The organism is Streptomyces sp. NPDC001728 (assembly GCF_040297565.1).
In the GTDB taxonomy this organism is placed as follows: Bacteria; Actinomycetota; Actinomycetes; order Streptomycetales; family Streptomycetaceae; genus Streptomyces.
In genome coordinates this window covers 56,942-247,109 of the sequence record NZ_JBEOZK010000010.1, presented here as the reverse complement: position 1 = coordinate 247,109, position 190,168 = coordinate 56,942, and the positions used below count along the sequence as shown (strand labels likewise).

Below are 190,168 nucleotides of genomic sequence, written 5' to 3'. Positions count from 1 at the left end.
TGGCTCGAAGCTCACCCGGACCCCGGCTGACCAGCACGTTCCCGTCCCTGCGAGCAGCACTACCCCCACCGGAGCCGTGGAACCCGGCGCCCGGCCGACGCGACAGCCGGGCCATCAGCCTGGCCACCACCGACCCGAACAACCGAAACGACCCACCGAAAGAACCGACGGACCGTCACGACAGATCGAAGCTAGAGCCCGTGGCGGACCCATCCCGAGAGAGGCCTTCGACCGCCACCCGGTCTCCGCAGCTGGGCCAGCACATCAGATCGGGAAGCGAAGGGCGATTGCCGGGAGACGCGCCGTCACTTGGGCTAGGGATGCGGACCGGCCTGGATGGGGACCGCCGCCTCCCAGAGGTGAGAGGTGACGGTCCCCATCTCGGTCCGACTCGCTAGCACCAGAACTCGGCCGGGGCAAAACGGGAAGATGCCGAATCTTGGAGGGGCGGCCGCTCGAAGCCGCCCCTCCAATCGGAGGGCCGGTCAACGCCTCGCGGAGGGTGAGATGGTGCTGAGGGCCGACATCGTGAGCAAGGACGAGTGCTTGCGGGACTTCTGGGATCTCGCGGTCGTCCTGGCAGTTCGGTACGGCGTTGGTGCCGGCGGTCAGGAGCCGGTCGGCGACCCCCGGGGGATCCACGGCGGCGGTGCTTCCCAGAGGGGATAGACGTCGATTTTGCCGGGGCCGCTCTTGCCCTTGTTCACGCGGATCTCGCGGACTAGTTTCGACACGAGCTCGCGCCGGTCGGCCTGGCCCGCGGCCAGGTAGATCCGGCGGGCGGTGAGCAGGTCCGCCTGGGGCGGGCGGGGCTGCTGTACCGGTGCCTCCTTCAACTTCGTGCGCAGTTCGGACTGTTCTCGTCCCAACGCCTGCCTCTGGGTGTCCAGCTCGGCCCGCTTGCGGCGGGCCGAGTCCTCGGACACCAACTCGGCGAGGACTGCGTCGGTCAGCTTGTCGTCCTTGGCGCGGAGTCCTTCCAGCTGGCTCTGGATGCTCTCGATGCGGGTCAGGAGCGCTTGGTCGCCGTCGCTCTGGGTCCTGAGCGCGTCGACCCTCGCCGCGACCGCCTCGGCTTCCTCCTCGCTCATCTTCGCTTCGTGGTCGAGCCAATGGAGGAGCCACTTCTCCGCGACAGCCAGCGAGATGTATGTGCCGTTCACCGGACACGACTTCGAGTCGATGTGATTGGCGCAACGAAACGTCACGTCGAGCGGGTTGGGGAGCCCATCGACCAGAGGGCGCCGGTACTTCTTTTCGCGCAGAGCGGTCTGCATGCGACCGCCGCAGCCTGAGCAGCGGAGGTGCCGGGAGAGGGAGTAGCGCGGGCGGTTCGAGAAGAAGCTCTGGCCGCTCTGGGCCATGCGGCGCTTGGTGTACGCATCCCAGATGCGCTCGCATTCGACCGGGTCGTCGACAACCGCGTCGTGAGCACCGCGGTAGTAGAGGAACGCCGTGACGTCGCGCTGCCTGTTGGCCCGCTTCTTCTTCGTGCTGCCGTCCTTGTTCGTGACGACGCGGTGGGACAGTTCGGGTATGAGGTAGCGGACGTAGCCGAGGCCGAAGCCGCTGTCGAGGGCGGCGTGGAGATCACCGGACGTGAAGGGCTTGTCCGTGAAGGTCTTGATGCCTCGCCGGTTGAGGTCGACCAGCAGCCGGCGGACCGAGATACCGGCGGCATAGTCGCGGTAGAGCTGGGCCAGGACAGGGCCGGTCACCGGGTCGACCTTGAGGATCCCGTTGCGGCACTTCGGGCAGGTCTCCAGCTTCTTGCCGAACTCCCACTTGGGACACGTATCGCAGCGGTAGTAGCCGAAGCGGCCCCGGTTGGAGTGGGGGAGCCCCTTGTTCCGCCGGCTTTCGAACGTGTCGCGCCAGGAATCGGCCTTCTGGTTGGACTCCAGCTCGGCGATGTTGAGCATCTGGGCGATGGCGAAGCGACCGATGGTCGTCTTGCCGTCGAAGTCCTCCTTGGCGGCCCGGTCCTCGACGCCGTAGTCCATGAGGGCGTCGAGGTGCTGGAGGGACTCGCGGAGGTTGCGTCCGAACCTCGACCAGATCCACAGGATGAGCACGTCGAACTGCTCGTCGCGCGCCATCTGCTTGATCTCTTCGATCCGGCGCTCTTCGAACTGGCGACCCGATTCTCCGAGGTCCATGATGGGCTCGGCGATGACATCGATGTTCTCGGACCGGGCGAGGGTCAAGGCATGGCCGACCTGGAGCTCGGGGCTGATCATGTCCGCCCGGGCCTTGGAGACCCGGACGTAGATCAGGCCGCGCTTGCGGCGGCCTGCGGTAGCGGGCTGCTCTTCCACGGGACGTAGCCGGAGTGGTGCTGATGTCACGATGGTGCTCACAATCGCGCAGAGTAGGTCAGTTTTCCGGCCGACCTTTGTCGCGATTGCTGCACTTTGCGGCTGTAGGTGCTGCAGGATCGCTAGGCGGCGATCCCGTAGTGCCTATGCGTTGCGACGAACATCGCCCCGCCGCCGCTGATCCGGCGGACCACCTGGATGCCGTGCCGCCCGGCCGCCTCCGGGTCGACCTCGTTGCGCAGCGACTGGAAGCTGCCGATGACCACCGCGGGGGCGCCCCACTCCCAGACCCGCAGGGTCGGCGGCCGGGTGCCGGCGGCCACCTCGGCCGTGATGACCTCGTCGAGTGCCATGTGCAGGGCGGGGGACTGCGGCGGCTCGTGGATCAGCTGCCAGGCGTAGTCGGTCCAGTCCGTGGCGTGGGCGAGGGCGCGGCGGACCGCGACCCCGATGCCCTCCGTGGTCAGCCCGAACATCTGCGTGCCCGGCGGCAGCGCCGCGTCGATCCGGGCCGCGAGCCCGGTGGCGTCCGTGTCGACCGGCGCGCCCTCCAGGGCGCGGTCGATCGACAGGATCGCCTCGTCGGGCTCCAGGAAGAAGTCCCCGGCCACCCGGACGTTCCGCAGGACGCCGTCCCCGGCGTCGAGGTCGACGACCACCAGCTTTCCGCCGGGGACCTTGTACTCGCCGTGGTACGCGCCGTGCACGGACCCTCCCTGCATGTAAGGGGTGAACTCGGCCAAAGGGTACTCCTCGGGGAAACGGAGGATGACAAGTGCACCGGTCCGGCCGTCAGTCCCGCGTGCTTAGCTGGACACATGATCGATGACTTCCTTGAGCACGTCCTCGGCGGCCGTACGACCGAGGTGGAGGAGGCGGTCCGCAAGGCGGCCGCCGCCGAGATCATGCCGCGCTTCCGGCAGCTCGCCGCGGAGGAGATCGTCGAGAAGAACGGGCCGCACGACCTGGTCACCGTCGCCGACCGGGCCGCCGAGGCCCATCTCACCGCCTCCCTGACCGCGCTGCTTCCCGGCTCCGTGGTCGTCGGCGAAGAAGCCGTCCACGCCGACCCGGCCCTCTACGAGGCGCTGCGCGGCGACGCCCCGGTGTGGATAGTGGACCCCGTCGACGGCACCCGCCAGTTCGTGCACGGCGACCCCGGCTTCTGCACCCTCGTCGCGCTCGCCCTGCACGGCGAACTCCTCGCCTCCTGGACCTTCGCGCCCGCCCTCGAAGAGTTCGCCGTCGCCGTACGCGGCCGGGGCGCCACCCTCAACGGGCAGCCGCTGCACGCCGGTTCGCCCGCGCCCGGCGCCGTCCTGGAGGTCGCCACCTCGCACCCCGACTACACCACCCCGGACCAGAAGCGCGCCCTGCTCGGCCTGGTCACCGAGGGCGTCGCCCCCCGGCCCTGCGGCTCCGCGGGCCTCGAATACCTGGCCGTGGCCCGGGGCACGCTCGACGCCACCGCCTTCTCCTGGGAGTACGCCTGGGACCACGCGGCCGGGCTCCTCCTCGTCGCCGAGGCCGGCGGCGCGCAGACGACGATCGCCGGCGAGCCGTTCCGCGTCACCGGAGGGAACGCGCTGCCGTTCACGGTGGCCCGGGACACGGCGACCGCCGAGCGCATCCGCACCCTCCTCGCGGGCGACGGGCACCGGGGGAGGTGAGCGCCTGAAGCGGCGACCCCCGGGGGCCCCTGGGTCCGGCGCCACCACCGGCCTATCCTGGGAGCCTTGGCCATCGGCTGACGAAGGAGTCCGAAGGTGTCGAAGGTGACGTCGATGCTCGATGCCGTGGTCGTGGGAGCGGGGCCGAACGGACTGACCGCCGCCGTCGAACTGGCCCGCCGGGGCTTCTCCGTGGCCGTCTTCGAGGCCAGGTCCACCGTCGGCGGCGGCGCCAGGACCGAGGAACTCACGCTCCCCGGCTTCCGCCACGACCCCTGCTCCGCCGTGCACCCCCTCGGCATCGGATCGCCCGTCTTCCGGACGATGCCGCTGGAGCGGTACGGACTGGACTGGCTCCACCCCGAACTGCCCATGGCCCACCCCTGGGACGACGGGACCGCCGCCGTCCTCGCCCGTTCCGTCGCCGAGACCGCCGCCTCCTTCGGGCCGCGCGACGCGGGCGCGTACCGAAGGCTCGTCGCCCCCTTCCGCGGTCGCTGGGACACCCTCGCCCGGGACTTCATGCAGCTGCCGCTCACCGCGCTGCCCCGCGACCCCGTCACCCTCGCCCGCTTCGGCCTCGCCGGACTGCCGCCGTCCACCTGGCTGATGCGCCGCTTCCGGGACGAGAAGGCCCGCGCCCTGTTCGCCGGGCTCGTCGGCCATGTCATCGCCCCGCTCGACGGCTTCGCCACCGGCGCCGTCGGCCTGATCTTCGCGCTCGCCGCCCACGCCAACGGCTGGCCCATGCCCCGGGGCGGCTCCCAGTCCGTCTCCGACGCCCTCACCGCCTACCTCAAGGACCTCGGCGGCGCCGTCCACACCGACTTCGAGGTCAAGCGGCTCGACGACCTGCCCCCGGCCCGCGCCTACGTCTTCGACACCTCGCCGACCGCCCTCGCCCGGATCGCGGGCTTCGGCGGCCACTACGACCACTACAAGTACGGCGCGAGCGCCTTCAAGGTCGACTACGCCCTGGACGGCCCCGTGCCGTGGACCGCCGAGGAGGCCCGGCGCGCCGGCACCGTACAGATCGGCCCCACCGCCGGGGAGATCGGCACCGCCCTGCGCCAGGCCTCCTCCGGCACCGCCCCCGACGCCCCCTTCCTCATCACCGCGCAGCCCAGCCTCGTCGACCCGAGCCGCGCCCCCGGGGGCAAGCACGTGTTCTGGGCGTACGGCCACGTGCCGAACGGCTGGACCGGCGACCTCACCGAGGCGATCGAGCGTCAGATCGAGCGCTTCGCCCCCGGCTTCCGCGACCGCGTCCTGGCCCGCGCCACCGCGGGACCCCCCGAGCTCGCCGCGCACAACGCCAACTACGTCGGCGGCGACATCGCCTGCGGCGCCGCCCGCGGTCTCCAGCTCCTGCTGCGCCCCACCCTCTCGCTCCGCCCCTACGCCACCCCGCACCCGGCGGTCTTCCTCTGCTCCTCCGCGACCCCGCCGGGACCCGGTGTGCACGGCATGTCCGGCCACAACGCGGCGAAGGCGGTCTGGCGACGGCTGCGAAAATAGACTGTCGCCATGGCGAAGTACTTCGACGTGCACCCCGACAACCCCCAGTCGCGCACCATCGCAGCGGTGGCCGACAGCATCCGGAACGGGGCGCTCGTCGCGTACCCCACGGATTCCTGTTACGCGCTCGGCAGCCGCCTCGGCAGCCGGGACGGCATCAGCCGCATCCGTGCGATCCGCGACCTCGACGACCGGCATCACTTCACACTCATGTGCCAGAACTTCGCCCAGCTGGGCCAGCTCGTGCACATCGACAACGACGTCTTCCGCGCGGTCAAGGCGGCGACCCCCGGCCCGTACACCTTCATCCTGCCCGCGACGAAGGAGGTGCCGCGCCAGCTCCTCCACCCCAAGAAGAAGACGGTCGGCGTCCGCATCCCCGACCATGTCGTCACCCAGGCGCTGCTGGCCGAACTCGGCGAGCCGCTGCTCTCCAGCACCCTCCTGCTGCCCGACGAGGCCGAGCCGCTCACCCAGGGCTGGGAGATCAAGGAGCGGCTCGACCACCAGGTCGACGCGGTGGTGGATTCCGGCGACTGTGGAACCGAACCCACCACTGTCGTCGACTTCTCCAGTGGTGAGCCCGAGATCCTGCGCCGTGGGGCCGGGGACACCACGCGGTTCGAATAGTCCGGCGCGCCGGTGCGGCCGACCGCGTAGCGGCATGTGATCGTGTGCCGACAAGTGATCTTGTGCCGCCCGAACGCGGCACACCAACGGGGGAGTTCCCGCCTTGCGTGGTCTTCGTGTTCCGGTCCTTTCCACCGTCGCGCTCGTGTGCGGCCTCGCCGTGACGGGCTGCTCCGGCCCCTCGTCGACCGGGTCGGCGAGCGGCAGTTCGGCGGGGCCCGGTGCGTCCTCGGCCCCGGCACCGTCCGCCTCGTCGTCCTCGTCCGCCGCGACCACCGGCGGCACGTCGTCGGGCGGTTCCTCCTCGGGCGGTACGTCGTCGGGGGGTACCTCCTCCTCGGGCGGTACCTCCGGCGGTTCGACGTCCGGTTCGGCTTCCGGTTCCGCGTCCGGCGGTACGTCCGGCGGTTCGGGTTCCGGTTCCGGTTCCGGTGGTTCCGGGGCGGCGACGCGCTGCACCACCGCCGGCCTCGGCTTCGCGGTCGCGCCCGGCAGCGGCGCCCAGTCCGTCGGCGAGCAGGGAGCGGTCGTCGTCGCCCTGACCAACAAGGGCGGCGCCACCTGCGTGCTGAACGGCTACCCGGGCGTCGACCTCGTCGGCGACGACACCTGGTCGCTCACCCGGCAGACCTCCCAGAAGCCCCAGCAGGTCACGCTGGCGCCTGGGGCCTCGACCAGCTTCACCATCACGTACCTGTCCTACGACCCGGCGGACCGCAGCGTCGAGTTCAAGCCGAAGAAGATCGTCGTCACCCCGCCCGGTGAGACCCACTCGACCACGCTGACCTGGGACTTCTCCTCGGTCCTCCGCCAGGACGCGGCCACCCGCCCCGGCACGTACGTCGGCCCGGTCGGCGGGCGCTAGGGCCTGCCCCGGGAACCACGACGAGCGGGCCGCCTTCCGGGCGGCCCTCCTCGCCCCGGGCACTCCGGCGGCCGGGGACCCCGCCGCCCCCGTCAACCAGGTGCTCCGCGGCGAGGGCCTTGTGATCGCCCTCTGCGACTCCTCCGTCCCCGGCAAGGACGAGGGCTTCCTGGCGGACGCGACGATCGAGTGGCTGGACGGCGTCCTCACCGCCACCCCGCGCGAGGTGCCCGTCCTCGTCGCCTTCCACCACCCGCCCGTCCCCCTGCACACCCCCTACGTGGACGGGATCCGGCAGTTCGGCGAGGAGCGGCTCGCCGCGCTCGCCGGCCGCCACCCCCACCTCACCGTCTTCCTCGCGGGCCACGCCCACACGGCCGCCACGACCTTCGCCGGTCGACCGCTGCTCGTCGCCCCGGGCGTCGTCTCGACCCTCCGGCTCTCCTAGGAGCGCCCAGGGACGGATCCGCACGTCCCGGACCAGTCGCCCGCGCTCGCCTTCCACGTCCTCGGCGAGGACGGCCGGCTGACCACCCACTACCGGACGGCCACCGGCTGAGCCCCCGGCCGGGGCCGGAGGTCCATGTCGTTTTCTCGCCAGCCCATCGGCCGTCGGTCCCCGATCCTTGAACCATGCACACCGACACCGAGCGCTGCGTAGGGGCCGTCCAGTCGAAGGACGCCCGGTTCGACGGCGTGTTCTTCACCGCCGTCCGCACCACCCGGATCTACTGCCGGCCCAGCTGTCCGGTCGTCCCCCCCAAGCCCGAGAACATGGAGTTCCACCCCAGCGCCGCGTCCTGCCAGCGCGCCGGATTCCGGGCCTGCAAGCGGTGCCGCCCCGACACCAGCCCCGGTTCGCCCGAGTGGAACGTCCGCGCCGACGCCGTCGCCCGCGCCGTACGCCTCATCCAGGACGGGGTCGTCGACCGGGAGGGCGTCCCCGGGCTGGCCCGGCGGCTCGGCTGGTCCACCCGCCAGATCGAACGCCAGCTCCTCGCGGAACTCGGCGCGGGCCCGCTCGCCCTGGCCCGCGCCCAGCGCGCCCAGACCGCCCGGGTCCTGATCGAGACGACCCCGATGCCGCTCGGCGAGATCGCCTTCGCGGCCGGCTTCGCCTCCATCCGCACCTTCAACGACACCGTCCGCCAGGTCTTCGCGCTGACCCCCGGCGAACTCCGCGCCCGCGCCGCCCGCCGGTCCGGCGGCGCCGGAACCGCCGCCGCCACCTCCGGTGTGATCAGCCTGCGGCTGCCGTTCCGCACCCCCCTCGAACCCTCCAACCTCTTCGGCCACCTCGCCGCGACCGCCGTCCCCGGCGTGGAGGAATGGCGGGACGGCGCCTACCGGCGGACCCTGAGCCTCCCCTACGGGCACGGCATCGTCGCCCTCGCGCCCCGCGCCGACCACATCGCCTGCCGTCTCTCCCTCACCGACCCCCGCGACCTCACCCAGGCCATCAGCCGCTGCCGCCGCCTCCTCGACCTCGACGCCGACCCCGTGGCCGTCGACGAGCGGCTGCGCGCCGACCCACTGCTCGCGCCGATCGTGGACCCGGCGCCCGGCCGCCGGGTGCCCGGGACCGTCGACCCCGACGAGTTCGCCGTACGGGCGGTCCTCGGCCAGCAGGTCTCCACCGCCGCCGCCCGCACCCACGCCGCCCGGCTCGTCACCGCGCACGGCACCCCCGTCGACGACCCCGAGGGCGGTCTCACCCACCTCTTCCCGGGCCCCGAGGCGCTCGCCGCCCTCGATCCCGAGACCCTCGCCCTGCCCCGCAGCCGCCGCACCACCCTCCTCACCCTGGTCCGCGCCCTCGCCGACGGCTCCCTGTCCCTCGGCCCCGCCGAGGACCGCGAGGAGACCCGCGCCCGGCTGCTCGCCCTGCCCGGATTCGGACCCTGGACCACCGAGATCATCGCCATGCGGGCCCTCGGCGACCCCGACGCCTTCGTCCCCGGCGACCTCGGCGTCCGCCGCGCCGCCGAAGGCCTCGGCCTGCCCGGCACCCCGGCCGCCCTCACCGCCCGCGCGGCGCACTGGCGCCCCTGGCGCGCCTACGCCGTCCAGTACCTGTGGGCGACCGACGACCACCCGATCAACCTCCTGCCCAGTGAAGGACACTGAACCGCCATGGCCCCCACCGTCCGGCACACCGTCGTGGACAGTCCGTACGAGCCGCTGACCCTCGTCGCCGTCGACGGCGTCCTCAGCCGCCTCCACATGACCGGCCAGCGCCACCGCCCGCCCGAGGAGACCTTCGGCGAGCCCGACCCGCGCCCCTTCGGGGAGGCGGTCCGCCAGCTCGACGCGTACTTCGCCGGCGAACTCACCGAGTTCGACCTGCCGTTGCACCTGATCGGCACCGAGTTCCAGCTGCGGGTCTGGGCCGAGCTGTGCCGCATCCCTTACGGGGAGACCCGGACGTACGGCGAACTCGCCGAGGAACTGGGCAACCCCGGCGCCTCCCGCGCCGTGGGCCTCGCCAACGGCAAGAACCCCGTCGGCATCATCGTCCCCTGCCACCGGGTGGTCGGGGCGGGCGGTGGCCTCACCGGCTACGGCGGCGGGCTCGACCGCAAGCAGCGGCTGCTCGCCTTCGAATCGGGTGCGGCGGAACCGGACGCCCTCTTCTGAGCCGGATGACCGACGGCGTCACGACGGGTACGGAGCGAGCCGCCCCCTCACTCCGCCCCCTCACCTCACTCCGCCCCCTCACTCCGCCCCTCACTCCGCCCCTCACTCCGCCCCTCACTCCGCCCCCTCACTTCGTCCGCTCGGCCAACCGCAGCGTCCGTTCCGCCAGTTCGCTGATCCGGATGCCGTCGAAGCCGAGGACCGCGCTGCTCACCCGGTCCCGCAGCGGCTCCGACCAGTGCGGCGGTATCGCCGCCGCGCCGCACATCACCCCCGCCACCGATCCGGCCGTCGCGCCGTTGGAGTCCGTGTCCAGACCGCCCCGCACGGTCAGCGCGATCGTGCGGGTGAAGTCCCCCTCCCCGTACAGGAGTCCGGCGGTCAGAACGGCGGCGTTGGGGACGACATGGATCCAGTCGAGCCCCGCCGTACGCTCCGCCTGAGTGGTGAGCGTGGTCGACCAGTCGAGCCCCGCCCCGTACAGCGCCGCCGTGTCCCGTACGGTCCTGGCGAGCCGGCTGCCCGCCGGAATCCCTTCGAGGGACGTCTCCAGGGCCGACCCGACGTCCGGCGCGGTGAAGGCCGCCGCGATCAGCGCCGCCGCCCACATCGCCCCGTACACCCCGTTCCCGGTGTGCGAGAGGACCGCGTCCCGCCGCGCCAGCGAGGAGGCCCGGCGCGGATCGCCCGGACAGGTCCAGCCGTACGCGTCGGCGCGGATCAGCGCGCCGATCCACTCCTGGTACGGATTGTCGTACGTGGCCGTCAGCGGCGGCGGCAGCCCGTCGACGAGGTTCCGGTACGCGGCCCGCTCGGCCGTGAAGGTCTGGAGGTACGGCAGCCGCAGCAGCCACTCCCGGCCCACCTGCTCGGTCGTGAAGCCGGAGCCGTACGCCTCCAGGAGGTGCAGCGAGAGGATCGACCAGTCGATGTCGTCGTCCCGGCAGCTCCCGTCGATCCCGCCGCGCACACACCGCTCCCACTCGGGGCGCAGCTCGAAACCCTCCGCGCCGGGGGGCGGGGGAGGGAGGTAGTCCGTGAGCGGGAGCGCGCCGGTCAGCCGCAGATACGCGTCGATGTGCTCCCGGGTCCAGTGATCGCCCTGCTCCACGGGCTTGCCCAGCATGTTCCCGGCGATCCGGCCCGTCCAGCCGCCCAGGATCCGGTCGGCGAGTTCCGCGCGCGTGAGGCCCATACCTCCGGTGTACCGAACGGGGCGGTGACGCGCGCGGCGGGGCGCGACGGGGTGGGCCCCCGGCCGGTCACCCGCTCCCGGCCGGTCACCCGCTCCCGGCCGGTCACCCGCCCCCGGCCGGTCACCCCGCCCCGGCCGCTCAGCCCTCGCCCCCCGGCGGCTCCATCTCCGTGCGTGACTTCGCCGCCCGGCGCGGTCGCTGCTGGCGGTCGCCGACCTGCTCCGTCATCGCCTCCCCGACCAGCGCCCGCACCGCGTCCCGAAGGCCGTGCAGCGCGTGGTGCCGGGCCGGGCCCGCGCCCGGGTCCTCCCGCAGCTCCTTCAGGAGGGCGAAGCACAGCACCAGCATCACCAGGACGAACGGCAGCGCCACCAGGATCGTCGCCGTCTGGAGCGAGTTCAGCCCGCCCACCACCAGCAGCACCGCCGCGACCGCGGCCATCAGGACGCCCCAGGTCACCACCAGCCAGGTCGGCGGGTTCAGCGAGCCGCGGCTCGTCAGCGACCCCATGACCAGCGAGGCCGAGTCCGCGCTCGTGACGAAGTACGTCATGACGAGCAGCATCGCGATGACCGAGGTGACCGTGCCGATCGGCAGCGCCTCCAGCATCGCGAAGAGCGAGGCCTCCGCCCCGTCCTTGACCGCCGTCGCCAGGTCCGCCGCGCCCGTGGACTCCAGCCGGATCGCCGTACCGCCCATCACGCAGAACCAGATCACCGTCGCCCCGGACGGCACGAGCAGCACACCCATCAGGAACTCCCGGATGGTCCGGCCGCGCGAGATCCGGGCGATGAAGGTGCCGACGAACGGCGCCCAGGACAGCCACCACGCCCAGTAGAAGATCGTCCACGTGCCCAGCCATGCACGGTCGGTGAAGGCGCCGGTGCGGCTCGCCATCGGGAGCAGCTGGTCCAGATAGCCGCCGACGGAGGCGGGGATGGTGTCCAGGATGTAGACGGTCGGGCCGAGCAGGAACACGAACAGCATCAGACAGGCGGCGAGGACGATGTTGATCGTGGAGAGCCACTTCACGCCCTTGTGGAGCCCGGAGAACGCCGAGAGGACGAAGGCCGCCGACAGCGCCACGATGATGATCAGCTGGGTGGCGGTCGAGTTCTCCACGCTCATCGTCAGGTTCAGGCCCTCGGCGACCTGGAGCGCGCCGAGCCCCAGACTCGTCGCCGTGCCGAACACCGTCGCGAACACCGCGAGCAGGTCGATCGCCTTGCCCTGCCAGGACTCCGCCCGCCGGACCCCCATCAACGGCACGAACGCCGCGCTCAGCCGGTTGCCGCGGCCCTTGCGGAAGCCCGCGTACGCGAGCGCGAGCCCGGCGATGCCGTAGATCGCCCACGGGGTCAGCGTCCAGTGGAAGAACGAGTACTCCATCGCCGTCAGCGCGGCGGCACCGGTACTCGCCGACGCGCCGCTGGCCGGGGGAGGGCTCAGATAGTGCTGGAGCGGCTCCCCGACCCCGTAGAACATCAGACCGATGCCCATGCCGGCGCTGAACATCATCGCGATCCACGCCAGATTGGTGAACTCGGGCTCCGAGTCGTCCGGACCCAGCCTGATCCGGCCGAACCGGCTCAGCGCGATCGCCACGCACAGCACCAGGAAGGTGTCGGCGGCGACGACGAACAGCCACGCGAAGTTGGCCAGGACCCACCGCAGGGCCGCGGAAGAGGCGCTGTCGAAGGAGTCCTCGCCCAGGGCGGCCCAGGCGACGACGGCGACGACGGCAGCCACACCGATCCCGATGACCTTGCCGTCGGGCGCGTGCTGGTCGGGCGGGTCCATCTGGCCCCGTTCCATCGGTTCCGTACTCATGTGACCCCACTATGGTGCGAAATATGGGCCAATCCGGGGGTGGCACGCCGTCCGGAGGTACGGATAGGGTCGGCCTCGGCGCGACTGCACGTTCGAAAGCAAGGGATGCAAGGTGACGGACGGAGCAGCAACTCAGGTCGCTCACGTGCTGGTGGCGGCCGACAAGTTCAAGGGCTCGCTCACGGCCGTGCAGGTCGCGGAGCGGGTCACAGCAGGACTGCGACGGGTCGTCCCGGAGCTGACGGTGGAGACCCTGCCCGTCGCCGACGGCGGCGACGGCACCGTCGCGGCGGCCATCGCGGCCGGATTCGAACGGCATGAGGTGCGGGTGACGGGGCCGGTCGGCGAACCGGTCACCGCGGCGTTCGCGCTGCGCGGCACCACCGCCGTCGTCGAGATGGCGGAGGCCTCGGGCCTCCAGCTCCTCCCGGCCGGTGTGTTCGCGCCGCTCACGGCCACCACGTACGGCTCCGGTGAGCTGCTCCGCGCGGCCCTGGACGCCGGTGCGACGACCGTCGTCTTCGGCGTCGGCGGCAGCGCCACCACCGACGGCGGCGCCGGGATGCTCGCCGCGCTCGGCGCGCGTCTCCTCGACGCGGACGGTCAGCCCGTGGGCCCCGGCGGCGCGGCCCTCGCCGGTCTCGCCACCGCCGACCTGGGCCGTCTCGACCCCCGCTTCGAGACGGTCGACCTGATCCTCGCCAGCGACGTCGACAACCCGCTGACCGGCCCCAAGGGCGCCCCCGTTGTCTACGGACCGCAGAAGGGCGCCACCCCGGACGACGTCCGCACCCTGGACGCGGCCCTCGCCCACTTCGCCACCGTCCTGGAGAAGGCGATCGGCCCCAAGGCGGCCGAGGCGGCCCTCGCCCCGGGCGCGGGCGGCGCGGGCGGCATCGGCTACGGCGCGCTCATCCTCGGCGCGAGCTTCCGTCCCGGCATCGAACTGATGCTGGACGTCCTCGGCTTCGCCCCCGCCCTCGAGCGCGCGACGCTCGTCATCACCGGCGAGGGCTCGCTCGACGAGCAGACCCTGCACGGCAAGGCCCCGGCGGGCGTCGCCGCGGCGGCCCGCGCCGCCGGCAAGGAGGTCGTCGCGGTCTGCGGCCGACTGGCCCTCCCGCCGGAGGCCCTGGGCGCCGCCGGCATCCGCCGCGCGTACGCCCTCACGGACCTGGAACCGGACACGGCGAAGTGCATCGCGAACGCGGGCCCACTGCTTGAGGACACGGCGGCCCGAATCGCCCGGGACTTCCTGGAGTAGAGCCTGCGGCGCGACAGGGCCGTCCCGGGGTGCGCGCTCCGATGCCGGGGCCTCACGCCACCCCCGGCCTCCGGGTCGAGGCGTACGGTCAGGCCGCCCTTCGCCTCGGACCCGGCGAAGACCTGCACGCCGTGACCGGTGGCAAGGCCCGCGCGCGTTCACCGGGTGTCCGCCACCGGTACGCGCTCGGGCCCCGGCCAGAAGGTCTTCACGTCCCGGAAACATGCCGGTGTGAAGCTAGGGCCTCGTGAACCCACGCATCGAGGAGAACCGCTCCCACCCCCGCCTTCCCGACCTGCTCACCGCGTACCACCTGGTCAACCAGGCCGAGAAGGGGACGGCCGTGGCCACGGTCGCCGCGCTCCCGGCCGTATACCGGGCCGAGGCCGAGGACCCGGCAGCCGCCTTCGCCGCCGACACCGTCCTGCTCGCCACCCCGCCCGGCGGGGACGAGGCCGTCGGCTGCGTGGTCCTCAAGGCCCCCCGCGAGGGCCGCGCCCCCGAGATCAAGCGGCTCTGGGTGATGCCCGAGGCCCGCCGGAAGGGCCTCGGGAAGGCGCTCATGGCCGAGGCCCTGCGCCGGGCCGCCGCCTCCGGGGCGATCGCCGTGCGCCTCACGGTCTGGTCCTGGCGGGCCGAGCCGCTCGCCCTCTACCGCGGCCTCGGCTTCGCCACCGTGGACCCCTGGGACGACCGGCCGGACCTCCTCTGTCTGGAGAAGCCGCTCGACGCCGTCGAGCAGCTGTCCCCCGAGGCCGTGAGGGCGCACGCCGCCGACGGTCTCGCCGCCCTCCTCGTGGACGCCGTGGACGGCGGCGCCTCCGTGGGCTTCCCGGCGCCCCTGGACCCGGCCGAGGCGGCCACCTGGTGGGCGGGCGTCGCCGACGAGGCCCAGGCGGGCGTCCGGGAGGTCTGGGCGGCCCACGGCCCGGACGGGCGGCTGACCGGCGTCGTCACCCTCGTCCGCGTGGGCGCGGCCAACGGCAGGCACCGCGGCGAGATCGCCCGCCTCCTGGTGCACCGCTCGGCCCGGGGCCGCGGCCTCGGGTACCGGCTGCTCGCCACCGCCGAGGCCCACGCCGCCGCCGCCGGCCTCACCCTGCTCGTCCTGGACACCCAGACCGACAGCCCGGCCGAGCGCCTCTACCGGGGCGCGGGCTGGACGGCCGCCGGTACGATCCCGGACTTCGCCGCAGACCCGTCGGGCGTCCTGCGCCCGACCACGCTCTACTACAAGCGGCTCGGCTAGTTCCCCGGGCTCGGGCATACGAAAGGCCCCCGGGTATACGAAGGGGCCCCGGAGGCGATGCGCCTCCGGGGCCCCTTCTCGTACGTTCACCTCGTGCGCTACGGCAGCTGGGCCGCCCGCGCCTCCCGGTTCTCACGCCGGTTGCCGCGGAAGGTGTTCACCCGACGGGCCGTCGCGAAGAGGGGGATCACGGCGCCCATCACGACCTGGAGCGCGCAACCGGTCTGGAGCAGGAACTGCCCGCCCGGGGCGTCGAACGCCCAGGCCGCCAGCATGCCCATCGCGCCGACGATCCAGCTGAGCATCGCCACCGCGAGGACACCCCGCGGCTTGGGGTACTCGACCCGGCTCACCATCAGCCAGGCGACACCGATGATCGCGAGCAGCGTCGGGATGAACGGCAGCTCGAGCAGCACGATCGAGACCACCGTCAGCGCGCCGAAGGGGCTCGGCATGCCCTGGAACATGCCGTCCTTCATCGTCACGCAGGAGAATCTCGCGAGCCTCAGCACCACCGCGAGCAGCACCACGATCGCGGCGACCGCCGAGACCTTCTGCTGCGCGTCGTCCGCGACCATCCCGTACACGAGTACGAAGTAGGCCGGGGCCAGACCGAAGCTGATCAGGTCCGACAGGTTGTCGAGCTCGGCACCCATGGGCGAGGAGCGCAGCTTGCGGGCCACGATCCCGTCGAAGAGATCGAAGATCGCCGCGCACAGCATCAGGATGACGGCGGTGGCGGCGCTGTTGCGCGCCATGCCGGTCTCGGTGCTGCCCGTCAGGTGCGGGATGAGGATTCCGGTGGTGGTGAAGTACACCGCCATGAATCCACACGTGGCGTTACCGAGCGTGAGGGCGTCCGCTATGGACAGCCTCAACGACAGCGGCATCTCTTCGGCCTCTTCGGCCTCTTCCGCATCGGTGCCGGCGACCCAGTCGGCGGCCCGTGTGTCGGGATCAATCACGGTCAATGCGAGTCACCCCCGCTGTGGTGGCCTGGCCGACCTCGACGGCGACCTCGACACCCTCGGGGAGGTAGATGTCGACGCGCGAGCCGAAGCGGATCAGACCGATACGGTCACCCTGCTCGACCTTCGTCCCCTGCGGGATGTACGGCACGATCCGTCGGGCGACGGCGCCCGCGATCTGGACCATCTCGATGTCGCCGAGCTCGGTGTCGAAGTGCCAGACAACGCGCTCGTTGTTCTCGCTCTCCTTGTTGAACGCCGGGACGAACCCGCCGGGGATGTGCTCCACGGACGTCACGGTGCCGGCCAGCGGCGCGCGGTTGACGTGGACGTTCAGCGGGCTCATGAAGATGGCGACCCGGGTGCGTCCGTCCTTCCACGGCATGATGCTCTGCACCACACCGTCGGCGGGGGAGATGACCCGGCCCTGAGCGATCTCGCGCTCGGGGTCGCGGAAGAACCACAGCATGCCGGCCGCGAGCGCGGTGGTCGGCACGGCGATGGCCGCGGCGCGCCTCGACTTGCGGGCGCGCACGAGGCTGAGCGCCGCGGTGGCGACGGTCGGCAGAAGCCACGGCGATGCTCCGCGCGCGAGGCGTACGCCGGTGAGGCTGTCGCGGTGTGCAGAGGTTTGGCTGTGGGGCATGGATGACCTTCGTAGCGGATGATGCCGCACTGGCAACGGGGGACGGCGGCTTTCCCGCGATGTTATCGGTTGCGGGGCGCAACTGGGTAAGCCAGGAACCGAGTCGGCGGCCGGAAGGCGAACACAGGGTGTGATCTTCTTCGCGGCCAAACCGACCCGAAACCGACAATCAACCCTGGAATCGGTACTCCTCGAGCAGCCGACGACCAATGATCATTTTCTGGATCTCGGCGGTACCTTCACCGATGAGCAGCATCGGCGCCTCGCGGTAGAGGCGCTCGATCTCGTACTCCTTCGAGAACCCGTAACCACCGTGAATGCGGAAGGCATCCTCGACGACCTCCTTGCAGTACTCGGAGGCGAGGTACTTCGCCATCCCTGCTTCGAGGTCGTTTCGTTCCCCGGAGTCCTTTTTGCGTGCTGCGTTCACCATCATCGCATGGGCGGCCTCGACCTTGGTAGCCATCTCGGCGAGCTTGAACTGAATCGCCTGGTGCTGGGCGATGGCCTTGCCGAAAGTGTGACGTTGCTGGGCATACGAGACACCGAGCTCAAAAGCACGCTGAGCGACACCACAGCCACGGGCCGCCACATTGACGCGACCGACCTCGACGCCGTCCATCATTTGGTAAAACCCTCGGCCGGTGACGCCTCCGAGCACCCGATTGGCCGGAATGCGCAGTCCGTCCATGATGAGTTCCGTCGTGTCGACGCCCTTGTAACCCATCTTGTCGATCTTTCCGGGGATGGTGAGGCCGGGGCGGACCTCTCCGAAGCCGGGCTCCTTCTCGACGAGGAAGGTCGTCATCGACTTGTGGGGGGCGGTGCCCTCCGGGTGTCCTTCGTCACTTCGCACCAGAACGGCTACGAGCGACGAGGTGCCGCCGTTCGTCAGCCACATCTTCTGGCCGTTGAGGACGTACTCCTCGCCGTCCTTCACCGCCTTCGACGTGATGGCCGACACGTCCGAGCCCAGCCCCGGCTCCGACATCGAGAACGCGCCACGCGTCTCGCCGGCCGCCATCCGCGGAAGGAAGTAGTCCTTCTGCTCCTGGGTGCCGTGCTGCTTCAGCATGTACGCCACGATGAAGTGGGTGTTGATGATGCCGGAGACCGACATCCAGCCACGGGCGATCTCCTCCACGCACAGCGCGTAGGTGAGCAGCGACTCACCCAGACCCCCGTACTCCTCGGGAATCATCAGACCGAACAGGCCGAGCTCCTTGAGCCCGTCGACGATCTGCTGGGGGTACTCGTCGCGGTGCTCCAGCTCGGTGGCGACCGGGATGATCTCCTTGTCGACGAACTCCCGGACGGTCTTGAGGATCTCCTGCTGGACGTCCGTGAGCCCGGCGGTCTGGGCGAGTCGGGCCATGGCTACTTCTCCGTCTTCTTGGCGGGCTCGATCAGCTCGGGGCGGCCGGGCTGCTCGCCGCCGCGCTCCTTGATGTACGTCTCCGTGGGGACCATCACCTTGCGGCGGAAGACGCACACCAGGGTGCCGTCCTGCTTGTAGCCCTTGGTCTCGACGTAGACGATGCCGCGGTCGTTCTTCGACTTCGACGGGGTCTTGTCGAGGACCGTGGTCTCGCCGTAGATCGTGTCGCCGTGGAAGGTCGGCGCCACGTGCCGCAGCGACTCGATCTCCAGGTTGGCGATGGCCTTGCCGGAGACGTCCGGCACGGACATGCCGAGCAGCAGTGAGTAGATGTAGTTGCCGACGACGACGTTCTTGCCGAAGTCCGTCGTGTTCTCGGCGTAGTTCACATCCATGTGCAGCGGATGGTGGTTCATCGTCAGCAGGCAGAAGAGATGGTCGTCGTACTCGGTGACCGTCTTCCCGGGCCAGTGCTTGTACACGGCACCGATCTCGAACTCTTCGTAGGTGCGGCCGAACTGCATCGGGATCTGTCCTTGTCAGCTGGTGGGAATCTCGAACCTGGAGGTGCGCTGCATGCCGGCGGCACGGCCCTTGCCGGAGATGACCAGGGCCATCTTGCGGGAGGCCTCGTCGATCATCTCGTCGCCGAGCATCGCGGAGCCCTTCTTCCCGCCGGCCTCGGACGTGTAGTAGTCGTACGCGTCGAGGATCAGCTCGGCGTGGTCGTAGTCCTCCTGCGAGGGCGAGAAGATCTCGTTCGCGGCGGCGACCTGGTCCGGGTGCAGCACCCACTTGCCGTCGAATCCGAGGGCGGCGGCGCGCTGCGCGACGGCCTTGTAGCCCTCCTGGTTGCGGATCTGGAGGTAGGGGCCGTCGATCGCCTGGAGGTTGTTGGCGCGGGCCGCCATCAGGATGCTCATCAGGATGTGGTGGTACGCGTCCGCCGGGTAGCCGGGCGGCTGCTCGCCCACGACCAGCGACTTCATGTTGATGGAGGCCATGAAGTCGGCCGGGCCGAAGATGATCGTCTCGACGCGCTGGGAGGCCTGCGCGATGGCGTTGACGTTCGTGAGGCCCTGGGCGTTCTCGATCTGCGCCTCGATGCCGATCTTGCCGACCTCGAAGCCCATCGTCTTCTCGATCTGCGTCAGCAGCAGGTCGAGCGCCACGATCTGCTGGGCGTCCTGGACCTTCGGCAGCATGATGCAGTCGAGGTTCTGGCCGGCGCCCTCGACGACGGTGACGACGTCACGATACGTCCAGTGGGTCGTCCAGTCGTTGACGCGGACCACGCGGGTCTTGCCGGTCCAGTCGCCCTCGTTGAGGAACTTCACGATGGTGTGCCGGGCCTCGGGCTTGGCCAGCGGGGCGCACGCGTCCTCCAGGTCGAGGAAGACCTGGTCGGCCGCGAGGCCCTGGGCCTTCTCCAGGAAGCGCGGGTTGGAGCCGGGGACCGCCAGGCAGGAGCGGCGGGGGCGGAGCCGGTTCACGGGGCTGGTCATGCGAGGACCTCCGTACTTTCAAGGGGGCTGAGCTTGTGGGCTGTCCGGATCTCATCGACGATACGTCCGATGATCTCCGTGATACCGAAGTCCTTCGGTGTGAAGACGGCGGCCACGCCCGCGCGCTTCAGTTCGGCGGCGTCGGCGTTCGGGATGATCCCGCCGACGATGACCGGTACGTCGGCCGCGCCCGCCTCATGGAGGCGGTCGAGGACGTCCGGGACCAGCTCGGCGTGCGAGCCGGAGAGGATCGACAGACCCACGCAGTGCACGTCCTCGGCGAGGGCCGCGTCGACGATCTGCTCGGGGGTCAGCCGGATGCCCTGGTAGACCACCTCGAAACCGGCGTCACGCGCGCGTACGGCGATCTGCTCGGCCCCGTTGGAGTGGCCGTCCAGGCCCGGCTTGCCGACCAGGAGGCGCAGCCGCCCGACACCGAGTTCGTCTGCGGTCCTGGCGACCTTCTCCCGGACGAGGGCCAGCGGGGTGCCGGCCTCGGCCGTCACCGCGACCGGGGCGGAGGAGACGCCGGTGGGTGCGCGGAACTCGCCGAAGACCTCGCGCAGGGCCCCGGTCCACTCGCCGGTGGTGACACCGGCGCGGGCGCACTCCAGGGTGGCTTCCATCAGGTTGCCCGTGCCCTTCGCGGCCTCCTTGAGGCGCTCCAGGGCCTTGCAGGGGCGGGGGTGGTTGAACGGCGGCTGGTAGCGGTTGTCCCGCCAGGTGGTCAGCGAGCCGACCACCCGGGCCTCGACCGCCGGGTCCACCGTCATGATCGCGGTGTCCAGGTCGGCGGTGAGGGGGTTCTCCTCGGTCGCCTGGAAGATGTTGACGCCGATGATCTTCTCGTCGCCGTTCTCGATCCGGGCGCGCCGCTCGGCGTGCGAGGAGACGAGCTGCGACTTGAGGTAGCCGGACTCGACGGCGGACATCGCGCCGCCCATCTCCTGGATCCGTTCGATCTCGGCCAGGCACTCCTGGACGAGCGAGTCGACCTTGGCCTCGATCACATGCGAGCCGGCGAAGATGTCCTCGTACTCCAGCAGGTCGGACTCATGGGCCAGGACCTGCTGGATGCGGAGCGACCACTGCTGGTCCCAGGGCCGGGGCAGTCCCAGCGCCTCGTTCCAGGCGGGCAGCTGCACGGCCCGCGCGCGGGCGTCCTTGGAGAGGGTGACGGCCAGCATCTCCAGGACGATCCGCTGGACGTTGTTCTCCGGCTGGGCCTCGGTCAGTCCGAGCGAGTTGACCTGCACGCCGTAGCGGAACCGGCGCTGCTTGGGGTTCTCGATCCCGTACCGCTCCAGCGTGATCTTGTCCCAGATGCGGCCGAAGGCGCGCATCTTGCACATCTCCTCGATGAAGCGGACGCCCGCGTTCACGAAGAAGGAGATGCGGGCGACGACCTCGCCGAAGCGCTCCTCGGGGACCTGGCCCGAGTCGCGGACCGCGTCGAGCACGGCGATCGCGGTGGACATCGCGTACGAGATCTCCTGGACCGGGGTGGCCCCGGCCTCCTGCAGGTGGTAGCTGCAGATGTTGATCGGGTTCCACTTCGGGATGTGGTTGACCGTGTACGCGATCATGTCCGTCGTGAGGCGGAGCGAGGGGCCGGGAGGGAAGACGTGCGTCCCGCGCGACAGGTACTCCTTCACGATGTCGTTCTGGGTGGTGCCCTGGAGCTGGGTCACGTCCGCGCCCTGCTCCTCGGCGACCACCTGGTAGAGCGCCAGGAGCCACATCGCCGTGGCGTTGATGGTCATCGAGGTGTTCATCTGCTCCAGGGGGATGTCCTGGAACAGCCGTCGCATGTCACCGAGGTGCGAGACGGGGACGCCGACCCGGCCGACCTCGCCGCGGGCGAGGATGTGGTCGGGGTCGTAGCCGGTCTGCGTCGGCAGGTCGAACGCGACCGAGAGGCCGGTCTGACCCTTGGCGAGGTTACGCCGGTACAGCTCGTTGGACGCCTCGGCGGTCGAGTGGCCGGCGTACGTCCGCATGAGCCACGGCCGGTCCTTCTGACGCTCAGTCATCTATAGTCCCGGGCTCAGATGTTGCGGAAGCGGTTGATGGCGTCGATGTGCTGGGCGCGCATCTCGGGGTCGCGGACGCCGAGGCCCTCCTGGGGTGCCAGCGCGAGGACGCCGACCTTGCCCTGGTGGAGGTTGCGGTGGACGTCGTAGGCGGCCTGGCCGGTGTCCTCCAGGGAATAGACCTTCGACAGGGTCGGGTGGATCTTGCCCTTGGCGATCAGGCGGTTGGCCTCCCACGCCTCGCGGTAGTTGGCGAAGTGCGAGCCGACGATCTTCTTGAGGGACATCCACAGGTAGCGGTTGTCGTACTCGTGGTTGTAGCCCGAGGTGGAGGCGCAGGTGACGATGGTGCCGCCCTTGCGCGTGACGTACACGGAGGCGCCGAAGGTCTCGCGGCCCGGGTGCTCGAAGACGATGTCCACGTCCTCGCCGCCGGTCAGCTCACGGATCTTCGAGCCGAAGCGCTTCCACTCGCGCGGGTCCTGGTTGTGCTCGTCCTTCCAGAACCTGTAGCCCTCGGCATTGCGGTCGATGACCGCCTCGGCGCCCATGGCCCGGCAGATGGCGGCCTTCTCGGGGGAGGAGACGACACAGATCGGGTTGGCGCCGCCGGCCAGGGCGAACTGCGTGGCGTACGAGCCGAGTCCGCCGCTCGCGCCCCAGATGAGGACGTTGTCGCCCTGCTTCATCCCGGCGCCGTTGCGGGAGACCAGCTGGCGGTACGCGGTGGAGTTGACGAGGCCGGGGGCCGCCGCCTCCTCCCAGCTGAGGTGGTCGGGCTTCGGCATCAGTTGGTTCGACTTGACGAGAGCGATCTCGGCGAGGCCGCCGAAGTTGGTCTCGAAGCCCCAGATGCGCTGCTCCGGGTCGAGCATCGTGTCGTTGTGGCCGTCCGAGGACTCCAGCTCGACGGAGAGGCAGTGCGCGACGACCTCGTCGCCGGGCCGCCAGGCGTTGACGCCGGGGCCGGTGCGCAGGACGACGCCCGCGAGGTCGGAGCCGATGACGTGGTACGGCAGGTCGTGGCGCTTGGTGAGCTCGGAGAGCCGGCCGTAGCGCTCCAGGAAGCCGAAGGTCGACACCGGCTCGAAGATCGAGGTCCAGACCGAGTTGTAGTTGACCGAGCTGGCCATGACCGCGACGAGGGCCTCGCCCGGGCCGAGCTCGGGGAGGGCGACGTCGTCGAGGTGGAGCGACTTGCGCGGGTCCTTGTCGCGGCTGGCGACCCCGGCGAACATCTCCGCCTCGTCCTTGTGGACGGTGACGGCGCGGTACGACTCGGGGAGCGGGATGTTCGCGAAGTCGGCGGACGTGGCGTCCTGCGACTGGATCGCGGCCAGGATTTCCTTCACGGGTTGCCTCCGGCGATGAGCGTCCGAGGGAGGACGCCTGAGGGTTACGGCGGGGAGTCTGCTGCTGTGGAGGTGTGCCGTCGGTTCGGCTGGGTGGTGCGGTGGCGCGGCGCCGGGTGAGGCGCGGGGGTGCCTGTGACGCAGGCGTCCGGGCGCACAATCACGATCGCTTGTGGGGACAGCCGGCGCACGAGGAGAACTCTGAGCGCCGACCGCCCGGACAACATCAACGTATGGCACGCCGTGTCACCTGACAAGGCACTGCGTGCCAACAATTTCACTCAGATGTAATCGGCCGGTCACAGATGAGCGATGATCGATCGAACCAGGGGTGAAAACGGACGAAGGCCGCCCCGGAGAGGGGCGGCCTTCGTCATGAAGTGGGGGTCAGCTGGGCTTCAGCGCCTGCTGGATCGTCCGCATGACCTCGTCGAGAGATGCGTCCGTACGGGCGACCGCGACCATCACGTCACCGGTGGTGGAGGCCCGCACGGCCGGAGCCGGCTCGACGGCCCGGGAGGCCGAGAGGGGCGACGGCGAGGGGGAGGCCGGGGAAGGGGCCGGACGGCCCGCACCTATGCCCGAGCCGAAGGTCTCCCTGACGATCGCGAAGGCGTGGTCGAGCTGGGTCTCCACATCGCCCTCGCCGCCCGCACGCAGCCAGCGCCGCAGCACGTGGTTGTGGGCCGTGACGACCGCCGACGCGGCCACCTCGGCGAGCAGCGGGTCGTCGTTGCCGTCGTGGTGGTCCCGCTCGTCGAAGTGCCCGAGGAGATATCGGGTGAACAGCCGCTCGTAGCGGGCCACCGAGGCGATCTCCCGCTCCCGCAGGGTCGGCACCTCACGGGTGAGCCGGTAGCGCGCCACGGAGACCGAGGGCGAACCCGCGTACATCTTCATGACTTCCTTGATGCCCCGGCACACCGTGTCGAGCGGGTGCTCGTGCGGCGGGGCCGCGTTCAGCACCGCCTCCGCCCTGACCAGGGTGTCGTCGTGATCGGGGAAGATCGCCTCTTCCTTGGAGCGGAAGTGGCGGAAGAAGGTCCGCCGGGCGACCCCGGCCGTGGCCGCGATCTCGTCGACCGTGGTGGCCTCGTACCCCTTGGTCGCGAAGAGCTCCATCGCGGCGGTGGCGAGCTCCCGGCGCATCTTGAGCCGCTGCGCGGCGGCACGAGTCCCCGCCGCGCTCTCCGGAGCGTCGGACGAGGAGGTGGCACGGGGTGTCTTCGCGGCCTTGGGCATGGTCCGAACGTACTGCATCGGAGGGGGCGTGTGCCCAGGTGGGGGCGGGCGCACCCCCGGGGCGCCGACGGCGCCCCGGGGGCTCAGCAGGCCGCCCCAGCCGGCCGCTCCCGGCTCAGCGTCGGGCATATTCGCGGAAGCCGCGCCCCGTCTTGCGGCCGAGGCAGCCGGCCGCCACCAGGTGCTCCAGGAGCGGGGCCGGGGCGAGGCCCGGGTCGCGGAACTCGCGGTGCAGCACCTGCTCGATCGCCAGGGAGACATCCAGGCCGACCACGTCGAGCAGCTCGAACGGGCCCATCGGGTAGCCGCCGCCCAGCTTCATCGCCGCGTCGATGTCGTCCAGGGTCGCGTAGTGGTCCTGGACCATCTTGATCGCGTTGTTCAGGTACGGGAAGAGCAGCGCGTTCACGATGAACCCGGCCCGGTCGCCGCAGTCCACCGGGTGCTTGCGGATCTTCGCGGTGACCTCGCGGACGGTGGTGTGGACATCGTCGCCGGTCAGCACCGTACGGACGATCTCGACCAGCTTCATCGCCGGAGCCGGGTTGAAGAAGTGCATCCCGATGACGTCCTGCGGGCGCGTGGTGGCCCGGGCGCAGGCGATGACCGACAGCGAGGAGGTCGTGGTGGCGAGCACCGCGCCCGGCTTGCAGATCTTGTCGAGCCGGGTGAACAGCTCCTGCTTGATCTCCAGGTCCTCGGCGACCGCCTCGACCGCAAGATCGACCTCGGCGAAGGCGTCGAGCGTGCCCGCCGGGGTGATCAGGGCCAGCGTCGCGTCACGCGCCTCGCCCGTCATCCTGCCCTTGTCCACCGAGCGGGCCAGCGACTTGGCGATCCGGGCCTTGGCCGTGGCCGCCTTCTCCTGGGAGCGGGCGGCGAGCACGACCTCATACCCGGCCTTGGCGAAGACCTCGGCGATGCCGGAGGCCATCGTGCCCGAGCCGGCGACGCCGACCGAGCGGACCTCACGGCCCGCGGCGCACTCGGCGGAGCCGAGCGGGGTCAGCGCGTCCCGCACCACCTCGCCGGAGCCGGGCGCCTCGTACGTGTAGAAGCCGCGGCCCGACTTGCGGCCGGTCAGACCGGCCTCGCTGAGCTGCTTGAGGACCGGGGCGGGGGCGTGCAGCCGGTCGTGCGAGTCCGCGTACATGGCCTCCAGGACCGTACGGGCGGTGTCCACGCCGATCAGGTCGAGCAGTTCGAGCGGGCCCATGGGCAGACCGCAGCCCATCTTCATGGCCGCGTCGATGTCCTCGCGGGAGGCGTACTTGGCCTCGTACATGGCTGCGGCCTGGTTCAGGTACCCGAAGAGCAGCCCGTCCGCGATGAAACCGGCCCGGTCGCCGACCGCCACCGGCTCCTTGCCGAGGTCCTGGGCGAGCCGCGTCACGGCGTCCACGGCCCGCGGGTCGGTCAGCACGGAGGAGACCACCTCCACCAGCTTCATGGCCTGGACCGGGGTGAAGAAGTGCAGACCGAGGACGCGCTCGGGGTGTGCCGAGTCGGCGGCGAGCCGGGTCACGGACAGCGCGTTGGTGCCGGTGGCCAGGATCGTCCCGGGCCGGACGATCCCGTCCAGGGCGCGGAAGACCTCCTGCTTGGCCTCGTACGACTCGGGCACGACCTCGATCACGAGATCGGCCTCGGCGGCGGCCTGGAGGTCGGAGAAGGTACGGAAGCGGGCCAGCACGTCCTGCCGCTCCTCCTCGGTGATCCGCTCGCGCGCCACGGCGCGGGCGGTGGAGGCCTCCAGGGCGGCGACGGCCTGGGCGGCGGCGGTGTCGCTGGTGTCGATGCCGATGACCTCGCGGCCGGCCCGGACGAGGACATCGGAGATACCCGTGCCCATGGTGCCGAGACCGACGACGGCGATGGTGGAGAGAGGGGTGTCCATCAGGGGACTCCTGGGAGGAAGAGTGACGACTGAGGGCAGTGCGCACGAAAGGGTGCGGGAAAGAGCGAGGGCTCTGCCCGGAGAAAGGGCGATGCCCTGGGAAAGGGGGCGACGGACTCTGTCCCGGAGCCACGTCGAAACTGCCGAACCGACCAGCGAACACAACGGCTGCGTCACCAGGCCGTTGTGCGGAGTGCGGGGGGTGACCCGCTCACCTGAGACTAACCGGCCGGTAACGAGCGCGCCAGTCCCGGCAAGTTGGGAAAGTGTGATCTGGATCGCGGATAAGGTCGGATTCATGGAAATCTCCGAGGATCCGGAATTCTGCTCGATGATCGATCGATTGCGGGACGAGATCGTGAATGCCTCCGGAGAAGTCCCGGAGGCATTCACGGAACTCGCCGGAACCGAGGACCCCGAAGAACTGCACCGCGTCCTCACCGCACCCGGACAGCCCCTCTGGGCCCGCGAGATCGCCGCCTACGGACTCGGAGTCGCCCGCGACCCGCGCGCCTTCGAGGCGCTCGTCCTCCTCCTCAACCACCGCGACCCGGAGCGCTGCGTCACGGCCGCCCACGCCCTGACCCGGCTCGGGGACCCGCGCACCGCCCGCGCCGCCGCCGCCCTCGCCACCAACGAACTCCGCGTCGCCTACGCCCTGCTGCCGGTCCGACTGCTCGCCGACCTCCGCGCCCCCGAGTCCGTCCCGGCCCTCATCACCGTCCTCGAACGGCGCCTCCCGGCCGCCGACCCCCACTGGCGGGTCGGCCTCGCCTGCGTCGAGGGCCTCGGCACCCTCGGCGACCCCCGGGCCCGTCCCGCCCTGGAAGCGGCGCTCCCGCACCCCCGGCTCGGCGCGGCGGCGGAACGGTCGCTGGCGAGACTGGGCCCCGCCGACTGATCCCTCAGCGCAGCAGACGGAGCCCCGCACCGGCCTCCCCGGGCGCCGCCGAGGCCCGCTCCGGCACGAGGGCGAACGCCTCGATCTCCAGCAGCAGTTCGGGACGGACCAGCGCCGACACCTGTACCGCCGAGCTGGCGGGCAGCGGCGCCCCCGCGAAATACGTGTCCCGGGCGTCCCGCACCGCGGGCAGATGCGCCACGTCCGTGACGAAGTACGTCAGCTTCACCACATCCGCGAAACCGGCTCCCGCCGCGGCGAGGCAGCGCTCCAGATTCGCGAAGACCTGACGGGCCTGCGCCGCCGCGTCACCCTCCCCGACCACCGCGCCCGAGGCGTCGAAAGCGCACTGGCCGGATATCGCGACGAAGCGGCCCGTCCCCCACACGACATGGCTGTACTGCGGGCTGGCGGCGAGGCCCTCGGGAGCGGGCACGTGGGTGAGGTGGCTGGTCATGCCCCACATCCTCGCGCACGGCACTGACAATGCCCGCGCCCCTTGGGGCGCGGGCATCGCGGGCGGGGTGCCGGCGGTCGCGCGGCGGGCGGGCCGCGGTGTCAGCGCACCTGGCCGAGGAGCCGGTGCAGCATGGCGGCGGCGGGCTCGGCGGGGGTGGTGGCGGTGGCCGTGGCGGGAACCGTGACGGACCGGCTCGCGGGGGTTCCGGTCTCCTTCCCGGTCTCCTTCTCGGCCTGCTTCTCGCTCTCCTTCTCCGCCGGGGGTGCCACGGGCTCCGGCTCCGGTTCCGGGCGGGACGCGCAGACCGCGTCGACCTCGCCGTCGTCCTTCGCGCGCGGGACCCTGCCCGTGGCGAGGTAGGTGGCCAGGTGCGCGTCGAGGCAGTCGTTCCCGCTGAGGGTCACCCCGTGGTTCTCGCCGCCCTCCTCCACGACCAGGCTGGAGCCGCGCAGCAGCCGGTGCAGGGCGACCCCGCCCTCGTACGGCGTGGCCGCGTCGTCCGTGGCCTGGAGGACGAGGACCGGCGGCACCTGGTCGTTGCTGACGTTCGGCGGGGTCAGCGAGCCCACCGGCCAGAACGCGCAGGGCGCGTTGTACCAGGCGTTGTTCCAGGTCGAGAAGGGCGCCTTGGCGTGCACGTCCCAGCTGTCCTTGCGCCAGACGTTCCAGTCCCGGGGCCAGCCCGCGTCCCGGCACTGCACGGCCGTGTAGACCGAGTAGCCGTTGTCGGCGGCGGCGTCGGCCTCCCCGTACCGCTCGTACGCCTCCGTCAGCGGGACCGCGTTCCCGTCGTCGACGTACGCGGCGAACGCGCTCGCCAGCCGCGGCCAGTAGCCGTTGTAGTACCCGCCGGGCAGGTAGGTGTCCTCCAGCTCGCCCGGTCCGACCTTCCCGCCGGCCGGGGTCTCGCGCAGCCGGTCGCGCATCCGGTACCAGGCAGCCTCCACCGCCGCCGGGTCCGTGCCCAGCTTGTACACGGAGTCGTGCCGGGCCACCCAGGCCATGAAGTCCTTGTGGCGGGCGTCGAAGGCGTAGTCCTGGGCGATGTTGTCCTCGTACCAGACGCCGTGCGGGTTGACGACGGAGTCCAGCGCCATCCGCCGCACCTTGTCGGGGTGGAGTCGGGCGTAGACGGCGCCCAGGTAGGTGCCGTACGAGTAGCCGAGGTAGTTGATCTTCGGTGCGCCGAGCGCCCGGCGGATGACGTCCAGGTCCCGGGCGGTGCTCACGGTGTCGATATACGGCAGCACGTCCGCGTACTTCTCGCCGCAGGCCCTGGCGAAGGCCTGCGCCCGCTCGACCCCGACCCGCTCGCCCTCGGCGCCGCGCGGCACGGAGTCCGGGCGGACCGGCTCGAACTGGCCGGGCTTGCAGTCGAGCGCGGGCTCGCTCCTGCCGACCCCGCGCGGGTCGAAGCCGATGACGTCGTACTCGGCGGCCACCTTCGGGGGCAGCGCGGCGGCCACGTACCCGGCCATGCCCCGCCCGCTGCCGCCGGGCCCGCCGGGGTTCACGAGCAGCGGCCCCTGGAAGGTCTTCGCGGTGTGCTGGACCCGGGTGAGGGCGAGGGTGATGCTCCGGCCCGCCGGGTCGTCGTGGTTGAGCGGCGTCCTGACGGTGGCGCACTGCAGCTTCGGGTACGCCTTGGTGGCGCAGTCGGTCCAGGTGAGCGGGGGGAGCGGGCGGGGGGTCGGTTCACCGGCGCTCGCGGGGGCGGCGGGCAGGACGGTGACCGTCCCCGCGACCAGCGCTCCTGCGGCGATCAGCATTCCTGCGCGTGGGGTCATAGGGCGTCCGTGCCCCGAACGGGCCGCGGCAGGACCTGTTCCGGCCAGAGTTGACCCGAACAGAGGACGGTCCGACGGTGTGTCAGGCGACCGGTCCGATGATCGGAAGTCAGAGGAGGGTCAGCTGCTCGGGGACGGTCGAGTCGGCGGGCTGCCCCGGCGTCCGTCCCCGTGCCGACCCCGACTCCGACCCCGGTCCCGATGTCGATGTACGGCGCGCAGCGCCCCGGTCGGCCGGGCCGATCCCGAACTCGGCGGCCAGTTCGTGCACCTGACGGGTGATCCGGCGCTGGTACCAGGTCGGCGCGTAGGCCCCGTCCGCGTACATCCGCTCGTACCGCCCGACCAGCTCCGGGTGGTGACCGCGCAGCCACTGCATGAACCACTCGCGGGCGCCGGGCCGCAGGTGCAGGACGAGCGGGGTGACCGAACTCGCCCCGGACTCGGCGATGGCCCGGACCGTGTCGCGCAGCTGCTCGGGCCGGTCGCCGAGGAAGGGGACCACGGGCGCCATCAGGACCCCGCAGTCGATGCCGTGCTCGCCGAGCGTGCGGACGACGTCGAGCCGGCGCTGCGGGGAGGGCGTGCCGGGCTCGATCGTCCGCCACAGCTCCTGGTCGGTGAAGCCGACCGAGACGGAGATGCCGACCTCGGTGACCCCGGCGGCCTGGGTGAGGAGGTCGAGGTCGCGCAGGATCAGCGTGCCCTTGGTGAGGATCGAGAACGGGTTGGCGTGGTCGCGCAGCGCCGCGATGATGCCCGGCATCAGGCGGTACCGGCCCTCGGCCCGCTGGTAGCAGTCGACGTTGGTGCCCATCGCCACGTGCGCGCCCTGCCAGCGGGCGGAGGCGAGCTGGCGGGCCAGCACCTCGGGTGCGTTGATCTTGACGACGATCTGGGAGTCGAAGCCGAGCCCGGTGTCGAGGTCGAGATAGCTGTGGGTCTTGCGGGCGAAGCAGTACACGCACGCGTGCGTGCACCCCCGGTAGGGGTTGACCGTCCATTCGAACGGCATCCGGGAGGCGCCCGGTACCCGGTTGAGGATCGAGCGGGCCCGTACCTCGTGGAAGGTGATGCCCCGGAACTCGGGGGTGTCGAAGGTCCTGGTGGTGACCGCGTCCGTGCCGAACAGGGCGATGTCGGCGGGAGCGGCGGGGGTGTCGCCCAGATTGTCCCAGCGCATGGACGCCTCCTCGGTGGTTCTGCTGCGGGCCTGCTCCGGTCTGCTGCGGGTCGTCGCCGGGTCCGCTCGGGCTCGGCCGTCGACCGTGCGGCCAGAATAGAACACTTGTTCCCTTGATCGTCGCAACCCCGATTTCGCGCCCCGGAGCCCACGTGGTTCGCTTGGCCCACACCCCCTGAGGAACCACGAGCTGGAGGAAGTCATGGCGCAGGTCGAGGCCACCACGGAACGGATCGTCGCCGCGGACGCGGAGACGGTGTTCGACGCGCTGGCGGACTACAGCGGCACGCGCGCGAAGCTGCTCCCCGAGCACTTCAGCGAGTACGAGGTGCGCGAGGGCGGCGACGGCGAGGGGACCCTCGTCCACTGGAAGCTCCAGGCCACGAGCAAGCGCGTCCGTGACTGCCTCCTGGAGGTCACCGAGCCCACCGACGGGCAGCTCGTCGAGAAGGACCGCAACTCCTCCATGGTCACCACCTGGGTCGTGACCCCCGCCGGCGAGGGCAGGTCCCGCGCCGTCGTCACCACCGTCTGGGACGGCGCGAGCGGCGTCGGCGGCTTCTTCGAGCGGACCTTCGCGCCCAAGGGTCTCGGCAGGATCTACGACGCCGTTCTCGCCAAGCTGGCGGAGGAGGTCGAGAAGTAACGCCCGGAGCGTTCACCGATTCGAGTGGATCGCCCGCACCTCCGTAACGGCGCCCCGGCGTATCGGGGGGCGCGGGCCCCCTCGTAAACGCGCTGATGAGCGACCCAAGTGCGCCGTAGCGTGGGGTCGTTCGGCCCCCCGGACGTCACCGGCCTCCCGTACCGCCCGACTTGCTCCCCCTTCGCGACGAATGCGAAGAATGGCGCGGCGCAGACGCCGTCACGAGGGGAGCAGGTACGTGGGTGCGATCACGATGGTGAAGTCCGCCGAGGGCACGGCGGACACCGAGGGCGCGCAGCCGCCCGCCGCGGGCGGACCGCCCGCCGATCTCGCACCACCGCCGACCGACCCCGGACCCGCCGCCCTCGACCCCCGCCGCGTCCGCCTCGTCTTCTGCGGTCTGATGCTCGCGCTGCTCCTCGCCGCGCTGGAGCAGATGATCGTCGCCACCGCCCTGCCGAAGATCGTCGGCGAGCTCCAGGGCCTCGACCGGATGTCCTGGGCGATCACCGCCTACCTGCTGACCTCCACCATCGGCCTCCCGGTCTACGGGAAGCTCGGCGACCTGCTCGGCCGCAAAGGCGTCTTCCTCTTCGCGATCGTGGTCTTCGTCATCGGCTCGGCCCTCGCCGGCTGGTCCCGCAGCATGGACGAGCTCATCGCCTTCCGGGCGGTCCAGGGCCTCGGGGCCGGGGGCCTGATGATCGGCGTCCAGGCGATCATGGCCGACATCGTCCCCGCCCGGCAACGCGGCCGGTACATGGGCCTGATCGGCGCCGCCTTCGGCCTCGCCTCCGTCGCCGGACCCCTGCTCGGCGGCTTCTTCACCGACCACGTCTCCTGGCGCTGGTGCTTCTACTTCAACGTGCCGTTCGGGCTCGTCACGCTCGCCGTCGTCGCCGTCGTCCTCAAACTCCCCAAGCCCACGGCACGCGCGCGTTTCGACGTCCTCGGCGTCCTGCTCCTCGCCGCCGCCTCCACCTGCCTGGTGCTGCTGACCAGCTGGGGCGGCACCGAGTACGCCTGGGGCTCCCGGGTCGTCATCGCCCTCGCCTGCGGCGCCGCCGGAAGCGCCCTGCTCTTCCTGGTCGTCGAGCACTTCGCGCCCGAACCCCTCATCCCGCTCCGGCTGTTCCGCGACCCGGTCTTCACCGTCACCGCCCTCGTCGGCGCCGTCATCGGCGTCGCGCTCTTCGGCGCCGCGAGCTACCTCCCGAGCTTCCTGCAGATGGTCGAGGGCGCCAGCGCCACCGAGTCCGGCCTGATGATGCTGCCGCTCATGGGCGGCATCGTCGTCTCCTCGGTCGTCTCCGGGCAGCTCATCAGCCGCACCGGCCGCTACAAGATCTACCCGGTGATCGGCGCGGCCGTCGCCGTCCTCGGCATGTGGCTGCTCTCCCGCATGGACACCGACACCCCGCGCCTCCAGCACAGCCTCTGGCAGGCCGTCCTCGGCACCGGCATCGGACTCGTCATGCCGGTACTGATCCTCGCCGTGCAGAACTCCGTACGGCCCGGCGACCTCGGCACCGCCACCAGCGCCCACAACTACTTCCGCCAGATCGGCGGCAGCGTCGGCGCCGCCGTCTTCGGCACCCTCTTCGCCTCCCGGCTCGACGACGCCCTCGCCGACCGGCTCGCCGGCGTCCTCTCCGCCGGTACGGCCCTGCCGCCGGCCGAGTCGATCACCCCGCAGTCGGTGCACACCCTGCCGCCCGCCGTGCGCGACGCCTACATCCAGGCGTACGCCGACGCCATGCCGCGCATCTTCCTCTACCTCGTGCCGGTCCTCGCGGTCGGTCTCGTCCTCGCCTTCTTCCTCAAGGAGAAACCGCTGGTGTCCCACCACAGCCCCACCACCACCGAGGCCACCGAGGCCGACGACTTCGGCTCCACCCAGGCGGTCCCGCAGGCCCGCCACGCAGCCCCGCAGTACGCCGCCCCGCACCACACCGCGCCCGCCTCCGCCGCCCCGCCGCACTCCGGCATGCCCGTCTGCGGCACCGTCCAGCACCACGACGGCAGCCGCGTCCCCCGGGCCGCGCTCACCCTCATCGACGTCCAGGGCCGGCAGGTCGGGCGCGGCGCCAGCGGCGAGGACGGCCGGTACGCGCTGAGCGTCCCCGGCGGCGGCGCGTACGTCCTGATCGCGGCGGCCGGCGGACACCAGCCCCAGGCCGTCTCCGTCACCGTCGGCGACCGCCCGATCGAGCTCGACGTCGTTCTCGGCGGCGCCGGACGGCTCGCGGGCTGCGTCGTCACCGCCGACGGGACGCCCGTACGCGACGCGTCCGTCACCCTCACCGACGTACGCGGCGAGGTCGTCGCCGCCACTCGCAGCGGACGTGAGGGCGGCTACGAGATCACCGAACTGGTCGCGGGCGAGTACACGCTCGCCGCCAGCGCCCCCGCCTTCAGGCCCGCCGCGCTCCCGGTGAGCGTCCAGGCCGCCCGCGAGACCCGGCAGGACATCGAACTCGCCGGCGGCGCGGTCCTGCGCGGCACGGTGCGGGCGGGCGGCGGGCGCCCCGTCGAGGACGCCCGGGTCACCCTGCTCGACGCCGCCGGGAACGTCGTCGACACCCTCACCACCGGGGCCGACGGCACCTTCCGCTTCGTGGACCTGTCCTCCGGCGAGTACACGGTGATCGCCGCCGGCTACCCGCCCGTCGCCACGGTCCTCCAGATGGCCGGCGGAGGCCGCACCGAGCGCGACCTCCAGCTCGGCCACCAGGACTGAGCGGCCGTTCTCAGGAGGTGGTCGACGCCTTGCGCAGCGCGCTGATGCAGGTGCCGATCGCCTCCTGGAGGGCTTCGAGGCGCTGGAGCATGTCCGCCTCGTAGATGTCCTCCTCCATGACCTCGTCGAGCGTCAGCTCCTCGAAGACCTTCGTCGCCTTCTGCAGGCTGTTGTAGAACTTCGTCCGCCGCTCCTGGACGCGCAGCTCCGGGTCCTCCTCCACCGCCTTGGCGACCAGACCCTTCACGGTGTCGTAGGCCTCACCGGCCCACTCGCCCGCCTCCTCGGAGTCGTCGAGCTCGTCGAGGAGCGAGAGGTGCCGCTCGGCCTCGGCCCGCAGCTCGGCCGGTGCCTCCACGGTCTGCCCGGCGGGGGTCTTGATCTGGCCGTTCTCGACGATCTGGCGTACGTACCCGATGCGGTCGGCGGCCTTCGCCTCGCTCGCCACCGCCTTCTTCAGGTCGTCCGTCCGCGCGAAGGCGCGGGCCATCTCGGTCTGGAGCGCCGGGTCCTCCTTCATCCGGTCGAGCAGCGCGCCGCGCGCAGCCTCAGCCGTCCCCGGGTCCGCGAGGATCGCCGCCCGCAGCGCCGTCGGGTTCTCGGCGACCTCCAGTGCCTTCGTCGGCCGGATGCCCTCCGCCTCGGCCGCCGCCGTGATCGCCTGGCCGCGCACCGACGAGGCGCTGTTGCGGGAGGTGTAGTAAGACAGCCAGACGTCCGCGTCGGGCAGCTCGATGTCCTCGCCCGGGACGAGCACCTCGAACTGCGGGACCAGACCGTCGTCGGCCGCCATGTCCCAGGCCTTGTAGTGGCGCATGACCCGCTCCGGCGAGCAGCCCGCGATCCCGGCGAAGGCCTTCGCGGAGACCTTCGTCCGGGCCGTCCCCTCGGCGGCCTGGCCGCCGGGCCGGACGCTCCGGGCCACCTTGAGCGCGAAGGCCCAGCCGCCGGTACGCGCGTACACCCCGAAGTCCAGGGCGTCACGGACGACGACGGGATCGAGGTCGTCGGTGGAGTCGGCGGCGGGGGCGGACTCGTCGGTGGAGTCGGCGGACGCGCCGGACTCGTCGGTGGAGTCGTCCGTGGCTTCGGCCGCCTCGGTGGCCCGCGCGGCCTCCGTGGCCCCGGTGGTCTCCACGGTCCGGTCGGCCTGCGGCTCGGGCTGCTGGACCCAGAACTCCTCCGACGTGTCGGCGGGCGCGGGGACGGCGGGGGAGGTGTCGGACGGGTCGAGGGCGATGGTCACCGAGAGCACTCCGGAAGGTCGGGTACGAGAACTGCGGCCGACAGCCTATACGCACCCCTTGGCGCTGTTTCGTCCGATTCCGTGTACCGGACCGGGAAAAACGCTGGCGTGGTGGGCGGCCGGCCGAGAGGATGCTGCCATGAACTCCGGAATCGAGTACCACCCCGCGCGATGAGCGCCCCGTACGAGCGCCCGACGCTCGCACCCTCCCTGTACGCCTACGCCAAGGGTCTGCGCGACAGCGACCCCGACGGGCCGTCGCCCCGGGGCGGCCACCCCGTCCCCGACAGCGCGCGGCCCCGCCGCCGGACTCCCGGCCTCCAGTACCGCGAGGCCTGCGCCGCCGTCACCGGCACCCTGCTCCCGCTCCTCGGAGCGCTCGACGTCCTCGACCTCGGCCACGCCGCCGCCGACGCGGAATCCGCGCTGGCCGCGACGGGCGTCGTCCGCGAGCGGACCGTCTTCGCCGCAGCGGCGGCCGTCGAACCGCCCGAGGATCCCGCCGACCGCGCCCTCGCCCGGTCCTTCGCCCGGCACCTCGTCCGGAGCGGAACGACCGTCCCGGGCGTATCCGCCGGGCTGGGGCTCCTGAGCCGGCTCGCGGAACCCGAGGACGTGCCGTACCTGCGTGTCCTCGGCCTGCTCGACGGACTCGTCCACCCCGTCGACGCCGCCCTCGCCCCCCTGGACCGGGAAGCCGCCGCCCTGGTGTGGCTGATCCACCGGACCCGAGGCGACGAACTGCGGGCTCTCGTCGACACCCTGGCCGCCGGGGACCGGGCGGCCGTGCCCGACCGGCTCCTGAGCCTCCCCACGGAGGTGCGGGGAGTGGGGCCCGAGGTCGCCCGGCGGGTCGCCGAGGCCGTCGGCCTCGCAGGGCTCCTCCGGGCGGTACCGGACCACCCCGGACTCCTCGCGCGGGCCGTGTGGCTCCTCGGCCGGATGGCCAGCCGCCGGGACTACCAGGCCGAGATCCTGCGGTACGGAGAAGCCGTCGACCTGTACGAGACGGTGACCGCCCTCGCCCACCTGCTGCCCCGCGACGTGGACCACCGGGCCCGGCTGCTCACCCTCGCCCTCGAACTGCACAGCGGCGCCTCCCACCTCCTTCCCTGGCCCCCCGGCCGACGCGAGGCCCTCCACCGCACCCTCCTGGACACGGCGGCCTGGCCGGGGAAGGCCCCGGTCGGCCGGGACGAACAGCGGCGAGCAGACTGGATCCGCCGTACGGCACGCCGACTGCGCGCGGCTCCGCAGGACCCGCCACGGTTCCGGATCGAGGTGGCCGTCGCCGACCCCGGCGATCCGGACGTCGTCGAGACCCGCTTCCTGATCGACGGGCGCCCCCTCGTACCGGAGGCCTTCGGCCCGGGGCCGGGGGAGTCCCCCGAGCGGCTCCTCGACAGCGGCGCGCTGCGGGCGGGGCCCGAACCCCGGGAGGTACGGCTCGCCGAGGCGTACTGCACCGAGGGCTGCTGCGGTGCGCTGTACGTGACCGTGCGCCGGGAGGGCGAGCACGTCGTCTGGAGCGACTGGCGGAGGCCGGGCGGACCGGACGTGCGGCCGGACCTCCCCGCGTACCGCTTCGACGCCGCCGCGTACGACGCCGAGGTCGCGCGCGCAGAGCAGGACCACGGCTGGAGCTGGCCGGCCCGGCACACCTCCCGGCTGATCACCGCCGGGCTCCGCGACAGGCCGGACCTCCTCACCCGCTGGGGCCTCCGGCAGGGCTGGATCAGCACCGACTTCCGGGAACGGGACACCACGGTGGTCACCTTCACCGGGCCGCCGCTCGGGGCCCCGGGCCGGGAGACGGAGCGGGGTGAGCCCCCGGGCCGTGGGGCGGCGCGGGGTGAGCCCCCGGGCCGTGGGGCGGCGCGGGGTGAGCCCGGCCGGAAGGCGGCGCGGGGTGAGTCCCGTCAGTTCCTCTGGCGCCTCCCGGACGACGGAACACCGCCCGAGGAGCAGGCGGCGGCCGTCCTGCGGCGGCTGGCGGAAGGGGACCCCCGGACGTATCCGGAACTGGCCGGGTGACCCGTACCGCCGACCCGGTGACCGTCATTGGTCCACTCCAACGGTGGTTATCCACAGGGGTGGTGGGGTCGCCGGGCGGCGCGTACGGTGCCAGTCATGAAGATCCTCATCAGCGCCGACATGGAGGGCGCGACCGGTGTGACCTGGCCCGCCGACGTGCTGCCCGGCACCCCCCAGTGGGAGCGGTGCCGCGCGATGTTCACCTCCGACGTGAACGCCGCCGTGCTCGGCTTCTTCGACGGCGGAGCCGACGAGGTCCTCATCAACGAAGCGCACTGGTCCATGCGGAACCTGCTCCTTGAGCGGCTCGACGACCGGGCCGAGATGCTCACCGGACGGCACAAGTCGCTCTCCATGGTCGAGGGCGTCCAGCACGGGGACGTCGACGGCATCGCGTTCGTCGGCTACCACACCGGCGCCGGAGCCGAGGGCGTCCTCGCGCACACCTATCTCGCCAACTCCATCACCGGCGTCTGGCTCAACGGCGAGCGCGCGAGCGAGGGCCTGCTCAACGCCCACGTGGTCGCGGAGTACGGGGTCCCCGTCGTCCTCGTCACCGGGGACGACCTCACCTGCGACGACGCCCTCGGCTACGCCCCCGAGGCACCCAAGGTCGCCGTCAAGGACTACGTCTCGCGGTACGCGGCGGTGTGCCGCACCCCGGCCAGGACCGCCGCCGACATCCGGGAGGCCGCCAAGGCCGGCGCGGCGCTCGCCGTGCGCCACGAACCGGTCAGGGGCGGGCCCTTCACCGTGGAGCTGGAGTTCGACGCCGAGCACCTGGGCGCCGCCGCCACGGTGGTTCCCGGCGTGGCGCGGAGCGGCGAGCGGCGCGTCTCGTACACGAGCGGGACGATGTACGAGGCAATCCGTACGTTCAAGGCGGTCACGACCATCGTCTCGGCCGCGGTGGAGGAACAGTATGGCTGAGGAGGTCCGGGTACCGGACACGACGGCGCTCGACGAGGTGGTCACCTTCACCTCCGAGCTCATCCGCATCGACACCACCAACCGGGGCGGCGGCGACTGCCGCGAGCGGCCCGCCGCCGAGTACGTCGCCGAGCGGCTGGCCGCCGCCGGCATCGAACCCACCCTGCTGGAGCGGACCCCCGGCCGCACCAACGTGGTGGCGCGCATCCCCGGCACCGATCCCACGGCCGACGCCCTCCTCGTCCACGGGCATCTCGACGTGGTGCCCGCCGACCCCGCCGAGTGGACCGTCCACCCCTTCTCCGGGGAGGTCCGCGACGGACTCGTGTGGGGACGCGGCGCCGTCGACATGAAGAACATGGACGCGATGGTCCTGGCCGTCGCCCGCTCCTGGGCCCGGCAGGGCGTCCGGCCGCGCCGCGACATCGTCCTCGCCTACACCGCCGACGAGGAGGCCAGCGCCGACGACGGCTCCGGTTTCCTCGCCGACCGGCACGCCGCGCTCTTCGAGGGCTGCACCGAGGGCATCAGCGAGTCCGGGGCGTTCAGCTTCCACCCGCAGCCCGGCACCACCCTCTACCCGATCGCGGCCGGGGAGCGGGGCACCGCCTGGCTCAAGCTGACCGCCCACGGCCGGGCCGGACACGGCTCCAAGGTGAACACGGCCAACGCCGTGACCCGTCTCGCCGACGCCGTCGCCCGGATCGGTGCGCACACCTGGCCGGTGCGCCTCACGGCCACCGTCCGCGCGGCCCTCACCGAACTCGCCGCGCTGTACGGGATCGACATCGACACCGAAGCCCCCGACCTCGACGTCGACCTCCTCCTCGACAAGCTCGGACCCGCCGCCGCGCTCGTCGCGCCGACCGTCCGCAACAGCACCAACCCGACGATGCTGGAAGCCGGATACAAGGTCAACGTCATCCCCGGTCAGGCCGTCGCGTACATCGACGGACGGACCCTGCCGGGCACCGAGGACGAGTTCGCCGCGACGATGGACCGGCTCACCGGACCCGACGTGCACTGGGAGTTCCACCACCGCGAGGTGGCCCTCGAAGCGCCCGTCGACTCGCCCACCTTCGCGAAGCTGCGGACCGCCGTCGAGCGCTTCGACCCGGCCGGGCGCGTGGTGCCCTTCACCATGTCCGGCGGCACCGACGCCAAGCAGTTCTCCCGCCTCGGCATCACCGGCTACGGCTTCTCGCCGCTCCGGCTGCCCCCGGGCCTCGACTACGCGGCGCTGTTCCACGGCGTCGACGAACGGGTCCCGGTGGACGCCCTGCACTTCGGCGTCCGGGTGCTCGACCACTATCTGAAGACCGCGTAGGACCGTGACAGGGGGAGTTGGGATGGCCATGACCACGGCCGGATACGGCAGCTGGCCGTCACCCGTCGGCGCCGCGCTCGCCGCCGCGCACGACGGGCGGCCCGAGTACCTCGGCGCCGTCGGCGACGAGCTGTGGTGGACCGCGCCCCGCCCGGCCGAGGGCGGCCGGCGGGCCCTCGTCCGACGGCGCGCCGACGGCACCGAGGAGAGCCTGCTGCCCGCGCCGTGGAACGTCCGCAGCCGGGTGATCGAGTACGGCGGCCGGCCCTGGGCGGCCGTCGAGCGCCCGGCCGGCGGGCCGCTCGCCGTCTTCTGCCACTTCCCCGACCAGCGGCTCTACGCGTACGAACCCGACGCCGCCCCCGGTGCCGAGCCGCGCCCCCTCACCCCTGTCTCCGGGATCGGCGGCGGACTGCGCTGGGTGGACCCGGTGATCCACCCGGAGCGGGACGAGGTGTGGTGCGTCCTCGAGGAGTTCACCGGCCCCGGGCCCACCGATGTGCGCCGTGTCCTCGCCGCCGTACCGCTCGACGGATCGGCCGCCGAGCACCGCACCGCCGTACGGGAACTCTCCGACGGACGGCACCGGTTCGTGACCGGACCCCGGCGCTCCCCGGACGGGCGGCGGGTGGCGTGGATCGCCTGGGACCACCCCCGGATGCCCTGGGACGGCACCGAGGTCCAGCTCGCCGAGATCGGCCCCGACGGCACCTTCCTGGACGCGAGGACCGTCGCCGGCGGACCCTCCGAATCGATCCCGCAGGTCGACTGGGACGCGGCCGGACGGCTGCTCCTCGTCAGCGACCGGACCGGCTGGTGGAACCTCTACCGCGCGGAGGTAGACGCAGACGGCGGCCTCACCGAACCGGTCGCGCTCTGCCCCCGCGCCCAGGAGTTCGGCGGACCGCTCTGGCAGATCGGCCTCCGCTGGTTCACCCCCCTGGACAACGGGCTGATCGCCGTCGTCCACGGCAAGGGGACCACCACCCTAGGAATACTCGACCCCGAGCGCGGCGCCCTCGTCGACGCCGGCGGACCCCGCACCGAGTGGGCGTCCGCCCTCGCCGTCCACGGCACCCGGGTGGTCGGCGTCGCCGCCGGACCGCACCGCTCCGCCGAGCTCGTCGAGCTCGACACCCGCACGGGCCGCAGCCGCGTGGTCGGCTCCGCGCACACCGACGCCGTCGACCCCGCGTACCTCCCCGAGCCCCGTGTCCGCACCTTCACCGGACCCGGCGGGCGGGAGATCCACGCCCAGGTGTACCCGCCGCACCACCCCGGGTTCACCGGACCCGAGGGGGAGCTGCCGCCCTACGTGATCTGGGCGCACGGCGGCCCCACCGGGCGCGCGCCGCTCGTCCTGGACCTGGAGATCGCCTACTTCACCTCGCGGGGCATCGGCGTCGCCGAGGTCGACTACGGCGGCTCGACCGGCTACGGCCGGGAGTACCGGGAGCGGCTGCGCGAACAGTGGGGCGTCGTCGACGTCGAGGACTGCGCGGCCGTCGCGGCGGCCCTCGCCGCCGAGGGCACCGCCGACCCGGCGCGGCTCGCCGTGCGCGGCGGCAGCGCCGGCGGCTGGACGACGGCCGCGTCCCTCGTCTCCACCGACGTGTACGCCTGCGGCACGATCATCTACCCCATCCTCGATCTGCGGGGCTGGGCCACCGACGAGACCCACGACTTCGAGTCCCAGTACCTCGAAGGGCTGGTGGGTTCGCTCGACGAGGTGCCCGCCCGCTACAAGGAGCGCTCACCGATCGAGCACGTCGACCGGATCACCGCGCCGTTCCTGCTGCTCCAGGGCCTCGACGACGTCATCTGCCCGCCCGCGCAGGCCGATCGGTTCCTCGCCCGCACGGCGGGCCGGGGCGTCCCGCACGCCTACCTCGCCTTCGAGGGCGAGGGTCACGGCTTCCGAAGGGCGGACACGATGGTGCGCGCCCTGGAGGCCGAACTGTCCCTGTACGCACGGACCTTCGGCATCAGCCGGTCGGACGTGCCCGACCTGGAGTACCGGACATGACGGCCGAAGCCCCGCGCGTCGCCGTCGAAGCCCTGGCGCGGGCCGGGCGGCTGCGCCCCGGGTCACGGGTCGCGGTCGTCGCCCCCAGCGGACCCGTCCCCGAGGAGCGGCTGCGGGCGGGCCTCGCCGTCCTGCGCGGCTGGGACCTGGACCCGGTGGTCGCCCCGCACGTCCTGGACACCCACCCCACCCTCGGGTACCTCGCGGGCGCCGACCGGGATCGGGCGCGCGATCTGACCGAGGTCTGGTGCGACCCCTCGGTCGACGCCGTGATCTGCGCCCGGGGCGGGTTCGGGGTCCAGCGCATGGTGGACCTGGTGGACTGGACGGCGGTCCGGGCGGCCGGGCCCAAGGCGTTCGTCGGCTACAGCGACGTCACCGCCCTGCACGAGGCCTTCGCCAGACGCGCGGGATACGCCACCCTGCACGGACCGATGGTCGCCGCCGGCACCTTCCTGTCGGACCCGCGCACCCAGGAGTCGCTGCGGGCCACGCTGTTCGAACCGGAGTCGGTGCGGACGCTCGGCCTGGACACGGCGCGGACCCTGGTACCGGGTCGGGCCCGGGGCGTCACGCTCGGCGGCTGCGTCAGCCTCCTCGCCGCCGACCTCGGCACCCCGTACGGGCGGCCCTCGGCGCGCGGCGGGCTGTTGCTCCTGGAGGACGTGGGCGAGGAACCGTACCGGGTCGACCGGGTCCTCACCCAGCTGCTGCGCTCCGGATGGCTGGACGGGGTCGCGGGCGTCGGCCTCGGGTCGTGGGCGGAGTGCGGCCCGTACGAGGAGGTGCGGACTGTGCTGGCCGACCGGCTCGGCGGTCTGGGGGTGCCGGTGGTGGAGGAAATGGGCTTCGGTCACAGCGAGACGGCACTGACCCTGCCGTTCGGCGTGCCCGCCGCACTCGACGCGGACAAGGGCACGCTCACGCTGGACGTACCGGCCCTGCGCTGAGCGCTCGCACGAGGCCGACGGGCGGCCGATGACACCGGAACGCTGGAACTCCCCCTGGTCCGGCGGGAAGTGGGATGAGAATGATGTGATGACCACTCGGCAGCCCCTCACCCACAAGCGTTCGTCGACCTCGCCGCGGACGATCCGGCGGTCGTCGGCCTGGTCCTCAAGGGTTCGCATGCCCACGAGGGCATCCCCACGGAGCACTCCGACCATGACCTCCACGTGGTGCTCGCGGAGGGGGCGGAGACGCCCCTGACGCGTTTCGCCGGACATCGCACCCCGGAACTCGACCTCGTCCTCGTGTCTCTCGGCGCGTTCCGCGCCCTGGGGATACCGGGGTTCGAGCGGTACGCCCCTCTCCCGCGCCCGCGTGGTGCTCGACCGGCTCGACGGGGGGATCGCCGAGATCCTCGCCGCCAAGGGACGGCTGGGCGCCGACGAAACCTTCAGGGCCGCAGGCGAATGGCTCGACGCGTACGCCAACTCCCTGTACCGCTCGGTCAAGAACGACCGCGACGGACACACCCTGGCGGCCCGGCTCGACGCGGGTGACGGCGTCGGCCACCTCCTGGAGCTGCTCTTCGCGCTCGACCGGCGTTGGGCGAGGACCTGGAGCTGATGCGGTCGTGAGGGGTACGGGGGCAGGAGGGCGTTGCGCTCCTGGCCCCCGTACCTCTTGGGCGGTCTAGAGTGCCGCGTAGCCCGGGCGTACTACCTCGTCCACGAGTCGGCGGCGCTCGGGGAGGGGGAGGAACGCGGCGTCCAGTGCGGCCACCGTGAACTCCTCGAAGATCTCCGGGCCGTACCCGAACGCGTCCACCATGTGCTGGAACTCCTCGCTCATGGTCGTGCCGGAGACCAGTCGGTTGTCCGTGTTGAGCGTGATCCGGAAACCGAGGCGGCGCAGCTCGTCGATCGGGTGCGAGGCGTAGTCCTTCGCCGCGCCCGTCTGGAGGTTCGAGGTCGGGCAGACCTCCAGCGCGATGCGGTTGTCACGGACGTACGAGGCCAGCCGGCCCAGTGTGCCGTCCTCGGCGATGTCGTCCGTGATCCGCACACCGTGGCCGATCCGCTCCGTGCCGCAGACCTGCACGGCCTCGTGGATCGACTCCGCGCCCACGGCCTCGCCCGCGTGGATCGTGAAGTGGCAGTTCTCCCGCTTCAGGTGCTGGAAGGCGGCGAGGTGGCGGGCCGGCGGGTTGCCGATCTCGCCGCCCGCGATGTCGAAGCCGGCCACTCCCTTGTCCCGGTGCGCGACCGTGAGCTGCGCGATCTCCAGGGACCGGTCCGTGTGGCGCATCCCGGTCAGCAGCGTACGGACCGTGATCCGGCCGCCGGACCGGCGCTCGCCCTCGCGGAAGCCCTCGTTCACCACTTCCACGACCTCGTCGAGCGAGAGCCCGCCTTCGAGGTGCTGCTCGGGGGCGTAGCGGATCTCCGCGTAGACGACACCGTCCGCCGCCAGGTCCTCGGCGCACTCGGCCGCGATGCGCGTGAGCGCCTCGCGGGTCTGCATCACCGCGCAGGTGTGGGCGAAGGTCTCCAGGTAGCGCTCCAGCGAACCGGAGTCGGCGGCGTCCCGGAACCAGACCGCGAGCGCGGCCGGGTCCTCGGTCGGCAGCGCGGTGTAGCCGCACTCACGCGCCAGCTCGACGATGGTCGCCGGGCGCAGGCCACCGTCGAGGTGGTCGTGGAGGACGGCCTTGGGGGCCCGGCGGATCCACTCGGAGACGGTGGTGGCGGCGGGCGTGGCAGGGTTGTCAGACAAGTGCATGGCGGGGAAGTGTACGCGAAGGGGGAACGGGGTGCTGTGACGGGCCCGACAGGGGGTCGGGAGCAGGGGTGGGTGGGGGTGAAGGAGGGGGGAGGCTGGCCGGGCCGGGGTCGGTGGTGGGTGGGGCACCGAGGCGGGCCGACGGGAGGTCGGTGAGGGCGGTGCGGTGGTGAGGCGGGTCCGCGAGGAGCACTCTGCGCGACGGCTCGTCTCAGTGCGACTGGAGTACGGGCAGCGCCGGCGCGCCCGTCGGCAGCATGTGCTTCGCTGCCATGACCGGGGTGTCCCCGACCCGTACGACCTGCGTGACCAGCACGGCGGGAGTGTCCGCCGGGCGCCGCAGCTGCTCCCCGCGCCGCCGCCCCAGCAGCGTCGCCGTGATCCCGCTGTGGGCGCCGAGCGCGGTCTCGCGCGAGGCCCCGAGCAGCACCGAGAGCATCGAGACCGCGGCGGAACCCTGCTGGTCCGTCCCGCCGTCCGTGCCGGCGCCATGGCCCCTGGCCGCGCCCGTGCGCGACTTCGTCTCCACCGCCCGCAGCGCCCGCGCGAACTCCGGGTGCACCCGGTCGAGCAGCTCGTCGGGTGCCGCCCACTCGTGGCTCAGCGCCGCCGCCGCGCCCTCCCCGGTCAGGACCGACTCCCAGAAGCGCAGCTCGGCGCGGGCCGGGGCCAGCAGGTGCTGGGTGGTGAAGTCGGTCGGTTCCTCGACCGTCCGCACCAGCGCCCGTACCCGCAGCGGCGTGCCCGCCCCGATCAGCTCCTCCAGCGGCTGGACCTGCTCGAACCCGCGCCGGGGCGGCCGGTCGTTGACGGTCCGGCCCACCCCGCGCCGTACGCTCAGCAGCCCGTCCTCCTGGAGCAGCAGCAGCGCCTCGCGCAGGGCCGGCCGGCTGACACCCAGCTCCGCCGCGAGCTTCGGTTCGGAGGGGAGCGTCGACCCCGGCGGGTAGGTGCCGTCGTGCACGGCGTCCGCGATCCGCTCGTAGAGGGCCACGACCGGTCGCCGCCGGTGTCCGCTGACCGCCACGGCCGCTCCTCGTCTCGATGCCGGTGCTCGGTTCCGGCGCTCGGGGCCGCCGGTGTCCGGCACCACGGTAGTCGGCCCGCGCTGTCTGACAAGTCACCCGTACGGCGGCCCATGCCGTCACGGTGAGGTCCCACCCGCATCATTCTGGTCCCACGGCGGTGGCCGGGTACGACCGATGCCACGACGGAGGAGAGGGCCGCGCATGAGTCCCAAGGACACGTCACGGACATCAGGCGGAGGCAGGTCCGGGCTCGCCGAATCCTTCACGCCGGGCCGGATCGCGATGATCGCCGTCGCGATCCTCACCCTCGTGTTCATCTTCGAGAACACCGGTGAGGTCAGGATCCGGCTCCTGATCCCCCAGGTGGCGATGCCGCTCTACGTGGCCCTGCTGGCGACCGCGCTGCTCGGCGGCGTCTGCGGGTACTACGTCGCCGCCCGGAGGCGGAAGTGAGGCGGCGCGCCGTCGTGGGCGCGGGAGCCGTCCTCGCACTGGCCGCCGTGGCCGTCAGCTCCGCGGAGGAGGCTGCCGCTCCGGACGGCGAGGCCGGGACCTGCCCGATGCCGGACTTCCTCGGCCGGGGTCTGTGGCGGGTATTCACCCGGCTGGACCGCCGTACCCGGCTCGACGTCCATGACGTGAGCGGGCGGGACCGGCGGGTGCTCTGGCCGCCGAGGTGGCAGGTGTGCACGCAGTACCCGGCGGCGGGCACGGATCTGGACCGGCGGACCACGGTGATGATCGGAGTCGTCCGCAAGGGCGAGACCTGCCCGGCAAGGGTACGGACGGCCCGGCGCTGAGGGGGCGGCGGGCCGGGAAGGGTCGTGGGCGTCCCGCCGGCGGACGTGCGGAGACTCCCGCCGCTCAGCCCTGAGGCTGCGGCCGGACCGTGAGGATCTGCTCGGCGCGCCCGACGGGGCCGTCGACGTCGTGCAGGACGCTGCTCGTCAGCCCCTGCCCCGTCGGGCCGAACGTGGCGGTGGTGTCCAGGCCGGTCCACGGGCCGCGCGGCTGCCGGTGCAGATGGATCGTCAGGTCGAGGTTCGGGAACATCCACGCGGCCGGGTCCTGCTGCACGGCGACGCCGTTCGCCGTGTCCACGAGCGCGATGTACGAGGCGAGGGGGCTGCTCGGTTCGCCCGCGACCAGGTCCAGGGACGAGGACACCCAGGCCGTCGTGCGGCCCTTGCGGGCCGGGGCTGTGCGACGGACGTCGATGGAGGACACGTAACCGCCGCCCCAGGCCGCACCCATCGCCCACGGTTCGAGCGTGTCGGGGGCCGGGAGCGGCTCGACGGGGCTGTCCGCGACGGAGGAGGTGTCGAGCGAGGCCAGCAGCCAGGCGCGGGCGCGGACGACCGGGCGGCCGTCGATGAGCACGACGGCTTCGAGGAGTTCGATGGTCCGGCCGGGGCGTACCGTCTCCACGGTGATCTCGCACTCGTCGAGGGCGATGCGGCCGAGGATGTCGTAGCTGATCCTGGCGAGCGCCAGGTTCCCGGGCCGCCGCGCGAGGTACCGGTCGATCTCGTGCACGACGAGCCCGGCGAGGGGGCTGAAGTGCTGTTCGTCGGCGCTCCACGCGCCGCCGGCGTGGGCCGTGGGCTTGTGGCGGTTCTCGCCGGTCCGCTCGTAGTAGCTCTCGCGCGCGACGATGCCGGTGGTCACGGGATCGGTCTCCTCGAACAGGGGGCGTAGACGCGTACACCAGGAAAGATGTAGTGCTCAATCATCCTAGGGAGTACGGCTCCGGGAGACCATCGTGATCCACGGCACAGTGGTACGGGCCCCGCCGCTCAGCGCTTGTAGTTGATCTTCATCGTGTCGAGGTCGGTCACGGTCGAGCGCAGCCCCTTGTACCCGTGTCCCAGCTCCCCGAGCGCCGTCTCCACCCGGTCCTCCGCGAGCGCGCCCGCCATCTCGTCGCCGTCGGCGGCGTCGGAGACGACGACCAGGCGGTACGAGAAGTGCTTCAGCGTACGGTCATAGGCGAGCGAACCCTCCTCCGTGAACTGCATCGCGGTCAGCCCGTGCTGGTCCACCTCGGCGAGCAGCCGGGAGCGGCTCTCCTCCGAAAGACCGTCGAACGTGCCGCGCACGATGACCCGGTAGGTGTGCTGCGTGCCCATCGCGCGTACTCCCAGTGCCAGGTTCCCCGGCGGCCGGGCGGCGCGCCGACCTCCCACCCTAGGCGCCTCCTCCCCGCGACGCCCGGGGATTTACGTCCCCCCGCCCCGCGCCTTTACCGAAGCCTGACGTGGAGAACCCCTGGTCAGGACGGGCCCCGGCGTGTTCCATGGATCAATGACGACCGTACGACGTGCCGTACTGACGCTGCCCGCGGCCCCGTTGGGCCCGGACAACCCCCTTCCCGCACTGCGGGCCCCCGCCGGTGCCGGGGCCCACGCGGTCGACGCGCGGACCCTCGCGGGACTCCCGCGCGACATGGCCCGGGGCATCGGACGGGCGCCCCTGCGCAGTCTGCTGCCCGCCCCCGTGCGCGACGGCTACGGCCGTGAGCGCACCCCCACGGACATCGACACGATCGTGATCGAGAACGACCGCCTCCGGGTGACCGTGCTCCCGGGTCTCGGCGGCCGGATCCACTCCCTCCTTCACAAGCCCACCGGACGTGAACTCCTCTACCGCAACCCGGTGTTCCAGCCCGCCGCCTTCGCGCTCAACGGCGCCTGGTTCTCCGGCGGCATCGAGTGGAACATCGGCGCCACCGGCCACACCACCCTCTCCTGCTCGCCGCTCCACGCGGCGACCGTCCGCGCGCCCGACGGCGGACCGATGCTCCGCCTCTGGGAGTGGGAGCGGCTGCGTGACCTGCCCTTCCAGGTCGACCTGTGGCTTCCGGAGGGCTCCGATTTCCTGTACGTCGGGGTCCGGATCCGCAACCCCCACGAGCGCGTCGCCCCGGTCTACTGGTGGTCCAACACGGCCGTCCCCGAGGACCGCAGGGTCCTCGCGCCCGCCGATGCGGCCTGGCAGCACGGCTACGACGGAGGGCTGCACCGGGTTTCCGTACCGTCCACCGGGGACGGCGTCGACCGCACGTACCCGCTGAACAGTCCCCACGCCGCCGACTGGTTCTACGACCTGCCCGAGGAGCGGCGCCGCTGGATCGCCGCGCTCGCCCCGGACGGCTCGGGACTCGTCCAGACCTCCACGGGACCGCTGCGCGGACGCAAGCTCTTCGTGTGGGGGACCGGGCGCGGCGGCCGACGCTGGCAGGAGTGGCTGACGGAACCCGGTACGCCCGGATACGCCGAGATCCAGGCCGGGCTCGCCCGGACCCAGCTGGAACACCTGGAGCTCGCGGGCGGCGAGGAGTTCAGCTGGCTGGAGGCGTACGGACCGCTCGCCGCCGACCCCGCCACGGCACTCGGCGACGACTGGGCGGCGGCCCGCGCCGACGTGGAACAGCGACTGGCCGTCGCGCTGCCCGGGGCGGCGGTCGACGCCGCCCACACGGCCTGGCGCGAGGGCGCGGCCGACACCGCGCCGGAGGAGGTGCTCGCGGTCGGCTCCGGCTGGGGCGCCCTCGAAGTCCTGCGCGGGGAACTGGAGTTGCCCGGAACGCCGTTCTCCGAGTCGACCCTCGGGCCGGAGCAGCGGCCGTGGCGCGAACTGCTCCGGACCGGCGTCCTGCCGCCGCCGTCACCAGGTGCGGCACCGGGCGCGCCACTGGTCGCGGCACCCTGGCGGGACATGCTGGAGACCGCCCGGGCGGATCCGTCCACGGAGTACCACCTCGGCATCGCCCAGTGGCACGCGGGTGACCGGGCCCAGGCGGTACGCAGCTGGGAGCGGGGCCTGAAGCAGGCGAAGGAGCGCTGGCCGCTGCTCCACTGCCTGGCCGTGGCCGACGAGGAGGACGGGCACCCGGAGCGGGCGACCGACAGGTTCGTGGAGGCCTTCGAGGACTACACGGAGCGCGCGGAGTCCGGTGGGCGTACGGATTTCGGTGAAGGCCCCGGGGGCGAGGTGCGCGCCGCCGCCGTCGGTGCGGCCCTCGGGCGCGAGGCCGTGGTGGCGCTGCTGGCCGACGGCCGGGCGGATCGGGCCCGGAAGCTATGGTCGCGGTTGCCGGAAGGGGTCCGGGGGAGCGGGGCGTTCCGGCTCCTGGAGATCCGGATCCTGCTCGCCGAGGGCGGGGCGGAGGCGGCGCGCGCGGTCTTCGACGAGGGCTTCGAGGTGGCGGACCTGCGCGAGGGCGCCGAGATCCTGGGTGAGCTGTGGGCGCGGCTCACCGATGAACCGCTGCCGGACGCCTACGAGTTCAGGATGCGCCCCAGCTGACACGTGGGCCGGCACGCGGACGTCCGCGAGCCGAGGCGACGGCCGGGTCCCCTCGGGGGCCCGGCCGCTACCCTGGGAGTCCGCGAGGGACGGGGGTCCGGAGATGGCGGCCTGGGCGACGACGCCGTGCACCTGCGGACATCATCAGCGGTTCCAGCACAGGGAACCGCAGCTCTCGGGGCGATGGGGCTCCTGCCTGTGCGAGAGCTTCGAGACGCCACCGCCCCCGCCGGGCTAAACGGATCCCGACCCGGCCCGCCGGGAGCGGAACCGCACGCCGCACCCGGACTGCCCGTACCAAGGAACCGGACTGCACGGGATACCACGGGGACTACCACCACAGCCCTCAAGGGGAGTGGATCAAGGGAGAGAGGGCGGGCGCGATGGGCAGGATCGAAGGGCTCTGGGCGGGTGGGGAGATGCCACTGTTCGACGGTCTCTACCGGGTGGACGACACCGCGCTGCAGCTGCACGTCGAGGGACCCGGCGCGTACCACCCGGATGCCGGGCAGCCCATTCCCTTTCGCTTCGGAGAGGCCGTCGACGTGGAGTGGGCGATCGAGGAGTGCGGTGTCGACGCGGTCGACACCTGGTTCGAGAGCCCGCTGCCGGACGGGTCGGGGTGGCTGACCGGTGGGGGCGGCGGCATGGGCAACATCGGTCACCTCGCCCGGCTCGACGCCGACCGTTCGTTGCGGTGGGTCGCCGTGATGTTCTGTTCCAACCCGTTCATGACGGTGCTCCACGAAGGCACCCGCGCCGTCTTCGTCAACGACTGGTGGAACCGGCTGACGCTCGACCTCGCCGACCCCGCGTTCGTCTGACCCCGCCCCCTTGGTGCCCCGGCCCGCGGGGGTGGGTGCCGGTCAGCGCACCCGGCACACGATCTCGCCGTGCGGAGTCATGAACCAGGCGTCCTCATGGGCGCCCCACTCGCGCCAGGCCGCCGCCACGGACGCCAGCTCGGCCTTCGTGGCGTGGCCGCCGGACACGGCCAGGCCCGCGTAGCCGGAGTCGGTCGTACGGTCCGCCCACAGGCCGCTCCACCACGCCCGTTCCTCGGGAGTGGCGAAGACCCAGGTACCCGCCGTCGTCGTGATGTCGGTGAAGCCGGCCGCCCTGGCCCATGCGAACAGGCGTCGACCGGCGTTCGGCTCACCGCCGTTCGCGCGCGCCACCCGGTGGTACAGGTCCATCCAGCCGTCCAGAGCGGGCAGTTCGGGGAACCACGCGAAGGCCCCGTAGTCGCTGTCGCGCGCCGCGACGATGCCACCGGGCCGGCACACCCGCCGCATCTCGCGCAGCGCCTGCACCGGGTCGCCCACGTGCTGGAGCACCTGGTGGGCGTGGACGATGTCGAAGGAGTCGTCGGGGAAGTCCAGTGCGTGGACATCGGCGACCCTGAACTCGACGTCTTCCAGGCCGCGTTCCGACGCCACGGCGCGCGCCTTCGTCAGGACGTCCTCGGCCGCGTCGACCCCCGTCACCCGGCCCGGTGCGACCAGCGCGGCCAGATCGGCGGTGATGGTGCCGGGGCCGCAGCCCACGTCCAGGACGTCCAGTCCCGTGTGCAGCGAAGGCAGCAGATAGGCGGCCGAGTTGGCGGCGGTGCGCCAGCTGTGCGAGCGCAGGACCGACTCGTGGTGGCCGTGGGTGTACACGGCGGTCTCGTGGGCCGCCGGGTGTGCGGAGGGGTGGGAAGCGTGCGTCATGGAAGCGTCTCCCTCGACGTGGGTGCGTGTCATCACCGTACCGACGGATGTCGCATGATGAGATACATGTCTTGTCATGTGGACGCGATGGGGGAAGGGCCCTGGTCGAACAGCTCTCGCTGGTAGCGGAGTTCGTCGAGCATCACTCCTCCCGTCTCCTCCGTCGCGACCGCGCCGTCCGGCCGCCAGCCCGCCGCCTCGTAGAAGCGGCGCCCGCGCGCGTTCCCCGCCAGCACCCACAGCGCCGCCCTGCGGAACCCCTCCTCCGTCAGCGCCTCCGCGGACGCCGCGAGCAGGGCCCGCCCGACGCCCAGGCCCCACGCCTCCGGCAGGGCGTACAGCGCCGCCAGCTCCGCCACGGTCCCTGGCGGGAACCCCTCACCCCGCCAGGCGCGGAAGCACGAGAAGGCGAGCACCCGCCCGCCTTCGCCCGTCGCCACCAGCACCCGCGGGCGGTCCGGTGCCGTGAGACGGTCCCGCCAGATCACGGCACGCTCCTCCACGTCCAGCGCGGCCAGGTAAGGCCCGGGGAGCAGGCCGCGGTAGGCGGCCCGCCAGGACAGGACGTGCACGGCCGCGACGCCCGCCGCGTCCTCGGGCACCGCCTCACGTATCGACGTGGGCGAGGACATCGGTGCGGGTGTCGGGGTCCGGGGCGGTGTCGGTTGCTGCATGCCGCATTCTCGGGCCCGGGGCGCTCCCGGCGCCTCCGTAATTCCCTAGGGCCTGCGAGGCCCCGCCCGCGCCAGTCCCTCCCCACCGACCTGACGAACCCTCCTGTGACAGCACCATGAACAGCCCGTCCCAGCCGCCCCCGCACGCCTAGGATCGGCCCCGCCGCCGCCCGGCGGTTCGTCTCTCCCCTGCCGAGGAGTCCCGTGCCGAACCCGCCCGCGCCCGCCCGCCGCGCCCTGCTCAAGCTGCTCGCGGCGAGCCCCGCGGCCTCCGCCCTCGGCGGGATCGCCGCCGCCCCCGCGCACGCCGCCCTCGATCACCCGGCCCCCGCTCAAGGCGCCCCCGCCGCACACGGCATCGTCAAAGCGCTTCCCGCCGAGTACTTCACCGTCCGGGGCACCAACGCCGAGGCCCGCTTCGACTCCTTCGCCGACACCGGGCTCCTCACCCCCGCCGACCGTTTCTTCGTCCGCAACCACACCGCCACCCCCGTCCTCGGCGCCGCCGACTGGCGTCTGACGCTCTGGGGCGATGGGCTCCACGGCCGCGATCCGGTCCACTTCAGCTACGGGCAGCTCCGCGATCTGCCCTCCGTCACCCGTACGGCCCTGATCGAGTGCGCCGGAAACGGCCGCAGCCTCTACGCGAGCCAGCAGGGCGAGCCGGTCGCGGGCACCCCCTGGACCCTCGGCGCCGTCGGGGCCGCCCGCTGGCGCGGCGTACGGCTCTCCGACGTGCTCCGGCGCGCCGGGATCGCCCGTGACGCCTTCGCCCTCCAGCCGCGCGGCCTGGACGACCCGTACGTCTCCGGCGGCGTCGACTACGGCCGGGTGCGCCGCCCGCTGCCGGTCGCCAAGGCCTTCGACGACGTGATCCTCGCGTACGAGATGAACGGCGAGCCCCTCCCGCACGACCACGGGTACCCCGTCAGGCTCGTCGTGCCCTCCTGGGTCGGGATCGCCTCGATCAAGTGGCTCGGCGACATCCAGGTGTCCACCCGTCCGCTCAGCTCGCCCTGGTCCACCGACTGGTACCGGCTCTTCGGCGACGCCCACCCCGCCGGCGGCAGCGAGCCGATCAGCCGCCAGATCGTCAAGTCCGCCTACCAACTGCCCTTCGGCGCCACCCTGGAGGCCGGCCGCGTCCATTGGCTCACCGGCCGCGCCTGGTCCGCCCTGGCCCCCGTGCGGTCGGTCGAGGTCTCCACCGATGGCGGCGCGCACTGGCGGCACGCCCGGCTCCTCGACGCGCCCCGGCGGGACGGCTGGGTCCGCTGGTCCGTGCCGTGGCGCCCGCACGCCACCGGCCCGGTCACCCTGCTCTCCCGTACCACCGACACCGCCGGCAACACCCAGCCCGAGCGGGCCGTCCACAACACCCAGGGGTACCTCTTCAACGCGGTCGTACGGCACCCGGTCACCGTCGTCTGAGGGGGCGGAACCGCCCGAACCTTCGTATAAAGGGCACGGGGGTGCCCGTCCGGCGCCCCTGTGCGCTCAGGAGGTACGCGACATGCGGCAGACGGCTCCGGAGGGCCGCGGTCCGGTACGCTACGGCCCTCCCGCCCCCGACACCGGCCTGCCCGTCCTCCCCGGACTCGCGGGCCTGCTCGCCGAGGCCGCCGGACGGACCGCCCCCGAGCCGCCCGGCGGAGGACCCGTCCTGCGCGAGGCCGCCGCAGGCTACTGGTGGCGCCGCGGCCTGCGCACCCACCCCGAGGACGTGGTGGCCGCCCCCGGCGCCCCCGCCCTGCTGCTCGCCCTCCTCGCCGCCCACGGCGGAGACCTCCTGCTGCCCCGGCCCTGCCCCGCCTGGTGGACCCCGCAGGCCCGCCTCCTCGGCCGCCCCGCCTACCACGTGCCGACCCCCGCCGAGTGCGGCGGCGTCCCCGACCCGTACGCCCTCCTGGAGACCGTCCGGCGGATCCGCGCCGAGGGCGGCACCCCGCGCGTCCTCCTCCTGTCCGTCGCCGACGACCCGACGGCCACCGTCGCCCCGCCCGAGATCGTCCGCGAGGCCTGCGAGGCCGCCGTCGCCGAAGGACTGCACGTCATCAGCGACGAGACCTGGCGCGACACCCTCCACCACCCGGAGGACGCGGTGTTCCTGAGCCCCGCCGAGATGTGCCCGGACGACGTCACCGTCCTCAGCGACCTCGGCGGCGCCCTCACGCCCGCCGCCTGGCCCTGCGCCGTCGCCCGCTTCCCGCCGACCGACCCGTCCCGCGCCGACCGCTGGACCGACCGCAGGGCCCGCGTCCTCGACGTGCTCACCGCCCTCGGCGCCGTCGTCGCCGGACCGGTGGCGCCCGCCGCCGCCCACGCCCTCGACGAACCCGAGGACGTCACCGTACGGGCCCGCCGCGCCGCCGCCGTCCACGGCCGCATCGCCGTCGCCGCGTACCGCGCGGTCCTGGCCGCCGGGGCGCTCGCCCGGCCCCCGAAGGCCGGCCGCCACCTCTACGCCGACCTCGGCCCGCTGCGGTCCGGACTCGCCGCCAGGGGCGTCACCGACTCCCTGGAACTGGAGAGCCACCTCACCGCACGGCTCGGGGCCCCGGCGGTCGGTGGTCACCGGCTCGGCGACGAACTCGGCGCGCTCCGCGTCCGGTTCGGCACCGGCATGTTCCTGGGCGCCGCGGGGGAGGAACGGGCGGAGGTGCTCGCGGCGAGCGATCCCGTGGAACTCCCTCATGTGGCGAAGAGGTTGGCCGAGTTCGGCGGAGCTTTGGAGGAACTCCGGTGAGGATCGCGGCGGTTGAGGAGGATCGGCGTATCGCGCGCCGTAATGTGCACCGGAGACGGCTTCCGGCGGTCCCGGCCCCCTCCCGCGTACGCCCCGCCCTTCACCGGGCGCCTCCCGCGCCTCGCCGTGCAAGCCCCGCGCTCCGGGGTGCGCGCCCGGTCCTCCACCGAGCGCCCCCCGTCCCTCGCCGTGCGCGCCCCGCGCCGGCCGTCCGACCCGCACGAGCCGCGCAGAACGGAGCTCGCAGATGACCGAACGCACGACGCACCCCGCGCGGGCACCACAGACCCCGGACCACCCCCTCGCCGGGCCGCCCGCCGCCCCCGGCGCGCCCGCTCCCGCGCCCACCCCCCTCCTCCAGCCCGTCGGGCGGCTGCGGTGGGACTGGCCCCGGAGCTTCGCCGACCGGCTCACCGCGCCCCTCCCCGGTGTGCGGGCCCTGGCCCGCCTCGCCCGGGAGGGTGCCGTACGCCCCCGCCCCGAGGGGCTCCGTGACATCCCGCTGCTTCCCTTCGAGCCGGGCCCGATGCCGGTCGCCGGGCCGGACACGCTCGCCATCACCTGGGCGGGGCACGCGAGTTGGGTGCTGCGCGTCGGGGGGCTCACCGTCCTCACCGACCCCGTCTGGTCCCGCCGCATCTTCGGGACCCCCGCCCGGCTCACCCCGGTCGGCGTCCGCTGGGAGGACCTGCCGGCCGTCGACGCCGTCGTCATCAGCCACAACCACTTCGACCACCTCGACGCCCCCACCCTGAAGCGGCTGCCCCGGGACACACCGGTCTTCGTCCCTGCGGGGCTCGGCCGCTGGTTCGCCCGCCGCCGGTTCAGCCGGGTGACCGAGCTGGACTGGTGGGAGGCGGCCGAACTCGACGGCGTGCGCTTCGACTTCGTCCCCGCGCACCACTGGTCCAAGCGCACCCTCCTGGACACCTGCCGGTCCCTGTGGGGCGGCTGGGTGCTCACCGACCGCTCGGGGCGCCGTGTCCACTTCGCCGGGGACACCGGATACGGCCACTGGTTCGCGGAGATCGGCCGCCGGTACCCCGGCATCGACCTCGCGCTCCTGCCCATCGGGGCCTACGACCCCCGCTGGTGGCTCAGCGACGTCCACACCGACCCGGAGGAAGCCGTCCGCGCCCACCAGGACCTGGGAGCCCGGCGGATGGCGCCGATGCACTGGGCCACCTTCGTCCTGTCCGCCGAGCCCGTCCTCGAACCGCTCGCCCGGGTCAGGGCCGCCTGGGAGCAGGCCGGGCTGCCCCGCGAGGATCTGTGGGACCTGCCGGTCGGCGGTTCACGGGTGCTGGTGCCCTGACACCCCGTCCGCCTTCGGCGTACGGGCCCGCCGCCACAGCGCGGGCACCGCGCTGATCAGCAGGGTCAGGCCCACCGCCGCGACGACCCCCTGCCACGGCTCCGGGAAGAGCGAACCACCCAGGATCCCGATCAGCTGGTACGTCGCCGCCCACGCCAGACAGGCCGCGACGTCCCCGCGTGCGAAGCGGCGCAGCGGCATCTCCGAGAGCAGGCACGCCAGCATCACCGGGATGCGCCCGGCCGGCACGAGCCGGGACAGGACGAGCACGGACACCTGATGGGTGTCGAGCCGCTCCCGTGCCTGGGCCAGCCGCTCCGGCGTCACCCGGCCGCGCAGCGCGGCGAGCCACCGCGAACCGTTGCTGGACCGGACCCCGCGCTGCCCGAGCCAGTACAGGGCCGTGTCGCCGAGGAACGCGGCGAAGGCCGCCACCAGGAAGACGTACAGCAGCGAGAGCGGCGAGGTCTGGTGGAATGCGACCACCGCCGCCGAACTGACGATCGCGCCCGTCGGCACGACCGGCACCAGTGCGCCGAGCGCCACGAGCAGGAACAGCGAGGGGTATCCGACGGCCTGCTGCGTCGACTCCGGCGGGAGCTCGCGCACGGCCGTCACGATGCGGGTGAACCCGTCGATCACCGGGCGACCTCCGGCCGGACCCGTTCGCCGTGGCCGAGCAGGTGGACCGCCACCTTCGGCGCGAGCCGTGCCGCGTGCCGTACGAACTCGTCGCCCGGCGAGTGGAACTCGTGCGGGCGCACCCCGTCGAGCCCGATCGGCCAGTACGTGCCGAAGTGCACCGGGACCGCCGCGGCCGGCGACAGCGCCGCGAGCGCCTGCGCTGCCCGGCCCGCGTCGAGATGGCCGTGCCCGAGGTACGGGCCCCAGCCGCCGACCGGCAGCAGCGCCACGTCCACCGGGCCCACCGCCTCCGCCATCCCGTCGAAGAGCCCGGTGTCCCCGGCGAAGTACGTCCGCGCCTCGCCCTCGACGACGTACCCGAGCGCGGGCGCGCGGTGCGGACCGACCGGCAGCCGCCGGCCGTCGTGGAGCGCCGGCACGGCCCGTACCGTCACGCCCTCCACCGTCACCGTGTCACCCGCCTCCACCTCGGTCAGCCGCAGCCCCTTCCCGTCGAGCCTGCGCAGACCCGGTACGGCGGCCGGGGCGCCGCGCGGCACCACGACGAGCGTCCCGGGCGCGAGCAGGGCGAGCGAGGGCAGATGCAGATGGTCGGAGTGCAGATGCGAGACGAGGACGGCCTCGGCCACCGTGGCCTCGGCCGGCGGCGGGGCGCCGCGCCGCCGCCGCAGATGCGCGAGCCGCCGCGCGAACAGCGGATCGGTGAGGAAGCGGACCCCGGAGTCCTCGACCGTGCAGGTCGCGTGACCCCACCAGGTGACCTCCACCGGCATGCCGCCTTCCGTTCTCCGGGGTGACGGCCGCCGTTCGTGATGTCCGGGGCCGTTCCGTAACTCCGTAACGAGGGTAAATGTCCCCGGCGGGTGCCGGAGGATGTTCGGCCGTGCCGGACCGCAGTAGGGTCGGCCCATGGACGACGTTCGGGTGGCGGCGATCGCCAGCCTCACCCCGCTCGAAGAGCTGGACAGCGAGCCCTTTCTTGTCGACACGCGTGGTCAGCACGCGGTCTGCGCCCGCTGGGCCGAGGACAAGGGATACGTGGTCGCCCGCCAGCTGCTGTTCTACGGCATCCGGCCCGATCACGCGGCACTGTGGGACGACGTGGAGGCGGGGGCGGTCGACCTCTTCGTCGCCGCCAACGAGCGGGCGCTCGCGCGCGCGGTGACCTCCGTGCCCGGATTCCGGGCCGAATGCGAGCGGCGGGGGGTGCGGGTGGAGACCGTCGCGGTCGACGAACCGGCGTACGACGCGGCGGCGAAGGCGGGGGTGCACCGCCGGCTCTCCATGCCGACGGCCGGATACGACGGGGCTTGACTCCCGGCGGTGCTTGATGCCCGATGGCGCTCGACGCCCGACGGGGCTCGACGCCCGACGGCGCCTGCCCCCCCCCGGCGTGCTTGATGCCTGTCGGCGCTCGGCGCCGGCCGCCGACGACGGCCCCCTCCGGTACGCCGTTCCACAACCCGACCTGACACACCCGGCCCCCTCCCCCTCGCCCGTTTTCTACTCCGATCACGGGCGTTGTGCCACGCTTGAGGCAGGAAACGGGCGAAAGGTGAAGCGGGCGTGGGTGACGGGCGATGGGGTGGCGCCGAACGCTGGCGGTCCGCCGGCAGGACGCTGGCACGGGTGATCGTGGTCTGGGCGGTGTCGACGCTCACCATGCTCGTGCTCGCCGGGCTGCTCCCGGACTTCCAGCTCCAGTCGGCCGACGGTGACAGCTTCACGCGGACCGCGCTGACCGCCGCCGCGGCGGCGGGCGCGTTCGGCCTGCTCGTAGCGCTCGTGTGGCCGCTGATCGTCCGCGCGCTGCTGCTCGTCCCGGCCCTGGTGCTGGGCCTGCTCGTGTTCTTCCTCAACGGTTCGCTGCTGCTCGTCGCGCTCTGGCTGATCCCCGACGGGCGCGGCGCCGCCGACCCCGAGACCGCCGTGGTCGTCGCCGCGGTCATGTCCGCCGTCGCCTCCGCCACCTCCACCGCCCTCGCCGTCCGCGACGACGACGCGTACCGGCGCCGCCTCTACCGGCTGACCGGTCGCACCAGGCCCCGCGAGTCGGGGTCTCCGGGCTCGGGCGAGGTGCCCGATCAGGCGCCCGGCACGGTCTTCCTCCAGCTCGACGGCGTCGGCCACCACGTACTGCGCGGCGCCGTCGCCGACGGTCTGATGCCGACCGTCGCGGGCCTCCTCGACGCCGGCCACCGGCTCACCCCGTGGCGTACGGACTGGTCCAGCCAGACCGGCGCGAGCCAGCTCGGCATCCTGCACGGCTCCAACGAGGACGTGCCCGCCTTCCGCTGGTACGAGAAGGACACCGGCCGGATCATGGTGTCGAACCGCCCGGCGAGCGCCGTGGAACTCCAGCGCCGGGCCGTGCGCCGCACCGGGGACGGCGGGCTCCTCACCTTCGACGGCGCCTCCCGGGGCAATCTGTTCAGCGGCGGCGCGGACCAGCTCGCGCTGGTCCTTTCGATGGCCGCCCGGCGCGGCCCCCGCAACCGCTCGCGCGCCGGCTACTTCGCGTACTTCTCCGACCCCGCCAACGCCGTCCGCACCGCGGGCTCGTTCGTCGCCGAGTGCTTCCGCGAGATGGGCCAGTCCACGCGCGCGCTGCTGCGCCGCGAGACCCCGCGGGTCTCGCGCGGCGGCCTGTACCCCTTCGTCCGGGCCTTCGCGACCGTCCTGGAGCGGGACGTCGTGGTCTCCGCCGTGATGGGGGACGTACTCGCCGGACGGACCGCCGTCTACGCCGACCTGGTCGCCTACGACGAGGTGGCGCACCACTCGGGCCCGCACGGCCGGGACACCGACCAGGTGCTGCGCCGCCTCGACCGCTCGATCGCGCTCATCGCGACCGTCGCCGAGCACGCGCCACGCCCGTACCGGATCGTGCTCCTCTCCGACCACGGGCAGAGCCCCGGCGAGACCTTCGCGGGGGCGTACGGGCTGACGCTCAAGGAACTCGTCAGGGCCGGGTGCGGACTGCCCGTGCCGGGTCGGGTGCGGCGGACCCGCTGGGGGCACCCCCAGACGGAGTCCGGGGGAGGCTCGGAGGCGCGGGACGCGGCCAGGGACGCGGTGCGCCTCGCGCTGCACCGGCCCGTGGACGAGACCGGCGAGTCGGCGCGGGAGCTGCCCGCCCGGCCCTCCGAACCGGTCGTCCTCGCCTCGGGCAACCTCGGTCTGATCTCCTTCCCGGACGTGCCGCACCGGATGACCCGGGAGGAGATCGAGCGGCGCCACCCGGCCCTGCTGCGTACCCTCGCGCACCATCCGGGGATCGGTTTCGTGCTCGTGGCGAGCGCCGAGCACGGCTCGGTGGTGCTCGCCGGCGACGGCGCTGAGGTGCCGGTCGCCGACCTCGACGACGCGGGGCCGCTGGCCGTCTTCGGGCCGGGGGCGGCGCGGGCGGTACGGCGTACCGACGGCTTCCCGCACGTCGCGGACATCATGGTCAACTCGATGTACGACCCGGCGAGCGGTGCCGTGCACGCCTTCGAGGAGCAGATCGGCTCGCACGGGGGGCTCGGCGGCGAGCAGTCGCACCCCTTCCTGCTGTCGCCACCGGAACTCTCGCCGCCGGTCGGGGCGGGGGAGGAGCTGGTCGGTGCGGAGCACGTGCACCGGGTGCTGCGGCGCTGGCTGGGGGAGACCTCCGGGCCGCAGGTGCCGCTGGGGCAGGTGGGGCCACTGGGTCCGCTGGAGATTTCCCCGTCCGCACACGAAACGGAATCAATTCTTCCGGTCGAAGGGCCGGTCGCACCGGACAAAAGTCACTGATTTGGATGCCTGTTCGCCGTTACCGGACGATGGTCCGGATTTGTACGACGGAAGGCGCCCCACCCCATGAGCACGGCCACCACAACTCCACAGAGCGGGCCCGCCACCGGGGCCGCCGGGAACACCGGCGACACCGGCAAGGGCGCGGACGGCAAGCACGCCCGCCGCTTCGGGCTCCCCGTCGCGACCGCCCTGGTCATGGGCAACATCATCGGCGGCGGAATCTTCCTGCTGCCCGCCTCCGTCGCCCCCTACGGCACCATCAGCCTCGTCGCCTTCGGCGTCCTCACCCTCGGCGCGATCGCCCTCGCCCTCGTCTTCGGCCGCCTCGCCCGCCGCCACCCGGCGACCGGCGGACCGTACGTCTACGCCCGCGAGGCCTTCGGCGACTTCGCCGGATTCCTCACGGCCTGGTCCTACTGGGCCACCACGTGGGTCTCCAACGCGGCCCTCGCCGTCGCCGCCGTCGGCTACCTCGACGTACTGGTCCCGCTCCACGGGTCGACGGCCGCCACCCTCGGCGCCGCGCTCCTCCTCCAGTGGCTCCCGGCCCTCGCCAACCTCGCCGGCACCCGCTACGTGGGCGCCGTGCAGCTCGTCGCCACCGTGCTCAAGTTCCTGCCGCTGCTGCTCGTCGCCGTCGGCGGGTTCTTCTTCTTCGACAGTGCCAACCTCGGCCCCTTCCGCGCCGGCGGCGAGAGCCCCCTCGGCGCCGTCTCGGCCTCCGCCGCGATCCTGCTCTTCAGCTACCTCGGCGTCGAGTCGGCCGCCGTCAGCGCGGGCGAGGTCCGCGACCCGCGCCGCAACGTCGGGCGCGCCACCGTCCTCGGCACCCTCGCCGCCGCCCTCCTCTACCTCCTCACCACCCTCTCCGTCTTCGGCACCGTCCCGCACGAGCGGCTCGTCACCTCCGACGCCCCCTTCACGGACGCCGTCGACCTCATGGTCGGCGGCTCCTGGGGCGGCACCGCCGTCGCCTGCATGGCCCTCGTCTCGATGGTCGGCGCGCTGAACGGCTGGACCCTGCTCAGCGCCCAGACCCCCTACGCGGCGGCGCGCGACGGGCTCTTCCCGAAGGCCTTCGCCCGCAAGCGGCGCGGGGTCCCCACGGTCGGCGTCGTCGTGACCGTCGTCCTCGCCTCGCTGCTGACCGTCTACAACTACACATCCGGCACCCAGCGCGTCTTCGAGACGCTCGTACTCGTCACCACCTTCACCGCCACCGTCCCCTACCTGCTCTCCTCCGCCGCGCAGCTGTACTTCCTGCTGTCCGGACGGTCCGACCGGGTCCACCGTGCCCGGCTGGTCCGCGACACCGTCCTCGCCCTCGCCGCCTTCGGCTTCTCCCTCTGGCTGGTCGCGGGTTCCGGCTACGCCGCCGTCTACCAGGGCGTCCTGTTCCTCTTCGCGGGAGTGCTCGTCCACGCGTGGATGTCGGCCCGCCGCCGGCGCGCGGCGGCGGGGGAGGCGGCGCCCGGCCACCCGTCGCCGCCACCGCCGGGTCAGTGAAAGAACGGCCCCGGCCGTAGGCCGCCCGGGCGGATCTCCCCTCCGGGGCGTCGGCCCACGACCCCGACGGGGCAGTACGGATCTCCGTGAGCCCCGCGCCCGTGCCGACCCTCGCGCCCGCCGCCACAGCGGGGCGTCCACCGCGCCCGGAACGGCGCCGGCACCGCTGGATCGCGCTGCTCCTCGTCCTCGCCGCGCTGTTCGGCAGCGGAGCGGCCGCGGCCGGCGGCGGCGCCGAACTCCGCCCCGCGACCGCCTCCCCGGCGTCCGACCCGGGCGGCGAGACGCACGACACGGCCGCCACCGAGGCCGGACTGCCCGGCCGCGCGCGGCGGCACCGGACGGGCCTCCGCCCGGTCCGGCCCCCGCGCCTCCACCACGGGGGCCGCGGCCACCGCGACGCCCCCGCCCCCGCTTCCGTGCCCGCTCCGCGCGGTGACGTGCTCCGGTGCGTGGTGATGCGCTGCTGAGAGGCCCCGCCTCGCAGCAGTCCCGACATCCCCCCCGCACCACGAGGAGCTTCGCCATGCCCGTCGACCCGTTCGCCGTCCTCCAGGCCCTGCTGCGCGCCGAGGCCTCCCGCGCCCAGCGCCCCGAACGCCCGGCGCCGGAGCCCGCCACCCCTGACCTGGTCTCCGACCCCGTCTCCGCCCAGGTCCAGGCCCCGACGTCCGAGCCGAGCCCGGTGCCCGCCTCGCCCGCGCCGCCCACGCGCCGCGAGGGCGGGGTGCGCTGACCCTTCGTGACGCCCCGACGCGGGCCACGGCGAAATCCGATTTGCGTACCGGTGGACGGACGTACGAGGCTGTCCCGATGACCTCGACCGACCGGAACACCAGCCCCGATCGGTCCGCCGGACCCGCGTCCGGCACGGCGAAGGACCCACCCGGCAGCCCGGACACGCGTACGAGCGCCGGCTCGGGCCCCAGCTCAAGCCCTGGCCCCAGCTCAAGCCCTGGCCCCAGCTCAAGCCCCGGCCCCCGCCCCACGCTCCCGCGCCGCGCCGCCCGGCGGCTTCTCGCCTTCGCGCGCCGCCCCTACCTGGACCGCCGGGACCCCTCGTACCGCATCCGCCGGTGGCCCGACCTCGTCGCGCTCTGCTTCGCCACCGTCTTCTTCTGGTCGAGCCTGACGCCCTCCCTCGTGCCCCGCCCCTGGTACCTCCAGGGCCTCGTCGGCGGGATCACCGCCACCATCGGGTACGCCCTCGGCTCCGGCCTCGCCTGGATCGTCCGGGCCCTGGTGCGCCGGCGGCCCCCCGAGCGCTTCCGGACCCGCTGCTGGCAGGCGTACTGGCTGCTCAGCCCGGTCCTCGCCGTGTGGTGCATCTCCGAGAGCGCCCGGATGCAGCGTCAGCTGCGGGCCCTCCAGGAGCTGCCGCCCTCCCTGACCTGGCACACGCCGATGATCGCGCTGATCGCGCTCGGTCTGCTGCTCGTCGCGCTCTTCGTCGCCCGCGCCGTACGGCTCGGCTCCGTCACCCTGATACGGCTGCTCGGCAGGCTCCTGCCCCGGCCCGTGGCGTTCGGCGTCGGCGCGGTCCTCTCCGCCCTCGTGGTCCTCGTCGGCGTCCGCGACGTGGTCTTCGACCGGGGAATCATCGACGTCGCCGACCGCATCGCCGAGGCGACCAACGGTGGCACCAAGGACGGCATCGAGCGCCCCGCCTCCCGCCTGGTCTCGGGCGGGCCCGGCTCGCTGGTCCCCTGGGAGGGCCTCGGCTTCCAGGGGCGTAACTTCACCGGTTCCACGCCCACCCGCGACGCCCTCACCGCCTGGAGCGGCAGGCCAGCCCGCGACCCGGTCCGCGTGTACGTGCCGTCCGCGCTGCCCGCCGCCTTCGAGGACGACCCGCCGTTCGCCGCGCAGGCCCGGCTCGCCGTCCGCGAACTCGACCGCACCGGCGCCTTCGACCGCGCGGTCCTCGCCGTGGCGGGCACCACCGGGACCGGCTGGGTCGACCCGAACGTCGCCGAGGCCCTGGAGTACATGTACGGCGGCGACACCGCGATCGTCGCCGTCCAGTACTCCTACCTGCCCAGCTGGGTGTCCTTCCTCGTCGACAAGGAGAAGGCCGGGCAGGCCACCCGAGCCCTCCTCGACGCCGTACGCGAACGGCTCGACGCCCTCCCCGCCGACCGGCGGCCCCGGCTCGTCGTCACCGGCGAGAGCCTCGGCGCCTACGCCGTCGAGGCCTCCTTCGAGGGCGCCGACGACCTCCTCGCCTCCACCGACGGCGCCCTCCTCATGGGCGCCCCGAACTTCTCACCGATCTCCCGCGAGATCCGCCGCGACCGCGACCCGGGCAGCCCGGTCTGGCGCCCCCAGTACCGGGGCGGCGCCCACATCCGCTTCGCCCAGTTCCCCGAGACCGACCTCGCGCGCCCGGCCGCCGCCTGGGAGCACCCGCGCGCGGTCTATCTGCAGAACGCCTCCGACCCCGTCGTCTGGTGGTCGCCCGACCTCCTCCTCAGCCGCCCCGAGTGGCTCGACGAACCCCTCGGTCCCGACATCACGCCCGAGATCACCTGGTTCCCGTTCGTCGGCTTCTGGCAGACCTCGGTGGACATGGCGGTGTCGTACGGGGTCGACGCGCCGCACGGCCACCGGTACGGGGCAGGGGCGGTCGACGGCTGGGCGGCGGTCCTTCCGCCACCGGGCTGGACCGCGTCCGACACGACCCGCCTGCGCGCCTTCATCGGCCACCGCCCGGCGGCGTACTGAACGCCCCGACCCCGAGCGCCCCTCAGGGAGCGCCTCCTCCGCTCCACACCGCTCAGGCGGTCTCCGCCGTCGGCCGAGCCCCGCCGTCCCCTCCGAGGGCCCCGCCTGCTCCAGGCGTTCCGTCCGCTCGTTCCGCCGGCCGTGCAGCCGCACGAGTGCCGCCGTCACCGTCGCGAGGACCGCGAGTGCGACCAGGGCCGGGACCAGGCCGACGAGCGGGCCCGCCGACAGGCAGCAGACGCCGCCCGTGGCCAGGGCGGTCGGCCGGCGGCCCGAGGTGCGCCGTACGATCGCCGCCGCACCGAGCAGGTACACGCCGACGCCACCGGTCAACGACCAGGCCACCACCCCGTGCAGGGGCTCGGCGAGGCCGTGGTGGCCGGTGTCGGCGACCTGCTGGAGGACCTTCTTCATGCCGAGCGCGCAGAGCACGACGCCCGCGACCAGCGGAAGGTGCAGGAAGGTGTACACATCGCTGGCGAACCGGGTGCGTGCGTCGCCGTCGAGCCCGGTGAGCCGGTGCTCCGCCGCCTCGCCGAGCTGCCGGAAGTACAGCCGCCACAGACCCGCCGACAGCAGCAGTCCGGCGGCGGAGGCGCCGAGCACGGCGACGGTGAGCGGGAATCCGGAGACGCCGACGCCCATCGCGACGATGGACTCGCCGAGCGCGATGATCACGATCAGTCCGTGCCGTTCGGCGAAGTGCCCGGGGGAGTTGACCCGCCAGCCGGAGGAGCCGTTGACGTAGATGCCGCCGTAGTCGACGACCACCGCCCCGAGCCACAAGAGGAGTTGGACCCGTCCGCTGTACGCGCTGCCGATCAGGACAGGAGCAGCGGCGGCAGGACGGACATCAGCGCCGTACGCCGAAGGATGGCGCGCAGCGCGGCGTCCCCGGGGCTGGAGATCCAGTACGAGGCGAGGTGGAGGACGCGCACCGCATTACCTCCCACGCAACCTCTCCGCGCCTCTGGGGGTCACGTCCTCCCAGGTGAGACCCACATGGGAGGACGAGCCCGCAGGCAGGGGAGCCAAAAGGGGAGCCACCGGGTGAGAACTACACGCCGTCGCGCTTGAAGATCTCGTCCATGGCTTCGGCTCCTTCTGTGATGACAGGTCGGATCTGCTTGCGGTAGACGGTCTCCGTCGTCTGGGTGCCGCTGTGGCCCACGACTCTCGCGATGATCTCGATCGGTGTTCCGTGGTCGGAGAGGAGGGAGACGAAGCTGGTCCGCAGCTCCCGCGTCGTCCAGCTACGGGGAGCCGGGAGGCCGGCGTCCTTGAGGAGCGCGCGGAGGCTCCTCAGGACACTGAGCCTTTTCCAACCTCATGTTGAGGCGTGGTGAAGGACGAGTACGGCCTTGACGATGTCGGTGATCCGGTTGGTACTGCAGCGGAGCTTCCGCAGGAGGCGCCAGCCCTTCAGGACGGCCATGGCCTGCTCGCCGACGCACCGGATCTTGGCGTGGCTGCTGTTGTGACGTCGCTTCCATCGCTTCAGCCGTCGGCCCCGGAAGGGGACTCGGATGTGCCGACCGGCGCCTTGGTAGGCCTTGTCCGCCCAGCATTTCAGTCCCGCGGCGGCGAGCGCGTCGACGATCCCGTGGCTTCGGGCGGCCGTCAGGTCATGGGTGGAGCCTGGCAGAGCGGCCGAGGCCCAGAGCAGTCGGCCGAACGGATCGGTGAGGACCTGCACATTCATGCCGTGCCGTTTGTGCTTCCCCGAGTAGTACGGCGTGTCGACGGCGATCCGGTCGATCGGCAGCAGGGTGCCGTCCAGGATCACGAACGCCTTCGTCCGGGCCGTCTCCATCACCTCGTCCAGGGACGGTGCGAGGACGCACAGGACTTCGATCGCCTCACGTATGTACCGGTAGACGGTCGCGATACCGATCCCGAACCCCGCGGCGAGCTGGGCGTAGGTGTCACCGCACCGCAGATGGGCCAGGGCGAGCAGGGCCTGGCGGCCGGCGGGCAGTCGCCGCCACCGTGTACCGAGCTCCCGCCGCCTCGCGGTGAGCTGTCGCGTCAGATGCCGCAGGGTGCTGCTGGACAGATCGATCGAGGACGGGTAGACAAGCACGCGAAGCTCCTGGCAGACGCGGGTGATCTTGGTCGAGAACCCGTCTACCAGGAGCTTCGTCGTTGCGTACAGCCCTTGACCCCCCAACAGCCCGGCATCACGGGCAGGTTGGAAAAGGCTCACTGCCAAGGATACGGTAGGAGCTGCGGTCGTAGGCCTTGATGAAGCGCTCGTTCGCGAGTCGATTCAATACCTGGCGGAGGGCAGTACGGCCAATCTCCAGATCTGCACTTAGTGTGCGCTCTGAGGGCAACTTGTCGCCCGGGCCGTATTTTCCTGCTTCAATCCATGACCGGATCTTCTCGTAGACCCTCTGTGTCTTGGGTCCCATTATTGGCGCGCTCCTGACTAATTGATTGGCGATGAGGTTCTAGGCCCCGACGAGCAGTAGATTCCCGCGATCTGTGGACTTCAAGGTGAGCAGGTCCTGCCGATTACACAGAGCCTTGAATGCGGAAGTAGCGATCTCGATCGACCTGTCCTTGTGCTTCGAGGACTCGAAGAAGTCGGGCTCTTTTGTTCCATGGACCAAGTTGCTGCGAACGGAGTACATTCTCTTAACTTCATTGAATAGTTCCCTGCGTGCTGACGAGTCGTGGGGCTCCAACACGTGAGCGATCGACCCTGCGATTCGGAAGCCTACTTCTCCCTGGTTTGTGCCAAATAGATTCTCCCAGCAGATAACCGCATCTACGAAGGAGTCCATCGGGTCAAACCTTTCAGACGCAGCCGATAGGATACGCCTCATCCCCATATCCAAGTTTGCAGGGTTCTTGCTGACCTTTGCGGACCACTCTGCAGCTCTGGCAGCTGCTTCTGCATCTATCTCGATGGGTGAATGTTGGCTCGCGACTGAGTGATGGATCGAGAAGCTTACCGAGTGACCGGATTCGATTGGATTTACGATGGTCGTTGCCACTCCGATGGGTGCTTGGGGTAGGCCTTCGCAGGAGAATAGGATTGCAAGCCGCTCAAGGTCGATCATACGGCGTAGCTCTGTGTTGGACTTGATAAGGTGACTTCGGAATTTCTCCCAATGGGAGTCTGAATCCGTGGCAGGGAAAATGTCCAGAATCTCGATTTGGCAGGGAATTTCCATGACCGACTTGATTCCGGCGGCATCCATGAAAGATTGATAGTCGCTGGGGGTGAGTGGGCGGATCGTTCCACCGTGAAGGCTGACCTCGGAGCCCTCTGGGATAGCTACATTGCTCAATCCGACCAACGCTTTGGTGCTTGCCTTTCGCGTGCGGGCGAGTTTGCGAGCGTCTTGAAGTGACTGCCGAACTAGATCGCAGAATTCTGCAAGTGTGCAATCGGTCGTTGCCTTCTTGAGCGCAGCGCGCAAGAGTGCCCCGGCGAGCGTTGCTAGTTGAAAGCTCGAACTTGCCCCGGTCGACCAGTAGATCATTGACGCGATTTCAATGCCGAGCCCATCGTAAGTTTTCGGGTCGGGTGCGTCCGGGAATAGTTGCTTCAGGTCGGAATCTTCCAGGATCAATCGGCTCAGGTCTTTTGCCGATTGGGTGCCACGAAACGCGATACCTCCCGTCATCGCTGACGACATTCCTCCGGGGTCGCCCAAGGGGAGGGGTGTGAAAAGAGTGGCAGGGTACGCGTCGCTGGCGATTGTAAGCAAGGCCGCTTCGATAGGGTCGGAGCTTCCCCTTGTGTCTATTCTCCCTCCGCAGAACTTGCGGAGAATATTGGCTACGGATGATTGTGAAGACTCGTCGTACTGCATCACGTGCATCCTGGCCACAGCGGCCTGGTAATCATCGCTATTGGACTGGGCGGTCTGGCAAATCTTCTCCAGGGCCTCGATAACTTCTTGCTGGTCCTGTGAGAGGGATAGCGATGACATCTCTTCGGTTGATGAATTAATGCAGTAGCTAATGAATCGATCACCGAAGAATTCCCTGGCAGTCTCCATGGTGCGATCATAGTGGGGGATGTCTCCGGTGGGCCGCTGAACAGCCGTAATCGATGGGTCAGTAGATCTCGGCAGCACTGCAAGACCCAGGCTGCTTTCCGCCTCAGCGCGCGTGCCCGCCAGTGAGCAGGGCCGTTCCTGGGTCGCCCGAAGGCGGCCGAGGAGCACCGTGGGCCACGGCTCCGCGAGGCTTCCACCTGTGACGACAGGGATCCGGGGAGAGAAGCGGGTTGCCCCGTGGCTCCCTCCGCAAACAAGAAGCAGCGGGCAGTCCACATGTGCGTCGCCCTTGCTTTCGAGTCGGAGGGTTGGGGACCCCGGACTGGCAGTCGTGGCGACCTGGCCGACCAGGGAGCCAGATGGGGAGCCACGCGAGGCGACACGTAGCAGACGAAGGCGAACTCTAGCGACCGCAGTGGTTCCCCAGAAGCGCGGCGAGCGGGCGTCCGGCCGAGGCTGAGGGAAGGCCCGCATTACCTCCCACGTAATCGACCCCCCGCGCCCCGCCCGGCATGCTCAGGACCACCGGAACCCGGGCGGCGCACTCCGCTCGGGCTCCGGGCTCAGCGCCCGTACGAACGTCCCCCTTGGAGGGTGATCCACCATGTCCCAGGCCCTGCTGTCCGGTCTCGCCCGCACCGCCCGGCCCCAGGCCGCGGTGCGCCGCTTCCTGGCCCTCGACGCCGTCGTCACCGGCGCCAACGGCGTCGCCTACGCCGCCGCCTCGGGACCGCTCGGTGAGTTCCTCGGCGTCGACTCCGGCCTTCTGTTCGAACTCGGCGTCTTCCTCACCCTGTTCGCCGCCGGGGTCGGCTGGCTCGCGAGCCGCCCGCAGCCCCCGGCGCTCCTCGTGAAGCTCGTCGTCGACGCCAACGCCCTCTGGGCCGTGCTGAGCGTCGTCGCCCTGATCGCCTGGCTGGAGCCGACCACCGCAGGCCTGGTGTGGACCCCGATGCAGGCGGCCACCGTCGCCGGCTTCGCCGCACTCCAGTGGGCTGCCCTCCGGGCCGTCGCCGCTAGCCGCTGACCGGCGGCAGTGACCGCAGATACGCGACCGTCTCCGGGTCGGCCGGGAGGAACGTCTCGATGGCCAGCTCGGCGACGGTCACGTCCAGCGGCGTGTTGAACGTCGAGATCGACGACACGAACGACAGCACCCGCCCGTCGTGCTCGATCCGCAGCGGCAGCGCGAAGTAGGGGTACGGCTCCTCGTCCGACGCACCGGCACCGGTACCACCTGCGTCGGTGTCCGCGTCCGGCGGCAGCGGGTACGCCGCCACCTCCGCGTACAGCGCGCGCAGCGACTCCGATCGCGCCAGACCGATCTGACGCTCCATCTGCGCCAGCAGATGCCCCCGCCACTCCCGCAGGTTCCGGATCCGGGGCGCGAGGCCCTCCGGGTGCAGGGTGATCCGCATCGTGTTCAGCGGCGGGGTCAGCAGATGCTCCGGCAGCCCTTCGAGCAGCAGCCCGATGCCCCGGTTGGCCGCCACCACCGTGTACGAGCCGTCCACCACGAGCGCCGGATACGGCTCGTACCCCTGGAGCAGCCGCTCGATGCCCTCCCGGAGCGTCTCCAGGCGCGGGGCGTCGATCGGCGACTCCGTGTACCGGGGCGCGTACCCGGCGGCGAGCAGCAGCGCGTTCCGCTCGCGCACCGGCACCTCCAGGTGCTCGGCCAGCCTCAGCACCATGTCCTCGCTCGGCCGCGACCGCCCCGTCTCCACGAACGAGATGTGCCGCGCCGAGGAGTCGGCGCGCAGCGCCAGCTCCAGCTGGCTCAGCCGTCGCTGCTCGCGCCAGCCGCGCAGCAGCGGCCCCACCCCCGTGTCGCTCACGACAGTCGTCATGGCCAGACGGTATCCCAGAGGGGTCCCCGGGTACGTTTCCCCGGGGACCCCCGTCCGTCACCCGCGCCACCCGTCCGGAGGGAGCACCGCCGTGCCCACACAGCCGCTGTCGCAGAAGGAGATCGAGGACCGACTGCGGGAGCTTCCCGGCTGGTCGGTCGCAGAGGACCGCCTGACCCGCGCCTACCGGCTCGACGACCACTTCGCCGCCACCGCGCTCGTGGTCCATGTGGCCCGGATCCAGCAGGAGCTGGGCCACCACTCCGACCTGACCCTGGGGTACGACACCGTCTCCCTGTCCGTGAACACCCACTCCGCGGGCGGCGCCGTCACCGGGAAGGACTTCGAACTCGCCGAGCGCGTCGAAGGGATCGCGCCCGGCCACGGCGCCCGCTGACCCCCACCGGTCACCGCACCCCTCGTAGGATCGGGGGCATGGGGGAGACCGTGCTCGACTACGAGACCGAGGCAGCGCACTACGACCGGACCCGGGGCGGGGTGCCCCGGGCCGAGGCGGCGGCCGAGGCCGTGCTCCGGCTCGTCCCGCCCGGCGCCCGCACCCTGCTCGACCTGGCCTGCGGCACCGGTCTCGTCACCGAACGACTCGTCAGGCCCGGACTGCGCGTCCACGGCGCCGACGCCGCCCACGCCATGCTGCGGGTCGCGGCCGGACGCGCACCGGGCCGGGTCGTACGCGCCGACGCCCGTCGGCTGCCGCTCCCCGCAGCCGCCGTGGACGCGGTCAGCGCCGTCTGGCTGCTGCACCTCGTGCCGTTCGCGCCGGACGTGGTCGCCGAGGCGGCCCGCGTCCTGCGCCCCGGCGGTGTCCTGGTCGTCACCGTCGACAAGGACACCGCCCATGACGTCGGCAGCGACATCGACGCGATCCTGCGCCCCCACCGCTCGGCCGCCGCCGCCTCCGACCGCGCCGATCTGATCACCCGTCACGCGGAGGCCCACGGCCTCGAACCCGCCCCCGGCACCCGTTTCAGGGGGCACGGCCAGGGCGCCACCCCGCGCGACACCGTACGGAAGCTGCGGGCCGGGTACTTCGCCTCCTGGTTCCCCGGCGACGACCCGGCCACGACCGAGGAACTCGCCGCCACCCTGGCGGCGCTGCCGGACCAGGACCGCCCCCGCGACGACCCCCGCTACCGGCTGGCGTGCTTCGTCAGGCGCGGCTGAACGTCCTCACCCGTCCGTCCCGGCCCTCCGCCGAGGAAGCGAACCACGCGTCACGCGGCCACCCCCGTCGTGCCCGACGGCAGCGCGTCCGCCAGGTAACCGGCCGGACCGACTTCCACTCCCGGCTCCACCGCGACGAGGCGACCGTCCGCATCTCCGCACGCGGAGCCGCCCGCCTCACCGGGGCCGCCGCACGCGCGCTCGCCGCCACCGGCACCCCGGAGCCCGACGGCTGGACCCGCGCCACCCTCCCCGTCGAATCGCCCGACCACGCCCACGCCATGCTCCTCGGGCTCGGCGCGGAGGCGGAGGTCCTCGCGCCGGACCTCCGCGCCCGCATCGCGGTGACCGTACGGACCCTCGCCGAGCGGTACGTCTGAGCCGGCGGCCGTACGGACCCCGGCCGGGCGGTGCGCCGGTGCCGTTCGCGCGCCGCCCGGAGCCGGTCTCAGGACGCGGACGTCCGACCGTCCCACGCCTCCGTCGCGAAGTCGGCGAACGGGCGCGGGTCGCGGCCCAGCACCTGCTTCACCCCGTCCGTCACCGAGGCGTTGTGGCCGTCGAGGAGCGTCGCGAAGAGGTTCGCCAGCCATGCGGCCTCCGGGGCCGGGAGCCCGAAGCCCGCGAGGAATCCGGCGTAGTCGGCCTCGGACACCGGCTCGTAGACCACCGGACGGCCCGAAGCGCGGGAGATCTCCGCCGCCACCTCCGCGAAGCCCACCGGCCGGGGCCCCGTCAGCTCGTGCGTCCGGCCCGCGTGGCGGTCGTCCGTCAGGGTCTCCACGACCACGTCCGCGAGGTCGTCGGCGTCGATGAACGGCTCCGCCGTGTCACCCGCGGGGAAGACGACCGAGCCCGCCGCGACGCCCTCGGCGAGCAGCCCCTCGGAGAAGTTCTGCGCGAAGAACGAGGCCCGTACGACGGTCAGTTCCACCCCTTCGGCCGCCTCCCGCAGGGCCTCCTCCGCCGCGACCGCCTCCGGCTCCCCGCGCCCGGACAGCAGGGTGAGCCTCCCCACCCCGGCCTCCACGGCCAGGCGGCCGAAGGTCCGCATCGCCTCGACCGCGCCGGGGGCTGCGAGGTCCGGGTAGTAGGCCACGTACGCGGAGTCGGCGCCGCGCAGCGCCGGAGCCCAGGTGTCCGGGGCCTCCCAGTCGAAGGGGGTCGCGCCGGTACGGGACCCGGCGCGAACCGTCGCCCCGCGCGCCGTGAGCCGCTCGGCCACGCGCTGCCCGGTCTTCCCGGTGGCGCTCGTGACGAGCACGGTCGGCGCGGCCCCGCCGCCCTGAGCGCCCTGGGCGTTCTGGGCGTTCCGAGTGGTGTGAGTGTCCTGCGAGTTGTTCGTCTGGTTCGTCATGGGTCAAGACTCCCGCCCACGGACCCCCGTGCCCATGCTCCGCAGTCTCACGTCCCTGCGTCTGCGTCTCACCCGGCCGCCTACCCTTGGGTCCCATGGACGTACTCGCCGGACTCCTCGACGGCCCCCGCGCCAGGGGCGCCTTCCTGCTCCGCATGATCATGGAACCGCCGTGGTCCGTACGCATCGAGGACGGTGCGCCGATCTGTCTGATGTGCGTCACCTCGGGCGAGGCCTGGATCGTCCCCGGGACCGGCGACCCCGTCCTGCTGCGGCCCGGTGACATCGCCATCGCCCGCGGCCCGGAGCCGTACACCGTCGCGGACGCCCCCGACGCGCCGCCCCGTGCCCGTATCGGACCCGACGGCGCCTGCTCCACCCTCTCCGGGGAGCCGCTCGCCCAGACCATGCGGCTCGGCGTCCGCACCTGGGGCAACGCCCCGGACGGCGGCACCACGGTGCTCATCGGCACCTATCTGATGGACGGCGAGGTCGGCCGCCGGCTGCTCGACGCCCTGCCGGACCTGCTGCACCTGCCCGCGGACGTGTGGAAGTGCCCCCTCATGCCCTTCCTCGACGAGGAGATCGCCCGCGACGAACCCGGCCAGAGCGTCGTCCTCGACCGGGTCCTCGACCTGCTGCTCATCGCCGCCGTCCGTGCCTGGTTCTCCCGGCCCGACGCCGAGGCGCCCGCCTGGTACCGGGCCATGGGCGACCCGGTCGTCGGCCGGGCGCTCCGGCTGCTCCAGGACGACCCCGCCCATCCGTGGACCGTCGCGTCGCTCGCCGCGAAGACGGGCGTGTCACGGGCGTCGCTCGCCCGCCGCTTCACCGAACTCGTCGGCGAGCCCCCGATGGCGTACCTCACCGACTGGCGGCTCGCGCTCGCCGCCGACCTGCTGCGCGAGACGGACTCCACCGTCGAGTCCGTCGCCCGGCAGGTCGGCTACAGCGGGGCCTTCGCCCTGAGCGCGGCGTTCAAGCGGGTCAGGGGCGTCAGTCCGCAGGGACACCGCACGGGGGTGTGAGCCGTACGGACGCCGTTCCGGGGCGTGACGCGTACGGACACCGCTCCAGGGCGTGAGCCGTACGATCACCGCCCCGGCGCGTGACCCGTGCCACGACGGGCACGGATTCCTTGCCGGACCGGCAACTCTTCTCGCGATCCCGGTCGACTCCCCGCACGCTGGGACCATGACTCAGCAGATCGCGTCCCACGACGGACACGCCCACGGCGAGGGCCACGGCCACCAGCACTCCGCCGGCCACGCGGCAGCCCCGGCCCACAAGCACGGCCACGGTCACAAGCACGGTCACGACAGCACCCACCTCGACTGGAACGAGATCGCTCCGCTCCTGGAGCGGCAGGCCGAGGTCGCGAGCCCCGCCTACGCGGACGCCGCCGCCTGGCTCGGCACGCTCGCCCCGGTGCCGGGCGTCCGCCGGGTCCTCGACATCGGCAGCGGTCCCGGTGTCATCACCGGTCTGCTCGCGGAGGCCTTCCCGGCCGCCGAGACGGTCGCCGTCGACGGCACCCCCGAACTCCTCGTCCGCGCCGAGGCCCGTGCGCGGGCGCGAGGCCTCGGCGCCCGCGTCTCCACCCTGCACGCCGAACTCCCCGAGGGCATCGCGGGCCTGGGTGCGGCCGACCTGATCTGGGCCGGCAACTCGATGCACCACATGGGCGACCAGCGGGCCGCGCTCGTCGAGTTCGCCGGGCTGCTGAACCCCGGCGGTGTGATGGCCCTCGTCGAGGGCGGGCTGCCCACCCGTCATCTGCCCTGGCACATCGGCATCGGCCGGCCCGGCTTCGAGGCCCGCCTCGACGCCGCCCACGCCGACTGGTTCGGCGAGATGCGCGCCGAACTCCCCGGCTCCAAGGACGAGCCGGACGACTGGCGGGCGCTCCTCGCCTCCGCCGGGCTCACCCCGGCCGGCACCAGGACGTTCCTCACCGACCTCCCCGCGCCGGTGTCCCCACTGGTGCGGGAGCTGGTCATCGCCCACTACACCCGGATCCAGGAGGGCTGGGGCGGCCGTCTCGACGCGGACGACGCCGCGACCCTCGACCGGCTCCTGGACCCGTCCGACGAGCGGTCCCTGCACCACCGCACGGACCTGTACTACCTCACGGCCCGCACGGTCCACACCGCCCGCAAGGGCTGACGGACCGCACCCGGAACCGTCAGGACACCGGCTCCAGCCGCCACCACTGGAACGGGGAGTCGGTGTCCTCCCACTGCCGTACGTTGCCCCCGTCGTCCTTCGAACCGTCGGCGACCTCCAGGAACAGGCCGCTGACGAAGCTCACCAGCGCGACCGTCCCCGGCGACTGCAGGTCCTGCTCGATGATCCACTCCTGCGCGCCGAAGTTGTTCGCCCTCCACTGCTGGACGTTGGCGCCGTTCTCCGTGGACGCGCCCGCGACGTCGAGCCGCTTGCCGCTGGCCGCGTTGACCAGGTGGTGGAGCCCGCCGCCGTTGGGCACCGAGCTGATGTGCCAGTGCTGCGCGGGAGTTCCGCGCTCGGCGCCCTGCTGCACGTTGGCACCGCTGCGGCCCGACCCCTCGTACACCTCCAGGAGCAGCCCGCTGGCCACGTTCCGCACCCGGTAGAGGCCCTCCTCGACGGGCACCGGAGAACCACTCACGCATCGACTCCTTCGTCACGCACCGCTGTTGGACCCGACACTATGTCCCGGGTACGACAACGGCGGGTACGGCGAAGGCGCTGCCCACAGCCGTCCGCCGACGACCGCCCGGCCGGTGTCGGAGGCGCCTGCTGTCACCATGACCCGGTGACCGCACACGAACCCACCCCCCCCCGCCCCGCGCGACGACATCGACGCACGCGACGACGCCGCCCTGTTCGACGACCCCGCCGTGGACGCGCAGCCGCTGGGCCCCGGTCCCGAGGGGCTGCTGCGCGTCGGCGCCTTCGACCTCGGGTACTGCGACCCGGGCGAGGTGTTCGTCGATCCGACGACGGGAGCGGTCGGCATGCGGCAGCCCGACGGCAGCCACGGCCCGGGCGGCGACGCCGTCTTCCCGCTCGCCCGCGACCTGGACGCCTTCGTCCGCCTCCTGGAGGGCGTACGCCGCCACATGGGCGCCTGCTGGGACCCGTACCCGGGGGAGGCGGGCGTGTCGGCCTTCCTCCGCGCGATGGACGCCGTCGACGCCGGAGCGCTGGCCGAGGGGGCGCCCGGCGCCGGGATCTGGGAGCACCTCTTCGCTTCCGTCACCGAACTCGGCGTGTACGGCTACTGAGGCCGGGCGCGCAGCCGGCGCCGCACCGCCGAGACGGCGCGGCGCCGGAGGGTTCCGCGCCTTCAGGCGCCGACGTTGAACTCCGCCGGGTCCGGGCCGAGACGGCGGCTCTCGTCGAGCGCCGCGATGGCGGCCAGGTCCTCGGCGTCCAGCTCGAAGTCGAAGACCTCGATGTTCTCCCGGATACGGGAGGGGGTGACGGACTTCGGGATGACCACGTTCCCCAGCTGGAGGTGCCAGCGCAGCACGACCTGGGCCGGGGTGCGTCCGTGCTTGCGGCCGATCGCGACGATCGCCGGGACGTCCAGGAGGCCCTTGCCCGAGCCGAGCGGCGACCAGGCCTCGGTCGCGATCCCGTGCCGGGCGTGCGCCTCGCGCGAGGCCGCCTGGGTGAGCTGGGGGTGCAGCTCGATCTGGTTGACGGCGGGGACGACGGAGGTCTCGCCGATCAGCCGCTCCAGGTGCTCCGGGAGGAAGTTCGAGACGCCGATCGCCTTGGCGCGCCCGTCCGCGTAGATCTTCTCGAACGCCCGGTACGTGTCGACGTACGCGTCCTTCGCCGGGACCGGCCAGTGGATCAGGTACAGGTCGACGTGGTCGAGGCCGAGCTTGTCGAGCGAGTCGTCGAAGGCCTTGAGGGTCGAGTCGTAGCCCTGCTCGCTGTTCCACAGCTTGGTGGTGACGAAGAGGTCCTCGCGGGCGATCCCGGAGGCGGCGAGAGCACGGCCGGTGCCCTCCTCGTTCCCGTAGATCGCGGCGGTGTCGATCGAGCGGTAGCCGGCCTCCAGAGCCGTCGCCACGGCGTCCGCGGCCTCGTCGTCCGGCACCTGCCAGACACCGAAGCCCAGCTGCGGCATCCGGACGCCGTTGTTCAGGGTGACGGAGGGAACCTTGCTGTCCGTGCTCACGTGGGAGGGGTCCTTACTTGTCGCGGTTCGTGACGGTCGCGCACCCGCTCCAGCTCGTACGGGGGCGTCCCCACCGTCAACGATCACGGGGCCTCCCGCATTCCGCGCCCCGGCCCCTGGCCCGCCCCGGAGCCCCCCGGCCGGTCCCGGCGTGACGCGCCCGCTCAGCCGTACAGCGCCGCGACCTCCGCCGCGTACGCCCGCTCGATCGCCTTCCGCTTGAGCTTCAGCGACGGGGTGAGCAGCCCGTGCTCCTCGCTGAACGGATGCGCCAGGATGCGGAAGGTGCGGATCGACTCGGCCTGCGAGACGAGCGTGTTCGCGGCCACCACCCCCCGCCGGATCTCGGTCTCCAGGGACGGATCGCGCACCAGCTCCGACGGCGCGAGCGGCGGGCGCCCCTGCATCGCGAGCCAGTGCTCCACCGCCTCCTGGTCGAGCGTCACCAGCGCGGCGACATAGGGCCGGTCGTTGCCGACGACGATGCACTGGGATATCAGCGGATGCGCCCGGACCCGCTCCTCAAGACCCGTCGGCGCGACGCTCTTGCCGCCCGAGGTCACCAGGATCTCCTTCTTGCGCCCGGTGATCGTCAGATAGCCGTCCTCGTCGAGGGCGCCCAGGTCCCCGGTGGCCAGCCAGCCGTCGTTGAGCACGGCGGCCGTCGCCTCGGGGGCGTTGAGATAGCCGGAGAAGACCTGGCCGCCGTACAGCCAGACCTCGCCGTCCTCCGCGATGTGCACCGTCGTCCCCGGCACCGGCTGCCCGACCGTGCCGTACTTCGTCCGCTCCGGCGGGTTCGCGGTGGCGGCGGCGGACGACTCCGTCAGCCCGTACCCCTCGTACACCGTGATCCCCGCGCCCGCGAAGAACAGCCCCTGCCGGCGGTCCATCGCGGAACCGCCCGACATCGCGTGCCGCAGCCGCCCGCCCAGGGCGGCGCGGACCTTCACGTACACCGTCTTCTCGAAGAACTGGTGCTGCACGCGCAGCGCCGCCGAGGGCCCGGGGCCGGTCCCGAACGCCTTCTGCTCCAGCGCCTCCGCGTACGAGACCGCCACCTCCACGGCCTTGTCGAACGGGCCGGCCTTACCGTCCCGCTCCGCCTTGCGCCGGGCCGCGTGGAAGACCTTCTCGAAGACGTACGGCACCGCCAGGACGAAGCTCGGCCGGAACGCCGCGAGGTCCGGCAGCAGCTCGCCCGCCGCCATCACCGGCTGGTGCCCCAGCTTCACCCCGCTGCGGACCGCCGCGACCTCCACCATCCGCCCGAAGACGTGCGCGAGCGGCAGGAACAGCAGCGTCGAGGCCTGCTCGCCCGGCCGGGAACGGAACACCGGCTCCCAGCGGCCCACCAGCATGTCCGTCTCGAACATGAAGTTGGCGTGGGTGATCACACAGCCCTTCGGGCGGCCGGTCGTCCCCGAGGTGTAGATGACCGTCGCCACCGTCTCCGGGGTCACCGCCCTGCGGTGCCGGTGCACGACGTCCTCGTCGATGTCGGACCCCGCCGCCGTCAGCTCGTCCACCGCGCCCGCGTCCAGCTGCCACAGGCGCTGGAGCCGGGGCAGCCGGTCGATCACCGAGCCGATCGTCATCGCGTGGTCCTCGTGCTCCACCACGCACGCCGTGACCTCGGAGTCGTACAGCATCCAGAAGACCTGCTCGGCGGAGGAGGTCGGGTACACGGGCACGGGCTGCGCACCCACCGTCCACAGGGCGAAGTCGAACAGCGTCCACTCGTAGCGGGTACGGGCCATGATCGCGACCCGGTCGCCGAACCGCACGCCCTCCGCGATCAGGCCCTTCGCGAGGCCGAGGACCTCGTCCCTGAACCGCGCCGCCGACACCTCCCGCCACTCCCCGTCGGGATCCTTCCGGCCGAAGGACACCCGGTCCGGCTCGGCCAGGGCACGGTCGAACACGGCGTCCGCCAGACCGCCGACCTGAGGCGCCGCCTCGACGGGCGGCACGGTGAACTCGCGCACTGACCTGCTCCTCGACGGCTCGGTGGCTGGAAAAGCCCGTTGTCGCGCTCCGTACGGCGGGGTGACCGTATCCCACCCGACTGCCCGGCGGGAGGGCCTTCACCAAGCCGGGACATTCCGTGTTCGCACAGGTCAGGATGGGTGGGGGAGCCAAGTCACGGGTCCGGCGGGGCCGTTACCGACCGCGCGGTACGCCCACCGGGGTCGAATCTCCACGGAATCTGTACGGACCGCTCACCGGAGCGCCGTGGGGCCGGGACTGTGCGGTCGCTGAGGGGCGTCCGACCGGTGGGGAAGCGCGCCGCAGGCCCGCATCCGCCCACCGGCCGTCCGCCCGGCCCTGGCGCCGACCGCCCGCCCCCGTACCCCTCAGCCCGGCCGGTGCAGCCGGTCCCCGCCCGCCAGGATCGCCTCCGCCAACGCGTCCGCCGCCTCCTGCACGGCCCCGCCCCGCCGCCCCGCGCGCAGCACGAAGCCCACGTCACCCAGCTCCGGAAGCCCCGCACGGGCCGGCAGCGGCACGAGACCAGGTGGCACCATGCCCCGGGTGTGCGCCATCACCCCGAGCCCCGCGCGGGCCGCCGCCACGTTCGCACTCAGGCTGGAACTCGTACACGCGATCCGCCACGCCCGGCCCTGCGCCTCCAGAGCCTCGAGTGCCCGCGCCCGGGTGATCCCCGGCGGCGGGTACAGGATCAGCGGGACCGGACGGTCCGGATCGAGCCGCAGCCCCGGCGCGCCGATCCAGATCAGCGTGTCCTCCCACACGAGCCGGCCCTCGCTCTCAGCGCCGCGCCGTTTCGCCAGGATCAGATCGAGCCGCCCGGCGGCCAGCCGGGCCTGGAGCGTCCCGGACAGCTCGACCGTCAGCTCCAGGTCGACCTCGGGGTGCTCGCGCCGGAACGACTCCAGGATCTCCGGCAGCCGGGTCGTCACGAAGTCCTCCGACGCTCCGAACCGCAGCCGTCCGCGCAGCCGGGTCCCGCCGAAGAACGCCGCCGCCCGCTCGTGCGCCTGGAGGATCGTGCGCGCGAATCCGAGCATCGCCTCGCCGTCCTCCGTCAGCGCCACCCGGTGGGTGTCCCGGGTGAAGAGCGGCCGGCCGGTGGCCTCCTCCAGGCGCCGCACATGCTGGCTGACGGTCGACTGCCGCAGCCCCAGCCGGTCGGCGGCCCTGGTGAAGCTCAGGGTCTGGGCGACGGCGAGGAAGGTGCGCAACCGGGTGGGCTCGTACACGGGACGACCGTACCCGCTCATCGCGATTCGTGATGACAGTCAGAGCGCTGTACGGGATTCCCGATCACCGGCCCGTGGAGCAGGATGGGAAGGCGCGACCAGCCCCCGTAGTGCACGAAGCCGTGGAGCCCATGACCGTCCGTACGCCCGCCCGCACCCCACGCCGTGTCCTCCGCCCGCCGTCCCGGCTGCCCGTCGACGGTTACGTCCTCGCCCTGCTCGGTACGGTCGGCCTCGCCGCGCTGCTGCCCGCCTCGGGCGCCGCCGCCGACGTCGCGGAAGGCACGACCACCGGAGCCGTCGCCCTCCTCTTCTTCCTCTACGGCGCCCGGCTCTCCACCCGCGAAGCCCTCGACGGCCTCAAGCACTGGCGGCTCCACCTCACCGTCCTCGGCAGCACCTTCCTGCTCTTCCCGCTCCTCGGCCTCGCCGCGCGCGGCCTCGTCCCCACCGTCCTCACGCCCCAGCTCTACAGCGGTCTCCTCTTCCTCTGCCTGGTGCCGTCCACCATCCAGTCGTCCATCGCCTTCACCTCGATCGCGCGCGGCAACGTGCCCGCCGCGATCTGCGCCGGCTCCTTCTCCTCGCTCGCCGGCATTCTCCTCACCCCGCTGCTCGCGGCCCTGCTCCTCGGCAGCAGCGCCGGCGGCCTCTCCGCCGACGCGCTGCTCAAGATCGTGCTCCAGCTGCTCGTTCCGTTCCTCGCCGGACAGTTCCTGCGCCGCTGGGTCGGCGGCTTCCTGGTACGCCACAAGAAGGTCCTGGGGTACGTCGACCGGGGATCGATCCTCCTCGTCGTCTACACCGCGTTCAGCCAGGGCATGGTCGCCGGCATCTGGCACCTCGTCACCCCGGCCCGGCTCGGTCTGCTGGTCGCCGTCGAGGCCGCGCTGCTCGCCGCGATGCTGGCCCTGACCTGGTACGGGGCCGGGCGCCTCGGCTTCGGCCGGGCCGACCGGATCGCGATCCAGTTCGCCGGCTCGAAGAAGAGCCTGGCGGCCGGACTGCCGATGGCCAGCGTCCTCTTCGGCCCCGAGGCCGCCCTCGCCGTGCTCCCGCTGATGCTCTTCCACCAGATGCAGCTGATGGTCTGCGCGGTCCTCGCGAAGCGCCGCGCGCGCGACCCGGAGCCGGGGGAGACCCCGCCGGAACTCGGGGAGGCCCTGCCGGAGCCGGGGGAGACCCCGCCGGAGCGTGCGGAGGCCGCGCCGGCGCCCGCCCCGGCCCCCGTAGGCCGGATCACACCCACGGCCGCCCCGAGATGATCAACGGGGCCGCTACGGTGCTCCCATGCCCGCACTCGATTCCGGTCGCACCGCGCTCGTCCTCGTCGACCTCATGGAACGCATCGTCGCGCTGCCCCTCGCGCCCCGCCCCGGCACCGACGTCCTCGCCGCAGCCGCCCGGCTCGCCGACACCTTCCGGGCGGCCGGCGCCCCCGTCGTCCACATCCGCGTCGAGCGGCCGAACGTCGAGGCCCAGCCGCCCGGCAGCGAGCTGGTCCCCGACCTCGTCCGCGACGGCGAACCCGTCGTGGTGAAGGGCACCATCGGCGGCTTCCACGACACCGGACTCCATGAACTGCTGTCAGGGTTCGGCGCCACCACCCTCGTCCTCGGCGGCATCGCCACCAACCTCGGCGTCGAGTCCACCGCCCGCGCCGCCTGCGACCTCGGCTACGACCTGGTCTTCGCCGAGGACGCCATGACCGCGCTCACCGCCGAGGAGCACCACGCCTCCGTCGGCCTCGACTTCCCCCGCCTCGGCACGGTCGCCCCGGTCTCCGCGATCACCCTGGACGGCCCCGAGTGACCCCGGTCCCGATACGGTACGGGGCCCGCCCCTGCTCCCTGGTCGTCTGCCGGGGCTGCTGCTGCGGCGACGCCCGCAAGAACCCCGGCACCGACCACACCGGCCAGCTCGCCCGCCTCCGGGCCGCCGCCGCGGCCTCCGGCGGCCGGCTCGCCGTCCGTACCAGCGACTGCCTCGGCCCCTGCGCACAGGCGAACATCGTCGTCGTCCAGCCCTCCACCGAGGGCCGGCGGCGCGGCGGAAAGGCCGCCTGGATCGCCTTCACCCTCGACGAGGACGCCCTCGACGACATCCTCGCCTGGACCGGGGCCGGCGGCCCCGGCCTCGCCCCGCCCCCGGCCACCCTCGCGCTCCAGATGATCGACCCGCCGAAGAACTGACCCCGTCGCGGCTCCGGCCAGGGGCGGCGGGGGCCGTGCCCCACAGGGGTCCTTGTCACGGTCGGCCAAGCGGTACGGGGGAATCTTGGTGGTTTACGTCACCGGTTACCCATGAGTCGCTGGCAAGACTGGGGGATCCTGCCGGACGATCGAACCACCTAGGGGGTCCCGAGTATGACGGGCACTCGCATTGCCGCGCTCGGGCACTACCAGCCCGCCAAGGTGCTGACCAACCAGGATCTCGCGGAGTTGGTCGACACCGACGACGCGTGGATCACGAGCCGGGTCGGCATCCGCACCCGGCACATCGCCGGGCCCGACGAACCCGTCGACGAGCTCGCCGCCCACGCGGCGGGCAAGGCCCTGGCCACCGCGGGGCTCAGCCCGGACGACATCGACCTCGTCCTCGTGGCCACCTCCACGGCCATCGACCGCTCGCCCAACACGGCCGCCCGGGTCGCCGCCCGCCTCGGCATGATCTCGCCCGCGACCATGGACCTCAACGTGGTCTGCGCCGGTTTCACCCACGCCCTGGCCACCGCCGACCACGCGGTACGGGCGGGCGGCGCGCGCCGCGTCCTGGTGATCGGCGCCGACAAGATGTCCGACGTGGCCGACTGGACGGACCGCACCACCTGCGTCCTCGTCGGCGACGGCGCGGGCGCCGCGATCGTCGAGGCCGTGGACGAGGAGCAGAGCGTGCCCGCCATCGGCCCGGTGCTGTGGGGCTCGGTCCCGGAGATGGGCAACGCCGTCCGGATCGAGGGCACCCCGCCCCGCTTCGCCCAGGAGGGCCAGAGCGTCTACCGCTGGGCCACCCAGCAGCTCCCGGCCCTCGCCCGCAAGGCCTGCGAGCGCTCCGGCATCGCCCCCGAGGAACTCGCGGGCGTGGTCCTGCACCAGGCCAACCTGCGGATCATCGAGCCGCTCGCCGCGAAGATCGGCGCCGTGAACGCGATCGTCGCCCGCGATGTCGTCGACTCCGGCAACACCTCGGCCGCCTCCATCCCGCTCGCCCTGGCCAAGCTCGTCGAGCGCGGCGAACTCCCCACCGGAGCGCCGGTCCTGCTCTTCGGCTTCGGCGGGAACCTCTCGTACGCGGGACAGGTCGTCCGCGTTCCGTAGCCGGTACGGGCATGCCCCGTTCGGCGGAGCCCGGTGGCGGCGCGCCGGGGGCGGACCTAGCTTCGATCGCGGTGAGGGTCATCGCCTTCCGGCCCCGGAATCGCTCCGCGGCCGAGCCCTCGCGTGATCTGGAGGACCGCCATGCGCGCGATACGTGCCGCTTCCGCCGCCCTGCTGGGCGCCGCCGCCGTGGTCGCGGTCGCGCCGACGGCCCTGGCGGACGAGGGCAACCACGACGTCACGTCGTTCGGCTTCTCCGTCAGCCCCGCGACGGTCGCCCCCGGCGGCACCGTCACCCTCACCTCGGACGGCTGCGAGGTCCCTTCGGTGACGGTCACCTCCGGGGTCTTCGAAACGGTCACCCTCGCCGAGGGCCGGGCGGGCACCGCCACCGTCGACTTCGACGCCAAGGCGGGAACCCAGTACGAGATCACCTTCGACTGCAAAGGTGAGCGCGGCACCACCAAACTCACCATCGCCCAGGGCGACCAGGGCGGGAACCGGCCCGAGCACGACAACGGCGTGTCCCCCGGCGCGCACAAGGGCGTGAAGGCCGGCTACGGCACCACCGCGGCCTCCGGATCGACCCCCGAGGGCCTGGGAGCCACCGAGGTCGTCACCGGTGCGCTGCTCATCGCCGGGGCGCTCGGTGCCGCCGTCGTACTGACCCGACGCCGGGCCGCCCACGGCCGTCCCTGACGGCTCGCACCAGGGGGACCTGAAACGGCCCCTCCGCCCCGGTGTGACGAGGTCCGGGACGGAGGGGCGCCACCCCGCGCACGGGGCGGCGGCGCGGGCAGGACGACGAGAAGGGCGACGGACGTGGGGTGGTCGGACGACGGCGCGGCCGGGTCGACGCACACGGCGGCGCCGAGCGGCGCGGGCCGGCCGGACGGATTGTCCCGGCGCGGCGCCTGGGGTGTCATCGCGGTCGTCCTGCTGGTCGGCGTCCACCTCGTCCGCGGCGGTACGGAGGAGATCCGGGCCGAAGGCCCCCCGCAGCCCCTCGCCGCGGCGGCGCCCGACGGCGCCAGGGCCGCGGTGATGAGCCTCCCCGTCTCCGCCCCCGGTCCGCTGCCCGCGTCGACGCCGGTCCGGGTCCGCGTCCCGGCCGTCCGCATCGACGCACCGGTCACCGAGGTCGGCCTCGACGCCGAGGGCTGGATCGAGGCGCCGCCGCCCGAGGACGACCGGCTCGCGGGCTGGTTCGACGGAGCGGTCACCCCCGGGGAACGCGGCACCGCCGTGGTCGTCGGCCATGTCGACACCCCGAACGGCCGCGCCGTCTTCTACGACCTCGGCGCCGTCGGCAAGGGGCACCGGGTGGAGATCGCCCGCCGCGACGGACGGACCGCCGTGTTCACGGTGTACGGCGTCGAGGTCGTCCCCAAGGACGCCTTCCCGGCGAAACGGGTCTACGCAGACGCGGGCGTCCCCGAGCTGCGCCTGATCACCTGCGGCGGCACGTTCACCGAGCGGAACGGCTACGAGGGGAACGTCGTGGTCTCCGCCCGCCTGACCGAGGTCCGCTGACCTGACGGACTCAGGCCGGCGGATTGGCCCGGACCGCGAGGCTCTCGCCAGGGTGGCTCCCACGGAGCCGGCGTCGGGGGGCGCCTGGCTCCCACCACTCCCGCGGCACCCGGCGCAGCCGTCCGACGACACTCGGTGCATACGCCGGGTCCCGGTGAGTGGATCAAGGGCCCACGAGGCCGCCGCGCCGCACTGACCACGGGAAATGCTGGTGAAGGGCACCTCAAACCCCTGGTAGAGTTACATCTGTCGCCGCGGGGGAAACCCCGAAACGACACACACCTGGTCCGGGTGGCGGAATGGCAGACGCGCTAGCTTGAGGTGCTAGTGCCCTTTATCGGGCGTGGGGGTTCAAGTCCCCCCTCGGACACCGCAGGAAGAGTGCCGGTCGATCTCGAATCGACCGGCACTTCTCGTTTCTCCGAACCGGGTCGATCGGCCGGAGCCGGGCACGTGGCCAGCACTTATCCTGGAACCGTGATCGAGAACCTTCCCCCGTGCCCCCAGTGCTCCAGCGAGTACAGCTACGAGATGAACAACCTGGTCGTGTGCCCCGAGTGCGGCCACGAGTGGGTGCCGGGCGCCGAGGCCGCGGCCGAGGCCGACGGGGAGCGGGTGATCAAGGACGCCGTCGGCAACGTGCTGAGCGACGGCGACACCGTGACCGTCGTCAAGGCCCTCAAAGTGAAGGGCAACCCCTCCGGGATCAAGGCGGGCACGAAGGTGCGCAACATCCGCCTGGTCGACGGGGTCGACGGTCACGACATCGACTGCAGGATCGACGGCTTCGGCGCCATGCAGCTCAAGTCCAGCGTGGTCAAGAAGGCCTGAACCCCGCGGGGCCCGCTCACGCCTTCCGCGCCACCACCAGCCGGCAACGCGGGCTGCCGTCCTCCCTGCGGCCCAGGGATTCCATCGGGGTGAGGGTGACCTCGAAGCCCGCGTCCGTCAGGCGGGTGCGGACGTCCGCGAGGCGGAAGGTCCGGTAGTACATGACGAACGGCGGGCGCAGGACGGCGTTGCGGACGCGCATCGTGGCGTCGAAGCCCCACAGCGCCCAGTAGAGGCGCGAGCCCACCGGCGGCGGGGCCGGCAGCGGGAACGCGAAGGTGCCGCCGGGCCGCAGGGAGGCGTGGACCTGTGCGAACAGGGTGCGCTGGGCGTCCGGCAGGAAGTGGCCGAAGGCGCCGAAGCTGACCGCCAGGTCGAAGACCGGGCCGAAGGGCAGCGCCAGCGCGTCGGCGCGGACCAGGGTGGCGCCCGGGTGGGCGAGGCGGGCCCCGTCCAGCATTCCCGTGCTGAAGTCGACTCCGGTGACCCGGCCCGCGCAGACCGAGCGGAGGACGCCGAGCCCGGCTCCCGTACCGCAGCAGACGTCGAGCCCCGACGTGAAGGGGCCGAGGGCCTCCAGGGACTCGGTGACCGAGGTCAGGAGCCGGTCGGAGGTGCGGAACGGGGTCGCGTCGAACTTCTCCGCGAGCAGGTCGTAGCCGCGCTCGACCGAGGAGAGCGCCTGGACGGTCAGTTCGCGGAGGGTCGGACCCTGCGGGGTGAACATGTCCCCGACCCTATGCCGTCGCGGGACGTACGCGTCAGAGCGTGCTGCGCACCGGGGGCGCCGCCCAGGACGGCGCGATCCCCGTCAGCTGGCAGACCAGCAGGTACAGCGGGATCGGCGGCGTGTAGGGGGAGGTGCCGTCGGGGTGGTGGATGAGCCGGGGGCGGCGGTCCGGGATCTCCGCGCCGGGGGCGTAGCAGGCGGGCAGCGGCCAGGTGAGGTCCAGGTCGGAGCCGGCCGGGACCAGCCACCACCACCAGTCGGAGTCGGCGTAGACGCAGCCCTTGGCGGGGAGGCGGGAGAGGATCTTGAAGCCGAAGCGGGCCGGGACGCCGACGGCATCGCAGCCGAGGCCGGTGTGCAGGCCTACGGGGACGGTGAGGCGGGTGGCGCCCAGGTCACGGGGGCGGGCCCGGCCACCGGTGAGTCCGGGGGGGCGGCGGGACTGCTCCGGCACACGGTCGCCGTGTGCCCTGCGGGCTCCGGGGAGCAGCGGGATCATGCGGGTGGCCATCGACCTCAGCACGGTTCCCCCATGCCATGGGCCAGTTCCGCCCAGACGACCTGCGCGGTGCCGTGTCCGGTGCGGTCGGCGCCCCAGGCGGTGCAGAGTGCGTCGACGATGAGGAGGCCGCGGCCCCGCTCGTCCTCGCCGCAGTCGCGTATCCGCGGTCCCGCCGGTCCGCCCTCGTCGCGTACGGCTATGCGCAGCGTCTCCTCGCCCTCGCGGATCTCGCATATGACCCGGCCGCTGGCGGTGTGCACCACGGCGTTGGTGACGAGTTCGGAGACGACCAGGGCGACCGTGTCACGTATGTCGGGGCCGCAGCCCCAGAGGATCAGCCGCTCCTCCGCGAGTCTGCGGGCCCGCGCCACCGACGCGGTGAGGGCCGGCAGCTCGAAGGCGAAGCGGCGGACGGGATCGGTGTGCTGCTGTGGGCGCTGGGCCATGACCCGGGGGGCTCGAGGGCTCATGAGACCTGAGGGCTGCGCGTTACCAGAAGCCACGACCGGTTCCTCACAACAGTGGGCAGGACTGCCGTACGGCGCTGTCACCGTGGCGCGGTGGCGCACGGCGGCAGCGTGTACTGGTTCACCGGAACACTGTCCTCCTGACTCGGACACTTGGCAAGTGGCACTCTGAAAATTGCAGAGTGCCGTGTTCTCTCTTGGCCTGCTTCGTGTCACACTCGTCGAAACAGTGCGTCGGGGAGGTCTGAGAGTGAGCGAGCCGCGGTCCGCCCCCACGGTGGGACAGGTCGTTCTCGGCAGGCGCCTGCAGGATCTGCGGGAGCGTGCCGGCCTGAAGAGGGAAGAGGCCGCGAAGGTCCTCCGGGTGGCCCCTGCCACGGTCCGGCGCATGGAGACCGCCGAGGTCGCCCTGAAGGTCCCGTATGTGCAGCTCCTGTTGAAGGAGTACGGGATCACCGACTCCGAGGCGGAGGGCTTCGTCGCCCTCACGGAGGAGGCCAACCTCCCTGGCTGGTGGCAGCGGTTCCACGACGTGCTGCCCGGCTGGTTCTCCATGTACGTGAGCCTGGAAGGGGCCGCCAGCCTCATCCGCGCCTACGAACCGCAGTTCATCCCCGGTCTGCTCCAGACCGATGAGTACGCCCGTGCCATTCTGCGCAGCGGGGCGGTCGGTGGCGGCAGCGATGCCGACAAGGACGAGGACACCGAACGCCATGTAGCCCTACGGATGGAGCGTCAGTCCCTGCTGACCAGGGAGGACGCCCCCAAGTTCTGGGTGATCATGGACGAGACGGTGTTCCGCCGACCGGTCGGTGCCGGGCCCGAAGTGATGCGCGACCAGCTCGACCGGCTGCTCGAAGCGGCCGAGCTGCCGAACGTCACCCTGCAGATCGCGGAGTTCGCCTCCGGCCACCACCCGGGGACGTACGGACCGTTCGTCCTCTTCCGCTTCGCCATGCCCGAACTGCCGGACATGGTCTACAGCGAGTACCTGACCGGCGCCGTCTATCTCGACGCGCGCCCCGAGGTGGCGTCCCACCTGGAGGTCATGGACCGCATGGCGGCTCAGGCCGCGACTGCACAACGCACGAAGGAGATTCTCCGGAGTCTCCGCAAGGAGCTGTGAATGGATCGCGTATACAACGGCATGCCCGCCGCTGAGCTAGGTGCCGAGGGCTGGCACAAGCCCTGGAGCGGCGGGAACGGGGGCAACTGCGTGGAGGCCATGAAGCTGGCCGACGGCAGGGTCGCCGTGCGACAGTCCGCAGACCCTGAAGGACCCGCGCTCATCTACACCCACGGGGAGATCGCCGCCTTCATCCAGGGGGCCAAATCCGGTCAGGCTGACTTTCTCCTCACCTGACCCCTTCCGCCCCGCCCGTAGCGTCGCGTAACTCTTGTTGTAGCGCCACTCGTTCATCCCGACCAGGAGAGCCGATGACCCAGGACCCCGCAGCCCCACACGGCGGAATTCACATCGACACCAGCACGCCTCATCCGGCGCGTATGTACGACTGGTTCCTGGGCGGCAAGGACAACTACCCCGTCGACGAGGCGATGGCGCGCCAGCTGCTGACCGTCGACGCCCGCGGCCGGGACATGGCCCGCGTCAACCGGGCCTTCATGCATCGGGCCATCCGCTGGCTCAGCGCCCACGGCGTCCGCCAGTACCTGGACGTCGGCACGGGCATCCCGACCGAGCCCAACCTGCACCAGATCGCGCAGCAGGCCGCGCCGGACTCCCGCATCGTCTACTGCGACAACGACCCGATCGTGCTCGCGCACGCGGCCGCCCTGCTGCGCTCGACCCCGCAGGGGGCCACCGAGTACATCCAGGCGGACGCCCGCGACCCCGAGGTCATCCTCGAAAGGGCCGGGAAGGTCCTTGACTTCGATCAGCCCATCGCGCTGTCGATGCTCGCCCTGCTGCACTTCGTCGGGGACGAGGACGGCGCGTACGAGCTGGTCCGCAAGCTCGTGGACCAGCTCGCACCGGGCAGCTACCTGGTCCTCTCCCATGTCACCGGGGACTTCAACCCCGAGGGCGCGGCGCAGGCCACCGCCATGTACAAGGCGCGCGGGCTGACCCTGCGGCCCCGCTCGCGGGACGAACTGGCCGCGTTCTTCGACGGCATGGAGTTCGTCGAGCCGGGCGTGGCGCTCACCGCCGAGTGGCACCCGGAGCTGGGCGAGCCGGTCCCGGTCCAGGGCGACGACCCGATCCCGGGGTGGGCCGGGGTGGCCCGCAAGCTCTGACCGACAGGAACAGCGCGGACGAAGGCCCGTGGACCGGACGGTCCACGGGCCTTCTCGTGCGCCCGTCCCGCCGTCCGTCAGCGGCCCGGCGGGTTCAGGGTCACCAGGAAGCTCCGCGCCCCGCTCACATTGCCGGCCGCGTCGACCGTGCGGTACTCGACGGTGTGCGTGCCGTAGTCGGGCGTCGCGTCGTCCCACGGCACGGCCCTGCTCCGGCCGAGCTTCCCGTACACGAGGTCGTCGATCACCGTGCCGCCCGGGGTGAAGCGGAACGGCGCGTCCGCGTCCGTGGGCCAGCCGTAGTACGTGTACCAGCCGTCGCCGTCCACCCGGAACTGGCCGACCGCGGCGCCCTCCTGGTCGTCCCGTGCGGTGAGCCGCATCGTGAAGGGGCCGTCGTACACGTACTCCACGGGACGCCCGGGGCGTCGTACCGTACGCAGCGGTTCCGACAGTTCGTACGCGGCGGTGGCCGGACGGGCGTCCACCGTCCAGGTCAACGTCTCGGCGGTGCCGGGGAGACGAGCCGTCAGGGTGTGGGTGCCCGGAGCCATCCGGAGCGAACGCAGGTCCAGATCACGGTCGTTGGCGCCGGTGGCGACCGGACGACCGTCGAGGCGCCAGCGGACGACGGGGGTGCGGTCCACCGGGTGGGTGGTGTCCGCGTGGACGACGGTCCTGGCGCCGACCGGGGAGCCGGTGGGGGTGTGGCCGGTGAACCCGGCCGGGGTGTCGTCCCGGGCGGTGATGAGCGACGGGTCCACCGTCCAGCTCACGGTCCGGGTGAGCGCGGGGGAGGCGCGGACCGCCGGGTCACGGACGAACGGCGTCGGGTCGGTGACCGTGGCCGTCAGCGTGTGCGGGCCGGGCGCGAGCCGCAGCCTCCGCACGTCGACCGTGCGGGCCCCGCCCGTGGGGAGCGTCCGGCCGTCCAGCCGCCAGGTCACGGAGAGCGCGCCGCCGACCGGGTGCAGGGTGTCGACCCACACCGTCCGGTCCGCCCCGACCGGTGCCTCGTTCGGGGTGTGGTCCTGGACCAGGTTCACCTTCGCGGAGATCGCCCGGACCATCACCTCGCGCTCCACCTGGTCGAAGGCGTAGCCGAGGGTCTTCATGAGGGAGTGGCGGCTCGGGCGCCAGACGCCCTTCGTGTTGTACAGACCGCCCTCGAAGCGGCCGATCACCCCGCCCGCCTCGCTCCGCTCGCCCAGCCAGCGCCACCACTTGGCCCGCTGGTCCAGCATCTGCCGCTCCGTCAGGAGGGTGTGGTGGGCGGAGGAGGGCTCGGGGCCGGAGTACGTCCCGCCCGGTACGCCCCGCCCGTAGTAGTCGTACTCGTCCTGGAGGCCGCCGAGCGAGTGGCCTATCTCGTGCGGGGTGATGAGGGAGGACAGTGCGTTCCCGCCGGACGCGGTGGCGTAACCGCCGCCCGCGCCACCGTAGGTGGAACTGTGCGCGAGGGCGACGATCTGCCGGTTGGCGCCCTTGGCGCCGGGGACGAGATCGGCGAGCGCGGCGGCCTTCCGGCCGTCGACGGTCAGCAGTCGCTGCACACTGCCCGGATTGCAGCCGCCCCAGAAGCCCATGTCGAGCGCGGTGTCGCGGGCGGGGGCGTCGAGCCCCGGGTCGCAGTCGACTCCGGACTCGGCCGAAGGGGACTCCACCGCCCAGACGTTGATGTACGAGCGGTAGGAGGCGAAGGGCTCGATGCTCCACAGCGTGTTCAGGTGCCGTTCCAGATCGGCCCGGAAGGCCGGCATCTCGGCGGCGGTGTATCCGTCGCCCAGGAACACCAGGTTGAACCGCCGGTCGGCCGGGCCGGTGGTCTGTACGGGGACGACGACCGGGCCGCCACCCGTCGGTGTCTCGGCTGCCGCCGGTACGGCTCCCACCAGGCCGGCGGCCAGCAGGCAGACCGCGATGACGCGGGCCACCTCTCGTCGAACTCCACTGCGCTGTGAGGTCATGGGGCGCGAGCCTAGGACGCGCCCCCGACCCCGTAAAGATGTTCGTCGGATGTACGACCGGGCGACGGCTCAGTGCCGTAGGTACGCCAGGCCCGCGTGCTCCGCCGCGTACCCCTCCAGGAGGCGGCGGGCCACCGCCACCGAGTCGACCAGCGGATGGAGCGCGAAGGCCTTCACCGCGGTCGCCCGCGAGCCGCTCTCCGCCGCCGCGAGGACCTCCCGCTCCACCGCCTTCACCGCCGTCACCAGACCGACCGCGTGGAACGGCAGCGGGGACACCGACACCGGGTGCGCGCCGTTCGCGTCGACGAAACAGGGCACCTCGATCACCGCGTCCGCGTCGAGCGCCGCGAGCGTGCTGCCGTTGCGGACGTTGAGGATCAGGGTGGCCCGCTCGCCCCGGGCGATCGCCCGCATGAGGGCGAGCGCCACCTTCTCGTAGCCGCCGGACTCCAGGTCCTCCTCGTCACGCTCCCCGATCCCGGCGGACTCCCGGTTCGCCGCCATGTAGGTGGCCTCCCGGTCGGCGAGCGTACGGTGCCAGGCGGCCAGTGCCGGAGTGTCGGGCTTTCCCATCTCCTCGTAGAAACAGGCCTGTTGGTCGCGGAGGTAGGCGCCGCGCGTGCGCTCCGCCGTCCGGTAGGCCTGTACGGCCTCCCGGTTGAAGTAGTAGTAGTGCAGGTACTCGTTGGGGATCGCGCCGAGGGAGCGCAGCCACTCCGGGCCGAAGAGCCGGCCCTCCTCGAAGGAGCCGAGCGCCTCCTCGTCGGCGAGCAGCCGGGGCAGTACGTCCCGGCCGCCGACCTTCAACCCCCGCAGCCAGCCGAGGTGGTTGAGGCCCACGTAGTCGATCCAGGCCTCGTCCGGGTCGGCGGCGAGCACCCGGGCGACCCGGCGGCCCAGACCGACGGGGGAGTCGCAGATGCCGACGACCCGATCGCCCAGGATCCGGGACATCGCCTCCGTCACCAGACCGGCGGGGTTGGTGAAGTTGATGACCCAGGCGTCCGGGGCGAGGGCGGCGACCCTCCGGGCGATGTGGACCGCGACGGGGACCGTCCGCAGCCCGTACGCGATGCCGCCCGCCCCCACGGTCTCCTGCCCGAGCACGCCCTCGGCGAGCGCGATCCGTTCGTCGGCCGCCCTGCCCTCCAGACCGCCCACCCGGATCGCCGAGAAGACGAAGTCCGCCCCGCGCAGGGCCTCGTCGAGATCCGTGGTCGCCGTGACCTCCGGCGCGTCCGGCACGCCCTCGCCCTGCTCGGCGAGGACCCTGGCGATGGCCGAGAGCCGCCCCGCGTCGAGGTCGTACAGGGTGACCCGGGTGACCCGCCCGTCGGCGTGGTCCCCGAGGAGGGCGCCGTACACCAGTGGCACCCGGAATCCGCCGCCTCCGAGAATCGTCAGTTTCATGCTCGTACGCTACTCGGGAGCACCCTCCGGGCAGCGGGAGGACGGCCCGGAGTCCACGGGACCGTCCACATGCCGGGCGCCGGCGCGCGCCGCCGGTGGGGGAGAATGACGGCATGTCCCGACGCAAGACCCGCCCCCGTACCTCCTCCGCCGGCGCGGCCGTGAGCCGCACCGCGCCCGCCGTGACCGCGGACTCGCCCTGTCCCTGCGGGCTCGACGCCGTCTACGGCGCCTGCTGCGGCCGTTTCCACACGGGGACGGGCGGCACGGCGCCCACGGCCGAACTGCTGATGCGCTCCCGCTACAGCGCCTTCGTGGTCCGCGACGAGGCGTATCTGCTGCGGACCTGGGCTCCGGCGACGCGGCCGGGGGAGGTCGACTTCGACCCGGGGCTCCGCTGGACAGGTCTGGAGATCGAGGGCGCCACCGAGGGCACGGCCTTCCACCAGCACGGCACCGTCACCTTCACGGCGCGGTACGTCCACGGCGGCGAACCGGGCGCGCTGAACGAGCGGAGCCGCTTCGCGCGCCACGAGGGCGCCTGGGTGTACGTGGACGGCGAGATCGGCGAGTAGCGGGGCGCCGGGGCAGGATCAGCGGACCCCCGCCGATACCGTCGTCCGGCCGACCGGGATGCCCGTCGCGAGGTCCTCGGCGACGACCTTCTTGGCGATGGCGTCCGTCGCCACCCGCAGTTCGGGCCCGCTGGGCCGGCCCTGTTCCCGCTCGACCCGCTCGGACAGCCAGTCGCCCCACGCCCGTGTGATCACGTTCGCCTCGCGCTCGCCCGCCGGGGTGTGCGAGAGCAGATTGCCGTCGCGGGTCAGATACCCCTCGTCGACCATCCGCTCGAAGACCGGCAGGAGCACCTCGGGCGGCACCCGCCGCCCCGCCGAGATCAGGCCGAGGCTCGCGTGCCCGACCGTCCGTGTGAACAGCTCGACCTGCATCACCGCCCAGGCCCCGGCCGTGTCGAGCCGGGTGTCGGACGCGGCGACGATCCGCCGGGCCGTGTCGAGGTCGATACGGCGCAGGAGGCGGCCGACGGACAGTTCGAGGAGTCTCGCCGAGTCGCCGGAGGTGGTGGGGGAGCCGAAGCCCTCGCCCATGTCGGGAGCTGCGGCGCGCGCGGAGTCGCGGAGCGTCACCTGCTTCAGGAAGAGCGCGACGACGAAGCCGACGGCGGCCACCGGCACCGTCCAGAGGAAGACGGTGTGGAGGGTGTCGGCGTAGGCGTCGACGATCGGCCGCGCGATCTGTTCGGGCAGGCCGTGGACGCCGGCGGGGCTCTGCGCGGCCTGCGCGATGCCGGACGGGTCCACGCCGAGGCTCTCGGCGACGGCCGAGGCCTCGCCGACCCCGGCCGTCAGGTTGGGCTTGAGGGAGTTGGCGTAGATCGTGCCGAAGACGGCGGTGCCGAAGGCGCTGCCGAGCGTACGGAAGAAGGTGACGCCCGAGGTGGCGGTGCCGAGGTCGGCGTAGTCGACGGTGTTCTGCACGGCGATGGTGAGGACCTGCATGCACAGGCCGATGCCGACGCCCAGCACGAACATGTACAGCGAAGCCAGCCAGGTGCTGGTGTCCGGGTTCATGAGGGAGAGCAGATAGAGCCCGAGGCCCATGACGAGACAGCCGATGATCGGGAAGCTCCGGTAGTGGCCGGTCTTGCTGACGATGTTGCCGCTGAAGATGGAGGCGATCAGCAGACCGACGACCATGGGCAGGGTGCGGATGCCGGAGACGGTCGCCGAGTCCCCGTCGACGTACTGGAGGTACGTCGGCAGGAAGGTCATCGCGCCGAGCATGGCGAAGCCGACGACGAAGCTCAGCACGGAGCAGACGGTGAAGACCGGGTTGCGGAACAGCCGCATCGGCAGCATGGGTTCCGCCGCGCGGGTCTCCACCCAGCAGAACAGGCCGAGGGAGATGGTCCCGAGGGCGAAGAGACCGAGGATGGCACCGGAGGTCCAGGCGTACTCGTTGCCGCCCCAACTGGTGGCCAGGATCAGAGCGCTGGCGCCGACGGCGACCAGCGCGATGCCGGCGTAGTCGATGACGGGGCGGCTCGCCGAGCGTACGGAGGGGATCGTGCGGGCGGCGGCGATGACGACCAGGATCGCGATGGGCACGTTGACGTAGAACGCCCAGCGCCAGGTGAGGTGGTCGGTGAACAGCCCGCCGAGGAGCGGGCCGATGACCGTCGAGACGCCGAACACGGCGCCGATCGCGCCCTGGTACTTGCCGCGTTCGCGCAGCGGGATCACATCGGCGATGAGGGCCATCGAGGTGACCATGAGACCGCCGGCGCCGATGCCCTGGAGGCCGCGCCAGACGATCAGCAGCGTCATGTTCGTGGCGAGTCCGCAGAGGAACGAGCCCGTGATGAAGACGATCGCAGAGATCTGGAAGATCACCTTGCGGCCGAAGAGGTCGCCGAACTTGCCGACGAGGACGGTCGCGACCGTCTCGGCGAGCAGGTAGGCGGTGACCACCCACGACATGTGGGCGGCGCCGCCGAGGTCCGAGACGATCGTGGGCAGCGCGGTGCCGACGATCGTCTGGTCCAGGGCGGCGAGGAGGACACCCAGCATGATCGTGCCGAAGACGATGTTGCGGCGGCGGCTGTCGAGCACGGGTGGCTCGGTGGCGGCCGGGGGCGCGGGCGCTGCGTCGCTGGTCGTGGTCACTCTCGCAGCGTCACACCGGCCCCGGCCGCGTGCATGCGGGGGACGGCCGAACGGGCGGAGCCGGAGGGGCGGTCCTCCGGGGGCGCCCGGAGCGCGGGGAGAGGGCCCGTCAGGATCTGCCCGGGGCCGCGCGGGTAGGGCCGGTCAGGGCATGACCGGCAGGTGGGGGTGGTGCTTCGCGAGGATCTTGTTGGCGCGGGCGAGAGCGGCGAGCGCGTGCTCGCGGTCCGCACGGTCCTCCGCGCAGAGCGGCCCACGGAACCGGTAGACCTCGCGGGCCGCGCAGTCCGCGTCGACTTCCGCCTGGAGGACGTGCAGCGGCAGGCAGGAGCCGATCAGCGCGGCCACGTGGTCGGGGATCGGGACGGGAACGAGGCGCGAGGGCGAGGTGATCACGGGTCAGTCCTAGTCGGTCCGGGGAGGGTACGGAAGGGTCTCCACTCCATACGTACCGGATCGCCGTACGGGTTCCGGCCCGGCGATGTCCCGGTGGGGCAACGACGGGGCGCCCCTCGGGCGGGCAGTCGGGGGTCCTGGCCGGGGGAGCGGGTACGGGAGCCCTGGGCGGCTGGGAACGTTCTCGCAGGTACGGGGGCGGGTGGCCGCGACGGAATTGCATACCGTCCCTGTGTGTCGACCATACGTTCGTCGAACGGGCTGTCGGTTTGGGCTGGTTGGGGCAAACGGTTCGACCGAAGAATGTGAAGCATCTCACTCGGTGGATCGATGGGGGTGGGGACGGCTGGGGTGGCCAGAGGGGGCGGTGTGAACCGGGTGGCTGGTGTGGTCAGGATGGCTGGCGCGGTCGGGGTGGCCAGTGTGGTCAGGTTGACCGGTCGGGCCTGTGCCACGGTCGGCGCCGCTGCCGGAATCGGCGTCGGGCCGGCGTCGCGGTCGGCGTCACCGTCGGGCCGGCGTCACGGCCTGCGGCCCGGACTCACGTCAGGATCTCCGACAGGTCGTACGACACCGGCTCGTCCAGCTGCCCGTACCCGCAGGACTCCGGCGTACGGTCCGGGCGCCAGCGCTTGAACTGGGCGGTGTGCCGGAAGCGGTCGCCCTCCATGTGGTCGTATCCGACCTCGCAGACCCGCTCGGGCCGCAACGCCACCCACGACAGGTCCTTCTTGCCCGACCAGCGGCTCGGTGCTCCCGGGAGCCGCGCCCCCTCGTGCGCGGCCTCGTTCGCCCACGCCGCCCACGGGTGTCCGTCCGGCGGGTCCATCCGCAGGGGCTCCAACTCCTCGATCAGCTCGGCGCGCCGGACGGCCGTGAAGGCCGCGCACACGCCGACGTGCTGGAGGGCGCCGCCTTCGTCGTACAGACCGAGCAGGAGCGAGCCGACCACGGGTCCGCTCTTGTGGAAGCGGTAGCCCGCCACGACGACATCGGCCGTCCGCTCGTGCTTGATCTTGTACATCAGCCGGGCGTCGGGCCGGTACGGCAGGTCGAGCGGCTTGGCGATCACGCCGTCGAGCCCCGCTCCCTCGTACTGCTCGAACCAACGGGCGGCGATTTCGGCGTCACGGGTCGCGGGGGCGAGGTGCACGGGCGTGTCGACCCCGGCGAGCATCGTCTCCAGGGCCTCCCGGCGTTCGCTCAGCGGGGTGTCGAGGAGCGACGCGTCGCCGAGCGCCAGCAGGTCGAAGGCGATGAACCGGGCCGGGGTGGTCTCGGCCAGCATCCGGACCCGGGAGTCGGCCGGGTGGATCCGCTCGCTGAGCCGGTCGAAGTCGAGATGGCCGTCGTGCTCGATGACGATCTCGCCGTCGACCACGCAGCGCTCCGGCAGCCGGGCCGCGAGCGCCTCGACCAGTTCGGGGAAGTAGCGGGTCAGGGGCTTGCCGGTACGGCTGCCGATGACCAGCTCGGGTCCGTCCCTGTGCACGATCGCGCGGAAGCCGTCCCACTTCGCCTCGTACTGCATGCCGGGCGGGATGCGTTTCACGGACTTGGCGAGCATCGGTTTCACGGGCGGCATCACCGGCAGATCCATGAGGCGATTGTCCGGTATGCGGGAGTTGTCGGCGAGCCCTAGGCTGACCCGCATGGCAGGCAAGGCGGCAGCGGTGGAACTGGAAGTCGGCGACCGGACCGTACGCGTGTCCAACCCGGACAAGGTGTACTTCCCCGAACCCGGCTACACCAAGCTCGACATGGTCAGCTACTACCTGGCCGTGGGGGACGGGATCACCCGCGCCCTGCGGAACCGCCCCACCACCCTGGAGCGTTACCCCGACGGGGTGACCGGCGAGTCCTTCTTCCAGAAGCGGGCCCCCAAGTACCTGCCCGACTGGATCCCGACCGCCCACATCACCTTCCCCAGCGGCCGGTCGGCCGACGAGATGTGCCCGACCGAACCCGCGGCCGTGCTCTGGGCCGCCAATCTCGGCGCCGTCACCTTCCATCCCTGGCCGGTGCGGCGGGACGACACCGACCACCCCGACGAGCTGCGCATCGACCTCGACCCGCAGCCCGGCACCGACTACTCGGACGCGGTCCGCGCCGCCCACGAACTGCGCGCCGTCCTCGGCGAGCACGGGCTGCGCGGCTGGCCGAAGACCTCCGGCGGACGGGGGCTCCACGTCTTCGTGCCGATCACGCCCGACTGGACCTTCACGCAGGTCAGGCGGGCGGCCATCGCCTGCGGCAGGGAGCTGGAGCGGCGGATGCCGGAGCGGGTCACCATCAAGTGGTGGAAGGAGGAGCGCGGCGAGCGGATCTTCGTCGACTACAACCAGACCGCCCGGGACCGCACGATCGCCTCCGCCTACTCCGTACGCCCCCGCCCGCACGCGCCGGTGTCGGCCCCGCTGCGGTGGGAGGAGATCGACGACGCCGTGCCGCGGGACTTCGACATCAGGACCATGCCGGTCCGGTACGCCGAGGTCGGGGACGTCCACGCCGACATGGACGACGAGCGCTTCGGGCTGGAGTCCCTGCTGGAGCTGGCCCGGCGGGACGAGGCGGAACACGACCTCGGGGACCTGCCGTATCCGCCGGAGTACCCGAAGATGCCGGGCGAGCCGAAGCGGGTGCAGCCGAGCAGGGCGAAGAAGGAAGCGGCGGACGAGGCCGAGTGAGCGGCTGATCGCCTGGCCTGTCGACCGTGGTGAGGGGGCGGGCCGGTGTCCCCGGGTGGGCGCCGGCCCGCCTCTTTCTCCACTCTAAAACAACACGAACGGTCGTGCTAACATTTTTCCATCCCAGGACGACCGAGGAGATTCCGGCATGTACCCGATGGCTCCGCTCATCCGCCCCGCCCTGAACACCGCCGCCCGCGTCGCCCCCGGAGCGGCCGGCCGGCTGGCCTTCCACCTCTTCGTCCGTCCCCTCGGCCGGGCGAAGGTCAAGCCGGGGGAGCAGGCGCTCCTCGCCGCCGCGCGCACCGGACACCTCCGTGTCCGGGGCAAGGACGTCGTCACCTACGCCTGGGGAGACGGCCCTCGCCCCGTCCTCCTCGTCCACGGCTGGTCCTCGCGCGCCTCGCGGCTCACCGCCTTCGCCGAGGCCCTGCTCGCGCGCGGCCACAGCGTCGTCGCCTTCGACGCGCCCGGACACGGAGAGTCTCCGGGGCGGGCCAGCAACATCCTCGAATACCGGGAGATCGTCCGGGGGTTGCACGCGCGACACGGTGACTTCGAAGCCGTCGTCGCCCACAGCTTCGGCGTCCTCGCCGCCCTCTTCGCCCTCCGCGACGGCATCCGTACGAGCCGCTTCGTCGGACTCGGCGGCGTCGGCTCCTTCGAGATGCTCGCCGAGAGCTTCCGGGCCGGATTCGGGCTGGACGAGCGGGTGATCCGGTGCATGCGGGCGTACGTCGAAGGGCGCCTGGCGCCCGGTGAACGCGGCATCTGGGACCGCTTCGACGCGGACCGCGACCCCGGCGCGCTCGGCGCGCCCGTCCTGCTGTTCCACGACGAGGGCGACGACATGGTGCCCCTCGCCCAGGCGCGCAGGCTCGCGCGGGCCCACGGCGACCGGGCCCGGCTCGTCGTCACGAAGTCGCTCGGCCACCGGCGCCTCCTGACGGACGCGGAGGTCGTGGCCGAGGCGGTGGAGTTCCTGACGGCACCGGTCGGCGAACGCGCGGGGGAGGGCGTGACGGCGGGCTGAGGAGCCCTACCGCTGAGCGGCGGGGGCGACGGGATTGCCGAGTGCGGCGAGCGCGGACCGGCCCCGGTCCGTGGCCGCGCTGTGCAGCCGGGCAGTGATTCCGCCCTCGGCGCGGGCGTACACCCCGGGGTCGCCGAACAGGACGGACTGCGCGTTGGCCGCCTCCATCAGGGCGATCACCTCGAAGGCCACCTGCTCCACGTCCAGGTCCCCGGCGAAGTCACCCACGGCCCGGGCCTCGTTCAGGGCGCCCTCCATGTAGGCGGTCCAGTCGCGTCGCGTCTGGGCGACGGCGTCGTGGACGGGCCCCGTGCGGGCGTCGAACTCCGCGGAGGCGGCGTAGAAGAAGCAGCCGCCCGAGAAGACCCGCTCCGAGGAGTACGCCAGCCAGTTCCGGCACAGCTCGCGCACCCGCAGCGCGCCCGGCGGCACGTCCTTCAGGGGGGTGACGACACGGTCCACGAAGACGGCGACGGCCGCCCGGACCGTCGCGAGCTGGAGTCCCTCCTTCGAGCCGAAGAGGGCGAAGACGCCGCTCTTGCTCAGCTGGAGTTCGGTCGCGATCCGTCCCAGGGACAGCCCTTCGAGGCCCTCGACGGAGGCGATGTCCATGGTCCGGCCGAGCACGAGGCGCCGGGTCTGGTTCCCGCGCTCGACCCGCCCGTCCGTCTTGGTTCCGGTGCCGCTTCCGGTGCTGCCGCTCATCCCTCCATGGTACTGAACGCACGACCGTGCGGAAATCTCCGGGCGGGCGCCGTGTCTGCTGGTCGTGCGCTGCCGTGGCGGTCCGGGCCTCGCCCGGCGCCCGTACCTACCCCGCCCGTTCGCCCGGGTCCCGCCGCTCCGCCGGGGCGAGCAGCAGGACCTCAAGGGCGCGGGCGCAGGCCCGCGCCTGAGTCAGGTACCAGTCGAGCCCCGCGTCGGTGATCAGCTCGGGGGTCGCGCGGACCGCGAGCGCGAACCGCGCCTGCCCCGTCCGCTCCAGTACGGGCACGGCCACCGTCCGCACCCCGAGGGCCGACTCGCCGTCGTTGAGCGCGTACCCCGCCTCCCGTACGCGTGCCAACTCGGCAGCCAGAGCCGGGGGTTCGACGATCGTGCGCTCGGTGAACGCGTACAGCGGGGGCAGCGAGCGCGGACCTGCCTCGCCCGCCCTGGGCCATGCGAGCAGCACCTTCCCCAGCGCCGTCGAGTGCAACGGGGCGGCGCAGGCCCACCTTCGGGGTCACCGAACCGCCCGCCACGATGACCACGTGCGGGCCGCTGCGGAGTGCCAAGTCGGCAATGGCACCGGTCCGTTCGGCCAGATCGGACAGCTCGGGCGCGGCCAGGTGCAGCCCCCTCCGGTGGTACGAGAGGCGGCCCAGTTCCGTCATCGCCGGGCCCAGCCGGTAGCGGGCCGTCCGGCCGTCCTGCTCCAGGAAGCCCGCATCCAGCAGGGTCCGGGCGAGCCGGTGTGCGGTGGAGGTGGCGAGCCCGAGCCGGCGTGCGAGGTCGGAGGCGCTCAGGTCGGGGCCGTTGTCGTGGAAACAGTGCAGTACGTCGAGTGCGCGGCGGACCGCCTGGGCGCCCGCCGGGGGTCGGGCGATGCCGGCCTCGGTCGTCATAGGGTTCGCTCCCCGTGGGTGATCGGGCTCCCACGCTCCCACATGGCGGGAGCCGAATCGGGGGTCCGGCGAGGTCGGAAACACTCCGTTCATACGCAATCCCACATCGTGGGAGCCGAGTTGTCGGCGGTGGACCTTCCATGGCAGGGTTCCGGCCAAGCCACCACAGCGACACCGAGCCGGAGGGAGCAGGGCCAGCCATGAACGGACGACACACCGCACGCTGTACGCCCACCGCCACTCCCGCGCCGCTCGGGCTCACCCGGCGCCGCCACATCGACCTGGCGCGGGTCGCGGGCGCCGGCTGTCGCTGACGCGACGGGACGCCGGGCGTTGCCGCCTCGGGTCTCCACCGAGGTCGCGGGTCGCTGACGGCGCGGGGCACTGACGCCGTTCGTGATCGACGCGGTTCTGCCGTGGTGCACCTGCCATGGGCGCCTTCACGCCACCGCTCTCCTCTTCGATGTCGGCTGACTCCGTTGCGTCTCCGCGCTGTTCGTACCGAGCAGCCTCGGAGGCCTTTCCGACGCCCGGATCTCCCGAGTTCCGGTCGCGTCCGCCTCCGGTCGCCGTCCCACCCCATCCCCCTCTCGCCACCCCACCCCGGGAAGTCCTCCATGACGCATGCCCGCGTTCCCGACACGCTCTGGTTCACCCGTTGCCCCGTCCCCACCGCGACCGGCGTCGCCGCCGACCGTGGCTGGCTGGCCGGGGAGTTCGCACCCGACGGCATCGCCGTCCGCTCGCTCCAGGACGCCGAGCCAGGCGCCGACCGCGCCACCCACTTCACCCACGCACTCCCCGGGCTCTTCCGGGAGGGAGGCAACGTGCCGGCCCTGTGGGCCCGTTCGCGTGGCGAGCGCACCCGGCTCGTCGGCCTCACCTGGATCGAGGAGCGACAGGTCGTGCTCGTCGCCCCCGGCTCCCCGGTACGCGGCGCCGCCGCCCTGCGGGGTCTCCGGCTCGCCCTGCCCAGGCACTCCGTGGCCATCGACTTCTGGCGGGCCATGGCCCTGCGCGGCTTCGAGGGCGTCCTCGCCTCGGCGGGGTACGGGCTCGACGACGCCGTCCTCGTCGACGTACCCGCCGACGGCCGTCAGGGACAGTGGGCCGCGGAACTGGACGCGCTGCGCCGGGGCGAGGTCGACGCGGTGTACGTGAAGGGCGCCCTGGCCGTCGAGGCGGCCCGGCGCGCGGGGGCGGAGGTGGCGGTGGAGCTCGACGAACTCCCCGACCCCGCGCACCGCGTCAACAACGGGACCCCGCGCCCCCTCACGGTCCATCAGGACCTCCTGGACGAGCACCCCGAGCTGGTCGCCCGCTTCCTCGCCGTACTGCTGCGCGCCGCCGACTGGGCGGCCGACGAGCCGGCCGAGGTCGCCAGGATCCTCGGCGCCGAGACGGGCGCCGGGGCCGAGGGGGTCGCGGGTGCCTACGGGCCCGGTACGCACCGCACCCTGCACCCGGACCTGTCGGACACCAGGCTCGACCTGCTCGCCCGGCAGGGGGCGGCCCTGCGTGCGCACGGCTTCCTGCCCGAGGCGGTGGACGTACGCGCCTGGGCCGCCCCGGACCCGCTCCGAGAGGCCCGCCGACTGGTATCCACCGCCCAGCGGGAGCCATCGCCGACCCCGGTCCCGTAACCGCGAACGAAACCCAGCCGCACCGGGCACTCCGGCCCGCGCGGCAAACCCAGCCGCACCGGGCACTCCGGCCCGCGCCGCAACCCAGCCCCGTCGGCCAGGCCGCGGACCAGCGGACCAGACCCGCCCGCCGCTCGCACCGCACCCCTGCGCAAGCCCGCCCCTCCCGCCCGCCCCGTCACCCCGCCCGCCCCGTCACCCCGCCCTCCCCTCCGCTTCCGAAGGACACCCGCCATGCGCCCCACCACCCCGCTCGCCGCCCCGGCGGCCCTCGCGGCTCTCGTCGCACTCTCCACCCTCACCGCCTGCGGAGGCGGCCCGGCCGCCGCTCAGGGCGGCGGGGCGAACGGCGGCAAGGGAACGGTCACCATCCGCATCCCGGACCCCGGCAACGCCGGAGTCCTCGCGCGTGGCAAGAAGGACGGCAGCCTCGACAAGGCGCTCGCCGCCGTCGGCGCCAAGGTGGCGTGGACCGGCAGCGCCGGTCCCTTCGCGCCCGCCGCCCAGGCGATGAACGCCGACAAACTCGACATCGCCACCGGCTCGATCACCTCCGGCATCACCTCCCTCTCCCAGAGCCCCGGCTTCGCCTTCTTCACCGCCACGGACCCGGACCCCGTCGGCGAGGGCATCCTCGTCCGCGAGGGCTCGGACATCGCCTCCGTCCGGGACCTCGTCGGCCGCAAGGTCGCCGTCAACAAGGGCGGCACCGGCGAGTACCTGCTCCTGAAGGCCCTCGCCGAGGCCGGCGTCCCGGCCGACAAGGTCGAGCGGGTCTATCTGCGGCCCGACCAGACGGCCGCCGTGTTCAACGCCGGGCAGGTCGACGCCTGGGCCGTCTGGTCGACCTACGCCGTCGCCGAGATCGGTGCGGGCAAGGCCCACTTCCTCGCGGACGGAGCCGCGATCGGATCGGACAACTACAGCCTGAACGCCGTCCGTTCGGGCTTCGCGAAGGACCACCCGGAGATCGTCAGGGCGCTCTACACCTATCTCCACGACAACAGCGCCAAGGAGAAGAAGGATCCGGCCGCCTACCTCAACGTCTTCACCGACGCGGGACCCACCGCCGTCAACGGCAAGGCCAAGGAGGTGCAGATCTCCTTCACCGGCAAGGGCGGCACCGTCGACCCGATCGACCCCGAGGACATCAGGCGCTTCGAGACCGTCGCCGGGTTCTACGCCGACCAGAAGGTCACGCCGGACAAGGTCGACATCGCCGGCCACCTCCTCGACATCGAGAAGCTGTCATGACGACGACGACCACCGCCGCGTCCGCCGCACTCGCGAAGGGGACACCGGCCGAGGACGGCACCGCCGGACTCGTCAGGCCGCGCCCCCAGGTCAGCCGCCCCCGCCCCCGCGCGTACGCGCTCACCGTCCGGGCGCTCGGCCCCGTCGCCCTCCTCGCGCTCTGGTGGGGCTCCTCCGCCACCGGCCTCCTGACCCCCGACGTACTCGCCTCACCCACTCAAGTCATCGATGCGGTGAGGGAGCTGTGGGGGAACGGCCAGCTGCCCGACGCGCTCGCCACCTCCCTGACCCGTTCCGGGACCGGGCTCGTCATCGGGCTCGTCGCCGGTCTCACCCTCGGCATCACCACCGGGTTCACCCGGCTCGGCGACGAACTCCTCGACTCCTCGCTCCAGACACTCCGCACCATCCCCTTCCTCTCCCTCGTCCCCCTCTTCATGGTCTGGTTCGGGATCAACGAGACCGCGAAGATCCTGCTCATCGCGGTCGCCACCACCTTCCCGATGTACGTCTCCACCACCGGCGGCGTCCGGAACACCGACCGCAAGCTGGTCGAGGCCGTGCGCAGCTTCGGTCTCGGCAGGATCGCCATCGTCCGCCAGGTCGTCCTGCCCGGCGCCCTGCCCTCGCTCCTGGCCGGTCTCCGGCTCTCCATGACGCTGAGCGTCATCGCCCTCATCGCCGCCGAGGAGATCAACGCCACCGAGGGCATCGGCTACCTGATGTCCCAGGCCCAGAGCTACGCCCGCACCGACATCCTCGCTGTCTGCATCCTCGTCTACGGTCTGCTCGGCCTCACCGCCGACATCCTCGTCCGTGGCCTGGAACGGGTCCTCATGCCGTGGCGCACGGCCGGCCCCGGGGGAGGGCCCCGATGACCGCGACCACCGCCGAGTCCACCGCATCCGCCGATTCCACGGCCTCCATACCCTCGACGCCCTCCACCGCCGTACGGGTACGCGGTCTGCGCCGGGTCTTCGGCGCCCGCCCCGTGCTCGACGGCCTGGACCTCACCCTGGCGCGCGGCGAGTTCCTCGCCCTCCTCGGCGCGAGCGGAAGCGGCAAGACCACCCTCCTCCGCATCCTCGGCGCGCTCGACGGCGCCGACGGGGGAGAGGCCCTCGTTCCCGCCGCCCGCACGATCGTCTTCCAGGAACCGCGTCTCATCCCCTCCAAGCAGGTCCTCGCCAATGTGACGGTCGGGCTGCCGCGCGGCGCCGCCACCAGGGCGACCGGCCTGCGGGCCCTCGCCGAGGTCGGCCTCGAACGTCACGCCGACGCCTGGCCCGCCACCCTCTCGGGAGGCGAGGCGCAGCGCGTGGCGCTGGCCCGGGCGCTGGTCAGGGAGCCCGAACTCCTGCTCCTGGACGAGCCGTTCGCCGCACTCGACGCGCTGACCCGGCTCCGTATGCAGGACCTGGTGGGCGAGCTGCGCCGGATCCACCGGCCCGCCGTCCTGCTCGTCACCCACGACGTCGACGAGGCGGTACGCCTTGCCGACCGGGTGGCCGTACTGCGCGACGGCCGGCTCGTCACCGACGAGCCCGTCACCGTGGCCCGCCCCCGCGACCCCGGCGACCCGGCCTTCGTGGCCCTGCGCCGCCGACTCCTCGCCGACCTCGGCGTCCACCCGCCCGAAGAGGCACCCACGAGCGCCCCCACCCCCGCCCCCGTATCCCTCCCCCTCGAAGGAGTGTCCGCATGACCGTCGTCATCGGTGTCCACCGCAGCAACCCCTCCCTCTACCACCTCTCCCGCCTCGGCTACGCGGAGGTGGAGCTCGCCGCGCTCGGCGAGACCGTGACCTGGCACCCGTACACCGACGGTGTCCGCACCGGTGCCCACCTCGCCGACGGGACCATCGACTTCGGCGGCACCGGCTCCACCCCGCCGGTCACCGCTCAGGCCGCCGGCCACGACATCGTCTACACCGCCGTCTCGGCGCCCCGCCCCGACCACGGCGCCCTGCTCGTCCCCGAGGACAGCCCGGTCCGCACCGTCGCCGACCTCCAGGGCGGCACCGTCCACCTGGCCGTCGGCTCCTGGCAGACCCATCTCGTCGCCAAGGCCCTGGACGACGCGGGCCTCTCGTACGCCACGGACATCACCCCCGTAAGCGCCGACGCCGACAGCGAGGAGAAGCTCCGCTCCGGGGCGATCACCGCCTGGGTCGCGCAGGGCGCCGAACTCGCCGCCGCCCGTCGCGCCGGCGGGCTGCGCACCCTGGTCCGTACCGGGGAGGTCATCACCGACCGGTCCGTCTTCTTCACCCGCCGCGACCTGGCAGAGGGGCGGCCCGAGGTGGTCGAGGCGCTCACCCGGGCGCTGCGGCGGGCCGACGACTGGGCCGCCGCGCACCCCCGCGAGGCGGCCGGGATCGCCGCCGCCGACCAGGGCGGGACGGTCGACGACTGGGAGACCGCGCTGCGCGCGCTGCCGTGGACGATCGAGGCGGTGACCGAGGAGTTCGTCGCCGAGCAGCAGGAGGCGGCCGACATCTTCCACCGCACCGGATTCATCGACCGCGCGGTGACCGTGGCCGACGCCCTGCCCCGGAAGGCCTGATCCCCATGGCCTCCACGCCCCCCGAAGTCCTCTGGTACATCATCCCGCGCGAAGGCGCCTACCCGTGGGAGCCGGCCGGACGCCGCCCGGTCGACCTCGGCTATCTGTCCCAGCTCGCCGGAACGGTCGAACGCCTCGGCTACACCGGTGCGCTGCTCGCCACCGACCTGTACGACGTGTGGCCGCTCGGCTCGGCGCTCGCCGCCTCCACCAGCACCCGCTTCAAGCCGCTGCTCGCCGTGCACCCGGGCCTGATCGCGCCGACCCTGCTGGCGAAGATGGCGCTGAGCTTCGACAACCTCTTCGGGGGGAGGCTCCGCTTCAACGTGGTCAACGGATCCACCACGGCGCTGCGGGAGTACGGGCTGCACGTCGAGCACGACGAGCGGTACGAACTGAGCGCCGAGTACTGGTCGATCGTGAAGCGGCTCACGGCCGGTGAGGTCTTCGACCACAAGGGGCGCTTCTACGAACTCAAGGACGCGGGCGCGTCGTTCCGCGATCTGCGGCCGGTCCAGGAACCGCACGTACCGCTCTGGTTCGGGGGTTCCTCGGCGCCCGGCATCGAGATGGCCGCCGAGCACGTCGACGTCTACCTCACCTGGGGCGAGCCCCCGGAGCTGCTGAAGGAGAAGCTCGACCACGTACGGGCGCGGGCCGCCGCGCACGGCCGCACCCTCCGCATCGGTCTGCGCCTGCACCTCATCGTCCGCGACACCGAGGACGAGGCCTGGGCCGCCGCCGACCGCCTCCTGGATGTCACCAGCGAGGCGACGTACGCCCGGCAGCTCGGCGGGCGTACGGGCGAGGACGGGGTGGGCTGGCAGCGCCAGTTCCGCCAGCACGGCGGAAAGGTGCCGGCCAGGGCCCGCGAACTGGAGACCCACCCGAACCTGTGGCCCGGCATGAGCCTGTTCCGCCCCGGCCCGGGAACGGCGGTCGTCGGCTCCACGGCCCAGGTGGTGGAACGGCTCCAGGAGTACCAGGACCTGGGCGTGGACACCTTCATCCTGTCCGGCAACCCCCTCCTTGAGGAGGCCTACCGAGTGGCGGAAACGGTCCTGCCGGCGCTGGGCGTCAGCCGCTGAGGCCGGGGTCGGCGCACTCGGCCCGCGGATTGCGGGCTGCGGCCTGTGGTCGTCGAGCGGTGACGCACGCCGATCTCCAACGGCGTGACAAACCTTTCGGCGCGCCGCATTGATCGAACGTTGATGGCTCGTTTACGACCCTGCGGCAGCGTGTACCGCATGCAGACCTACACGACCGTACTGACCGCGCCGGTGCCCGACATGTCCTGGCAGGAGACCGCTCTGTGCGCCCAGGCCGGGCCGGAGTTCTTCTTTCCCGCGCCGGGTTCCTCGACGCGCGAGGCGAAGCAGCTGTGCGGGGCGTGCGAAGGGCGCCTCGCGTGCCTGGAGTACGCGCTGACGCACGACGAGAGGTTCGGTGTGTGGGGCGGGCTCTCGGAGAAGGAGCGGGGGCGGCTCAAGCGGCAGAGCCGCTGAGCCACCCCCGGGGCGCCCGCTCAGCCGGCCGCGCGCGCGGCCATCCGGGCCTTGCGGGCCGCGAGCTTCTCGTCGAACTTGCTCGCCTCGGAGTCCAGACCGTTCATGTACAGGCCCAGCTCCTCCTGGGCGCGCAGGCCCTCCGGGCCGAGGCCGTCGATCTGGAGGACCTTGAGGAAGCGCAGGACGGGCTGGAGCACGTCGTCGTGGTGGATGCGCATGTTGTAGATCTCGCCGATCGCCATCTGCGCCGCCGCCCGCTCGAAGCCCGGCATGCCGTGTCCGGGCATCCGGAAGTTGACCACGACGTCACGTACGGCCTGCATCGTCAGGTCGGGGGCGATCTCGAAGGCCGCGCCCAGCAGGTTGCGGTAGAAGACCATGTGCAGGTTCTCGTCGGTGGCGATGCGCGAGAGCATCCGGTCGCAGACCGGGTCACCGGACTGGTGGCCGGTGTTGCGGTGCGAGATGCGGGTCGCGAGCTCCTGGAAGGCGACGTACGCCACGGAGTGCAGCATCGAGTGCCGGTTGTCGGACTCGAAGCCCTCGCTCATGTGTGCCATCCGGAACTGCTCCAGCTTGTCCGGATCGACGGCGCGCGAGGCGAGCAGGTAGTCGCGCATCACGATGCCGTGACGGCCCTCCTCGGCGGTCCAGCGGTGCACCCAGGTGCCCCAGGCGCCGTCGCGGCCGAAGAGGCCGGCGATCTCGTGGTGGTAGCTGGGGAGGTTGTCCTCGGTGAGCAGGTTGACCACGAGGGCGATCTTGCCGATCTCCGTGACCTTGGACTGCGAGGGCTCCCAGGCCTCTCCGTCCTCGAAGAAGCCGGGGAAGTTCCGGCCGTCGGACCATGGCACGTACTCGTGCGGCATCCAGTCCTTGGTCACCTTGAGGTGCCGGTTGAGCTCCTTCTCCACGACCTCTTCCAGCGCGTAGAGCAGGCGCGCGTCGGTCCACTCCGCAGAGCTGCCGAGGTGGGGAGAGGTGAGCGTCACGGGGACTCCTGGGGACGGAGAAGGGCATACGGGCATACCTACGGATTCGTAGGTTACGAGACCGTAGGTTAAGGCTCCGTAAGGTGTCGGCCAAGCCCCTCCCGGCGATGTCCGGTTACGTTCCGTTATGTGTGCTGCTCAGTTGTGTCGCCGGAGATGCAGGTCACGTCCAGGTCGGCGTCGGACGGGCCGGTGGGCGACTACACAGCGCAGGTATCCGGCGGCTCAGAGCAGATGGTCGGCCGCGCCGGCCTTCACCGCGCAGATCAGTGCCCGCAGCGCTTCCATCGAGTCGCTGACGTACGCGCCGGGGGTGAGCGTCGAGCCGATGTAGGCCCGGCCGGTGTCGTCGAGGCCGAAGCGGAAGCAGTTGGCACCCTCGCTGCAGAAGGCCTCGCTCCAGTCGATCTCGACGGCCGGGCGTCCGGCCGGGGCGTTGGCGGCGAGGGAGTCGGTGATGGCGGGGGAGTCGGTGATGACGTTCATGGTCGGGTCCTTCACAGGTCCTGGGCGATGGTGCGGATGAACGCGCGCGACTCGTCCGCGGACAGCGAGAGTCCGCGCAGACGGTCCAACAGGCCACGGTATCGCCGGAGTTGCATATCGGTATCGAGGAGGAGCGACCCGTGGGAGGAGTCGAGCTGCACGGTGTCGAGCTGCGGAACGGGCGCGCCCACACAGGTGAACGACTGGCCCGCCCCGGGGAAACCCCCCGCGGCGAAGGGGATGACGCGCACGGAGACGGTCTCCCGCTCCGACTGGGCGACTATGTGCTCCAGTTGCTCCCGGGCGACCTCCGGTCCACCGAACTGCATGCGCAGTGCCGCCTCGTGGATCACGGCCTCGTAGCGGACCGGCCGTTCGCGTTCCAGCACCTGCCGGCGGCGCAGGCGCAGGGAGAGCCGGGCCTCCAGATCAGGTCCGGGCAGCGGCGGGACGGCGGCGCCGAAGACGGCCCGCGCGTGCTCCTCGGTCTGCAGCAGGCCGGGGGTGTGGGTGGTGACGGCGGTGTGCAACTCCGCTGCGTGATACTCCAGTTCGGCGATGTCGAGCAGTGCGGGCGGCAGTAGTCCCCGGTGCTCCTCCCACCATCCCCGGTCCCGTTCCTGGGCCATCGCGGCGAGCAGGTCGACGAGCGCGGTGTCCGGGCAGCCGTAGTTGAAGGCGAGGGTCCGGACGCGCTCGGCGCTGATCCCGAACCGGCCGGACTCGATGTTCGGGATGCGGGTGCGGTCGACGCCCAGCAGGGCGGCGGCCTGCTGCGCCGACATCCCCGACTGCTCGCGCAGTTTGCGCAGTTCGCTCCCGAGTCGCTGTTGACGTGCGGTCGGACTCCTCCTGGGTGGCACGCTCGGTCTCTCCTTCGCCGATGTGGTCGGAACGGTATAAGTGCCCGCAAGTAGTAGCACTGTGCTCCGGCGGTACGCTACGGTCGGTAGCGCAAGTCTCACACGGGGCTACCGGCCGTGTGGAGCTACCCCCCAGCACAGGAAATGTGAGCTACCCGATGAAGGGCGCACTGCGTTGCCTCCCGTCCGCCGTCGCGGCCGGGCCCATACCCCCCGCCACGGAGAACCTCAGTTACTCGATGCTCCTCCCCGGAGGGGCCTACTGCGCCGGACTCGCCCGGCGGTCCGTCGAATCGCTCCTGGACAGACACGGCCTCTCCGAACTCTGTGACACCGCCGCCCTCGCCGCCTCCGAACTGGTCTCCGCCGCCTACCGGTTCACCCCCGACCGCGAGATGATCCTGCGCGTGCGATGGCAGTTCGGGGCGCTGCGGATCGTCCTCTACGACCAGCATCCGGCGCACGGCACACCCGCCGCGGCCGAGGAATGCCGCGACCGCCGCAGCAGCAGCATGTGGCTGCTGGCCGCGGCGGTCGACGAGGACGGAGGGGACTGGGGACTCGCCCCCGTCCTCACTCCGGGCGGCGGCACCAAGTCCTGGGCCTTACTCCACCGTTAGGGCCGGTCCACGACGGGGAGCCGGGGTCGTCCCCCTGACCTCCTCAGCCGTCGTCGGCCGCAGCGCTCCGTCGAGCAGCAGCCAGCGGGTGATTCCGAGCGACTCCAGGAACGTCACGTCGTGGCTCGCCACGATCAGCGCCCCCTCGTAGGCGTCGAGCGCCGCCGTGAGCTTCCGTACCGACGCCATGTCCAGGTTGTTCGTCGGCTCGTCCAGCATCAGCAGCTGCGGAGCCGGCTCGGCGAGCAGCAGCGCCGCGAGCGTCGCCCGGAACCGCTCCCCGCCCGACAGGGAGCCCACGGGCTGATCGGCCCGCGCACCCCGGAACAGGAAGCGCGCCAGCCGGGCCCGGATCGTGTTCCCCGTCGCGGTGGGCGCGAACCGGGCCACGTTCTCCACGATGCTCAGCCCGTCGTCGAGGACGTCGAGCCGCTGCGGCAGGAAGCGCAGCGGCACCCGCGCGTCCGTCTCGCCCGCCACCGGTTCGAGCTCCCCGGCGATCGTCCGCAGCAGCGTCGTCTTCCCCGCGCCGTTCCGGCCGACCAGTGCGATCCGCTCAGGACCGCGCAGCTCGAACTCCCCTTCCACCCGGGCCCCGTACCGCAGCTCGAGGTCCTTGAGGCGCAGCACCTCGCGGCCCGGCGGCACCGAGGTGCGGGGCAGCTCGACGCGGATCTCGTCGTCGTCCCGCACCAGCTCCACCGCGGCGTCGAGCCGTTCCCGCGCCTCGGAGAGACGCTCCGTGTGCAGGGCGCGGTGCTTGCCCGCCGAGACCTGGGCCTCGCTCCTGCGGTTGTTCGCCACGATCTTCGGGACGACCTTGTTCTCGTAGCTCTTCTGCCCGAAGCGCTTCCGGCGGGCCAGCTTCATCTGGGCGTCGGAGAGCTCCCGCTTCTGACGCTGTACGTCGGCCTCGGCGACCCGTACCATCCGCTCCGCAGCGTCCTGCTCGGCGGCGAGCGCCGCCTCGTAGTCGGACCAGGCGCCGCCGTACCAGGCGACGGTCCCGTCGCGCAGATCGGCGATCTGGTCGACACGCTCCAGGAGTTCACGGTCGTGACTGACCACGACCAGGACGCCGGACCAGTTCTCCACGGCCTCGTACAGCCGGGCCCGGGCCTGCCGGTCCAGGTTGTTCGTCGGCTCGTCGAGCAGCAGGACGTCGGGGCGGGCGAGCAGCAGCGCGGCCAGGCGGAGGAGTACGGACTCGCCGCCCGAGACCTCGCCGACGGTCCGGTCGAGACCGACGGTCCCCAGCCCGAGCTGGTCGAGGGTGGCGCGGGCCCGCTCCTCCACGTCCCAGTCGTCGCCGATCACGGTGAAGTGCTCCTCCGCGGGGTCGCCCGACTCGATGGCGTGCAGGGCGGCCCGCTTCGCCGCGATGCCGAGGATCTCGTCGACCCGCCGAGTCGTGTCGAGCACGAGGTTCTGCGGGAGGTAACCGAGTTCGCCCGTGACCTGGACGGTGCCGGAGGCCGGGGTCAGTTCACCCGCGATCAGCTTGAGGAGCGTGGACTTGCCGGAGCCGTTCAGTCCGACGAGACCGGTGCGGCCGGGTCCGACCGCGAGCCGGAAGTCGTCGAGGACCGTGGTGCCGTCGGGCCAGGAGAAGGAGAGCGAGTTACAGGTGATGAACGTGGGGTGATGCGCCATAGGGGTCTCCCGGGTGCGTGAGCGCGAGCGTGAGGTGATGCGACGCGTGGAGACACCGGGGCGCGGGCTGTCGAAAGAACGGCTCGTACGCCGAGGTCGAGAACGGCACACGCGGCACAGGGGGCACGCGCGGCACGGTGTCTCGCAACCTCAGACGAGCAACGTCCTTCTCCGATCAGGTGACGACTAGGACATGGAAGACGGTACGCCGGGGCACGGGAGCGCCGCAAACGAATTACGGCGGCCGAGCGGCGGGGGCCCCGGCCAACCGCTACGGGCGCTCGCGCAGCAGCTCCGCCAGATCCTGGTCCCAGTCCAGGTACTGGTGCTCGCGCCCCGCGGGCACCAGATGCTGCGAGCGCTCCAGGAAGCGGCGCAGCTCCGAGGTCCGTACGTGGACCATCGCGACGCCCTCGGGGGCGTGGAACTCGACCACCGTGCGGTCGTACCCGTACGGGCGTAGCCGTACGTCCCCGTCCCCGGCCGGGCGCTCGACGCCCTGCACCAGGAGTTCACGCGCGAACGCCCACGACACCTCGACGCCCTCCAGGGTCGCCGGGGGCGGGAACGCCATGCTCACGGCGTACGGATCCCCGCGGTCGTACCGCAGCGTGGCGGGGACGGTCTCCATGCGCGGAGCGGATGCGACCAGTCGGGCCTGGACGGCCTGCTCGATGACGGCGGACAAGACCGGCTCCTCTCACACGGGCTTCGGATCCTGTGCGTCTCCCCGACACCAGGGCACCTGACACCAGAAAGGACGAGCGGAACGGCCGGAACGTGCACTGCGGACGCACGTGAGCTGCGTCACCGGGAAGGATCAGCGCTGCTCGGGGACGTCGTCGTCCGGTTCGGCGCAGGGTCCGGAGTGGTCGCAGTACGGCTGGTTTCCCGACGCTCCGCAGCCGCACAGCATCACCCGCGTCTCGTGCCGCTCGCCCGTCGCGCCGCTCACGAGGAGGTCGCCGCGCATGACGAGCTGGCCGGAGGGAGTGCGGTGCACCGTGGTGGGGGAGTCGGGGCGCTCGGCGGGGCCCTCGGCCGGGTGGTACTGGAGCGCTCCGGAGGGGCAGCGGCGGACGACCTCCGCGACGAGGGCGGGTTCGGCGGCGTCGGGCAGCACCCAGGGGCGCCGGGAGAGGTCGAAGACCTCGGGCAGCCCGTGGACGCATTCGGCCGCGTGCAGACAGCGACGCGGCTCGAACGTGACGGTGATCCCCTCGCCCTCGTACTCCTTGAGCTTCGGCTGCTCGTCGGGCGGGCGCTCGCTCGTGCGGTCGGTCATGGCACCCAGCCTAGGAACGTCCGGCGGGGGACGCACCCTGGACGGGGAGCGGCCGGGGGCGCTAGCTTCCGGCGCCATGACGTCCATGGGGAAGACGAGACGAATGATGTCGGTGGGACTGACCGGGGCGGCGCTCGCGCTGACCCTGGCGGGCCCGGCGCGGGCCGGGGAGACCCCCACGGCGGCGACCGTCACCGACACGGCCGACAGTCGGGCGAGTACGGCCACGGCCACGGCCGACGGGCGAGCGAGTACGGCCACGGCCACGGCCGACGGGCGAGCGAGTGCTCCCGGCCCGGGAGCCGGCGCCGCCGCGCCCGGCTGGCAGCTCACCCCGACCGGCACCGACGCCCGCTTCCGGGGTCTCGCGGCCGTCGACCGGGCGACCGCCTGGGCCGCCGGGTCCAAGGGCACGGTGCTGCGGACCACCGACGGCGGCCGGAGCTGGCGAAACGTCTCGCCGCCGGGTGCGGGCGAGCTGGAGTTCCGGGATGTGGAGGCCTTCGACGCCCGCAGGGCCGTCGTCCTGGCCATCGGCGAGGGCGAGGCCTCGCGCGTCCTGCGCACCGAGGACGGCGGCACGACCTGGACCGAGTCCTTCCGCAACACCGACCCGCGCGCCTTCTACGACTGCATGACCTTCTTCGACCCCCGCCACGGACTCGCCATGAGCGACCCCGTCGACGGGAAGTACCGCATCCTCTCCACCCGCGACGGCGGCCGTTCCTGGCGGGTGCTGCCGAGCGCCGGCATGCCGGACGCGCTCCCCGGCGAGGCGGGCTTCGCGGCGAGTGGCCAGTGCCTGGTCTCGGCCGGCCCCGAGGACGTATGGCTCGCGACGGGCGGCGGGGCCACCGGGCGCGTCCTGCACTCCGCCGACCGGGGGGTGACCTGGCGGGCCACCGCCTCCCCGATCCCGGCGGGCGACCCGGCCAGGGGAGTCTTCGGGCTCGCCTTCCGCGACCGCGCGCACGGCATCGCCGTCGGCGGCGACTACCGCAAGGACCAGCCGTCCCCTCAGGCCGCGGCGGTGACCGGGGACGGCGGTCGCACCTGGCGCGCCTCGGCCACGCCCCCGCCCGCGTACCGCTCCGGCGTCGCCTGGCTCCCGCACAGCAGGGCGGCGGCGCTGGCCGTCGGCCCGACGGGCACGGACCTGACGACCGACGGCGGTCGCACCTGGCGCACGGTCGACACCGGCTCGTACGACACGGTGGACTGCACGCGCGACGGTGGGTGCTGGGCCTCCGGTGAGAAGGGCCGCATCGCCCGGCTCACCCCCGGCCGACCGGGCGGGCCGCTGGGCTAGTACGGGGCCGGGGGGCTTCCCGTACTCCGCCACGGAGGTAACTGTCCGGAACTGCGAAGGCAGCTGTCCCGGAGCTACGCGGGCAGCTGTTCCGGGGACTACGCGGGCAGCTGTTCCCGGAAGGCCGCCAGCCCGTCCGCCGTCTTCGTCGCGTAGAACTCCGTGATGCGGTACGCGCACACGCCCTCGGCGCTGAACGGGTCGGCCGCCGCGATCCTCTCGATCTGCGCGCGGTCGACCCCGGCGGCCAGGATCACCCCGCCGTCGCGCGGGTTCTTCCGCCCGGACGCGAGGAACACGCCCGCGGCGTACTGCTCGTCGAGCCACTCGATGTGCGCGTCGAGCAGCGCGTCGACCCGCTCGACGGGCGCGGTGTAGGTCAATTCCAGTACGAACATGATCGCCAGGCTACCGGGCGCGGTGGGGGCGGAAGCGGGCCGTACCAGCCCTCGGACTCGCCTCGGAGTCCCTCCGGCACGCCCCCGGCGTAGGGTGGCCCGCACCATGACGATCATCGACATTCCGGCCGGCTGGCCCGCAGACGAGACCTCCGCCCGAGCCATCCAGCGGGAACTGCGCGGGCGCCTCGTACGCGAGGAGGAGGGTCCGGCGGTCGGCGAGGGCCACGTCACCGGCCTCGACGTGGCCTATGACGACGAGCGGGACCTCGTCGCCGCCGCGGCCGTCGTGCTCGACGCCCGGACCCTGGAGGTCGTCGACGAGGTCACCGCCGTCGGCCGGGTCTCCTTCCCCTACGTCCCCGGGCTGCTCGCCTTCCGGGAGATCCCGACCGTGCTCGCGGCGCTCGACCGGCTGGCCGCCGACCCGGGCCTCCTCGTCTGCGACGGCTACGGCGTCGCCCACCCCCGCCGCTTCGGTCTCGCCAGCCACCTCGGGGTGCTCACCGGACTGCCGTCCCTCGGCGTCGCGAAGAACCCCTTCACCTTCGCGTACGAGCAACCCGGCCCCGAGCGCGGCGAGTTCGCCCCGCTCCTGGCCGACGGCGAGGAGGTCGGCAGGGCCCTGCGCAGCCAGACGGGCGTGAAGCCCGTGTTCGTCTCCGTCGGCCACCGGGTCTCCCTCGCCAACGCCTGCGCCCACACTCTCCACCTCACCCCGCGCTACCGCATCCCGGAGACCACCCGTCACGCCGACTCCCTCTGTCGCCGCGCCCTGAAAGAGGCGATCGGGGAGCTTTGAGGGCCTGGTGCCGGGCGCCTGGCGGGACCTGGTGCGCGGAACCGCTTGGTACGACTGAGTACCTGTACGGATACCGGCCCGTGACCCGATCCCGGCAGAGTGGGGGCCATGACGACTTCCCTTCCCGCTCCGCCGCGTTCCGTCGGGCGCGGCCTGAACCTGGTCCTCGCCGGTGCCGCCCTCGTCACCACGGCGTGGGCCTGCGCCATGACGTACGTGCTCTTCGCCTGGGCCGTCGCGTGATCGGGCGCCTTCGGTGCCTCGTGCTCGACTGCCCCGACGCCGAGGAACTGGCATGGTTCTACCGGCAGTTGGTCGGCGGCCGGATCGACCGCCCCGATCCCCGGTGGGCCGTCGGTGAGGGCTCCGTCGTGCTGCGCGGTGAGGGCGGGCCGGTACTCGCCTTCCAGAGCGTGGCCGATCACCGGCCGCCCGTCTGGGGTGCGCCCGAGCAGCAGTTCCTTCTCGACGTACTGGTCGACGACCTGAGTGCCGCCCACGAGTCCGTCCTCGCGCTCGGGGCGGTCCCGCTCGACGGCGGGGGCGGCGACCCGGCCCGACGCGTCTATGCGGACCCGGCGGGCCACCCCTTCCGCCTGGTGGGGGTCTGACCTCGGGTGCTTGGGCCCGGGTGGGGATACGGCTCCGGCCTCGGCAGGCGTACGTCCCCGCCCGCGCGGCCCCCTGCCGCGCCCGCACGCCGCCCCGGTCCGCCCCCCTGTCAGCCCCGGTGGGCCACCCGGAAGCGGATGCCCGCCGCGCGGAGCCGGTCGATCAGCGCGTCGCCCATCGCGACCGCCGTGGTCACCTGGCCCGCCGTCTTCGGCAGCGGGTCGAAGGCCAGGCAGAGGGCCGACTCGGCGAGCATCTTCGCCGTCTCGTCGTAGCCCGGGTCGCCGCCCGAGACCTCGGTGAAGACGCGCCGTCCGCCGCCCTCGCCGACGAACCGCACGGTGAACCAGCTGCGCGCGCGCCGCTCGGCGGACGGCCCCTGACCCGCCTGGTATCGGTTCATCAACCACAGGCGTACGGGCGGGAGTTGGGCGGCGAGGACACCCGTGCCGATGGCCGCGGTGCCCCCGATGGCGACCGGGAGCGTCTTCACGGAGGCGTAGTGCCGATAGCGGAAGTCCGGCCCGTAACGGTCGATGGCCCGGGCCGAGCGGGCCACGACCTGCGGGTCGAGCGTCGGCAGCGGCAGCGCCCAGGTGCCGGTCTCCCGGCTGAAACGCGGCCCGCCGATCGGCGCACGGGCCCGGCGCCCGACCAGGCGCGGTTCGTGCAGGTGCCGTTCGCGCGCGGCCCGCAGGATCTCCCGGCCCCGGCCGAACGCGGTGAGCGCGGAGGCGAAGGTGCCGCCGGAGAAGGTGGCCCCGGCCCGGACGAAACCGTCCACGCGGAGCGGCACGCCCTCCGGGAGCTGCCGCACGGTGAAGTAGACGCCCAGGTCGTGCGGGACGGAGTCGAAACCGCAGGCGTGCACGATGCGGGCGCCGGTCTCCCGGGCGCGGGCGTCGTGCCGTACGTACGTCTGATCGACGAATTCGGCCTCGCCGGTGAGGTCCACGCAGTCCGTGCCGGCCTCCGCGCAGGCGGCGACGAGCCCGTCGCCGTACCAGACGTACGGTCCGACCGTGGTGGCCACCACCCGCGTGGACTCGGCGAGTTCGCGCAGCGAGCCGGGGTCGGCGGAGTCCGCGAGGAGCAGCGGCAGCTCCGCGAGGTGCGGCCGGCCCGCGGCGAGCCGGTCCCGCAGGGCCTCCAGCTTGCCGAGGCTGCGCCCGGCCAGCGCCCAGCGGCACTCCGCCGGGGCGTGGCCGGCCAGGTACTCCGCGGTGAGCTCGCCCACGAATCCGGTCGCCCCGAAGAGGACCACGTCGTACGGCCTCGCTCCGGCCCCGCGTCCCACGTCCACGCCCGCGTCTGTGTCCATCCAGCCCCTCGTCTCGGCCGTGCCGCGCCGCCCGGCGCGATGCTCGTCGGCGGAGGATAGCGGACCTCCGCGCCGACTCCGACCGCCCCCGGCCCGGCAATTTCCAAGCGCTTGCTCGGCCGGGGGGCTTGTGCCGAGTGGAACACGTTCCTAGCATCTCCGGTGTTACATCATTGGTGTCACACATGCCTGGGGGCTCGATGAGGACGACGCACACCGCCGGGAACGGCCCGCTCACCGGGGTGCGGGTGGTCGAACTCGCCGGCATCGGCCCCGGTCCCTTCGCCGCGATGCTCCTCGCCGACCTCGGCGCCGACGTCGTCCGCGTCGACCGGCCCGGCGGCGCCGGCCTCGGGATCGACCCGGCCCGCGACCTCACCAACCGCAACAAGCGCTCCGTGGTGGTCGACCTCAAGGCGGAGAGCGGCCCCGCCACCGTCCTCGACCTGGTCGAACGTGCCGACGTCCTCATCGAGGGCTACCGGCCGGGAGTCGCCGAGCGCCTCGGCGTCGGCCCCGACGCCTGCCTCGCCCGCAATCCGCGCCTCGTCTACGGACGGATGACCGGCTGGGGCCAGGACGGGCCGCTCGCCGCGACCGCCGGACACGACATCGGCTACATCGCGATCACCGGCGCGCTCGGCATGGTCGGCCCCGACCCCGACGGCCCGCCCGTCATCCCCGCCAACCTCGTCGGCGACTACGCGGGCGGCTCCCTCTACCTCGTCATCGGGGTCCTCGCCGCCCTCCAGCACGCCCGCGCGCACGGCGAGGGCCAGGTCGTCGACGCGGCCATCGTCGACGGCACCGCCCACCTCACCACCATGATCCACGGCATGCTCGCGGCCGGCGGCTGGCAGGACCGCCGGGGCGTCAACCTCCTCGACGGCGGCTGCCCCTTCTACGGCGTCTACGAGACCTCCGACGGCGGCCACATGGCGGTCGGGGCCCTGGAGGAGCAGTTCTACGCGGAGTTCGTCCGCCTCCTCGACATCGAGGAGATCGCCCCCGCCCGCCGCGACTTCGGCCGCTGGCCCGAACTGCGCGAGGCCGTCGCCGAGCGTTTCCGGAGCCGTACCCGCGAGGAGTGGACCGCCGTCTTCGACGGCAGCGACGCCTGTGTCGCCCCCGTCCTCTCCCTGCGCGAGGCGCCGTCCCACCCCCACCTCGCCGCCCGGGGCACCTTCACCGAGCGGGACGGCATCGCGCAGCCGGCCCCCGCGCCCCGCTTCTCCGCCACCCCCGGCACCCTCCGTACGGGCCCCGCCCTGCCCGGTGCCGACACGGCGGACGTCGCCCGCGACTGGGCCGTACCCGCCCTCGAAAGCCCCGCCGGAACCAGCCCCGCCGGAACCAGCCCCGCCCGGACCCAGGAGACCGAAGCATGAAGCGCCAGCTCTACACCGAGGACCACGAGGCCTTCCGCGGAGTCGTCCGCACCTTCCTGGAGAAGGAGGTGCTGCCCCACTACGAGCAGTGGGAGAAGGACGGCATCGTCTCCCGTGAGGTCTGGCTCGCCGCAGGACGGAAGGGCCTCCTCGGCATCGCCGTCGACGAGGAGTACGGCGGCGGCGGCAACCCCGACTTCCGCTACGCCTCCGTCCTGGCCGAGGAGTTCACCCGGGCCGGCACCCCCGGGCTCGCCATCGGCCTGCACAACGACATCATCGGCCCGTACCTGACCTCGCTCGGCACCGAGGAGCAGAAGCGGCGCTGGCTGCCCGGGTTCTGCTCCGGCGAGACGATCACCGCCATCGCCATGACGGAACCCGGCGCGGGCTCGGACCTCCAGGGCATCCGTACCACCGCCGAGGACCACGGGGACCACTGGATCCTCAACGGCTCCAAGACCTTCATCTCCAACGGCATCCTCGCGGACCTGGTGGTCGTCGTCGCCCGCACCACCCCGGAGGGCGGCGCGCACGGCCTCTCGCTGCTGGTGGTCGAGCGCGGAGCCGAGGGCTTCGAGCGCGGCCGGAACCTCGACAAGATCGGGCAGAAGTCCCAGGACACCGCCGAACTGTTCTTCCACGACGTCCGCGTCCCCAAGGGGAACCTGCTCGGCGAGCTGAACGGCGCCTTCGTCCACCTGATGACCAACCTCGCCCAGGAACGGATGGCCATCGCCGTCGCCGGCATCGCCGCCGCCGAACACCTCCTGGAGATCACCACCACGTACGTCAAGGAGCGCGAGGCCTTCGGGCGCCCGCTCTCCCGGCTCCAGCACATCCGTTTCGAGATCGCGGAGATGGCCACCGAGTGCGCCGTCACCCGGTCCTTCCTGGACCGCTGCATCGAGGAACACGCGGCCGGGACGCTGGACGCCGTGCACGCCTCCATGGCCAAGTGGTGGGCCACCGAACTCCAGAAGCGGGTCGCCGACCGCTGTCTGCAACTGCACGGCGGATACGGCTACATGAGCGAATTCCCGGTCGCCCGCGCCTACACCGACGGCCGGATCCAGACCATCTACGGCGGCACCACCGAGATCATGAAGGAGATCATCGGCCGTTCCCTCCTCGGCTGACCTCCCGCCGCCCGACTTCTCACACCCTCATCGCGAAAGGCTTTCCGTGAGCACCGAAGCGTACGTGTACGACGCGATCCGCACCCCGCGCGGACGCGGCAAGGCCAACGGCTCCCTGCACGGCACCAAGCCCATCGACCTGGTCGTCGGCCTCATCCGGGAGATCCAGACCCGCAACCCGGGTCTCGACCCCGCCACGATCGACGACATCGTCCTCGGCGTCGTCGGCCCCGTCGGTGACCAGGGCTCCGACATCGCCCGGATCGCCGCCATCGCCGCCGGTCTCCCCGACACCGTCGCCGGCGTCCAGGAGAACCGCTTCTGCGCCTCCGGCCTCGAAGCGGTCAACATGGCCGCCATGAAGGTCCGCTCCGGCTGGGAGGACCTCGTCCTCGCCGGCGGCGTGGAGTCCATGTCCCGGGTGCCGATGGCCTCCGACGGCGGCGCCTGGTTCTCCGACCCGATGACCAACCTGGAGACCAACTTCGTCCCCCAGGGCATCGGCGCCGACCTCATCGCCACCATCGAGGGCTTCACCCGCCGCGACGTCGACGAGTACGCCGCCCTCTCCCAGGAGCGCGCCGCCGCCGCCGTCAAGGACGGCCGTTTCGCCCGCTCCGTCGTCCCCGTCAGGGACCGCGCCGGACTCACCGTCCTCGACCACGACGAGTTCCTGCGCCCCGGCACCACCGCCGACTCGCTGGCCCGCCTCAAGCCCTCCTTCGCGGACATCGGCGAACTCGGCGGCTTCGACGCGGTCGCGCTGCAGAAGTACCACTGGGTCGAGGCGATCGACCACGTCCACCACGCGGGCAACTCCTCCGGCATCGTCGACGGCGCCTCCCTCGTCGCCATCGGCTCCAAGGAGGCGGGCGAGCGCAACGGCCTGACCCCGCGCGCCCGGATCGTGTCCGCGGCCGTCTCCGGCTCCGAGCCGACCATCATGCTCACCGGTCCCGCCCCGGCCACCCGCAAGGCCCTCGCCAAGGCCGGCCTCACCATCGACGACATCGACCTCGTCGAGATCAACGAGGCCTTCGCGGCCGTCGTCCTGCGCTTCGTCAAGGACATGGGCCTCTCCCTGGACAAGGTCAACGTCAACGGTGGCGCGATCGCGCTCGGCCACCCGCTCGGCGCCACCGGCGCGATGATCCTCGGCACCCTCGTCGACGAGCTGGAGCGGCAGGACAAGCGCTACGGCCTGGCCACCCTCTGCGTGGGCGGCGGCATGGGCATCGCCACCGTCGTCGAGCGCGTCTGACCGTCCCGTCCGCACCCCTCAAACGGAGAAGCAGAGTCATGAGCGAGAGCACCACCATCCGCTGGGAGCAGGACGAGACCGGGATCGTCACCCTCGTCCTCGACGACCCCGACCAGTCCGCCAACACCATGAACCAGGCCTTCCGGGCCTCCATCAAGGCGACCGCCGACCGGGTCGAGGCCGAGAAGGACTCCATCCGCGGCATCATCTACACCTCCGCGAAGAAGACCTTCTTCGCGGGCGGCGACCTCAAGGACATGATCCAGGCGGGCCCCGAGCACGCCCAGGACATCTTCGACACCGCCATCGAGATCAAGAACGCGCTGCGCCGGATCGAGACCCTCGGCAAGCCCGTGGTCGCCGCGATCAACGGCGCCGCGCTCGGCGGCGGCTACGAGATCGCCCTCGCCTCGCACCACCGCGTCGCGCTGGACGCCCCCGGCTCCAAGATCGGCCTGCCAGAGGTCACCCTCGGTCTGCTGCCGGGCGGCGGCGGCGTCGCCCGTACCGTACGCCTCATGGGCATCACCGACGCCCTGCTCAAGGTGCTGCTCCAGGGCACCCAGTACGCCCCGAGGCGCGCCCTGGACAACGGCCTGGTCCACGAGGTGGCGGCCGGCGCCGAGGAGATGATGGCCAAGGCCCTCGCCTTCATCGACGCGCACCCCGAGTCCCACCAGCCCTGGGACGTCCCCGGGTACCGCATCCCCGGCGGCACCCCGTCGAACCCGAAGTTCGCAGCCAACCTGCCCGCCTTCCCGGCGAACCTGCGCAAGCAGACGGCCGGTGCGCCCTACCCGGCGCCCGCCGCGATCATGGCCGCCGCCGTCGAGGGCTCCCAGGTCGACTTCGAGACCGCGATGACCATCGAGAGCCGCTACTTCACCGAGTTGGTCGTCGGCCAGACGGCGAAGAACATGATCCAGGCGTTCTTCTTCGACCTCCAGGCCGTCAACTCGGGCGCCAGTCGCCCGAAGGGCCTGGAGAAGCGGCAGGTCCGCAAGGTCGCCGTCCTCGGCGCCGGGATGATGGGCGCCGGCATCGCGTACTCCTGCGCCCGCGCCGGCATCGAGGTCGTCCTCAAGGACGTCTCCGCCGAGTCCGCGGCCAAGGGCAAGGCCTACTCGGAGGCGCTCTGCGCCAAGGCCGTGAGCCGTGGCCGCACCACCCAGGAGAAGGCGGACGCCCTCCTCGCCCGGATCACCCCGACCACCGAGGCCCGGGACCTGGCGGGCTGCGACGCCGTGATCGAGGCGGTCTTCGAGGACACGGTGCTCAAGCACAAGGTCTTCCAGGAGATCCAGTCCGTCGTCGAGCCCGACGCGCTGCTCTGCTCCAACACCTCGACCCTGCCGATCTCCGAGCTCGCGGAGGGCGTCGAGCGCCAGGCCGACTTCATCGGCCTGCACTTCTTCTCGCCCGTCGACAAGATGCCGCTGGTCGAGATCATCAAGGGCGAGCGGACCGGCGAAGAGGCGCTCGCCCGCGCCTTCGACCTGGTCCGGCAGATCAACAAGACGCCGATCGTCGTCAACGACTCGCGCGGCTTCTTCACCTCCCGGGTGATCGGCCACTTCATCAACGAGGGCGTCGCCATGGTCGGCGAGGGCATCGAGCCAGCCTCCGTCGAGCAGGCCGCCGCGCAGGCCGGCTACCCGGCCAAGGTCCTCTCCCTGATGGACGAGCTGACCCTGACGCTGCCCCGCAAGATCCGCAACGAGACGAAGCGGGCGATCGAGGAGGCCGGCGGCACCTGGACGACCCACCCGGGCGAGGCCGTGATCGACCGGATGGTCGACGAGTTCGGGCGGCCCGGCCGGAGCGGCGGAGCGGGCTTCTACGAGTACGGCGAGGACGGCAGGCGCGGTCGCCTCTGGCCCGGCCTGCGCGAGCACTTCGCCAAGCCCGGGTACGAGATCCCCTTCCGCGACATGCAGGAGCGGATGCTCTTCTCGGAGGCCCTGGACACCGTCCGGCTCCTGGAGGAGGGCGTCCTGACCTCGGTCGCGGACGCCAACATCGGCTCCATCATGGGCATCGGCTTCCCGGCCTGGACCGGCGGCGTGCTCCAGTACGTCAACGGCTACGAGGGAGGCGTCGCCGGCTTCGTGGCCCGCGCGCGCGAGCTGGCGGAGACGTACGGCGAGCGGTTCACCCCGCCGGCCCTCCTGGTCGGGAAGGCGGAGCGGGGCGAGGTCTTCACCGACGCCTGAGCGGTGCCGGGGCTGAGTCCGGAGCGGCCTTCAGTGACGCCCGAGCGGCGCCGGGGCCTGCTCCGGACCGGCGCTCACCGACGCCTGAAGGCCGTGCTCAGCTCCTCGCTCAGTGAGCGCTGGAACGCCGTGAGAAGGGCCTGGACCACCATCGGCTGCATGTGCGCCGAGAGCGACTTCATCGCGCTCAGGTGGTCCGGGTCCTCCCCGCTCTCGCGGTACGGGCTCCACACCTCGTCCCGGAACAGCCGGGAGAGTTCCTGGGCGGCGGCGCGCGCGTGCTCCAGGAGTACGGTGCGGGAGGCGAGGATCGTCTCGTGCTCGATCGGCACGTCGAGCAGCTCGACGCCCAGCCGCAGCAGCGAGCCGTCCAGCCGGAAGGTGTCGTCCTCGGCGGTCCGGTCCAGCACCCCCATCGCGGCCAGCCGGTGCACGTCCTCCTCGGTCAGTGCCCGCCCGGCGCGCCGCTCCAGCTCGCGCCGGGTGATGGTCTCGGCGGACTCGGGCGCCCAGGAGGCGACCAGCGCCCGGTGGATCGCCAGGTCCTGCGCGCTGAGGTCGGCCGGCAGCTGCTCCAGGTACCGCTCGATCGCGGCCAGCGTCATCCCCTGCCGCTGGAGCTCCTCGATCAGCGCGAGCCGGGAGAGGTGGCCCTGTCCGTAGTGGCCGACCCGGCGTGCGCCGATGACGGGCGGCGGGAGCAGCCCCCGGGTCCCGTAGAACCGTACGGTCCGCACCGTGACCCCGGCCCGCGCGGCGAGCTCGTCGACGGTGTAGCTGGGCCCGTCCTCCTGGTCCGTCCCGACGCCCATCCGAGGTGCCTCGCTTCCCGTGCCGGCGACCCGCCGGTCCGGGTCGCTTGAACAGTATTGCTGTCTCACCGGCACTGTAGAAGAGGTCGGAAGGGGGCCGTCCGACATGTTGGTTAGGAACCTTTACTTACTGTTCCGGCTCCGGCACGATGATGCGCACCTGGCAACCTCCCGACAGGGGTGACATATGAAGCGCAGGCGCACCTTTCCCGCCGTGCTGGCCGCGTTCGTCCTGGCCGTGCTCGGGCTCGCATTCCCTTCCGGTTCCGCAGCGGCGGCTCCGACGTGGACGCTCCGCTGGGCACCCGACCCCGCCGCCGTCGGACTCGGCGGCTTCGAGACCGTGGAGGACGACCGCGCCGACTCGCACCCCGGGGGCGCGCCCCACATCAAGGTCGCGGGGGACGCGTATCGATTTGACATGCACATGGTCGATCGGGACACCTCCACCGACCGTCAGCGCCAGGAGGTCACCGGCAACCGGACCTCGCCCTCCGGCTACCTCCAGTGGCGGCTGGGCGAGACCTGGCGGGTCACGTACTCGATGTACGTCCCCAGCTCGCTGATGGCCACGACGAGCTTCACCCACATCATGCAGACCAAGCAGCCCGGCACCGGCACCTCACCGATCACCGTCACCTCGCTGCGCCGTGTCAACGGCGTCCAGACCATCGAGAACAAGGTCATCGAGGGGGACGTCCTGGTCGGCCGGACGAACCTGGAGCCGCTGCAGAACAAGTGGATCGACATCGAGTACGAGATCAGGATCGGCGACGGGACGGACGGCTCCGTGCGCTGGGTCGTGAAGAGCGGCGGCACCACGGTCGTCGACGCGACCAGGACGGGCGTCGACACCTTCCTCGCCGACCGGGTACGGCCCAAGTGGGGCATCTACCGCTCCCTGGGAGACACCTCGGGCTCGCTGCGCGACACGTATCTGCTGCTGCGCGACCTGCGCGCGTACCAGCTCACCGGCGGCACCCCGGGCACCGAGGTCCCGCTGTCCCAGGGCAGGCCGGCCACCGCCTCCTCCACGGAGGCGGCGGGGTACGAACCCGGCAAGGCGGTGGACGGACAGACCGGCACCCGCTGGGCCTCCGCCGAGGGCGTCGATCCGCAGTGGCTCCGCGTCGACCTCGGCGCCCCCGTCCCGCTCTCGCGGGTCCGGCTCGACTGGGAGGCCGCGTACGCCACGGCGTACCGGATCCAGGGTTCCACCGACGGGACGACCTGGACGGACCTCGCCTCGGTGACGGCCGGCGACGGCGGCACGGACGAGCTCGCGGTGAACGGGACGGCCCGCTACGTCCGGGTGTACGGCACCCGGCGGGCCACGGCGTACGGCTACTCGCTGTGGGAGTTCAAGGTCTACGGCCCGGGGACGGCCTGAGGCACGGGGTGGCCCGCGCGCCCGCTCAGGCGCGGGCCACCCCGTCGGGCTTCCGTCCCCAGGCGGTGAGCATGCCGGCGGACAGCGCGGCGCACGCGTCGGATTCCAGGTAGCGGACCGCCGCGTCGATGCCGGAGTCGTCGATCAGGCCGGTGGCGCGCATCGCCTCTCGACCGCGGTCCCAGGTGTCCGCCCAGAAGCGGCTGAGGGGGCTCCCGGGCACCAGCGGCGGTACGTGGATCTCGGCGGCGACGGGCGCGAGCCCGGCCGCCCGCAACAGCCGCGGGTACGAGGCCACCTCGGAGACATCGGTGCCGATGGTGGCCCGCAGTCCCTGCCACATGGCGCGCATGGCGACGGTGTAAGGGGTGCTGGGCGTCCGGTCGCTCGTCAGGTCGACGGCGTCGCTGACGACCAGCACGCCGCCGGGCGCGACGAGCCCGGCCAGGGTGCCGATCAGGCGCTCGCGCTCGGCCAGGTGCATCAGGACGAAGCGTGCGTGCACGAGCCGGAACCGGCCGGGGGCGAAGTCCGGGGCGGTGATGTCGGCCTCCAGCAGCCCGAGCCCGGGGACGGGCCGCGCGGCGAGGAAGCGTACGTCGCGGTCCACGGCGAGGACGCTCGCCACCCCGGCCTCTTCGAGGAGGCGCCGGGAGAGGGTGCCGGTGCCGGCACCCACGTCGAGGCAGTCCCACCCCGGCCCGGCGCCCAGCGCCGTCAGCCGGGCGAAGCTGATGTCGTCGTAGGCGAGGGCGCCGAAGTCGATGCGCTCGCCCTCACCCGCCTGCTCGGGCCGGAAGACGGACTCGCCGTACCGGCCGCCACCCGGAACGTCCCCGGGGGCATCGTCGAACGTACTCATGGCCGGACCTCTTCACAGGGCTGGAGCGATATCGGGCGACCCGCCAGGGGATCGCCCCACCACCGATCCTGCACGGCCCCCCGCCCGCACCCCAGAGGCGCGCCGAACCCGCGAGCCGATCGGAAGACGGCGGAGTGTCGGAGGCGGCCCGTAGCGTGATCGTCATGAAGGGCGGCGGCGCCTCGTCGGCCCGGGGGATACCGGTCACCGTGGACGACTTCGGCGCGTAGCGGGCGGGTCCCGGCGGTGCGGACGGGTGTTCGGGCGGGGGGTGGTGGGGGCGCTCGTTGTCGGGGGCTAGAGTCGGCGCCTGTTCGAACTGGGGGAACGGGAACAGGGGAGTCGCATGTACACGCAACTCAGGGAGACGGCGCATGAGTTGGCCGGAGTCCTGTGGCGGGAGCACACCGTCTACCGGGAGCGGGGCGGCGGGGTGGTGATCCGGGGCGAGCACGTCGGCCGCTGGATCAGTCTCGGTCCGACCGGGGGAAAGGACCAGGCGCTGCTGCGCGCGGGCCGGCTCCTCGACGGCGGGACCACGGCCCCGGCCCGTACCGAGATCGTCGTCGACCTGACGGCGGGTACGGCGGAGCTGGCGACGGTCTGCCGGCGGCTGCTCGCCGAGGTCGCCGCAGCCGCCGAACCCGCGCAGGGTGGGACGACCGGCAGGGAGAAGCGACCGAAGCGCGAGAAGCCGGGTCGCGCGGCGCGTGCCGCCCGACCCGGCCGGCCCCGTAAGGAGCGGCACACGAGCCTGGGTTCCCTGATCGTGCTGCTCTGTGTCGCCGGGGTGCTCGGGGCCTGGCTCTACAGCCTCTTCGGCGGGTAGGGCCCCGGGTTCGGACCCGCGCCCGCCGCGTGCCGCCCGCCGGGTCGGATCAGAACCCGGTGACCGGGTAGTGGTCGGAGAGGTTGGTGTAGGTGTACTGGGTGCCCCAGCTGGAGACGGTCCACGGGGCGCTCTTCTCCAGCACCACGTTGTTGGTCCAGCCGGCGGGGCGGGCGTTCCCGGCGCGGTAGAGGATGTAGTCGAGGTCCTCGCGCGGGTCGTCCGGGTAGCGCTCGGAGGCGATCGAGTTCAGCTCGGTGTCGAAGGAGTACGGGTGGCCGGTGCGGGCGTCCGCGCCCACCAGACCGGCGTCGGCGAGCATGGTGGCGTACTCGGGGGTGTGCGAGTCGACGTTCATGTCACCGGCGACGATGACCTGCTCGTTCGCCGGGATGTTCTTGGCGTCGAGGAAGGCGTCGATCGTCTTGAACTGGCGGCTGCGCATCTGCGCCGCCTCGCCGGCCGAGCAGCCCGGGTCGGTGGACTGGGCGTGGGTGCCGACGACGTGGACGCGGCTGCCGTTCACATCGAGGACGGTGTAGGCGAAGCCCTTGTTCGACCACCAGTCGGCGCCGCAGGCGTCCTTGTAGACGTACTGCTCCTTGCGGACGATCGGCCACTTGCTGAGGATCGTCACCCCGCCGTCCTCCGGGGTGGTGGCGGAGTAGGACCCGCCGGTGGCGTCCCAGCCGCTCTTGCTGCGGCCGACGACCGGGGTCTGGTACGGGTACCGGGAGGCGGCGTTCGCCTTGAGCGCGTCCGAGGCGGAGTTGTCGAAGGCCTCCTGGAGCACGACGACGTCCTGGCCCTGGAAGAAGGGGGCGGCGGGGATCGCGGCGGCCCGGTGGTCCTGGCCCCAGTTCGGGTAGAGAGTCTTGCTGAAGATGAACGTGTTGTACGTGAGCACCTTCAGTCGCGGCGCCTCGGCGGCCGTCGTGGCGGAGGCTGCGGTCGCGCCGGGTGCGGTCGCGGTCAGGGCGGCGGCGGCGAGCGCAAGGGATAGAGCGGCGCCGGGGGCGCGGCGGAGCGCGGCGAACGACACGTGAACTCCCATGAGGGTGTGGGGGGTTGGGCTGGCGTCGCACATACAATCAGCCGTGGTTACCTTCCGGTAGCCTTTGGGTGCCGGGAATCTGGACGCGCTCGCACGAACTCGCCAACTCTCACGCCGGTGTCTGATTTGTACTCTTTTGAACCAGGTAGAATGCGCCCATGACCCTCGCGAACTCGACGATCTTCAAGATGGACCTCGGTCCGCTCAACCCTGTCTGGGCAGAGCTCATCCTCGGCCTGGTGGTGTTCGGATTCACCTTCCTCGTCCTGGCGAAGGGCATCCTGCCGAAGATCAAGCGCACCCTTGAGGAGCGCGAAGACGCCATCGACGGCGGCACCGAGCGCGCCGACGACCTGCGCGGTGAGGCCACGCAGATCCGTGAGCAGTACGAGGCCGAGCTGGCCGAGGCCCGCCACGAGGCCGCCCGCATCCGCTCCAAGGCCGTCGAGGAGGGCTCGGAGGCCATCGCCGCCGCCCGCGCCGAGGGCAACGCCGAGCGCGACACCATCCTCGCCGCCGGTGCCGCGAAGATCGCCGCCGAGCGCGCCGCCGCCGAGCGCGAGCTCACCGCGGACGTCGACGCCTGGGCCCACGCCCTCGCCGCCCGTATCGTCGGCGAGCCGGTCGGCGCCGACCGCGCCTGACCCGCCATGCCCGCAAGGGGCCGTCACCAGGGGCCGCAGCGCCCGGGTGACGGCCCCTTCGTCATGGGTGCAGCCTGGAACACATGAGGAGAAGTCCCGTGGAACGAGCCAAGCGCGCCGACCGCGCCCCGACGGACGGCCGCGCGGGCGACCCGGAGCCGCCGCCCGCCGGCGGAGTGCTGTGGAGCGTCGCCGGTGACGTCCGGGCGCTGCTCATGCTGCCCGCCGCCCTCACCATGCAGGTCGCCCACCCCGCGATCGGCGCCGGCGTCGACGCCCACTCGGTCTTCCGTACCGACCCCTGGGGCCGCGGCGAGCGCTCCCTGCGCTCGCTCCAGCTGTGGATCTACGGCGGCGAGGAGGCCGCCGAGGAAGGCCGCCGCCTCCGGGAAATGCACCGGACCATCCAGGGCACCGACGCCCACGGACGCCGCTACCACGCCCTCACCCCCGCCTACTACTCCTGGGTCCACGCCACCGGCTTCCCCGTCTACACCTGGGGGCTCAGCCTCCTCGCCCGCCCCCTCACCGCGGCGCAGGAGCGGCAGCTGTACGCCGAGTGGCTCCAGGTCGGCCGGATCCTCGGCATCCACGACCGGGACATGCCGCAGACGATCGAGGCGTTCTGGCCGTACTACCGCAAGGTTCTCGCCGACGAGCTGGAAGCGACCGTCGTCGTCCGGGAGCTGCTCGACCCCGACCAGCCGGTGCCCGCCCCCGACCGGGGACCGCTGCCGCTCCGGCTCGCCCTCCGGCTGCTCTGGCCCGTGCTGCGCCGGCCCTTCCTGCGCCTGCGGGCCTTCCTCACCGTCGGTCTGATGCCGCCGGACGCCCGGACGGCCATCGGCCTGGAATGGACGGACGCCCAGGAACGGGCGCTGCGCCGGTTCGCCCGGGTCGTCCGCGCCGTGGTCCCCGTCCTGCCCGAGCGGCTGCGCTATCTGCCGCTCGCCCGGAAGGCCCGTGGGGCCGCCCGTCGCGCCGGGCGCTGACGGACGGCCCCACGGGTGCGGCGGCTCAGTGCCCGCGGTGCTCCCCGGTCTCGTGGACCGTGTTCGTCGCCGCGATCTTCTTCCAGGACTTCGGCTGCACCGGCTTCGGGGCCGTCGTCCGCGCGGCCGGACCACCGGACGCCGGCGCCGCCGCCGGGGCGGACAGACCGACGGCCGCCGCCGTCGACGCGGACGGCTTCGACGGCTGGTACAGCCAGGTGTCGAACAGCTCGGCCAGCGGCTTGCCGGAGACCCGCTCCGCGTACCGTACGAAATCGGCCACGCGCGCGTTGCCGTAGGCGAACTGCTGCGGCCAGCCCTTCAGGATGGCGAAGAAGTCCTCGTCGCCGATCTCGTTGCGCAGCGCCTGGAGGGCCAGCGCGCCCCGGTCGTACACGGCGATGTGGAACTGGTTGTCCGCACCCGGGTCACCCGGCCTCACCGTCCAGAACGGGTCGTCGGCCGTCCGCAAGGCGTACACGTAGTCCGCCAGCTCCTGGGCCGTGCCCTCGCCCTGCTTCTCCGACCACAGCCACTGGCTGTAGCGCGCGAAGCCCTCGTTGACCCAGATGTCCTTCCAGTCACGGACGGACACGCTGTCGCCGTACCACTGGTGCGCCAGCTCGTGGACGACCACCGACACGTTCGCGCCGTTGGCGAACTGCCGCGGGCTGTAGAACGGGCGGGTCTGCGTCTCCAGGGCGAATCCGCTGGTCACATTGGGCACGTATCCGCCGAGCGAGTTGAAGGGGTACGGACCGAAGAGACCTTCGAGCCACTCCGCGACCTCGGTCGTCCGCTCGATCGAGGCGCGTGCGGCGCCGGCGTTGTCACCGAGGTCCTTGCTGTACGCGTTGACGACCGGCAGCCCGTTCGCCGTCCGGTCCGTCGTGATGTCGAACTTCCCGACGGCGAGAGTGGCGAGATAGGTCGCCTGCGGCTTGTTGGAGCGCCAGTTGAAGCGGGTCCAGCCGAGGAGCGAGGACTGCGACTGGAGCACGCCGTTGCTGATGGCCTGGGTGCCGTCCGGCACCTGGACGGAGACGTCGAAGGTGGCCTTGTCCAGCGGGTGGTCGTTGGAGGGGAACCACCAGACGGCCGAATCCGGCTCCTGCGCCGCCACACCGCCGTCCGGAGTGCGGGCCCAGGCCGACCAGCCGTCGATCTTCACCTCGGAGGGCTTGCCCGCGTAGCGGACGACGACCGTGACCGACCTGTTCTTCTCCAGCGGGGCCGCCGGGGTGACCTCCAGCTCGTGGGCGCCCGAGGCGGCGAACTTCGCGAGACGGCCGTTGACCCGTACCTCGCTGACGGCCAGGCCGATGTCCAGGTTGAACCGGGACAGGTTCTGGGTGGTGGTGGCGAGGATCGTCGCCGTGCCCTCCAGGAGGTCAGTGGCGGGCTGGTACTTCAGGCGCAGGTCGTAGTGGGAGACGTCGTAGCCGCCGTTGCCGCTGGTGGGGTAGTAGGAGTCGCCGATGCCCGGGGCCCCAGGACTGAAGTCGGCCGCCGATGCCGGGATCGCCAGCAGCAGGGAGGCCGCGAGGGCGCTCGGAACGATGATTCTGCGGTGCACAGGTGCTCCCCAAGTCATAAGAGACGTAAGACGCGCGGGTGGTCGTCGGTCCTTGGTGCGGACACTATTCAGCCCGTCGACGCACCGTCACGTCCAGAGCACCTCCTGTCACATGATCGCCATTCGGCCGACACGAACCCTCCGTCACGTCCGTCCGTGCCGGATCCGGTGGCCGGTGACTCGGCGGGAAGGGGGCGCCGTCGCCACACGGGTCTCTCCGGCACTCTTTTGCACGGGAGTTGACCGGGGTACGTTCCCGCCCATGCCGAAGCGAATGCGGAGAACCCGCGGAGCCCGACTGCCGTACGGAACCCTCGTGGTCGCGGCCACCGCCGCCCTGCTCGCGACCCTGGTCACACCCGCCGACGCGCGGCCGGGGCCCGCCCCAAGGGAATCCCGGCCCGTCCACTCGTACGCCGACGCCGTCCGCGAGTCCGTCTGGGTCGACACCGGACTCGACGGCGACGCCGACGGCCGGACCGACCGGGTCGCCGTCGACATCGTCCGCCCCAGGGAGCCCGCCGCGGCCGGCCGGAAGGTCCCGGTCATCATGGACGCCAGCCCGTACTACGCCTGCTGCGGGCGCGGCAACGAAGGGCAGACGAAGACCTACGACGCCGAGGGCGACCCCGTCCGGTTCCCGCTCTTCTACGACAACTTCTTCGTCCCGCGCGGCTACGCCTTCGTCGCCGTCGACCTGGCGGGCACCAGCCGCTCCGACGGCTGCGACGACGTCGGCGGACGCTCCGACGTCCAGTCCGCCAAGGCCGTCGTCGACTGGTTGAACGGCCGCGCCCGCGGCTACACCTCCCGTACGGGGGAGACCGCGGCCCGCGCCACCACCTGGTCCACCGGGAACGTCGGCATGATCGGCAAGAGCTGGGACGGCACCATCGCCAACGGCGTCGCCGCCACCGGCGTCGAGGGGCTGAAGACCATCGTGCCGATCGGCGCGATCTCCTCCTGGTACGACTACTTCCACTCCCAGGGCGCCCCGCTCTACAACGCCAACCCGAGCTGGCTCTCCGAGTACGTGAACAGCCCCGAGGCGCAGGCCCGTTGCGGCGCCGTCCAGGACCGCGTCGCGGCCGGTACCCCGTACAGCGGCGACCGGACCGCCGCCTGGACCGAGCGCGACCACGTGCGGAACGCGGGCAAGGTCAAGGCCAGCGTCTTCGTCGTCCACGGACAGCAGGACCTCAACGTGCGCGCCAAGCAGTTCGGCCAGTGGTGGGACGCGCTCGCGGCCCACGGCGTCGAGCGGAAGATCTGGCTCTCCCAGACCGGCCACGTCGACCCCTTCGACTACCGGCGCGCCGACTGGGTCCGCACCCTGCACCGCTGGTTCGACCACTACCTCCTCGGCTACGACAACGGCATCGACCGCGAACCGGTCGCCGACATCGAGCGCGCCCCGGACCGCTGGACCACCGACCGGCAGTGGCCGCCGCGTGCCACCGGCACCACCACCCTGCGCCCCGCCCCCGGCACGGCGGCCGGCCCCGGCGTCCTCGGCCGCGCGCCCGCCGCCCCGGGCTCCACGGCGGCCTTCACCGACGACCCCGGCCTCGGCGAGCTGGACTGGGCCGCCGGGATCGACCGCGCCACCCCCGAGAAGGCCGGGTTCGTCACCCGCCCCCTCTCCCGTGACCTGCGGATCTCCGGCTCCTCGAAGGTGACGGTCACCGCCACCCCGACCACCGTCACCGCGCACCTCTCCGCCGTCCTCGTCGACCTCGGACCCGACACGATCCGCGACTACGGCGCCCCCGGCGAGGGCATCACCACCCTCACCGACCGCACCTGCTGGGGTGCGAGCACCCCCGGTGACAGCGCCTGCTTCAAGGAGACCGAGGCCCGCACGGCGGACGTCGGGCACACCGTCCTCAGCCGGGGCTGGGCCGACCTCGGGACCTGGGCCGACCCGGGCAAGGAGCGCCCGCTGACCCCCGGCAAGGCGTACACGATGACCCTGGACCTCGCCGCCACCGACCATGTCGTCCCGGCCGGCCACCGGCTCGCCCTGATCGTCGGCGGTACGGACAAGGACCTGCTCGACCCCCCGTCGACCACCCCGACCCTGACGCTCGACCTCGCCCGCACCTGGGCGAAGGTGCCGCTGGTCGGCGGCGCCGAGGCCTTCGGCCGGGCCACCTCGGGACCCTACCCGGCCGTGACGCCGCCGCCCGCCGCCGTACCGTCCCTGAGCGGAGCCGTACCGCCGGCCGGCGCCACCGGCCCGCGCCTGCCCGGACCCGGAGCCGTCCGATGAACCTCCTTACAGATACAAGGAGTTCGCGCCGCATCCTCGCCCTCGTGGCGGGGGCCGCCGCCCTCGCGCTGCCCCTCGTCGCCGTCCCCGTGCAGGCGGCGGACAGCGCGCGCGTGCAGCCGCTCCCGCGCACCGGATTCGAGGAGAGCCGGGGCGCCCGGTGGACCACCGGGACCGAGGAGCGGGACTTCCTCGCGGCCGTCGCCCGCCGGGGCGAGCGGGTGTCGGCGCGGGTGATCGGCACCACCGCGCAGGGCCGCCCGCTCCGCCTCGTCGGCCTCGGTACGGGCCGCACCACCGTCCTGCTGGTCTGCAGCCAGCACGGCGACGAGCCGGCGGGCCGCGAGGCGTGTCTGAGCACCGTGCGCGACCTGGCCTTCGCCAGGGACCCGGAGACCCGCCGCCTCCTCGCCCGTACCACCGTCCTCGTCGTCCCCACCGCGAACCCCGACGGACGGGAGGCCGACACCCGGGGCAACAGCGACGGGGTCGACGTCAATCGGGACCACATCGCCCTGCGGACCGCCGAGGCACGGGCGGTCGCCGCCGTCATCCGCGACCGTCGGCCCGAACTCGTCTACGACCTGCACGAGTACGGAGCCACCCCCCGCTACTACGACAAGGATCTGCTCGCCCTCTGGCCGCGCAGCCTCGACGCGGATCCGCAGGTGCACGACGAGTCGCGGACCCTCTCCGAGTCCTATGTCCGGCCGGCCGCCGGGACCGCCGGGTACAGCAGCGGCAGCTACGGCATCTGGACCGACCCGCTCACCGGCAAGCCCCTCAAGCAGGTCGCGGGCGACGGACAGGAGCGGATCCTGCGGAACACCGTCAGCATCAAGAACTCCGCAGGGCTGCTTGTCGAGACCCGGGTGGACGCGCGCGACGAGGCCGAGCGGGACGACCCGGCGCGCAACCACCGGCGCCGCGTCGCCACCCATCTGGCCGCCCTGGAGGGCGCCTTCGCCTACCTGGAGAAGCGGCGCGTCCCCCTGGACATCGCCACCGCGACCGCCCGCCGCGCCGGACTCGCCGACCGGGGCCCGGTCTACCTCGGCGGCGCCGACAACGACCCGCCGGAGCCCTCGGAGGTCCTCGCCGACCCGCCGTGCGGCTACCGGCTCGACGCCGCGCAGTACGCGGAGGCCGGCGACGAACTCGCCCTGCACGGCGTCACCGTACGGACTGAGGGCACCGGGGCCTTCGTCCCGCTGCGGCAGTCCCGGCGCGCGCTCGTCCCGCTGCTGCTCGACGGCCGCGCCACCTATCACCTCGTCAGTGGGAGCCCTGTGGAGGAGTGTTGACGATCGCGTGCCTTCGGCGCTCCCTGACGTGACTGCAACGTTTGCCGAGGTGAAGTTACCAACTGGTACTGGCCATGCCTCGAACAGGTCCCCACAGCCTGGAAGTTGGAGAAACGCCATGAGCCGCACCACGACCGCACGCCGGTTCCTGCCGGCCCTGCTCGCCACGACGCTGCTCGCCGGGGGCGTGCTGCTCGGCCAGACGGCGACCGCCGCGCCCGCCTCGGCCGGCGTCATCACCTGCGACGTCAGCAAGCTGCGGGCGGACGCCCGCAAGGAGCGCGACCGCGCCGCCCAGCTCAAGCGCCTCGGCGCCACGGCGGAGGCCCGCAAGGCCCTCGCCAAGGCCGCGGCCCTGGAGAAGCGCGCCCGCCAGTGCGCCGACGCGGACAACAACAGCAAGCCGCCGCTCTGGAAGTAACCGGGCGGGCACGCGGGGCGGGGGCGGTCCGAAAGGGCCGCACCCGCTCCGCGGTCCTTCCCGCTCCGCGGTCCTTCCCGCTCCGCGGTCCTTCCCGCTCCGCGGTCCTTCCCGCTCCGCGGTCCTTCCCGCCGTCACTCCCGCACGGCCGTTCGCGGACCGAAACCGCCCCGCCCCCGCACTCCGCCGCCCGCGACGATCACCTCACGCACCACAGAGGGGACCGTTCCGGGACCGGGACATTTCCGGGACCGCCCGGCCACGGAAGCGCGGAAGACTCGAAGGCATGCCCGGCGCTCACACGACTCTCGACCTCGACACCGACCACACCCCCGCGCTCGTCGCCCCCTCGGGCGGTGTCCCCGCCGGAGGCTTCACCGGCCCCCGTCCCCACCCCGTGGACCTCGTGGTCGACGGCAGGCCCCTGCTCCGGCTGCTCGACGAGGCCGAGGGCATCGACGCGGTCCCGCCCCTCGCGTCCGACCTCCCGCCGGTCCTCCGCGCCGAGCACCTCCGCCGGCTCCTCGACCCCGTGGCGGCCACCGCCTCCGCCGACGGCCGCCAGGTGATCTACTCCTGCCCCGACTGCGACGACCCCGGCTGCGGAGCCGTCACGGCCGTCGTCGAACGCGAAGGCGACGCACACCACAGCGGCGAAGGTCACAGCGGCGAAGGTGAAGGCGAGGGTGCCGGGGACGTCGTCTGGCGCGACTTCGCATGGCAGACCGGCCCCACCGTCGACCCGGTCCGCGACGGCTACCCGGGCGTCGGCCCGTACCGCTTCCACGGCGCCACCTACCGCTCCGTACTGCTGCGACTCCTCGGCTCCTCGGCGTGTCGATCCGTCGCCTAGGATTCGTACCCTGATGACTGCAACCCTCGTCGCCAAGGACCTCGCCGCCGGCCACGGCGAACGCACCCTCTTCGCCTCGCTCGACCTCGTCGTCGCCCCCGGCGACGTGATCGGCCTCGTCGGCGTCAACGGCGCCGGCAAGTCGACCCTGCTGCGGCTGCTCGCCGGGATCGACGCGCCGGAGGAGGGCGAGCTGCGGCTCTCCCCGCCCACCGCCGCCGTCGGCCACCTCCCGCAGGAGCCCGAGCGGCGCCCGGGCGAGACCGTGCGCGAGTTCCTCGCCCGGCGCACCGGCGTCGCCGCAGCCCAGACCGCGATGGACGAGGCCACCCAGGGCCTCGTCGACGGCACGCCCGGCGCCGACGACGCGTACTCCGTCACCCTGGAGCGCTGGCTGAACCTCGGCGGCGCCGACCTCGACGAGCGCGCCGAGGAGGTGGCCGACTCCCTCGGCCTCACCGTCGGCCTCGACCAGCCGATGACCTCCCTCTCCGGCGGCCAGGCCGCCCGCGCCGGCCTCGCCTCCCTGCTGCTCTCCCGCTACGACGTCTTCCTGCTCGACGAGCCCACCAACGACCTGGACCTCGACGGTCTGGAGCGTCTGGAGGGCTTCGTGAAGGGGCTGCGCGCCGGGACGGTCGTCATCAGCCACGACCGCGAGTTCCTCACCCGTACCGTCACCAAGGTCCTGGAACTCGATCTCGCCCAGCAGCAGATCACCCTCTACGGCGGCGGCTACGAGGCCTACCTGGAGGAGCGGGACACCGCCAGGCGGCACGCCCGCGAGGACTTCGAGGAGTACGCCGGCAAGAAGGCCGCCCTCGAAGCGCGCGGCCACATGCAGCGGTCCTGGATGGACAAGGGCGTCAAGAACGCCCGCCGCAAGGCCACCGACGGCGACAAGCTCGGCCGCAACGCGCGCAGCGAGGCCAGCGAGAAGCAGGCCGCGAAGGCCCGCCAGACCCAGCGCATGATCGAACGCCTCGACGTCGTCGACGAGCCCCGCAAGGAGTGGGAGCTGCGGATGGAGATCGCCGCCGCGCCCCGCTCCGGCTCGGTCGTCGCGACCCTGCGCGAGGCCGAGGTGCGCCGGGGCGACTTCTCCTTCGGCCCCGCCACCCTCCAGATCGACTGGGCCGACCGCATCGCCGTCACCGGCGCCAACGGCGCGGGCAAGTCCACCCTGCTCGCCGCCCTGCTCGGCCGGCTGCCGCTGGACTCCGGCGACGCGGTCCTCGGCTCGGGCGTCGTGGTCGGCGAGGTCGACCAGGCCCGCAGGCTCTTCCACGGTACGGAGACGCTCCTCGAGGCGTTCTGCGCGGCCGTCCCGGAGACCGAGCCCGCCGAGGTCCGTACCCTGCTCGCCAAGTTCGGTCTCAAGGCCGTCCATGTGATGCGGCCCGCCACCACCCTCTCCCCGGGCGAGCGGACCCGCGCCGCGCTGGCCCTGCTCCAGGGCCGGGGCGTCAACCTGCTCGTCCTCGACGAGCCGACCAACCACCTGGACCTGCCGGCCATCGAGCAGCTGGAGTCCGCGCTCGACTCGTACACCGGCACGCTCCTCCTCGTCACCCACGACCGGCGGATGCTCGACGCCGTCCGCACCACCCGGCGCATCGAGGTCGCCGACGGCAAGGTGACCGAGCTCTGATGGCGCCTCGGCGCGGATCGGGTCCGCGATGACGGTCTTCCCCGGGCGGGGCCGACGATGACGGTCTCCTTCGGCTGGGGTCCCGTCGCGGCGCGGGTCCTCGCCCCGGCGGCAGCCTGTGTGGTCGTCGTCGACGTGCTCTCCTTCACCACCTCCGTGGGCGTCGCCGTCGAGGGCGGCACCGCCGTCCTCCCGTACCGCCGGCGGGACGCCACCGCCGCGGCGTACGCGCGGGAGAACGACGCCCTGCTCGCCGTCGGCCGGAGCGAGGCCACCCAGGCCCACCCGTGGACGCTCTCCCCGGCAGCCCTGCGCGCCGCCCCGAGACCGCCCCGTCTGGTCCTGCCGTCCCCGAACGGCTCCACCATCGCGGCGGAGTCCGCCTCGGGCGGCGCGGCGGTCGTCGCCGCCTCCCTGCGCAACCGCACGGCCGTCGCCCGCTGGCTCACGCACCGGGGCTACGGCACGGCGGACCGCCCGCTCGCGGTCATCGCCTCGGGCGAGCGGTGGCCCGACGGCTCGCTGCGCCCCGCGCTCGAGGACCTGCTGGGCGCGGGAGCGGTGCTCGCCGCCCTCGCGGGCCCGCACACCCCGACCCCGGAGGCGACCGCGGCGGCCACGCTGTGGTCGGCGACCGAGGACCCGGTCGCCGCCTTGCACGGCTGCGACTCGGGCCGTGAACTGTACGAGTACGGCTTTCCGCAGGACGTGGCCGTGGCCGCCGAGACCGACAGCTCGACGACCGTTCCGGTCCTCGTGGACGGCGCATTCCAGGAGGCAGCACCATGACCGACCTACTGACCCGGCTGACCGAGATGCTGGACGATCTGGACGCGGACGTCGACGAGACGATCGACCTCGCCGACGAGGTCGCGGCCTCGGGCGACGCCGGCCTCCTGCCGCGCCTCCAGGCGGAGCTGGACCGTGCGCTCACCGAGCGGAACGCCTACGCCCGTGAGCTCCTCGGCGGTGTCCTCGCCGTCATCGGCGGCCCGGAGGCCCTTCCGGCGCTGATCCGCGCCTCGGCCGTCGACCTGGGCGACGACCAGGACGGGCTGGCCGCCGAGATCGTCGACCTGGTGCAGGCCGACCCGAAGACGGCCGGGAGCCTGCTGCGGCCCCTGACGGAGGACGACGACCTCGCCGTCGCCCACCGCGCCGAATGGGCCCTGCGCTTCCTTCCGTAACGGCGACGGCGCCCCACGCGAGAACGCGGGCTCCTCACGCGAGCAGGCCACGGCCCGATGGGCCGTGGCCTTCTTCACGCGAGTGTGCGAGCGCGGGGCGGACGGTCAGCGGCGCTTGCCGCCGCCCTCGCCCAGGAGGCCCGCCTTGCGCAGGGCGTCGGCCATCGCGCTGTTCGAGGGGGCGGGGGCGGAGGACCGGTCCCGGCCACCCTGCCCGCCGCGTCCGGAACGTTCGCCCTGGCTGCCCTGGCTGCCCTGGCCGCCCGCGCCGCCCTGGCCGCCGCGCTCGTTCTGCCCGCCGCGCTCGTTCTGCCCGCCGCGCTCGGTCCGGCGGCCACCGCCACCGCCAGCGCCGCCGGCCGCCCCGCCGCCGCCCTGCCGCTGCTGTGGCGGTCGGCCGGAGCGCTCGCCCCTCTCCCGACGGGGCGCGCCCTGGGACGCCCCGTCGCCCGCCTGGTCGTCGAGCCGCAGCGTCAGCGAGATCCGCTTGCGCGGGATGTCCACGTCCAGGACCTTCACCTTGACCACGTCGCCGGGCTTCACGACCTCGCGCGGGTCCTTGACGAAGTTCTTCGACATCGCCGACACGTGCACCAGGCCGTCCTGGTGCACGCCGACGTCCACGAACGCCCCGAAGGCGGCGACGTTGGTGACGACGCCCTCGAGGACCATCCCGGACGCCAGGTCGCCGATCTTCTCGACGCCGTCCTTGAAGGTCGCCGTCCTGAACGCCGGGCGCGGGTCGCGCCCCGGCTTCTCCAGCTCGCGCAGGATGTCCGTCACCGTCGGCAGACCGAAGGTCTCGTCGACGAAGTCGTCCGCCCGCAGCGTGCGCAGCCGGCCCGTGTCACCGATGAGCGACGCGACCTCGCCACCGGTCGCCTTCACCATCCGGCGCACCACCGGGTACGCCTCCGGGTGAACCGAGGAGGAGTCGAGCGGGTCGTCGCCGCCCCGGATGCGCAGGAAGCCCGCGCACTGCTCGTACGCCTTCGGGCCGAGCCGGGCGACGTCCTTCAGGGCCCGCCGGGAGCGGAAGGGGCCATTGGCGTCCCGGTGCGCGACGATGTTCTCCGCGAGGCCGCCGCTGATCCCCGAGACCCGTGAAAGCAGCGGAGCGGAGGCGGTGTTGACGTCCACGCCGACGCCGTTCACACAGTCCTCCACGACCGCGTCGAGGGAGCGCGAGAGCTTCACCTCGGCCAGGTCGTGCTGGTACTGGCCCACGCCGATGGACTTCGGGTCGATCTTCACCAGCTCGGCCAGCGGGTCCTGGAGCCGCCGGGCGATGGAGACGGCCCCGCGCAACGACACGTCCATGCCGGGGAGTTCCTGCGAGGCGAAGGCGGAGGCCGAGTAGACCGAGGCGCCCGCCTCCGAGACCATCACCTTGGTCAGGTTCAACTCGGGGTGCCTGGCGAGGAGTTCGGCCGCGAGCTTGTCGGTCTCGCGGGAGGCGGTGCCGTTGCCGATCGCGACCAGCTCGACGGCGTGCTCCTTCGCGAGCCGCGCCAGCCTCTCCAGGGCCTGGTCCCACTTGTTGGCGGGCACATGCGGGTAGATCGTGTCGGTGGCCACGACCTTGCCGGTCGCGTCGACCACGGCGACCTTCACGCCGGTGCGGAAGCCGGGGTCGAGGCCGAGCGTCGCCCGGGTGCCGGCCGGTGCGGCGAGCAGCAGATCGCGCAGGTTCGCCGCGAAGACCCGGACCGCCTCGTCCTCGGCAGCCGTCCGCAGCCGCAGCCGCAGATCGATGCCCAGGTGGACGAGGATCCGGGTCCGCCAGGCCCAACGGACCGTGTCCTGAAGCCACTTGTCACCGGGGCGCCCCCGATCGGCCACACCGAAGCGGCCCGCGACCATTCCCTCGTACGAGGAGGGCCCGGGGGTGTCGGAGGGCTCCTCCGGCTCCAGGTCCAGGCTGAGCACGTCCTCCTTCTCGCCGCGCAGCATGGCGAGCACCCGGTGCGAGGGGAGGGCCGTGAACGGCTCGGTGAAGTCGAAGTAGTCGGCGAACTTCGACCCCGCCTCCTCCTGGCCGTCCCGCACCTTCGCCACCAGCCGGCCCCGGCCCCACATGCGCTCGCGCAGCTCGCCGATGAGGTCGGCGTCCTCGGAGAACTTCTCCGCGAGGATCGCCCGCGCGCCCTCCAGGGCCGCGGCGGCGTCCGCGACGCCCTTGTCCCCGTCCACGAAGGCCGCGGCGGCTGCCGCGGGCTCCACCGACGGATCGGCGAGCAGTCCCTCCGCCAGCGGTTCGAGGCCGGCCTCGCGGGCGATCTGGGCCTTCGTCCGGCGCTTGGGCTTGAAGGGCAGGTAGATGTCCTCCAGCCGGGCCTTGGTGTCGGCGGCCCGGATGCGGGCCTCCAGCTCCTCGGTCAGCTTGCCCTGCTCGCGTACCGAGTCGAGGACCGCCGACCGGCGGTCCTCCAGTTCGCGCAGATAACGCAGCCGCTCCTCCAGGGTGCGCAGCTGCGCGTCGTCGAGCATCTCGGTCGCTTCCTTGCGGTAGCGCGCGATGAACGGCACGGTCGAACCGCCGTCGAGCAGCTCGACCGCTGCCTTCACCTGTCGCTCGCGTACGCCGAGTTCCTCGGCGATCCTTGCTTCGATGGACGTCGTCACGGTGTCCCGACTCGCCTTCTCGTGCCTCAAGCTTGCGAGTGCATTGTGCCGGGTCGGTCACCCGTACGCGGTAACCGACCCTTCCCGCGCGCGTCCCGGGCGCCTTTCCGGCGCCCCTGGGTCACTCCTTGCCGACGAGATCCGCCGGGAAGGCGCCCGCGACGGCCGCCGTGACCAGGAAGCCGCGCCCCAGCTCGGTGAGCCGCTCGACGCCGGCCGCGCCGAGGTGCTCGTACGGGGCGGAGTCCAGCCGGTCGGTGTGCTCCTCGAGCTCGTCCCGCAGCGCGGTCCCCGAATCCGTCAGCTCGCCCTCGGCGTCGAGGAGGCCCCGGCCGCGCAGCCGCTCCGTCGCCGCCTCCCAGTCGGCGCGCCGCCAGCCCCGGGAGCCGAGCACCCAGTGCGGGGACATGCCCTTGCCGGTGGCGGTGTGGGAGACGAGCGCCTCGACGGGGTCGAGCCCGGCGGACAGCAGGGCCGCGAGGTGCCCGTCGCCCCGGTGCTCGCGCAGCAGGGTGGTGGCGTGCCAGTAGGCGAGGTGGGGCTCCTCCGGTACGGGAAGGTCCGCGTTGGCCGAGTACAGCGGCCGGGCGTGCCGGGTGCAGGCCTCGGTGGCGCGCACGGCGAGTCCGGCGGCCTCGGCCATCTCCGGGGAGGCGACGGTCTCCTCGCCGAGCAGCCGGCGCAGGGTCGCGTCGGCGGTCCGCAGCCGGGCGGCCAGCACCTCGGCGGGGGAGGCGGTCTCCCAGACGTCCGGGAGGTGCCGGGCGAGGAAGGCGTGGTCGTAGCTGTAGAAGGTCGCGGCGACGGTCCCGGGGCCCACCGCGCCGAGGGCGGCGCTGCGCGCGGCGAGCCGCATCGCGCTCTTGTCGGTGAAGCCGAGCGCACCGAACTCGCGGTCCAGGTCGGGCGAGAAGTAGAGCGTGGCGTGGAGCGGGTTGAGGGCGTTGTGGCAGTGGCGTCCGGCGCGCGGCGGCAGGGCAGTCGTCGTCATGACCGGACGGTTACCGACTGGTCGGTACGACGGGAACCGTCCGAGGCCGCCGTACCCGGAGGATGGCGGGAATCGGGTACGGCGGGAGCCCGCGCCCGGCTCTCGCCCCGACACTTCGCGCGTGCCTTCCACGCGGAGACCGGGGCGACTCCCGGCCGGTACGTCGACCGGGTACGCCTCGAACACGCCCGGCGCCTTCTGGAGGAGACCTCGCGTGGGGTCGAGGAGGTCGCCCGCGCCTCGGGCTACGGCACCCCGGAGGGGACGCGCCGCGCCTTCACCAAGGCCCTCGGGACGCCCCCGGCCGAGTACCGCCGCCGCTTCCACGCCCCCGGCACCTGAACGCACCCCGCGGGACATCCGCACACCCCGCCGTACGGACGCCCACCGCAGCGAAAGGGATCAGCACGCGGACGACCCCCAGCCGCCCTACGACGCGGGTTCGCCGGAGAAGGCCCCGGCCGCGATCGTGGCGCACTGGCGGGGCGAGGAGGCCGGGAGGGACCGACCCTCAGCCGCCGTACGTGAACCGGGGCGCGCGGCGCTCCAGGAAGGCGGCGACACCCTCCGCGGTGTCGCCGCTCCCGCGCGCCTGCTCGGCCCAGTGGGCGTCCCGGTCGAGCCGTCCGTCGGCGAACTCCTTGGCCGCCGCCTGGGTCAGCAGCGAGCGGGAGGCGAGCACGCGCGTGAACTCGGCCACCCGCTTGTCCAGCTCGCCCGCCGGGTGGAGTTCGTCCACGAACCCGGTCCGCAGCGCCCGGTCCGCGTCGATCAGCTCACCGGAGAACAGCAGGTACTTGGCGGTCGACGGGCCCACGAGGGCGGCGAGCCTGCGGGTGGACGAGGACGGGTAGACGATCCCCAGCTTCGACGGGGTGATCCCGAAGCGGGCGTCCTCCTCGGCGAAGCGCAGGTCGCAGGCGGCGGCGAGCTGGCTGCCGCCGCCGACGCAGTAGCCCCGGACGGCCGCCAGGGTCGGCCGGGGAAAGGCGGCGAGCGCCTCCTCCGCCCGTACCGCGAGCGCCTGCTGCTCGTCCCCGGGCTCCCGGAGCGCCGCGATGTCCGCCCCGGCGCAGAAGGTGTCGCCCTCGCCGGTCAGGACCAGGACCCTGACGGCCGGGTCGGCGGCGAGCCGGTCGAGGAGGCCGGGCAGGGCGCGCCACATGCCGGCGCTCATCGCGTTGCGCTTGGCGGGGTTGGCGATGACGACGGTGGCGATCCCGTCCGTGACGCTGGCCTTCAGCTGCGGCTCCATGGGCCGGATGCTATCCGGCGGACCCGAACGTACGATCAGGAAGGGGCCGTTCCGAGGAGGCACCGCATGGCCGATGAGGCCCGCGAGCGGCACGGGGAACCGGACCCCGTCCGGGCGATGGCCCGCGAGGGGAAGCGGCTCAACCGCAGCTTCAGCCGGCTCGCCGTGCTCGGTGTCCTGCTGGTGATCGGCGGTGTCGTCGGTCTGATCTACACCGGTCTCGCCACCCTGACCTCGATGCTGCTCTTCGGCTGGCTGCTGCTCATCGGCGGTGTGGTGGGCCTGCTCCAGGCCGTCCAGTCGCGGGGCACCAACTACTTCTGGCTCGCCGCGGTGGTCGCCGCCCTGAACATCGCGGCCGGTGTGGTGGTGATCCGGCACCCGCACGGTTCGGCGGAGGCCCTGACGATGTTCGCCGCCCTGCTCTTCCTGACCGGCGGTCTCTTCCGGCTGGTCGGCAGTGTGGTGGTGCGCGGTCCGCAGTTCGGCTGGACGCTGCTCCAGGGCGCGTTCGGCCTGCTGCTGGGTCTGCTGGTCCTGTTCGACTGGCCGCACAGCAGCCTGTACGTTCTCGGGGTCTTCTTCTCGCTCGCGCTGCTCTTCGACGGCCTCGGCCTGATCGCGATCGGGGTGGGCGGCCGAAGGATCGTCAGCATGGTGACCCCGCAGGAGGTCCCGAGCTCGCGTCCGGCCGCTGACCCCGGCTCCGCGGAGCTCCCTCCGGAGCGGACAGAAAGCGCGCCCGATCAGTCGAACAACTGACGTGGGCATACTCACCCGATCGGAATGTGGCCGATAAGTGTCGACTTCTGGTCAGTAGGCCGGTCCGCCCACGCGGATTGCCAAGACTCGATCCGTGGCGAGAATCGAGCACGAGGGCGGGAACCGGACCGTGGGGCACCACGGGGGCGTCTCCGCCCGGCAACCGTCCTACGAAGGAGTCTGGCGCTTCACCGCTGCCGCGGTCGACGTCTCCGTCCCGCAGGCCCGGCACGCCGTACGCGACCTGTTGGTCCGCCAGGGCGTACCCGTCCATGAGGAGATCATGGACGGCCTGCTGCTGATCGTCTCCGAGCTGGTGACCAACGCCGTGCGGCACGCGGCGCTGCTGTCCCCGGAGATAGCGGTCGAGGTGGCCATCGGGCCCGAGTGGGTCCGGGTGTCCGTCGAGGACAACCACCCCTACCGGCCCAAGGCCCTGGAGGCGGACTACGGGCAGACCGGCGGTCGCGGCCTGCTGCTGGTCCGGGAGATCGCCCTGGAGTCCGGCGGTGCCTGCGACGTCGAGCACACGGCGAGCGGCGGGAAGATCATCTGGGCGGCGCTGCCCCTGGCCCCGATGGCACCGGGGCCGGGAGGCACGCCTCGTCCGCAGACGGTCACCAGCCCCCGGACGGACCCGTCAGTTCCCTGACGGCGGGCCGCGCCGCGTCGAGCACCGTCATGAACCAGGCGGAGAACGGCGCGGCGGCGTGGCGCTCGGCCAGCTCCTCGGAGGTCACGAAGACGGTGTCCTCGATCTCCTCGGGGTCCGGCTTCGGTGCGGCCTGTACGAGGCCGACGAAGAGGTGGTTGAACTCCTGCTCCACCAGGCCCGATGCCGGGTCCGGGTGGTTGTAGCGGACGGTGCCGGCCTCCGCGAGCAGCGAGGGCGAGACGCCCAGCTCCTCGAAGGTGCGCCGGGCCGCCGCCGCGAACGGGGCCTCGCCCGGGTAGGGGTGGCCGCAGCAGGTGTTCGACCAGACGCCGGGGGAGTGGTACTTGCCGAGCGCGCGGCGCTGGAGCAGCAGCCGGCCGGACTCGTCGAAGAGGAAGACGGAGAAGGCGCGGTGCAGGAGGCCGGGCGCCTGGTGCGCGGCGAGCTTCTCCGCCGTGCCGATGGTCGTCCCGTCCTCGTCGACCAGTTCGAGCATGATCGGCGCCGCGGCTCCGGACGGTTGGACACCGTTCGACGCGATCTCCGGCGAGATCTGAGCCGCGGTGGCTGGTGTGGTCGGCATACCCATCCTTCGCTTCGGTCCTCGGCCCCGGTGGGGGAAACACAGTCTGCCGTACAAAAGCGGCTTGTCCGTACTTCGGCGGCCGGACGTGGCCGCTCCCGCCGCGCCGGAGCGGAACCGGCGCGGCGGGGGCGGAAGCGGCGGGGGCGGTCCTACACCCCGAAAGCCGCCGGATACACGAGCATGCCGGACGGAACGGGCGCGGTGCCGTCGAGGACGAGCGCCATCATCGTCTCGTCCGGGACTTCGAAACCTGGCTTGATTCCATACTCAGACGCACGTACGAACCCGAACCTCGGGTAGTACTCCGGATGGCCCAGTACGAGGACGTGCCGCTCCCCGCTCAGCCGCGCCGCGTCGAGCACCGCCCGTACGACGGCCTGTCCGGCCCCCGAGCGCTGGTGCTCCGGCGCCACCGAGACCGGGGCGAGCGCCGCCGAGGGCAGGCCCCCCACCAGGCAGCGGGTGATCAGGGCGTGGGCCGCGACCGAGCCGTCCGGGGCCTTGGCCACGAACGACAGGCCGGGCAGCCAGGCGTCGGCGTCCCGCCGGAGCGCGTCGACCAGATCGGCCTCCGCCTCCGATCCGAAGGCCGCCGCCACGACCCGCCACACGGCCCCGGCCTCCCCGTCCCGCTCCGGACGGACGGTCCAGCGCGGATCGGCGGGCCGCAGGACGAAGCCGGCGTACCCGTAGTCGGAGCCGTGCTCGCGCCGGAGCGCGATCTCGGCGCGCGCCCCGGCCACCGCCTCGGCCGCGCCGGGCACCGTGGTGTCGGCGGCGTCGGCGTGCGCCGCGAGCGGGACGTAGTACTCGTCCCAGTCGCTCTGGGGCTGCGGGAGCGTCGCCACCACGTGGTAGCCGGCCCCGACCGCAGCCGCCGCGTTCCCGGTGACGGTACGGAGCGGGTAGTGCTCCTCCCAGAAGGCGCGGGCCGCGGGACCCGGATCCTCGGCGGTCCAGACGCACTCGGTGAGGACGAGGGCGCCGCCGGGGGCGAGGAGCCTGCGCCATTCGGCCAGTGCCCGGTCGAAGCCGAGGACGAAGACCGAGCCCTCGGCCCAGACCAGGTCGAAGGAGCCGTCGGGGAGCGGCAGCGCGCCCATGTCGGCGTTGAGCGTGCGGATCGATCCGTCCAGCCCGCGGGCGGCGGCGGACTCCCGCAGCTCGGCGAGGAACGGCTCGTGGGTGTCGACGGCGGTCACCTCGGCGCCCGCCTCGGCGGCCAGGAGCAGCGCGGAACGGCCGGGGCCGCAGCCCAGGTCGAGCACGCGGGGACGCTCGGGGAGCCGCCCCGCGAGCGAGAGAAGGCGGCGGGTGGTGGTGTCGGAGCCGGGACCCTGCCGCGGAAGGCCGTGGTGCAGGGCGAAGAAGGCGTCGTGCAATGCGTTGTCGGACAACGTGGGAAACCCTTGTGTGAGAGGGCCCCGGCCGACGACGTGACGTACCGGTGGTTGGACCGGGATCAGGTCAGCCGGAGACCCGGAGGCTGAGGGACGACCGGGCGCTGCCGCTGCGGGCAGCCTCCATCGCGACGGTCATCGACCTCAGCTCCTCTCTCCACGCGTTCGTACGAAGAGACTAACAGCCGGCCGTGGTCAGAGACACAGCTTGGCCTCGTGCTCCGCGTGCCCGGCCGGCTCCAGCTGGAAGGTGCAGTGCTCCACGTCGAAGTGGGACCCCAGGCACCCCTGGAGGGAGTGCAGCATCTTCTCGTGCCCGACCGAGTCCAGCGCCCCCTGGTCGACGACCACGTGTGCGGAGAGCACCGGCATGCCCGAGGTGATCGTCCAGGCGTGCAGGTCGTGCACGTCCTCGACACCCGGCAGGGCCAGGATGTGCGCCCGTACCTCCGCCATGTCGACACCCTTCGGCGCCGCCTCCAGGAGCACGTCCAGGGTCTCCCGCAGCAGCTTGAAGGTACGGGGGACGATCATCAGGCCGATCACGATCGAGGCGATCGGGTCCGCGTACTGCCAGCCCGTGGTCAGGATGACCGTGGCGGCGATGATCACGGTGACCGAACCCAGGGCGTCCGCGAGGACCTCCAGGTACGCCCCGCGCACATTGAGGCTCTCCTTCTGGCCGCGCATCAGCAGCGACAGCGAGATCACGTTCGCGACCAGGCCGATCACCGCGAAGGCGATGGCGAGCCCGCCCTTGGTCTCGGCCGGCTCGACGAACCGCTGGATCGCCTCGTACAGCACGTAGCCGCCGACGACGAGGAGCAGCAGACAGTTGGCGAGCGCCGCCAGGATCTCGGCCCGGGCGAATCCGAACGTGCGGTTCCCCGAGGGAGGCCGGTTCGCGAAGTGGATCGCGAGCAGTGCCATGGCCAGGCCGACCCCGTCGGTCGCCATGTGGGCCGCGTCGGCGATCAGCGCGAGGGAGTCGGCGACCAGACCGCCGATGATCTCGATCACCATCACGGAGAGCGTGATGCCGAGTGCGATCCGCAACCGGCTCTTGTACGCGGCCCCCGCGGTCCCCGCCGGCGGCGGGCCGCCGTGGCTGTGCCCGTGGTCGTGTCCAGCCCCCATCGCGTGGCCTCCAGATCGTGTCGTCTCGTGTGCCCCGATTCGCAAGTGAACTACGGGAGGGGGGTATGTGCAACACGGTACTGAACACCGTTGTCATATGCTCTGACCTGCGGCGATGCATTCAGGACCGGTCATGGCGGGAACGCGACTCCGAAGCTCCCCGCACAGGCCCGCGACGGTGGTTTGTGAGCCGGGCCGCCGATCGCCCATGATGATCTCCGCAGGGCGAGGCGCACCCTCACGGACACGGGTGGGCCCGGGGGAGTCCTGCCCGCGAAGCCTCGGTGAACTCGTGTTCCGTTCATCCGATAGCCTCAGCCGACGTGTCGCCGCCCGGTGCCGGGGCGCACCGCCGCGCCCGGGGCCGCCATGGCCACGCCGGCCCCTCGTCAGCTCCAAGGAGTGAGTTCGTCTGTCGACCGCCATCCTCACCGGCCCCCCGGCACCCGGCTCCTCGCTCGACGGAGACCTGCGGTCGCTCGGCTTCGACGTCAAGGCCGCCTCCGGCGCCGAACAGGCCGCCGCGCTGCTGGCCGCCGTCCCCGCGGGTGAGCGCGTCGCGCTCGTCGACCCCCGGTTCGTCGGCCACCTGCACGCGCTGCGCCTGGCCCTCACCGACCCCCGGTTCCCCGCCGCCGCCGCACCCGGCACGCTCACCGCGCAGAACGGGGCCCGCCCCGCGCTGACCCGCGCCCTGAGCGCCGCCTCGGCGACCGCCGGTGACGGGGACGACCTCACCGGCACCCTCGCCGACGCCCTCGACGCCGACGGCGTCGCCGTGCACCGGCCCCAGCTCGGCACCCTCGTCGCCACCGTCCCCGCCGACGCCGAGGCCCGCCACGCGGCCCGCGCCGCCGTCGCCGCCGTGGACGACGAGGCCGTACGCCTCCGCTCGGCGGTCAAGGCCCACGACGGCTTCTTCACCACCTTCTTCATCAGCCCGTACTCGCGCTACATCGCCCGCTGGTGCGCGCGCCGCGGACTGACCCCCAACCAGGTCACCACCGCCTCGCTGCTCACCGCGCTGATCGCGGCCGGCTGCGCGGCGACCGGCGAGCGCGGCGGCTACATCGCCGCCGGCGTCCTGCTCCTGGTCTCGTTCGTCCTCGACTGCACCGACGGGCAGCTCGCGCGCTACGCGCTGAAGTACTCGACGATGGGCGCCTGGCTCGACGCCACCTTCGACCGCGCCAAGGAGTACGCCTTCTACGCGGGCCTCGCCCTCGGCGCCGCCCGCAACGGCGACGACGTCTGGGCCCTGGCCCTCGGCGCGATGATCCTGATGACCTGCCGGCACGTCGTGGACTTCTCGTTCAACGAGGCCAACCACGACGCCACGGCCAACACCAGCCCCACCGCGGCCCTCTCCGACCGGCTCGACAGCCTCGGCTGGACCGTCTGGGCCCGCCGCATGATCATCCTGCCGATCGGCGAGCGCTGGGCGATGATCGCCGTCCTCACCGCCGTCACCAACCCCCGGATCGTCTTCTGGGCGCTGATCATCGGCTGCGCCTTCGGCGCCTGCTACACGACGGCGGGCCGCGTCCTGCGCTCCCTGACCCGCAAGGCCAAGCGGACCGACCGGGCCGCCCAGGCGCTGGCCGACCTCGCGGACTGCGGGCCGCTGGCCCAGCCGGCCGCCCGCGTGTTCGGCCGGTCGGGAGCCCGCGGCGCGGGAGTCGTCTTCGCGGCGATCGCTACGGCGGGTCTCCTCTTCTCCGTCCTCACGTGGCCCTTCGGTGACCGGCAGATCGTGATCGCCGCCATCGGCTACGTGATCCTCTCCGGCGCCGCCGTCGCCCGCCCCCTCAAGGGCGCCCTCGACTGGCTCGTACCCCCGCTCTTCCGCGCCGCCGAGTACACCACCGTGCTCGTGCTCGCCGCCCGCTCGGACTCGGCGCAGGCTCTGCCCGCCGCATTCGGGCTGGTCGCGGCGGTCGCCTACCATCACTACGACACGGTGTACCGCATCCGCGGCGGCACCGGCGCACCGCCCGCCTGGCTGGTGCGCGTCACCGGCGGACACGAGGGGCGCACGCTCCTGGTGGCCGTCCTCGCCGCCCTGCTGGCGGACCGCGGCGACGACTTCACCCTGGCACTGACCGCCCTCGCGGTGGCCGTCGCCCTCGTGGTGCTCGTGGAGTCCATCCGCTTCTGGGTCTCCTCCGGAGCACCCGCCGTTCACGACGAAGGAGAAACAGCATGATCGGTCTCGTACTGGCAGCCGGTGCCGGACGGCGTCTGCGCCCCTACACCGACACCCTTCCGAAGGCCCTCGTGCCCGTCGACGGCGAGACCACGATCCTCGACGGGACGCTGAAGAACTTCGCCGAGATCGGCCTCACCGAGGTCGCGATCGTCGTCGGCTACCGCAAGGAGGCCGTCTACGACCGCAAGGAGGCCCTGGAGGCGAAGTACGGCGTCAAGATCACCCTCGTCGACAACGACAAGGCCGAGGAGTGGAACAACGCCTACTCCCTGTGGTGCGCCCGTGAGGTCCTCAAGCGCGGTGTGATCCTCGCCAACGGCGACACCGTCCACCCGGTCTCCGTCGAGAAGACCCTGCTCGCCGCCCGCGGCGACGACAAGAAGATCATCCTCGCCCTCGACACGGTGAAGCACCTCGCCGACGAGGAGATGAAGGTCATCACCGCCGAGGGCAAGGGCGTCCAGCGCATCACCAAGCTGATGGACCCGGCCACCGCCACCGGCGAGTACATCGGTGTCACCCTCATCGAGGCCGAGGCCGCCGAGGAGCTCGCCGACGCCCTCAAGGCCACCTTCGAGCGCGACCCCGACCTGTACTACGAGGACGGCTACCAGGAGCTCGTGAACCGCGGCTTCACCGTCGACGTCGAGCCCATCGGCGACGTCACGTGGGTCGAGATCGACAACCACGACGACCTCGCGAAGGGCCGTGAGATCGCGTGCCAGTACTGACCCGGCTGATCCCCTCGCCGGTCGTCGTCGACATCCGCAGGGGAGCGCTGGACGACCTGTCCGCGCTCCTCGCGGACCAGCGGATCTCCAGCAACGGCAAGATCGCCGTCGCCATCAGCGGCGGCTCGGGCCTCAAGCTGCGTGACCGCTTCGCCCCCGAGCTGCCCGGCGCCGACTGGTACCCGGTCTCCGGCGGCACCATCGACGAGGCCGTGAAGCTCGCCGACGCCATGCGCGGCAAGCGGTACGACGCCGTGGTGGCCCTCGGCGGCGGCAAGATCATCGACGTGACCAAGTACGCGGCGGCCCGGGTCGGGCTTCCGCTGGTGGCCATCGCGACCAACCTGTCGCACGACGGGATCTGCTCGCCGATCTCCACCCTGGACAACGACAACGGGCGCGGCTCCTACGGTGTGCCGACCCCGATCGCGCTGGTCATCGACCTCGACGTGATCCGGGACGCCCCGGTGCGCTACGTCCGCTCCGGCATCGGCGACGCGATCTCCAACCTCTCCGCCATCGCGGACTGGGAGCTGTCCCACCAGGTGACCGGGGAGCCCGTCGACGGCCTCGCGGCCGCCATGGCCCGCAGCGCCGGCGAGGCCGTGCTCCGCCACCCCGGCGGCGTCGGCGACGACGACTTCCTCGTCACCCTCTCCGAGGGCCTGGTGATGTCCGGCATCGCCATGTCGATCAGCGGGGACAGCCGCCCCTCCTCGGGCGCCTGCCACGAGATCAGCCACGCCTTCGACCTGCTCTTCCCGGCCCGCGCCGCCAGCCACGGCGAGCAGTGCGGCCTCGGAGCGGCCTTCGCCATGCACCTGCGCGGCGCCGCCGAGGGCTCCGCGCTGATGGTCGAGACCCTGCGCCGGCACGGACTTCCCGTCCTGTCGGAGGAGATGGGCTTCACCGTGGACGAGTTCGTCCAGGCGGTGTCCTTCGCCCCGCAGACCCGGCCGGGCCGCTTCACCATCCTCGAACACCTCGACCTGTCCGACGACGAGATCAGGGACGCGTACGCCGACTATGCCAAAGCCATCCGTAGCTGAGCTCCGCCCGGTCGTCCACCCTCCGGGTGTGAAGGACCGGCGCAGTGGGGAGCACTGGGGCGGCCGCATGTACATGCGGGAGATCTCGCTCCGGATCACCCGTCGGCTCGTCGGCACCAAGATCACGCCGAACCAGCTCACGTACGTCATGACCATCGCGGGCGTCCTCGCGGCCCCGGCCCTGCTCGTCCCGGGCATCCCCGGGGCGCTGCTCGGCGCGCTCATGGTCCAGCTCTACCTGCTGCTCGACTGCGTCGACGGCGAGGTGGCCCGCTGGAAGAAGCAGTTCTCGCTGGCCGGTGTCTACCTGGACCGGGTCGGCGCCTACCTGTGCGACGCGGCGGTGCTCGTCGGCTTCGGACTGCGCGCCGCCGACCTGTGGGGCTCGGGCCGGATCGACTGGCTGTGGGCCTTCCTCGGCACCCTCGCCGCGCTCGGCGCCATCCTGATCAAGGCCGAGACCGACCTCGTCGGCGTCGCCCGGCACCAGGGCGGTCTGCCGCCGGTCAAGGAGTCGGCCTCCGAGCCGCGCTCCTCCGGCATGGCGCTGGCCCGCCGGGCCGCCGGGGCGCTGAAGTTCCACCGGCTCGTCCTCGGCATCGAGGCCTCGCTGCTCATCGTGGTCCTGGCGATCGCGGACCAGGTCCGCGGCGACCTGTTCTTCACCCGGCTCGGCGTCGCCGTCCTGGCCGGCATCGCCCTGCTCCAGACCGTGCTGCACCTGGTGTCGATCATGGTCTCCAGCAGGCTGAAGTGAGGCCGGCCGTGAGTACTCCGCTCAAGGTGGGCGCCGTCGTCATCACGATGGGCAACCGCCCCGACGACCTGCGTGCGCTGATCGACTCGGTCGCCAAGCAGGAGGGCGACCCCGTCGAGGTCGTCGTCGTCGGCCAGGGCACCCCGGTCACCGGGGTGCCCGACTGGGTGCGGACCGTGGACCTGCCGGAGAACGTCGGCATCCCCGCCGGCCGGAACGTCGGCATCGAGGCCTTCGGCCCCGGCGGCACCGACGTCGACGTCCTGCTCTTCCTCGACGACGACGGGCTCCTCGCCCACGCCGACACCGCCGAACTGGTCCGGCAGGCCTTCACCGCCGACCCGCGCCTGGGCATCATCACCTTCCGGATCGCCGATCCGGAGACCGGGGCGACCCAGCGCCGGCATGTGCCGAGGCTCCGCGCCTCCGACCCGATGCGCTCCTCGCGGGTGACCACCTTCCTCGGCGGCGCCAACGCCGTCCGCACCAAGGTGTTCGCCGAAGTCGGCGGTCTGCCGGACGAGTTCTTCTACGCGCACGAGGAGACCGACCTCGCCTGGCGTGCGCTCGACGCCGACTGGATGATCGACTACCGTTCCGACATGGTGCTGCTGCACCCCACCACAGCGCCCTCCCGCCACGCCTCGTACCACTTCAACGTGGCCCGCAACCGAGTCTGGCTGGCACGCCGCAATCTGCCCGCGCCCCTGGTGCCGGTGTATCTCGGCGTCTGGCTCCTGCTCACTCTGGCCCGGCGGCCCTCGCCCTCCGCGCTCAAGGCGTGGTTCGGCGGATTCCGCGAAGGCTGGACGACCCCCTGCGGACCGCGCCGGCCCATGAGGTGGCGTACGGTGTGGCGGCTGACCCGGCTGGGTCGCCCCCCGGTCGTCTGACATCGTGGTACCGACGTGCCGCGCATCTTGAACACGAAAGTTTCGACTTGTGAGTGACACACACCAGGGCGGGGCGGTCGCGACGAGCGCGCCCCCGTCCGTCGACGAGGGCCTGACCCCCGCCGCGCTGGCCTCGAAGTACGGCCTCTCGGTCAGCGGCGCCCGGCCCGGGCTGTTCGAGTACGTCCGCGAGCTGTGGAGCCGCCGCCACTTCATCCTGGCCTTCTCCTCGGCCAAGCTGACCGCCCAGTACAGCCAGGCGAAGCTGGGGCAGGTGTGGCAGGTCGCGACCCCGCTGCTCAACGCCCTGGTCTACTACCTGATCTTCGGGCTCATCCTGGGTGCCGGACGCGGGATGTCGAAGGGGGTCTACATCCCCTTCCTCGTCACCGGCATCTTCGTGTTCACCTTCACCCAGAACTCGGTCATGGCCGGCGTCCGGGCGATCTCGGGGAACCTCGGCCTGGTCCGGGCCCTGCACTTCCCCCGGGCCACCCTGCCGATCTCGTTCTCCCTCCAGCAGCTCCAGCAGCTGCTGTTCTCGATGATCGTGCTCTTCGCGGTCTCGATCTCCTTCGGCAGCTACCCCTCGCTGCGCTGGCTGCTGCTGGTCCCGGCCCTGCTGCTGCAGTTCGTGTTCAACATCGGACTCGCCATGATCGTGGCCAGGATGGGCGCGAAGACGCCCGACCTGGCCCAGCTGATGCCGTTCATCATGCGCACCTGGATGTACGCGTCCGGTGTCATGTTCTCGATCCCCGCGATGCTCGCCGACAAGCCCGCGTGGATCGCCGACGTCCTGATGTACAACCCGGCGGCGGTCTACATGGACCTGATCCGCTACTCCCTCATCGAGGGATACGGCGCCGAGAACCTGCCCTCGCACGTGTGGCTGACCGCCCTCGGCTGGGCGGTGGCCTTCGGCATCGGCGGTTTCGTCTACTTCTGGAAGGCCGAGGAGAGGTACGGCCGTGGCTGACACCGACCGGTCCAACGTTCCCACCGTCATCTGCGACGACGTCCACATCGTCTACCGGGTCAACGCCGGTGGCGGCGGCAAGGGCAGCGCCACGGCGGCGCTCAGCCGCATCGTCGGCCGCGGCAAGGCCGAGGTCACCCGCGGCATCCGCAAGGTGCACGCGGTGCGCGGTGTCACCTTCACCGCGTACCGGGGCGAGGCCATCGGCCTCATCGGCTCCAACGGTTCCGGCAAGTCCACGCTGCTCCGCGCCGTCGCGGGACTCCTGCCCACCGAGAGCGGCAAGGTCTACACCGACGGCCAGCCCTCGCTGCTCGGCGTCAACGCGGCCCTCATGAACGACCTCACCGGCGAGCGCAACGTCATCCTGGGCGGTCTCGCCATGGGCATGAGCCGCGAGGAGGTGCGCTCGCGGTACGACGGGATCGTCGACTTCTCCGGCATCAACGAGAAGGGCGACTTCATCAGCCTGCCGATGCGGACGTACTCCTCCGGCATGGGCGCCCGGCTCCGCTTCGCCATCGCGGCCGCCAAGAACCACGACGTCCTCCTCATCGACGAGGCGCTGGCGACGGGTGACCGCAAGTTCCAGATCCGCTCCGAGGAGCGCATCCGGGAGCTGCGCAAGGAGGCCGGCACGGTCTTCCTGGTGAGCCACAGCAACAAGTCCATCAGGGACACCTGTGACCGGGTGCTCTGGCTGGAGAAGGGTCAGCTCCTCATGGACGGGCCCACGGACGAGGTCCTCAAGGCGTACGAGCGGGAGACCGCCCGCTGACCCCGCTCTCGGAACCGCCCCCACCCTTCCGGTGGGGGCGGTTCCGTCCGTCCGTCTCCCCCTACCACCCTGCTCGAAGGTGTTGCGCACCGGCTCCTTGATTTTCGCGCGTCGTGCCGTCACCTGGAATGTGCATGCGGTCAACATCGGGCAGGATGAGCCCATGGCAGCGATCTCGGGGGGAAAGACGTACCACCACGGCGACCTGCGCAACGCGCTGATCTGTGCCGCCGTCGACCTCGCCACCGAGGGCGGACCCGAGCGGGTCGTCCTGCGGGAGGCGGCCCGCCGGGTCGGCGTCTCGCCCACCGCCGCCTACCGGCACTTCGACGGCCGCGGCGAACTCCTCCGTACCGTCAGGACCCACGCCCAGCGGGTCCTCGCCGACGCCATGGAGCGGGCCGCTGCCCGCGAGCCCGGCGCCGACGACCCCGCCCTGGCGGCCGAGCGCCGGCTCGCCGCCCTCTGCCGGGGATACGTCGGCTTCGCCGTGGAACACCCAGGGCTCTACCGGGCCGCGTTCTGCGTGCCCCGGCCTGCCCGGGAGGAGCTGCCGGGACCGGCCGAGCGGCAGGCGCCCGAGCCCGAGGTCCGCGCCTTCACCCTGCTCCGGGAGGCCCTCGAAGCCCTCACGGGCACCCCCCGGCCGGGGGTCCGCGCCGCAGGCGGTGCCGCTGCGTGGTCGGCCGTGCACGGGCTGTCACTTCTCCTGCTCGACGGCCCTCTTCGCCGACTTCCCGCGCAGCGCAGGAACGACGTCGTCGAGACCACCCTCGCCATGGTCGTCTCCGGGACCCGCACCCCCTGAAGCCCGCAGCGGGCCGAACTCCCTTGCGGGGCAGCCGGGTTGACGGCTCGTTCGAGTGAGGAGCGGAGTGCCCGGCACCCCGGAACGGCGACGGTCGTCGTGCAACGTAAGCTGGAGCGGTCTGTTTCGCGGCAAGTAGGGCGATACCCCACGGCCATCGGGCCTCCGGGTGGCGGCTCTACGGTCAGGGGTCGGCGGCGTGTCCGAAATAGGATGGATTGGATCGGCAGTGTAGAACGGGAGACGTGACGGCCATGACGCAGAATCTCCAGCTCCACGAGGGTGTCGCCGTCCCTCCGTCGGGCAGTGACCTGTGACGGATACCAGCCAGGCGCGCACCGACGCCGCCTCGCGCGCCACACTCGGCAAGGCCGCGGACGAGAACTTCCCCGTGGCCCCCTTCTTCCTGCCCCGGGCCTGGAGCGACGACCTCATGGCCGTCTACGGCTTCGCCCGCCTCGTCGACGACATCGGCGACGGCGACCTCGCCCCCGGCGGCGCCGACGCCCGCCACCTCGGCCTCGACCCCGAGGCCGCCCGCGACCGGCTCGCCTTCCTCGACGCCTTCGAGACCGACCTCCGCCGCGTCTTCGACGGCACCCCCCGGCACCCCCTGCTGCGCGGCCTCCGGCCGACGGTCCGGCGCTGCGGGCTCACCCCCGAGCCCTTCCTCGGCCTGATCGCCGCCAACCGCCAGGACCAGCAGGTCGGCCGCTACGAGACCTACGACGACCTCCTCGCGTACTGCGAGCTCTCGGCCAACCCCGTCGGCCGGCTGGTCCTCGCGATCACCGGCACCGACACCCCCGAGCGGATCAGGCGCTCCGACGAGATCTGCACCGCCCTGCAGATCGTCGAGCACCTCCAGGACGTCGCCGAGGACCTCGCCCGGGACCGGATCTACCTCCCCGCCGAGGACCTCAAGCGCTTCCACGTCACCCAGAGCGACCTCGCCCGGCCCACCGCCGGCGCCTCCGTGCGCGCCCTGATCGCCTTCGAGGCCGGCCGGGCCCGCGACCTGCTCGACGCGGGAGCCCCCCTCGTCGGCAGCGTCCACGGCCGGCTGCGGCTCCTCCTCGCCGGATTCACCGCCGGGGGCCTCGCCGCGCTCGACGCGATCACCGATGCCGGATTCGACGTGCTGACCGGGCCACCGAAGGCCACCAAGCCGAGCCTGATGCGCCAGGCGGGAGCGGTTCTGCTCCGGGCGCGGAGAGAGGGGTGAGCGCGACCGTGGAGGCACAGCCCCAGCCGTCCGCACCCGTACAGGCCGCCTACAGCTACTGCGAGGCGGTCACCGGACAGCAGGCGCGGAACTTCGCCTACGGAATCCGGCTGCTGCCGACCGAGAAGCGGCAGGCGATGTCCGCGCTGTACGCCTTCTCCCGGCGCGTCGACGACATCGGCGACGGCACGCTCCCGCCCGAGGCCAAGCGGGAGCGCCTGGAGGCCACCCGCGCCCTGCTCGACCGGATCAGGGCCGAGGAGATCGACGAGGACGACACCGACCCCGTCGCCGTCGCCCTGGCCGACTCGGCCCGCCGCTTCCCGATCCCGCTCGGCGGCCTCGACGAACTCATCGACGGCGTCCTGATGGACGTGCACGGCGCGACCTACGAGACCTGGGACGACCTCAAGGTCTACTGCCGCTGCGTCGCCGGCGCCATCGGCCGGCTCTCCCTCGGCGTCTTCGGCACCCAGCCCGGCGCCCAGGGCGTCGAGCGGGCGGCCGAGTACGCCGACACCTTGGGCCTCGCGCTCCAACTCACCAACATCCTCAGGGACGTACGCGAGGACGCCGGGAACGGGCGGACCTATCTGCCCTCCGACGACCTCGCCAAGTTCGGCTGCGGCGACGGCTTCGGCAGCGACACCCCGCCCGCCGGCGCCGACTTCGCCGGCCTCGTCCACTTCGAAGTCCGGCGCGCCCGCGCCCTGTTCGCCGAGGGCTACGGACTCCTGCCCATGCTCGACCGGCGCAGCGGCGCCTGCGTCGCCGCCATGGCCGGCATCTACCGCCGCCTCCTCGACCGGATCGAGCGAGACCCCGAGGCCGTGCTCCGGGGCCGTGTCTCGCTGCCCGGCCGCGAGAAGGCGTACGTCGCGGTCCGCGGGCTCTCCGGCCTCGACACCCGGCACATCGCCCGGCGCGCCGTCAGGAGGCGTGCCTGATGCGCCCGTACGGCCCCGGCCGCGGGGCAACCCCGGGCGCCGCCACGGCGTCCCTGACCGAGGTGCCCGCGCACCCGCCCACGACGATCCGAACGGAGGCCGCGTGACCCACGAAGGAACCGAGCGGCACGCCTCGCCGGGAGCCCCCGGCCCCGGCACCGGGACCGGCGGAGACCGGCGGCCCCGCGCCGTCGTCGTCGGCGGCGGGCTCGCCGGGGTCACCACCGCGCTCCAGCTCGCCGAGAGCGGCCTTCGCGTCACCCTCCTCGAAGGCCGGCCCCGGCTCGGCGGCCTCGCCTTCTCCTTCCGCCGCGGCGACCTCAGCGTCGACAACGGCCAGCACGTCTACCTGCGCTGCTGCACCGCCTACCGCTGGTTCCTCGACCGGATCGACGGAGCCCGGCTCGCCCCGCTCCAGGACCGCCTCGACGTACCCGTCCTCGATGTCGGGCACCCGCGCGGCCCGCGTCTCGGCCGGATCCGCCGCGACGCCCTGCCCGTACCGCTGCACCTCGCGCGCAGCCTCGCCACGTACCCCCACCTCTCGCTCGCCGAGCGGGCCTCCGTCGGCCGGGCCGCGCTCGCCCTGAAGAAGCTCGACCCCGCCGACCCGGCGCTCGACGGCATCGACTTCGCCACCTGGCTCGGCCGGCACGGACAGTCTCCGCGGACCGTCCGGGCGCTGTGGGACCTCGTCGGCATCCCCACCCTCAACGCCCCCGCCCCGCAGGCCTCCATGGGGCTCGCCGCGATGGTCTTCAAGACGGGGCTGCTCTCCGAGCCCGGCGCCGCCGACATCGGCTGGGCCCACGTCCCGCTCGGCGAACTCCACGACACCCGGGCCGCGAAGGAACTCGACGCGCTCGGCGTCCGCACCGTGCTCCGTACCAAGGCCGAGCGGATCTCCCGTACCGGCGACGGCCGTTGGACCGTCGAGGTGCCTGGCGAGACCCTGGAGGCGGACGTCGTCGTCCTCGCCGTACCGCAGCAGGAGACCCACGGCCTGCTGCCCGAGGGCGCCCTCGACGACCCCGACCGGCTGCTCGACATCGCCACCGCCCCTATCCTCAACCTCCACGTGGTCTACGACCGCAAGGTGCTGAAGCGTCCCTTCTTCACCGCGCTCGGCTCGCCCGTGCAGTGGGTCTTCGACCGCACCGAGTCCTCCGGACTCACCGGCGGCGGGCAGTACCTCGCCGTCTCCCAGTCGGCCGCAGAGGACGAGATCGACGAACCCGTCGCCGCCCTGCGCGCCAAGTACCTCCCCGAGCTGGAGCGGCTGCTGCCCGCCGCCCGGGGCGCGGGCATCCGCGACTTCTTCGTCACCAGGGAGCGGACGGCCACGTTCGCCCCCACCCCGGGCGTCGGCAGGCTCCGCCCCGGCGCCCGCACCCGGGCGCCGGGGCTGTATCTGGCCGGGGCCTGGACCGCCACCGGCTGGCCCGCGACCATGGAGGGGGCGGTGCGCAGCGGCTTCAGCGCCGCGGGCGCCGCGCTCTCCGCCCTCGGCCGCCGCCATGACCATCCGCTGCAGGAGGCGGCATGAGTGTGAGTACCGGAACAAGAGGAGAGACCGTGCCGACTGTGCCGCCGGGTAATCCGGCCGTCGACACCGCGGACGTGTCCGCACTGCTGGAGCGGGGGCGGACCCTGTCCACCCCCGTACTGCGGGCGGCCGTCGACCGCCTCGCGCCGCCCATGGACACCGTGGCCGCGTACCACTTCGGCTGGATCGACGCGCAGGGCAACCCCGCGGACGGCGACGGCGGCAAGGCCGTCCGCCCCGCGCTCGCCCTGCTGTCGGCCGAGGCCGCGGGCGCCGCGCCCGAGGTCGGCATCCCCGGCGCCGTCGCCGTGGAACTCGTCCACAACTTCTCGCTGCTGCACGACGACCTGATGGACGGCGACGAGCAGCGGCGCCACCGCGACACCGTGTGGAAGGTACACGGACCCGCGCAGGCCATCCTCGTCGGCGACGCCCTGTTCGCGCTCGCCAACGAGATCCTGCTGGAGCTGGGCACCGTCGAGGCCGGCCGGGCGACCCGCAGGCTCACCACCGCCAGCCGCAAGCTGATCGACGGCCAGGCCCAGGACATCTCCTACGAGCACCGCGAGCGGGTCACCGTCGAGGAGTGCCTGGAGATGGAGGGCAACAAGACGGGCGCCCTGCTCGCCTGCGCCGTCTCCATCGGTGCCGTCCTCGGCGGAGCCGACGACCGCACCGCCGACAAGCTGGAGGAGTACGGCTACCACCTCGGCCTCGCCTTCCAGGCCGTCGACGACCTGCTCGGCATCTGGGGCGACCCGGAGGCCACCGGCAAGCAGACCTGGAGCGACCTGCGCCAGCGCAAGAAGTCCCTGCCGGTCGTCGCCGCCCTCGCCGCCGGCGGCAGGGCCTCCGAGCGGCTCGGCGAACTCCTCTCCGCGGACGCCAAGTCCAACGACTTCGACACCTTCTCCGAGGAGGAGTTCGCCACCCGCGCGGCCCTCATCGAGGAGGCCGGAGGGCGGGAGTGGACCTCCCAGGAGGCCCGCCGCCAGCACGCCGTCGCGATCGAGGCCCTGGACGAGGTGGACATGCCCGCCCGGGTGCGGGCCCAGCTCACCGCACTCGCCGACTTCGTCGTCGTACGGAAGAGATGATCACCATCACCCTGATATGAGTTCGCAGTCGCCGGCCGGTGCCCTCCGGCGCCGGCCGACGGCAGACCCGTAGAAGCAGAAGAAACCGACTGCGCAAAGGGGAAGCCATGACAGCGACGACCGACGGAAGCGCCGGGGCCGTGGGCCCCCGGGCAGCCGCGGCCAGCAAGACGAACGACACCGGCGCAGGTGCGCCGGACCTCGACGGCGCCGCCGCACGGGCCGCGGAACTGGCCGTCGAGCACCTCCTCGCCCGGCAGGACCCCGAGGGCTGGTGGAAGGGCGACCTGGAGACCAACGTCACCATGGACGCCGAGGACCTCCTGCTCCGCCAGTTCCTGGGCATCCTCGACGCCGACACCACCCGCGCCGCGGCCCTCCACATCCGCCGCCTGCAGCGCGAGGACGGCGCCTGGCCCACCTTCCACGGCGGACCCGGCGATCTCTCCGCCACCATCGAGGCCTATGTGGCGCTGCGGCTCGCCGGAGACCCGCCCGAGGCCCCTCACATGGCCCGCGCCTCCGCCCGGGTCCGTGCCGACGGAGGAATCGCAGCCGCCCGGGTCTTCACCCGGATCTGGCTCGCCCTCTTCGGCTGGTGGCGCTGGGACGACCTCCCCGAGCTCCCCCCGGAACTGATCTTCCTGCCGAAGTGGTTCCCGCTCAACATCTACGACTTCGGCTGCTGGGCCCGGCAGACGATCGTGCCCCTCACCGTGGTCTCCGCGAAGCGCCCGGTACGGCCCGCGCCCTTCCCGCTCGACGAGCTGCACAGCGACCCGGCGCGCCCGAACCCGCCCCGGCCGCTCGCCCCCGCCACCGGCTGGGACGGGATCTTCCAGCGGCTCGACAAGGCCCTGCACGTCTACCATCGGGTGGCGCCGCGCGCCGTGCGCAGGACCGCCATGAACCTGGCGGCCCGCTGGATCGTCGAGCGACAGGAGAACGACGGCTGCTGGGGCGGCATCCAGCCCCCCGCCGTCTACTCGGTGATCGCCCTCCACCTCCTCGGGTACGACCTGGGGCACCCCGTGATGCGGGCCGGACTCGAATCCCTCGACCGCTTCGCCGTACGGGGCGAGGACGGCTCCCGCATGATCGAGGCCTGCCAGTCGCCCGTCTGGGACACCTGCCTCGCCACCATCGCGCTCGCCGACGCGGGGGTCCGCCCCGACCACCCGGCGCTGGTGAAGGCCGTCGACTGGATGCTCGACGAGGAGATCACCCGGACCGGGGACTGGGCGGTCCGCCGGCCCGGACTGCCGCCGGGCGGCTGGGCGTTCGAGTTCCACAACGACACCTACCCCGACATCGACGACACCGCCGAGGTGGTGCTCGCGCTCCGCCGGGTCGACCACCCCGACCCCGACCGGGTGTCGGCGGCCGTCGGCCGGGGCGCCCGCTGGACGCTCGGCATGCAGTCGCGGGACGGTGGCTGGGGCGCCTTCGACGCCGACAACACCAGCGTCCTGCCCAACAAGCTGCCCTTCTGCGACTTCGGCGAGGTGATCGACCCGCCCTCCGCCGACGTCACTGCCCATGTGGTGGAGATGCTCGCCTACGAGGGAATGGCCCAGGACCCCCGTACCCGCAGGGGAATCGAGTGGCTGCTCGCCGAACAGGACCCGAACGGCGCCTGGTTCGGCCGCTGGGGCGTCAACTACGTCTACGGAACGGGCTCGGTGGTCCCCGCGCTCACCGCGGCCGGGCTCCCCGTCTCCCATCCGGCGATCCGCCGGGCCGTCGGCTGGCTCGGCTCCGTACAGAACGAGGACGGCGGCTGGGGCGAGGACCTCCGCTCGTACCACGCGAAGGAGTGGATCGGGCGCGGCGACTCCACCGCCTCCCAGACCGCCTGGGCCCTGATCGCCCTCCTCGCCGCCGGCGAGCGCGACTCCGAGCCCGTCCGGCGCGGCGTCGCCTGGCTGGCCGAGACCCAGCGGGAGGACGGATCCTGGGACGAGCCGCACTTCACCGGCACCGGCTTCCCCTGGGACTTCTCCATCAACTACCACCTCTACCGTCAGGTCTTCCCCCTCACGGCGCTCGGGCGCTATGTGCACGGGGAGCCCTCGCCCGCCAAGGGACGCTGATGGGCCGCGAGCCGGGCCCCGGCGCCCCACCGCCCCTGCTGATCGCCTGCGCGCTCGGCATCGAGCAGCTCGCGCTGCGCAGCGGCGACCGGGGCGGCGCGCCCGGGCCCGTGACCGTGCTGCGGACCGGCATGGGGCCCGACCGCGCCCGTACGGCGGTCTCCCGGGCACTCGCCGAGGAAGGGTGGCGGGACGCAGCCGTCATCGCCTCCGGGTTCTGCGCGGGGCTCGCCCCCGGCATGCACCCGGGGGACCTGGTCGTGGCCGACGAGACCCGCGGCCCGGACGGCACCACCCTCTGCTCCGGCACCGAACTGCTGGTGAAGGCGCTGGTCAGAGCAGTGCCAGGGCGGGCCGTGCACACCGGGCCGCTGACCGGCTCCGACCATGTGGTGCGTGGGCCCGAGCGGGCCGCGCTGCTCGCCACGGGGGCGATCGCCGTCGACATGGAGTCCGCCGCGACCCTGGGTACGGCCCGGGGCACCGAGCCGCCGGGCGGCGGACCGGGCGCCCGCCCGGTTGCGGCCGTCCGGGTGGTCGTGGACGCTCCAGAACATGAACTGGTCCGGATCGGCACGGTACGCGGGGGAATATCGGCCTTCCGTGTCCTTCGTGCCGTCCTTCCCGCATTCTTCGAATGGCACCGTTCTTTGCTGCTCCCCAGGAGGTGAACGAGTTATGGCCATGCCGCTCCGTCAGTCCATCCGGGTCGGGACCTATCTCTTCGAACAGAAGCTCCGCAAGCGCGAGAAGTTCCCGCTCATCGTCGAACTCGAACCGCTCTTCGCCTGCAACCTCAAGTGCGAGGGCTGCGGGAAGATCCAGCACCCGGCCGGCGTCCTCAAGCAGCGCATGCCCGTCGCCCAGGCCGTCGGGGCGGTCCTGGAGTCCGGCGCCCCCATGGTGTCCATCGCGGGCGGCGAGCCTCTGATGCACCCTCAGATCGACGAGATCGTGCGGCAGTTGGTGGCCAAGAGGAAGTACGTCTTCCTCTGCACCAACGCGATGCTGATGCGCAAGAAGCTGGAGAACTTCACCCCCTCCCCGTACTTCGCCTTCGCCGTGCACATCGACGGGCTGCGCGAGCGGCACGACGAGTCGGTCGCCAAGGAGGGCGTGTTCGACGAGGCGGTGGCGGCGATCAAGGAGGCCAAGCGGCGCGGCTTCCGGGTCACCACCAATTCGACCTTCTTCAACACCGACACCCCGCAGACCATCATCGAGGTGCTCAATTTCCTCAACGACGACCTCCAGGTCGACGAAATGATGATCTCGCCCGCCTACGCGTACGAGAAGGCGCCCGACCAGGAGCACTTCCTCGGCGTCGAGCAGACCCGCGAACTCTTCAAGAAGGCTTTCGCCGGGGGCAACAGGCGCCGCTGGCGGCTCAACCACTCGCCGCTCTTCCTGGACTTCCTGGAGGGAAAGGCGGACTTCCCCTGCACCGCCTGGGCCATTCCCAACTACTCGCTCTTCGGCTGGCAGCGCCCCTGCTATCTGATGAGCGACGGCTACGTCCCCACGTACCGCGAGCTCATCGAGGACACCGACTGGGACAAGTACGGCCGGGGCAAGGACCCGCGCTGCGCCAACTGCATGGCGCACTGCGGCTACGAGCCCACCGCGGTCCTCGCCACCATGGGCTCGCTCAAGGAATCCCTGCGCGCGGTCAGGGAGACCGTCTCCGGGAACAGCGCGTGAGGAGGGGGCGGGCGAGGGAGCTGGAGAGGAAGGGGCCGCGATGAGCGGGGAGTTCGACCTGCGGACGCTGCTCGCCGAGCGCGGCGGCGAGCGGTACGAGCTGCATGCCCGCTACCTCAACCACCAGCTCCCGCGCATGCTCCACACCATCGGCTTCGACAAGGTCTACGAGCGGGCCGAGGGAGCCCATTTCTGGGACGCCGACGGGGTCGACCACCTCGACATGCTCGCCGGCTTCGGCGTGATGGGTCTCGGACGGCACCACCCCGTCGTCCGCAAGGCCCTCCATGACGTCCTCGACGCCCAGCTCGCCGACCTCACCCGCTTCGACTGCCAGCCGCTGCCCGGACTCCTCGCCGAGCGCCTCCTCGCCCACAGCCCCCACCTCGACCGGGTCTTCTTCGGCAACAGCGGCACGGAGGCGGTCGAGACCGCCCTCAAGTTCGCCCGGTACGCCACCGGGCGCCCCAGGGTCCTCTACTGCTCCCACGCCTTCCACGGGCTCACCGCCGGCTCCCTCTCCGTCAACGGCGAGAACGGCTTCCGCGACGGCTTCGCGCCGCTGCTGCCCGACACGCCGATCGGGCTCGGCGACCTCGACGCCCTGGAGCGGGAGCTGCGCAGGGGCGACGTGGCCGCCTTCGTCGTCGAGCCCATCCAGGGCAAGGGCGTCCACGCCTCCCCGCCCGGCTTCCTGCGGGCGGCCCAGGAGCTGCTGCACCGGCACGGCGCCCTGCTCATCGCCGACGAGGTGCAGACCGGCCTGGGCAGGACCGGCGACTTCTACGCGTACCAGCACGAGGACGGGGTCGAACCGGATCTGGTCTGCGTCGCCAAGGCGCTCTCCGGCGGCTATGTGCCGGTCGGCGCCACCCTCGGCAAGGACTGGATCTTCAAGAAGGTCTACTCGTCGATGGACCGGGTCCTGGTCCACTCGGCGAGCTTCGGATCGAACGCCCAGGCCATGACCGCCGGGCTCGCCGTCCTCTCGGTCATGGAGGGCGAGGGGACGGTCGCGCACGCCCGCCGGATCGGGGACCTGCTCTCCGGTCGCCTCAAGGAGCTGGTGCCCCGGTACGAGCTGCTGCACGAGATCCGGGGACGCGGTCTGATGATCGGGATCGAGTTCGGCCGGCCGTCCTCGCTGGGGCTGCGCAGCCGCTGGACGATGCTCCAGGCGGCCCGCAAGGGCCTCTTCGCCCAGATGGTCGTGGTCCCGCTGCTCCAGCGGCACCGCATCCTCACCCAGGTCTCCGGGGACCATCTGGAGGTGATCAAGCTGATCCCGCCGCTGGTCATCGACGAGGCGGACGTGGACCGGTTCGTCACCGCCTTCACCGCCGTCATGGACGACGCCCACGGCGGCGGCGGGCTGATGTGGGACTTCGGAAAGACGCTGGTCAAGCAGGCGGTCGCACAGCGCTGAAAGGCGCGGCCGGACGGATGACCCCGGGCTTTTGCCTCTGAGGCAAGAAACTTGCCTCAGAGGCACGATCCTGGCGCAATAGAGGCATGGACCACGTCCCCGGGGACCATCCCCCGGACCCTGCCGTTCCCGACGTCCTGCCCGACGTCGCCCCGCAGCTGCGGGCCCTGCGCCGCCGCCGGGGACTCACCCTGGAGGCCGCCGCCCAGCGGGCCGGGCTCTCGCCGGCCCACCTCTCGCGCCTGGAGACGGGGAACCGTCAGTCCTCACTGCCGATGCTGCTGGGCCTCGCCCGTATCTACGGTACGACGGTCTCCGAGCTTCTCGGCGAGGCACCCCCCGAGCGGGACCCCGTCGTCCGCGCCGGGCGCTCCGAACCCGTCGAGGCGGACGGCTGGATCTACCGCCAGGCCGGCGGCGCCGGCCGTGCCCTCCAGTGCCTGCGGGTCCACGTGCCGTACGCCACCCGGGCCGACATCGTGCGCGTCCACCCGGGCGAGGAGTGGATCCACGTCCTGGAGGGCCGGGTGCGGCTCGCGCTCGGTGAGGCCGTCCACGTCCTCGATCCCGGGGACAGTGCGCACTTCGATTCGCTCACCCCGCACCGGATCGGCGCCGCCACGCCCGGCGGAGCCGAACTGCTCTTCGTCCACACCCTGCTGCAGAGTCCTGCCGCCGAGCTGTGTCTCGGTGACGGAACCCCGCACCGGCGCTGATCCCGCGTGCCTCCCGAGAGGCACGCCCCTTCGTCAGAAAAGGACCGAGATGTCCGAGAAGTCACGACCTGTCACCGGTGAAGAGCGCGGGGGAGGCAAGTTCCCCAAAGGGCTCGCCCTCCGACTCTTCGCGTATCTGATCGCCGGACACCTCTTCGCCGGCTTCATCTACCTGCTCTTCGTGCTGGGCGGGCAGAACCAGTAGCCGGTCCGGGGTGCGGGAGCGGCGACACGGGCCCGGGGTGCGTCACCGGGCCCGGACCGCCGGGGCTCAGGCCTCCGTGAGCAGGCGCTCCCGCAGCCGCTCGCGGGTCTCCGGGGCCAGCTTCAGGCCCTCGGCGAGGTAGGTGTCCACCGAGCCCCAGGTCTCCTCGATGGTCTCGAAGGCGCCCCGCAGATACTCCACCCGCGCGTCGAACAGCGGGCTCAGCAGCTCCATCACCTCGGGCGACATGGCGTCGGAGGCGGTGGAGCTGCGGCGCACCTTGTAGCGGCGGTGCGGTTCGTTCGACTTCACGTAGTCGGCCTCGATGGCCTCCCGCTCGACCCCGAGGGCGAGCAGGGTGATCGCGATCGAGAGCCCGGCGCGGTCCTTGCCCGCGGCGCAGTGCATCAGGGCGGGGACGCTGTCCTCCGCGAGCGCGTGCAGGACACGGCTGTGCTCGGCGGTCCGCTCGACCACCATCTTCCGGTACGAGTCGGACATCCGGCCGGCGGCCTTCCCGTCACCGAGGATCCCCCGCAGCTGGACGAGGTCTCCCTCCTGGACCAGCTTCCAGAACTCCTTTCCATCGGCCGGGTCGTTGAGCGGTATGTTCACGTTCCGCGTGCCGGGCAGCTCGACGTCGGGCCCCTCGAGCTTGCGGTCGGCCAGGTTCCGGAAGTCGAAGACCGTGTGCAGCCCCAGCGAGGAGAGGAAGGCCGCGTCCTCCTCGGTCGCGTGGGCGAGGTGGCCGCTGCGGAACAGGCGGCCGGGGCGCACCGCGCGCCCGTCCGTCGTCGGCAGACCCCCCACGTCCCGGAAGTTGCGGACCTCGGCCAGCTCGGGCTCGTTCGCGTCGGCGGGCGGGACCTGCGGCAGCTGCTGCGTCACGGCTGCTCCTGTTCTCTCGATCGATTCCTGGGGCAATCATCTCGGGTGCCGGCGGGGGAACACACCCCCCGGCTCCGGAATGGGCGATCTGTCCGTATTGAGGAGTTCGCCATAACCCGCCCTGGTTGCTGGGGAGATGGGGATCGGCGCGTGAGCAGCGTCATAACCGTGACGGACCGTGCCTGATCGTCTTTTCCAAATACCCCCCGGGAAAAGGAGATCGAGAGACCGTCATCAACGGAGGGTGACCGGAATTCTGGCCGGATGACACGGAATCCCCAAGCGCTTGAAAAACATCGGCTTGTTCACGCCGACCCCACTCGTCTAGCGTCACGCTCAATCCGGACGGACCGCCGAATCCTGCCACCGACCGGAATCCGAACTCACCCGTACGAGGCAGGAGCGGGGGACCCAGGTAAGTCGCCGATCCCTCGAAGAAGGACGGCTCGGGGTGAAGCCGCGTGAGAACGCGGCCGGACATCTCCAGTCCGAACCCGACAGCTCACCTCGCAGGCGCCGGAGAGGAATTCGCCATGCCCGCAAAGGGTAAGCACCGCCGCACCATGCCCAACCGCCTGGCCCGTGGCATCGCCGCCGCCGGCACCGGAGGCGCCGTCGTCGCCCTCCCGCTCCTCGGAGCCACCGGCGCCCACGCCGCCGAGCAGGCCGCCCCGGCCGCCGCCCCCGCCCAGGTGAAGGCCGCCGCCGTCGAGGCCGCGCCCGCCGCCGCGAAGGCCGCGCCGAAGACGTACGCCGTCGTCCGCGGCGACTACCTCTCGAAGATCGCCGCCGAGCACCACCTCACCGGTGGCTGGCAGAAGCTGTACGAGGACAACCGACAGGTCGTCGGCGAGAACCCCTCGCTCATCCTGCCCGGCATGAAGCTCACCCTCGGCGCCAAGAGCACCGCCCCGGCCGCCGCCCCGAAGGGCACCGTCAAGGCCGCCCCGAAGGCCGAGCGCAAGGACTCCGCGAAGAGCTCGGGCGACACCACGCGCGCCTCCCGAGGCTCCGAGCGCCCGGCCGCCCCGGCCGCCGCCGCCTCGGACGCCGCCACCACCTCGCGGTCCTCCGGCACCTCGGACGCCGGCACCTCGGCCTCCGCGTCCGGCTGGGTCAGCCCCGTCAGCGGGGGCGGCTTCTCCACCCCGTACCACGCCTCCGGCTCCATGTGGTCCTCCGGCTACCACACCGGTGTCGACTTCATCGCCTCCTCCGGCACCACCGTCCGCGCCGTCGGCGCCGGCACGGTCGTCTCGGCCGGCTGGAGCGGCGCGTACGGCAACGAGGTCGTCATCCAGCACGCCGACGGCAACTACTCGCAGTACGCCCACCTCTCCTCCCTCTCCGTCTCGGCCGGCCAGTCCGTCAGCGGCGGCCAGCAGATCGGCCTCTCCGGCTCCACCGGCAACTCCACCGGGCCCCACCTGCACTTCGAGATCCGCACCTCGCCGAGCTACGGCTCCGACGTGGACCCGCTGGCCTACCTCCGCCAGCACGGCGTCTCCGTCTGACGCCCACGGCATTTCCGACGGCCCGGCACGTGTGTGCCGGGCCGTCGGCGTATTCCGGCTTGGCGAATTCTTTATCGGTGGCATATGTCACCCTGCGTCAACCCCTCCTTACGGTCGCGTAGGTCACATCCGAAAGGGAAGGATGTGCTCCCGTGGCAGACGATTCGAGATCAACAGACAAGAACGCATTCGGGTCGTACGCGGCGATCGGTGACAGCTTCACCGAGGGCGTCGGAGACCCCGGACCCGACGGGACCTACGTCGGCTGGGCGGACCGCTTCGCGGTGCTGCTCGCCGACCAGCTGCCGGAGCACGACGCCTTCCGCTACGCCAACCTGGCCGTACGCGGGCGCCTCCTCGACCAGATCGTGGCCGAACAGGTCCCCAGGGCGAAGGAACTCGCCCCCGACCTGGTGACCTTCTGCGCCGGCGGAAACGACATCATCCGCCCCGGCACGGACCCCGACGACGTCGCCGAGCGCTTCGAGCGCGCCGTCGCCGAACTGACCTCCGCCGTCGGCACGGTCATGGTCACCACCGGCTTCGACACCCGCGACGTGATCCTCCTCAAGCACCTGCGCGGCAAGATCGCCACCTACAACGGGCACGTCCGGGCCATCGCCGACCGCTACGGCTGCCCCGTCCTCGACCTCTGGTCGCTGAAGTCCGTCCAGGACCGGCGTGCCTGGGACGACGACCGGCTGCACCTCTCGCCCGACGGCCACACCCGGGTCGCGCTGCGCGCCGCCCAGGTCCTCGGCATGCCGGTCCCCGCCGACCCCGACCAGGCGTGGCCGCCGGTTCCCCCGCGCGGCACGCTCGAAGTGCGCCGCGACGACATCCACTGGGCGAAGGAGTACCTCGTGCCGTGGATCGGGCGCCGCCTGCGCGGCGAGAGCTCCGGCGACCACGTCGAGGCCAAGCGCCCGAACCTCATGCCCCTGTAGTCGGGGGCACGACCGACGGGCCGACGCCGGCGGGGATCCGCTCCAGGACCCCGCCGGCGAACACGTCGTACAGCGGCAGTGTCTCCAGATGGACGTAGCCGATGTGACAGTCGCAGACGGCGAGCGGACAGGCGCGGGGGCGCAGGGCGGCCCGGTACGAACCGTCGTACAGGTTCCCCAGCTCGGCCTTGACGAAGTGGCAGCGCCGCACCGTCCCCTCGCCGTCCACAGAGATCACCGACTCCCCGGTCCGGCAGGGCAGCCCGGCCGAACGGTGCGGATGACGGCTGTACGGGAACAGCGGGTCGATCCGCGTCCACTCCGCCGCCTCCGCGTCGGTGTACGTGTGCCCCTCCGCCGCGTTCACCCAGAGGTAGACGTGCGCCGGCAGCGCCGCCCGCAGCCTGCGGGCGTGCTCCGCGTGCTCGGGAAGGCCCACCACGCCGACGCTGAACCGGATGCCCCGGCCGGCCAGCTCACCGCACTTGCCGAGGAAGCGCTCGTACGGCGTCTGCCCCGGGTGGTACGTGCACCAGAGCGCCACGCTCTCCGGGTCCGCCTCCGCCAGCCAGTCGGTCCGGCAGCTCAGATTGGTCTGGATCGCCACCCGCTCGACGTGCGGCAGCCGGGACAGTTCGACCAGCGCCCGCCGGTACCAGGAGCGGACGAGGCCCTCGCCCCACGGGGTGAAGAGGATCCGCAGCCGGTCGCCGGTCTGCCCGGCGGCCCAGCCGGCGAACCGGTCGAGCGCGGCCCGGTCCGCGCGCAGCTGCTCCCGGCTGTCGCGGCGCTTGGCGAAGGGGCAGTAGGGGCAGTCGAAGTCGCAGGAGGAGAGCGGGCCGCGGTAGAGCAGCGTCAGGTCCATGCCCGTGGCCGGGTCGGGGCCCAGGAGCGGTGTCAGGTCCACGGTCGCCGCCTACTTCGCCTCGTACGCGGCCATCGCGGCCCGTACGGCGGGGGAGAAGAGCTCGGGGCCCAGCCCGTCGGAGTGCGCGAGGCCCTCCGGGGACAGGCGCAGCAGCCCCGCCGGGGCCGCCGTGTCCAGCCAGCCGTAGCCCTCGAACCGGGCGAGGTCCGGGCCGAAGTCGGTGAAGGGGGAAGAGCCGAACCGCTCCTCGTACCCGTCGACGGGCATCCCCTCCGCCTGGAGCAGCGACTGGAGGAGATGACGGCGCCGGGCCTCGGCCCCGGTCGTCCCGTACCCGTGCCGGGCGCGTGAGAAGTCCTCCGTCTGCGTGTAGGCGTCGATGATCGTGCGGATCCTCCGCATGTCGACGGCGTAGTCGAAGGAGTAGTGCAGGGCGGAGGTGTACGAGCGGGCCCCGCAGCCCAGGCCGATCATGCCGTCCGTCTGGCAGGCGTAGTCGTCAGGGCCGGAGGGACCGGCGTCCGCGCGGCGGAACATCCGCATCGAGACCTGCTCGTAGCCGTGCGCGAGGAGATGGTCCCTGCCGTACCGGTAGAGGCGGAGCCGCTGCTCGTCCCAGGCCTGGTCGGCCGCCGCGGGGTCCTGGATCCGGCCGAGGCCGGTGAGCGGGCGCACGTACAGGGGATAGAGGTACAGCTCCTCCGGCCGCCAGGCGAGGGCCGCGTCCAGCGAGAGCCGCCAGGACCGCTCCGTCTGGCCGTCGATCCCGTAGATCAGGTCGATGTTCAGCACGGGGACGCCGGTCTCCCGGATGCGGCCCAGCGCCGTCTCGACGTCGGCGCGGCGCTGCGGCCGGACGGCCGCCCGTGCCTCGGCCTCCACGAAGCTCTGCACGCCGATGCTGAGCCGGGTCGCTCCCCGCTCGGCGAGGACCGCGAGGCGGTCGGCGGTCGCCGTCGACGGCGAGGTCTCCACCGAGAGCGGCACCGCCCGCAGATCCGCCCCCATCCGCTTCTCGACGATGTCGCAGAGCCGCTCCAGCTCGGCGGCGGTGAGGAAGGTGGGCGTGCCGCCGCCGAACGCGGCCGTCGCGAACCGCACCGGCCCGGTGTCCCCGAGGGCCTCGCGCACGGCGGTGGCCTGACGGTCGAGCGCGTCCAGGTAGCGGGTCGTCAGCTCGTCCGGGGCGCCGATGCGGGTGAAGAGGTTGCAGAAGCCGCAGCGGACCTCGCAGAACGGTACGTGCGCGTAGAGGGAGAGCGCGTCCTTCGGCTCGTCCCGCCAGAGCGCCGCCAGGGACGGCCCCGGGGCGGGCAGCGGCCGGTACGCCGTCTTGTGCGGGTACGCGTAGACATAGCTCCGGTACGGGCGCGGGGTGGCTCGGTCGCTCATGCCACGGCCTCCGGCTCCGGGCCCGTCAGCTCGAACTGCGCGTACGGGACGGTCCAGACGACCTCGTGGCCGAAGCGGTGGCCGGTGTGACCGTCCTCCCCGTAGGCGGTGCCGTGGTCGGAACAGACGATCGCGAAGCACGGGCGGCGACTGCTCATCGCGGCGAAGAGCCGCCCGATGTGCCGGTCGACGTGGACGAGGGCCGCCGCGTGGGTGGCCCGGGAGTCGCCGGCCTCGCGGGTCGCGCCCGGCAGGTGGAACCAGTTGGGCTGGTGCAGCGCGGACACGTTGACGAAGAGGAACAGCCGCTGCTCTTGGGGGAGCCCGGCGACGACCTCCTCGGCGCGCGTCACCTGCGACTCGAAGGAGGTGGGGGAGGCCACGCCGAAGGCGGGCTCCCAGTGGCTCTCCTGGAAGAGGTCCGGGAGCACGGAGCCGAGCGGCGGCTGCTTGTTGAAGAATCCGACGCCGCCGACGCACACCGTCCGGTAGCCCTCGCCCGCGAGGGCGGAGACGAAGTCAGGGGTGTCGTGGACGTAGGTGCCGTCGGCGGTCGACTCGCTGCCCGCGAAGCGGGCGGCGAACAGACGCGGGTGCGGGCCCGGGGTGGTCGGCGTCGGCAGGAAGCCGGCGAATATCGCCTGGTGGGAGGCGTACGTGAAGCTGCCGGGGGCGTGTCGCCGCTCCCAGGCCCCGCCGGGGAGACGGCGGGCCAGATTCGGGATGCGGCCCTCGGCCGCGAGCTCCACCGCCACGTCGTACCGGAGCGTGTCGAGGGTGACCAGGAGCAGATCGTGGCTTCCGACGATCGCGTTCATGTCGGGCTGGTTCACGCGGTGCTCGTTCCTGTGGTGCTGGTGCTGGTGCTGGTGCTGGTGCTGGTGGTGGCAGTGGTAGTGGTAGTGGTAGTGGTGGTGTGCTTCCTGCGGTGGGCCGGGAACTGCGCCGCGACCTGGGCCGCGTACGTGTCGAGGCCCTCCGCCCCGCTGCCGGGCAGGCCCGCGAGGCCCGGGAGCAGATCCCCGAAGGCATTCACCTCGCCCACGGCGAAGCGGCGCCAGTCCGTGGAGGGCAGCAGGTCCACGCCCACGCACCCGGTGCCGGGGAAGACGGCCGCGGCCCGCTCGCACACCCCGAGCGCGTCCGTCCACCGCCCGCCGGCCGCGCCGATCGCGGCGCGGGCCGCGTCCAGATCGCCCCGGACGCCGCCCAGATGCAGATTGGTCATGGGAGAGCGGCTGGTGCGGAGCACCGCATGGGTGGCCCGCCCGTCGACGACGACCACCCGCAGGTCGGCGGCCCGGCCGTCCTGGGTGGCCTTGGGCAGCCAGCGCTCGACGTGCAGACCGTCGGGGGCGAGGGCGTCCACGATCGCGGCGACCTCGCTCTCGCTGGTGTAGCGCCGTACCCGCAGGGAGTTGAAGAGCCGCCCGCCGGGCCCGCGCTCCACCGAGGTGGTGGCCTGGATCCGCCCCGCGCCGTTCGTCTCGACGGCCAGCACGCCCGAGGCGGAGGAACCGTGCGCGAGCTTCACGAACACCCTGCGCATCCCGGTCCCCACGGTCAGCGCCTTCACATCGGCCCAGCCGCGTACAGCGGGGGCGGACGGCCCGGACGTGGGGGACTCGGGCACCGGGACTCCGGCGCCGCTCAGCAGGCCGTGGCTCAGCCGCTTGTCGAACAGGGCCGCCAGCTCGGCGGGATCGTCGACGAGGACGGCGCCCGCGTCGGCGACGGTCCCGGCGAGCTCCGCCGCGGCGGCGACGAACCGCCCGTACCAGCGGCCCGTGCCCTCCACCCGCGACGGCTCGTCGACGCCCCGGAGCAGCCGGTCGGCCTCCGGGTCCTCACCGGGCGAGTCCAGGCGCACGGTCTCGCCCGGGGCGAACCGCGCCGTGCCGCGAAGTACTTCGGGCCAGGACACCGCCCGCGCCTCGGGCAGCCCGGCGGACCGCAGCGCGTCCCGGAAGAACGCGACGCGACGGCCCGCCGGATCGCCGACGACCACGAGGCGCGGGCGGGCGGTCATTCGGCGACCGCGACGTACCGGTAGACCTCGCCGTCGCCGTCGTCCTCCGGATCCTGCGGGTCGTCGAGGACGACGGTCACGCCGTGCGGCGCGAGGGCGGAGCTGAGCCGGTCCGCCATGGCCTGGGAAAGGTAGTGGTGGGTGAGGTCGAGACGGGTGAGATGGGTCAGCGGCTGCCCGTCGAGCAGGGCCGCCGCCCCCTCGTCGGTGAGTACGCCCATGGACAGGTCCAGCCGCTCGATCCGGGCGACGACCGGGGCGCCCGCCACGGCGGCGGCGACGGCGTCCTGGATCACGCTGTTGCACAGACCGAGGGAGCGCAGGGCCGGGAACGACGAGCCGGAGAGCAGCGGCGCCAGGTCCTCGGTCGTGCTGTCACCGCCGTACTCGTCGGTGCCGAGCCACAGTTCCAGCTTCTCCAGGGCGGGCAGGTCGCTGCCCACGATCCCGCGCACCACCTCGGCGCCCAGGCCGCCCGTCTCCACGACCAGGGTCTCCAGGCAGTTGTGCCGGATGGAGGGGAAGGCCAGGCTCGTGCCGCCGCGGACCGCGAACTCCCGCAGGGCCGGGTAGGCGGCGAGCAGCGGGGTCACATCGGACTGCACGATCCACGAGATCTCGCAGTCCTCGGACCCCATCTCCCCGAGGAACACGGCCTCCAGGCCGGTGAGCCGGTTGTTCGCGGCGATGAGCGCCGTGACGATGGCGGCGGACGACTCCTCGTACGCCTCGTTCCAGCCGCCGACGATCAGCGCCCGCACCCTGCCCGTGTCCACCGTCTTCAGGAACCGCTCGAACAGCGGCCCCCACTCCTCGTCCCCGGGGTCGCTGTACGTGGGGGCGGAGATCCGCCAGGCCACGTCGGCCGCGCCGGGCAGCTCGCCCCGCGCGTCCGCCTCGGGGAACTCGAACACGGGCAGTCCGTGGAACTTCCTCAGGTGGTGGTCAACGGTCATGACGGTGCTCCCGGCGACGGACGACGTGGATCGGCTGATGCCAAGAGTTGTACCAAGCGGCACTGACAACACCCTTGGCCGGGTCGGCTCGACGGGGGCGGGGACCCGGTTCGGGGCCCGTTGTCAGACCCGGCCTCTAGCGTCGTTCCCATGTCCGGCCACACCGGCCGGACGGGGAGGGAGAGCCATGTACCGGCAGGGAGACGTGCTGATCGCGCCCGTCGAGGAGACGGCCGTTCCCGAGCGGGCCAGGACGGCCACGGGGGAGCCCAGGGACGCCAGGGGCCGGCTGGTCCTCGCGCTCGGCGAGGTCACCCGGCACGCCCACGCGATCCCCGGACCCGGGCGGCTCGTGCGGGAGCCGGGGCCCTTCGGCCCGCTCCTGCTCGAACTCCCCGAGGGGGGCCGGGTGGTGCACGAGGAGCACGCGCCGATCGCGCTGCCCAAAGGCTGGTACCGGGTCGTGCGGCAGCGGGAGTACGTGCCCGGCGCGTACCGGATCGTCGCGGACTGACCGCGTGACCCGTTCACCCGCATGACCGCGAACTCGCACCGACCGAACGAGAACCTGGGGGACACCGACATGAACCGCACCACCGCACAGGACAAGTGGCGCTCCGTCGCCGCGGCCACCGGGCCCGCCGACCGCGCCGCCGCCGAGGCCGGCGTCCGGCTCGCCTACCGCACGGCCGGCCTCGCCGAACCCGACCGCGTTCTCTGGGCGGACTCGCCCGTCGAGGCCGTCGCGCTCCTGGCCCGCCTGCCGGACCCGGGCCGCCCGGTACGGGACGAGGTGCGCACCCGGCCGTGGGCCGAGGAGCGTCGCCGCCTCCACGACGCCCTGGGGCCCGCCGCCTGGGCGGCGCACTGGCAGTCGACCGGGGCGGTGCTCTGGGACCTGACCCGGGCCCTCGCCGACCGGATACGGGCGGGGGTGACCGAGGCCGTCGAGGCGGCGGAGGAGGGGGACGAAGGGCCGGACGACGTCCGTCTCGTACTGCTCGACGCGGTGCTGGGTCAGCACGACGCCGCCTGGCTCGCCGCGTTCGACGGCCAGGGCGAGCGCCTCGCGGGCCTCGCCGCCGTCGCCGAGAACGCCGGCTGGTGGTGGCCGTACGAGAACGCCGTCGTGGTCTGCGAGCGTCCCGTCGAACTCCACCGCGACGAGGCCGGGCGGCTCGACCGGGGCGACGGCCCCGCACTCGCCTACCCCGACGGATTCGCCCTGCACGCCTGGCGGGGCATGACGGTGCCCGCGGAGTTCCTCGCCGGACTCGCCGGACTCACCCCGGAGCGGATACGGCAGGAGGAGAACGCCGAACTGCGGCGCGTGATGCTGGAGTACTACGGCTACGACCGCTACCTCGCCGCCTCGGGAGCCGTGCACGAGCACCAGGACGAGACGGGTGTCCTCTGGCGGATCGGGCTGCCCGACGACGAGGACGTGGTGATGGTCGAGGTCGTCAACTCCACGCCCGAGCCCGACGGCAGCCACCGCACCTACTGGCTGCGGGTGCCGCCGACGACCAGGACCGCGCGCCAGGGCGTCGCCTGGACCTTCGGTCTGCGGCCCGACGCGTACGCACCGCTCGTCCAGACCTGAGGACGCGGCGAGGGGAGGGACGGGCGGGCCCGGCTGGTACGAACGAGGTGAAGGGAGCCGCCGTCAGGAGTGGCGTACGGGTGGCGGCGGCGCCGGGTGCTGGGATGTGCCCGCCGGAGCCCCGGCACCCACCCTCGAAGGGACCGCCCGTGACGATCCGTCGGCCCAGTGCCGCCCGTACCACCCGTCTGCTCGCCGCCACCGCCGTGCTCGGCGGCCTTCTCGTCGGCACCGCCGCCCCCGCCCTGGCCGCCGCGCCCGAGCGGACGGCTCTCCGGACCGCGGCCCGTGCGGAGGCGCCCGCGACGGTCACCGTCGCCGGCAGCGGCCAGGCCGCCGCGGCCCCCGACCTGGCGATCGTGTCCGTCGCCGTCGAGGCCGGCCGCAAGACCGCGAAGGAGGCGATGGCCGCGCAGAACACCGCGGCCGAGGCCCTTCTCGGCGTGCTGCGCAAGCAGGGCATCGCCGACCGGGACATCCGTACCGACAGCCTCTCGCTGTCTCCCGTCTACACCCAGACTTCCGCGGGCGAGAGCAAGGTGACCGGCTACCAGGCCGGCCAGTCCTTCTCCGTGAAGGTCCGCGACATCGACAGGACGGGCCAGGTCATCGGCGCCGTCAACGACGCCACCGGCGACGCGGTCCGGATCAACGGCGTCGTCTTCGACGTCGCCGACCCCTCGGCGCTGCGAGTGAGGGCGCGCGAGGCGGCCTACAAGGACGCGCACGACAAGGCGGCGCAGCACGCCCGGCTCAGCGGACACCGGCTCGGCCGGCTCGTCTCGCTCAGCGAGGGCGAGTCGGTGCGCCCCGGCCCCGGTGTCGCGCCCGCCCTCGCGGCCGACGAGCCGGGCGTGCCGCTCGCCCCGGGCGAGATCGAGGAGCACATCACGGTCTCGGCGGTCTACGAGCTGATCTGACGACGGGGCTCCGAGGCGGAGCCGGGCCGCGTTGCCGCCGGGCGCGGAGGCGGCCCTACGCGGGTCCGTCGATCCCGGGTTCTTCGCCGTCCTCGTCGGGGAGGTCGAGCTCCCGGGCCAGGGCCTCGTCCGCCCAGCGCAGCATCGCGGCACGGGAGAGGGAGCCGGCGTAGGCGGTCGTCTGCACCGCGAGACCGTCGAGGAAGGCGGTGAGCCGCCAGGCCGCGACCGCCGGATCCGCGCAGCGGAACTCCCCGGCGGCGGCCCCCTCCGTGATCACCCCGGTCAGCGCCGCCTTCCACTCCTGGTCGAGGGAGGCGGCGACGCGCCGGAGCTCCGGGTCGCGCAGCGAGGCCGCCCAGCCCTCGATCCACAGCCGCCAGCCCTTGGCCTGCCCGGTCGGGGCGTACCAGCGCACGGCGGCCCGCAGCCGTCGCGCGGCGCTGGTGCGGCGCCCGAGGAGCTGCCGCAGATGAGCGAGGTCGGCCTCGGCGGCGTGCGCGAAGGCGGCGGTGACCAGCTTTTCCTTGGACGAGAAGTGGTAGAGCACCAGGGCGTTGCTCACTCCGAGGGCGGAAGCCACGTCGGAGATCCGGACGGCGGCGACGCCACGCGCCTCGATCTGTCCGACGGCGGCCCGCAGCAGCTCGTCCCGTCGCTCGGCCACGCTCAACCGCACTCTCGCCACGCCGGTCACCCTACACAGCACATGACAAGAACATGATCATCAGTGGCGCCGCCACGCGGCCGGACCACAGGCCGACCGGTGGCACCGGACCGCCATCACCACCGGACCGGTGGCACCGGACCGCCGTCGCCCGCCCATCGTCGGATCAGTACCAGCCGTAGCGTTCCGCGATCACCGGCAGCCGTTCCGTCACCAGCGCGTGCGCCGCGGCGCGCGGGCTCGTGCCGTCCGCCTCCGCGCGGTCGAGCATCCCGCCGACGAGGGTCCGCATCGCCCGCCGCACCCGGTCGAAGGCCTGGTCGGCGTCGGCCTCGATGTCGCCGAAGAGCGTCCACCACCACCAGGCGTTGGTGCACGAGTTCACGACGACGTCCGGCAGTACGGTCACCCCGCGCGCGGCGAGCGCCTCCTCGGCCTCCGGAAGCACCGGCATGTTGGCCGCCTCGGCGATCCAGCGGGCCGTGATCCGGCCCTGGTTGCCGGCGTCGATCGCGTACGAGACGGCCGCGGGCACCAGCACCTCCGCCTCGGCGGACAGCCAGGCGTCCCCGGGCTCCTCGCGGTCGCCGGGCCGCAGGACCGACCGGTCGACGGCGCCGTGGGCGTCGCGGGCCGCGAGCAGCGCCTCGACGTCGAGGCCGTCGGGGTTGGCGATCGTGCCCCGGACGTCGGCGACGGCCACCACCCGCAGGCCCGCCCGCGCCAGGAACCGGGCGGTCGCCCCGCCCATCGTGCCGAGACCCTGCAGCGCCACCCGCGTCCCCGCGTACTCCCGGCCGGCCCGGTCGAGGGCGACGAGCACGGACTCGGCGACCCCGAGGCCGCCGACCAGCTCGTCCAGGCCGATGCCGTCGACATCGATCGCGAAGGCGTCGGCGAGCCGCCGCCGGGCGGCCACCTCGTCGTCCAGGAGCGGATAGACCGCCTGCACCGAGGAGACGAGCCCCGCCTCGGCCACGGCCCGGTCGACCAGGTCCTGGGTGAGCCCCAGGTCCTCGCCGGTGGTCCAGAACCGCTCGACGTACGGCCGCATCGCTCGCAGATAGCGGACCAGGACGCCGTACGCCTCGGGGGAGCGCGGGTCGCAGTCGATGCCGCCCTTCGCGCCGCCCAGCGGGACGTACCGGGCCTTCTCGTCGTAGTGCAGGGCCTCCTTCATGGTCATGCCACGGGCGAGCCCGGCGACCTCCTCGGCCGTGCAGCCCTCCCGCATCCGCAGTCCGCCGCTGGCCACGCCGCGCACCAGCCGGTCGATCACCAGATGCCCCCGGCGCCCGGTCACGTGGTCGGTCCAGCCGACGGACATCAAGGGGGCGGAACTCATGGCGGATCTCCTCGGGAGGGGCGGGCCGGCGGGCATGCCGTACTGAACAGCGGTTCAGTATGCCGGACCGTCCGGCCACCCCGTCCCCGCCACCCGTGACAGTGCGGCGGCGTCCTTCCCCGACCGTTCGCCGCCCGGTCCGCCCATAATGGAACGACCCCAGAGATCAGGAGGTCCTGTGACCGGTACCGGCTCCGACCGTTCGCCACGGGCGCGGCTGCGCGCGCTGCGCCCCGAGTCCTTCGGCGCGGACCCCACGGGCGAGCGCCTCGCCCGTATCCACCGCTCGCCGAACTTCGCGGACGGGATCTTCCAGAACCCCGAAGCGGCCCGACGCGGGCCCTCCGGCTCCGGCGTCGACTTCGCCAAGAGCTACTTCGACAAGGAAGGACGCTCGCGCCGCGCCCCCACCGGCACGATCCCCGTCCACCCCACCACCGTCGCCGACCTGGCCAGGCCCCCGGCCACCGGTCTGCGGCTGACCTGGATGGGGCACTCCGGCGTCCTCGCGGAGATCGACGGCCACCGGGTCCTCTTCGACCCGGTCTGGGGCGAGCGCTGCTCCCCCTTCCCCTTCGCGGGGCCGAAGCGGCTCCACCCGGTGCCCGCGCCGCTCGCCGCGCTCGGCCCGGTCGATGTCGTGGTGATCTCGCACGACCACTACGACCACCTCGACCTGCCGACGATCAAGGAGCTGGCCACCACCGACACCGTCTTCGCGGTGCCGCTGGGCGTCGGCGCGCACCTGGAGCGCTGGGGCGTACCCGCCTCCCGCCTCCGTGAGCTGGACTGGAACGAGTCCACCGAGATCGGCGACCTGCGGCTCACTGCCACCCCGGCCCGGCACTTCTGCGGGCGCGGGCTGCGCAACCGGCAGATGACCCTCTGGGCCTCCTGGGCGGTGGCGGGCCCGAGCCACCGGATCTTCCACAGCGGGGACACCGGCTACTTCTCGGGCTTCAAGGACATCGGCGCGGCCCACGGCCCCTTCGACGCCACCATGATCCAGATCGGCGCGTACTCGGAGTTCTGGACCAAGGACCACACGGACTACACGCCGCTCCCTGGCGGCTGGCCGGACATCCACATGACGCCCGCTGAGGGGGTCCAGACCCACCTTGACCTGCAGGGAGGCGCTCCGGGCGGCGTGCTTCTGCCGATCCACTGGGGCACGTTCAGCCTGGCCTTGCACGCGTGGGCGGAGCCGGGGGAGTGGACGAGGGATGCGGCCGAGGAGGTCGGCCAGGCGGTGGCGTTCCCTCACCCCGGTGAGCCGTTCGAGCCCGCGGGCAAGTTGCCTGGGGAGTCGTGGTGGCAGGCGGTGTCCCGTCCGATCGCGCGTCCGTGGCGGCGCCCCCGGAGTGTCGAGGTCGCGGCCGAGGAGACGCGGAGCGACGATCTCGATCTTGCGGGCGAGCTGTGACGCCGATCGGGGACGATCTTGCCGAGGGGGCGTCTCCCGGCCGAGACGGTACCGCTGCTCTGGCAGACGGGCCGGGCCACGCGGGCACGTGAGCTGGGAGCTGTCACCCTGGCGGCCGGCGGTCTCGGACCCGAGGGCGAGGCGCTCATACGCCTCGCCCTGGCACGCCTCGCCGTACAGTTCGACTTCTTCGAGGCCGTCCGGCAGGCCCGCGCCGGGGGGCGGAACTGCCCGGGATCTCCGTGACCGCGAAGGGACGGCTGCTCGCCGTGCTCGCCGTCGGCCTGTCGACGTCGGGCGAGCACGCGAAGGCCGAGCAGGTCGCCGCGGAGGCGTGGGAGACCGCGGCGGCGGGGGACCGCACCGCCGAGGCGACGCTGACGACCCCGCTCGGCCGTCGGCTTCCACCGCATGGACCTGACCGAGGCGTTCCGGCAGGCCGAGCGGTCCGCCGCGCTGGCCGAGGCCCTGGGCGTCAGTACCTCCCTGCGGGTGTCGGAGGCCTTGCGGCGCGCTCTCCTGTTGCACACCACCGGACACAGCGCGGAGGCGCTCGCCGTCGTGGAGGAGGGCATATGGATCACCAGGGAGCAGGGCCGGACGGCCGCCACCCGCACATGGCTCATGACCCGCACCCGCATCCTTCTGGAATCCGGCCGCCCGGCGGACGCCCGCGCCGACGCCGAAGCCGCGTCCGCGGCGGCCGACGATCCCGGTCCGGGCAACCTCGCCGACGTCACGCTCCGGTACGTGATGCTGCGCGTCGCCCTCCACACCGCCGACCGACAGGCCGCGGAGACGTACGCGGCGGAGGCGAAGCGCATGCGGAGCGACGGCGCACCCGTCGTCCGGCACTTCGGCACCTGGATGCCGGCCCTGCTGGCCGACTTCGAAGGCCGGCCCGACCGTGCCATGGCCGAACTCGACGAGGTGATGACGTCGCCCGCCGCGGACCGGCCCGCGTACGCCTGTCTGATCGACCCCGCCGACGCCGTCGTCGTCGAACTCCCGGACGCCTCCCACGCGGTCGTCCTGTCCGAGCCCACCCGGGTAGCCGACCTGATCAGGGACGCCGTATGGGCGACGAGCTGACCGCCCGACCTCCGCGATCACACGAGGGGACAGCGTCGTCTACGCCGCCGATGGCGAGAGCCCGCTGGACTTCCTGCCCTACCGGGAGGGCGAGCCGCTGCCCGGTGGCTTCGAGCTCGGCATCAACCCGGCCTGGTCAAGCACGAGGGAACCCAGGAGCGCCCCGAACAGCCCGCGGGCCCGGACCCGTGACTGAGCGCTTCGGCCGGCGAGCGTCGAGGAGCCGAGCGTGGGCACGCTCGGCTCCTCGACGGGAGACCCCATGACGTCCGTACGCCCTGGAGGCGCACGGTGGCCGGCCTCGCCCACCGAACACGCTCCTGGTGCAGGCAAGTGCGGTGCTGAAGGCGTGCTCAGGGAATCAGCAGCTGACCCAGCTGAGCCCCGCCACGTAGATCGGGTTGCCGGCGGAAGCCCAGACCTCCCGGTACTGCGTCGAGCCCTTCGGGCCCACTCCCGCGGAGTTCACGTACCCGCCGGACATCAGCTGGGCCGTCAGCCTCGGACACCTGCCGTCCGCCTTGTCATCCGTCACGTCGGCCCACGCCCACGTCTTGTTGTCGCAATACCGGATCCAGGCGTGCCCCTCGCTACGGCTCGAATAGAACGCGGCACCGCACTCGGCGGGCACGGAAGACGCGCCCGCCGGTTCCGCTGACGCCGAGCCGCTCAGTGCCATGACCGCGAAGAGCGCAGCGCCGGTCATCGACGCCCAATGCTTATTCCGCATGGAAACAGTCCCTTCGTCAGGTCTTCCGGCGGATCCACCGGCCCACCCAGCTTGCTGGCGCTCCGTCGCAGAACAGGCCCAGTGGCCGGAACTCACGACCCGAAAGACCGACGGCGCAACCTTGACAACAACGAGCCGCCTCCGGCTACGTGCGATTGCCAGAGGCGCACATCACTCCAGAGCCCTGCACCTTTCCGAAGTTCCGGACCGCCTCGCGGGCGTCAGAATGTTCTAAGGGCGAACAATATTGCGTCAATAGAGTAACGGAACTTCCCGGGAAATCGCTTTCACGCCTACGGCCTGGGAAAAGGCCGCAGAAAGAGGGGTGTGCGGAGGATGATTTCTTCACTGCGCCACGATGTTATGCAAAACCCCCCTAGGATCTCCGACGAGATGGTTCTCCGCATCTCTGTGTACTCCCTCATGAGCCGGGCGAAAGCCCCTTACAGTGCTGAGAGCAGGGGATGACATTCACACATGACGCCGCCAAGAGAGCCACGCCCGACCTGCGAGGGCCTCGGTGGGGCGTGCTCGGCCGCCGTACCGTCGGCTGTCTGGGCCTGCTCGCCCTGGGAATCGGCAGTGGCTCGTTAGCTGTGGCACCTGCGGCGTATTCGCAGGCAGATGAAGGGTCCGTGACGGTCCGGGTGATCCGGGCCGTGGACGACAGCGGTGTGTGGACACCCGCGCTGGAGCCGGGCATCGTCGGCGTCAGGGTGACCCTCACCGACGACGCGGGAGTGGGCGTCGAGGGGGTCACGGCGGCCGACGGCACCGTGACGCTGACTCCTCCCGAGGCCGGGGCCGCCAACGGCAAGTACCGCGTCCAGGTGGTCAACCCGAAGCCGGGTGTGCTGTTCCCGGCCTTCGCCTCCCGGAAGGGGCTGGAGGGTGCGCCCGAACAGCTCAGCAGCAACGAGGAGTTCGTCGACCTCTCCGACGGCAAGAGCGTGGCCTACACCACCGGACTGTGGAGCCCCGCCGACTACTGCCAGAAGAACGCGACCTTGCTGACGACCTGCCAGCCCGCCACGCGGGAGGGCGGGACGCAGCGCACGCTGGTCTCCTTCCCCTACTCGGCGCGCGGCCAGGACGGCGTCGACGTCAACGTCACGAACGTCGCCACCAACGCCGAGACCGGCACGCTGTACGGCATCGCGTGGAACAAGGCCGACAAGCGGGTGTTCTCCTCGGCGGTGGCCAAGCGCAGCACGGACTACGGTCCGGGCGGCGCGGGGGGAATCTACGTGACCGACCTCGCGCAGAAGAAGACCACCCTCTTCACGGTCGTGCCGGACGCGGGCACCACCGCGCACGGCACGGGCACCGACGACGCCTTCCTGACCGTGCCGGGCAAGGAGAGCCTGGGCGGCATCAAGGTCACCGACGACGGACAGGACCTGCTCGTCGTCAACCTCAACAACCGCAAGCTCTACCGCTACGACGCCACGGCGGCGACGGCGACTGCGCCCGAGGCCGCCACGGCCATCCCCGATCCGGGCTGTCCCGCTGCGGCGGACTGGCGTCCGTTCGGCCTCGGCCTGCACGACGGCGTCGGCTATGTCGGCGGGGTGTGCTCCGGCGAGTCGACCGGGAAGACCTCGGACCTGCGCGCCGTGGTCCTCCCCTTCGACATCGCCACCGGCGCGTTCCAGCGGCCGGTCCTCGACCAGCCACTGGACTACCCGCGCCAGTCCACGATCGGCGCGCCGCCGTGCGACGGAGCGAGCTGGTTCCCCTGGACCGGGACCTACCCGACCTCCCAGAACGGCCAGGCGTGCTCGACCTACCTCGCCCAGCCCGAACCGCAGCTGGGTGAGGTCGACTTCGAGTCCGACGGCTCCATGCTGCTGGCGTTCCGCGACCGTTTCGCCGACCGCGCACCGGCAGGACCCACTGCCGGCTCGGTCGGCACCGTGCTGTCCGGCGGCGACCTGAACAAGGCCTGCCTGGTGGACGGCGCGTACGTGATGGACACCAACAACGGCTGCGGGCTCTCCCCCCGGGGCACCCGGTTCTTCGACACCAGCCGGATGGGTGCCCACCACAACGCCTCCTTCGCGGGCATGGCGTTCTCCAAGGTCGAGGACACCATCGCGACCTCGGGATTCGATCCCAACAGCACCGCCTTCGGATACGGCACCACCTTCAACAAGCGGGACGGCAGCCAGGACCCCAAGTCCGGTCTGCGTCTCAACCCGGCCGGCTCGGCGGCCCCGTTCGGCAAGGGCGCCTCGATGGGCGACCTGGAGGTGCTCTGCGACCGGGCCCCGCTCCAGATCGGCAACCGGGTCTGGTACGACCCCGAGCGCACCGGCCTCCAGAAACCGGGCCAGCGCCCGGTCGCCGGAGCGACCGTCCACCTGTACGACGAGACCGGCAAGCTCGTGGGGACGACGGTGACGTCGCCACGCGGCGAGTACTACTTCGACGACTCCAACGTCACCGGTGGCCTCCGGCCGAAGACCAAGTACACCATCCGGCTCGACAACCCCGCCGACTACGCCAAGGACGGGCCGCTCCATCAGTGGGTGCCCACCAGGGCGGGCGTCGGCGACAACCGCTTCATCGACTCCAAGGGCGTCGTCCCGCCAGGGGGGAGGTTCCCCGAACGGGCGCTGACCACCGGCGGGCCGGGGCAGAACGACCACACGTACGACTTCGGCTTCCGGCAGCAGGAGGGCGCGCTGCGCCTGGTCAAGCAGGACCGGGGCGGCAAGACCCTGGCCCGGGCCACCTTCCAGCTGTGGAAGGAGACGAACGGCTCCGAGGGCCTGCAGATGTCCGGCGCCACGCCGGACACCCGGGTCGGCGGACCCTGCGTGACCCGTGGCGACGGACGTTGCGGGGGTACCGGCACCTCGGGCACCTACTACTGGCAGGAGGTCAAGGCGCCGGACGGCTACGCCCTTCCGAAGGACCCGGTGTTCGGACCGCTGGTGCTGACCTCCGACAACCTCGACCGCGGGGTCTCGGTGACGGCGGTCAACAAGCGGCTCTCCAAGCCGACGCCCAAGCCGACACCGACGACGAAGCCCAAGCCGACCACCCCGGCACCGGGCGCTCCCGGTGAACCGGGGGCCCCTGGTGCGCCGGGAGCACCGGGCGCCCCGGGTGACGGCTCCGGCTCGGGTGGTCTGGCGGCCACCGGCACCAGCCTGGCGGGTCCGTTGGCGGCGGGCTGCGGTGCGCTCGTCGTCCTCGGCGCGGGGCTGGTCGTGACGATGCGGCGCAAGCGAAAGGAACGGCAGCCCTAGCGCTTGAGCGGGGCGACCGGCACCGGTGACCATCCGGTCCGGCTCGGGCGGGTTCACAGACCAGAGGTCCGTGAACCCGCCTTCCTGTGCGACCGACGAGGGAGAGCGAGCACATGATGGGGAAGAAGAGGAAGCCCGGCGGCCGTGAGCCACGCCGGGTCCTCTGGTTCAGAACGTTGGCGGCGATCACGGTGTGCGGCGCCGTGGTGGGCGGCCTGGTGGCCTGGCGCGCCTTCTCCGCCGGCACCGTCACGGACCGGCCGGTGACGACGGAGGAGGCGTCCAGGCTGGCGCTGTCCCGGCTGGGCCTCTACCGGGCCAGTCCCGTGGCGGTGGCCCTCACCGCCGCCGAGGGCGGCGACGTGGTGGTGCGGGTCCAGGGGATCGTGGACTACCGCAACCACAGGGCCGTGGGGACGTACCGGGTCACCGGTGCCTCAGGGAGAGCGCAGCCCTCGGGAGCCGCAGGCCCCCCGGCACAGCGGCTCGACCAGGGGCTGATCGTCTGGGACGCGGGCGGCCTCGGCCTGGCAGCCACGCCCGAGGGCGACGGCAGCCCGTTCTGGCAGCAGGCTGAGCGCGTCCCGCGCTCCGGCTGGTCCGGGCGCTCCTATACGTCCGACCCGCTGGATGCGGGGCTCCAGTTGCTGATCGGGCTGGGCGCGGACCGCCCCGACAACCCGCTGCTGCTCGCGCAGTCCGGGGCCCGCTGGCTGGCGCGCGAACGCGTCGACGGCCGTGACTACGACCGGTTCGCGGGGCCGCGGGCGCAGGGTGCGGCCCGGGGCACGGGACCGGACGGCGGACGGTCGCCGCTGACGTACTGGGTCGACGGCGACGGCGGCCTGCGACGGGTGACGATGCGGATGCCGGGACTGGGTGTCCCGACCACCCTGGAGTTCTTCGGACGCGACGGCCTCGCGAAGCTC

At 72.5% G+C, this 190,168-nt stretch carries 176 protein-coding genes, 1 tRNA gene, 7 pseudogenes and 1 riboswitch (1 of these 185 only partly in view); of the genes and pseudogenes, 111 read left to right on the top strand and 73 right to left on the bottom strand.

From position 1 onward, the window contains the following. Positions 1–608: 608 nt before the first annotated feature. On the bottom strand, positions 609–2,318 hold the full coding sequence (locus tag ABT154_RS18010) for a recombinase family protein (RefSeq protein ID WP_351857789.1): 1,710 nt from the start codon (positions 2,316–2,318) through the stop codon (positions 609–611). Between the two features lie 155 nt (positions 2,319–2,473). After that, positions 2,474–3,040: pseudogene (gene lplB / locus ABT154_RS18005) on the bottom strand (lipoate-protein ligase small subunit); the annotation flags it as partial. A gap of 96 nt (positions 3,041–3,136) precedes the next feature. Here lplB and ABT154_RS18000 point away from each other — a divergent pair. From ABT154_RS18000 to ABT154_RS17970, 7 genes are all read left to right on the top strand, one after another. Further along, entirely contained in the window at positions 3,137–3,988 is an 852-nt protein-coding gene (locus ABT154_RS18000) for an inositol monophosphatase family protein (protein ID WP_351857788.1), read from the top strand. Between the two features lie 114 nt (positions 3,989–4,102). Further along, positions 4,103–5,506 carry a phytoene desaturase family protein gene (locus ABT154_RS17995; RefSeq protein ID WP_351857806.1) on the top strand — a complete coding sequence of 468 codons (1,404 nt, stop codon included), beginning with the start codon at positions 4,103–4,105 and terminating at the stop codon, positions 5,504–5,506. Between the two features lie 9 nt (positions 5,507–5,515). Continuing rightward, positions 5,516–6,136: an L-threonylcarbamoyladenylate synthase gene (locus ABT154_RS17990; RefSeq protein ID WP_351857787.1), complete on the top strand. Its 621-nt coding sequence runs from the start codon at positions 5,516–5,518 to the stop codon at positions 6,134–6,136. 103 nt (positions 6,137–6,239) lie between these two features. Continuing rightward, the gene (locus ABT154_RS17985; RefSeq protein WP_351857786.1) at positions 6,240–7,001 is read left to right on the top strand and encodes a DUF4232 domain-containing protein; all 762 of its coding nucleotides are present in this window, start codon (positions 6,240–6,242) and stop codon (positions 6,999–7,001) included. Between the two features lie 100 nt (positions 7,002–7,101). Next, a complete protein-coding gene (locus ABT154_RS17980) occupies positions 7,102–7,449 on the top strand; it encodes a metallophosphoesterase family protein (protein WP_351857785.1) in 348 nt (115 codons plus the stop codon). Positions 7,450–7,634: 185 nt separating this feature from the next. Next, complete coding sequence (locus ABT154_RS17975; RefSeq protein ID WP_351857784.1) at positions 7,635–9,128, top strand: AlkA N-terminal domain-containing protein; 1,494 nt, start codon at positions 7,635–7,637, stop codon at positions 9,126–9,128. Between the two features lie 6 nt (positions 9,129–9,134). After that, the gene (locus ABT154_RS17970) at positions 9,135–9,638 is read left to right on the top strand and encodes a methylated-DNA--[protein]-cysteine S-methyltransferase (RefSeq protein ID WP_351857783.1); all 504 of its coding nucleotides are present in this window, start codon (positions 9,135–9,137) and stop codon (positions 9,636–9,638) included. Between the two features lie 127 nt (positions 9,639–9,765). Here the strand turns inward: ABT154_RS17970 and ABT154_RS17965 are convergent, their stop codons facing one another. Both ABT154_RS17965 and ABT154_RS17960 read right to left on the bottom strand, forming a co-directional pair. Then, complete coding sequence (locus ABT154_RS17965; protein ID WP_351857782.1) at positions 9,766–10,833, bottom strand: ADP-ribosylglycohydrolase family protein; 1,068 nt, start codon at positions 10,831–10,833, stop codon at positions 9,766–9,768. Positions 10,834–10,972: 139 nt separating this feature from the next. Next, a complete protein-coding gene (locus tag ABT154_RS17960) occupies positions 10,973–12,664 on the bottom strand; it encodes a BCCT family transporter (protein ID WP_351857781.1) in 1,692 nt (563 codons plus the stop codon). A 112-nt stretch (positions 12,665–12,776) separates the two neighbouring features. Between ABT154_RS17960 and ABT154_RS17955 the strand changes: the two genes are divergently transcribed. After that, positions 12,777–13,928: a glycerate kinase gene (locus ABT154_RS17955; protein ID WP_351857780.1), complete on the top strand. Its 1,152-nt coding sequence runs from the start codon at positions 12,777–12,779 to the stop codon at positions 13,926–13,928. A gap of 247 nt (positions 13,929–14,175) precedes the next feature. Further along, positions 14,176–15,177 (top strand): GNAT family N-acetyltransferase, encoded by a 1,002-nt coding sequence (locus ABT154_RS17950; protein ID WP_351857779.1) that lies wholly within the window; start codon positions 14,176–14,178, stop codon positions 15,175–15,177. 98 nt (positions 15,178–15,275) lie between these two features. On the opposite strand, the gene pssA is transcribed toward ABT154_RS17950, so the two are convergent. The 9 genes from pssA to ABT154_RS17905 all read right to left on the bottom strand — a co-directional run bounded on the left by pssA (position 15,276) and on the right by ABT154_RS17905 (position 26,198). Then, on the bottom strand, positions 15,276–16,142 hold the full coding sequence (pssA, locus tag ABT154_RS17945; protein ID WP_351857805.1) for a CDP-diacylglycerol--serine O-phosphatidyltransferase: 867 nt from the start codon (positions 16,140–16,142) through the stop codon (positions 15,276–15,278). After that, positions 16,135–16,791, bottom strand: coding sequence for a phosphatidylserine decarboxylase (locus ABT154_RS17940; protein ID WP_351857778.1), 657 nt, complete (start codon positions 16,789–16,791; stop codon positions 16,135–16,137). The genes pssA and ABT154_RS17940 overlap by 8 nt, the downstream gene beginning before the upstream one ends. 169 nt (positions 16,792–16,960) lie before the next feature. Then, complete coding sequence (locus tag ABT154_RS17935) at positions 16,961–18,166, bottom strand: acyl-CoA dehydrogenase family protein (protein WP_351857777.1); 1,206 nt, start codon at positions 18,164–18,166, stop codon at positions 16,961–16,963. 2 nt (positions 18,167–18,168) lie between these two features. After that, entirely contained in the window at positions 18,169–18,693 is a 525-nt protein-coding gene (locus tag ABT154_RS17930) for a MaoC family dehydratase (protein WP_229315537.1), read from the bottom strand. 15 nt (positions 18,694–18,708) lie between these two features. Beyond that, complete coding sequence (locus ABT154_RS17925; protein WP_351857776.1) at positions 18,709–19,674, bottom strand: HpcH/HpaI aldolase/citrate lyase family protein; 966 nt, start codon at positions 19,672–19,674, stop codon at positions 18,709–18,711. After that, positions 19,671–21,707, bottom strand: a complete 2,037-nt coding sequence (locus ABT154_RS17920) for an ethylmalonyl-CoA mutase (RefSeq protein WP_351857775.1) — start codon at positions 21,705–21,707, stop codon at positions 19,671–19,673. Before ABT154_RS17920 ends, ABT154_RS17925 begins: the two co-directional genes overlap by 4 nt. Before the next feature lie 14 nt (positions 21,708–21,721). Further along, the gene (ccrA, locus tag ABT154_RS17915; RefSeq protein ID WP_351857774.1) at positions 21,722–23,059 is read right to left on the bottom strand and encodes a crotonyl-CoA carboxylase/reductase; all 1,338 of its coding nucleotides are present in this window, start codon (positions 23,057–23,059) and stop codon (positions 21,722–21,724) included. A 387-nt stretch (positions 23,060–23,446) separates the two neighbouring features. Next, complete coding sequence (locus ABT154_RS17910; RefSeq protein ID WP_351857773.1) at positions 23,447–24,301, bottom strand: TetR family transcriptional regulator; 855 nt, start codon at positions 24,299–24,301, stop codon at positions 23,447–23,449. 115 nt (positions 24,302–24,416) lie between these two features. Continuing rightward, positions 24,417–26,198, bottom strand: a complete 1,782-nt coding sequence (locus tag ABT154_RS17905) for a 3-hydroxyacyl-CoA dehydrogenase family protein (RefSeq protein ID WP_351857772.1) — start codon at positions 26,196–26,198, stop codon at positions 24,417–24,419. A gap of 298 nt (positions 26,199–26,496) precedes the next feature. On the opposite strand from ABT154_RS17905, the gene ABT154_RS17900 reads away from it, so the two are divergent. Beyond that, entirely contained in the window at positions 26,497–27,099 is a 603-nt protein-coding gene (locus ABT154_RS17900) for a HEAT repeat domain-containing protein (protein WP_351857771.1), read from the top strand. Between the two features lie 4 nt (positions 27,100–27,103). Here ABT154_RS17900 and ABT154_RS17895 read toward each other — a convergent pair whose 3' ends face one another. The 3 genes from ABT154_RS17895 to ABT154_RS17885 all read right to left on the bottom strand — a co-directional run bounded on the left by ABT154_RS17895 (position 27,104) and on the right by ABT154_RS17885 (position 30,529). Further along, entirely contained in the window at positions 27,104–27,556 is a 453-nt protein-coding gene (locus ABT154_RS17895; protein WP_351857770.1) for a RidA family protein, read from the bottom strand. Between the two features lie 101 nt (positions 27,557–27,657). Continuing rightward, the gene (locus ABT154_RS17890) at positions 27,658–29,346 is read right to left on the bottom strand and encodes an alpha/beta hydrolase (RefSeq protein WP_351857769.1); all 1,689 of its coding nucleotides are present in this window, start codon (positions 29,344–29,346) and stop codon (positions 27,658–27,660) included. A gap of 109 nt (positions 29,347–29,455) precedes the next feature. Further along, entirely contained in the window at positions 29,456–30,529 is a 1,074-nt protein-coding gene (locus ABT154_RS17885; protein ID WP_351857768.1) for an Rv2578c family radical SAM protein, read from the bottom strand. Positions 30,530–30,731: 202 nt separating this feature from the next. On the opposite strand from ABT154_RS17885, the gene ABT154_RS17880 reads away from it, so the two are divergent. Continuing rightward, on the top strand, positions 30,732–31,175 hold the full coding sequence (locus ABT154_RS17880; protein ID WP_351857767.1) for an SRPBCC family protein: 444 nt from the start codon (positions 30,732–30,734) through the stop codon (positions 31,173–31,175). 238 nt (positions 31,176–31,413) lie between these two features. Continuing rightward, entirely contained in the window at positions 31,414–33,915 is a 2,502-nt protein-coding gene (locus ABT154_RS17875; protein ID WP_351857766.1) for an MFS transporter, read from the top strand. A 10-nt stretch (positions 33,916–33,925) separates the two neighbouring features. Here ABT154_RS17875 and ABT154_RS17870 read toward each other — a convergent pair whose 3' ends face one another. Continuing rightward, positions 33,926–35,161, bottom strand: coding sequence for a hypothetical protein (locus ABT154_RS17870; protein WP_351857765.1), 1,236 nt, complete (start codon positions 35,159–35,161; stop codon positions 33,926–33,928). 171 nt (positions 35,162–35,332) lie between these two features. Between ABT154_RS17870 and ABT154_RS17865 the strand changes: the two genes are divergently transcribed. The 6 genes and pseudogenes from ABT154_RS17865 to ABT154_RS17840 form a co-directional block, all read left to right on the top strand. Next, complete coding sequence (locus ABT154_RS17865) at positions 35,333–37,195, top strand: hypothetical protein (protein ID WP_351857764.1); 1,863 nt, start codon at positions 35,333–35,335, stop codon at positions 37,193–37,195. Between the two features lie 96 nt (positions 37,196–37,291). After that, a complete protein-coding gene (locus tag ABT154_RS17860; RefSeq protein ID WP_351857763.1) occupies positions 37,292–38,125 on the top strand; it encodes a M55 family metallopeptidase in 834 nt (277 codons plus the stop codon). Then, positions 38,118–39,452 (top strand): M20/M25/M40 family metallo-hydrolase, encoded by a 1,335-nt coding sequence (locus ABT154_RS17855; protein WP_351857762.1) that lies wholly within the window; start codon positions 38,118–38,120, stop codon positions 39,450–39,452. The genes ABT154_RS17860 and ABT154_RS17855 overlap by 8 nt, the downstream gene beginning before the upstream one ends. A gap of 28 nt (positions 39,453–39,480) precedes the next feature. Then, positions 39,481–41,478 carry a S9 family peptidase gene (locus ABT154_RS17850; RefSeq protein ID WP_502969536.1) on the top strand — a complete coding sequence of 666 codons (1,998 nt, stop codon included), beginning with the start codon at positions 39,481–39,483 and terminating at the stop codon, positions 41,476–41,478. Continuing rightward, complete coding sequence (locus ABT154_RS17845) at positions 41,475–42,428, top strand: S66 peptidase family protein (RefSeq protein ID WP_351857760.1); 954 nt, start codon at positions 41,475–41,477, stop codon at positions 42,426–42,428. Before ABT154_RS17850 ends, ABT154_RS17845 begins: the two co-directional genes overlap by 4 nt. An 88-nt stretch (positions 42,429–42,516) precedes the next feature. Then, a pseudogene (locus tag ABT154_RS17840) lies at positions 42,517–43,029 on the top strand (hypothetical protein); the annotation flags it as partial. A gap of 87 nt (positions 43,030–43,116) precedes the next feature. Here ABT154_RS17840 and ABT154_RS17835 read toward each other — a convergent pair. Continuing rightward, positions 43,117–44,205, bottom strand: coding sequence for an adenosine deaminase (locus tag ABT154_RS17835; RefSeq protein ID WP_351857759.1), 1,089 nt, complete (start codon positions 44,203–44,205; stop codon positions 43,117–43,119). Between the two features lie 211 nt (positions 44,206–44,416). After that, the gene (locus ABT154_RS17830) at positions 44,417–45,232 is read right to left on the bottom strand and encodes a GntR family transcriptional regulator (protein ID WP_351857758.1); all 816 of its coding nucleotides are present in this window, start codon (positions 45,230–45,232) and stop codon (positions 44,417–44,419) included. Positions 45,233–45,434: 202 nt separating this feature from the next. On the opposite strand from ABT154_RS17830, the gene ABT154_RS17825 reads away from it, so the two are divergent. Together ABT154_RS17825 and ABT154_RS17820 are read left to right on the top strand one after the other, a co-directional pair. Then, complete coding sequence (locus ABT154_RS17825) at positions 45,435–45,686, top strand: LapA family protein (RefSeq protein WP_351857757.1); 252 nt, start codon at positions 45,435–45,437, stop codon at positions 45,684–45,686. Continuing rightward, positions 45,683–46,033, top strand: a complete 351-nt coding sequence (locus ABT154_RS17820) for a hypothetical protein (protein WP_351857756.1) — start codon at positions 45,683–45,685, stop codon at positions 46,031–46,033. Before ABT154_RS17825 ends, ABT154_RS17820 begins: the two co-directional genes overlap by 4 nt. Positions 46,034–46,097: 64 nt before the next feature. Here ABT154_RS17820 and ABT154_RS17815 read toward each other — a convergent pair whose 3' ends face one another. Continuing rightward, positions 46,098–46,901, bottom strand: coding sequence for a thioesterase family protein (locus ABT154_RS17815; RefSeq protein ID WP_351857755.1), 804 nt, complete (start codon positions 46,899–46,901; stop codon positions 46,098–46,100). Positions 46,902–47,029: 128 nt separating this feature from the next. Further along, a complete protein-coding gene (locus ABT154_RS17810) occupies positions 47,030–47,362 on the bottom strand; it encodes a DUF6204 family protein (RefSeq protein ID WP_351857754.1) in 333 nt (110 codons plus the stop codon). 175 nt (positions 47,363–47,537) lie between these two features. Between ABT154_RS17810 and ABT154_RS17805 the strand changes: the two genes are divergently transcribed. Next, a complete protein-coding gene (locus ABT154_RS17805) occupies positions 47,538–49,541 on the top strand; it encodes a DUF5107 domain-containing protein (protein WP_351857753.1) in 2,004 nt (667 codons plus the stop codon). A 383-nt stretch (positions 49,542–49,924) separates the two neighbouring features. Further along, positions 49,925–50,365 (top strand): hypothetical protein, encoded by a 441-nt coding sequence (locus ABT154_RS17800; protein ID WP_351857752.1) that lies wholly within the window; start codon positions 49,925–49,927, stop codon positions 50,363–50,365. A 42-nt stretch (positions 50,366–50,407) separates the two neighbouring features. On the opposite strand, the gene ABT154_RS17795 is transcribed toward ABT154_RS17800, so the two are convergent. Continuing rightward, positions 50,408–51,253, bottom strand: coding sequence for a methyltransferase domain-containing protein (locus ABT154_RS17795; RefSeq protein ID WP_351857751.1), 846 nt, complete (start codon positions 51,251–51,253; stop codon positions 50,408–50,410). Between the two features lie 74 nt (positions 51,254–51,327). Continuing rightward, a complete protein-coding gene (locus tag ABT154_RS17790; protein ID WP_351857750.1) occupies positions 51,328–51,885 on the bottom strand; it encodes a GNAT family N-acetyltransferase in 558 nt (185 codons plus the stop codon). A gap of 246 nt (positions 51,886–52,131) precedes the next feature. On the opposite strand from ABT154_RS17790, the gene ABT154_RS17785 reads away from it, so the two are divergent. From ABT154_RS17785 to ABT154_RS17775, 3 genes are all read left to right on the top strand, one after another. After that, entirely contained in the window at positions 52,132–53,358 is a 1,227-nt protein-coding gene (locus ABT154_RS17785; protein ID WP_351857749.1) for a sulfite oxidase, read from the top strand. Between the two features lie 82 nt (positions 53,359–53,440). Then, complete coding sequence (locus tag ABT154_RS17780; RefSeq protein WP_351857748.1) at positions 53,441–54,673, top strand: aminotransferase class I/II-fold pyridoxal phosphate-dependent enzyme; 1,233 nt, start codon at positions 53,441–53,443, stop codon at positions 54,671–54,673. Positions 54,674–54,920: 247 nt separating this feature from the next. Beyond that, positions 54,921–55,988 carry an MBL fold metallo-hydrolase gene (locus tag ABT154_RS17775; RefSeq protein ID WP_351857747.1) on the top strand — a complete coding sequence of 356 codons (1,068 nt, stop codon included), beginning with the start codon at positions 54,921–54,923 and terminating at the stop codon, positions 55,986–55,988. Here the strand turns inward: ABT154_RS17775 and ABT154_RS17770 are convergent. Together ABT154_RS17770 and ABT154_RS17765 are read right to left on the bottom strand one after the other, a co-directional pair. Continuing rightward, the gene (locus ABT154_RS17770; RefSeq protein ID WP_351857746.1) at positions 55,968–56,630 is read right to left on the bottom strand and encodes a DedA family protein; all 663 of its coding nucleotides are present in this window, start codon (positions 56,628–56,630) and stop codon (positions 55,968–55,970) included. The genes ABT154_RS17775 and ABT154_RS17770 overlap by 21 nt on opposite strands. Beyond that, positions 56,627–57,406, bottom strand: coding sequence for an MBL fold metallo-hydrolase (locus ABT154_RS17765; protein WP_351857745.1), 780 nt, complete (start codon positions 57,404–57,406; stop codon positions 56,627–56,629). Before ABT154_RS17765 ends, ABT154_RS17770 begins: the two co-directional genes overlap by 4 nt. A gap of 136 nt (positions 57,407–57,542) precedes the next feature. On the opposite strand from ABT154_RS17765, the gene ABT154_RS17760 reads away from it, so the two are divergent. From ABT154_RS17760 to ABT154_RS17735, 6 genes are all read left to right on the top strand, one after another. Further along, on the top strand, positions 57,543–57,947 hold the full coding sequence (locus ABT154_RS17760; protein ID WP_351857744.1) for a recombinase family protein: 405 nt from the start codon (positions 57,543–57,545) through the stop codon (positions 57,945–57,947). Positions 57,948–58,199: 252 nt separating this feature from the next. Continuing rightward, positions 58,200–60,410 carry a phage holin family protein gene (locus ABT154_RS17755; protein ID WP_351857743.1) on the top strand — a complete coding sequence of 737 codons (2,211 nt, stop codon included), beginning with the start codon at positions 58,200–58,202 and terminating at the stop codon, positions 60,408–60,410. A 66-nt stretch (positions 60,411–60,476) separates the two neighbouring features. Then, entirely contained in the window at positions 60,477–61,919 is a 1,443-nt protein-coding gene (locus ABT154_RS17750) for an amino acid permease (protein ID WP_351857742.1), read from the top strand. Between the two features lie 86 nt (positions 61,920–62,005). After that, a complete protein-coding gene (locus ABT154_RS17745) occupies positions 62,006–62,389 on the top strand; it encodes a hypothetical protein (RefSeq protein ID WP_351857741.1) in 384 nt (127 codons plus the stop codon). A gap of 56 nt (positions 62,390–62,445) precedes the next feature. Continuing rightward, positions 62,446–62,655, top strand: a complete 210-nt coding sequence (locus ABT154_RS17740) for a hypothetical protein (protein WP_351857740.1) — start codon at positions 62,446–62,448, stop codon at positions 62,653–62,655. Between the two features lie 77 nt (positions 62,656–62,732). Further along, complete coding sequence (locus ABT154_RS17735; protein WP_351857739.1) at positions 62,733–64,643, top strand: alpha/beta hydrolase; 1,911 nt, start codon at positions 62,733–62,735, stop codon at positions 64,641–64,643. Between the two features lie 210 nt (positions 64,644–64,853). Here ABT154_RS17735 and ABT154_RS17730 read toward each other — a convergent pair. From ABT154_RS17730 to ABT154_RS17715, 5 genes and pseudogenes are all read right to left on the bottom strand, one after another. Continuing rightward, positions 64,854–65,429, bottom strand: a pseudogene (locus ABT154_RS17730) (low temperature requirement protein A); the annotation flags it as partial. Between the two features lie 271 nt (positions 65,430–65,700). Further along, a pseudogene (locus tag ABT154_RS33945) lies at positions 65,701–65,952 on the bottom strand (site-specific integrase); the annotation flags it as partial. 18 nt (positions 65,953–65,970) lie between these two features. Then, a complete protein-coding gene (locus ABT154_RS17725) occupies positions 65,971–66,726 on the bottom strand; it encodes a transposase family protein (protein ID WP_351857738.1) in 756 nt (251 codons plus the stop codon). Positions 66,727–66,823: 97 nt separating this feature from the next. Continuing rightward, positions 66,824–67,057: a winged helix-turn-helix domain-containing protein gene (locus ABT154_RS17720; protein WP_351857737.1), complete on the bottom strand. Its 234-nt coding sequence runs from the start codon at positions 67,055–67,057 to the stop codon at positions 66,824–66,826. Positions 67,058–67,096: 39 nt separating this feature from the next. Then, positions 67,097–68,659, bottom strand: coding sequence for a hypothetical protein (locus tag ABT154_RS17715; RefSeq protein ID WP_351857736.1), 1,563 nt, complete (start codon positions 68,657–68,659; stop codon positions 67,097–67,099). A 604-nt stretch (positions 68,660–69,263) separates the two neighbouring features. On the opposite strand from ABT154_RS17715, the gene ABT154_RS17710 reads away from it, so the two are divergent. Further along, positions 69,264–69,686 (top strand): hypothetical protein, encoded by a 423-nt coding sequence (locus ABT154_RS17710; protein ID WP_351857735.1) that lies wholly within the window; start codon positions 69,264–69,266, stop codon positions 69,684–69,686. Here the strand turns inward: ABT154_RS17710 and ABT154_RS17705 are convergent. Continuing rightward, positions 69,676–70,509 carry a helix-turn-helix domain-containing protein gene (locus ABT154_RS17705; protein WP_351857734.1) on the bottom strand — a complete coding sequence of 278 codons (834 nt, stop codon included), beginning with the start codon at positions 70,507–70,509 and terminating at the stop codon, positions 69,676–69,678. The two genes, ABT154_RS17710 and ABT154_RS17705, sit on opposite strands and share 11 nt — an antisense overlap. 91 nt (positions 70,510–70,600) lie before the next feature. On the opposite strand from ABT154_RS17705, the gene ABT154_RS17700 reads away from it, so the two are divergent. From ABT154_RS17700 to ABT154_RS17690, 3 genes are read left to right on the top strand one after another with little or no spacing between them, the layout of a single operon-like run. Further along, positions 70,601–70,906 (top strand): 4a-hydroxytetrahydrobiopterin dehydratase, encoded by a 306-nt coding sequence (locus ABT154_RS17700; protein ID WP_317878053.1) that lies wholly within the window; start codon positions 70,601–70,603, stop codon positions 70,904–70,906. A gap of 38 nt (positions 70,907–70,944) precedes the next feature. Beyond that, positions 70,945–71,694 (top strand): class I SAM-dependent methyltransferase, encoded by a 750-nt coding sequence (locus tag ABT154_RS17695; RefSeq protein WP_351857733.1) that lies wholly within the window; start codon positions 70,945–70,947, stop codon positions 71,692–71,694. Further along, entirely contained in the window at positions 71,673–72,074 is a 402-nt protein-coding gene (locus ABT154_RS17690; protein ID WP_351857732.1) for a WCX domain-containing protein, read from the top strand. The genes ABT154_RS17695 and ABT154_RS17690 overlap by 22 nt, the downstream gene beginning before the upstream one ends. A 68-nt stretch (positions 72,075–72,142) precedes the next feature. Here the strand turns inward: ABT154_RS17690 and ABT154_RS17685 are convergent, their stop codons facing one another. Beyond that, entirely contained in the window at positions 72,143–73,051 is a 909-nt protein-coding gene (locus ABT154_RS17685; protein ID WP_351857731.1) for a Rossmann-fold NAD(P)-binding domain-containing protein, read from the bottom strand. 95 nt (positions 73,052–73,146) lie between these two features. Between ABT154_RS17685 and ABT154_RS17680 the strand changes: the two genes are divergently transcribed. Together ABT154_RS17680 and ABT154_RS17675 are read left to right on the top strand one after the other, a co-directional pair. Beyond that, entirely contained in the window at positions 73,147–74,079 is a 933-nt protein-coding gene (locus tag ABT154_RS17680; protein ID WP_351857730.1) for an AraC family transcriptional regulator, read from the top strand. 166 nt (positions 74,080–74,245) lie between these two features. Continuing rightward, entirely contained in the window at positions 74,246–75,217 is a 972-nt protein-coding gene (locus tag ABT154_RS17675) for a class I SAM-dependent methyltransferase (protein ID WP_351857729.1), read from the top strand. Positions 75,218–75,236: 19 nt separating this feature from the next. Here ABT154_RS17675 and ABT154_RS17670 read toward each other — a convergent pair whose 3' ends face one another. Further along, a complete protein-coding gene (locus tag ABT154_RS17670) occupies positions 75,237–75,701 on the bottom strand; it encodes an RICIN domain-containing protein (RefSeq protein WP_351857728.1) in 465 nt (154 codons plus the stop codon). Between the two features lie 190 nt (positions 75,702–75,891). Here ABT154_RS17670 and ABT154_RS17665 point away from each other — a divergent pair, with 190 nt between their 5' ends. Beyond that, entirely contained in the window at positions 75,892–76,320 is a 429-nt protein-coding gene (locus ABT154_RS17665) for an SUKH-4 family immunity protein (RefSeq protein ID WP_351857804.1), read from the top strand. 62 nt (positions 76,321–76,382) lie between these two features. Here the strand turns inward: ABT154_RS17665 and ABT154_RS17660 are convergent, their stop codons facing one another. The 3 genes from ABT154_RS17660 to ABT154_RS17650 all read right to left on the bottom strand — a co-directional run bounded on the left by ABT154_RS17660 (position 76,383) and on the right by ABT154_RS17650 (position 80,452). Beyond that, positions 76,383–77,177 carry an aldo/keto reductase gene (locus tag ABT154_RS17660; RefSeq protein ID WP_351857803.1) on the bottom strand — a complete coding sequence of 265 codons (795 nt, stop codon included), beginning with the start codon at positions 77,175–77,177 and terminating at the stop codon, positions 76,383–76,385. A 215-nt stretch (positions 77,178–77,392) separates the two neighbouring features. Then, positions 77,393–79,216: an AMP-dependent synthetase/ligase gene (locus ABT154_RS17655; protein ID WP_351857727.1), complete on the bottom strand. Its 1,824-nt coding sequence runs from the start codon at positions 79,214–79,216 to the stop codon at positions 77,393–77,395. 369 nt (positions 79,217–79,585) lie between these two features. Further along, the gene (locus ABT154_RS17650; protein WP_351857726.1) at positions 79,586–80,452 is read right to left on the bottom strand and encodes a LysR substrate-binding domain-containing protein; all 867 of its coding nucleotides are present in this window, start codon (positions 80,450–80,452) and stop codon (positions 79,586–79,588) included. A 131-nt stretch (positions 80,453–80,583) separates the two neighbouring features. On the opposite strand from ABT154_RS17650, the gene ABT154_RS17645 reads away from it, so the two are divergent. The 8 genes from ABT154_RS17645 (at position 80,584) to ABT154_RS17610 (ending at position 86,133) form a co-directional block, all read left to right on the top strand. Next, on the top strand, positions 80,584–81,717 hold the full coding sequence (locus ABT154_RS17645) for a bile acid:sodium symporter family protein (protein WP_351857725.1): 1,134 nt from the start codon (positions 80,584–80,586) through the stop codon (positions 81,715–81,717). Between the two features lie 25 nt (positions 81,718–81,742). Further along, on the top strand, positions 81,743–82,264 hold the full coding sequence (locus ABT154_RS17640) for an isochorismatase family protein (protein ID WP_351857724.1): 522 nt from the start codon (positions 81,743–81,745) through the stop codon (positions 82,262–82,264). After that, complete coding sequence (locus ABT154_RS17635) at positions 82,261–82,644, top strand: (2Fe-2S) ferredoxin domain-containing protein (RefSeq protein ID WP_351857723.1); 384 nt, start codon at positions 82,261–82,263, stop codon at positions 82,642–82,644. The genes ABT154_RS17640 and ABT154_RS17635 overlap by 4 nt, the downstream gene beginning before the upstream one ends. Positions 82,645–82,818: 174 nt before the next feature. Further along, positions 82,819–83,769: a beta-ketoacyl-ACP synthase III gene (locus tag ABT154_RS17630; protein ID WP_351857722.1), complete on the top strand. Its 951-nt coding sequence runs from the start codon at positions 82,819–82,821 to the stop codon at positions 83,767–83,769. 141 nt (positions 83,770–83,910) lie between these two features. After that, entirely contained in the window at positions 83,911–84,468 is a 558-nt protein-coding gene (locus ABT154_RS17625) for a hypothetical protein (protein ID WP_351857721.1), read from the top strand. A 198-nt stretch (positions 84,469–84,666) separates the two neighbouring features. Beyond that, positions 84,667–85,302, top strand: coding sequence for a class F sortase (locus tag ABT154_RS17620; protein ID WP_351857802.1), 636 nt, complete (start codon positions 84,667–84,669; stop codon positions 85,300–85,302). 285 nt (positions 85,303–85,587) lie between these two features. After that, positions 85,588–85,672: transfer RNA gene (locus ABT154_RS17615), tRNA-Leu, on the top strand. Between the two features lie 107 nt (positions 85,673–85,779). Continuing rightward, the gene (locus ABT154_RS17610; RefSeq protein ID WP_351857720.1) at positions 85,780–86,133 is read left to right on the top strand and encodes a zinc ribbon domain-containing protein YjdM; all 354 of its coding nucleotides are present in this window, start codon (positions 85,780–85,782) and stop codon (positions 86,131–86,133) included. A gap of 16 nt (positions 86,134–86,149) precedes the next feature. Here ABT154_RS17610 and ABT154_RS17605 read toward each other — a convergent pair whose 3' ends face one another. Genes ABT154_RS17605 through ABT154_RS17595 form a run of 3 tightly spaced genes read right to left on the bottom strand, consistent with a single transcriptional unit; the run spans position 86,150 to position 87,811 of the window. After that, positions 86,150–86,860: a class I SAM-dependent methyltransferase gene (locus ABT154_RS17605; RefSeq protein ID WP_351857719.1), complete on the bottom strand. Its 711-nt coding sequence runs from the start codon at positions 86,858–86,860 to the stop codon at positions 86,150–86,152. A gap of 34 nt (positions 86,861–86,894) precedes the next feature. Then, complete coding sequence (locus tag ABT154_RS17600; protein WP_502969533.1) at positions 86,895–87,386, bottom strand: hypothetical protein; 492 nt, start codon at positions 87,384–87,386, stop codon at positions 86,895–86,897. Next, positions 87,380–87,811, bottom strand: coding sequence for an ATP-binding protein (locus tag ABT154_RS17595; RefSeq protein WP_317875021.1), 432 nt, complete (start codon positions 87,809–87,811; stop codon positions 87,380–87,382). Before ABT154_RS17595 ends, ABT154_RS17600 begins: the two co-directional genes overlap by 7 nt. A gap of 271 nt (positions 87,812–88,082) precedes the next feature. On the opposite strand from ABT154_RS17595, the gene ABT154_RS17590 reads away from it, so the two are divergent. The 3 genes from ABT154_RS17590 to ABT154_RS17580 all read left to right on the top strand — a co-directional run bounded on the left by ABT154_RS17590 (position 88,083) and on the right by ABT154_RS17580 (position 90,088). Continuing rightward, entirely contained in the window at positions 88,083–88,958 is an 876-nt protein-coding gene (locus tag ABT154_RS17590; protein ID WP_317875020.1) for a Sco1979 family transcriptional regulator, read from the top strand. Then, positions 88,959–89,195: a DUF397 domain-containing protein gene (locus tag ABT154_RS17585; RefSeq protein ID WP_317875019.1), complete on the top strand. Its 237-nt coding sequence runs from the start codon at positions 88,959–88,961 to the stop codon at positions 89,193–89,195. A 74-nt stretch (positions 89,196–89,269) separates the two neighbouring features. Beyond that, the gene (locus ABT154_RS17580; RefSeq protein WP_351857716.1) at positions 89,270–90,088 is read left to right on the top strand and encodes an SAM-dependent methyltransferase; all 819 of its coding nucleotides are present in this window, start codon (positions 89,270–89,272) and stop codon (positions 90,086–90,088) included. A 77-nt stretch (positions 90,089–90,165) separates the two neighbouring features. On the opposite strand, the gene ABT154_RS17575 is transcribed toward ABT154_RS17580, so the two are convergent. Both ABT154_RS17575 and ABT154_RS17570 read right to left on the bottom strand, forming a co-directional pair. Further along, positions 90,166–92,055: a M64 family metallopeptidase gene (locus ABT154_RS17575; RefSeq protein WP_351857715.1), complete on the bottom strand. Its 1,890-nt coding sequence runs from the start codon at positions 92,053–92,055 to the stop codon at positions 90,166–90,168. A gap of 69 nt (positions 92,056–92,124) precedes the next feature. Continuing rightward, positions 92,125–93,468 (bottom strand): 6-phospho-beta-glucosidase, encoded by a 1,344-nt coding sequence (locus tag ABT154_RS17570; RefSeq protein ID WP_351857714.1) that lies wholly within the window; start codon positions 93,466–93,468, stop codon positions 92,125–92,127. A gap of 113 nt (positions 93,469–93,581) precedes the next feature. On the opposite strand from ABT154_RS17570, the gene ABT154_RS17565 reads away from it, so the two are divergent. Further along, positions 93,582–94,043 carry a YchJ family protein gene (locus ABT154_RS17565; RefSeq protein ID WP_351857713.1) on the top strand — a complete coding sequence of 154 codons (462 nt, stop codon included), beginning with the start codon at positions 93,582–93,584 and terminating at the stop codon, positions 94,041–94,043. Between the two features lie 18 nt (positions 94,044–94,061). On the opposite strand, the gene ABT154_RS17560 is transcribed toward ABT154_RS17565, so the two are convergent. The 3 genes from ABT154_RS17560 to ABT154_RS17550 form a co-directional block, all read right to left on the bottom strand. Continuing rightward, positions 94,062–96,155, bottom strand: coding sequence for an MDR family MFS transporter (locus ABT154_RS17560; protein ID WP_351857712.1), 2,094 nt, complete (start codon positions 96,153–96,155; stop codon positions 94,062–94,064). A 144-nt stretch (positions 96,156–96,299) separates the two neighbouring features. Then, positions 96,300–96,551 (bottom strand): hypothetical protein, encoded by a 252-nt coding sequence (locus ABT154_RS17555; protein ID WP_502969532.1) that lies wholly within the window; start codon positions 96,549–96,551, stop codon positions 96,300–96,302. A 541-nt stretch (positions 96,552–97,092) separates the two neighbouring features. Beyond that, entirely contained in the window at positions 97,093–98,151 is a 1,059-nt protein-coding gene (locus ABT154_RS17550) for an ATP-dependent DNA ligase (protein ID WP_351857711.1), read from the bottom strand. Positions 98,152–98,203: 52 nt separating this feature from the next. On the opposite strand from ABT154_RS17550, the gene ligD reads away from it, so the two are divergent. Together ligD and ABT154_RS17540 are read left to right on the top strand one after the other, a co-directional pair. Next, positions 98,204–99,238 carry a non-homologous end-joining DNA ligase gene (ligD, locus tag ABT154_RS17545; protein ID WP_351857710.1) on the top strand — a complete coding sequence of 345 codons (1,035 nt, stop codon included), beginning with the start codon at positions 98,204–98,206 and terminating at the stop codon, positions 99,236–99,238. 148 nt (positions 99,239–99,386) lie between these two features. Beyond that, complete coding sequence (locus ABT154_RS17540) at positions 99,387–100,271, top strand: alpha/beta fold hydrolase (protein ID WP_351857709.1); 885 nt, start codon at positions 99,387–99,389, stop codon at positions 100,269–100,271. Between the two features lie 6 nt (positions 100,272–100,277). Here ABT154_RS17540 and ABT154_RS17535 read toward each other — a convergent pair whose 3' ends face one another. Further along, positions 100,278–100,976, bottom strand: a complete 699-nt coding sequence (locus tag ABT154_RS17535) for a TetR/AcrR family transcriptional regulator (protein WP_351857708.1) — start codon at positions 100,974–100,976, stop codon at positions 100,278–100,280. Between the two features lie 106 nt (positions 100,977–101,082). After that, positions 101,083–101,878, bottom strand: a pseudogene (locus ABT154_RS17530) (IclR family transcriptional regulator). A gap of 200 nt (positions 101,879–102,078) precedes the next feature. Here ABT154_RS17530 and ABT154_RS17525 point away from each other — a divergent pair. From ABT154_RS17525 to ABT154_RS17490, 8 genes are all read left to right on the top strand, one after another. Further along, positions 102,079–102,192 carry a putative leader peptide gene (locus tag ABT154_RS17525; RefSeq protein WP_317875008.1) on the top strand — a complete coding sequence of 38 codons (114 nt, stop codon included), beginning with the start codon at positions 102,079–102,081 and terminating at the stop codon, positions 102,190–102,192. A 303-nt stretch (positions 102,193–102,495) separates the two neighbouring features. Then, on the top strand, positions 102,496–103,521 hold the full coding sequence (locus tag ABT154_RS17520; RefSeq protein ID WP_351857707.1) for an ABC transporter substrate-binding protein: 1,026 nt from the start codon (positions 102,496–102,498) through the stop codon (positions 103,519–103,521). Between the two features lie 234 nt (positions 103,522–103,755). Further along, the gene (locus ABT154_RS17515; RefSeq protein WP_351857706.1) at positions 103,756–104,775 is read left to right on the top strand and encodes an ABC transporter substrate-binding protein; all 1,020 of its coding nucleotides are present in this window, start codon (positions 103,756–103,758) and stop codon (positions 104,773–104,775) included. Continuing rightward, a complete protein-coding gene (locus tag ABT154_RS17510; RefSeq protein WP_351857705.1) occupies positions 104,772–105,653 on the top strand; it encodes an ABC transporter permease in 882 nt (293 codons plus the stop codon). Before ABT154_RS17515 ends, ABT154_RS17510 begins: the two co-directional genes overlap by 4 nt. Then, complete coding sequence (locus tag ABT154_RS17505; RefSeq protein ID WP_351857704.1) at positions 105,650–106,480, top strand: ABC transporter ATP-binding protein; 831 nt, start codon at positions 105,650–105,652, stop codon at positions 106,478–106,480. Before ABT154_RS17510 ends, ABT154_RS17505 begins: the two co-directional genes overlap by 4 nt. Beyond that, complete coding sequence (locus tag ABT154_RS17500) at positions 106,477–107,340, top strand: ABC transporter substrate-binding protein (RefSeq protein WP_351857703.1); 864 nt, start codon at positions 106,477–106,479, stop codon at positions 107,338–107,340. Before ABT154_RS17505 ends, ABT154_RS17500 begins: the two co-directional genes overlap by 4 nt. Before the next feature lie 5 nt (positions 107,341–107,345). Next, entirely contained in the window at positions 107,346–108,428 is a 1,083-nt protein-coding gene (locus ABT154_RS17495; RefSeq protein WP_351857702.1) for an LLM class flavin-dependent oxidoreductase, read from the top strand. 159 nt (positions 108,429–108,587) lie between these two features. Beyond that, the gene (locus ABT154_RS17490; protein WP_351857701.1) at positions 108,588–108,845 is read left to right on the top strand and encodes a WhiB family transcriptional regulator; all 258 of its coding nucleotides are present in this window, start codon (positions 108,588–108,590) and stop codon (positions 108,843–108,845) included. A 20-nt stretch (positions 108,846–108,865) separates the two neighbouring features. Here the strand turns inward: ABT154_RS17490 and ABT154_RS17485 are convergent, their stop codons facing one another. The 3 genes from ABT154_RS17485 to ABT154_RS17475 form a co-directional block, all read right to left on the bottom strand. After that, positions 108,866–109,840 carry an acyl-ACP desaturase gene (locus ABT154_RS17485; RefSeq protein WP_351857700.1) on the bottom strand — a complete coding sequence of 325 codons (975 nt, stop codon included), beginning with the start codon at positions 109,838–109,840 and terminating at the stop codon, positions 108,866–108,868. Between the two features lie 225 nt (positions 109,841–110,065). After that, positions 110,066–110,326, bottom strand: a complete 261-nt coding sequence (locus ABT154_RS17480) for a hypothetical protein (RefSeq protein WP_351857699.1) — start codon at positions 110,324–110,326, stop codon at positions 110,066–110,068. An 11-nt stretch (positions 110,327–110,337) separates the two neighbouring features. Beyond that, complete coding sequence (locus ABT154_RS17475; protein ID WP_351857698.1) at positions 110,338–111,189, bottom strand: helix-turn-helix domain-containing protein; 852 nt, start codon at positions 111,187–111,189, stop codon at positions 110,338–110,340. Positions 111,190–111,335: 146 nt separating this feature from the next. On the opposite strand from ABT154_RS17475, the gene ABT154_RS17470 reads away from it, so the two are divergent. After that, positions 111,336–111,809, top strand: coding sequence for an ATP-binding protein (locus tag ABT154_RS17470; RefSeq protein WP_351857697.1), 474 nt, complete (start codon positions 111,336–111,338; stop codon positions 111,807–111,809). On the opposite strand, the gene ABT154_RS17465 is transcribed toward ABT154_RS17470, so the two are convergent. The 3 genes from ABT154_RS17465 to ABT154_RS17455 form a co-directional block, all read right to left on the bottom strand. After that, positions 111,795–113,462, bottom strand: coding sequence for an ABC-F family ATP-binding cassette domain-containing protein (locus ABT154_RS17465; RefSeq protein ID WP_351857696.1), 1,668 nt, complete (start codon positions 113,460–113,462; stop codon positions 111,795–111,797). The two genes, ABT154_RS17470 and ABT154_RS17465, sit on opposite strands and share 15 nt — an antisense overlap. A gap of 271 nt (positions 113,463–113,733) precedes the next feature. After that, positions 113,734–114,150, bottom strand: a complete 417-nt coding sequence (gene ssgD / locus ABT154_RS17460; RefSeq protein WP_351857695.1) for a spore wall synthesis regulator SsgD — start codon at positions 114,148–114,150, stop codon at positions 113,734–113,736. Between the two features lie 132 nt (positions 114,151–114,282). Beyond that, positions 114,283–114,747, bottom strand: a complete 465-nt coding sequence (locus ABT154_RS17455) for a (4Fe-4S)-binding protein (RefSeq protein WP_351857694.1) — start codon at positions 114,745–114,747, stop codon at positions 114,283–114,285. A 76-nt stretch (positions 114,748–114,823) separates the two neighbouring features. Between ABT154_RS17455 and ABT154_RS17450 the strand changes: the two genes are divergently transcribed. Continuing rightward, entirely contained in the window at positions 114,824–116,056 is a 1,233-nt protein-coding gene (locus ABT154_RS17450) for a WD40/YVTN/BNR-like repeat-containing protein (RefSeq protein ID WP_502969529.1), read from the top strand. A gap of 98 nt (positions 116,057–116,154) precedes the next feature. Here the strand turns inward: ABT154_RS17450 and ABT154_RS17445 are convergent, their stop codons facing one another. Beyond that, on the bottom strand, positions 116,155–116,454 hold the full coding sequence (locus ABT154_RS17445) for a YciI family protein (RefSeq protein WP_351857693.1): 300 nt from the start codon (positions 116,452–116,454) through the stop codon (positions 116,155–116,157). Between the two features lie 106 nt (positions 116,455–116,560). On the opposite strand from ABT154_RS17445, the gene ABT154_RS17440 reads away from it, so the two are divergent. From ABT154_RS17440 to ABT154_RS17430, 3 genes are all read left to right on the top strand, one after another. Further along, entirely contained in the window at positions 116,561–117,256 is a 696-nt protein-coding gene (locus ABT154_RS17440; RefSeq protein WP_351857692.1) for an endonuclease V, read from the top strand. Between the two features lie 108 nt (positions 117,257–117,364). After that, positions 117,365–117,499 carry a morphogenic membrane protein MmpA gene (gene mmpA, locus ABT154_RS17435; protein ID WP_351857691.1) on the top strand — a complete coding sequence of 45 codons (135 nt, stop codon included), beginning with the start codon at positions 117,365–117,367 and terminating at the stop codon, positions 117,497–117,499. Then, positions 117,496–117,867 carry a VOC family protein gene (locus ABT154_RS17430; RefSeq protein ID WP_351857690.1) on the top strand — a complete coding sequence of 124 codons (372 nt, stop codon included), beginning with the start codon at positions 117,496–117,498 and terminating at the stop codon, positions 117,865–117,867. The genes mmpA and ABT154_RS17430 overlap by 4 nt, the downstream gene beginning before the upstream one ends. A 110-nt stretch (positions 117,868–117,977) precedes the next feature. Here the strand turns inward: ABT154_RS17430 and ABT154_RS17425 are convergent, their stop codons facing one another. Then, positions 117,978–119,189: a saccharopine dehydrogenase family protein gene (locus ABT154_RS17425; protein ID WP_351857689.1), complete on the bottom strand. Its 1,212-nt coding sequence runs from the start codon at positions 119,187–119,189 to the stop codon at positions 117,978–117,980. Positions 119,190–119,389: 200 nt separating this feature from the next. Here ABT154_RS17425 and ABT154_RS17420 point away from each other — a divergent pair, with 200 nt between their 5' ends. Genes ABT154_RS17420 through ABT154_RS17405 form a run of 4 tightly spaced genes read left to right on the top strand, consistent with a single transcriptional unit; the run spans position 119,390 to position 125,190 of the window. Continuing rightward, complete coding sequence (locus tag ABT154_RS17420) at positions 119,390–120,577, top strand: CaiB/BaiF CoA transferase family protein (protein WP_351857688.1); 1,188 nt, start codon at positions 119,390–119,392, stop codon at positions 120,575–120,577. Continuing rightward, the gene (locus ABT154_RS17415; RefSeq protein ID WP_351857687.1) at positions 120,574–121,716 is read left to right on the top strand and encodes an acyl-CoA dehydrogenase family protein; all 1,143 of its coding nucleotides are present in this window, start codon (positions 120,574–120,576) and stop codon (positions 121,714–121,716) included. The genes ABT154_RS17420 and ABT154_RS17415 overlap by 4 nt, the downstream gene beginning before the upstream one ends. Positions 121,717–121,762: 46 nt before the next feature. Further along, positions 121,763–122,977, top strand: a complete 1,215-nt coding sequence (locus ABT154_RS17410; protein ID WP_317875577.1) for an acetyl-CoA C-acetyltransferase — start codon at positions 121,763–121,765, stop codon at positions 122,975–122,977. 38 nt (positions 122,978–123,015) lie between these two features. Continuing rightward, positions 123,016–125,190, top strand: coding sequence for a 3-hydroxyacyl-CoA dehydrogenase NAD-binding domain-containing protein (locus ABT154_RS17405; protein ID WP_351857686.1), 2,175 nt, complete (start codon positions 123,016–123,018; stop codon positions 125,188–125,190). A gap of 74 nt (positions 125,191–125,264) precedes the next feature. On the opposite strand, the gene ABT154_RS17400 is transcribed toward ABT154_RS17405, so the two are convergent. Continuing rightward, the gene (locus ABT154_RS17400) at positions 125,265–126,002 is read right to left on the bottom strand and encodes a MerR family transcriptional regulator (RefSeq protein WP_351857799.1); all 738 of its coding nucleotides are present in this window, start codon (positions 126,000–126,002) and stop codon (positions 125,265–125,267) included. 187 nt (positions 126,003–126,189) lie between these two features. Between ABT154_RS17400 and ABT154_RS17395 the strand changes: the two are divergent. Then, positions 126,190–126,972, top strand: a pseudogene (locus tag ABT154_RS17395) (Tat pathway signal sequence domain protein); the annotation flags it as partial. Then, entirely contained in the window at positions 126,946–127,392 is a 447-nt protein-coding gene (locus ABT154_RS17390; protein WP_502969535.1) for a discoidin domain-containing protein, read from the top strand. The pseudogene ABT154_RS17395 and the gene ABT154_RS17390, both read left to right, overlap by 27 nt. Before the next feature lie 25 nt (positions 127,393–127,417). Here ABT154_RS17390 and ABT154_RS17385 read toward each other — a convergent pair whose 3' ends face one another. Further along, positions 127,418–128,254 (bottom strand): class I SAM-dependent methyltransferase, encoded by an 837-nt coding sequence (locus ABT154_RS17385; protein ID WP_351857685.1) that lies wholly within the window; start codon positions 128,252–128,254, stop codon positions 127,418–127,420. 346 nt (positions 128,255–128,600) lie between these two features. Between ABT154_RS17385 and ABT154_RS17380 the strand changes: the two genes are divergently transcribed. Next, complete coding sequence (locus ABT154_RS17380) at positions 128,601–129,083, top strand: hypothetical protein (RefSeq protein WP_351857684.1); 483 nt, start codon at positions 128,601–128,603, stop codon at positions 129,081–129,083. 49 nt (positions 129,084–129,132) lie between these two features. Here the strand turns inward: ABT154_RS17380 and sph are convergent, their stop codons facing one another. Continuing rightward, entirely contained in the window at positions 129,133–130,137 is a 1,005-nt protein-coding gene (sph, locus tag ABT154_RS17375) for a sphingomyelin phosphodiesterase (RefSeq protein ID WP_351857683.1), read from the bottom strand. Positions 130,138–130,295: 158 nt separating this feature from the next. On the opposite strand from sph, the gene ABT154_RS17370 reads away from it, so the two are divergent. Then, the gene (locus ABT154_RS17370; protein ID WP_351857682.1) at positions 130,296–130,781 is read left to right on the top strand and encodes a F0F1 ATP synthase subunit B family protein; all 486 of its coding nucleotides are present in this window, start codon (positions 130,296–130,298) and stop codon (positions 130,779–130,781) included. A 98-nt stretch (positions 130,782–130,879) separates the two neighbouring features. After that, positions 130,880–131,773, top strand: coding sequence for an oxygenase MpaB family protein (locus ABT154_RS17365; protein WP_351857681.1), 894 nt, complete (start codon positions 130,880–130,882; stop codon positions 131,771–131,773). Positions 131,774–131,798: 25 nt separating this feature from the next. Here ABT154_RS17365 and ABT154_RS17360 read toward each other — a convergent pair whose 3' ends face one another. Beyond that, complete coding sequence (locus ABT154_RS17360; protein ID WP_351857680.1) at positions 131,799–133,349, bottom strand: M1 family metallopeptidase; 1,551 nt, start codon at positions 133,347–133,349, stop codon at positions 131,799–131,801. Positions 133,350–133,611: 262 nt separating this feature from the next. On the opposite strand from ABT154_RS17360, the gene ABT154_RS17355 reads away from it, so the two are divergent. The 7 genes from ABT154_RS17355 (at position 133,612) to ABT154_RS17325 (ending at position 141,037) form a co-directional block, all read left to right on the top strand. Continuing rightward, entirely contained in the window at positions 133,612–135,621 is a 2,010-nt protein-coding gene (locus ABT154_RS17355; RefSeq protein ID WP_351857679.1) for a Xaa-Pro dipeptidyl-peptidase, read from the top strand. After that, positions 135,618–136,925, top strand: coding sequence for a M14 family metallopeptidase (locus ABT154_RS17350; RefSeq protein ID WP_351857678.1), 1,308 nt, complete (start codon positions 135,618–135,620; stop codon positions 136,923–136,925). Before ABT154_RS17355 ends, ABT154_RS17350 begins: the two co-directional genes overlap by 4 nt. A 118-nt stretch (positions 136,926–137,043) precedes the next feature. Then, positions 137,044–137,346 carry a hypothetical protein gene (locus ABT154_RS17345; protein WP_351857677.1) on the top strand — a complete coding sequence of 101 codons (303 nt, stop codon included), beginning with the start codon at positions 137,044–137,046 and terminating at the stop codon, positions 137,344–137,346. A 286-nt stretch (positions 137,347–137,632) separates the two neighbouring features. Further along, positions 137,633–138,199, top strand: a complete 567-nt coding sequence (locus ABT154_RS17340; RefSeq protein ID WP_351857676.1) for a hypothetical protein — start codon at positions 137,633–137,635, stop codon at positions 138,197–138,199. A 13-nt stretch (positions 138,200–138,212) separates the two neighbouring features. Next, positions 138,213–139,850, top strand: a complete 1,638-nt coding sequence (locus ABT154_RS17335) for an ABC-F family ATP-binding cassette domain-containing protein (protein WP_351857675.1) — start codon at positions 138,213–138,215, stop codon at positions 139,848–139,850. 57 nt (positions 139,851–139,907) lie between these two features. Then, positions 139,908–140,639 (top strand): 2-phosphosulfolactate phosphatase, encoded by a 732-nt coding sequence (locus ABT154_RS17330; protein ID WP_351857674.1) that lies wholly within the window; start codon positions 139,908–139,910, stop codon positions 140,637–140,639. Then, a complete protein-coding gene (locus tag ABT154_RS17325) occupies positions 140,636–141,037 on the top strand; it encodes a hypothetical protein (RefSeq protein ID WP_351857673.1) in 402 nt (133 codons plus the stop codon). The genes ABT154_RS17330 and ABT154_RS17325 overlap by 4 nt, the downstream gene beginning before the upstream one ends. Before the next feature lie 105 nt (positions 141,038–141,142). Here ABT154_RS17325 and ABT154_RS17320 read toward each other — a convergent pair whose 3' ends face one another. Both ABT154_RS17320 and ABT154_RS17315 read right to left on the bottom strand, forming a co-directional pair. Further along, positions 141,143–143,662 (bottom strand): Tex family protein, encoded by a 2,520-nt coding sequence (locus ABT154_RS17320; protein WP_351857672.1) that lies wholly within the window; start codon positions 143,660–143,662, stop codon positions 141,143–141,145. A 121-nt stretch (positions 143,663–143,783) separates the two neighbouring features. Beyond that, positions 143,784–144,653 (bottom strand): SCO6745 family protein, encoded by an 870-nt coding sequence (locus ABT154_RS17315; RefSeq protein ID WP_351857671.1) that lies wholly within the window; start codon positions 144,651–144,653, stop codon positions 143,784–143,786. An 84-nt stretch (positions 144,654–144,737) separates the two neighbouring features. On the opposite strand from ABT154_RS17315, the pseudogene ABT154_RS17310 reads away from it, so the two are divergent. Then, positions 144,738–144,995, top strand: a pseudogene (locus tag ABT154_RS17310) (helix-turn-helix domain-containing protein); the annotation flags it as partial. Between the two features lie 169 nt (positions 144,996–145,164). Here ABT154_RS17310 and ABT154_RS17305 read toward each other — a convergent pair. Beyond that, positions 145,165–145,908 (bottom strand): enoyl-CoA hydratase/isomerase family protein, encoded by a 744-nt coding sequence (locus tag ABT154_RS17305; protein ID WP_351857670.1) that lies wholly within the window; start codon positions 145,906–145,908, stop codon positions 145,165–145,167. 66 nt (positions 145,909–145,974) lie between these two features. On the opposite strand from ABT154_RS17305, the gene ABT154_RS17300 reads away from it, so the two are divergent. Next, on the top strand, positions 145,975–146,670 hold the full coding sequence (locus tag ABT154_RS17300; RefSeq protein WP_351857669.1) for an HdeD family acid-resistance protein: 696 nt from the start codon (positions 145,975–145,977) through the stop codon (positions 146,668–146,670). A 94-nt stretch (positions 146,671–146,764) separates the two neighbouring features. After that, on the top strand, positions 146,765–147,322 hold the full coding sequence (locus tag ABT154_RS17295) for an ATP-binding protein (RefSeq protein ID WP_502969528.1): 558 nt from the start codon (positions 146,765–146,767) through the stop codon (positions 147,320–147,322). Here the strand turns inward: ABT154_RS17295 and idi are convergent. The 3 genes from idi to ABT154_RS17280 form a co-directional block, all read right to left on the bottom strand. Beyond that, positions 147,288–147,908 carry an isopentenyl-diphosphate Delta-isomerase gene (idi, locus tag ABT154_RS17290; RefSeq protein WP_502969527.1) on the bottom strand — a complete coding sequence of 207 codons (621 nt, stop codon included), beginning with the start codon at positions 147,906–147,908 and terminating at the stop codon, positions 147,288–147,290. The two genes, ABT154_RS17295 and idi, sit on opposite strands and share 35 nt — an antisense overlap. Before the next feature lie 152 nt (positions 147,909–148,060). Continuing rightward, positions 148,061–149,308, bottom strand: a complete 1,248-nt coding sequence (locus ABT154_RS17285; protein ID WP_351857668.1) for a bifunctional class I SAM-dependent methyltransferase/N-acetyltransferase — start codon at positions 149,306–149,308, stop codon at positions 148,061–148,063. 198 nt (positions 149,309–149,506) lie between these two features. After that, a complete protein-coding gene (locus tag ABT154_RS17280; RefSeq protein WP_351857667.1) occupies positions 149,507–150,448 on the bottom strand; it encodes a cation diffusion facilitator family transporter in 942 nt (313 codons plus the stop codon). A 412-nt stretch (positions 150,449–150,860) separates the two neighbouring features. Between ABT154_RS17280 and ABT154_RS17275 the strand changes: the two genes are divergently transcribed. The 18 genes from ABT154_RS17275 to ABT154_RS17190 all read left to right on the top strand — a co-directional run bounded on the left by ABT154_RS17275 (position 150,861) and on the right by ABT154_RS17190 (position 169,608). Further along, on the top strand, positions 150,861–152,654 hold the full coding sequence (locus tag ABT154_RS17275) for a DUF5941 domain-containing protein (RefSeq protein ID WP_351857795.1): 1,794 nt from the start codon (positions 150,861–150,863) through the stop codon (positions 152,652–152,654). Beyond that, on the top strand, positions 152,651–153,388 hold the full coding sequence (locus ABT154_RS17270) for a phosphocholine cytidylyltransferase family protein (protein ID WP_351857666.1): 738 nt from the start codon (positions 152,651–152,653) through the stop codon (positions 153,386–153,388). Before ABT154_RS17275 ends, ABT154_RS17270 begins: the two co-directional genes overlap by 4 nt. Next, a complete protein-coding gene (locus ABT154_RS17265; protein WP_351857665.1) occupies positions 153,376–154,437 on the top strand; it encodes an iron-containing alcohol dehydrogenase family protein in 1,062 nt (353 codons plus the stop codon). The genes ABT154_RS17270 and ABT154_RS17265 overlap by 13 nt, the downstream gene beginning before the upstream one ends. Continuing rightward, positions 154,415–155,194 (top strand): CDP-alcohol phosphatidyltransferase family protein, encoded by a 780-nt coding sequence (locus ABT154_RS17260; RefSeq protein WP_351857664.1) that lies wholly within the window; start codon positions 154,415–154,417, stop codon positions 155,192–155,194. The genes ABT154_RS17265 and ABT154_RS17260 overlap by 23 nt, the downstream gene beginning before the upstream one ends. A 47-nt stretch (positions 155,195–155,241) precedes the next feature. Continuing rightward, positions 155,242–156,087, top strand: coding sequence for a glycosyltransferase family 2 protein (locus ABT154_RS17255; protein ID WP_317874909.1), 846 nt, complete (start codon positions 155,242–155,244; stop codon positions 156,085–156,087). A gap of 49 nt (positions 156,088–156,136) precedes the next feature. Then, on the top strand, positions 156,137–157,066 hold the full coding sequence (locus tag ABT154_RS17250) for an ABC transporter permease (protein ID WP_351857663.1): 930 nt from the start codon (positions 156,137–156,139) through the stop codon (positions 157,064–157,066). Continuing rightward, entirely contained in the window at positions 157,059–157,844 is a 786-nt protein-coding gene (locus ABT154_RS17245; protein ID WP_351857662.1) for an ABC transporter ATP-binding protein, read from the top strand. Before ABT154_RS17250 ends, ABT154_RS17245 begins: the two co-directional genes overlap by 8 nt. A 163-nt stretch (positions 157,845–158,007) precedes the next feature. Beyond that, complete coding sequence (locus ABT154_RS17240) at positions 158,008–158,652, top strand: TetR/AcrR family transcriptional regulator (RefSeq protein WP_351857661.1); 645 nt, start codon at positions 158,008–158,010, stop codon at positions 158,650–158,652. Positions 158,653–158,965: 313 nt separating this feature from the next. Then, on the top strand, positions 158,966–159,877 hold the full coding sequence (hpnC, locus tag ABT154_RS17235) for a squalene synthase HpnC (RefSeq protein ID WP_351857660.1): 912 nt from the start codon (positions 158,966–158,968) through the stop codon (positions 159,875–159,877). Further along, positions 159,874–160,824 carry a presqualene diphosphate synthase HpnD gene (gene hpnD, locus ABT154_RS17230; protein WP_351857659.1) on the top strand — a complete coding sequence of 317 codons (951 nt, stop codon included), beginning with the start codon at positions 159,874–159,876 and terminating at the stop codon, positions 160,822–160,824. The genes hpnC and hpnD overlap by 4 nt, the downstream gene beginning before the upstream one ends. A 103-nt stretch (positions 160,825–160,927) precedes the next feature. After that, positions 160,928–162,370 (top strand): hydroxysqualene dehydroxylase HpnE, encoded by a 1,443-nt coding sequence (hpnE, locus tag ABT154_RS17225; RefSeq protein ID WP_351857658.1) that lies wholly within the window; start codon positions 160,928–160,930, stop codon positions 162,368–162,370. Then, positions 162,367–163,467 carry a polyprenyl synthetase family protein gene (locus tag ABT154_RS17220; protein WP_351857657.1) on the top strand — a complete coding sequence of 367 codons (1,101 nt, stop codon included), beginning with the start codon at positions 162,367–162,369 and terminating at the stop codon, positions 163,465–163,467. Before hpnE ends, ABT154_RS17220 begins: the two co-directional genes overlap by 4 nt. A gap of 107 nt (positions 163,468–163,574) precedes the next feature. Then, positions 163,575–165,560, top strand: coding sequence for a squalene--hopene cyclase (gene shc / locus ABT154_RS17215; protein ID WP_351857656.1), 1,986 nt, complete (start codon positions 163,575–163,577; stop codon positions 165,558–165,560). Further along, positions 165,560–166,231 (top strand): phosphorylase family protein, encoded by a 672-nt coding sequence (locus tag ABT154_RS17210; protein ID WP_351857655.1) that lies wholly within the window; start codon positions 165,560–165,562, stop codon positions 166,229–166,231. The genes shc and ABT154_RS17210 overlap by 1 nt, the downstream gene beginning before the upstream one ends. 7 nt (positions 166,232–166,238) lie before the next feature. Next, a complete protein-coding gene (gene hpnH, locus ABT154_RS17205; RefSeq protein WP_351857654.1) occupies positions 166,239–167,261 on the top strand; it encodes an adenosyl-hopene transferase HpnH in 1,023 nt (340 codons plus the stop codon). A gap of 40 nt (positions 167,262–167,301) precedes the next feature. Next, positions 167,302–168,687 carry an aspartate aminotransferase family protein gene (locus tag ABT154_RS17200; RefSeq protein WP_351857653.1) on the top strand — a complete coding sequence of 462 codons (1,386 nt, stop codon included), beginning with the start codon at positions 167,302–167,304 and terminating at the stop codon, positions 168,685–168,687. An 86-nt stretch (positions 168,688–168,773) separates the two neighbouring features. Then, on the top strand, positions 168,774–169,403 hold the full coding sequence (locus ABT154_RS17195) for a helix-turn-helix domain-containing protein (RefSeq protein WP_351857652.1): 630 nt from the start codon (positions 168,774–168,776) through the stop codon (positions 169,401–169,403). Positions 169,404–169,452: 49 nt separating this feature from the next. Beyond that, positions 169,453–169,608: a DUF6126 family protein gene (locus ABT154_RS17190; protein ID WP_351857651.1), complete on the top strand. Its 156-nt coding sequence runs from the start codon at positions 169,453–169,455 to the stop codon at positions 169,606–169,608. Positions 169,609–169,674: 66 nt separating this feature from the next. On the opposite strand, the gene ABT154_RS17185 is transcribed toward ABT154_RS17190, so the two are convergent. Next, positions 169,675–170,496 (bottom strand): tyrosine-protein phosphatase, encoded by an 822-nt coding sequence (locus tag ABT154_RS17185; protein WP_351857650.1) that lies wholly within the window; start codon positions 170,494–170,496, stop codon positions 169,675–169,677. Between the two features lie 374 nt (positions 170,497–170,870). Beyond that, positions 170,871–171,027: riboswitch (cyclic di-AMP (ydaO/yuaA leader) on the top strand. 2 nt (positions 171,028–171,029) lie between these two features. Here ABT154_RS17185 and ABT154_RS17180 point away from each other — a divergent pair. Together ABT154_RS17180 and ABT154_RS17175 are read left to right on the top strand one after the other, a co-directional pair. Then, positions 171,030–172,010: a M23 family metallopeptidase gene (locus ABT154_RS17180; RefSeq protein ID WP_351857649.1), complete on the top strand. Its 981-nt coding sequence runs from the start codon at positions 171,030–171,032 to the stop codon at positions 172,008–172,010. A 152-nt stretch (positions 172,011–172,162) separates the two neighbouring features. After that, positions 172,163–172,957: an SGNH/GDSL hydrolase family protein gene (locus ABT154_RS17175; RefSeq protein WP_351857648.1), complete on the top strand. Its 795-nt coding sequence runs from the start codon at positions 172,163–172,165 to the stop codon at positions 172,955–172,957. Here the strand turns inward: ABT154_RS17175 and ABT154_RS17170 are convergent. From ABT154_RS17170 to ABT154_RS17150, 5 genes are read right to left on the bottom strand one after another with little or no spacing between them, the layout of a single operon-like run. Beyond that, complete coding sequence (locus ABT154_RS17170) at positions 172,944–173,822, bottom strand: STM4011 family radical SAM protein (RefSeq protein WP_351857794.1); 879 nt, start codon at positions 173,820–173,822, stop codon at positions 172,944–172,946. The two genes, ABT154_RS17175 and ABT154_RS17170, sit on opposite strands and share 14 nt — an antisense overlap. Positions 173,823–173,873: 51 nt before the next feature. Beyond that, a complete protein-coding gene (locus ABT154_RS17165) occupies positions 173,874–175,217 on the bottom strand; it encodes an STM4012 family radical SAM protein (protein ID WP_351857647.1) in 1,344 nt (447 codons plus the stop codon). Beyond that, positions 175,214–176,035, bottom strand: coding sequence for an STM4013/SEN3800 family hydrolase (locus ABT154_RS17160; protein WP_351857793.1), 822 nt, complete (start codon positions 176,033–176,035; stop codon positions 175,214–175,216). Before ABT154_RS17160 ends, ABT154_RS17165 begins: the two co-directional genes overlap by 4 nt. A gap of 11 nt (positions 176,036–176,046) precedes the next feature. After that, positions 176,047–177,246 carry an STM4014 family protein gene (locus ABT154_RS17155; RefSeq protein WP_351857646.1) on the bottom strand — a complete coding sequence of 400 codons (1,200 nt, stop codon included), beginning with the start codon at positions 177,244–177,246 and terminating at the stop codon, positions 176,047–176,049. Then, a complete protein-coding gene (locus ABT154_RS17150; protein ID WP_351857645.1) occupies positions 177,243–178,202 on the bottom strand; it encodes an STM4015 family protein in 960 nt (319 codons plus the stop codon). The genes ABT154_RS17155 and ABT154_RS17150 overlap by 4 nt, the downstream gene beginning before the upstream one ends. Before the next feature lie 187 nt (positions 178,203–178,389). Between ABT154_RS17150 and ABT154_RS17145 the strand changes: the two genes are divergently transcribed. The 3 genes from ABT154_RS17145 (at position 178,390) to ABT154_RS17135 (ending at position 180,725) form a co-directional block, all read left to right on the top strand. Beyond that, positions 178,390–178,716, top strand: coding sequence for a DUF8820 family protein (locus ABT154_RS17145; RefSeq protein ID WP_351857644.1), 327 nt, complete (start codon positions 178,390–178,392; stop codon positions 178,714–178,716). Positions 178,717–178,785: 69 nt separating this feature from the next. After that, positions 178,786–179,805 carry a DUF6745 domain-containing protein gene (locus ABT154_RS17140; protein ID WP_351857792.1) on the top strand — a complete coding sequence of 340 codons (1,020 nt, stop codon included), beginning with the start codon at positions 178,786–178,788 and terminating at the stop codon, positions 179,803–179,805. A 149-nt stretch (positions 179,806–179,954) separates the two neighbouring features. After that, on the top strand, positions 179,955–180,725 hold the full coding sequence (locus ABT154_RS17135; protein ID WP_351857643.1) for an SIMPL domain-containing protein: 771 nt from the start codon (positions 179,955–179,957) through the stop codon (positions 180,723–180,725). A 55-nt stretch (positions 180,726–180,780) separates the two neighbouring features. On the opposite strand, the gene ABT154_RS17130 is transcribed toward ABT154_RS17135, so the two are convergent. Both ABT154_RS17130 and ABT154_RS17125 read right to left on the bottom strand, forming a co-directional pair. After that, positions 180,781–181,413, bottom strand: a complete 633-nt coding sequence (locus ABT154_RS17130) for a TetR/AcrR family transcriptional regulator (RefSeq protein WP_351857642.1) — start codon at positions 181,411–181,413, stop codon at positions 180,781–180,783. A gap of 145 nt (positions 181,414–181,558) precedes the next feature. Beyond that, positions 181,559–182,737, bottom strand: coding sequence for a glutamate dehydrogenase (locus tag ABT154_RS17125; protein WP_351857641.1), 1,179 nt, complete (start codon positions 182,735–182,737; stop codon positions 181,559–181,561). 178 nt (positions 182,738–182,915) lie between these two features. Between ABT154_RS17125 and ABT154_RS17120 the strand changes: the two genes are divergently transcribed. Next, positions 182,916–184,160, top strand: coding sequence for an MBL fold metallo-hydrolase (locus ABT154_RS17120; protein ID WP_351857640.1), 1,245 nt, complete (start codon positions 182,916–182,918; stop codon positions 184,158–184,160). A gap of 411 nt (positions 184,161–184,571) precedes the next feature. Then, a complete protein-coding gene (locus ABT154_RS17115; protein WP_351857639.1) occupies positions 184,572–185,252 on the top strand; it encodes a hypothetical protein in 681 nt (226 codons plus the stop codon). A gap of 361 nt (positions 185,253–185,613) precedes the next feature. On the opposite strand, the gene ABT154_RS17110 is transcribed toward ABT154_RS17115, so the two are convergent. After that, complete coding sequence (locus ABT154_RS17110) at positions 185,614–185,982, bottom strand: hypothetical protein (protein WP_351857638.1); 369 nt, start codon at positions 185,980–185,982, stop codon at positions 185,614–185,616. A 635-nt stretch (positions 185,983–186,617) separates the two neighbouring features. Between ABT154_RS17110 and ABT154_RS17105 the strand changes: the two genes are divergently transcribed. Then, positions 186,618–189,239 (top strand): SdrD B-like domain-containing protein, encoded by a 2,622-nt coding sequence (locus ABT154_RS17105; RefSeq protein ID WP_351857637.1) that lies wholly within the window; start codon positions 186,618–186,620, stop codon positions 189,237–189,239. A 113-nt stretch (positions 189,240–189,352) separates the two neighbouring features. Further along, positions 189,353–190,168, top strand: the 5' portion of a protein-coding gene (locus tag ABT154_RS17100; RefSeq protein WP_351857636.1) for a hypothetical protein. Its footprint extends 27 nt past the window's final position; 816 of the gene's 843 nt are visible here — the first part of the coding sequence; the start codon lies at positions 189,353–189,355; the stop codon falls past the right edge of the window.

What these genes read in the sequence shown, in the direction of transcription:
- ABT154_RS17405 (WP_351857686.1), top strand. Translation starts at nt 123,016, where the DNA reads ATGAGCGAGAGCACCACCATCCGCTGGGAGCAGGACGAGACCGGGATC.
- ABT154_RS17880 (WP_351857767.1), top strand. Translation starts at nt 30,732, where the DNA reads ATGGCGCAGGTCGAGGCCACCACGGAACGGATCGTCGCCGCGGACGCG.
- ABT154_RS17140 (WP_351857792.1), top strand. Translation starts at nt 178,786, where the DNA reads ATGAACCGCACCACCGCACAGGACAAGTGGCGCTCCGTCGCCGCGGCC.
- ABT154_RS17920 (WP_351857775.1), bottom strand. Translation starts at nt 21,707, where the DNA reads ATGACTGAGCGTCAGAAGGACCGGCCGTGGCTCATGCGGACGTACGCC.
- ABT154_RS17810 (WP_351857754.1), bottom strand. Translation starts at nt 47,362, where the DNA reads ATGGGCACGCAGCACACCTACCGGGTCATCGTGCGCGGCACGTTCGAC.
- ABT154_RS17165 (WP_351857647.1), bottom strand. Translation starts at nt 175,217, where the DNA reads ATGAGCGACCGAGCCACCCCGCGCCCGTACCGGAGCTATGTCTACGCG.
- ABT154_RS17660 (WP_351857803.1), bottom strand. Translation starts at nt 77,177, where the DNA reads ATGCCGCAGCTGGGCTTCGGTGTCTGGCAGGTGCCGGACGACGAGGCC.
- ABT154_RS17155 (WP_351857646.1), bottom strand. Translation starts at nt 177,246, where the DNA reads ATGACCGCCCGCCCGCGCCTCGTGGTCGTCGGCGATCCGGCGGGCCGT.
- ABT154_RS17190 (WP_351857651.1), top strand. Translation starts at nt 169,453, where the DNA reads ATGTCCGAGAAGTCACGACCTGTCACCGGTGAAGAGCGCGGGGGAGGC.
- ABT154_RS17300 (WP_351857669.1), top strand. Translation starts at nt 145,975, where the DNA reads ATGGCCGATGAGGCCCGCGAGCGGCACGGGGAACCGGACCCCGTCCGG.
- hpnH (WP_351857654.1), top strand. Translation starts at nt 166,239, where the DNA reads ATGGCCATGCCGCTCCGTCAGTCCATCCGGGTCGGGACCTATCTCTTC.
- ABT154_RS17380 (WP_351857684.1), top strand. Translation starts at nt 128,601, where the DNA reads ATGTACACGCAACTCAGGGAGACGGCGCATGAGTTGGCCGGAGTCCTG.
- ABT154_RS17145 (WP_351857644.1), top strand. Translation starts at nt 178,390, where the DNA reads ATGTACCGGCAGGGAGACGTGCTGATCGCGCCCGTCGAGGAGACGGCC.
- ABT154_RS17240 (WP_351857661.1), top strand. Translation starts at nt 158,008, where the DNA reads ATGGCAGCGATCTCGGGGGGAAAGACGTACCACCACGGCGACCTGCGC.
- ABT154_RS17680 (WP_351857730.1), top strand. Translation starts at nt 73,147, where the DNA reads ATGGACGTACTCGCCGGACTCCTCGACGGCCCCCGCGCCAGGGGCGCC.
- ABT154_RS17740 (WP_351857740.1), top strand. Translation starts at nt 62,446, where the DNA reads ATGCCCGTCGACCCGTTCGCCGTCCTCCAGGCCCTGCTGCGCGCCGAG.
- ABT154_RS17270 (WP_351857666.1), top strand. Translation starts at nt 152,651, where the DNA reads ATGATCGGTCTCGTACTGGCAGCCGGTGCCGGACGGCGTCTGCGCCCC.
- ABT154_RS18000 (WP_351857788.1), top strand. Translation starts at nt 3,137, where the DNA reads ATGATCGATGACTTCCTTGAGCACGTCCTCGGCGGCCGTACGACCGAG.
- ABT154_RS17675 (WP_351857729.1), top strand. Translation starts at nt 74,246, where the DNA reads ATGACTCAGCAGATCGCGTCCCACGACGGACACGCCCACGGCGAGGGC.
- ABT154_RS17370 (WP_351857682.1), top strand. Translation starts at nt 130,296, where the DNA reads ATGACCCTCGCGAACTCGACGATCTTCAAGATGGACCTCGGTCCGCTC.
- ABT154_RS17515 (WP_351857706.1), top strand. Translation starts at nt 103,756, where the DNA reads ATGCGCCCCACCACCCCGCTCGCCGCCCCGGCGGCCCTCGCGGCTCTC.
- ABT154_RS17720 (WP_351857737.1), bottom strand. Translation starts at nt 67,057, where the DNA reads ATGGGACCCAAGACACAGAGGGTCTACGAGAAGATCCGGTCATGGATT.
- ABT154_RS17705 (WP_351857734.1), bottom strand. Translation starts at nt 70,509, where the DNA reads ATGACGACTGTCGTGAGCGACACGGGGGTGGGGCCGCTGCTGCGCGGC.
- ABT154_RS17595 (WP_317875021.1), bottom strand. Translation starts at nt 87,811, where the DNA reads ATGGCCCAGCGCCCACAGCAGCACACCGATCCCGTCCGCCGCTTCGCC.
- ABT154_RS17160 (WP_351857793.1), bottom strand. Translation starts at nt 176,035, where the DNA reads ATGAACGCGATCGTCGGAAGCCACGATCTGCTCCTGGTCACCCTCGAC.
- ABT154_RS17885 (WP_351857768.1), bottom strand. Translation starts at nt 30,529, where the DNA reads ATGCGCTGGGACAATCTGGGCGACACCCCCGCCGCTCCCGCCGACATC.
- ligD (WP_351857710.1), top strand. Translation starts at nt 98,204, where the DNA reads ATGGCAGGCAAGGCGGCAGCGGTGGAACTGGAAGTCGGCGACCGGACC.
- ABT154_RS17260 (WP_351857664.1), top strand. Translation starts at nt 154,415, where the DNA reads ATGCCAAAGCCATCCGTAGCTGAGCTCCGCCCGGTCGTCCACCCTCCG.
- ABT154_RS17865 (WP_351857764.1), top strand. Translation starts at nt 35,333, where the DNA reads ATGAGCGCCCCGTACGAGCGCCCGACGCTCGCACCCTCCCTGTACGCC.
- ABT154_RS17860 (WP_351857763.1), top strand. Translation starts at nt 37,292, where the DNA reads ATGAAGATCCTCATCAGCGCCGACATGGAGGGCGCGACCGGTGTGACC.
- ABT154_RS17490 (WP_351857701.1), top strand. Translation starts at nt 108,588, where the DNA reads ATGCAGACCTACACGACCGTACTGACCGCGCCGGTGCCCGACATGTCC.
- ABT154_RS17795 (WP_351857751.1), bottom strand. Translation starts at nt 51,253, where the DNA reads ATGACGCACGCTTCCCACCCCTCCGCACACCCGGCGGCCCACGAGACC.
- ABT154_RS17905 (WP_351857772.1), bottom strand. Translation starts at nt 26,198, where the DNA reads ATGGACACCCCTCTCTCCACCATCGCCGTCGTCGGTCTCGGCACCATG.
- ABT154_RS17280 (WP_351857667.1), bottom strand. Translation starts at nt 150,448, where the DNA reads ATGGGGGCTGGACACGACCACGGGCACAGCCACGGCGGCCCGCCGCCG.
- ABT154_RS17565 (WP_351857713.1), top strand. Translation starts at nt 93,582, where the DNA reads ATGTCCCGACGCAAGACCCGCCCCCGTACCTCCTCCGCCGGCGCGGCC.
- ABT154_RS17325 (WP_351857673.1), top strand. Translation starts at nt 140,636, where the DNA reads ATGACCGACCTACTGACCCGGCTGACCGAGATGCTGGACGATCTGGAC.
- ABT154_RS17935 (WP_351857777.1), bottom strand. Translation starts at nt 18,166, where the DNA reads ATGGCCCGACTCGCCCAGACCGCCGGGCTCACGGACGTCCAGCAGGAG.
- shc (WP_351857656.1), top strand. Translation starts at nt 163,575, where the DNA reads ATGACAGCGACGACCGACGGAAGCGCCGGGGCCGTGGGCCCCCGGGCA.
- ABT154_RS17780 (WP_351857748.1), top strand. Translation starts at nt 53,441, where the DNA reads ATGCGGCAGACGGCTCCGGAGGGCCGCGGTCCGGTACGCTACGGCCCT.
- ABT154_RS17735 (WP_351857739.1), top strand. Translation starts at nt 62,733, where the DNA reads ATGACCTCGACCGACCGGAACACCAGCCCCGATCGGTCCGCCGGACCC.
- ABT154_RS17465 (WP_351857696.1), bottom strand. Translation starts at nt 113,462, where the DNA reads ATGGCGCATCACCCCACGTTCATCACCTGTAACTCGCTCTCCTTCTCC.
- ABT154_RS17625 (WP_351857721.1), top strand. Translation starts at nt 83,911, where the DNA reads ATGCGCGCGATACGTGCCGCTTCCGCCGCCCTGCTGGGCGCCGCCGCC.
- mmpA (WP_351857691.1), top strand. Translation starts at nt 117,365, where the DNA reads ATGACGACTTCCCTTCCCGCTCCGCCGCGTTCCGTCGGGCGCGGCCTG.
- ABT154_RS17710 (WP_351857735.1), top strand. Translation starts at nt 69,264, where the DNA reads ATGTCCCAGGCCCTGCTGTCCGGTCTCGCCCGCACCGCCCGGCCCCAG.
- ABT154_RS17255 (WP_317874909.1), top strand. Translation starts at nt 155,242, where the DNA reads ATGGGCAACCGCCCCGACGACCTGCGTGCGCTGATCGACTCGGTCGCC.
- ABT154_RS17570 (WP_351857714.1), bottom strand. Translation starts at nt 93,468, where the DNA reads ATGAAACTGACGATTCTCGGAGGCGGCGGATTCCGGGTGCCACTGGTG.
- ABT154_RS17450 (WP_502969529.1), top strand. Translation starts at nt 114,824, where the DNA reads ATGACGTCCATGGGGAAGACGAGACGAATGATGTCGGTGGGACTGACC.
- ABT154_RS17540 (WP_351857709.1), top strand. Translation starts at nt 99,387, where the DNA reads ATGTACCCGATGGCTCCGCTCATCCGCCCCGCCCTGAACACCGCCGCC.
- ABT154_RS17695 (WP_351857733.1), top strand. Translation starts at nt 70,945, where the DNA reads ATGGGGGAGACCGTGCTCGACTACGAGACCGAGGCAGCGCACTACGAC.
- ABT154_RS17180 (WP_351857649.1), top strand. Translation starts at nt 171,030, where the DNA reads ATGCCCGCAAAGGGTAAGCACCGCCGCACCATGCCCAACCGCCTGGCC.
- ABT154_RS17520 (WP_351857707.1), top strand. Translation starts at nt 102,496, where the DNA reads ATGACGCATGCCCGCGTTCCCGACACGCTCTGGTTCACCCGTTGCCCC.
- ABT154_RS17855 (WP_351857762.1), top strand. Translation starts at nt 38,118, where the DNA reads ATGGCTGAGGAGGTCCGGGTACCGGACACGACGGCGCTCGACGAGGTG.
- ABT154_RS17170 (WP_351857794.1), bottom strand. Translation starts at nt 173,822, where the DNA reads ATGGACCTGACGCTGCTCTACCGCGGCCCGCTCTCCTCCTGCGACTTC.
- ABT154_RS17645 (WP_351857725.1), top strand. Translation starts at nt 80,584, where the DNA reads ATGACCGTCCGTACGCCCGCCCGCACCCCACGCCGTGTCCTCCGCCCG.
- ABT154_RS17550 (WP_351857711.1), bottom strand. Translation starts at nt 98,151, where the DNA reads ATGGATCTGCCGGTGATGCCGCCCGTGAAACCGATGCTCGCCAAGTCC.
- ABT154_RS17305 (WP_351857670.1), bottom strand. Translation starts at nt 145,908, where the DNA reads ATGGAGCCGCAGCTGAAGGCCAGCGTCACGGACGGGATCGCCACCGTC.
- ABT154_RS17995 (WP_351857806.1), top strand. Translation starts at nt 4,103, where the DNA reads ATGCTCGATGCCGTGGTCGTGGGAGCGGGGCCGAACGGACTGACCGCC.
- ABT154_RS17385 (WP_351857685.1), bottom strand. Translation starts at nt 128,254, where the DNA reads ATGAGTACGTTCGACGATGCCCCCGGGGACGTTCCGGGTGGCGGCCGG.
- ABT154_RS17510 (WP_351857705.1), top strand. Translation starts at nt 104,772, where the DNA reads ATGACGACGACGACCACCGCCGCGTCCGCCGCACTCGCGAAGGGGACA.
- ABT154_RS17495 (WP_351857702.1), top strand. Translation starts at nt 107,346, where the DNA reads ATGGCCTCCACGCCCCCCGAAGTCCTCTGGTACATCATCCCGCGCGAA.
- ABT154_RS17685 (WP_351857731.1), bottom strand. Translation starts at nt 73,051, where the DNA reads ATGACGAACCAGACGAACAACTCGCAGGACACTCACACCACTCGGAAC.
- ABT154_RS17800 (WP_351857752.1), top strand. Translation starts at nt 49,925, where the DNA reads ATGGGCAGGATCGAAGGGCTCTGGGCGGGTGGGGAGATGCCACTGTTC.
- ABT154_RS17150 (WP_351857645.1), bottom strand. Translation starts at nt 178,202, where the DNA reads ATGACCGTTGACCACCACCTGAGGAAGTTCCACGGACTGCCCGTGTTC.
- ABT154_RS17805 (WP_351857753.1), top strand. Translation starts at nt 47,538, where the DNA reads ATGACGACCGTACGACGTGCCGTACTGACGCTGCCCGCGGCCCCGTTG.
- ABT154_RS17455 (WP_351857694.1), bottom strand. Translation starts at nt 114,747, where the DNA reads ATGACCGACCGCACGAGCGAGCGCCCGCCCGACGAGCAGCCGAAGCTC.
- ABT154_RS17220 (WP_351857657.1), top strand. Translation starts at nt 162,367, where the DNA reads ATGAGTGTGAGTACCGGAACAAGAGGAGAGACCGTGCCGACTGTGCCG.
- ABT154_RS17585 (WP_317875019.1), top strand. Translation starts at nt 88,959, where the DNA reads ATGGATCGCGTATACAACGGCATGCCCGCCGCTGAGCTAGGTGCCGAG.
- ABT154_RS17640 (WP_351857724.1), top strand. Translation starts at nt 81,743, where the DNA reads ATGCCCGCACTCGATTCCGGTCGCACCGCGCTCGTCCTCGTCGACCTC.
- ABT154_RS17210 (WP_351857655.1), top strand. Translation starts at nt 165,560, where the DNA reads ATGGGCCGCGAGCCGGGCCCCGGCGCCCCACCGCCCCTGCTGATCGCC.
- ABT154_RS17445 (WP_351857693.1), bottom strand. Translation starts at nt 116,454, where the DNA reads ATGTTCGTACTGGAATTGACCTACACCGCGCCCGTCGAGCGGGTCGAC.
- ABT154_RS17345 (WP_351857677.1), top strand. Translation starts at nt 137,044, where the DNA reads ATGAGCCGCACCACGACCGCACGCCGGTTCCTGCCGGCCCTGCTCGCC.
- ABT154_RS17115 (WP_351857639.1), top strand. Translation starts at nt 184,572, where the DNA reads ATGGACCTGACCGAGGCGTTCCGGCAGGCCGAGCGGTCCGCCGCGCTG.
- ABT154_RS17480 (WP_351857699.1), bottom strand. Translation starts at nt 110,326, where the DNA reads ATGAACGTCATCACCGACTCCCCCGCCATCACCGACTCCCTCGCCGCC.
- ABT154_RS17715 (WP_351857736.1), bottom strand. Translation starts at nt 68,659, where the DNA reads ATGGAGACTGCCAGGGAATTCTTCGGTGATCGATTCATTAGCTACTGC.
- ABT154_RS17790 (WP_351857750.1), bottom strand. Translation starts at nt 51,885, where the DNA reads ATGTCCTCGCCCACGTCGATACGTGAGGCGGTGCCCGAGGACGCGGCG.
- ABT154_RS17895 (WP_351857770.1), bottom strand. Translation starts at nt 27,556, where the DNA reads ATGACCAGCCACCTCACCCACGTGCCCGCTCCCGAGGGCCTCGCCGCC.
- ABT154_RS17525 (WP_317875008.1), top strand. Translation starts at nt 102,079, where the DNA reads ATGAACGGACGACACACCGCACGCTGTACGCCCACCGCCACTCCCGCG.
- sph (WP_351857683.1), bottom strand. Translation starts at nt 130,137, where the DNA reads ATGGGAGTTCACGTGTCGTTCGCCGCGCTCCGCCGCGCCCCCGGCGCC.
- idi (WP_502969527.1), bottom strand. Translation starts at nt 147,908, where the DNA reads ATGCCGACCACACCAGCCACCGCGGCTCAGATCTCGCCGGAGATCGCG.
- ABT154_RS17925 (WP_351857776.1), bottom strand. Translation starts at nt 19,674, where the DNA reads ATGACCAGCCCCGTGAACCGGCTCCGCCCCCGCCGCTCCTGCCTGGCG.
- ABT154_RS17990 (WP_351857787.1), top strand. Translation starts at nt 5,516, where the DNA reads ATGGCGAAGTACTTCGACGTGCACCCCGACAACCCCCAGTCGCGCACC.
- ABT154_RS17825 (WP_351857757.1), top strand. Translation starts at nt 45,435, where the DNA reads ATGAGTCCCAAGGACACGTCACGGACATCAGGCGGAGGCAGGTCCGGG.
- ABT154_RS17425 (WP_351857689.1), bottom strand. Translation starts at nt 119,189, where the DNA reads ATGGACACAGACGCGGGCGTGGACGTGGGACGCGGGGCCGGAGCGAGG.
- ABT154_RS17760 (WP_351857744.1), top strand. Translation starts at nt 57,543, where the DNA reads ATGGACGACGTTCGGGTGGCGGCGATCGCCAGCCTCACCCCGCTCGAA.
- ABT154_RS17420 (WP_351857688.1), top strand. Translation starts at nt 119,390, where the DNA reads ATGAGGACGACGCACACCGCCGGGAACGGCCCGCTCACCGGGGTGCGG.
- ABT154_RS17975 (WP_351857784.1), top strand. Translation starts at nt 7,635, where the DNA reads ATGCACACCGACACCGAGCGCTGCGTAGGGGCCGTCCAGTCGAAGGAC.
- ABT154_RS17335 (WP_351857675.1), top strand. Translation starts at nt 138,213, where the DNA reads ATGACTGCAACCCTCGTCGCCAAGGACCTCGCCGCCGGCCACGGCGAA.
- ABT154_RS17315 (WP_351857671.1), bottom strand. Translation starts at nt 144,653, where the DNA reads ATGACGACGACTGCCCTGCCGCCGCGCGCCGGACGCCACTGCCACAAC.
- ABT154_RS17845 (WP_351857760.1), top strand. Translation starts at nt 41,475, where the DNA reads ATGACGGCCGAAGCCCCGCGCGTCGCCGTCGAAGCCCTGGCGCGGGCC.
- ABT154_RS17630 (WP_351857722.1), top strand. Translation starts at nt 82,819, where the DNA reads ATGACGGGCACTCGCATTGCCGCGCTCGGGCACTACCAGCCCGCCAAG.
- ABT154_RS17580 (WP_351857716.1), top strand. Translation starts at nt 89,270, where the DNA reads ATGACCCAGGACCCCGCAGCCCCACACGGCGGAATTCACATCGACACC.
- ABT154_RS17350 (WP_351857678.1), top strand. Translation starts at nt 135,618, where the DNA reads ATGAACCTCCTTACAGATACAAGGAGTTCGCGCCGCATCCTCGCCCTC.
- ABT154_RS17750 (WP_351857742.1), top strand. Translation starts at nt 60,477, where the DNA reads ATGAGCACGGCCACCACAACTCCACAGAGCGGGCCCGCCACCGGGGCC.
- ABT154_RS17355 (WP_351857679.1), top strand. Translation starts at nt 133,612, where the DNA reads ATGCCGAAGCGAATGCGGAGAACCCGCGGAGCCCGACTGCCGTACGGA.
- ABT154_RS17930 (WP_229315537.1), bottom strand. Translation starts at nt 18,693, where the DNA reads ATGCAGTTCGGCCGCACCTACGAAGAGTTCGAGATCGGTGCCGTGTAC.
- ABT154_RS17835 (WP_351857759.1), bottom strand. Translation starts at nt 44,205, where the DNA reads ATGCACTTGTCTGACAACCCTGCCACGCCCGCCGCCACCACCGTCTCC.
- ABT154_RS17605 (WP_351857719.1), bottom strand. Translation starts at nt 86,860, where the DNA reads ATGTTCACCCCGCAGGGTCCGACCCTCCGCGAACTGACCGTCCAGGCG.
- ABT154_RS17890 (WP_351857769.1), bottom strand. Translation starts at nt 29,346, where the DNA reads ATGACCCCACGCGCAGGAATGCTGATCGCCGCAGGAGCGCTGGTCGCG.
- ABT154_RS17505 (WP_351857704.1), top strand. Translation starts at nt 105,650, where the DNA reads ATGACCGCGACCACCGCCGAGTCCACCGCATCCGCCGATTCCACGGCC.
- ABT154_RS17125 (WP_351857641.1), bottom strand. Translation starts at nt 182,737, where the DNA reads ATGAGTTCCGCCCCCTTGATGTCCGTCGGCTGGACCGACCACGTGACC.
- ABT154_RS17110 (WP_351857638.1), bottom strand. Translation starts at nt 185,982, where the DNA reads ATGCGGAATAAGCATTGGGCGTCGATGACCGGCGCTGCGCTCTTCGCG.
- ABT154_RS17850 (WP_502969536.1), top strand. Translation starts at nt 39,481, where the DNA reads ATGACCACGGCCGGATACGGCAGCTGGCCGTCACCCGTCGGCGCCGCG.
- ABT154_RS17500 (WP_351857703.1), top strand. Translation starts at nt 106,477, where the DNA reads ATGACCGTCGTCATCGGTGTCCACCGCAGCAACCCCTCCCTCTACCAC.
- ABT154_RS17910 (WP_351857773.1), bottom strand. Translation starts at nt 24,301, where the DNA reads ATGCCCAAGGCCGCGAAGACACCCCGTGCCACCTCCTCGTCCGACGCT.
- ABT154_RS17940 (WP_351857778.1), bottom strand. Translation starts at nt 16,791, where the DNA reads ATGCCCCACAGCCAAACCTCTGCACACCGCGACAGCCTCACCGGCGTA.
- ABT154_RS17965 (WP_351857782.1), bottom strand. Translation starts at nt 10,833, where the DNA reads ATGGGCCTCACGCGCGCGGAACTCGCCGACCGGATCCTGGGCGGCTGG.
- ABT154_RS17960 (WP_351857781.1), bottom strand. Translation starts at nt 12,664, where the DNA reads ATGAGTACGGAACCGATGGAACGGGGCCAGATGGACCCGCCCGACCAG.
- ABT154_RS17400 (WP_351857799.1), bottom strand. Translation starts at nt 126,002, where the DNA reads ATGGGCGTCGGGACGGACCAGGAGGACGGGCCCAGCTACACCGTCGAC.
- ABT154_RS17200 (WP_351857653.1), top strand. Translation starts at nt 167,302, where the DNA reads ATGAGCGGGGAGTTCGACCTGCGGACGCTGCTCGCCGAGCGCGGCGGC.
- ABT154_RS17330 (WP_351857674.1), top strand. Translation starts at nt 139,908, where the DNA reads ATGACGGTCTCCTTCGGCTGGGGTCCCGTCGCGGCGCGGGTCCTCGCC.
- ABT154_RS17970 (WP_351857783.1), top strand. Translation starts at nt 9,135, where the DNA reads ATGGCCCCCACCGTCCGGCACACCGTCGTGGACAGTCCGTACGAGCCG.
- ABT154_RS17415 (WP_351857687.1), top strand. Translation starts at nt 120,574, where the DNA reads ATGAAGCGCCAGCTCTACACCGAGGACCACGAGGCCTTCCGCGGAGTC.
- ABT154_RS17535 (WP_351857708.1), bottom strand. Translation starts at nt 100,976, where the DNA reads ATGAGCGGCAGCACCGGAAGCGGCACCGGAACCAAGACGGACGGGCGG.
- ABT154_RS17775 (WP_351857747.1), top strand. Translation starts at nt 54,921, where the DNA reads ATGACCGAACGCACGACGCACCCCGCGCGGGCACCACAGACCCCGGAC.
- ABT154_RS17440 (WP_351857692.1), top strand. Translation starts at nt 116,561, where the DNA reads ATGACGATCATCGACATTCCGGCCGGCTGGCCCGCAGACGAGACCTCC.
- ABT154_RS17340 (WP_351857676.1), top strand. Translation starts at nt 137,633, where the DNA reads ATGCCCGGCGCTCACACGACTCTCGACCTCGACACCGACCACACCCCC.
- ABT154_RS17575 (WP_351857715.1), bottom strand. Translation starts at nt 92,055, where the DNA reads ATGACCTCACAGCGCAGTGGAGTTCGACGAGAGGTGGCCCGCGTCATC.
- ABT154_RS17195 (WP_351857652.1), top strand. Translation starts at nt 168,774, where the DNA reads ATGGACCACGTCCCCGGGGACCATCCCCCGGACCCTGCCGTTCCCGAC.
- ABT154_RS17765 (WP_351857745.1), bottom strand. Translation starts at nt 57,406, where the DNA reads ATGCCGGTGGAGGTCACCTGGTGGGGTCACGCGACCTGCACGGTCGAG.
- ABT154_RS17900 (WP_351857771.1), top strand. Translation starts at nt 26,497, where the DNA reads ATGGAAATCTCCGAGGATCCGGAATTCTGCTCGATGATCGATCGATTG.